This window comes from Achromobacter sp. JUb104 (genome assembly GCF_024806975.1).
Classification (GTDB): domain Bacteria; phylum Pseudomonadota; class Gammaproteobacteria; order Burkholderiales; family Burkholderiaceae_B; genus Achromobacter; species Achromobacter spanius.
In genome coordinates, this window is sequence record NZ_JANUEY010000002.1 from 510086 (window position 1) to 740771 (window position 230686).

Annotated in this window: 202 protein-coding genes, 1 tRNA gene and 1 pseudogene (2 of these 204 cut by a window edge); 106 read left to right on the plus strand and 98 right to left on the minus strand. The window is 64.7% G+C overall.

Going from position 1 to position 230686, the window contains the following annotated elements:
• The 3 genes from M2361_RS14295 to M2361_RS14305 form a co-directional block, all read left to right on the plus strand.
• Positions 1–324, plus strand: the final stretch of a protein-coding gene (locus M2361_RS14295; RefSeq protein WP_259249950.1) for a tripartite tricarboxylate transporter substrate binding protein. It extends 645 nt beyond the left edge of the window; only the last 324 of its 969 coding nucleotides appear in the window; the start codon falls outside the window, past its left edge; the stop codon is at positions 322–324.
• Positions 325–487: 163 nt separating this feature from the next.
• Positions 488–1132: a hypothetical protein gene (locus tag M2361_RS14300; RefSeq protein WP_259249951.1), complete on the plus strand. Its 645-nt coding sequence runs from the start codon at positions 488–490 to the stop codon at positions 1130–1132.
• A gap of 148 nt (positions 1133–1280) precedes the next feature.
• Positions 1281–2489, plus strand: coding sequence for a benzoate/H(+) symporter BenE family transporter (locus M2361_RS14305; RefSeq protein ID WP_259249952.1), 1209 nt, complete (start codon positions 1281–1283; stop codon positions 2487–2489).
• 59 nt (positions 2490–2548) lie between these two features.
• Here M2361_RS14305 and M2361_RS14310 read toward each other — a convergent pair whose 3' ends face one another.
• Both M2361_RS14310 and M2361_RS14315 read right to left on the minus strand, forming a co-directional pair.
• Entirely contained in the window at positions 2549–4081 is a 1533-nt protein-coding gene (locus M2361_RS14310; protein WP_259249953.1) for a PLP-dependent aminotransferase family protein, read from the minus strand.
• Between the two features lie 101 nt (positions 4082–4182).
• The gene (locus M2361_RS14315) at positions 4183–4632 is read right to left on the minus strand and encodes a YMGG-like glycine zipper-containing protein (RefSeq protein WP_259249955.1); all 450 of its coding nucleotides are present in this window, start codon (positions 4630–4632) and stop codon (positions 4183–4185) included.
• A 192-nt stretch (positions 4633–4824) separates the two neighbouring features.
• Between M2361_RS14315 and M2361_RS14320 the strand changes: the two genes are divergently transcribed.
• The gene (locus M2361_RS14320; protein WP_259249957.1) at positions 4825–5910 is read left to right on the plus strand and encodes a calcium:proton antiporter; all 1086 of its coding nucleotides are present in this window, start codon (positions 4825–4827) and stop codon (positions 5908–5910) included.
• 21 nt (positions 5911–5931) lie between these two features.
• Here the strand turns inward: M2361_RS14320 and M2361_RS14325 are convergent, their stop codons facing one another.
• From M2361_RS14325 to M2361_RS14335, 3 genes are read right to left on the minus strand one after another with little or no spacing between them, the layout of a single operon-like run.
• The gene (locus M2361_RS14325; protein WP_259249961.1) at positions 5932–6879 is read right to left on the minus strand and encodes an alpha/beta hydrolase; all 948 of its coding nucleotides are present in this window, start codon (positions 6877–6879) and stop codon (positions 5932–5934) included.
• A 2-nt stretch (positions 6880–6881) separates the two neighbouring features.
• Entirely contained in the window at positions 6882–7766 is an 885-nt protein-coding gene (locus tag M2361_RS14330) for an alpha/beta fold hydrolase (RefSeq protein ID WP_259249964.1), read from the minus strand.
• Positions 7767–7783: 17 nt separating this feature from the next.
• The gene (locus tag M2361_RS14335) at positions 7784–8839 is read right to left on the minus strand and encodes a sugar phosphate isomerase/epimerase (RefSeq protein WP_259249965.1); all 1056 of its coding nucleotides are present in this window, start codon (positions 8837–8839) and stop codon (positions 7784–7786) included.
• A 110-nt stretch (positions 8840–8949) separates the two neighbouring features.
• Here M2361_RS14335 and M2361_RS14340 point away from each other — a divergent pair, with 110 nt between their 5' ends.
• Complete coding sequence (locus tag M2361_RS14340) at positions 8950–9546, plus strand: TetR/AcrR family transcriptional regulator (RefSeq protein ID WP_259249968.1); 597 nt, start codon at positions 8950–8952, stop codon at positions 9544–9546.
• 6 nt (positions 9547–9552) lie between these two features.
• Here the strand turns inward: M2361_RS14340 and M2361_RS14345 are convergent, their stop codons facing one another.
• From M2361_RS14345 to M2361_RS14355, 3 genes are all read right to left on the minus strand, one after another.
• The gene (locus M2361_RS14345) at positions 9553–10302 is read right to left on the minus strand and encodes an SDR family NAD(P)-dependent oxidoreductase (protein ID WP_259249969.1); all 750 of its coding nucleotides are present in this window, start codon (positions 10300–10302) and stop codon (positions 9553–9555) included.
• Between the two features lie 38 nt (positions 10303–10340).
• Complete coding sequence (locus M2361_RS14350; protein ID WP_259249970.1) at positions 10341–11258, minus strand: MBL fold metallo-hydrolase; 918 nt, start codon at positions 11256–11258, stop codon at positions 10341–10343.
• A 118-nt stretch (positions 11259–11376) separates the two neighbouring features.
• Positions 11377–12378 (minus strand): alpha/beta fold hydrolase, encoded by a 1002-nt coding sequence (locus M2361_RS14355; protein WP_259249972.1) that lies wholly within the window; start codon positions 12376–12378, stop codon positions 11377–11379.
• A gap of 320 nt (positions 12379–12698) precedes the next feature.
• Here M2361_RS14355 and M2361_RS14360 point away from each other — a divergent pair, with 320 nt between their 5' ends.
• From M2361_RS14360 to M2361_RS14375, 4 genes are all read left to right on the plus strand, one after another.
• On the plus strand, positions 12699–13346 hold the full coding sequence (locus M2361_RS14360; protein WP_259249973.1) for a DedA family protein: 648 nt from the start codon (positions 12699–12701) through the stop codon (positions 13344–13346).
• A 119-nt stretch (positions 13347–13465) separates the two neighbouring features.
• Entirely contained in the window at positions 13466–14350 is an 885-nt protein-coding gene (locus M2361_RS14365; RefSeq protein ID WP_259249974.1) for an RNA polymerase sigma-70 factor, read from the plus strand.
• Between the two features lie 124 nt (positions 14351–14474).
• Positions 14475–14909: a cupin domain-containing protein gene (locus tag M2361_RS14370; protein ID WP_259249976.1), complete on the plus strand. Its 435-nt coding sequence runs from the start codon at positions 14475–14477 to the stop codon at positions 14907–14909.
• Positions 14910–15042: 133 nt separating this feature from the next.
• Complete coding sequence (locus tag M2361_RS14375; RefSeq protein WP_259249978.1) at positions 15043–16047, plus strand: LysR family transcriptional regulator; 1005 nt, start codon at positions 15043–15045, stop codon at positions 16045–16047.
• Positions 16048–16067: 20 nt separating this feature from the next.
• Here M2361_RS14375 and M2361_RS14380 read toward each other — a convergent pair whose 3' ends face one another.
• From M2361_RS14380 to M2361_RS14390, 3 genes are read right to left on the minus strand one after another with little or no spacing between them, the layout of a single operon-like run.
• Entirely contained in the window at positions 16068–16562 is a 495-nt protein-coding gene (locus M2361_RS14380) for an Ohr family peroxiredoxin (protein WP_259249979.1), read from the minus strand.
• Between the two features lie 33 nt (positions 16563–16595).
• Entirely contained in the window at positions 16596–17375 is a 780-nt protein-coding gene (locus M2361_RS14385; RefSeq protein WP_259249981.1) for an SDR family oxidoreductase, read from the minus strand.
• Positions 17376–17384: 9 nt separating this feature from the next.
• Complete coding sequence (locus tag M2361_RS14390) at positions 17385–17864, minus strand: carboxymuconolactone decarboxylase family protein (RefSeq protein ID WP_259249984.1); 480 nt, start codon at positions 17862–17864, stop codon at positions 17385–17387.
• Positions 17865–18151: 287 nt separating this feature from the next.
• Here M2361_RS14390 and M2361_RS14395 point away from each other — a divergent pair, with 287 nt between their 5' ends.
• On the plus strand, positions 18152–18304 hold the full coding sequence (locus M2361_RS14395) for a hypothetical protein (RefSeq protein ID WP_259249985.1): 153 nt from the start codon (positions 18152–18154) through the stop codon (positions 18302–18304).
• A 74-nt stretch (positions 18305–18378) separates the two neighbouring features.
• On the opposite strand, the gene M2361_RS14400 is transcribed toward M2361_RS14395, so the two are convergent.
• On the minus strand, positions 18379–19158 hold the full coding sequence (locus M2361_RS14400) for a helix-turn-helix transcriptional regulator (RefSeq protein WP_259249987.1): 780 nt from the start codon (positions 19156–19158) through the stop codon (positions 18379–18381).
• A gap of 107 nt (positions 19159–19265) precedes the next feature.
• Here M2361_RS14400 and M2361_RS14405 point away from each other — a divergent pair, with 107 nt between their 5' ends.
• Positions 19266–20180: a DMT family transporter gene (locus M2361_RS14405; protein WP_259249988.1), complete on the plus strand. Its 915-nt coding sequence runs from the start codon at positions 19266–19268 to the stop codon at positions 20178–20180.
• Here the strand turns inward: M2361_RS14405 and M2361_RS14410 are convergent.
• Entirely contained in the window at positions 20168–21139 is a 972-nt protein-coding gene (locus M2361_RS14410; protein WP_259249990.1) for an MBL fold metallo-hydrolase, read from the minus strand. The two genes, M2361_RS14405 and M2361_RS14410, sit on opposite strands and share 13 nt — an antisense overlap.
• Positions 21140–21215: 76 nt before the next feature.
• Here M2361_RS14410 and M2361_RS14415 point away from each other — a divergent pair, with 76 nt between their 5' ends.
• Positions 21216–22148 carry a LysR substrate-binding domain-containing protein gene (locus tag M2361_RS14415; RefSeq protein ID WP_259249991.1) on the plus strand — a complete coding sequence of 311 codons (933 nt, stop codon included), beginning with the start codon at positions 21216–21218 and terminating at the stop codon, positions 22146–22148.
• A gap of 35 nt (positions 22149–22183) precedes the next feature.
• On the opposite strand, the gene M2361_RS14420 is transcribed toward M2361_RS14415, so the two are convergent.
• The 4 genes from M2361_RS14420 to M2361_RS14435 form a co-directional block, all read right to left on the minus strand.
• Entirely contained in the window at positions 22184–24574 is a 2391-nt protein-coding gene (locus tag M2361_RS14420; protein WP_259249993.1) for a TonB-dependent receptor, read from the minus strand.
• Positions 24575–24713: 139 nt separating this feature from the next.
• Positions 24714–25658, minus strand: a complete 945-nt coding sequence (locus tag M2361_RS14425) for a FecR domain-containing protein (protein ID WP_259249995.1) — start codon at positions 25656–25658, stop codon at positions 24714–24716.
• Positions 25655–26164, minus strand: coding sequence for a sigma-70 family RNA polymerase sigma factor (locus tag M2361_RS14430; RefSeq protein WP_259249996.1), 510 nt, complete (start codon positions 26162–26164; stop codon positions 25655–25657). The genes M2361_RS14425 and M2361_RS14430 overlap by 4 nt, the downstream gene beginning before the upstream one ends.
• Positions 26165–26246: 82 nt before the next feature.
• Positions 26247–27518 (minus strand): PepSY domain-containing protein, encoded by a 1272-nt coding sequence (locus M2361_RS14435; protein ID WP_259249999.1) that lies wholly within the window; start codon positions 27516–27518, stop codon positions 26247–26249.
• A 241-nt stretch (positions 27519–27759) separates the two neighbouring features.
• Here M2361_RS14435 and M2361_RS14440 point away from each other — a divergent pair, with 241 nt between their 5' ends.
• Together M2361_RS14440 and M2361_RS14445 are read left to right on the plus strand one after the other, a co-directional pair.
• Positions 27760–28755, plus strand: coding sequence for a tripartite tricarboxylate transporter substrate binding protein (locus M2361_RS14440; RefSeq protein ID WP_259250001.1), 996 nt, complete (start codon positions 27760–27762; stop codon positions 28753–28755).
• A 51-nt stretch (positions 28756–28806) separates the two neighbouring features.
• Positions 28807–29784 (plus strand): tripartite tricarboxylate transporter substrate binding protein, encoded by a 978-nt coding sequence (locus M2361_RS14445; RefSeq protein ID WP_259250002.1) that lies wholly within the window; start codon positions 28807–28809, stop codon positions 29782–29784.
• A 14-nt stretch (positions 29785–29798) separates the two neighbouring features.
• Here M2361_RS14445 and M2361_RS14450 read toward each other — a convergent pair whose 3' ends face one another.
• Positions 29799–30722 (minus strand): LysR substrate-binding domain-containing protein, encoded by a 924-nt coding sequence (locus M2361_RS14450; RefSeq protein ID WP_259250003.1) that lies wholly within the window; start codon positions 30720–30722, stop codon positions 29799–29801.
• 350 nt (positions 30723–31072) lie between these two features.
• Between M2361_RS14450 and M2361_RS14455 the strand changes: the two genes are divergently transcribed.
• Both M2361_RS14455 and M2361_RS14460 read left to right on the plus strand, forming a co-directional pair.
• Positions 31073–32845: a CocE/NonD family hydrolase gene (locus tag M2361_RS14455; RefSeq protein WP_259251488.1), complete on the plus strand. Its 1773-nt coding sequence runs from the start codon at positions 31073–31075 to the stop codon at positions 32843–32845.
• Positions 32842–33339 (plus strand): GAF domain-containing protein, encoded by a 498-nt coding sequence (locus M2361_RS14460; RefSeq protein WP_259250004.1) that lies wholly within the window; start codon positions 32842–32844, stop codon positions 33337–33339. The genes M2361_RS14455 and M2361_RS14460 overlap by 4 nt, the downstream gene beginning before the upstream one ends.
• Here the strand turns inward: M2361_RS14460 and M2361_RS14465 are convergent, their stop codons facing one another.
• The 3 genes from M2361_RS14465 to M2361_RS14475 form a co-directional block, all read right to left on the minus strand.
• Positions 33340–34938: an aldehyde dehydrogenase (NADP(+)) gene (locus M2361_RS14465; RefSeq protein ID WP_259250005.1), complete on the minus strand. Its 1599-nt coding sequence runs from the start codon at positions 34936–34938 to the stop codon at positions 33340–33342.
• Positions 34939–34990: 52 nt separating this feature from the next.
• Positions 34991–36331 carry an MFS transporter gene (locus tag M2361_RS14470; RefSeq protein WP_259250007.1) on the minus strand — a complete coding sequence of 447 codons (1341 nt, stop codon included), beginning with the start codon at positions 36329–36331 and terminating at the stop codon, positions 34991–34993.
• Between the two features lie 94 nt (positions 36332–36425).
• The gene (locus M2361_RS14475) at positions 36426–37562 is read right to left on the minus strand and encodes an iron-containing alcohol dehydrogenase (protein WP_259250010.1); all 1137 of its coding nucleotides are present in this window, start codon (positions 37560–37562) and stop codon (positions 36426–36428) included.
• A 107-nt stretch (positions 37563–37669) separates the two neighbouring features.
• Here M2361_RS14475 and M2361_RS14480 point away from each other — a divergent pair, with 107 nt between their 5' ends.
• The gene (locus M2361_RS14480) at positions 37670–38617 is read left to right on the plus strand and encodes a LysR family transcriptional regulator (protein ID WP_404976367.1); all 948 of its coding nucleotides are present in this window, start codon (positions 37670–37672) and stop codon (positions 38615–38617) included.
• A gap of 6 nt (positions 38618–38623) precedes the next feature.
• Here M2361_RS14480 and M2361_RS14485 read toward each other — a convergent pair whose 3' ends face one another.
• The gene (locus M2361_RS14485) at positions 38624–39370 is read right to left on the minus strand and encodes an IclR family transcriptional regulator (protein ID WP_259251490.1); all 747 of its coding nucleotides are present in this window, start codon (positions 39368–39370) and stop codon (positions 38624–38626) included.
• 181 nt (positions 39371–39551) lie between these two features.
• On the opposite strand from M2361_RS14485, the gene M2361_RS14490 reads away from it, so the two are divergent.
• From M2361_RS14490 to M2361_RS14585, 20 genes are all read left to right on the plus strand, one after another.
• Positions 39552–40520, plus strand: coding sequence for a tripartite tricarboxylate transporter substrate binding protein (locus M2361_RS14490; RefSeq protein ID WP_259250011.1), 969 nt, complete (start codon positions 39552–39554; stop codon positions 40518–40520).
• Positions 40521–40526: 6 nt separating this feature from the next.
• The gene (locus M2361_RS14495; protein WP_259250013.1) at positions 40527–41396 is read left to right on the plus strand and encodes an amidohydrolase; all 870 of its coding nucleotides are present in this window, start codon (positions 40527–40529) and stop codon (positions 41394–41396) included.
• Positions 41397–41415: 19 nt separating this feature from the next.
• On the plus strand, positions 41416–42417 hold the full coding sequence (locus M2361_RS14500; RefSeq protein ID WP_259250015.1) for a tripartite tricarboxylate transporter substrate binding protein: 1002 nt from the start codon (positions 41416–41418) through the stop codon (positions 42415–42417).
• A 38-nt stretch (positions 42418–42455) separates the two neighbouring features.
• Positions 42456–43139 (plus strand): RraA family protein, encoded by a 684-nt coding sequence (locus M2361_RS14505; protein WP_100854582.1) that lies wholly within the window; start codon positions 42456–42458, stop codon positions 43137–43139.
• Positions 43136–44083 (plus strand): NAD(P)-dependent oxidoreductase, encoded by a 948-nt coding sequence (locus M2361_RS14510; protein ID WP_259250018.1) that lies wholly within the window; start codon positions 43136–43138, stop codon positions 44081–44083. The genes M2361_RS14505 and M2361_RS14510 overlap by 4 nt, the downstream gene beginning before the upstream one ends.
• 11 nt (positions 44084–44094) lie before the next feature.
• Positions 44095–45165, plus strand: a complete 1071-nt coding sequence (locus tag M2361_RS14515) for a cyclase family protein (RefSeq protein WP_259250021.1) — start codon at positions 44095–44097, stop codon at positions 45163–45165.
• Between the two features lie 72 nt (positions 45166–45237).
• The gene (locus M2361_RS14520; RefSeq protein ID WP_404976369.1) at positions 45238–46215 is read left to right on the plus strand and encodes a Bug family tripartite tricarboxylate transporter substrate binding protein; all 978 of its coding nucleotides are present in this window, start codon (positions 45238–45240) and stop codon (positions 46213–46215) included.
• Positions 46216–46256: 41 nt separating this feature from the next.
• Complete coding sequence (locus M2361_RS14525; RefSeq protein ID WP_259250023.1) at positions 46257–47231, plus strand: tripartite tricarboxylate transporter substrate binding protein; 975 nt, start codon at positions 46257–46259, stop codon at positions 47229–47231.
• Positions 47232–47288: 57 nt separating this feature from the next.
• On the plus strand, positions 47289–48287 hold the full coding sequence (locus M2361_RS14530; RefSeq protein WP_404976370.1) for a Bug family tripartite tricarboxylate transporter substrate binding protein: 999 nt from the start codon (positions 47289–47291) through the stop codon (positions 48285–48287).
• A gap of 17 nt (positions 48288–48304) precedes the next feature.
• Positions 48305–49222, plus strand: coding sequence for an SMP-30/gluconolactonase/LRE family protein (locus M2361_RS14535; RefSeq protein WP_259250025.1), 918 nt, complete (start codon positions 48305–48307; stop codon positions 49220–49222).
• 70 nt (positions 49223–49292) lie between these two features.
• Complete coding sequence (locus M2361_RS14540; protein ID WP_259250027.1) at positions 49293–49823, plus strand: TetR/AcrR family transcriptional regulator; 531 nt, start codon at positions 49293–49295, stop codon at positions 49821–49823.
• Entirely contained in the window at positions 49820–50983 is a 1164-nt protein-coding gene (locus tag M2361_RS14545; protein WP_259250028.1) for an MFS transporter, read from the plus strand. Before M2361_RS14540 ends, M2361_RS14545 begins: the two co-directional genes overlap by 4 nt.
• A gap of 255 nt (positions 50984–51238) precedes the next feature.
• A complete protein-coding gene (locus M2361_RS14550; protein ID WP_259250031.1) occupies positions 51239–52120 on the plus strand; it encodes a LysR family transcriptional regulator in 882 nt (293 codons plus the stop codon).
• 156 nt (positions 52121–52276) lie between these two features.
• Positions 52277–53200, plus strand: a complete 924-nt coding sequence (locus M2361_RS14555; RefSeq protein ID WP_404976372.1) for a hydroxyacid dehydrogenase — start codon at positions 52277–52279, stop codon at positions 53198–53200.
• A gap of 68 nt (positions 53201–53268) precedes the next feature.
• Complete coding sequence (locus M2361_RS14560; protein ID WP_259250034.1) at positions 53269–54264, plus strand: tripartite tricarboxylate transporter substrate binding protein; 996 nt, start codon at positions 53269–53271, stop codon at positions 54262–54264.
• Positions 54265–54615: 351 nt separating this feature from the next.
• Positions 54616–55665: a hypothetical protein gene (locus M2361_RS14565; protein WP_259250035.1), complete on the plus strand. Its 1050-nt coding sequence runs from the start codon at positions 54616–54618 to the stop codon at positions 55663–55665.
• Between the two features lie 3 nt (positions 55666–55668).
• On the plus strand, positions 55669–56595 hold the full coding sequence (locus tag M2361_RS14570; protein WP_259250037.1) for a LysR family transcriptional regulator: 927 nt from the start codon (positions 55669–55671) through the stop codon (positions 56593–56595).
• A 107-nt stretch (positions 56596–56702) separates the two neighbouring features.
• Positions 56703–57686, plus strand: coding sequence for a tripartite tricarboxylate transporter substrate-binding protein (locus M2361_RS14575; protein ID WP_259250038.1), 984 nt, complete (start codon positions 56703–56705; stop codon positions 57684–57686).
• A 39-nt stretch (positions 57687–57725) separates the two neighbouring features.
• Positions 57726–59174: a sulfatase-like hydrolase/transferase gene (locus M2361_RS14580; protein WP_259250042.1), complete on the plus strand. Its 1449-nt coding sequence runs from the start codon at positions 57726–57728 to the stop codon at positions 59172–59174.
• Positions 59175–59206: 32 nt separating this feature from the next.
• Positions 59207–60517: an FAD-binding oxidoreductase gene (locus M2361_RS14585; protein WP_259250043.1), complete on the plus strand. Its 1311-nt coding sequence runs from the start codon at positions 59207–59209 to the stop codon at positions 60515–60517.
• Positions 60518–60544: 27 nt separating this feature from the next.
• Here M2361_RS14585 and M2361_RS14590 read toward each other — a convergent pair whose 3' ends face one another.
• Positions 60545–63292, minus strand: a complete 2748-nt coding sequence (locus M2361_RS14590; RefSeq protein WP_259250044.1) for a hybrid sensor histidine kinase/response regulator — start codon at positions 63290–63292, stop codon at positions 60545–60547.
• Positions 63285–64115: a DNA-binding response regulator gene (locus M2361_RS14595; RefSeq protein WP_259250046.1), complete on the minus strand. Its 831-nt coding sequence runs from the start codon at positions 64113–64115 to the stop codon at positions 63285–63287. Before M2361_RS14595 ends, M2361_RS14590 begins: the two co-directional genes overlap by 8 nt.
• A 388-nt stretch (positions 64116–64503) precedes the next feature.
• On the opposite strand from M2361_RS14595, the gene M2361_RS14600 reads away from it, so the two are divergent.
• The 3 genes from M2361_RS14600 to M2361_RS14610 are packed head-to-tail and all read left to right on the plus strand — an operon-like array spanning position 64504 to position 83838.
• Positions 64504–66237 (plus strand): ShlB/FhaC/HecB family hemolysin secretion/activation protein, encoded by a 1734-nt coding sequence (locus M2361_RS14600; RefSeq protein WP_259250047.1) that lies wholly within the window; start codon positions 64504–64506, stop codon positions 66235–66237.
• 24 nt (positions 66238–66261) lie between these two features.
• Complete coding sequence (locus tag M2361_RS14605) at positions 66262–83070, plus strand: filamentous hemagglutinin N-terminal domain-containing protein (protein WP_259250049.1); 16809 nt, start codon at positions 66262–66264, stop codon at positions 83068–83070.
• 9 nt (positions 83071–83079) lie between these two features.
• Entirely contained in the window at positions 83080–83838 is a 759-nt protein-coding gene (locus M2361_RS14610) for a SapC family protein (protein ID WP_259250051.1), read from the plus strand.
• Between the two features lie 105 nt (positions 83839–83943).
• Here M2361_RS14610 and M2361_RS14615 read toward each other — a convergent pair whose 3' ends face one another.
• Positions 83944–84714 (minus strand): aldolase, encoded by a 771-nt coding sequence (locus M2361_RS14615; RefSeq protein WP_259250052.1) that lies wholly within the window; start codon positions 84712–84714, stop codon positions 83944–83946.
• Positions 84715–84906: 192 nt separating this feature from the next.
• Here M2361_RS14615 and M2361_RS14620 point away from each other — a divergent pair, with 192 nt between their 5' ends.
• Positions 84907–85920 carry a helix-turn-helix domain-containing protein gene (locus tag M2361_RS14620; RefSeq protein ID WP_259250054.1) on the plus strand — a complete coding sequence of 338 codons (1014 nt, stop codon included), beginning with the start codon at positions 84907–84909 and terminating at the stop codon, positions 85918–85920.
• Positions 85921–85939: 19 nt separating this feature from the next.
• Here the strand turns inward: M2361_RS14620 and M2361_RS14625 are convergent, their stop codons facing one another.
• The 5 genes from M2361_RS14625 to M2361_RS14645 all read right to left on the minus strand — a co-directional run bounded on the left by M2361_RS14625 (position 85940) and on the right by M2361_RS14645 (position 89964).
• Positions 85940–87250, minus strand: coding sequence for an MFS transporter (locus M2361_RS14625; RefSeq protein WP_259250056.1), 1311 nt, complete (start codon positions 87248–87250; stop codon positions 85940–85942).
• A gap of 112 nt (positions 87251–87362) precedes the next feature.
• Positions 87363–87989, minus strand: coding sequence for a glutathione S-transferase family protein (locus tag M2361_RS14630; protein WP_259250058.1), 627 nt, complete (start codon positions 87987–87989; stop codon positions 87363–87365).
• A gap of 159 nt (positions 87990–88148) precedes the next feature.
• Positions 88149–89078: an NADP-dependent oxidoreductase gene (locus tag M2361_RS14635; protein WP_259250060.1), complete on the minus strand. Its 930-nt coding sequence runs from the start codon at positions 89076–89078 to the stop codon at positions 88149–88151.
• A complete protein-coding gene (locus M2361_RS14640) occupies positions 89078–89506 on the minus strand; it encodes a nuclear transport factor 2 family protein (protein WP_259250061.1) in 429 nt (142 codons plus the stop codon). The genes M2361_RS14635 and M2361_RS14640 overlap by 1 nt, the downstream gene beginning before the upstream one ends.
• Before the next feature lie 29 nt (positions 89507–89535).
• Positions 89536–89964 carry a DoxX family protein gene (locus M2361_RS14645; protein WP_259250063.1) on the minus strand — a complete coding sequence of 143 codons (429 nt, stop codon included), beginning with the start codon at positions 89962–89964 and terminating at the stop codon, positions 89536–89538.
• A 93-nt stretch (positions 89965–90057) separates the two neighbouring features.
• Here M2361_RS14645 and M2361_RS14650 point away from each other — a divergent pair, with 93 nt between their 5' ends.
• The 6 genes from M2361_RS14650 (at position 90058) to M2361_RS14675 (ending at position 96529) form a co-directional block, all read left to right on the plus strand.
• A complete protein-coding gene (locus M2361_RS14650; protein ID WP_259250066.1) occupies positions 90058–90960 on the plus strand; it encodes a LysR family transcriptional regulator in 903 nt (300 codons plus the stop codon).
• A 184-nt stretch (positions 90961–91144) separates the two neighbouring features.
• Positions 91145–92194 carry an alpha/beta fold hydrolase gene (locus tag M2361_RS14655; RefSeq protein ID WP_259250068.1) on the plus strand — a complete coding sequence of 350 codons (1050 nt, stop codon included), beginning with the start codon at positions 91145–91147 and terminating at the stop codon, positions 92192–92194.
• A 169-nt stretch (positions 92195–92363) separates the two neighbouring features.
• A complete protein-coding gene (locus M2361_RS14660) occupies positions 92364–93263 on the plus strand; it encodes a helix-turn-helix domain-containing protein (RefSeq protein ID WP_100854558.1) in 900 nt (299 codons plus the stop codon).
• A 128-nt stretch (positions 93264–93391) separates the two neighbouring features.
• A complete protein-coding gene (locus tag M2361_RS14665) occupies positions 93392–95077 on the plus strand; it encodes a thiamine pyrophosphate-binding protein (RefSeq protein ID WP_259250071.1) in 1686 nt (561 codons plus the stop codon).
• Between the two features lie 105 nt (positions 95078–95182).
• Entirely contained in the window at positions 95183–96175 is a 993-nt protein-coding gene (locus M2361_RS14670; RefSeq protein ID WP_259250072.1) for a tripartite tricarboxylate transporter substrate binding protein, read from the plus strand.
• Positions 96176–96211: 36 nt separating this feature from the next.
• A complete protein-coding gene (locus tag M2361_RS14675; RefSeq protein WP_230694195.1) occupies positions 96212–96529 on the plus strand; it encodes an NIPSNAP family protein in 318 nt (105 codons plus the stop codon).
• Here the strand turns inward: M2361_RS14675 and M2361_RS14680 are convergent.
• The 6 genes from M2361_RS14680 to M2361_RS14705 form a co-directional block, all read right to left on the minus strand.
• Complete coding sequence (locus M2361_RS14680) at positions 96519–97304, minus strand: carboxylesterase (protein WP_259250077.1); 786 nt, start codon at positions 97302–97304, stop codon at positions 96519–96521. The two genes, M2361_RS14675 and M2361_RS14680, sit on opposite strands and share 11 nt — an antisense overlap.
• Positions 97301–98458: a glycosyltransferase family 4 protein gene (locus M2361_RS14685; protein ID WP_259250079.1), complete on the minus strand. Its 1158-nt coding sequence runs from the start codon at positions 98456–98458 to the stop codon at positions 97301–97303. The genes M2361_RS14680 and M2361_RS14685 overlap by 4 nt, the downstream gene beginning before the upstream one ends.
• On the minus strand, positions 98433–99389 hold the full coding sequence (locus M2361_RS14690) for a glycosyltransferase family 9 protein (RefSeq protein ID WP_259250080.1): 957 nt from the start codon (positions 99387–99389) through the stop codon (positions 98433–98435). Before M2361_RS14690 ends, M2361_RS14685 begins: the two co-directional genes overlap by 26 nt.
• Positions 99390–99558: 169 nt before the next feature.
• Positions 99559–100686, minus strand: a complete 1128-nt coding sequence (locus M2361_RS14695) for a serine hydrolase (protein ID WP_259250082.1) — start codon at positions 100684–100686, stop codon at positions 99559–99561.
• 127 nt (positions 100687–100813) lie between these two features.
• The gene (locus M2361_RS14700) at positions 100814–102121 is read right to left on the minus strand and encodes an ATP-binding protein (RefSeq protein WP_259250084.1); all 1308 of its coding nucleotides are present in this window, start codon (positions 102119–102121) and stop codon (positions 100814–100816) included.
• On the minus strand, positions 102114–102815 hold the full coding sequence (locus tag M2361_RS14705) for a response regulator (RefSeq protein ID WP_259250085.1): 702 nt from the start codon (positions 102813–102815) through the stop codon (positions 102114–102116). The genes M2361_RS14700 and M2361_RS14705 overlap by 8 nt, the downstream gene beginning before the upstream one ends.
• A gap of 169 nt (positions 102816–102984) precedes the next feature.
• On the opposite strand from M2361_RS14705, the gene M2361_RS14710 reads away from it, so the two are divergent.
• From M2361_RS14710 to M2361_RS14730, 5 genes are all read left to right on the plus strand, one after another.
• Positions 102985–103803, plus strand: coding sequence for an IclR family transcriptional regulator (locus M2361_RS14710; protein ID WP_259250087.1), 819 nt, complete (start codon positions 102985–102987; stop codon positions 103801–103803).
• 190 nt (positions 103804–103993) lie between these two features.
• Positions 103994–104770, plus strand: coding sequence for an enoyl-CoA hydratase/isomerase family protein (locus tag M2361_RS14715; protein ID WP_259250089.1), 777 nt, complete (start codon positions 103994–103996; stop codon positions 104768–104770).
• 40 nt (positions 104771–104810) lie between these two features.
• A complete protein-coding gene (locus M2361_RS14720; RefSeq protein WP_259250091.1) occupies positions 104811–106391 on the plus strand; it encodes an AMP-binding protein in 1581 nt (526 codons plus the stop codon).
• A 93-nt stretch (positions 106392–106484) separates the two neighbouring features.
• Positions 106485–107477, plus strand: a complete 993-nt coding sequence (locus tag M2361_RS14725) for a tripartite tricarboxylate transporter substrate binding protein (RefSeq protein ID WP_259250093.1) — start codon at positions 106485–106487, stop codon at positions 107475–107477.
• A gap of 30 nt (positions 107478–107507) precedes the next feature.
• Positions 107508–108290, plus strand: a complete 783-nt coding sequence (locus M2361_RS14730; RefSeq protein WP_259250095.1) for an enoyl-CoA hydratase/isomerase family protein — start codon at positions 107508–107510, stop codon at positions 108288–108290.
• A gap of 6 nt (positions 108291–108296) precedes the next feature.
• Here the strand turns inward: M2361_RS14730 and M2361_RS14735 are convergent, their stop codons facing one another.
• The 6 genes from M2361_RS14735 to cnbCb are packed head-to-tail and all read right to left on the minus strand — an operon-like array spanning position 108297 to position 113860.
• Positions 108297–109262: a tripartite tricarboxylate transporter substrate binding protein gene (locus M2361_RS14735; protein WP_259250096.1), complete on the minus strand. Its 966-nt coding sequence runs from the start codon at positions 109260–109262 to the stop codon at positions 108297–108299.
• A gap of 30 nt (positions 109263–109292) precedes the next feature.
• Positions 109293–110153, minus strand: a complete 861-nt coding sequence (locus tag M2361_RS14740; protein WP_259250098.1) for an alpha/beta hydrolase — start codon at positions 110151–110153, stop codon at positions 109293–109295.
• Positions 110154–110185: 32 nt separating this feature from the next.
• A complete protein-coding gene (locus tag M2361_RS14745) occupies positions 110186–110617 on the minus strand; it encodes a RidA family protein (protein ID WP_259250100.1) in 432 nt (143 codons plus the stop codon).
• Between the two features lie 7 nt (positions 110618–110624).
• Positions 110625–112100, minus strand: coding sequence for a 2-hydroxymuconic semialdehyde dehydrogenase (locus M2361_RS14750; RefSeq protein ID WP_259251493.1), 1476 nt, complete (start codon positions 112098–112100; stop codon positions 110625–110627).
• Positions 112101–112154: 54 nt separating this feature from the next.
• Positions 112155–112967, minus strand: coding sequence for a tRNA U-34 5-methylaminomethyl-2-thiouridine biosynthesis protein (locus tag M2361_RS14755; protein ID WP_259250102.1), 813 nt, complete (start codon positions 112965–112967; stop codon positions 112155–112157).
• Positions 112964–113860 carry a 2-aminophenol 1,6-dioxygenase subunit beta gene (gene cnbCb, locus M2361_RS14760; RefSeq protein ID WP_259250104.1) on the minus strand — a complete coding sequence of 299 codons (897 nt, stop codon included), beginning with the start codon at positions 113858–113860 and terminating at the stop codon, positions 112964–112966. Before cnbCb ends, M2361_RS14755 begins: the two co-directional genes overlap by 4 nt.
• Before the next feature lie 344 nt (positions 113861–114204).
• On the opposite strand from cnbCb, the gene M2361_RS14765 reads away from it, so the two are divergent.
• Positions 114205–114672 (plus strand): MarR family winged helix-turn-helix transcriptional regulator, encoded by a 468-nt coding sequence (locus tag M2361_RS14765; RefSeq protein WP_259250106.1) that lies wholly within the window; start codon positions 114205–114207, stop codon positions 114670–114672.
• A 207-nt stretch (positions 114673–114879) separates the two neighbouring features.
• Positions 114880–116061, plus strand: a complete 1182-nt coding sequence (locus M2361_RS14770; RefSeq protein ID WP_259250109.1) for an MFS transporter — start codon at positions 114880–114882, stop codon at positions 116059–116061.
• A 114-nt stretch (positions 116062–116175) separates the two neighbouring features.
• On the opposite strand, the gene M2361_RS14775 is transcribed toward M2361_RS14770, so the two are convergent.
• From M2361_RS14775 to M2361_RS14790, 4 genes are all read right to left on the minus strand, one after another.
• On the minus strand, positions 116176–117534 hold the full coding sequence (locus M2361_RS14775) for an amidohydrolase family protein (protein ID WP_259250110.1): 1359 nt from the start codon (positions 117532–117534) through the stop codon (positions 116176–116178).
• A 26-nt stretch (positions 117535–117560) separates the two neighbouring features.
• Entirely contained in the window at positions 117561–118340 is a 780-nt protein-coding gene (locus M2361_RS14780; RefSeq protein WP_259250112.1) for an alpha/beta fold hydrolase, read from the minus strand.
• A gap of 82 nt (positions 118341–118422) precedes the next feature.
• Positions 118423–119394 (minus strand): tripartite tricarboxylate transporter substrate binding protein, encoded by a 972-nt coding sequence (locus M2361_RS14785; RefSeq protein ID WP_259250114.1) that lies wholly within the window; start codon positions 119392–119394, stop codon positions 118423–118425.
• A 60-nt stretch (positions 119395–119454) separates the two neighbouring features.
• Complete coding sequence (locus tag M2361_RS14790; protein ID WP_259250116.1) at positions 119455–120324, minus strand: fumarylacetoacetate hydrolase family protein; 870 nt, start codon at positions 120322–120324, stop codon at positions 119455–119457.
• Between the two features lie 186 nt (positions 120325–120510).
• On the opposite strand from M2361_RS14790, the gene M2361_RS14795 reads away from it, so the two are divergent.
• On the plus strand, positions 120511–121179 hold the full coding sequence (locus M2361_RS14795; RefSeq protein WP_259250118.1) for a FadR/GntR family transcriptional regulator: 669 nt from the start codon (positions 120511–120513) through the stop codon (positions 121177–121179).
• A 54-nt stretch (positions 121180–121233) separates the two neighbouring features.
• Here M2361_RS14795 and M2361_RS14800 read toward each other — a convergent pair whose 3' ends face one another.
• Genes M2361_RS14800 through M2361_RS14810 form a run of 3 tightly spaced genes read right to left on the minus strand, consistent with a single transcriptional unit; the run spans position 121234 to position 124531 of the window.
• A complete protein-coding gene (locus M2361_RS14800) occupies positions 121234–122259 on the minus strand; it encodes a tripartite tricarboxylate transporter substrate binding protein (RefSeq protein ID WP_259250119.1) in 1026 nt (341 codons plus the stop codon).
• Complete coding sequence (locus tag M2361_RS14805; RefSeq protein ID WP_259250121.1) at positions 122208–123272, minus strand: NADPH:quinone oxidoreductase family protein; 1065 nt, start codon at positions 123270–123272, stop codon at positions 122208–122210. Before M2361_RS14805 ends, M2361_RS14800 begins: the two co-directional genes overlap by 52 nt.
• Positions 123272–124531 (minus strand): CaiB/BaiF CoA transferase family protein, encoded by a 1260-nt coding sequence (locus M2361_RS14810; RefSeq protein ID WP_404976374.1) that lies wholly within the window; start codon positions 124529–124531, stop codon positions 123272–123274. The genes M2361_RS14805 and M2361_RS14810 overlap by 1 nt, the downstream gene beginning before the upstream one ends.
• A 90-nt stretch (positions 124532–124621) precedes the next feature.
• Between M2361_RS14810 and M2361_RS14815 the strand changes: the two genes are divergently transcribed.
• Positions 124622–125572, plus strand: a complete 951-nt coding sequence (locus tag M2361_RS14815; RefSeq protein WP_259251495.1) for a LysR family transcriptional regulator — start codon at positions 124622–124624, stop codon at positions 125570–125572.
• Between the two features lie 53 nt (positions 125573–125625).
• Here M2361_RS14815 and M2361_RS14820 read toward each other — a convergent pair whose 3' ends face one another.
• Positions 125626–128796 (minus strand): autotransporter domain-containing protein, encoded by a 3171-nt coding sequence (locus M2361_RS14820; RefSeq protein ID WP_259250122.1) that lies wholly within the window; start codon positions 128794–128796, stop codon positions 125626–125628.
• Between the two features lie 254 nt (positions 128797–129050).
• Here M2361_RS14820 and M2361_RS14825 point away from each other — a divergent pair, with 254 nt between their 5' ends.
• The 6 genes from M2361_RS14825 (at position 129051) to M2361_RS14850 (ending at position 134431) form a co-directional block, all read left to right on the plus strand.
• A complete protein-coding gene (locus M2361_RS14825) occupies positions 129051–129785 on the plus strand; it encodes a PAS domain S-box protein (protein ID WP_259250123.1) in 735 nt (244 codons plus the stop codon).
• Between the two features lie 183 nt (positions 129786–129968).
• Entirely contained in the window at positions 129969–130340 is a 372-nt protein-coding gene (locus tag M2361_RS14830) for a hypothetical protein (RefSeq protein ID WP_259250125.1), read from the plus strand.
• Between the two features lie 17 nt (positions 130341–130357).
• Positions 130358–131305, plus strand: coding sequence for a sensor domain-containing diguanylate cyclase (locus M2361_RS14835; RefSeq protein ID WP_259250127.1), 948 nt, complete (start codon positions 130358–130360; stop codon positions 131303–131305).
• Positions 131306–131504: 199 nt separating this feature from the next.
• Positions 131505–132551 (plus strand): alpha/beta fold hydrolase, encoded by a 1047-nt coding sequence (locus tag M2361_RS14840; RefSeq protein ID WP_259250129.1) that lies wholly within the window; start codon positions 131505–131507, stop codon positions 132549–132551.
• A 253-nt stretch (positions 132552–132804) separates the two neighbouring features.
• Positions 132805–134043: a sulfite oxidase gene (locus M2361_RS14845; RefSeq protein WP_259250130.1), complete on the plus strand. Its 1239-nt coding sequence runs from the start codon at positions 132805–132807 to the stop codon at positions 134041–134043.
• Positions 134044–134056: 13 nt separating this feature from the next.
• Positions 134057–134431, plus strand: a complete 375-nt coding sequence (locus M2361_RS14850) for a cytochrome c (RefSeq protein ID WP_259250132.1) — start codon at positions 134057–134059, stop codon at positions 134429–134431.
• A gap of 50 nt (positions 134432–134481) precedes the next feature.
• Here the strand turns inward: M2361_RS14850 and M2361_RS14855 are convergent, their stop codons facing one another.
• The 6 genes from M2361_RS14855 to M2361_RS14880 all read right to left on the minus strand — a co-directional run bounded on the left by M2361_RS14855 (position 134482) and on the right by M2361_RS14880 (position 139797).
• Positions 134482–134967: a DUF6644 family protein gene (locus tag M2361_RS14855; protein WP_259250133.1), complete on the minus strand. Its 486-nt coding sequence runs from the start codon at positions 134965–134967 to the stop codon at positions 134482–134484.
• A gap of 18 nt (positions 134968–134985) precedes the next feature.
• Positions 134986–135372: a DUF6152 family protein gene (locus tag M2361_RS14860; RefSeq protein WP_259250136.1), complete on the minus strand. Its 387-nt coding sequence runs from the start codon at positions 135370–135372 to the stop codon at positions 134986–134988.
• Between the two features lie 417 nt (positions 135373–135789).
• Positions 135790–136536, minus strand: coding sequence for an NAD(P)-binding domain-containing protein (locus tag M2361_RS14865; protein WP_310508914.1), 747 nt, complete (start codon positions 136534–136536; stop codon positions 135790–135792).
• A gap of 149 nt (positions 136537–136685) precedes the next feature.
• A complete protein-coding gene (locus M2361_RS14870; protein WP_259250139.1) occupies positions 136686–137678 on the minus strand; it encodes a zinc-dependent alcohol dehydrogenase family protein in 993 nt (330 codons plus the stop codon).
• A gap of 91 nt (positions 137679–137769) precedes the next feature.
• Complete coding sequence (locus tag M2361_RS14875; protein WP_259250141.1) at positions 137770–138759, minus strand: zinc-dependent alcohol dehydrogenase family protein; 990 nt, start codon at positions 138757–138759, stop codon at positions 137770–137772.
• A 30-nt stretch (positions 138760–138789) separates the two neighbouring features.
• The gene (locus M2361_RS14880; RefSeq protein ID WP_259250143.1) at positions 138790–139797 is read right to left on the minus strand and encodes an LLM class oxidoreductase; all 1008 of its coding nucleotides are present in this window, start codon (positions 139795–139797) and stop codon (positions 138790–138792) included.
• A 122-nt stretch (positions 139798–139919) separates the two neighbouring features.
• On the opposite strand from M2361_RS14880, the gene M2361_RS14885 reads away from it, so the two are divergent.
• From M2361_RS14885 to M2361_RS14940, 12 genes are all read left to right on the plus strand, one after another.
• On the plus strand, positions 139920–140867 hold the full coding sequence (locus M2361_RS14885) for a LysR family transcriptional regulator (RefSeq protein WP_259250144.1): 948 nt from the start codon (positions 139920–139922) through the stop codon (positions 140865–140867).
• A gap of 417 nt (positions 140868–141284) precedes the next feature.
• Positions 141285–141572 (plus strand): co-chaperone GroES, encoded by a 288-nt coding sequence (gene groES / locus M2361_RS14890; protein ID WP_054423089.1) that lies wholly within the window; start codon positions 141285–141287, stop codon positions 141570–141572.
• Positions 141573–141609: 37 nt separating this feature from the next.
• A complete protein-coding gene (groL, locus tag M2361_RS14895; protein WP_054423092.1) occupies positions 141610–143250 on the plus strand; it encodes a chaperonin GroEL in 1641 nt (546 codons plus the stop codon).
• A 260-nt stretch (positions 143251–143510) separates the two neighbouring features.
• Positions 143511–144482, plus strand: a complete 972-nt coding sequence (locus M2361_RS14900) for a YihY/virulence factor BrkB family protein (protein WP_259250154.1) — start codon at positions 143511–143513, stop codon at positions 144480–144482.
• 70 nt (positions 144483–144552) lie between these two features.
• Complete coding sequence (locus M2361_RS14905) at positions 144553–145509, plus strand: LysR family transcriptional regulator (RefSeq protein ID WP_259250156.1); 957 nt, start codon at positions 144553–144555, stop codon at positions 145507–145509.
• 216 nt (positions 145510–145725) lie between these two features.
• Entirely contained in the window at positions 145726–146283 is a 558-nt protein-coding gene (locus M2361_RS14910; RefSeq protein ID WP_259250158.1) for a 3-hydroxyanthranilate 3,4-dioxygenase, read from the plus strand.
• An 80-nt stretch (positions 146284–146363) separates the two neighbouring features.
• Positions 146364–147365: an amidohydrolase family protein gene (locus tag M2361_RS14915; RefSeq protein ID WP_259250161.1), complete on the plus strand. Its 1002-nt coding sequence runs from the start codon at positions 146364–146366 to the stop codon at positions 147363–147365.
• 101 nt (positions 147366–147466) lie between these two features.
• On the plus strand, positions 147467–148648 hold the full coding sequence (locus M2361_RS14920) for an ABC transporter substrate-binding protein (RefSeq protein WP_259250163.1): 1182 nt from the start codon (positions 147467–147469) through the stop codon (positions 148646–148648).
• 40 nt (positions 148649–148688) lie between these two features.
• The gene (locus M2361_RS14925) at positions 148689–149609 is read left to right on the plus strand and encodes a branched-chain amino acid ABC transporter permease (RefSeq protein WP_100854502.1); all 921 of its coding nucleotides are present in this window, start codon (positions 148689–148691) and stop codon (positions 149607–149609) included.
• A gap of 10 nt (positions 149610–149619) precedes the next feature.
• Positions 149620–150615, plus strand: coding sequence for a branched-chain amino acid ABC transporter permease (locus M2361_RS14930; RefSeq protein ID WP_259250166.1), 996 nt, complete (start codon positions 149620–149622; stop codon positions 150613–150615).
• Positions 150612–151415 carry an ABC transporter ATP-binding protein gene (locus M2361_RS14935; RefSeq protein WP_259250168.1) on the plus strand — a complete coding sequence of 268 codons (804 nt, stop codon included), beginning with the start codon at positions 150612–150614 and terminating at the stop codon, positions 151413–151415. The genes M2361_RS14930 and M2361_RS14935 overlap by 4 nt, the downstream gene beginning before the upstream one ends.
• Positions 151412–152122 (plus strand): ABC transporter ATP-binding protein, encoded by a 711-nt coding sequence (locus M2361_RS14940; protein WP_259250170.1) that lies wholly within the window; start codon positions 151412–151414, stop codon positions 152120–152122. The genes M2361_RS14935 and M2361_RS14940 overlap by 4 nt, the downstream gene beginning before the upstream one ends.
• Here M2361_RS14940 and M2361_RS14945 read toward each other — a convergent pair.
• The 9 genes from M2361_RS14945 to M2361_RS14985 all read right to left on the minus strand — a co-directional run bounded on the left by M2361_RS14945 (position 152119) and on the right by M2361_RS14985 (position 162203).
• Positions 152119–153171 carry an Ldh family oxidoreductase gene (locus tag M2361_RS14945; RefSeq protein WP_259250172.1) on the minus strand — a complete coding sequence of 351 codons (1053 nt, stop codon included), beginning with the start codon at positions 153169–153171 and terminating at the stop codon, positions 152119–152121. The two genes, M2361_RS14940 and M2361_RS14945, sit on opposite strands and share 4 nt — an antisense overlap.
• Before the next feature lie 47 nt (positions 153172–153218).
• A complete protein-coding gene (locus M2361_RS14950; protein WP_259250175.1) occupies positions 153219–154739 on the minus strand; it encodes a mannitol dehydrogenase family protein in 1521 nt (506 codons plus the stop codon).
• Between the two features lie 135 nt (positions 154740–154874).
• Positions 154875–156410 (minus strand): UxaA family hydrolase, encoded by a 1536-nt coding sequence (locus tag M2361_RS14955; RefSeq protein WP_259250177.1) that lies wholly within the window; start codon positions 156408–156410, stop codon positions 154875–154877.
• A 50-nt stretch (positions 156411–156460) separates the two neighbouring features.
• Positions 156461–157327, minus strand: coding sequence for a fumarylacetoacetate hydrolase family protein (locus M2361_RS14960; protein WP_259250179.1), 867 nt, complete (start codon positions 157325–157327; stop codon positions 156461–156463).
• A 31-nt stretch (positions 157328–157358) separates the two neighbouring features.
• Positions 157359–158105: an SDR family oxidoreductase gene (locus M2361_RS14965; protein WP_259250180.1), complete on the minus strand. Its 747-nt coding sequence runs from the start codon at positions 158103–158105 to the stop codon at positions 157359–157361.
• Positions 158106–158118: 13 nt separating this feature from the next.
• Positions 158119–159528, minus strand: a complete 1410-nt coding sequence (locus tag M2361_RS14970; protein WP_259250183.1) for a TRAP transporter large permease — start codon at positions 159526–159528, stop codon at positions 158119–158121.
• A gap of 58 nt (positions 159529–159586) precedes the next feature.
• On the minus strand, positions 159587–160249 hold the full coding sequence (locus tag M2361_RS14975; RefSeq protein WP_259250184.1) for a TRAP transporter small permease: 663 nt from the start codon (positions 160247–160249) through the stop codon (positions 159587–159589).
• 117 nt (positions 160250–160366) lie between these two features.
• The gene (locus tag M2361_RS14980) at positions 160367–161341 is read right to left on the minus strand and encodes a sialic acid TRAP transporter substrate-binding protein SiaP (RefSeq protein ID WP_259250186.1); all 975 of its coding nucleotides are present in this window, start codon (positions 161339–161341) and stop codon (positions 160367–160369) included.
• 127 nt (positions 161342–161468) lie between these two features.
• A complete protein-coding gene (locus tag M2361_RS14985; protein ID WP_259250187.1) occupies positions 161469–162203 on the minus strand; it encodes a FadR/GntR family transcriptional regulator in 735 nt (244 codons plus the stop codon).
• A 202-nt stretch (positions 162204–162405) separates the two neighbouring features.
• Between M2361_RS14985 and M2361_RS14990 the strand changes: the two genes are divergently transcribed.
• The 3 genes from M2361_RS14990 to pyrF are packed head-to-tail and all read left to right on the plus strand — an operon-like array spanning position 162406 to position 164998.
• Entirely contained in the window at positions 162406–162804 is a 399-nt protein-coding gene (locus M2361_RS14990; RefSeq protein ID WP_100854489.1) for a diacylglycerol kinase, read from the plus strand.
• Between the two features lie 48 nt (positions 162805–162852).
• Complete coding sequence (locus tag M2361_RS14995; protein WP_259250189.1) at positions 162853–164172, plus strand: NAD(P)/FAD-dependent oxidoreductase; 1320 nt, start codon at positions 162853–162855, stop codon at positions 164170–164172.
• Positions 164173–164179: 7 nt separating this feature from the next.
• On the plus strand, positions 164180–164998 hold the full coding sequence (gene pyrF / locus M2361_RS15000; protein WP_259250191.1) for an orotidine-5'-phosphate decarboxylase: 819 nt from the start codon (positions 164180–164182) through the stop codon (positions 164996–164998).
• A gap of 53 nt (positions 164999–165051) precedes the next feature.
• Here pyrF and M2361_RS15005 read toward each other — a convergent pair whose 3' ends face one another.
• The 6 genes from M2361_RS15005 to ribBA all read right to left on the minus strand — a co-directional run bounded on the left by M2361_RS15005 (position 165052) and on the right by ribBA (position 169567).
• Positions 165052–165609, minus strand: coding sequence for a CinA family protein (locus M2361_RS15005; RefSeq protein WP_259250193.1), 558 nt, complete (start codon positions 165607–165609; stop codon positions 165052–165054).
• Complete coding sequence (locus tag M2361_RS15010; protein ID WP_259250194.1) at positions 165606–166142, minus strand: phosphatidylglycerophosphatase A; 537 nt, start codon at positions 166140–166142, stop codon at positions 165606–165608. The genes M2361_RS15005 and M2361_RS15010 overlap by 4 nt, the downstream gene beginning before the upstream one ends.
• Positions 166143–166221: 79 nt before the next feature.
• Positions 166222–167187, minus strand: coding sequence for a thiamine-phosphate kinase (gene thiL / locus M2361_RS15015; RefSeq protein ID WP_259250196.1), 966 nt, complete (start codon positions 167185–167187; stop codon positions 166222–166224).
• 176 nt (positions 167188–167363) lie between these two features.
• The gene (gene nusB, locus M2361_RS15020) at positions 167364–167873 is read right to left on the minus strand and encodes a transcription antitermination factor NusB (protein WP_006227614.1); all 510 of its coding nucleotides are present in this window, start codon (positions 167871–167873) and stop codon (positions 167364–167366) included.
• On the minus strand, positions 167842–168378 hold the full coding sequence (gene ribH, locus M2361_RS15025; RefSeq protein ID WP_259250198.1) for a 6,7-dimethyl-8-ribityllumazine synthase: 537 nt from the start codon (positions 168376–168378) through the stop codon (positions 167842–167844). Before ribH ends, nusB begins: the two co-directional genes overlap by 32 nt.
• A gap of 10 nt (positions 168379–168388) precedes the next feature.
• Positions 168389–169567, minus strand: a complete 1179-nt coding sequence (ribBA, locus tag M2361_RS15030) for a bifunctional 3,4-dihydroxy-2-butanone-4-phosphate synthase/GTP cyclohydrolase II (RefSeq protein WP_259250200.1) — start codon at positions 169565–169567, stop codon at positions 168389–168391.
• 148 nt (positions 169568–169715) lie between these two features.
• Between ribBA and M2361_RS15035 the strand changes: the two genes are divergently transcribed.
• The 6 genes from M2361_RS15035 to phnE (M2361_RS15060) all read left to right on the plus strand — a co-directional run bounded on the left by M2361_RS15035 (position 169716) and on the right by phnE (M2361_RS15060) (position 175016).
• A complete protein-coding gene (locus M2361_RS15035; protein ID WP_259250204.1) occupies positions 169716–170552 on the plus strand; it encodes an HAD-IIB family hydrolase in 837 nt (278 codons plus the stop codon).
• Positions 170553–170565: 13 nt separating this feature from the next.
• On the plus strand, positions 170566–171381 hold the full coding sequence (locus tag M2361_RS15040) for an IclR family transcriptional regulator (protein ID WP_259250207.1): 816 nt from the start codon (positions 170566–170568) through the stop codon (positions 171379–171381).
• A gap of 157 nt (positions 171382–171538) precedes the next feature.
• Entirely contained in the window at positions 171539–172537 is a 999-nt protein-coding gene (phnD, locus tag M2361_RS15045; RefSeq protein WP_259250208.1) for a phosphate/phosphite/phosphonate ABC transporter substrate-binding protein, read from the plus strand.
• Between the two features lie 6 nt (positions 172538–172543).
• The gene (phnC, locus tag M2361_RS15050; protein WP_259250211.1) at positions 172544–173314 is read left to right on the plus strand and encodes a phosphonate ABC transporter ATP-binding protein; all 771 of its coding nucleotides are present in this window, start codon (positions 172544–172546) and stop codon (positions 173312–173314) included.
• Positions 173311–174195 (plus strand): phosphonate ABC transporter, permease protein PhnE, encoded by an 885-nt coding sequence (phnE, locus tag M2361_RS15055; protein ID WP_259250213.1) that lies wholly within the window; start codon positions 173311–173313, stop codon positions 174193–174195. The genes phnC and phnE (M2361_RS15055) overlap by 4 nt, the downstream gene beginning before the upstream one ends.
• Complete coding sequence (phnE, locus tag M2361_RS15060) at positions 174192–175016, plus strand: phosphonate ABC transporter, permease protein PhnE (protein ID WP_100854477.1); 825 nt, start codon at positions 174192–174194, stop codon at positions 175014–175016. The genes phnE (M2361_RS15055) and phnE (M2361_RS15060) overlap by 4 nt, the downstream gene beginning before the upstream one ends.
• A 7-nt stretch (positions 175017–175023) precedes the next feature.
• On the opposite strand, the gene M2361_RS15065 is transcribed toward phnE (M2361_RS15060), so the two are convergent.
• Positions 175024–175170, minus strand: a complete 147-nt coding sequence (locus tag M2361_RS15065; RefSeq protein ID WP_259250214.1) for a hypothetical protein — start codon at positions 175168–175170, stop codon at positions 175024–175026.
• Positions 175171–175228: 58 nt separating this feature from the next.
• Between M2361_RS15065 and M2361_RS15070 the strand changes: the two genes are divergently transcribed.
• From M2361_RS15070 to M2361_RS15080, 3 genes are all read left to right on the plus strand, one after another.
• Positions 175229–176887 carry a CYTH and CHAD domain-containing protein gene (locus M2361_RS15070; protein WP_259250215.1) on the plus strand — a complete coding sequence of 553 codons (1659 nt, stop codon included), beginning with the start codon at positions 175229–175231 and terminating at the stop codon, positions 176885–176887.
• Positions 176888–177463: 576 nt separating this feature from the next.
• Complete coding sequence (locus M2361_RS15075; protein WP_259250217.1) at positions 177464–177655, plus strand: hypothetical protein; 192 nt, start codon at positions 177464–177466, stop codon at positions 177653–177655.
• Between the two features lie 109 nt (positions 177656–177764).
• Positions 177765–179963 carry a phosphocholine-specific phospholipase C gene (locus M2361_RS15080; RefSeq protein ID WP_259250218.1) on the plus strand — a complete coding sequence of 733 codons (2199 nt, stop codon included), beginning with the start codon at positions 177765–177767 and terminating at the stop codon, positions 179961–179963.
• 60 nt (positions 179964–180023) lie between these two features.
• Here M2361_RS15080 and ftsY read toward each other — a convergent pair whose 3' ends face one another.
• Positions 180024–181100 carry a signal recognition particle-docking protein FtsY gene (gene ftsY, locus M2361_RS15085; protein WP_310508921.1) on the minus strand — a complete coding sequence of 359 codons (1077 nt, stop codon included), beginning with the start codon at positions 181098–181100 and terminating at the stop codon, positions 180024–180026.
• Positions 181101–181545: 445 nt separating this feature from the next.
• Here ftsY and rsmD point away from each other — a divergent pair, with 445 nt between their 5' ends.
• From rsmD to M2361_RS15105, 4 genes are all read left to right on the plus strand, one after another.
• Positions 181546–182112: a 16S rRNA (guanine(966)-N(2))-methyltransferase RsmD gene (gene rsmD / locus M2361_RS15090; protein WP_259250222.1), complete on the plus strand. Its 567-nt coding sequence runs from the start codon at positions 181546–181548 to the stop codon at positions 182110–182112.
• A 58-nt stretch (positions 182113–182170) separates the two neighbouring features.
• Positions 182171–182674: a pantetheine-phosphate adenylyltransferase gene (gene coaD / locus M2361_RS15095; protein WP_046807920.1), complete on the plus strand. Its 504-nt coding sequence runs from the start codon at positions 182171–182173 to the stop codon at positions 182672–182674.
• Positions 182675–182780: 106 nt separating this feature from the next.
• Positions 182781–183032: a YfhL family 4Fe-4S dicluster ferredoxin gene (locus M2361_RS15100; RefSeq protein WP_006221659.1), complete on the plus strand. Its 252-nt coding sequence runs from the start codon at positions 182781–182783 to the stop codon at positions 183030–183032.
• Entirely contained in the window at positions 183029–184243 is a 1215-nt protein-coding gene (locus M2361_RS15105; RefSeq protein ID WP_259250228.1) for a benzoate/H(+) symporter BenE family transporter, read from the plus strand. Before M2361_RS15100 ends, M2361_RS15105 begins: the two co-directional genes overlap by 4 nt.
• 69 nt (positions 184244–184312) lie before the next feature.
• Here M2361_RS15105 and M2361_RS15110 read toward each other — a convergent pair whose 3' ends face one another.
• The gene (locus M2361_RS15110) at positions 184313–184699 is read right to left on the minus strand and encodes an MOSC N-terminal beta barrel domain-containing protein (RefSeq protein ID WP_100854473.1); all 387 of its coding nucleotides are present in this window, start codon (positions 184697–184699) and stop codon (positions 184313–184315) included.
• The gene (locus tag M2361_RS15115; protein WP_259250231.1) at positions 184696–187194 is read right to left on the minus strand and encodes an AsmA family protein; all 2499 of its coding nucleotides are present in this window, start codon (positions 187192–187194) and stop codon (positions 184696–184698) included. The genes M2361_RS15110 and M2361_RS15115 overlap by 4 nt, the downstream gene beginning before the upstream one ends.
• Positions 187195–187612: 418 nt before the next feature.
• Here M2361_RS15115 and M2361_RS15120 point away from each other — a divergent pair, with 418 nt between their 5' ends.
• Positions 187613–189211, plus strand: a complete 1599-nt coding sequence (locus M2361_RS15120) for an MDR family MFS transporter (RefSeq protein WP_100854471.1) — start codon at positions 187613–187615, stop codon at positions 189209–189211.
• A gap of 3 nt (positions 189212–189214) precedes the next feature.
• Positions 189215–189652, plus strand: a pseudogene (locus M2361_RS15125) (MarR family winged helix-turn-helix transcriptional regulator); the annotation flags it as partial.
• A 53-nt stretch (positions 189653–189705) separates the two neighbouring features.
• Here the strand turns inward: M2361_RS15125 and M2361_RS15130 are convergent.
• The 11 genes from M2361_RS15130 to betI form a co-directional block, all read right to left on the minus strand.
• Positions 189706–190764: a YhcG family protein gene (locus M2361_RS15130; protein ID WP_259250234.1), complete on the minus strand. Its 1059-nt coding sequence runs from the start codon at positions 190762–190764 to the stop codon at positions 189706–189708.
• Between the two features lie 121 nt (positions 190765–190885).
• Positions 190886–191977, minus strand: coding sequence for a redox-regulated ATPase YchF (gene ychF, locus M2361_RS15135; protein WP_259250236.1), 1092 nt, complete (start codon positions 191975–191977; stop codon positions 190886–190888).
• Positions 191978–192073: 96 nt separating this feature from the next.
• Complete coding sequence (locus tag M2361_RS15140; RefSeq protein ID WP_259250237.1) at positions 192074–192853, minus strand: type II CAAX prenyl endopeptidase Rce1 family protein; 780 nt, start codon at positions 192851–192853, stop codon at positions 192074–192076.
• Positions 192850–193449 carry an aminoacyl-tRNA hydrolase gene (gene pth, locus M2361_RS15145; RefSeq protein WP_259250238.1) on the minus strand — a complete coding sequence of 200 codons (600 nt, stop codon included), beginning with the start codon at positions 193447–193449 and terminating at the stop codon, positions 192850–192852. Before pth ends, M2361_RS15140 begins: the two co-directional genes overlap by 4 nt.
• A 98-nt stretch (positions 193450–193547) precedes the next feature.
• A complete protein-coding gene (locus M2361_RS15150) occupies positions 193548–194159 on the minus strand; it encodes a 50S ribosomal protein L25/general stress protein Ctc (protein WP_046805051.1) in 612 nt (203 codons plus the stop codon).
• A gap of 147 nt (positions 194160–194306) precedes the next feature.
• Entirely contained in the window at positions 194307–195257 is a 951-nt protein-coding gene (locus M2361_RS15155) for a ribose-phosphate pyrophosphokinase (RefSeq protein ID WP_006227587.1), read from the minus strand.
• Positions 195258–195397: 140 nt separating this feature from the next.
• A tRNA-Gln gene (locus tag M2361_RS15160) sits at positions 195398–195474 on the minus strand.
• Between the two features lies 1 nt (position 195475).
• Complete coding sequence (ispE, locus tag M2361_RS15165; RefSeq protein WP_100857596.1) at positions 195476–196375, minus strand: 4-(cytidine 5'-diphospho)-2-C-methyl-D-erythritol kinase; 900 nt, start codon at positions 196373–196375, stop codon at positions 195476–195478.
• A 36-nt stretch (positions 196376–196411) separates the two neighbouring features.
• Positions 196412–198085 carry a choline dehydrogenase gene (gene betA, locus M2361_RS15170; protein ID WP_259250257.1) on the minus strand — a complete coding sequence of 558 codons (1674 nt, stop codon included), beginning with the start codon at positions 198083–198085 and terminating at the stop codon, positions 196412–196414.
• Positions 198086–198161: 76 nt separating this feature from the next.
• On the minus strand, positions 198162–199628 hold the full coding sequence (gene betB / locus M2361_RS15175; RefSeq protein ID WP_259250259.1) for a betaine-aldehyde dehydrogenase: 1467 nt from the start codon (positions 199626–199628) through the stop codon (positions 198162–198164).
• 17 nt (positions 199629–199645) lie between these two features.
• Positions 199646–200269 carry a transcriptional regulator BetI gene (gene betI, locus M2361_RS15180; RefSeq protein ID WP_259250260.1) on the minus strand — a complete coding sequence of 208 codons (624 nt, stop codon included), beginning with the start codon at positions 200267–200269 and terminating at the stop codon, positions 199646–199648.
• A gap of 211 nt (positions 200270–200480) precedes the next feature.
• On the opposite strand from betI, the gene M2361_RS15185 reads away from it, so the two are divergent.
• Positions 200481–202067, plus strand: coding sequence for a BCCT family transporter (locus M2361_RS15185; protein WP_259250261.1), 1587 nt, complete (start codon positions 200481–200483; stop codon positions 202065–202067).
• A 3-nt stretch (positions 202068–202070) separates the two neighbouring features.
• On the opposite strand, the gene lolB is transcribed toward M2361_RS15185, so the two are convergent.
• Both lolB and M2361_RS15195 read right to left on the minus strand, forming a co-directional pair.
• Complete coding sequence (lolB, locus tag M2361_RS15190; RefSeq protein ID WP_259250262.1) at positions 202071–202661, minus strand: lipoprotein insertase outer membrane protein LolB; 591 nt, start codon at positions 202659–202661, stop codon at positions 202071–202073.
• A gap of 11 nt (positions 202662–202672) precedes the next feature.
• A complete protein-coding gene (locus M2361_RS15195) occupies positions 202673–204559 on the minus strand; it encodes a lipopolysaccharide assembly protein LapB (RefSeq protein ID WP_259250264.1) in 1887 nt (628 codons plus the stop codon).
• On the opposite strand from M2361_RS15195, the gene mutM reads away from it, so the two are divergent.
• The 4 genes from mutM (at position 204558) to M2361_RS15215 (ending at position 208517) form a co-directional block, all read left to right on the plus strand.
• Complete coding sequence (mutM, locus tag M2361_RS15200; RefSeq protein WP_259250266.1) at positions 204558–205385, plus strand: bifunctional DNA-formamidopyrimidine glycosylase/DNA-(apurinic or apyrimidinic site) lyase; 828 nt, start codon at positions 204558–204560, stop codon at positions 205383–205385. The two genes, M2361_RS15195 and mutM, sit on opposite strands and share 2 nt — an antisense overlap.
• A gap of 137 nt (positions 205386–205522) precedes the next feature.
• Complete coding sequence (locus M2361_RS15205; RefSeq protein ID WP_100854456.1) at positions 205523–206476, plus strand: MBL fold metallo-hydrolase; 954 nt, start codon at positions 205523–205525, stop codon at positions 206474–206476.
• Between the two features lie 126 nt (positions 206477–206602).
• Positions 206603–208282 (plus strand): FAD-dependent oxidoreductase, encoded by a 1680-nt coding sequence (locus tag M2361_RS15210; RefSeq protein ID WP_259250269.1) that lies wholly within the window; start codon positions 206603–206605, stop codon positions 208280–208282.
• Between the two features lie 19 nt (positions 208283–208301).
• The gene (locus M2361_RS15215) at positions 208302–208517 is read left to right on the plus strand and encodes a DUF2783 domain-containing protein (RefSeq protein WP_167400973.1); all 216 of its coding nucleotides are present in this window, start codon (positions 208302–208304) and stop codon (positions 208515–208517) included.
• Positions 208518–208686: 169 nt separating this feature from the next.
• Here M2361_RS15215 and M2361_RS15220 read toward each other — a convergent pair whose 3' ends face one another.
• The gene (locus M2361_RS15220) at positions 208687–209595 is read right to left on the minus strand and encodes a LysR family transcriptional regulator (RefSeq protein ID WP_259250272.1); all 909 of its coding nucleotides are present in this window, start codon (positions 209593–209595) and stop codon (positions 208687–208689) included.
• A gap of 159 nt (positions 209596–209754) precedes the next feature.
• Between M2361_RS15220 and hmgA the strand changes: the two genes are divergently transcribed.
• Positions 209755–211053, plus strand: coding sequence for a homogentisate 1,2-dioxygenase (hmgA, locus tag M2361_RS15225; protein WP_259250274.1), 1299 nt, complete (start codon positions 209755–209757; stop codon positions 211051–211053).
• Positions 211054–211204: 151 nt separating this feature from the next.
• Positions 211205–212524 carry a fumarylacetoacetase gene (fahA, locus tag M2361_RS15230; protein ID WP_100854452.1) on the plus strand — a complete coding sequence of 440 codons (1320 nt, stop codon included), beginning with the start codon at positions 211205–211207 and terminating at the stop codon, positions 212522–212524.
• 280 nt (positions 212525–212804) lie between these two features.
• Here the strand turns inward: fahA and M2361_RS15235 are convergent, their stop codons facing one another.
• Both M2361_RS15235 and M2361_RS15240 read right to left on the minus strand, forming a co-directional pair.
• A complete protein-coding gene (locus tag M2361_RS15235) occupies positions 212805–214700 on the minus strand; it encodes an LTA synthase family protein (protein ID WP_259250276.1) in 1896 nt (631 codons plus the stop codon).
• A gap of 214 nt (positions 214701–214914) precedes the next feature.
• Positions 214915–215643 carry a FadR/GntR family transcriptional regulator gene (locus M2361_RS15240; RefSeq protein WP_100854449.1) on the minus strand — a complete coding sequence of 243 codons (729 nt, stop codon included), beginning with the start codon at positions 215641–215643 and terminating at the stop codon, positions 214915–214917.
• Between the two features lie 127 nt (positions 215644–215770).
• Here M2361_RS15240 and M2361_RS15245 point away from each other — a divergent pair, with 127 nt between their 5' ends.
• The 5 genes from M2361_RS15245 (at position 215771) to M2361_RS15265 (ending at position 220440) form a co-directional block, all read left to right on the plus strand.
• Positions 215771–216619 carry an NAD(P)-dependent oxidoreductase gene (locus tag M2361_RS15245; protein ID WP_259250278.1) on the plus strand — a complete coding sequence of 283 codons (849 nt, stop codon included), beginning with the start codon at positions 215771–215773 and terminating at the stop codon, positions 216617–216619.
• An 8-nt stretch (positions 216620–216627) separates the two neighbouring features.
• Complete coding sequence (locus tag M2361_RS15250) at positions 216628–217506, plus strand: SMP-30/gluconolactonase/LRE family protein (protein WP_259250280.1); 879 nt, start codon at positions 216628–216630, stop codon at positions 217504–217506.
• 111 nt (positions 217507–217617) lie between these two features.
• Positions 217618–218595 carry a TRAP transporter substrate-binding protein gene (locus M2361_RS15255; protein ID WP_259250282.1) on the plus strand — a complete coding sequence of 326 codons (978 nt, stop codon included), beginning with the start codon at positions 217618–217620 and terminating at the stop codon, positions 218593–218595.
• A 7-nt stretch (positions 218596–218602) separates the two neighbouring features.
• Positions 218603–219166 carry a TRAP transporter small permease gene (locus M2361_RS15260; protein WP_259250283.1) on the plus strand — a complete coding sequence of 188 codons (564 nt, stop codon included), beginning with the start codon at positions 218603–218605 and terminating at the stop codon, positions 219164–219166.
• On the plus strand, positions 219157–220440 hold the full coding sequence (locus tag M2361_RS15265) for a TRAP transporter large permease (protein WP_259250286.1): 1284 nt from the start codon (positions 219157–219159) through the stop codon (positions 220438–220440). Before M2361_RS15260 ends, M2361_RS15265 begins: the two co-directional genes overlap by 10 nt.
• Here the strand turns inward: M2361_RS15265 and M2361_RS15270 are convergent.
• The 5 genes from M2361_RS15270 to M2361_RS15290 form a co-directional block, all read right to left on the minus strand.
• The gene (locus M2361_RS15270; RefSeq protein ID WP_259250288.1) at positions 220392–221183 is read right to left on the minus strand and encodes a phosphatase PAP2 family protein; all 792 of its coding nucleotides are present in this window, start codon (positions 221181–221183) and stop codon (positions 220392–220394) included. The genes M2361_RS15265 and M2361_RS15270 overlap by 49 nt on opposite strands.
• 68 nt (positions 221184–221251) lie before the next feature.
• The gene (locus tag M2361_RS15275; RefSeq protein ID WP_259250289.1) at positions 221252–222601 is read right to left on the minus strand and encodes a HAMP domain-containing sensor histidine kinase; all 1350 of its coding nucleotides are present in this window, start codon (positions 222599–222601) and stop codon (positions 221252–221254) included.
• A complete protein-coding gene (locus M2361_RS15280; protein ID WP_259250292.1) occupies positions 222598–223311 on the minus strand; it encodes a response regulator transcription factor in 714 nt (237 codons plus the stop codon). Before M2361_RS15280 ends, M2361_RS15275 begins: the two co-directional genes overlap by 4 nt.
• Before the next feature lie 47 nt (positions 223312–223358).
• Positions 223359–224774 carry an FAD-binding oxidoreductase gene (locus M2361_RS15285; RefSeq protein WP_259250293.1) on the minus strand — a complete coding sequence of 472 codons (1416 nt, stop codon included), beginning with the start codon at positions 224772–224774 and terminating at the stop codon, positions 223359–223361.
• Between the two features lie 97 nt (positions 224775–224871).
• Complete coding sequence (locus M2361_RS15290; protein WP_404976378.1) at positions 224872–225501, minus strand: BPTD_3102 family carboxylase-like protein; 630 nt, start codon at positions 225499–225501, stop codon at positions 224872–224874.
• 319 nt (positions 225502–225820) lie between these two features.
• On the opposite strand from M2361_RS15290, the gene M2361_RS15295 reads away from it, so the two are divergent.
• Both M2361_RS15295 and pgi read left to right on the plus strand, forming a co-directional pair.
• The gene (locus M2361_RS15295; RefSeq protein ID WP_259250295.1) at positions 225821–227215 is read left to right on the plus strand and encodes a phosphomannomutase/phosphoglucomutase; all 1395 of its coding nucleotides are present in this window, start codon (positions 225821–225823) and stop codon (positions 227213–227215) included.
• Between the two features lie 7 nt (positions 227216–227222).
• A complete protein-coding gene (pgi, locus tag M2361_RS15300; protein ID WP_259250296.1) occupies positions 227223–228776 on the plus strand; it encodes a glucose-6-phosphate isomerase in 1554 nt (517 codons plus the stop codon).
• Between the two features lie 62 nt (positions 228777–228838).
• Here pgi and M2361_RS15305 read toward each other — a convergent pair whose 3' ends face one another.
• Both M2361_RS15305 and M2361_RS15310 read right to left on the minus strand, forming a co-directional pair.
• Positions 228839–229966: a glycosyltransferase family 4 protein gene (locus M2361_RS15305; RefSeq protein ID WP_259250297.1), complete on the minus strand. Its 1128-nt coding sequence runs from the start codon at positions 229964–229966 to the stop codon at positions 228839–228841.
• A protein-coding gene (locus M2361_RS15310) for a glycosyltransferase (RefSeq protein ID WP_259250300.1) crosses the window boundary here: on the minus strand, positions 229963–230686 show its 3' portion. It continues 434 nt past the right edge of the window; 724 of the gene's 1158 nt are visible here — the last part of the coding sequence; the start codon falls outside the window, past its right edge; it ends in the stop codon at positions 229963–229965. Before M2361_RS15310 ends, M2361_RS15305 begins: the two co-directional genes overlap by 4 nt.

The following is a 230686-nucleotide window of genomic DNA, read 5'->3' on the forward strand; positions in this document are numbered from 1 at the left end:
AAGACCACCGCGCTCTTTGTCACCAGCGACTATCGGTTCAGCGGTTATCCCCAGGTGCCCACCGCAAAAGAACTCGGCATCACGGGGTTGGTGCCGGCAGGCTGGTTTGGCCTGGCGGCGCCCAAGGGCACCTCGCCCGCCATCCTGGAAAAGCTCCAGGTTGCGCTGGCCGCCAGCCTGAAAGATCCCGACACGCAGCGCAAGCTGCAAGAACTGGGATGGGTCGTCGTCGGCAATACCCCCGCCGAGGCGCTGGCGCGAGCTCGGGCAGACTATGACGTGCTGGGCCAAGTGGTGCGCGACATCGGCTTGAAGCCCAACTGACGCCCAATTGACGCACAGGCGGGCGACAGCGGGCCCGCCGGCATTATCCGGTCATACGAAGTGGCGCGGTTTGTGGCAGCATGCCGATCCATGCAGCCGGAGCAGGCAGCCGAAGCAGGCAAGCCGCACGGCTCGCGCCCCACCACCACGGAGTGTCACTCGTATGAAACTGAAGGCCTTGACCCTGGGTATTCTGATTGCCGGCGCAGGCGCTGCACAGGCGGCGACGGTAAAGGAAGTCTTCAACGGCGCCATGTTGGGCACGGATCAGCGTTACTTTGAGTCGATCGCCGGCGTGCCCCGCGAATCCTCCGGCAAGGACCACGTTTTCGTGGTGCAGAACTGCCAGATCACGGCGACCATCGGCAACGGCAAAGTGTCTGCGCTGCGCATGGAATTGGCCAAGGGTTGCGAGGCCGACCTGCGCAGCTTCATCGGCGAAGATGCGCCCCGTGCCGGGCAGACGATCACCCCTGGCGTATTTGGCCGGGGCCAGCGCTACACGGCCGACTGCCTGACGCAGTGCGGCAACGCGGCGGACCCGTCGGCCTTCGCGCTGTGGACGGCGCCGCGCTCGTCGGGCGGCATGGAAGTCTTGATGGAAATGGTGCTGGCCGGCGACAAGGCGCTGGACGCCGCCGACCAATGGGAAGCCCAGATGAAAAAGGCCGTGGGCGAGGACTACGTGCTGAACACCAAGTTCAACTGCGAAACCCGCTTCGACGACGCTGCCGCCGCCGCGTTCAAGGACGTGCCGGTCAACGCCATCACGATCGGCTACGGCTTGCCCACACAGCGCTGCCAATAGAGCGCAGCCAACAAAGTGGTCTGGTGGTATCCCGAAATGTGGCCTGAATAGACCAGCCACCCCCGCCTTACACTTTCCGCTTTCCCTCCCGGCCGGCCGGCAATCTATTGGATGCCGGCCAGGCGCCTTCAAAGTGTGGAGTGATTTCATGAGCCCATCGCCGGCCGGCCTGCGCGCCGCCGACTTTTTCTCGCCGACCGTCGCGGCGCTTATTTCCGTGCTGGTGAATTACGGCGGCACGTTCGTGCTGGTGTTCCAGGCGGCCGAAATGGCGGGGTTGACGCCGGGGCAGACCGCGTCGTGGGTATGGGCGGTTTCCGTGGGGGTGGGCGTCACGGGTGCGTGGCTTAGCTTTCGCTACAAGGAACCGATCATCACGGCGTGGTCCACGCCCGGCGTCGCGTTCCTGGCCACGGTGATGCCGTTCACGCCGTACGGCGAAGTGATCGGCGCCTATATCGTTTCCGCGCTGGGCTTTGTGGTGCTGGGCATGTCGGGCGCCTTTGAAAAGCTGGTGCGCCTGATTCCGGGCGGCATCGCGGCGGGGCTGTTGGCGGGCATTCTGCTTCAGTTCGGCGTCAATGCCTTCGGCGGCGCCAGCGTCGACCCGCTGCTGGTGATCGTGCTGGTAATTGCCTACGCACTGCTCAAGCGGTTTACGTCGCGTTTCGCCGTGGTCGGCATACTGGTGATCGGGCTGGCGATGCTGATCGTGCAAGGCCGCATCGATTTTTCCGCCGTCCACCTGAGCCTGGCCACGCCGGTATTCGAGATGCCCCGGTTTTCGCTTAATGCCTTGCTGGGGGTGGCGCTGCCCTTGTTCATCATTACGCTGACGGGCCAATACATGCCCGGCATGCTGGTGCTGCGCAACGACGGCTTCAAGACCAGCGCCAACCCCATCCTGGTGACCACGGGTTTGGGCTCATTGTTGATGGCGCCGTTTGGCGCGCATGCCTTCAATGTGGCAGCGATCACCGCCGCCATCTGCACGGGCCGAGACGCCCATGAAGATCCGCGCAAACGGTACATCGCGGGCCTGGCTTGCGGCGTGTTCTACATCCTGGTGGGCACGTTCGGCGTCACGCTGGCCACGCTGTTCATGGTGCTGCCCAAGGCGTTCATCACCACGCTGGCCGGGCTGGCCTTGCTGGGCGCCATTGGCGGCAGCCTGGCCAACGCCATGGCCGATGCCCGCACCCGCGAGACCGCGCTCATCACCTTCCTGGCCACCGCCGCGAACGTGACCATGCTGGGCGTGGGTGGTGCGTTCTGGGGGTTGGTGGCCGGTTTGACCGCGCACCTGCTGATTCACGGCGGGCACCGCTCGCTGGTCGGCAGCACGGCCAAGTCCTAGGCGCGGCGGGCGGTCAAGACGACGGCGCTTATGCGGCTTCTGCGGCTACCTGCTTGCCGCTACCGTCTCTGCGACAAGGCTTTGCGCAACCGCAGTACCGCAGCCTCGATCTCGTGGTCCGCCAGCGACGCATAGCCCAACAGCCATCCTTCCAGCCGCTCCGCGCCCGCATACAAGCGGCTGATGCCCGGCAGCACCAGGCCGGCGTCGGCCGCTTGCCGGATGGTCTTGGCTTCGGACCATCCCGGCTGCAACAAGCACGGCACCTGTAGTCCACCCGGCGGCTTCACCGCGGTGGCGATGCCCGCCAGATGCCGGCCGATCGCATCCAGCATGCACGCCCGGCGCGCCGCATACAGCTTGCGCATCGCGCGCACGTGCGCGTTGTAGTGCCCGTCTTCCATGAAGCGCGCCAGCGTCAGTTGCTGCACCTGCGGCGTATGGCCGTCCATGATGCTGCGCGCACGCGCGAAGGCGCTGACCAACTCGCGCGGCAACGCCATGTACCCCATACGCAGTCCGGGAAACAGCGTCTTGCTGAAGGTGCCCAGATACAAGGTCCGTTCAAACTGGTCCACGCCCTGCACGCAGGCCGTGGGCACGCCGTCGTAGTGGAATTCGCTGTCGTAGTCGTCTTCGATGATCCACCTGCCGTGGTCATGGGCCCAGCGCGTCAGCATCAGCCGACGTTCCAGCGACAAGGTGGCGCCTGTTGGATATTGATGCGACGGCGTCACGTAAACGCAGTGGGCGCCGCTTTGATCCTGGCGCAGCAGGTCCATGCGGATGCCTTGCGCGTCCACGTCGATCGGCACGACTCGGGCTTGCGCGGCCTCGAACGCTTTGCGGGCGCCGAAGTAACCAGGGTTCTCCATCAGGATGGGGCCGTCCGCGTCCACCAGCAATTGCGCGCACAGGTACAGCGCCTGCCGGGTGCTGCTCAACACCAGGATCTGGTCCGCCGACACCCTGGCGCCGCGCTCCAGGTTCAGGTAGGCGGCAATCGCGCGGCGCAGCGGTTCCGCGCCTTGCGGGTCGCCATGCAGCAACGCGCTGTCGCGGTGGTCCTTCACGACCTGGCGCTGCAAGCGTTCCCAGACTTCGGTGGGAAACGTGCGCGTTTCAGGCAGGCCGGTGGCGAACGCCTTGACGGCCTGATAGTCCGCCACGCCACCGCTGTCATGGATCTTCTTGCCGCGCTGGCTCAGGCCGGACCCAGCCAGTGCTGCCGGAGTCTGCGCGCCGGCAACGCGACGCGGAGGCATGCGCCGGCCCGCCGCGCCTTGCAGAACCGCGCCTACCGTGTCGGACACGTAGCTGCCCGAGCCTTCGCGCCGGACGATGTAGCCATCGCGGTGCAACTGCACATAAGCGTTTTCGACGGTGTCGCGCGCCACCCCCAGGGACAGCGCCAGCCCGCGCGTGGCGGGCAGTTTCACGCCGGCGCCCAAGGCCCCGTCCAGGATCAACGCGCGTAAGGCCCGCTGGATGCGCTGGTGCAGATCCAGACGCTGAAACTCGGCGTCGCCCATCCGCATCTTGAGCGTATCGAGCTCAAACGTTTTCGACGTGTGGTGCGGTCTCGTTGCCATGCCAGGGTGCCGGTCGGGGAAAAGGCGTCAACTTTACCCCGCCGCAGGCCATCGGATCATGGCGCAGCGTATTTACCGCCCGACCGCCCTGCGGGAATCAATCAGGGCGCTACCTGATAGCCGCGCTGCTGCATGCAGCTGGCATACGCGGAAGACGCCTGGCTCGCGTCCTGCCTGTCGTCGCGGCGGTCCTGGCGCTGGCGCGAGCCGCCCACGACCGCGCCGGCCACTGCCGCGTCCTTGGCCTGGTTCTGTCGGTATTCCTGCTTGACGTCGTCGTCCATCCGGTCGTAGGCCTCTTCATGTTGCCGGCCGCGCGCGCCGGCCACCGCCGCGCCCGCCGCCGCGCCTGTCGCCGCGCCTCGGGCACGGCCGCCCGACGGCGTGCTGTCCGCGCTGCTGGTGCCGCCGGACTGCCCCTGACACGCGGCGATGTCCTGTTGCATGAGTTCGGCAGACTGCCCTTTCAATGGCGTGACGGTTTGTGCCGTGGCGCTGAATGCCAGCGTGGAAAGCAGAAAGGCAGCGCAGGGAATGATGGATTTTTTCATTGAAAACTCCACACTTTCGGTTGGTAACCCTGGAGTTTTCAATGTAGCGCCGCCTACCTCGCGGGTGCGGGCAGCGGGATACCCAAGATTGGGTATGGCGAATTTGTCAGCAAGTGTCATACCCGCCGGCCGCAGGCAACACGGCCGGCTTCGCATGCTAGCCTCACGCTATCTGCCGCCCCCATTCCAGAGATGAAATCCTTTCTCCAGTCCGAGAAATTCCTGCTGCTGGCGTTCGCCGTTGCCGCTGCGGGATACGCGCTTGATACGCAGCTAGGCGGTTACGGAAGGCTGGTCAGCACAATCGAAACGGTGGTGTTGATAACCGCAATTCTTTGCGCATCGCTCAGCGTGGCGCGCCACGCCGAACGTATCGCGCAAAGGCTGGGTGACCCCTACGGCAGCATGATCCTGACGCTGTCGGCGGTCTTGGTGGAAGTCATCGTGCTGGCCATCGTGTCGTCCAAGGGTGGCTCGCCCACGCTGGTGCGCGACAGCATTTATTCAGCCGTCATGCTCGACATCAACGGCATCCTGGGCGTGGCGGCGCTGATCGGCGGATTCAAGCACGGCGAACAGTCCTACAACGATGATTCCGCCCGCACCTACAGCGTGATGATCCTGACAGCCGTAACGGTGTCGATGATCATCCCCGAATTCGTGCCCATGCCGGACTGGCGTGCGTACAGCGCCTTCACCATCGTGGCGATGCTGTTGCTGTACGGCGTGTTCCTGCGCATGCAGACCGGCCCGCACAGCTACTTCTTCAGCTACAGCTATCCCGAGAAAAAATCGCGCAGCAACCTGCCTGCCGCCAGCCCAAGCAGTTGGCGTCCTTCAGCGGCGGTGATGGCGGCCGGCATCATTGCGGTTGGCGCCCTGGCCGAATTGATGTCGCATTCGCTGGACCGCAGCTTGAAGGGCGTAGACGTGCCCATCGGCCTGGTGGCGCTGATCGTGGCGGGCATTTCGGCGGCGCCGGAAATGCTGACCGCGCTGCGCGCCGCCCTGGCCAACCGCATGCAGTCGGTCGTGAACATCGCGCTGGGCGCCTCACTGTCCACGGTGATCCTGACGGTGCCCGCCATGGAGGCCATGGCCTTGATCTCCGGCCAGCGCATCGACATGGCGATGACACCGGTGCAGACCTTGATGATGCTGGTGACGCTGCTGGTGGCCGCCATCAACCTGAATGACGGCCAGACCAACGCCATCGAAGGCATGACGCACTTCGTGCTGTTCGGCACGTTTCTGATGCTGTTGGGGCTGGGTCTGTAGGCGCGGGCAGTCGGGTACGGATCACGCAGACACTTTCGACTTGCACGCCGCGCGCATCGCACTCCCCGCCAGATCGAACAATCTCCGCGCGGCCGGGGTCAGGCCCACCATGTGGATGCACGCATGGACCATGCCGGGCAATCGATGTGTTTCGGACGCCACGCCGCCGTCGCGCAGGCGCTGCGCATAGGCCTCGCCTTCATCACGCAACGGGTCGTACTCACTGACCAGCACCGTGGCGGCCGGCAAGCCCGCCACCGTCTCCACCCGCAAGGGTGACGCATAGGGCGACGCGCCATCCGATTCGTTCAGCAGATAGGTAAACCAGCAGTACCGCATGACTTCTTCGGTCAGGAAAAAATTACGGCCGTAGTCTTGGTAGGACTGCGTGGTGAAGGCATAGTCCATTACGGGATAGAACAGCAGTTGGTGGGCGACGGGCGGCCCGCCCCTGTCCCGCGCCATGATCGAGACGGCGGCAGCCAGGTTGCCGCCTGCGCTATCTCCGCAAACCGCGATGCGCTGCCTGTCGATGCCCAGCATGTCGGCGTTGACGCTGACCCATTGCAGGCCGGCGTACACGTCTTCGACAGGCACGGGAAACTTGTGCTCGGGCGCCAGTCGGTAGTCCACCGAGTACACCTTGCAACCGGTGGCGTTGGCCAAGGCGCGGCAAGGGTTGTCGTAGAGATCAAGCGAACACTGGAACCACCCGCCACCGTGCGCGAACACGATGGCGGGCATGGCCGTCTCCGCCCCACATCCGGCCGGCGTATAGGCCCTGATCCGCAACGGCTGCCCGTCGTGGCACATCGCCTGGAAGTCGGTGATGGCATCCACCGGCTCCGTCTCGCCTTGCAGCGCGCGCAGCCCGACCTCGGTCGCCGCGCGGATCTCTTGCAGCACCAACGGCGTGGACGCGCTGGACAGCCTGACCAGAAACGCGCTGATGTGAGGATCGACGGCCATGTTCAAGCCTCCCGCGACAGGAAAGCCAGCAAGTGTTCGGAGAACGCCTCGTGGCATTCCTCGGTCACGAAATGGCCGCAGTCAGGAATGATCACGCCTGTGAGATCGGTGGCGTTGTCTTGCATGGTGACCAACGGCGCATCGCGGGTGGCATGTTCGGCGCCGATCGCCAAGACGGGCATGCGCAGCGGCACTTTGGATCTTTCGTGGTTCTGCCGGATGGTTTCGGGAATGGCGCGGTAATAGGCAAAGCCGCTGCGCAGCGCGCCCGGCGCCGAGTAGGCATCGATATAGACGTTGGCGGCGACGCGGTCGCGACGATGCGACCACTTATCGAAAATAAAGCTCAGGTAGGCCCGTTCGCGTCCGACGATCAGGGCCTCGGGCAAGTCCTGCACCTGATTGAACATGAAGTGCCACAGGAAAATATTCTGGTCCGGGGGCACGAACACGGGCGGCGCGGGCGCAAGGCCGGGAATCACTGCCTCGGTCAAGGCCAGCCGGCGAACGGCGTCGGGGTAATCGCTGGCCATCGCATAGGCGACCCACATGCCGATGTCGTGGCCCACCACCTGATAGGCTGCGTGCCCCAACTTTTCCATCAGACGATGCAACACGCTGGCGACGGCTCCCGTGTCATACCCCTGCGTGGGGCGGCTGGAATCGCCGGTGCCAGGCGGGTCCACGGCAATCGCGGTATATCCCGCCGCAGTCAATGACTTCATGATGTAGCGCCACGTGAACCAGGTCTGCGGCCAGCCGGGAATCAGCAACACGGGCGGGCCATCACCCGCCATCACGCAGTGGATGCGGTGGCCATCTATCAGAATGTAGCGATGCGTCACGCCGTCATCGGCGGTGAAAAAGGAAGTGGCTTGATGCGTCATGGTGTTGATCTTTGCGCTTATGCCATGCCCAGCAAGGCATGGATCTGTTGTTGGTCAATGGCGGCGCCGGCGAAGTCGTCGAACACCTTCGCCGTCACGGGGATGATGTGCCGGTTGATGAACTCGACGCCCTCGCGTGCGCCGGTTTCCTGGTCTTTCAGGCAGCATTCCCATTCCAGCGTGGCCCAGCCCGCGTAGTCGTAGTGCGCAAGCTTCGAGAAGATGGACTTGAAATCCACCTGGCCATCTCCCAGCGAGCGGAAGCGCCCCGCACGGTTGATCCAGGATTGATAGCCGCCGTAGATGCCTTGGCGGCCCGTGGGATTGAATTCCGCGTCCTTCACATGGAACATGCGGATGTGGTCTTTGTAGATATCCAGGTAGTCCAGGTAGTTCAACTGCTGCAACACGAAGTGGCTGGGGTCGAACAGAATGGCGCAGCGCGGATGGGCGCCAACGCGCTCGTGGAACATCTCGAAGGTAATGCCGTCGTGGAGGTCTTCGCTGGGATGGATCTCGTAGCACAGGTTCACGCCTTGCTCATCGCAAGCGTCCAACACCGGCCGCCAGCGGCGAGCCAGTTCATCGAAGGCCGTCTCGATCAAGCCTTCGGGCCGTTGCGGAAACGGAAACAAGTACGGCCACGCCAACGAGCCGGAGAACGTGCCCATCTCCGTCAAGCCCAACCGCCGCGAGGCACGCGCCGAATTCAACAGCCCCTGCTTTGCCCATGCCGTCCTGGCCTGCGGATTGCCGCGCGCTTCCTGGGGCGCGAAGCTATCGACCATGGCGTCATAGGCCGGATGCACGGCCAGCGCCTGGCCAAAAATATGCGTGGTGAGCTCGCTGATCACCAAGCCGTGCGTGGCCAGCATGCCCACGATCTCGTCACAGTAGTCCTGGCTGAGCGCGGCCGTCTCGGCATCGAAGAGGCGCTTGTCCCACGCGGGAATCTGCAAGGCCTTGAAGCCGACCCCCGCCGCCCATTGCGCAATCGCGGGCAAGCTGTTGAACGGCGCGGCGGCGTCGCTGAACTGGGCAAGGTGCAGGCTGGGGCCTTTGATCGTTCTCATATCGATTCCTTAATTGTTTGTCGATCAACAAAGAATAGAAGATAAATCCGCGCGATGCAAATCGGTGGGCCGGCGGTACACTGCGTTCAGTTCATTCCACCGAGACCGTGATGGCAGGCAGACCCAGAGAATTCGACCGCGACCTAGCGCTTCAGCAAGCCATGCTGGCGTTTTGGAAACAAGGTTATGAAGGCACGTCGATGGCCGATCTGGTGGCAGCCACCGGCCTGGCGTCGGCACGGCTTTATGCTGCCTTCGGATCCAAGCAAGCGCTGTTTCGCGAGGCCGTGGCACGGTACGAAGCCGGCGACGGCGCGTTTGCCGAGACCGCGCTCCAGACCGAAGACGGCGTACGCGTCGCCATTGAAAAGCTGCTGACCGATGCGGTGTTGACCTACACCCGGCGAGGCCGGCCGCAGGGTTGCATGGTGGTCAGCGCGGCCACCAACTATGCCGCCGAAAACGAAGACGTCATGGCATGGCTGACCACGCATCGAAAGGCTCGCACGCAAGGCATCATCGACCGGCTTGATTCCGCCCGGCGAGCAGGCGAACTCAAGGCCGGGACAGACGTGCAGGCGCTGGGTGATTTCTACGCTGTTGTGCTGCATGGTCTGTCGGTTCAGGCGCGCGACGGCGTAAGCAAGGCCCGGCTGCTGGCCATGATTACGCCGGCGCTGTGCGCCCTGGACGCTGTACTGGCCTGACCGCTCTCAGGTCAACGCCATCCCACCATCCACCCGCAATACGACGCCAGTGATGAAGCTGCTGTCGTCCGACGCCAGGAACAAGGCGGCGCGCGCCAATTCGTCCGGGGTCGCCATCCGGCCCAAGGGAATGGCCGAGGCCATGCTCTGTTCGAACGCGGCACGGTCAGCGTCGGCCACGCCCAGCTTTTCCAGGATGGGCGTGTCGGTGGGGCCGGGGCTGAGCACGTTGACGCGAATCTTCCGGGTCTTGAACTCCAAGGCCCAGGCACGCGCAAAGGCTTCGACGGCCGCCTTTGAGCCGGCGTAGACCGCGTGGTTCTCCAGCACCTTGGCGCTGGCGATCGAACTGGTCAGGATGATGCTGCCGCCATCGCGCATGACCGGCAACGCCTTGGTCACGCCGAAGAACAGCGCCCGCGTATTGATGCCGAACTGGCTGTCGTAGCTGTCCACGCTGACCGCCGTGGACGGTTCAATGTGGTTCATGCCGGCGTTGGCCATGTAGATGTCGATGGGGCCGAAGCGTTCATGCACCTGTGCCATCAGGCGGTCATGCGTGGCCAGGTCGGCCACGTCGCCCACCACGCCGAAGGCGGATGCGCCAAGCGCTTCCACGGCGTGGTCCACCGCGCCTTGCCGCCGCCCCAGAATCGCGACGCGTGCGCCTTGGGCAACGAAGGCCTGGGCGGTGGCAAACCCGATGCCGCTGTTGCCGCCCGTGATGACGGCTGTTTTTCCTGCAAGCTTCTTCATGTGTATTCCTTCATTGAACTCAACGGGCGGCTTGGCGCTTAGAAGTCCCAGATGACCGGCACCCAGCGATAGGCGTCGCCGTCCACCGCGATGCGGCCGACGGACGGGAACGGCAGGTGCGCGGCCACCAGCAGCCCACGGTTCTGCGCCAGTTCATCGAACAGGCCGATACGGACGCGAGTCGATTCCTCGGGATCATGTTCAAAACCGTTCTGCCATTCGGGGTGGTCAAAGCCCACCGGAAACATCGCGTCGCCGGCAAAGGTCAGGCGTTCGCCGCCCGACACCAGGTCGACGACGGAATGTCCGGGCGTGTGGCCGCCCGTAACGCGCACGAAGACGCCCGGCGCGACTTCATGCTTGTCCTGGAAGATGTGCAAGCGGTCGCGGTATTCGTTGTAGAAAGCGGTGGCGGTCGTCTTGAGCACTGCCGGCACCGGCTTGGGCATCACCGTTTGCGAGAAGTCCGGCGAGGTCCAGAAGTCGACTTCGGCCGCCGACACGTGGATGCGCACGTCCGGCCGCAAGCGCTTCTTGACGTCGTCGACCAAGAGGCCGCCCACGTGGTCCATGTGCATATGCGTGATGATCACGTCGGTGACCGACTCCAGCGCGATGCCCGCGGACTCCAGGCGTTGCGGGAACATCCCCGCACGCGGAAAGCCCGGAAACTGCCCGCCCAGGCCGGCGTCGATCAAGATGGTCTGCTTGCCGCTGCGCGCCACCATCACGTTCAAGGGCCAGTCGAAGGCGTCGGGCGGCATGAACATGTGGTCCAGCCAATTCGCCAGCTCGGCGGGGTCGACGTTGGTGGCCATGGTTGAGGTGGGCAGCGGCAGCACGCCGTCGCTGACGACCAGTGCGTCAATATCGCCCACTTGCACGGCGTAGCGGGACGGAACCAGATCCAGCGGTTGGTGGCTATTGGCTTGTTGGATGTTGTCAGTGGCAAACATGGCAAATCTCCTGAGGGGCGGCCGGGCGGCCGCATTGAGGAAGGGTGATAAACAGCGATAAAGCGCTGCCGTGAAACACTGCGGCTAAGCACCGCAGCAAAGACGCTTCATCGCGCGATCAGGCGCGCAGGAAGGCAAGAATGTCAGCGTTGATGCGGTCTTGCATCGTGGCGGTCAAGCCGTGCGGGGCGCCGGGGTAATAGAGTTCCTTGGCGTGTTTGACCAGCCGCGCGGCCTTCTTGGCCGAGTCGTGCAGCGGCACGATCTGGTCGTCTTCGCCGTGCATGAAAAGCGTCGGCACGCTGATCTTTTTCAGATCTTCCGTGAAGTCCGTTTCAGAGAACGCCTTGACGCATTCGTAGGCGTTCTTCTGGCCGCTCTGCATGCTCCACAACCAGAACTGGTCCAGCATGCCCTGCGACACCTTGGCGCCGTTTCGATTGGCGCCGTAGAAGGGCACGGCCAGCTCTTTGTAGAACTGCGAGCGGTCACCGGCCACGCCCTTGCGGATGCCGTCGAACACTTCAATGGGCTGGCCGCCGGGGTTGGATGCCGACTTCACCATCACGGGCGGCACCGCGCCGATCAGCACGGCGCGCGCAACGCGCTTGGAGCCATGGCGGCCGATGTAGCGCACCACTTCGCCGCCGCCCGTGGAGTGGCCGACCATCGTGATGTTCTTCAGGTCCAACGCCTCGATCAGCTGCGCCAAGTCATCGGCATAGGTGTCCATGTCGTTGCCGGACGAGGGTTGCGCCGACCGGCCGTGGCCGCGACGGTCATGCGCAATGACGCGAAAACCGTTCTGCGCCAGGAAGTGCATTTGCCCGTCCCAAGCGTCCGCGTTCAGCGGCCAGCCGTGCGAGAACGTGACGACCGGGCCGTCGCCCCAGTCCTTGTAGTAGAGCTGCGTGCCGTCCTGGGTGGTGAAGGTGCTGGATGTCATGCGTGTGCCTTGGGTGGATTGCGGATTGCGTGGAGTGAGTTGCGAACTGGCTTGCGCGCCAAGCGCAAACGCGCTGGTCGCAAGCGCCGCGCTGCCGGCTAGCAGCGTGCGGCGGGTGGCGCTGTGGGTGGAGTTGCGGGTGGTGCTGGAGGTGGAGTTATTGCTGTCGCTCATGAGTGCCCCTTGGGTGGAAGAAGATGACGAGCGAATCGTAGGTCTGGCCTCCGAGGCGCGGTAGGTCCTCATCGGGAAGCGCACTGTTGTGCCGTGGACACCAATGCGAAACGCCCGCGAATTGTTGTCGCGCGCACAACACCATGCGTCCTTCGCCACGCCTACCGCGCTGCGCGCCGCGTCTCTAGCATGGGGTTCGTCGTTGCATGACACGGGCCGCGCAAGCTCGCCCACTGCAACGCCTGACTTATCCACTTTCCCCATGACGAGGCGAAGAATCGTGAAGACAGATCGTTGCGCCACCTCGACCAGAACCTTCCATGCCGCCGCATGAATGGATCGCGCAATACGGCGCGCTACTGGTCTTTCTTAACGTGCTGGGCGCGTCGCTGGGCCTGCCCCTGCCCGTCATGCCGACGCTGATCGCGGTGGGCGCCTGCCATGCCGTGCAGCCGGCCGGTTCGTGGGTGGCGGCCATGCCGCTGTGCCTGATGCTGGGCGCGGCCGTGGTGGCTGGCGTGCTGGCGGACCTGATCTGGTATGTGGGCGGCGTGCGCTATGGGCCACGCACGCTGAACACCGTGTGCAACCTGACGTTGTCACGCGATGCTTGCATCACGAAGACCGAGAAGTTCTTCGGCCGCTGGGGCGTGCGACTGCTGTTCGTGGCGCGCTTCGTGCCCGGCCTGTCGTTAGTGGCCGTACCGCTTTGCGGCGCGATGGGCGTGCGCTTGCGGTCTTTTATCTGGCACGACTGCGTAGGCGTGGCGCTGTGGGCGTCGGTGGGCCTGGTGCTGGGCGCCAGCTTCGCGGCGCAGATCCATCAACTGTTGGCTGCGTTGTCGGCGGTGGGTGGGCAGGCGCTGATCGTGCTTGGCGTACTGGCGGCGACGTATCTGGCGTACCGCTGCGCACGGCGCGTGCGTCGGTCCCGGGCGCAAGGCAAACCGCCCATTGGCACGCTTTGACGTGGCGGCTGGACATGACAAGCCCGCCCGCGCGCGGCGTCTTCGCGCTTGTCGCCACCGGCGCGCTGCGGCAAAATACGTGGCTTCACGCCTCCCTTCCCCGGGCGTTGGCTCCCCCCATGACCGACTCCGCGTCCCTCTTCGAGTGTCACCGCCCCCGCCTGTACGCCATTGCCTATCGCATGCTGGGCGCGGTTGCCGAGGCGGAAGACGTGGTGCAGGAAGCGTGGCTGCGTTGGCACGGCGCCGACCGCGACGCAGTGCAGAACGCCGAAGCCTGGCTGGTCACGGCCACCACGCGCTTGTCCATTGACCGCCTGCGCGCCGCCAAGGCCGAACGCGCCCATTACACGGGTGTCTGGCTACCCGAGCCCATGCTGATGGCCGCGCCGCCATCCACCCCTGAACAGATCCACGAGATGGCCGACGATGTGTCGGTGGCGTTTCTGTTCATGCTGGAACGCCTGTCACCCGACGCGCGCGCGGCCTTCCTGATGCGCGACGTGTTCGACGCCGACTACGAAGACATCGCGCAGACGCTCGACAAGACCCCGGCCGCCATCCGCCAATTGGTGCGGCGGGCCAGGTTGCAATTGCGCCAGGGCGCCCCGCGCGAAACGGTCCCGCGCGCAACCTTGCAACGCCTGCTGCTGACCTTTGCCGACGCCATGCAGCGCAGCGACTTCCACGGCCTGCATGCCTTGTTGAGCGATGATGCCGAACTCATCGGCGACGGTGGCGACAAGGTCACAAGCTTTGCCAGCCTGGTGGGCGGGAAGCGCCTGGCGCAACTGTTCTACGCGGGCAAGCGCCGCTACCGCGATGCCTTGCATGTCGACGTGGTGCAGGTGAACGGGCAATGGACGCTGCTGCGCTTCATTGATGGCCAGCTTGAATCCGTGCAGTCCTACGAGACGGACGGTGAGCGCCTGACGCGGGTGTTGGTGCAACGCAATCCGGACAAGCTGGCGCGCATCGCGTCGGCGCTGGCGCGGCAAGGCTGATCGCCGCCGTCTACGCCGGGGCGGTGTTGCATGGCGGGCAACATGGTGATCCCTCGCGCGGGCCTACCGCCGCGCGGGCGGCACTTCTACGATGGGCGTGTCACACCTCCACCAAGGACACGCCATGTCGAAGATCACGAAGTTCGGGTTGCCTTTTACTTTTATTGCCGCCGGCGCGCTGCTGAGCCCGCTTGCCCATGCCGCGGCCCCGGCGAACCCCGCTAAGCCCCCCGACGCCATCGTCACGGAACTCATGACGAAAGCCCTGCCGGATATTCCCGGCAAGGACGCCGTGATGATCACGGTGGACTATCCGCCCGGCGCGGTCGACCCCGTTCACCGCCACGACGCCTACAGCTTCGTGTACGTGCTGGAAGGCAGCATCGTCATGCAGGTCAAGGGCGGCAAGGAAGTCACGCTAACCCCGGGCCAGACCTTTTTTGAAGGGCCGGACGACATCCACACCGTGGGCCGCAACGCCAGCCAGACCCAGCCGGCCAAGTTCGTGGTGGTGCTGATCAAGAAAAAAGGCGCGCCCATCCTGACCCCGATCCAATAAGGGACTTATCAAACCTTGCAGGTCCAAACTGGCTTTCCCTGGTGGAAAGCCAGTTTTTTTGCGTCCCGTGTCACAAGATTGCCCCGCGCGCCGTCTTAGCAGTAGGATCAACCAAAATCGCGGCGCCGCCATCATGTCGACACCCTACCCCGCCACACCTGCCATCCCCGCCCCCAATGGACCAGATTCCCTGGCCGACAGCTTCGCCACCAGCTATGCCGGCGTGGTGGCGTTTCTTGCCGTTGCCACCGAAGGCAACTTCGCCAAGGCCGGCGACCGGCTGGGCATCGGCCGCTCGGCCGTCAGCCGCAGCGTGCAGAAGCTGGAAGACCAGTTAGGCACCCGGCTGTTCGTGCGCACCACGCGCAGCACCTCGCTGACCACCGAGGGCCAACGCTTCTACGAGCAATGCCATCCGGGCGTGGCGCGCATCATCCAGGCCTTGGACGACATGCGCGAACTGCGCGAAGGCCCGCCCTCCGGCCAACTGCGCGTGTGTTCAACGGTGGGCTTCGGCCGCAAGATCGTTGCGCCGCTGTTGCACGAGTTTCGCGCGGCTAACCCGGGTATCTCGGTGGAACTGCTGCTGGATGACGGCCCCACCGATTTCACGACGGACCGCGTCGACGTGTCGTTTCGCAACGGCCGCATGGAAGACAGCCAGGTGATCGCTAAGAAAGTGATCCCCATGCAGATGCTGCTGTGCGCCTCGCCCGCCTATGCCGCCAAGCACGGCCTGCCGGCCAGCGTTGACGACATCCCGGAGCATCAGTGCGTAAATTTCCGCCTGGCATCGGGGCGCGTGTATGAATGGGAATTCAAGGTGGGGGGCTATCTGCGCAAGGTAGCGCCGCCCGCCATGTTGACCTTCAACGACGCCGACTTGGTGTTGCAGTCGGTGCTGGACGGGCACGGCATCGCGCAAATGGCCGCTTATCAGGTTTGCGATCACTTGCGCGCGGGCACGCTGGTGGCCTGCCTGCCGCAACATGCGCCCGACGACCGCGGGCATTACCTGTGTTTTCTAAGCCGTCAGCATTTGCCTGCACGCATGCGCGTGTTCATCGACTACATGACCGATCGCATCCGTGCCATGGACCTGCAGATTCTGGATAGCCTGCTGCCCAAGAAAGCCTAGGCCGCTTGCAGCCCAGGCCGTTATTGGGTCAGGGCGACGACGCTTTCTATGCCGCCCTGCGCCATCTTGGCGTACGGACACAGGCGTTCGGTGTTGCGCACCAGTTCTTCGGCCACGTCGCGGGCCACGCCGGGCAGATGGATGTTGACCTCGGCCTTCAGCGCAAACAGGCCATCGACGGGGTCGCGGCCGAACGACACAGTGGCCGTCACCGACGCATCCGGCAGCGACAGGCCCGAGCGCTCGGCCAGCATGCTCAGCGCGCCATGAAAGCACGCGGCATAGCCGGCCGCGAACAATTGTTCGGGGTTGGTTCCCCCGCCCTTCCCGCCCAGTTCAACCGGCAAGCGCAGCTCTACATACAATTCGCCGTCGTCCGAGATAGCGATGCCCGAGGCGCGGCCATGCGCAGCCTCCCCGCCGCGCACCGTCACGCTGGTGGTGTAGAGGGGATGAAAATCCCCTCCCCGGTACTTATCCAGCAGAGCCTGGGAAGGCGGCCGCAGTTTGCTCATGGTGGTCCTTGTTTGCGCCGCTACGTTGCGCCGCTATTTTTTTGTGCCCGAACTTGCGCCGGAATTTGCACCCGACTGACTGAACCAAGAGTCGAAGTCGATCTTGCCCAGGCGCGGGGTCGATCGTGGCACCAGCGTGTCGTCGTTGAGCAATGCGCCAAAATAGCGCGCGCCCGGGTCCGCCTGCACGTGGCGAGTGTCGCCGATTTTACCCAGGTAGCGTTGCACCAGATCGGCCAGTCGCACCTTCTCCGGGCCGGCGATTTCGACCGTGCCGTTCACCGGCGCGCCCAAGGTGGCGTCCGCCATGGCCAACGCCACGTCGTCCGACGCAATCGGCTGCACATAGGCGGGCGAGAGCCGAATTTCATTGCCCTGCGCGCCCGACTGCACGATGCCGCCCAGGAACTCGAAGAACTGCGTGCTGTGCACGATGGTGTACGGAATGCCCCCGGCTTCGATCAGGTCTTCCTGCGCGATCTTGCCGCGAAAGTACCCGCTTTCCGCCAAGCGATGCGTGCCCACCACCGACAGCGCAACATGGTGACTCACGCCGGCCCGGGCTTCAGCCGACAGCAGGTTGCGCCCCGAGGCCTGGAAGAACGCCAGCACCGCCGCGTCTTCGAACGATGGCGAGTTGGCCACGTCAACCACCGTGTCCACCCCCGCCAGCGCATCATCCAGGCCCTCGCCGGTCACCGTGTTCACGCCCGTGGCGGGCGAAGCCGCAATGGCCTCATGGCCACGCGCGATAAGCAGGTCGACGAGTTTGGAGCCGATCAGGCCGGTACCGCCAATGACTAGGATTTTCATGATGCGTCCTTAGCTGAACTTGGCCTTGTCCAGGCCATAGGCTTTGTCGGCCGAACCGGGCACGGTGCGAAAGCCGACGTTAAGGCGGTTCCAACTATTGATGGCCATGACCGCGAAGCTGAGATCCGAGATTTCCTTTTCGGACAACTCGCCGCGCACGCGCTCGTAGATCTCGTCGGACACGCCATGCGCGCCCAACGTGGTCAGCGCTTCGGTCCACGCCAAGCAGGCGCGTTCGCGCGGCGAAAACTCGGTGGACTCGCGCCAGATCGCCACATGGTGCAGGCGCAGTTCACCTTCGCCGTGGATCTTGGCTTCTTTCACATGCATGTCCAGGCAAAAGCCGCAGCCATTGATCTGCGACGCGCGGATCTCAACCAGGCTCAGGATGGACGATTCAATCGCGCTCTTCTTCAAGAGCATGCCGAATTCGACGAACTTCTTGAACAGCTCGGGCGATTGCGCAAAGGCGTTAAGACGTTGACTCATGGTGATTTCCCTGGATAGTTTGGCGCGGTTCGGCTGGGCTTAGCCGACGATTGCGCGTGCTTGAACGACGCCCAAATCGTAGGTCTGCTGGGAGGGCAGCAGTAGACCCGGGCAAGGGACCATGGTGTTGCCTGGCGCGCAACAATCGTGAAACCTGGTATTAAGCCGTGCCGGCTAATCCCGTCCGGAAGGCCGTGCCGACAGCCCTGTCGGGGAGACCGGAGAGTTTGCGTCATGCCAGTACCCGTTACCCTTGGACGTGGAGCAATTCTCTGGAGAGAATCCCAATGGCCGAAATCGTTGGACCGAAGTCCCGTATGCGTTTCCTGCTGCTGCATTATTCAAAGGATGCCCAGGCCCCGCTCAGTGCCTTTTTCAATGACAACGACGACACGTCGAAGCTCGGCATGTCCCCCGGTCAAACCTTGGCATCGACTTGATCGCCACCTGCAAGCGCCGGCGTGTCCTACGAGGGCAAACGCTATACGCACATGGCCGCTGCAAACCCTACCCATCAACCCCGCCGATAAAACGCCCCCGGCGACACGCCGAAGTGCTTCTTGAACATGGCCGCGAACGCGCTCTGGCTGGTGTAGCCGTGTTCCAGCGCCACATCCACTACCCGCGCCCCGCCTGCCAGGCGTTCCAGCGCCAGCAGGAGCCGCGCCTGCCGGCGCCACTGCCCTAGCCGCATGCCGGTCTGTTGCTGAAACTGCCGGTGCAAGGTGCGGGTGGACAGGTGCAGCCGGGCGGCCCACTCATCCAGCGTCAACGCCGCATCGGGTTCGCGCATCAAGGCGTCGCAGAATTTCCTGAGGCGCGCGTCCGCCGGCATCGGCAGATACAAGGGCAACACCGGCAGGCTGCGCAATTCCTGCAACAGCAAGTGCAGCAAATGCCAATCGCGGGACCCGGGGCTGGCTGGCTCGGAAAGGTCAACATCCACCGCCGCCACGATCAGTTCCCGCAACAAGGGCGAGATGTCCAGCACGCAACTGCGCGCGGGCAGATGGGCGGTGGCGCGGCCATCGACGAACACGGTGCGCACCCGCACTGCGCCGTGCATGCGGACGGAGTGCGCCACGTCAGCTTCAAGCCAGACGCCGCGCGTGGGCGGCACCACCCATCGGCCGCCTTCGGCGTCGATGGTCATTACGCCCTGGATGGCGTACAGCAGTTGCGCGCGGTCGTGGCGATGGGGCGCAATGAAATGGCCGTCGGGGTAGTCCACCGCCAAGGCGGCGGCGGGCGCGCCGGAAGCCGCGAAGGTAGCGTCGAACCGGGAATCTTCCATGTTGGCGGTGTTGCGAGTTGGCAGTTTTGCGATAACTGGCGACATAGTAGCGTCAGACGGACGCCTGCCCCGAGCGGCACCATGCAAGGCTCGTTCTGGAGACCTTCATGTCCATCACTTCCCTGCTCTTTCCGTTCATGGCCATCGTGCTGTGGGCGGGCAACGTCATCGTGTCCAAGCTGGCCGCGTCCGCAATTTCCCCCACGGCCATCACCTTCTACCGCCTGATCCTGGCGCTGGCGCTGATGACGCCCTTTGTGCTGCCGTCGCTGCGACGCAACTGGGCGTCGGTGCGGCCGCACCTGGGCAAGATGGCAGTCAGCGGCCTGCTGGCCATGGCGCTGTTTCAGAGCCTGTCGTACCGCGCGGCCGAAAGCACCACGGCCACCAACATGGCCATCGTCACCGCGCTGGTGCCCTTATTGACGGCGATACTCAGCGTGATCGTGCTGGGCGAAGCGTTGACGATAGGCATGGCGGTGGGCGGCGTGCTGTCGTTCGTGGGTCTGCTGTACGTGGTGGGCCAAGGCGACATCGCCGCCATCGCGCGCAACGGCGTGCATGTGGGCGACCTGCTGATGCTGCTGGCGTCCTTGTCGTACGCGCTGTATGGCGTGCTGCTGCGCCGCTGGCGCCTGACGATTCCGGCGTGGCAGGCGGTGTACCTGCAAGCCGTGGCCGCGCTGGTTTTCATGCTGCCGTTCTTCCTGATGCTGCCGGCGGGCGCGGCGTCGCTGGACGCGCGCACCTTGCCGCTGATCGCCTACGCGGGCATCGGCTCATCCATTCTGCTGTCGTTCTTCTGGATTCAAGGCGTGAAGCACCTGGGGCCGAACCGGTGCAGCATCTTCATCAATCTGCTGCCCGTGTTGACGGCCGTGCTGGCCGTGGCGATGTTGGGCGAACAGATGCACGCCTATCACGTCATCGGCGGCAGCATGAGCCTGATCGGCGTGCTGATTGCGCAGACGGTGCATCGGCCGCTGCATGCCGCGCGCGCAGGCACCGCTCAATGCAGTTGAGTGCTGTAGTCGACGGGTTCCCAAAGAAACGACTTACCGGTCTTCACCAGGCGGCCGATGCCGGGGAATGACAGGTGCGCGGCCGCAATCAGCGTGCGGTCTCGCGCCGCGTCGCCGAAGAATTGCAGACGGGTTGCGGCGGCTTTCTTCTCATCCATGTCGAATGCAATGGTCACCTCGGGATGCGGGAGCTGTACCGCGCCGACGTGGATCAGATCGCCGATCAGCAGAAGTCGTTGGCCCTGGCTTTCAACCGCGTAGACGGTGTGGCCCACGGTGTGGCCGTGCGCCGTCAGCGCGCTGATACCGGGCAAGAGTTGCGCGCCGGCGCGAAATGGCACCAGCTTGCCGGCCTGCGCGTACGGCGTCAGCGAGGTGATGGCGCCTTCAAAGAAGCCGCGGGCCATGTCATCCGCCTTGCCCATCTGCTCAGACGACATCCAATAGCTCGCTTCGGCCTGCTCCATGCGGATGGTGGCGTTCGCGAACGCCATCTTGCCCTGGACCATCAGCCCACCAAGATGGTCAGGATGGGCATGGGTCAGCAAGATCTCGTCGACTTGCTCCGGCAGGTAGCCGGCCGCGCGCAGGTTGTCGCCTAGCCTGCCAAGCTCGGGGCCCATCAAGCCACCGGTCCCGGCGTCGATGAGCACGAGCTTGTCGCCGGTGTTGACCAGATACGCATTGATGGATGTTTCCACCGGGCTCGTCCGGTGGCTGGCGCGCAGATGGCCGCCGATATCGCCGCCATGACCGTGCAGCAGTTCCTCAGCGGGCAGATCGACGGTGCCGTCGCTCAGCGCGGTGATCTCGAACGCGCCGAGCATCATGCGATAGAACCCGGGCGCTTGCGTTTTCACCATGGGAGCGGCCGCGTGAACGGATAGCGGCAGCGCTGCGCCACCCAGGGACAATGCCACCGCAAGGGCGGCCTGGAGCGGAAAGTTACGGAATTTCATGATCGATATCTTGGTGGTTTATCTCAACGGGTTCCCATGATTCAATAGCCCACCCTCATCAATCAAATCGAATTTAATGATCAGCAATATCAGGGAACGTGATTTACGAGGCGTCGACCTAAATCTTCTGGTGACCTTGTTGGTGCTGCTGCGGGAAAGAAGCGTTTCCAAAGCCGCGCAATGCCTGTACCTGGGCCAACCGGCCGTCAGCGGTGCGCTCGCGCGGCTGCGCGAGCTATTCCAGGACGATCTGCTGGTTCGCGCCCAAGGGGGCATGCTGCCGACGCCGCGCGGGCTGGAATTGCAGTCGCAACTGCTGCCGGTGCTGGCCGAGATGCAATCCGTGATTCTGCAAACGCCGACTTTCGACGCGGCAAGCAGCGAACGACGCTTCACGATCGGCGTGATGGATTGGGCCAACGATTGGCTGCTTCCGGGTTTGCTCGCCCGGCTTGCCGCACAGGCGCCCCACGTGCGCCTGACCGTCCTGGCGACTGACCGATTCCGCTTTGCGGACATGTTGCAGCAGGAAGAAATCGATTTGGCCGTCGGCCCCTTCTCAACAGACTTGCGCTGGCAGCGGTCGGAAATGTTGGCGACGGTGCCCTACTGCTGTGTCGCACGGGCGGGCATCATCGGAAGCGGCGGAAAACTGACCATGAAGCGCTTCGCATCTTTGCCCCATGTGATGGTCACCTACCGCGGCGCCACCCGCGGCATCGTTGACGAGGCGCTGGCGTTGCGCGGCATCGAGCGGCGCATTGTCTGCACGGTGCCGGGCTTTTCGTCCGTGCCTCGCGTGCTGAAAGAGCTGCCCGCTGTGGCCACCGTGCCTGGCGTTCTCGCCGACGTATGGCGCCGCGAGTACGGCCTGGAAACCGCTGAACTCCCGGTCAAGCTCCCCCCCACGCACGTTGCCATCGTCAAGCATCAAAGCCGCGACAATGACCCGGCCATCCGGTGGTTGGTCGACATCATCAAATCGGTCGGGGCACAGCCCAGGGGCTGACAGGCGCTGCATGCCGCACGCCTGCCCTCGCCGACTTAAAAGTCCACCGTGGCCGACAGCAGCACCGTGCGCGGCGCGCCGATGGTCAGGCCGTTGGACGAGGCCGACGCCCAGTAGGCTTTGTTGAAGACGTTTTCCACGGTGGCGCGCAGCGTGACGGGCGTGTTGCCGGCGCGCCAGGCGTAGCGCGCGCCCAGGTCCACGCGCGTCCATGCGGGGATTTCCTGCGTGTTCCTGGCGTCCAGGTATTGCGAGGTGGTGCGCAGGGCGCGGGCCGAGACGGTCAGGCCGGGCGCGAACGGCGTGTCCCATTCCACACCCACGTTCATGCTGTAGCGCGGCGTGCCAGGGGCCACGTTGCCCTCGGTCGTGGCGTTGCCGGTTTTGGTGAGGCGGCCATCTAAATACATCACGCCGGCCAGCAGGCGCACGTTGTTGACGGGTTCGCCGAACACGTTCAGTTCCAGGCCGCGATTGCGCTGCATGCCGTTGACGGCATACACGCCGGTGACCGGGTCGGTCAGCCCGCTGGGGCGGCGGATCTGAAAGGCGCTGAAGGTGGCGCCGATGTCGCCGTAGTCCACCTTCACGCCGGCTTCGACCTGTTCGGACTTGATCGGTGCGAACACTTCGTTGGCGTTGACGGCGGTGAGCGGCGCGGTGGGGCCTTCGCTCAGGCCTTCGATGTAGTTCGCGTACACCGACACATTCTGCGTGGGCTTGCCCAACAGCGCGATGGCTGGTGTGACTTTGCGCTTGTCGTAACGGCTGGTGCGGCTGCCGGTTTCGTCATACTGCTCGGTAACGACGCGCTGCGAGCGCGCCCCCACCGTCAGTTGCAGACGTTCGTCCCAGATCGACAGCGTGTCCGCCAGGGCCACGCTGGTCAGCCGGGATTCTCCGGATTTGGGAATGTCGGTGTCCAGCCCCGCAAGCGAAGGCGCGGACGTGGCCAGCGGCGTATACAGGTTGGAGCGGACGGGGTCGAAGTCGTAGCTAAGGTTGCCAAAGGTCTTTTCGAACTGCGTGGCGCTTAGCGACACGGCGTGCGATACCGCGCCCGTGGCAAAGCGGGTGCGCGCGCCGATCTCTCCGGTGTGCACGCTTTCATCGCGTAGAAAATACGTGGGGCTGGCCGAGAAATTACCGGCGGTGTCGCGCGCGGTGACGTTCATGCGCAGGAATTTGTAGTCGCCGTCGCGTGCGCCAAATGCGCCGTAGACCATCGTGTGGTCGGTGATGTCGTGTTCGGCGCGCAAGGCGATGTAGGTGTCGCGGGAATTGGCGTAAGTCCAGTCGGGCGCGTAGCCACGGTCGACACGCTTGGCGTCCGGCACGGGCACGCCGGCCGCAACGCCCACGCGCTCCTGCGGGGCATCGACCTTGCGGTCCTGGTGGCCGACGTCCGCCGACCAGCGCGTGCGTTCGCCCCGGTAGTCCAGGCCCAGCGTCATCAAGCCGCGCGTGGTGTGTTGCGAGCCCACGCCCGTGTCGCCGCCCTTGTAGGCGCCGTTGACGCGGATGCCCAGTTCGCCCTTGTCGCCAAAGCGTTGGCCCAGGTCCACATGGCCGCCCGCCACGTTGTGCGTGCCATAACTGGCGGTGACTTGCCGGGTGGGCGTGTCTTCCGCCCGCTTGGGCACGACGTTGATCGCGCCGCCCACACCGCCCGACGGCGCCATGCCGTTGAGCAAGGCGTTGGGGCCTTTCAACACTTCAACGCGCTCCAGGCTTTCCACGGCCAGCGCGTAGGTGGGCAAGACGCTGTACAGGCCATTGAAGGCGATGTCGCTGTTCAGGACCGGAAATCCCCGAATGGAAAACTGGTCGAAGCGGCTGGTCCTTGGGTTGGTGTTCTGCACCGAGGCATCGTTGGACACCACGTCGGCCACGCTCTGCGCTTGTTGTTGCTGCATCAAGGTGCTGGTGTAGGCCGCTACCGAAAAAGGCGTGTCCATGATGCTTCGTTCGCCCAGCATTCCGACGCTGGCGCCGCTGGCCACCTGGCCGCCGGCAAACGCGGGCATCAAGCCGCCGGTGTAGGCGCCCGTCACCGTTACCGCTTCCATCTGGGTCACCGCATTGGAGGGCACGGCGGACAAGGTGTATTCGTTGGCCCCGGCCGGAACGGCACGCAGGCCCGAGCCCGACAGCAGCGCGGCAAAGCCTTCCGCCACCGAGTAGTTGCCGTTCAGCCCCGATGACTGCATGCCTTGCACCAGGGTGCCCGGAAAGGACAGGCGCACATTGGCCTGGGTGGCGAACTGCGACAAGGCCAGGCCTAGCGGGCCGGCGCCGATGCGGTAATCGCGCGTGACGGACTGGGCGGCGGGCGCCTGAGTTTGCGCCATCGCGCCGACGGGCAGCAATACCGAAAAGCACAGCAGCACGGCCGCGCGGACCGGGGAAGAACGGAATTGGGACATGAAGCAAGCACCGCGAGGGAGAGTTTCGGGGAGACGGACAGGGGTCACGCCACGGCCCGATCCCGGCAGGTTTCAGGGCCTCTATCCTGTACACCGAACGACTCGGAAAAAGATGCCAATGAAGATGCGGGGATGGCGGCTACGCGCCACGCGCCTGGATCTGCACCCAGTACCGCGTGCGCATGGCCACGCGCACCGGCAGCGTGCGGGCCAGCAACGCCAGGCTGGCGTCCGTGTCCCGCAATGAAAACGAGCCGTACACGCGCAGGTTCGCGACCTCGCTCGCGCAGTGCAGAAAGCCCGGGCGGTAGCGGGCCATGGCGCGCGTCCAATCGGCCAGGCGCATGTTGTCCGCCGTCAGAATGCCGCTGGTCCATGCGGGCGAAGTTTCCAGCAAGGCGGTGTCGGGCTGCGTCATGGCGGCATTGAACTTGGCCTGCCGGCCCGCGCGCACGATCTGGCCGCCGCCGTCGTTGGGGCGTACATCCACCGCGCCTTCGTAGACGGCAACCAGCGCGTCGTCTTGTTCCAGGGTGACCGTGAACTGCGTGCCGATGGCCTGCACGCTGCCCATCGGTGTCTGCACCAGAAACGGACGCGCGGGCAAGTGGGCATCCGACGCCGTCGCCACGAAGATGCGACCCGCCCGAAGCGACAGCAAACGTTGCGACGCCGAGTAGCGGACGTCGACCTGTGTGCCGGTATCCAGCGTCATCCGCGTGCCATCCGCAAGCGTTGCCTGCCGGATCTGGCCGGTGGCGCTTTCCAGGTCCGCTTGCGTGGCGCGCCACGCCCAATAGACCACGGGACCGGCGACCGTGAGACCCAGCAGGCCAGCCGCCAAGCGCCGGCGATCCGGCTTTGCCAACCCTTTCAGGGCGTGGGCGCGCATGGGTTGTGGCACTTGTCCGAAGGCGCCCAGCACCCGCTCCGCACGCGCCCAGGCCTGCGCATGCGCGGGGCTGCGGGCAATCCAACTGGACAAGGCCTGCAAGCTGGCCGGGTCATCCGGGGCATCCTGCAAGCGAGCCATCCAGCCCGCCGCTTCGGCCAACAGCGCATCCGGAACGGGCGGCGCGTTCATGGATCAATGGCGGTCAGGCACGCCAGGTACGCCTGCTGCATATGGCGGTTGACGGTGCGTACCGACAGGCCGGTGGCAACAGCAATCTGCGCATACGTCAGGCCGTCCAGTTGCGACATGAGGAACACGCCGCGCACCCGCCCCGGCATCGCATCCAGCATGCGGTCGATGCAGTACAAGGCTTCCATAATCAAGGCCCGGCTTTCCGGAGACGGCGCGGTGTCGGCGGGCAATGCGGCCACCGATTCCGCGTAGGCCTGTTCCACGCTGCGATGCCGCCAGAAGTCAACGACCAGACCTTTTGCAACATGGGTCAGGAAGGCGCGCGGCTCGGGCATTTCCAGCGCGCGGTTGCTGGAATAGACGCGCAGGAACGTGTCGTGGGCCAGGTCCGCCGCATCCCAGGCGTTGCCCAGCCGCTTGCGCAGCCAACTGTAGAGCCATTGATGGTGGTCGGCGTAAAGCCCGCTAAGGGCCAGCCGACGAGGCGCGGTGGATTGGGACATGGGAGCGGGAGGCGGCGCGAAATGTCGTAATTGATAATGAGTAACGTTAATAATAACGGAAACCCATGCCGCCACCCCTGCTTCATCCGAACAGATTGATCCAGCCCATGGCCTCGCCGACGAACAACATCTGGGACATCAACAACAACGCCACCCACCCCCAACGCCAAGGACGCATGCCCGTCCAGGCTACACGCGCGGGCGCGGCGGGTGCGCCCGCATGCCCGGACTTTGCCCTGAGCGCGGCGCTGCCGCCCGCGATGCGCAGGCCGTATAGATAGGCGCCGGTCAGGCACAACGTGGTCAACGCCGCGCCGAACACGAACCAGATCGCGCGCACGGGCCACGGCCCGAACGAGCCGAAATGCAACGGGTCCGCCATTTCCGACAGGCGCTGATGCGGGCCAAGTTCAGCCGCGCTGCGGCGGGCGGCGGCATGATCGGACAGCGGCAGCCGGATGGCGTTGGCCCGGTCACGAACCAGCCATGCCTGCGTCTGCCCTTCCACCTGCCCGGCCCGGCCATCGGCATCCAGCCGCAAGACGCGGATGTCCAGGTCGGGCCATTCCTGGCGCACGCGCGCCACGGCCGCGTCCAGCGTCTGGGCGGTGAAAGGCGCGGCGGCGCGTGGCGCGTCCGGGGTGGTGATGGCGGGCAGCCGCGGCGCATGCCCGCCCAGCGATTCGACCAGATACCACAGGCCGGTCAACGCAATCAGCGTGCTGAACCACAGGCTCCACACCGCCAGCAGCCGATGGGTATCGCCCCACATCAGCCGACGCTTTCCCCGCCGTGGCCACGCCAGAAAGCCGCGCCACCAGCGCTTATAGACGACCAGCCCCGTCGTGATCAGCACCAGCAGCGGTATCGACAAGGCCGACACCAAGGGCACGCCATAGCGCGTGGGCAGAAACAGATGCCGATGCGTGTTGCGCAGCCAACGCTGAAGGCTGAACCAGGATGTGTCGCCGGTGACGATGGCGCGATACGGGTCGATCCATACGAAGCGCTGTTCGCCTTGCGGCGTGCGCATCAAGGCCCGGGCGGCGAAGTGCGAACCGTGGGCGGCGGTGACGGATTGCAGCGTCCAGCCGGGTCGCGCCGTCTGCGCGGCCTGGACCATGTCGCCCCAGCTTGCGCGCTGCGCGGCCGGGTCGACGCGCATCGCGGGCTGCGCCAGCCAGTCCAGCTCGGTTGCGATGACGGCCAGCGTGCCGGTCAGACAGACGAACGCCATGATGAGGCTTAGCTTCAACCCCACCCAGCTATGCAGCGCAAACCACCATTTTCGTTGGGCGGGGGTGGCGGAGATCAGGCGCGAAGTCGGGCTGGACGGAATCGAAGGGGATTTCATGCGGGCTTGGGTAACTGAGGGCTCCGGCGAAAAGCGGGGGCTCATATCAAGGTCACCGTACAGCGACGATAAAGATGCCAACACGATCCCAACGTAATGGCGAACTTATCGCGCCAAAGGAAAAACCTATAGGCGCATAGGAAAGCAGTATTTGAATTGATCTGACCGCCTGCCTAGCATGGGTCCGCACGCATCACACACAAAAAAGTTCGCGCCAAGCGCGTCAATTCAGGGGAAACCGATGTTCGACCACAGTAAAGCCCGTTCGGCCCGTTGCCTGCGCGCGGTCCTTGTCAGCGCGCTGGCCTTTATCGGGCACGCAGCCCATGCCCAGCCTGCCTATCCCGACCATCCCGTCCGGTTGATCGTTCCGCAATCCGCGGGATCCGGGGCCGACGTGGTCGCCCGCTTGTTAAGCGAGAAGATGGCAAGCGCCCTGGGCGCCTCTGTCGTCGTCGAAAACAAGCCCGGCGCGAACGGCATTGTGGCCACGTCTTATGTGGCCAAGGCGCCCGCCGACGGCTACACGCTGCTGTTGGCGGGTGTGTCCCAGATGAGCTTCAACCCTAAGCTGTACAAGAGCCTGCCCTACGACGCGAACAAGGACTTCACCTACATCGCACCGGTGGTCGACACGCCCTTCGTCCTGGTCGCTCGAAAGAACAGCCCCTACAAGAATCTGCCGCAGTTGCTGGCCGCCGCCAAGGCCACGCCCGACAGCATCACGTTCGCCAGCGCCGGGGCCGGCAACTCCACCCACTTGTCGACCGAGATGATCGCGGCAGGCGCCGGCATCAAGTTGCGGCACGTGCCCTACAAGGGCTCCGGCCCGGCGCTGAATGCCGTGATCGGCGGACAGGTCGACGTCATGACCAGCGTGCTGGGTTCCGCGTTGCCGCAGATCGAAGCGGGCAATGTGATTCCGTTGGCGATCCTGGCCGAACAGCGGGCCAGCGACCTGCCCAATGTGCCCACCTTGAAGGAAGCGGGCATACAAGCCCCCGCCATGCCGGGTTGGTTCGCCTTGGTCGGCCCGGCGGGCACCGACGGCGCCATCGTGAGCAAGCTGAACGGGGCGATCCAGGCCGCCATTGCCGACCCGGCCGTCAACAAGCGGCTGAAGGACCTGTACTTCGTTCCGATGACAGGAAGCGCCGACGCGATGCGCGCCCGGGCAGAGAACGACGCCAAGGTCTGGGGCGAGTTCATTACCAGCACCGGCGTCCAGGTCGATTGACGCTGACGTACCGCGGCCCCGGCCCCTGCCCACGACACCTGGAGATCTCCCATGAAGACGCTATCCCTGCTCGCCGCCATCGCCGGCGCCCTGACGATGCTCTCGCCCGCGCACGCGCAACAGGCCGCGGCTTGGCCAGACAAGCCCGTCCGGATCATCGTGCCGTTCGCGGCGGGCGGTTCGACCGACATCGTGGCACGCAAGGTGGCCCAACGATTGGGCCAACTGACGAACCAGCCGTTTGTCGTCGAAAACAAACCCGGCGCGGGAGGGACGCTGGGAGCCGCCTACGCGCGGGGGCAGCCGGCCGATGGCTATTCCCTGTTCCTGGGCACGGTCAGCACACAATCCGTTGCGCCGTTCCTGTACAAGACCCTGCCCTATGACCCGCTGAAGGACTTTCGAGGGCTGGCGATGATCGCCTCCGTTCCCAACGTCGTTGTCGTCAACAAGGACTTGAAGCTGCACGATCTGAAAGGGCTGATCACCACGGCCAGAAGCAAGCCGGGCGGGCTGACGTATGGGTCCAGCGGCCTGGGTTCATCCAACCATTTGGCAACCGAGGCCTTGCGCGCGAGCCTGGACATTCCCGTGACCCATGTTCCCTATCGAGGCTCCGGCCCCGCCCTGACCGACACGATGGCGGGGCACGTGGACTTCATGCTGGACGTGGCCATGACGTCGTTGCCTTACATCAAGCGTGGCGACCTCAACGCGGTTGCCGTCACGTCCAGGCAACGCCTGGATGTCTTGCCCGACGTGCCTACCGTTGCCGAACAAGGCTTTCCGGACTTTGAAGCGCTGGGATGGTTCGGCCTGTTCGCCCCTGCGCAAACCCCCGAAGACGTGGCCGGCAAAATCGCGGGCCTGGTGCGCCAGGTCGTCACCGAGAAGGACATGACCGCCTACTTCGAAGCGCAAGGCGCCACCGCCAGCGGCGTCACGCTGAAGGACTTCGATGACGTCGTGGCCGCCGACCGCGCCCATTGGGGCAAAGTGGCGGAACTGGCGAAGATCAAGCCTGAATAGCAGGAGGGGCGTGATTACTTTTTCCAGCTTACGCCGGCCCATCGCCCCGTCTCCACCAGGTCGCGCGCCACGTCTATCAAGGTCTGGTGGATGTGGGTGCAGACCACGCTTTTTTCGGTAGACAAGGACATGCAGACCGACACCCTGCGGCTGAACGCCTTGTCTGCAATTGGCGTGGACACGATCCGGTCGGAGTCGGCTTCCGGCCCCACCAGCGCGGAAGAAGGCAGCACGGTCCAGCCTTTGCCCGCGCGTACCAAGCCAAGCAACACAGACACCGCGCTGGTTTCCGCAACCAGCGTCAAGGGCAAGGCGTCGTCCGCGAAAGCCCGCGCGGCCAACACGCGGATCGAATTGGGAAAGCTGGGAAGCACCAGGGGCAGCTCCGCCATGCGCTGGAGCGATATCGCGTCCACACCCAGCGCGGGCCCGACCAGATACAGGTTTTCGACCAGCAGCGGTGTGGTGGTCATGCGAGCGGGCTGCGGCTGGACGTCCATCGCCACCGCGATATCCATGCGGTGCAGGGAAACCGCCACGGCCAGGTCGGCGCTGCTTCCCTCGATCACTTCAAGCAACACCTCCGGATACCGCTGCGCCACCGCTTCAATCAGCGGCACCGCCAGCACGCGAGACGTACTCGTTGGCAGCCCGACCGTGACATGGCCCGCTGGCGTGTCTCGCCCGTGCTTCAACGCGGATTTGGCCTCTTCCACTTGGCGCAGCACCATCTTGGCGTGCCGGTACAAGAGCTTGCCCGCGTCGGTGGCGCGTACTCCGCCCGGCCCCCTGAGCAGCAAGGGGGTCTCAAATTCGCGTTCGAGGTTGGCCACGTGCTGGCTCAAGGACGGCTGTGCAATATGCAAGGTTTCGGCGGCGGCCGTAATGCTTTCCAGCTCGACGATGCGGGTGAAGTACTTGAGTTGTCGGAAATCCATCGGTAATTCCTATATCACGCTCGGATCATATTCAACGATGCCCCCGAACGGGTGCCCGTTGCGCGTAATCCCTAGGAAATTTCAGCGGCACACGCCCAGCGAGCCACATCGCTTTTTCCTATACCGCCATCCACATTGCATATTGGTGCGGTCGATGGTGCGTCAATAACATTGCTCGTTCAGTCGCCGCGGCCCGTGTCCCGCGCATTTTTTTCACCAAGATTCCAAGGAAGTCCATGCCGTCGTACCCGAAAAACGAAGATGTGGCCTGGGTGGTCCCGCCGCAGGCCTACGCGGACACTCGACCCGGGATTTACGCTATCCCAACGCCTCGTTCCTGCTACTTGACGATGCGCGATGGCTGCCGCCTGGCGATTGATATCTATGTCCCGGAAGGCAAGCCCGAACGCGGTGATGATTCGGCGTCCGCGCAGTTTCCCGCCATCGTGCTGTTCACGCCGTACTACCGCCGCTTCAAGCTTCACCCGGACGGGGTCGGCGAATGCGCGCCCAATACCGCCAAGTTCCGGGATTACTTCGTGCCGCGTGGATACGCCGTCGTCGTGATCGACGTGCGCGGCACGGGCGCAAGTTTCGGCACGCGCGACAGCTTCCGCTCGCCGCGCGAACGCGACGACAGCCGCGAAGTGGTGGAGTGGATCGTCACGCAACCGTGGTCCAGCGGCGTTGTGGGCGCCACCGGCATCTCTTACCTGGGGGCCGCCTCTGATTTTCTGGCCAGCACCGGCCACCCAGCGGTGAAGGCCATCGCCCCGCTGTTTTCGGTATGGGACACCTACACCGACAATTACTTTCCGGGCGGCATGCAGCTCAAGGCGCTGACGCAAAGCTACGACGACCTGATGGTCGCCCTGGACCATGACCGACGCGACATGCTGCACCGGTTCGTCTACTACGCAAACCCGCACTTTGAAGGGCCGCAGCCGGTAGACGAAGACCCGGAAGGCGAACTGTTGAAAGCCGCCATCCAGGAACACCTGGGCAACTTTCGCCAGACGGAGTTCATGCCCGAGTTCCGTTTTCGCGAAGACCCCCTGCCCTACGATGCGCAGTTCAGCTCGGCAACGTTCAGCCCCTACAGCCTGGCCGAACAGATTCCGCCTGACGTGGCCGTGCTGTCGGTCTCAGGCTGGATGGACGGCGGCGGCTACATGAATGGCGCTATCTCGCGCTATCTGACCTTGTCGAAAAACCCCAGCCACCTCTTGCTAGGGCCCTGGGACCATGGCGCACGCATTGATGTGTCGCCGTGGCGCACCACGCAGATGGCGGACTTTCCCTGGCTTGCTGAAATTCTGCGGTTCTTCGATCACTATCTGTTGGGCAAGCAAACGGGCCTGGATGCCGAGGCGCCGATCCACTATTACGCGCTGCACTCGGAACAATGGCGAAGCGCCGCGCAATGGCCACCCTACGATCCAGGCAAAGACAGTTCGCTGTACCTGGCCCCCTGCTTGGGGCTTGAGGCGGCTTCGCAACCCGGCCTTTCGCATCAAGCCTATCAAGTGGACTTTTCCATCGGCACCGGCGCAGGCACCCGCTACGAACGCATCGCCGCCATCAACAGCACGGAGTACTACCCAGACTGGCAAGGACGCGGCGACCGCATGTGCAGCTTTACGTCCGCGCCGCTGGACGCGGCGGCCGAATTGGCCGGCCATGCCGTGGCTGACCTATGGGTCAGCAGCAGCGAACCCGACGCCGCCTTGTTCGTCTACTTGACTGAAATCGAGGCCGACGGCACCGAGCGTTATGTGACCGAAGGCCTGTTGCGGCTGCTGCACCGCAAGGTCTCGCCGTGCCCACCGGCATACAAGACAACGTGGCCCTTTCGCACATTCAGCCGGCAGGATGCGCGGCCGCTGACGCCGGGGAAATTCGAGCGTGTCGAGGTTCCTCTCTTGCCCACCGCCTGGCAATTCCAACCGGGCAGCCGCATCCGGGTATCGATAGCCGGGGCGGACAAAGACCACTGCGGGCAGGTTCCTCATGGCCGCCCCCCGGTGTTGAAGATCGGCACGGGCGGCGATCATGCCTCCCGAATCCACCTGCCGCTTGCGCCGGTTCCACCAGGCATCGTCGGCAACGAGGCGAAACCATGACCGCGACGTTCAGCTTGTCTCTATCGGAAATCGACATCCTGCGCGCCGCGCTCTGTCACACACCCTCCGCCCAGGAGCCCGACCCCTTGCTAGGCGCATTGGACCGCATTGCGCAGCGGGCGGTGGGTCACCGTTTGTTCACCGCCTTGCGTTATGACCTGACGGCCGGCACCGCGCATCGCCTGTACAGCAGCGCCCCCGACCGTTATCCGGCCAGCGGAACCAAGTTGATAAGCGCGGCGCCGGCCATGCAGAAAATGCTGGCTACGGGCAAGCCCTTGCTGACGCCCGACGCGGATGCGGTCCGCATCAACTTCCCCGACGCCGACGCCATCTTCGCCTTGAATTGCCAGAGCGTGCTGAACATTCCGGTGTACGGCCGGGGCCGCCTGCTTGGGCAGATCAATCTGTTGCACGCGGCGAATCACTACACGCCCGCGCACACCGATTTCTGCGCGGGCTTGGCGGTCATCGCCGCCACGGCATTCCTCTAATCAGCGGCCCCCGCCCGGCGGCACCGGCGCCCCATCCACCAGGCGCCAGATCCCCAACGGGTTGCCTTGCTGCAAGGCGTCTGGCCGCAACCCATCCGGCAGATCCTGATAGCACACCGGGCGCAGGAATCGGTCGATGGCCGTTGCCCCAACGGACGTGTACATCGCGTTCGACGTGGCCGGGTACGGGCCGCCATGCACCATGGCGTGGCTGACTTCCACGCCCGTGGGAAAGCCATTGGCCAGGATGCGGCCGCACTTGCGTTCCAGCACGCTTAGCAGCATGCGGGCGGCGGCATGGTCGGGCGCGTCCACTTGCAACGTGGCCGTCAACTGGCCTTCCAGATGCTCGGCCACGTCCAGCACTTCTTCCCAGCTTTGGGCGCGCACGATGACGGAGGCGGGGCCGAACATCTCGGCCTGCAAGGCCTCGTTGTCCAAGAGGTTGCGCGCGCGGGTCACGTAGAGCGCGGCCTGTGCGGCATTGGATTGATCGCGCGCGGCACTGCCGTTTGCCACCGTCTCAACGCCCGGCACGGACTGGACCTGCTCGCGGCTGCGGTTGTACGCGGCGCAGATGCCAGGCGTCAGCATGACCTGCGCGGCCTTGGAGGCCAGCGCGTCGCTGGCGGCGGCGATGAAGCGATCCAGCTCCGGCCCATCGATGGCGATGACCAGGCCGGGGTTGGTGCAGAACTGGCCCGCGCCCAACGCCAGCGAATCCACGAAGCCCTGCGCGATGGCCTGCCCGCGCGCAGCCAGCGCGGCGGGCAGCACGAACACGGGGTTGATGCTGCTCATTTCCGCATACACGGGGATGGGTTCGCGCCGCTGGTTGGCAATGTTGACCAGCGCCAGGCCGCCCTGGCGCGAGCCCGTGAACCCCACGGCCTTGATGGCCGGATGCGCGACCAGCGCTTCGCCGATGGTTCGTCCCGCGCCGATCAGCAAGGAAAACACGCCTTCGGGCATGCCCGTGCGTTGCGCGGCCTTTTGCACGGCGCGGCCCACCAGTTCGGACGTGCCCAGATGCGCGCTATGCGCCTTGACGATCACCGGCGCGCCGGCCGCCAGCGCGGACGCCGTATCGCCGCCCGCCACGGAAAACGCCAGGGGGAAGTTGCTGGCGCCGAACACGGCCACGGGGCCTAGCGGAACCTTTGCCTGGCGCAAATCCGCACGCGGCAACGGCTGGCGGTCGGGTTGGGCGGTGTCCACGATGGCGCCCAGAAAGTGGCCGTCGCGCACCACCTGGGCAAACAGGCGCAGTTGCCCGATGGTGCGGCCACGCTCACCCGTCAGCCGCGCCACGGGCAAGCCGCTTTCCTGGTGCGCACGCTGAATCAGCGCGTCACCCAGCGCCAGGATTTCATCCGCGATCGCTTCCAGGAATTCCGCGCGGCGAGCTAGCGGAAGCTGGCGATACGGGTCGAACGCGGCGGCGGCAAGCTTGGCGGCGCGGTCCGCGTCCGTGTGCGTGCCCAGGCCGAAGCGCGGCTCGGGAATCTCTGCGTTCAAGCTCGGGTTGAACGCCTGCTGCGTCCCGGCGGTGCCGCGCACGGCGGCGTGACCGATGAGCATTTCTCCAGTGATCTGCATGATTGAATTCCTTGAATAAAAGTCAGATGGGATGGATGTCGACACGCAGGAATCAGTCGTCCAACGGCTGGCCGCTGCGATCGCGTGCCACCGCCACCGCGATGATCGACACCACCGCGCAGGCCGCCAGGAACAGCACCACGGGCACGTAGCTGCCGCTGTAGTAGGCGATGAGCGCCGTGGCAATCAGCGGCATGGGGCCGCCCACCAGCGCCGCGCCAATCTGATAGCCCAGCGACATGCCGGTGTAGCGGATGGCGGGCGGGAAGGCTTCCGCCAACAAGGTGCCGATCATGGAGCCGTAGCTGGCCCAGATGACCCCAAAGCCCACGGCGATAGCCAGGCCCGCCGCCCACACCGACTTCTGATCCAGCAGCCAGAAGTACGGGAAGATCCACAACAGAAAGGCCACGCTGCCGCCGATGAACACCTTCTTGCGGCCGATGCGATCAGACAGATGGCCGAAGAACAGCATGAACGGAAACGCGATCAAGGCGCAGACCAGCACAATGTTCAGAATGGTCGAACGCGCGAAGCCGTGATCCATCATGTACGAGATGGTGAAGGTGGCGTACAGAAAAAAGGTGGACGTCTCGACGACCTTCGCGCCAATGGCGATCAGCACTTCGCGCCAGTGGTGCTGCAAGGTTTCCTTGAGCGGAATGCGGGCGCTGCTGCGCGTGGCCTGGATCTTCTTGAACGACGGGGTTTCGCCCACGGCGTTGCGGATCCACATGCCCACCATCACCAGCACGATGGAACCCACAAACGGAATGCGCCAGCCCCAGGACTGGAACGCCTCTTCGCTCATGCTGGCGCTAAGCAACGACGTGATGATGTTGCCCAACGCCAAACCCAGCACCGCGCCGGTTTGCGGCACGGCGCCATAGAAGCCGCGCTTTTTGCGCGGCGAATATTCCACGGCCAGCAACACGCCGCCGCCCCATTCGCCGCCCAACGCCAGGCCCTGCATCAGACGCAGCAGCGTCAGCATGATGGGCGCGGCCAGGCCTACCTGCGCGTAGTTGGGCAACAGCCCCATCAGCACGGTCGACAAGCCCATCATCGACAGCGTCATCGCCAGCGTCTTCTTGCGGCCGATGCGGTCGCCGATGTGCGAGAAGATCACGCCCCCAAGCGGGCGCACCAGAAAGGCCAGCGCGAAGGTGGCCAGCGCCAACATCTGGCTGACCAGCGCGTTGTCGCTAGGAAAGAACTGCTTGGCAAAAATAATGGACGACATGGTTCCGTACAGGAAATAGTCGTACCACTCGATGGTGCTGCCCACCGCGCTGCCCATCAGCGCACGGCGGCGCTCGGCATCCGGAACCAGGGTTTCTTTGTCGGCAGCGGCCAGGCTGGGGTTGGAACCCCCAACGGATAGGGTGCTCATGTCTCCACCTATTTGGATTGTTTAGTTGTTTGATTGTTTGAATACATAGCGCCATCCCATGCGGATGCGGGATGGGGCTTCAGGCGCGCACGCCTTACGTCGATGCGCGCAGCATCTCCACGTAGTCGTCGGCGCTGGCGTCGCGCGGGTTGGTGCGGTGGCTGTGGTCGGCCAGCGCGCCCTTCACGATGCGTTCGTAAAGGTCTTCGGTAACGCCCAGTTCGCCCAAGCCCGTCGGCAAATTCAAGGCGCGGCTCTTGTTGGCCAGGGCCTCTTCCACCGACAGCGTTGCCGGCAAGCCCATGGCCTGCGCCAGCCGCGCGATCTTGTCTTCATGCGCCACGGTTTCCGCGCCACGGTTAAAGCGCACCACGGCCGGCAGCAGAATGGCATTGAGCGTGCCGTGATGCAGCTTGGGGTTGATGCCGCCCAGCGAATGGCTCAGGCTGTGCACGCAGCCCAAGCCCTTCTGAAACGCCAGCGCGCCTTGCAAGGACGCGCTCATCATGTTGGCGCGCGCTTGAATATTGCCCGGCTCGTTGACCGCCACTTCAATGTGGCGCCACGCGCGCCACAGGCCGTCCAGCGCAATGCCGTCGGCCGGCGGGTTGAAGGCCGGCGCCAGAAAGGTTTCGATGCAGTGGGCAATGGCGTCCATGCCGGTGGCGGCGGTCAGACCCGCAGGCAAGCCCAGCGTCAGTTCAGGGTCGCAGATGGCAACCTTGGGAATAACGTGGGGCGACAAGATGCCCACCTTGCGCCCATCGTCCAGGATGATGATCGCGCCCCGGCCCACTTCGCTGCCGGTGCCCGCCGTGGTGGGAATGGCGACGATGGGCAGCGTGGCCGCCGTGATGTTCTGCACGCCGCCTTCAATCAAGGCGAACTGGCGCAGCGGGCCTTCATGGCGCGCGGACACCGCCACGGCCTTGGCCAGGTCGATGGAAGAGCCACCGCCCACGGCGATGACGCCGTTGCAATCCGCCTGCTTCAAGCTGGCCACACCCGCGCGTACCGCCGCTTCCGACGGGTTGGGCGGGGTGTCGTTGAACACGGCCAGGTTGGCATGCCCCAGCGCCGACTTCACACGGTCGACGATGCCAACCGCTTCCACGCCCCGATCGGTCACGATCAAAGGTTTGGTAATACCCAGGCGCTCACAGACATCGTGCAGGTCCGCCAGGACCCCGGCGCCGAAGTGAATTTCGGTCACGTAATTGATCAGTGCCATGCTGCCTCTTTTCCTTTAAAACTTGGACCCGATGAGAAGGAACGAGTCTAGGCACGGGCCGCGCTTCAGTACACTGACGACTTTCTATACAGCTATAACTTTTATTTATGGCAAACGTTCCCCCCAGCCTGAATTCAGTCATGTCGCGGCTGCATGCCAAGCAGCTCCGGCTGCTCATCACCATTGAGGAATGCGGCTCGCTGCTGGCCGCCGCCGACAAGATAGGCCTGACCCAGCCCGGCGCCAGCAAAGCGCTGCGCGAGCTGGAGCAGACCTTGCAGGTGGAGCTGTTCGCGCGCACCAACCGAGGGCTGATTCCCACCGAAGCCGGCCTGTGCGCGTTGCGCTTCGCGCGCTTGATCCAGGCGGACATCAACAAGCTGCGGTTTGAACTGGATGCCATCGCCAGCGGCGCGGGCGGCCGCCTGGCCATCGGCACCATCATGGGCGCCGTGCCGCTGCTGACCGATGCTGTCACCCACCTGTTGCGCCAGCAGCCGCGCATGTCGGTGGAAATCGTGGAAGACACCAGCGAGACCTTGCTGGGCCTGATAGAACGCGGGCGGCTGGATGCGGCCATCTGCCGCTCGTCCGTCGGGCGTAATCAGGAGCTGTACGAATCCATCGTCATCAAGCCCGAGTCACTGGCGGTGATTGCCAACGTGCGCCATACGGCGATGGGCGCGGACGCCGTGGAACTACGCGAATTGCAGGACAGCCGCTGGGTGGTCTATCGCGCGCACATGCCGATGCGCCGGCTGCTGGAACGTGAATTCCACGAAGCCGAATTGAATTTCCCGCTGCACCTGATCGAAACCACCTCGGCGCTGGCCACGTTGACATTGCTGAGCCGCAACACGGACCTGGTCGCGCTGGTGTCCGAAGACGTCGCCAACTACTTCTGCCGCAACGGCTTGGTAGGCACGCTGGCCTTGGCGCTGAAGTCGCGCAGCGAGCCGTATGAACTGGTGTTCAGGAAGGGCGCGCCGAAGAGTCCCGCGTTGAGTTTGCTGGTGGAGGCGTTGATGCGCGAGGGGAACGCGGGGGTGGCGTAGGGGTCGTCACGCCGCCCCACCCTGCCGCGCGCCCATCATCGAGCGCGACAGGCGGCTGGCCGTGGAAAGAATGGCTTCTTTATGGCCGAGCAGCACCGCTTCGTTCAAGCGCGAGATCGGGCCCGAGATGCAGATGGCGCCCAGCAAGGTCCAATTGATGCCATAGACCGGCGCCGAAATGCTGGATACCTCGGCGTCACGCTCGCCCAGCGAAATCATGTAGCCCGCGCGCCGCACGGCCTCGTACTCTTCGCCCGCTTCGCCTGAAAACGCCAACAGCACGCGGCCCGGGCTGCCCAAATTCAAGGGCAAGGCCGCGCCCACGCGCACGTGATGGCGAATGGACTTCGGCCCTTCCACGCGCGCCATGCAGATGCGCTGATTGCCCTCGCGCACGTAGAACGTTGCGCTTTCCCCGGTGGCGCCCGACAGCTCTCGCAGTACGGGCTGCACCAGTTCCTGCACGTTGAAGGTGGCCTGATAGCAGGCGCCCAGCCAACCGGCTGCCCGCGCCAAACGCCACGTGCCATCCGAACGCTGCGCCAGGTAGTCGTCCATGGCCAAGGTGCGCGCCAGGCGCAACACCGTGGACCGGTGGCAGCCCGTGCGGCGGCTTAGTTCCGCCAGCGACAGGTGCGCATCATCAATGCCGAACGCTTCCAGGATGCGCATTGCCCGCCTGACCGCGACCACGCCTTCTTCGGGCGCATCGTCCTCGGGGGCATCGTCTTCGGTGACGCGTGCGTCTTTCATGACGTCATCCGTCGCGGCTTCCCGCTTGGTTTTATCCACTTTGCCGCCTTTCTTGCTGCCGCTTTTGCTGTCTTTGGTATCAACCATGGTACGCAACATGTTTCGCTGTACGAACCTAGATTGTATTAGGCGGAACACGATCGCACAATGCGCGGATCAAAACAACGACTGGAGACAAACCATGAAAGTCATTGCGCGCGTGCTGTCTGGCTTGGCGCTTGTTTGCGTGGCGGGGTTGAGCGCCGCCCAGGGCTACCCCGACAAACCCATCCGCCTGATCGTCCCGTTCCCGCCCGGCGGCGGCACGGATGTGCTGGCCCGCGAAGCGGCGCTGAAGGTGGCAAAAAATACCGGCTGGAACATCGTCACCGAGAACCGCCCGGGTTCCGGCGGAAACATCGGCGTGGACAACGTGGCCAAGTCGGCGCCCGACGGCTATTCGCTGGTGCTGGGCCAGACCAGCAACCTGGCCATCAACCCCACGCTGTACGCCAAGCTGCCCTACGACCCCGAGAAAGACCTGACCGCCATCGGCCTGATCGCCGACGCGCCGCTGGTGTTGGTGGTGCCGGCCAATTCCCCGCTGAAATCGTTCGACGACATGATCGCGGCCGCCCGGGCCAAGCCGGAATTGCTGACCTACGCAAGCTCGGGCAACGGCACCGTGGCGCATCTGGCCGCCGTGCAATTGCAGAATGCGGCGGGCATCAAGCTCACCCACATCCCGTACAAGGGCGCGGCCCAAGCTTCCAACGATTTGATTGGCGGGCAGATCGACATGTACCTGTCGTCGGTTCCCACGCTGATCGGCCACATCCGCAACGGCAAGATGCGCGCCCTGGCGGTGACGGCTGCGCAACGCGCGTCCGATCTGCCTGACGTGCCCACCATCGCCGAACGCGGCTATCCCGGGTTTGAAGCCGTGACCTGGTTCGGCCTGGCCGCGCCGGCCGGCGTGCCCAAGGAAATCGTGCAGCGCCTGAATGCGGAATTCAACAAGGCTTTGCAGACCTCGGACCTGAGCCAGAAGTATCAGGAACAGGGCGCGCGCGTGCTGACCGGCACGCCCGAGGACTTCGCCAAGCTGATCCACGACGACCGCATCCGCTGGGGCAAGATCGTGAAGGATTCCGGCGCCCGCGTCGAGTAAGCCCGCATGTCCGTGCCCTACCCCTACTCTGCCGGGCTGACGCCCGCAGCCGTGGCCGTTCCCGACGGCGCCTGCGATTGCCACATCCACGCCTACGATGCGCGCTACCCCGCCGCGCCAGGCGCGCGGCTGTTGCCGCCCGACGCGACGATGCAGCAGTACCGCGCCATCCAGGCCAGGTTGGGCACGCAGCGCGCCGTGTTGGTAACGCCGTCAACCTATGGCGCGGACAACCGAAGCATGTTGTCGGCCCTGGCTGAACTGGGTGGGCAAGCGCGCGGCGTGGCTGTCATCGACGGCTTGGAGACCGACGCGCAACTGCAAGCGCTGCATGCGGCGGGCGTGCGTGGCATTCGGTTCAACCTGTCGCTGGGCGTGGTGAATGCCGTTGCGCAGCTTGAACCGCTGGCCGCGCGCGTGGCGCCGCTGGGCTGGCATGTCCAGCTACTGATGCCGCCAGACCAACTGGTGCAGATCAGCGATGTGCTGGCGCGCCTGCCCACCCCGCTGGTCTTTGACCACATGGCGCGCATTGCGCCGAACCAGGCTGGCGCGCACCCGGCCCACGCCCTGGTCCTGCAATGGCTGGGCGCGGGCCGTGCCTGGGTGAAGCTGTCGGGCGGCTACCTCGTCAGTGAGCAACGCTCGGTGCAAGACCCCGCGCTTGACGGCCTGGCCCGCTCCTTCATCGACGCCAATCCCGATCGCGTGATCTGGGGCAGCGACTGGCCGCACGCCTCGGCATCAGCCGGCATGCAGCCCATGCCCGATGACGCGCGCCAGCTTGAGCGACTGGCCGACTGGACCCAAACGGACACAACGCTGCGCCGCGTCCTTGTGCATAACCCGGCGGCCCTCTACGGCTTTCCGGCATAAAAAAATTCAGGAGACAACCATGACATCGATTGATACCCCCTCGCCTGCGCGCCGCCGTTTCCTGGCGCTGAGCGCCACCCTGGCCGCCGGCGCCGCGTTCGGCGTGCGCGCCGCGCAAGACTGGCCCGCCGGCCAGACCATTACCTGGGTCGTGCCTTACCCGGCCGGCGGCAGCACCGACGTGCTGGGACGCGCGGTGGCCCAACAACTGGACGCGCTGCTGGCCACGCGCGTCATCGTCGACAACCGGCCCGGCGCCACGGGCACCATCGGTGCGGCCCGCGTTGCGCGCGCCGCGCCCGATGGCCTTACGTTGCTGGGCACCTCCATCGGGCCGCAGGCCATCGCCCCCCATGTGATGGGCAAGCTGACCTATGACCCGGTGGCCGACTTCGCGCCCGTCATCATGATCGGCACCATTGCCCACTTGTTGGTCGTGGGGGCTGCCCAGCCCTACCGGTCCGTGGCCGATCTACTCGCCGCCGCGAAGGCCGCGCCGCAAGACCTGGCCTATGCCTCGGGCGGCACCGGCACCATCCTGCACATGCAGGGCGAATTGCTGCAACAGAAAACCGGCGCGCGCTTTCTGCACGTGCCCTACAAGGGCGACACGCCCGCGCTGCAAGACACGCTTGCCGGCCAAGTGCAGTTTGCTTTTCTGCCGGCAGCCGCCGCGCTGCCGCATGTGCAGTCGGGCGCGCTGCGCGCACTGGCGGCCACCTCCGCGCAGCGCCTGCCGATTCTGCCTGATGTGCCGACCATGCAAGAGGCCGGCATTCCAGACTTCGTGGCCGAGCAATGGCAGGCCGTCTTCGCGCCGGCCAGCACGCCCGCGCCCGTGATCGAACGGCTGAACACCAGCATCGGCAAGGCGCTGCAAAGCCCTGCCTTGACGGAACTGGCGCAGCAGTTGGGCATCACGCTGGTCGGCGGCACGCCGCAGGCGCTGGACCAAACCCGCAAGGCCGACTTCCAGAAGTGGGGCAAGGTCATTCGCGATTCCGGCATCCAGCCCACCTGACAAATTCCCATTCCCTCATTCTTTACACAGGAGCCGTCATGGCAAACCAGGACATCATCAAAGACTTTCCCCGCGTCGACGCCGATGTCGTGCGCCGCGCCGCGCAATTGCAACCCGCCATCCTCGCCGATGTGGCCGGCCGACGCGGCGCGCTGCATGGCCGGATCCGACCGCTGGACCCCGGCATGAAGCTGGCCGGCCCCGCGTTTACCGTTGAAGTCCGCCCCGGCGACAACCTGATGATTCACGCGGCGATCTCGCTGGCCAAGCCCGGCGACGTGCTGGTGATCGATGGCAAGGGTGACCTGAGCGCCGCGCTGATGGGCACCATCATGATGAACGCCTGCCGCCAGTTGGGACTGGCCGGCGTGGTGATCGACGGCGCGGCGCGCGACACCACTGAAATCATCGAGATGGGCTACCCGGTGTTCGCGGCCGGCGCCAACCCCAACGGCCCGACCAAGAACGTGCCCGGCCGCATCGGCCATCCCGTGTCGGTAGGCGGCGTCACCGTCAACGCCGGCGACTTCATCATCGGCGACGCCGACGGCTTGGTGGTCGTGGAACGGGAAAAAATCGAAGGCCTGCTGCCCGCCGCCGAAAAGAAAGTGCGCGACGAAGCCGCCCGCATCGCCGCCATCCAGGCTGGCGACACCGAAGCCAAGTGGCTGACGGCCGCCCTGCGCAGCGCCGGCGTGTTGAAGGAAGGAGAGTCGCTGTGAACCCCTCTGCCGCCCCAAAACCGGCGCTACTGGTCACCGCCGCCGACCTGGCCCCCGAAGCCCTGGCGCTGTTGGACGGATTCAACATCGTCTATGCGGGCAAGACACCCACCGAAGACGACATCGTTGCGCTGTGCCGCCAGCACGACCCCGTAGCCATCATCGTGCGCTACAGCAAGGTCGGCGCCGCCGCGATGGACGCCGCGCCGTCCTTGCGCGTGATCTCCAAGCACGGCAGCGGCACCGACACCATCGACAAGGCCGCCGCCACGCAACGCGGCATCGAAGTCGTTGCGGCGGCGGGCGCCAATGCCGCCGCCGTGGCCGAACAAGCGCTGGCGCTGCTGTTGGGCTGCGCCAAGTCGCTGGTGACGCTGGACGCGCGCATGCGCGACGGCCATTGGGACAAGTCCACGCACAAGAGCCTGGAGCTGGACGGCAAGACCATCGGCTTGATCGGGCTGGGCGCCATCGGCCGGCGCTTCGCGGCAATGGCGCACGGCATGAACATGCGCGTCATTGGCCATGATCCCTATGCGCAAAACCTGCCCGCCTACATCGACGCCGTGCCCTTGCAACAGCTCTGGCAGGACGCCGACGCCATCTCGCTGCATTGCCCGCTAACGGATGAGAACCGTGGCCTGATCAACGCCGACACGCTGGCGCAGTGCCGGCCCGGCGTCATCCTGGTGAACACCGCACGAGGCGGTCTGGTGGACGAAGGCGCGCTGCTGGTCGCCGTGCGTTCCGGCCAGGTGGCCGCCGCCGGCCTGGACAGCTTTGCCGTCGAACCCATGACAGCGGGCCATCCGTTTCAGCAGGAACCGCGCATCATCCTCAGCCCCCACATCGGCGGCGTAACCCGCGCCGCCTACGTCAACATGGGCGTGGCGGCGGCGCGCAATGTGCTGGCGGTGTTGGCCCGCAGCACCAGCGCAGCCTAAGGAGCCGCAACATGCCGCAACGTTGGAAGCACGCGCCGGACGGCAGCAATTGGGGCGAATTCGGCCCGGACGACCAGCGCGGCCGCATGAACCTGGTGACGCGCGCCAAAGTCCTGCAAGGCATTGCCGAAGTTCAGGAGGGAAGAACATTCTGCCTGTCGCTACCGCTCGACTTGCCGGGCGGCATGGCGCTGAATCCCAGACGACTGCCCCCGCAGCGCTACGCCACGTTGCGCGACGGTAAGAGCGCCGGCGCGCAGGGCTACTGCTGGTCCTACGCATCTGAAGACCCGCTGCTTACCGACGTGGTTTGCGATGACGTGCTGCTGATGAACACGCAGTACTCCACCCAGTGGGACAGCTTGGCGCATATGGGCAGCCGCTTCGATGCCGATGGCGACGGCCAGGCCGAGGCCGTGTTCTACAACGGCTTTCGGGCCGGAGTGGAAATCACGGCAGCGTCCCCCGACCCGCATGCAAGCGCTGACTGGGCCCGCTATCCCGGCCCGAACGCCAGCGCGCTGGGCATTGAAAACCTGGCCGAGCATGGTGTGCAAGGGCGCGCGGTCCTGATTGATCTGGAAGCGCACGTGGGCCGCGAACGCACCGCCGTCGGGTATGAGCGACTCATGCGCATCATGCAGGCCGATGGCGTCGTGATCGAACCGGGCGACATGGTGTGCCTGCACACCGGTTTTGCCGACATGTTGATGGCCATGAACGGGCAACCGGATGTCGCGCGCCTGCATGCAAGCGGCAGCGGTCTGGACGGGAATGACCCCCGCCTGCTGGATTGGATCGTCGATTCGCGCCTGGCCTGCTTGATCGCGGACAACCCTGCGGTGGAGCTGGTGCAAGCGGTGAACCTGAGTGGGGCCTCCACGCCCTTGCGCCGCCCCCGACTACCGCTGCATGAACACTGCCTGTTCAAGAACGGCATTCATCTAGGTGAACTGTGGTGGCTGACGCCGCTTGCGCGATGGTTGCGTGCCCACGGCCGCCACCGCTTCCTGCTTACCGCCCCCCCGCTGCGCCTGCCCGGCGCGGCAGGTTCCCCCGCAACCCCCATCGCCACCGTCTGATCTCACCATTTTCTTACCAGGCACAGCGGCCGGCACAGGTCGCAAGCCAACCATGCACGAAGGAGACAACTCGTGAATACGATCCGTACGCTTATCCGTACCCCTGCCCTTGCGCTTTTTTCGGCCGCCCTGACGCTAGGCACCAGCACCGCCTTGGCGCAGTACCCGGAACGCCCCGTAAAACTGGTGGTGCCCTATTCCGCGGGCGGCGCCGCCGACGCACAGGCGCGCCTGGTTGCGGTAAAGCTGGGCGCACGCCTGGGCCAAACCGTCGTAGTGGAAAACCGCCCCGGTGCCAGCGGCACCATCGGCGCAGCCAATGTCGCTCATGCCCCCGCCGATGGCTACACGCTGCTCTACGACGCCACGGCCTTCGCCATCAACCCGTCCGTTTACAAGACGCTGAGCTATGACAGCAAGCGCGACTTTCAAGCAATTTCGTTAGTGAGCCTGACGCCAAATCTGCTGGTCGTGCCGGTCAAGGCGCCGTATCAACGCATTGAAGAACTGACCGACGCGGCCCGCTCGGGTCACCTGACCTATGCCACGCCCGGCCAGGGCACGGCCCAGCACATTGCGGCAGCCTGGTTTGCGCAGGGCAACCGGATTGCGCTGACGCACATTCCGTACAAGGGTGGCGCACCCGCGCTCACCGATCTGATGGGTGGCCAGACGGACATGATGTTCAGCAACATGGCGGCGTCCTACCCCTTGGTCAAGGCCGGCAAGCTACGCGCGTTGGCGGTGACCTCTACCGAGCGCGTCGCCGCGCTGCCCGACGTTCCCACCGTGGCCGAAAGCGGCATAGCGCAGTACGCGGTCTATGAATGGAACGGCGTACTCGCACCCGCAGGACTTCCTGCCGAGGTAGCCGCGCGTATCGAGCAGGAACTTCGCGCCACGCTTCAGGACCCTGGCGTACGCCGCAGCCTGGAAGACCTGGGCGCACGACCGGTGGGCTCGTCAAGTGGCGAGTTCCGCACCTTTCTGGACGAACAGATGCAACGCTCGGCCAGCATTTTGGCCAAAGCCGGCATCACCAAGGAATAACCCGGCGCGCCCCCACGCCCCGTTAGCACAAGGAAGTTCTCATGAACAAGACCTTTGTCAGCCTCTCGCTTGCTGTTGCGGCCACCTTCGCCCAACCCTCCCAAACCGCCCACGCCGCCTATCCCGATCGCCCGGTGCGTATCGTCGTCGGCTTTTCCCCCGGCGGGCCGACCGACGTCGTCGCGCGCGCCTTCGCCGCCTATGCCGCGCAGGCACTGGGACAGAGTTTCGTGGTGGAAAACAAGCCGGGCGCCAACACCATTCTTGCCGCCGAAGCCGTGGCCAAAGCCGCGCCTGACGGCTACACGCTGCTGGTGGGCGCAACCAACCACACCATGATCCCCGCCCTATACAGCAGTCGCGTCAAATTTGACGCCTTGCGCTCGTTCACCCCCGTCTGCGCGGTAGCGGTCAGCCCGACGGTACTGGTCGTGGGTCCCGCCCTGCCCGTCAAGACACTGGACGCATTTCTGGCAAAGGTGCGCGCGGAGCCTGGCCGCATTACGTACGCCACGCCGGGCGCCGGCAGTTCGGGGCATTTCGCCACGGCGCAATTCCTGAACCTGACGCAGACGTCCATGAACCACATCCCCTACAAGGGCGCGTCGCAGGCCATTGCCGACCTGCTGGGAGGACAAGTCGATAGCTCGCTGGCCACGCTGGGTTCGGTACTGCCGCAAGTGGAATCCGGCAAGCTGACCGCGCTGGCGGTGGCCGCGCCCCAACGCCTGCCACAGCTACCGCAAGTGCCCACCTTCGACGAGGCGGGCGTCCACGGGTACACCGCCGACGCATGGTATGGCGTGCTTGCGCCGGCAGGCCTGCCGCAAGATGTACGCGAAAAGTTGGAGCAAGTGGCCCGGGATTTCGCCCGCGCGCCCGCCACCGCCAAGAGTCTGGACGCGCTAGGCATGCAGGCACGCCAAACTTGCGGCAACGACTTCAACGCGCAACTGGCCAGCGAGATCGATGCGAATCGCAAGCTGGCCGAGAACCTGGGGCTGAAGGCAGATTGAGCCACGCCCAGCCATCGAAAATACACAAGTAAAAAACATACATTCGGAGGAAGACAAATGACGTTTCTTACCCACGCCTACGCGCGCCGCAAGACCGCAGTAATGCTCTTGGCCTTCGCCGCCCCGCTGCTGGGTGCGTCCGTCTCGCACGCGGCTGACGCCTGGCCCAACCGGCCGGTGCGCATCGTGGTGCCCTACGGGCCGGGCGGCGCGGTCGACGTGGCCACGCGCAAGATGGCGCAAATGCTGTCCAGCCAGACCGGACAGAGCTTCGTCGTGGAAAACAAACCCGGCGCCACCGGCACCATCGGCGTGAGCCAGGTCGCGCGCGCAACGCCCGACGGCTACACGCTGGTGGCCAACGACACCACGTATTCCTTGCTGCCGTACATCTTCAAGAAGCTGCCGTTTGATCCGGCGGAAGATCTACAGCCGGTCTCGGCCTTCGTCTTTGCGCCCATGGCCTTGGCCGTCTCGGCCGACAGCAGCAGCCACACACTGGGCGACCTGATCGCGCAAGCCCGCGCCAAACCCAACATGATTACGTACGGATCGGGCGGCCCCGGCACCACCCCGCATTTCGCGGCCGAAGCGTTGGGCTTGGCGACCGGCGTGAAGTTCATGCACGTGCCGTTCAAGGGCGCGGCCGAAGCCACTCAAGCCGTGCTGGGCAAGGTGATCGATTTTCAGTTTGCGTCCACCACCGGCGTCATGGGACCGGTGCAAGGCGGTCAATTGAAGCTCTTGGCCGTCAGCGGCGACAAGCGCCTGCCGGTGTTGCCCGACGTGCCCACCTTTGCCGAAGCGGGCGTGAAGGACTTTGGCGTGGTCAACTGGACCGGCCTGTGGGTGCCGAAGGGCACGCCCCCGGAGGTCACCGAGCGTCTCCAACGTGAGATCGCCACGGCCATGGCCTCGGAAGAGATGAAAATGTTTGCCACCAAGATGGGCGCGGAGCCACGCGCCGCCAACGCCACGGAGTTCCGCGGCATCCTTGCCGATAGCGGCCAGATGTGGGGCAAGGTGGTCCGCAGCATCGGTTTCGACGCCAAATAAAGCCAGGAGGATTCGCCATGTTCTGCTTGCACGCCCCCGAAGTCGTTGACTTTCAAGTCTGGTCGACCATGCCCGATCACCTGCGGCGCCCCCGGCGCAGCGCCTGGGCGGACGCCAATCGCGGCGGCATGCCGGTCGACTCCTTTCTTGAAGGGCCGGTCTTTGATGAGTCCGGCAACCTGTACGTCACGGACATACCCTGGGGCCGCGTCTTCCGGATAACGCCAGACCGCGAATGGTCCTTGGTAGCCGAGTACGACGGCGAACCCAACGGCATGAAGTTTCTGGACGCCGGCCGACTGCTCATCACCGACTACAAGAACGGGCTGATGACGCTGGACATCGCGACCGGCGCCGTCACGCCCTATCTTGAACGCCGCAACAGCGAACGCTTCAAGGGCGTCAATGACCTGATCTTCGACACACAGGGCAACCTGTACTTCACCGACCAGGGCCAAAGCGGGCTGCATGATCCCAGCGGCCGGCTGTACCGACTGCGGCCCAACGGCCAACTAGACCAATTGCTGGGCAACGTGCCCAGCCCGAATGGCGTGGCCTTGTCCCCCGACGAGCGCGTGCTGTACCTGGCTGTCACGCGTGGCAACTGCGTGTGGCGCGTGCCCTTGCTGCCCGATGGCAGCGTCAGCAAGGTCAGCCAGTTCTTTACGTCCCACGGCCCCAGCGGCCCCGATGGCCTGGCCGTCGACACCGAAGGAAACCTGCTGGTCTGCAACCCCGGGCTGGGCTATGTCTGGCTGTTGAATCATCGCGCCGAACCCAGCATCGTCTGGCGCAGCGTCACGGGCGCGTCCACCACCAATCTTGCCTTTGGCGGCGAAGACAGGCGCACGCTGTTCTGCACGGAATCGACTAGCGGCTCGATCCTGTTCGCGTCCGCGCCGCACGCGGGCCTGGCCCTGGCGCGCAAGGCCTGACAGCGCCAATCCAGAAGCTCGTGGCTCCGTGTGAATTGACAGTGTAAAACGACCGTTTTACATTGGACGCATGGATACCAAGACACAACTGATCTCCACGGCGGAGCAGCTTTTCAACCGACACGGCTTCACGGCCACCGGCATGGACCAATTGACCCAGGGTGCCGGCATGTCAAGCCGAACGCTCTACAAGCATGTCGGTAGCAAAACCGCCTTGATCGCCGCCGTGCTCACCGAGCGCGACAAACGTTTCTTTGCGCGGGTTCAAGCGGCAAGCAGCGTCGACGCGATCTTCAAGGCGCTGGAAAACTGGATGAAAACCGAGGACAACTTCGGTTGTCTGTTCTTGCGTGCCTACGCAGAAACCGGTGGCGACACACCGGAAATTGCCGATGCGGTGTCCGCGCACAAGGCAGCCTTCTGGCGAAAGATCCGCGAAGTCGTCTCGGCGGAAATCGGGGGCCGCAGCGACCCGGTGCTGGCCGAACAGATCCTGGTGTTGTTCGAGGGCGCGACAGCCGCCGCCATCTATCGCGGCGCAAAATCCGTGAAGGCCGCACGCTTGGCGGCCATCGCCCTGGTTGAACGGGCACGGTCATGAGCCTTGCGCTGAGTCCCGCCGCAACGCTGGGCGCAACGGGCTTTGCGCTGATCGCCGTCTGCTATGGCTTTGCCCGCTTCGCCTTCGGCTTGTTCCTGCCGCAGATCGACGCCGAGCTGTCCTTGTCGTCGACGCTAAGCGGCCTGATATCCGGTGGGGCTTTTCTTGGCTATTGCATCGCCATCGCGCTGTCGGCCTTTCTGACCGAGCGCGTCGGCCCCCGCGCTGTCGCCATCGTCGCGGCCCTGATCGCGGCGGCGGGCATGGCAGGCATCGCCGCCGCGCCCTCGGCACCCTGGCTGGCGGGCGCGGTGATGCTGGCTGGATCCAGCACGGGACTGGCCTCGCCCCCCTTGGCCGCGGCCGTGACGGCAGCGGTCAAGCCGGACCGGCAGAACGCCACCAACACCGTCATCAACGCCGGGACAGGCGCGGGCGTGGTGCTGTCCGGCCCCGTGGCGCTGATGATGGGTGAACAATGGCGCCTGGCTTACGCGGGCTTTGCGGTCGTGGCGGTCGGCCTGGCGTTCGCCGCCGCGTTCACCCTGCCGCGAGGGCTCCAGAGGGCCACGACAAGCACCCAGGGCATGCCGTCGCTTACCAGCGCGCTCAGGCGCTTGATCGCCGCCGCCTTCCTGACCGGCGCGGCCAGCACCGCGATCTGGTCCTTCGGGGCGCAGCTTGTCGCGCTACGGCTCGACTGGAGCAGCGCTGGCGCGGGCCTGCTGTGGATCGCCATTGGAGCAGCCGGTATCGCGGGCGCGAGCGCAGGGCATCTGATTGCGCGCTTCGGCATGGACCGCGTCCACCACGCATTCCTGGCGGCCATGGCGGCAGGCATTCTCATGATCGGCATCGCAGACACCTCGGCGGCCCTGACCCTGGGCGGCGGCCTTCTCTTTGGCGCGGCCTACATCATGCTTACCGGCGTCTATCTGCTATGGGGCGTCCGGGCGCTGCCCGACCGGCCCGCCACGGGCGTCACGATCGCCTTTCTGGCGCTCGCGGTCGGTCAGACAGCGGGTGCCGCCGTCTTCGGACTGTTGATGGCGCATCTGACGGCCAATTACGCGGTGGTTATTTTTGTCTGCCTTGCCCTGACGGCGGGGATCGCGCGGGCTGAAGAGGCAAGGCCACGACCGTGTGTGGCGGGGCGATAGCGGGCAGCGCGGGTTGATTGCTTGCTGCTGTTTCAGGTTGCCAGCCCCACAGGGCAGCCTCGTGCTCAGCGCTTTCAAGACGAAAGGACCTACAACATGACTTGCATGAGCCGCTGCTTTTTTCACTGAATCCACGCCTTTCAACATTTGTTGAAAGGCGCACTTTCACTGAAATTAATGTGCAGCATCCAATCAGCTCTTCACCTCGCAGCCCGCGTGTTAACGTAGCCGCCACCCCACAGCCCCACCCTACTCATGCAAAGCCGCTCCCTGCGCGCTTTCCTGGCGCTCCACCAATTCGGCACAGTGGCCGCCGCCGCGCAGGCCGTGCATTTATCGCCGGCGGCCGTCAGCGTTCAGCTTCGGAACCTGGAAGAAGAACTGGGTGTCGAGCTATTCGTGCGCACCGGCCGCTCAATCCTGCTGAACGACCGCGCGCACCAGCTCCTGCCCCTTGCCCGGCGTGTCTTGGACCTGGAAAGCGAGATGGCGTCGCTGGGCAACTCCAGCCGTCTCAAGGGCAGGCTGGCGTTGGGCATCATCACCAGCACATTAAGTGGGGGCTTGCCGGATGTGCTCAAGCGCCTGGGGGCCGAACACCCTTCCCTGGAATTGCGCATTACCGCGAAACGGTCGCCGGACCTTGCGTTGCAGGTGGAAGCCGGCTTGCTGGATGCGGCGGTGATTTCGATGCCGCCGCCGCATTTCTCCACGACGCTTTGCTTTCACGAGCTGTATACCGAACCCTTGGCCCTGGTCATGAGCGCCAAGCGCAATGTCACCAACGTCAAAGCCGCGTTGGAGGAATATCCCTATATTGCCTTCGACAAAACCACCTGGATCGGCAAGCAGATCGAGTCGTTCATTCAGGACAGCGGCGTCTCGGTCCGGCCCGCGATGGAGCTGGACTCGCATGACGCGGTGCTATCCATCGTGCGTCACGACATCGGCGTCACCGTCCTGCCCGTGCTGAAAGGCCCCGCGCGCAGCGACGGCGCGTTGAAGTTCATCGACCTGCCGGGCTTGTACCGCACCGTGTGCCTGGCCGTGCGCCACGCCAACAACGACAGCCGGACCACGCAGGTGCTGGTGAACTGCTTCCGGGAATTCGGAGAATCTTCTCCGCTGGCGAAATAGCCGTCGTGCTCGCCACCCCACGAGCATCGTATTTGCCGATGCTCAGATGTAAAAAAATTAGCTTTTGATAAATCTCTCACCTTCTTAGTATGGATCTTGGCATCGTGCATGGGCCGGATCACATCAAGCGGCCAGCGCCGTCGGAAGGAGGAGTTTTTGAACATCGTCGTGACTGAATTCATGGACGCGCCCGCGGTCGAGCGACTGCGGGAGAAAGCAGACGTCACCTACGACCCGAAGCTGGTCGACGACCTGCCGCGCTTGTGTGAACTGGCAACCACTTGCGACGCACTGATCGTGCGCAACCGCACGCAGGTGCGCGGCGAATTGCTCGCGTCGCTCAAACGGTGCAAGGTGGTGGGACGGCTGGGTGTCGGCCTGGACAACATCGACCTGGCCGGCTGCGAACGACAAGGCATACAGGTGTTTCCCGCCACCGGCGCAAACGCCAACAGCGTTGCCGAATACGTGATCGCGACCGCGATGGTGCTGCTGCGCGGTTCGTATGCATCCTCGGCGGCGGTCGCGGCAGGCGAATGGCCGCGCGACGCGCTGTCGAAGGGCCGAGAGATCTCGGGCAAGACCTTGGGCTTGCTGGGCTTTGGATCGATCGGGCAATTGACGGCGCGGCTGGCCAAGGCGCTGGGCATGGCTGTCGTTGCGTTTGACCCGGCGTTGGCGCATGACGACACGCTGTTCGCGAAGCTTGGTGTCGCGCCCGCCGCCTTGGACGACGTGCTTGCGCAGGCGGACGTGCTCAGCTTGCACATGCCGCTATTGGAATCGACGCGCAATTTGCTGGATGCAACGCGCATTCAAGCCATGCGGCCCGGCGCCATCCTGATCAACACCGCGCGTGGCGGCATTGTTGACGAGGCCGCCGTGGCAAGCGCCCTGCGCAGCGGACAGCTTGGCGGCGCCGCGCTGGACGTCTTCGACGTCGAGCCGCTTGTCCCGGCGCCGCACTTCCAGGGCTGCCCGAATCTTATTCTTACGCCCCACACAGCAGGCTTGACCACCGAATCCAACCAACGGGTAAGCAGTCTGGTTGCCGAGAAGGTGCTGGCTGCGCTGGCCTGATTTCGCAACACCGCATTGGCAACACCGACCTTGCAACACCATAAAAAAATACACGGACAGGAGACAAAATGATTATCAGAAGAATGTTGCTGGCCTCGGCCCTTGCGCTTGCCGCCATCGCCCCCGCCGCCCAAGTACAAGCCCAGCCCCAAGCACCCGTCGCCGACTACCCCGCCAAAGGCAGCGTGTTGAAATACGTCGTGCCGTTCCCGCCTGGCGGATTGACGGACGTCATGGCTCGCTTGGTGGGCCAACAACTCGGCGAACGCCTGGGCGTTACCGTGGTGGTGGAAAACCGCCCCGGCGCGGGCGCGATGATCGGCGCCGAACAAGTGTCACGCGCGGCGCCCGATGGCAATACGCTGCTGGCCATCACCATGACGCACTCGGTGAACGCCACCTTGCTGCGCGACAGAAGTCGCTTCGACATCACCAAGGACCTGAAGCCCGTCGCGCTATTGGCCTCGACGCCGATACTGGTCGTGGTACCGGCCAACAGCAACATACGCACGCTGGACGACCTGGCCAAGGCGGCGAAGGGCAAGGAATTGAACGCCGGATCCAGCGGCGTGGGCACGCCGTCGCACCTGTCCCTGGCCTTGTTCAACCAGATCAATGGCACCAACATTCTGCACATCCCCTATGCCGGCGGCGCGCCGTCACTGACGGACCTGATGGGCGGGCAGCTTGATGTGATCTTCAGCAACTACGCCGAGTCCCTGCCCTACGTGCAGTCGGGCAAGCTGCGCGCCATTGCCATTGCCAGCGCGGCGCGCAACCCGCAAGTGCCGAATGTGCCGACGTCCGCCGAGGCAGGCATGCCGAAGCTGAACGTCGAACAATGGACCGCCGTCATGCTGCCCGCTGCAACCCCGGACGCCATCGTTCAACGCCTGGGCAAGGAACTCGTCAGCATCATGGCGCGGCCTGAAGTGGCGGAAAAAACGCGCTCGCTAGGCTTTAGCGTCGATGCACGCGGGCCGGCGGAATTCGCGCCATTCTGGAACAGCGAAGTGCAACGTTGGCGCGCGCTGATCGAATCGGCAAAGATCACCGCGCAATAGCATCCCTACGCGGGGACGAGCGGGCTTTTCGCGTAGACGCAGACCAAGATCGGATCGCGGGAAAAGGCCAACAAAGGCCCAGGCCGAAACAATGGCAACAATAAATTTCCAAGCCCGCTATTCGGCTTGACCCGGGTCCGGACGGCTACCCGTGGCTTTGACAGGGCCGCAGCGCTCGCCATTTCTCGGTTCCCACCGCGACCCTCCCGCCCAGGCAAGCACCGCCGACCCGGTGGGTTCGCGCCCACCCGGCCTGCGCCATGTTTCAGGCCACCATCCGGGTATTGCAGCGCCGTCCCAAATCAGTAGCATGCGCGGTCATCCGACTCAGCCCCTTCAAGGATCGACCCCATGATGCTGCCGCGACCGCGCGTTGCCCTTTCCGCCCTGACGCTTGCCCTGGCCTTGCCGGGCTGCGTGCACGTGCCGGACTACAACGGCGAGGGCAGCATGGACGACCCACGCTATGCGCAACTGCTGGACCTGATCGGCGAGGCCTTGAAGGACGACATGGCCGTGGTGCTGGTGGCCGACGTGATGCCGCACGCCAGCTTGAACGACGCGGAGTCGATGACCAAGTGGACCGGCAACACGGTGTGGATGCATGAGCAGCAGCCGAAGATCACCTTTGGCCGCAAGTTCCAGAACAATTCGCTGCAACGGGACAAGCAGGCCACTTACCTGTTCAAGGCTTTCGAAGTGCATATCCTGCCGCCCGGTAAATACCTGCTGACCGGCGGCGACGACTACAAGCTGAATGCCTTGCTGGACCAGGTGGGCGCGCGCCCCGGCCCGGTGGGCTCGGGCCGGGGCGCCAACGGCACCGCCTATCTGTCGCCGGAGCTTTATCGCGAGTTCTACAAGGAAACCAACTGGCATGAAGGCACCACCGGCACCCAGCTCAAGACGCGCAAGGTGTGCACGGCCGTGCACCGGGCGTCGGGCAACTGCGTCAGTTGGGGCGAAGAGCAATACACCGAAACCACGCAGGGTTCCCGCGCCGGCTACTACGAGCAGACGGATTCGCGCGATATCCCCTCCATCAAGGTGCAGTCGCGCGTGCCGCCGAAGCTGGCCTTGGCCAGCTTTACCCTCAAGGGCGGCCAACTGGTGCTGAGCCAGCGCATGCACATGAAGACGCCCAGCTACAAGTACAAGCAATCGGGCTGCCGCGCGGTCGACCCCAAGATGATCGAATGCCCGCTTGAAGACTTCACCGTCTACACGCGCCCGGCGCCGATGGATTTCACGCAGAAGCTCATCGCGCAGCGCCACAGCTTGAGCGACGCGCACCGGCAGTTGCTGTCCACGCTGCAACCCATGCAGATCACGCCGTTGGGCAAGCAAGGCATGGAAGATCCGATCTGGGGGGTGCCGCTGTCGATGGGTAGGGCAAAATAGCGCATGACCCCACGCCAGCTCCGCTATTTTCTGGAAATCGCCCGCAGCGGCAGCTTGTCGCTGGCCTCGGCCGCGCTGCGCATCGCGCAGCCCGCGCTTAGCCAGCACGTGGCGGCGCTGGAAGCCGAGTTGGGCGTGGCCTTGTTTGAACGGCATGCCAAGGGCGTGACGCTTACCGCCGAAGGCAAGCGCCTGCAACAACGCGCCACGTCGATTCTGGAACAACTGGAATCGCTGAAGACAGACGTGCTGGCTCCCACCGGCAAGCCGCGCGGGCCGGTTCGGGTATGTCTAGCGCGGTCGTTGGCCCAGGTGCTTGCCGCGCCGCTCGTGCGGTACGTCGAACAGAACTACCCCGACGTCCGGCTGTTGTTGTCGTCGGCCTTGTCCAGCGAAGTGCGCTTGGCGCTGCAAACGCGGCAACTGGACGTGGCGCTCATGCCCAACGCCTTCGAATTGCCGGGCCTGTATTGCAAGCCGGTCTATGAAGAACAGTTTTCGTTGTTCGGTCTGGAATCGCTATTCGATCGGCCGGGAAAGACAATGGCGTTTTCCGCGATCGGGTCGCGTCCGCTGGTGGCGCCTGACCGCGACCACGATTTGCGCCGCCTGATCGAACGCACGGCGCTGGATCTGGATTGCCCGCTGAACGTGAAGTACGAGATCAACGACCCCGAACTGAATTTTGCCTTGGTGCGCGACGGCGTGGCGTTTGCGATCCTGCCCGACAGCGCTGGCCTGGAACTGGCGCGTGGCAACAAGGCCATGGGGGAACGGCGCCTGGTCCGGCCGCCCATTGCGCGCATGCAATCCATTGTGCGCGTGGCCGAAGGCGCGCCAGACAGCACGACGCTGGCCATGGAACACGCGCTGGAAGCCGTGTTGCGTACGCTGGTGGCGCGCAAGGTGCTGCGCGGAAAGCTGGCATAAGAAAAAACTTATATAAAACACAGATAAATAATATTTGTCTTCAGGTCTGACGCAGCCGTACGCTACTCCAAAAATGGCGCATCAAAAGCGCCGATACGGAGACAAGCATGCACGTACGACGCAGACAGTTCCTGGGCGCCATGGGCGCCGCCGTGTGCTGTAGCGCGCTGCCGATCAGGCAGCTACAGGCCAGCCCCCCCTTACGCATGCTGGTGGGTTTTGCCCCGGGCGGCGCGGCCGACCTGGTGGCCCGTGCGCTGGCCGAAGGCATGCGGGCATCGGGCTACACCCTCATCGTTGAAAACAAGGCCGGCGCGGGAGGCCGCATCGCGGTCGACTCGTTGCTGGCCGCAGGCGGTAATGGCAATGGCACGGGCAATGCCGTGCTGTTCACCCCCTCGACGAACCTGACGCTGTATCCGCATCTATACAAAGACCTGCGCTACACCCCCGCGGACTTCACGCCGCTGGGCACCGCCAGCCAGTTTGATTTTGGATTCGCGGTGGGCGCCGACAGCCCGGCGAAAACGTTGCAAGAGTTCCTGGCGCTGGCGCAAAAGGACCCGCGCATGGCGGTCTACGGCACGCCCGGCGCGGGCACGGTCATGCATTTCCTGGGCGTCATGCTGGCGAACGCCAGCAAGGTTCCCTTGACGCCGATTCCGTACAAGGGCGGTTCGCTGGCGCTGACGGACACCGTGGGCGGCGTCCTGCCCGCGCTGATCACCACGCTGCCCAACCTGATTCCCATGCACAAGGCCGGCAAGATCCGCATCCTGGCCATGACCGGTTCGGCGCCGTCGTCCGCGCTGCCCGACGTGCCCACGTTCGCCACGGCGGGCTATCCGTCGCTGACAGTGGCCGAGTACTTCACGCTGATCGGCAACAAGAGCTTGCCCGCCGACCAGGCACAGGCATTGGCGGGGGCCGTGGCCGACGCCGTGCGTTCGCCTGCGTTCGCAAAGGTCATGCAGCAGCAATTCTTCGACCCCAAAGTCACCGCGCCCGCCGCCTTGAAACAACAGATGGAACGCGAAGATGCGTTCTGGGCCCGGGTCGTCAAGGACAGCGGCTACACCCCCGAGGCCTGACGCGACGCGCGCGTGGCCTGGCTATATCCAGGAAGCACTATGAAAGGCAAAAACATCGTCGTCATCATGTCCGATGAACACAATCCCGCGTTCATGGGTTGTTCCGGGCATCCGTTCATCAAGACGCCAAACCTGGACGCCCTTGCCGCGCGTGGCGCACGCTTTCCGAACGCCTACACGCCCAGCCCGATCTGCGTGCCGGCGCGCGCGGCGTTCGCCACCGGCCATCGCGTGCACCAGACCCGGCATTGGGATAACGCCATGCCGTACGTGGGTGATCCGCAAGGCTGGGGCCATGTGTTGCAGCAGCAGGGCATCAACGTTGAAAGCATCGGCAAGCTGCATTACCGCAACGAAGAAGACCCGGTCGGTTTCGACGCGGAACATATCCCCATGCACGTGGTGGGCGGACACGGCATGGTGTGGGCGTCGATCCGGGATCCCTACTTGCCGGTGGCTGGGCGCAAGCGCATGCTGGGCGACCGTATCGGCATGGGCGAATCGCCCTATACGTCCTATGACAGGTCCGTTACCGACCGCACCCTGGAGTGGCTGCGCGCGGCGGCCGATCGCGGTGAACCATTCGTGTTGTACGTGGGCCTGGTGGCGCCGCACTTCCCGCTGATCGCGCCTCGGGAATTCTTTGACCTGTACGACGCCCGGCAGATCCCCGACGCCAAGCTGCATCCCAAAGACGGCTACGAACGCCATCCCTGGGTGCAGGCCTACGCGGAATTCGAGCGCAGCGAAGACACCTTCGAAAGCGAAGACGAGCGCGTCAATGCGTTCCTGGCGTACTACGGACTATGCAGCTTCCTGGACAGCAACGTGGGCCGCATCGTGGACGCACTGGGCGCGCTCGGCCTGGCTGATTCCACGCACGTGGTCTATACGTCGGACCACGGCGACAACGTGGGCGCCCGTGGGCTATGGGGCAAATCCACGTTCTACCAGGAAAGCGTCGGCATCCCGATGATCCTGGCCGGCCCCGACGTATCGCCTTCCGTCTGCGATACCGCGGTGGACCTGCTGGACCTATATCCGACGATCTTGCAGGCAGTAGGTGTGGACCCGACGCCACACATGGGCACGCGGCCGGGGCAATCGCTATTCGATATTGCGCGGCAACCCGTCGACGACGACCGCGCCATCCTCAGCGAATACCATGCAGCCGGCAGCAACACCGCGGGTTTCATGCTGCGCAAGGGGCCCTGGAAGTATCACCACTACGTGCGCTTTCAGCCGGAACTCTTCAACCTGGAGTCGGACCCCGGCGAACTGCACGACCTGGCAGGCGAACCCGCTTATGCCGCCGTGCTGGCGGGAATGAAGGCCGCGCTGTACGCGATCTGCAATCCGGAAGAGGTCGACCGGCAGGCCAAGGCCGACCAGGCCGCGTTGATTGAACGCATGGGTGGGCCGGAGGCCGCCTCGACGATGGGCTCAAGCGGGGCAACGCCCGCCCCCAAGGTGGAGCAAGCGGCATGAATGGGGAAGAACGGAATGGGAATGAACGGCCTGTGGACGAACGATACCTACACGACTGGAGCGGCCTGACGCGGGGCGTGCCCAGCGTCGTGCACCGGCCTACCACCACCGACGAGGTGGCGGCCCTGGTTCGCGATGCGGATCGGCATGGCCGCAAGATCACCATCCAGGGCGGCTTGACCGGGCTGGCGGGCGGCGCCGTGCCGGCCGACGGCGACGTGGTCATCAACCTGGAACGCATGAACAACATCGAATCCATTGATGCGGTTGAAGGCGTCATGCAGGTGCAGGCGGGCGCAACCTTGCAACAGGTGCAGGAAGCCGCGCTTGAAGCCGGTTGGTTCTTTCCGGTGGACATGGGCGCGCGCGGCAGTTGCCAGGTTGGCGGCAATGCCGCCACGAATGCCGGCGGCACGCAGGTGGTGCGCTACGGCACCATGCGCGACTCGGTGCTGGGGCTGGAAGCGGTCATGCCCGATGGGTCTGTGGTGACATCGTTGACGCGCCTGGTCAAGAACAGCGCTGGCCTGGATTTGCGGTTTCTGTTCATCGGGTCCGAAGGCACGCTGGGCGTGATCACCCGCCTGACCTTGCGCTTGCAGCCCGATCCCGGCGCGCCCGCCACGGCGCTGGTGCAGGTGCCGGACACGCAGTCCATGGCCTTGCTGCTGCGCCATCTGAAAAAAACCCTGGGTCCGCAACTGAGCGCGTATGAATTCATGTCGGCGCAGTTCCTGGAACGTGCCAGCAAGCTGGCGGGCGTGCCCTTGCCATTACCGGGCAACGCGCCCTGGAGCGTGCTGATCCAGGCCAGCGGCCTGGCTGGCATGGACCCCCAGGCAGCCCTGGAGAACGCGCTGGAAGGCGCGCTGGAAGCGGGCTTGATCAGTGACTGCGCGGTGGCGTCCAGCCTGTCGGACGCCCAGAAATTCTGGCGCTTGCGGGAGTGCATCCCTGAATTGCTGACCGCGTTGAAGCCCACGGTGAACTTCGACTGCGGCCTGCCTTGGGCTGAAATGCCGACGTATGTGGCCGAAGTCGAGGCCACGCTGAAACAGAAATACCCCGACGCGACGCATTTGTTCATGGGGCATCTGGGCGACAACAACATCCACATCCTGACCGGCCCCCACGCGCAAAGCGAATGGCTGGGCGTGGAAGAGATTGTGTACAGCGCATTGCGTGGCCGGCAAGGCACGATCAGCGCCGAACACGGCATCGGTTTCCTGAAGAAGCCATTCTTGGGCTACACGCGCAGCGACGGTGAAATTGCGCTGCTCAAGCGGTTGAAGCGCGCGCTGGATCCCAACGACACGTTGAACCCGGGCCGCATCGTCGACTGACGCTCGCACGGCGCGCATTTCAGACGGTCAGATGCTTTCCCGCATGGTCTCGCACAGCTTGCGGATCGCCGCGATATCGCCTTGCCTGGCCATGCGCCGCAGTTGTTCGCTGAAATCCTTGAACGCCGCATCGCGCGCCTGCAATGCCTGCGCCCAATCGATCAGGTCCGAGATGGCGCCGCTTTCCAGCAGCAGTTGCACCTGCGCCAACTCGGCGTCGGACAGATGCGCCGTCTGCGGTGGGGCCGAGTCCATCTCGTTGCTTGAGGGTTTGATCGACAGATTCAACAGCCTGCCCAGCACATGGCGAAGCTCAACCAGGTTGATGGGCTTGAGCAAGCTGGCGTCGTAGCCCGCGCCGCCCAAGGCCTGCGTGTCGTGGGGCGTTGCCGACACCGCGATGACGGGCAGGTCCGGCCAGCGCGCGCGGGCGGCTGCCAGCACGGCTGAGCCGTCGACGCCGTCCATGCGGTGGTCCGTCAGGATCAGGTCGGGACGGCGGGCGTCGTCTGCCTGGATGCGCGCCACCATGCCCTGGCCACCCGCCTCGCTGTCCACCTGAAAGCCCATGCTGGCCAGTTCCTCGACCAGGAACTCCCGAATCTCCGGCGTGTCCTCGGCCAGCCACAGGTGCTTGCCGGATCCGTCCAGCATCGGCAGCACATGCGGCGCGGCGGCAATGTAGTGGTGCGAGATGCGGGACTCGTCCATCTTCCTGACCGGCAGCGTGACGCTGACCCGCGTCCCCTGCCCCACCTCGCTGTCGATGCTGATCGCGCCTTTCATGCGCTGCACCCATTGCTGCACGATGGGCAGGCCCAGCCCCACCCCCGGCTGGTTCTCGGCGGAAGCCAGCCGCTGGAAGGGTTCGAAGATGCGCTGCCGGTCTTCCGGCGCGATGCCGCAACCGGTGTCGCGCACCGACAGCGCGAGCCGTCCAGCACCCTCGATCGCGTCGCCCGAATCGGGCGCGATGTAGTCGGCGGTCAAGGTCAGGACGCCGCCGCGCGTGAACTTGGCGGCGTTGTCGATCAGGTTGGACAGCACCTGCCGCACGCGCTTGCCATCCATTTCCAACACGGCGGGTACGGACTCCGACACCCGCAACACGAATTGGTTGTTCTGCCGGGCGGCGATCGGCGCGGATTCCTTGGCGACGGCGTCCAGCAAGGCGTGCACGTATTCAGGAGACACTCGCAGCGCCTGGCCGCCCGCGCCGGCGGCGTAGTCGATCAGGTCATTCACCATGCTCAGCATGTGATCGGCGCTGCGACGAATGATCGCGCCGCGCGGCGCGTCGTCGCGGCCGCCCGCCTGGATCAGGTCCGCGAAACCGATGATGGACGTCAGCGGCGTGCGCAGGTCATGGCTGATGCGGGCCAGGAAGTCCTGGCGCACGCGGCCGGCTTCGTCAGCCCGAATCAACGCCGCCTGCAACGCCCGCGTGCGCGCCTTGACGGCCTGGTCCAGCCGCAGGTGTTCACGTTCGCGCGCTTGCGTCAGTTCCTGCTGGACCGCCAGTTTTTCCTGACGATGCTGGCGCGTGCGGCCATGCACCAGCACGGCCAGCATCAGCGACACCGACAACAGGTCCCAAGCCACCTCGGGCCCACCTTCCCACCGGCCGGGCAACAGCCCGTTGATGAAGGCCAGCCGCAAGAAGAGCAAGGCGCAATACACCGCGAAGGACAGCAGGAAGATCCGCGCATTGGCATGCCCGCGCCGCCAGCCATCGGCCATGGAAACCGGCCATACAAGCCCCCACAGGAAGACCAGTCCAACCACGGCCTGCGCGCTGGCGCGATACTCGCCCAGCGCCGCCCAGACCGAGCCCGCCAGACCCAGGGCGATCAGCACGCCATACACCCAGCGCCAGAGCCGCACCCGATGCAAGTCCGCGAACCGCATCACGGTATAGCCGAACACCGTGGCCGCCAGCGTCCCCAACACACTGGGCGCGCGCAACACCGTTTCACCGCCGCCCGTCAGTACGTAGCGGTACAGCAAACCCTGAAACGACAGGCTGTAGAGAATTTCGATGATGATGGCGGCGGCCAGAAACAGGAACACCTGATCGCGCTGGGCCACGCCCAGCACCCCGGTGTAGATCGCCACCATCAGCAGCGCGCCGATCAGCAGCGCCAGGACCACCGTGCCGCGCTGCGCCGCGTCCACGAATGCCGCCGGCGTCCACAAGGTGGGTTCCATGCTGATGGCCGAGCGGCTCTGCACCCTGACCAGCACCGTCACGCGCTCACCCGGCATCAGCAGCAGCGAGGCCACCGACACGGAAGAAGGCACTTCGCGCGAGGCGAGCGGCTCGCGGTTGCCCGCCAGCACGACTTTGAAGGGCTCTTGTTGACCGTCGTGATACAGGTAGAAGCGCACGTCTTCCAGCCTGGGCACGCCGAATGACAGCCAGCGTTCCAGGAAGCGATGGGTGGGGTTGTGCACGTCCAGCTTCAGCCAGTACACGGATGGCGAAAAGCCCCGGTTCAACCAGGCAGGGGTGACGGGCTGCCAGGGGCCGCCCAGGATCTGGCTGACGTCCTGGGTTCCGCTCGGATCTTCCACGCCGAGCAGTTCGTGGTTCAGCGGCAATTTGCCGGTGACGGCGCTCAGGTCCACGGGCGGCGGCGCGGCCTGGGGTTGCACGGCCTGCGCCTGCGCGGGCAGCAGCAGGCAAGACAGCGCCACTAACGTCGACAACAACGTCGACAACAACAACGACAACAACGGCAGCCAACCCGGCAAGCCCAGGCGGCGCTCACGCATGGGGATCCAGTTCCTGGCGCAAGGCCGTGGGCGGCATGCCGAAGCGTTCGCGAAAAGCCGTAGAGAAATTGCCACGGTTGCCATACCCCACCGCCTGCGAAATGGCCTGGATATCCAGGCTGGTCTCGCACAGCAAACGGCGTGCCTCGCGCATGCGTTCTTCCCGCAGGAACTCGAACACGGTCGTGCCCGCGCAGCGTCGGAAGGCCTGGTTCAGCCGCCGCGCATTGGTGTTCAACGCCTGGGCCAGCGCCATCAGTTCTGGCGTGTGGTCCAACCGTTCGCGCAGCAGCTTGCGCGCCGCGCGAAACAACACGCCGTCCAGCGTGGCCCCGGCGGCGGCGGCGGAGGTGCCGTCTTCCGCGCTGGCCTCGGCCACTGGGGACGCCGATGCCGGCACGGGCATGGGCGTTGCAGCCACCCGCAGATGAATCAGCAAACGCAGGCGCACTTCCTCGAAATCAAACGGCTTGGCCACGTAGTCCACGGCGCCCGCCGACAGCCCCGCCACCCGTTCGCTGGGCAGGCAAGCGGCGGTCAGGAAGATGAGGGGAATGGCGCGCGTGGCCTGGTCGGCTTTCAGCAGGCGGCAGGCGGCCAAGCCGTCGCAGACCGGCATGTTCACGTCCATCAGGATGATGTCCGGCTGCACCAGTTGCGCCTTGCGATAGCCGTCGTTGCCATCCTCGGCCACATAGACGCGGCAGTCCTGACTGGTCAGGAAATCCACGAGCAGCATGCGGTCTTCGGGGCGGTCTTCGACGACCAGTACGCGCAAACCGGCGAGCTGGCCCGGAGCCAGTGGAAAAAAGGCGTCGTTCATGCCCCGAATTCTTTCATGCCGGCTGGCGCCAGCGTTGGTAACAAGAGACAAAACCGAGGTCTCGATTGGAATAATTTTCCTTGCGGCAAACCTACCTGGCATTCCAGCAAACCTCAGTAATGGAATATTTGCGTACTTACGATAATGTTTGTTACAGCGCGAAACTGGTCAGGGCGCCGTCTTTTCCGTCCCGTTGTGGCGTTGCCGCGACAGCCCGACGGAAACCGAATTCCCCCGTATTTTCCTGCACCTACCAGTGACGGCGTCACGAGCGAAGGCATATTTTCAGCGCCAGTCGGTTGCAACAATGTTGTGTACCCAAGTGTGATTTATATGTCAAATAGCGTCTATCCATTCCAAATGTAACAAATCGCCGTCCGATCCCCCCATGCGCCGTCTATCCCGAATTTGCCGTCCCGTTGTCCTCTGCCTGACCCCCATTTCCTTGCATATCGGCCTTGCGACGACGGCCCTGGCGCTGGCCGCCGGACCGGTCATGGCGCAAAGCGTGCGTCCGCAATTGCCGTCGGCCGCCGAGCCGGGCCGCCCCCTGCCGCAACCGGCCATGCCGGAAAGCACGACCGCCGCGCCGCAGGTGACGGTGCAGCAAGGCAGCGCGTCCGAGGCGCCGGCAGGGGCCGAGAAGCTGAGCTTCACGCTGAGCAACATGCGCGTGGACGGCGTGACCCACTATCCCCCTGAAAAAATCAGCGCGTTCTACCAGGGGTCGGTGGGCAAGACGATCACGGTGGCCGACGCCTTCAAGGTGGCCAACGACATCGAACTGCTCTACCGCAACGACGGCTATGTGACCACGCGCGTCATCGTGCCGGAACAGACGGTGGACGGCGGCGTGTTTCGCATCGTGGTGGTGGAAGGCTATGTGTCGGACGTGAAGTACGACGGCGATATCGGCCCCGCGCAAGCGGCGGTTGAAAAGCTGGTGCAGCGCCTGCGCGGCGTGCGCCCCATCAATGTGGCTGAGGTCGAACGCCAACTGCTGCTGGCCAATGACCTTAGCGGCATGGTCGTGCGCGCCTCGCTGGAAGCCTCACCCAAGGAAGTGGGCGGCTCGGTGCTGGTGGTGCACAGCGAACGCAAGCCCGTCGATGCGCGCCTGGGCTTTGACAACCGTGGCTCGCCCTACCTGGGCTGGAGCGAAATGACCGGCCAGGTCAGCCTGAATTCGTTTGGCGCGCGCGCCGACACCTTCACGCTGAGCGGGCGCCTGGGCTTTCCGGCCTACCGCAGCCAGGCCGTGGCCGGCAACTACGACATGCTGGTTTCCGACAGCGGCATGACTTTCGGCCTGGCCGCCAGCTACGCCAAGAGCGAACCGGGCCGCGACCTGGCCCCGCTGAACGTCGCCAGCGACGTGCAAGCCTACACGGCCACGCTGACCTATCCGCTGATCCGCTCGCGCCTGGAAAACCTGCGCGCCTTCGGCATGTTCGACGTGCGCAACGTCACCACCGACATCACCGACACCCCCTTCACGCGCGACCGTCTGCGTGTGCTGCGCGCGGGCCTGAGCTATGACCGCACCGACAGTTGGAACGGCATCACGGCCATACGCGGCACCGTGCACCAGGGCCTGGACGCGATGGGCGCCACGCAGGAAGGCGCCGAACTGGCTTCGCGCGCCAAGGGCCGCTCTGATTTCCTGAAGCTCACGGCCGAACTGACCCGTCTGCAACAGCTCACCGAACGCCTGTCGCTGGTGGCCACCTTCGCCGGCCAGTACAGCGCCAGCCCGCTGTTGGCCAGCGAGGAATTCGCGCTGGGCGGCCCCAACTTCGGTCGGGGTTACGACGACGGCGAAATGTCCGCCGACTCCGGTCTGGCCGGCTCGCTGGAACTGCGCTACGCGGTGTCCACCGACAACTTCCTGCCGCACGGCGCGCACGTCTACTCGTTCATTGACGGCGGCCGCATCTGGTCGCGCAGCGAAAGCGCGCCCTTGACGCGCGCCAACGTGTCATCCATCGGGGCGGGCATGCGCGCCAACCTCAGCAAGAGCCTGTACGCCACGCTTGAAGTGGCAAAGCCCACCAGCGGCGATGTCCTGACCCAGGGCAACAAGAATCCCCGCGTGTTCTTCAGCATTTCGGCGCAGTACTAAGCAGCGAACGACAAGAGACCGACCATGAATCGCAATTCCCGCAGCCTTGCCCCCTCCGCTCGCCGTTCGCGCACGAAGAAAGACGCCGCCCTGCCCGCGCTCAGCACGCTGGCCGTGCTGATCGGCTCGCTAGCCTCTGGCGGCGCGCACGCCAACCCCACCGGCGGCAACGTCGTGGGCGGCGCGGCCACCATCATCGACCGCGGCAACGGCACGCTGGACATCAAGCAGTCGACCGGCAAGGCGATCATCAACTGGAAAGACTTCAGCATCGGCGCCAACGAGACGGTCAACTTCCGTCAACCCGGCGGCAAGAGCGTCACGCTGAACCGCGTGGTCGGCAATGACCCCTCGGCGATCTTCGGCCGCTTGAACGCCAACGGCACGGTCATGCTGGTGAACCCGAACGGCGTGGTGTTCGGCAAGGGTGCACGCATCGACGTGGGCGGCCTCGTCGCCACCACCGCGAACATCAGCGACAAGGACTTCCTGGCCGGCAACTACAAGTTCAACCAGGCCTCGTCCAAGGCCAACGCCGCGATCGTCAACGAAGGCACGATCAGCATCAAGGACAGCGGCCTGGCCGCGCTGGTGGCGCCGTCGGTGCGCAACTCGGGCGTGATCGAAGCCAAGCTGGGCCGCGTGGCCCTGGCGGGCGCCAAGACCGTCACGGTCGACTTCCAGGGCGACGGGCTGCTCAGCTTTGACGCCACGTCCACGGTCGGCGAACTGCCCAAGGACGCCAGCGGCAAGCCGGTATCCGCCTTGGTCACGAACAGTGGCGTGATCCGCGCCGACGGCGGCACGGTCCTGATGACGGCACGCGCCGTCAAGGGCGTGATCGACAACGTGGTCAACACCGACGGCATCATCAGCGCCCAATCGGTTGGCATGCAGAACGGCAAGATCGTGCTGTCCGGCGGCGATGCCGGCACCGTGAAGATTGCCGGCAAGGTCGACGCCACGGGCGTGGGCGCCGGCCAGCAAGGCGGCAAGGTCGTCGTTACCGGCGAACACGTGGACGTGACCCGCAGCGCCGCCATCGACGTCTCGGGCGCCGCCGGTGGCGGCGAGATTGCATTGGGCAGCCTGGGCGTGGCCCCGGACAATGGCTCGGCCGCGTTCAGCGACAAGTCGTCCACCGTCAAGGTGGCGGCGGGCGCCACGCTCAAGGCCGATGCGCTTGTCAAGGGCAACGGCGGCAACGTCACGATGTGGTCGAACGACGCCACCGCCTTTGCCGGCAGCCTGTCGGCGCGCGGCGGTGAACAAGGCGGCGACGGCGGCTTTGCCGAAATCTCCAGCAAGAAGAACATCGGCCTGACGGGCTCGGTGGACATGCGCGCGCCCAAGGGCAAGACGGGCCTGCTGCTGATCGACCCGACCGACCTGCGCATCGTCGATTCCGGTAGCGGCTCCGGCGCGCTGGACGGCAGCGCCGGTGATGGCACCGTCAACGGCAGCGACGCCAACGCGGCCAACAACACCGTGTCGCGCGGCCTGTTGGAAAGCCTGGCCGGCACCACCAACATCAAGCTGGAAGCCACCGGCCAGATCACCATCGCGGACATGGCCGCGATCAATCTGCAAACCACCTCGGGCAACAGCTTCACGCTGCGCTCGACGCAAACGGGCGGCATCCGCTTCGAGAATTCGAATACGGAAATCAGCACCCAGGGCGGCGCCATCACGCTGGAAGCGCTGGGCGTGGGCAGCACGCTGAACAACATCGGCAAGCTGACCAGCCGGGGCGGCACGATCACGCTGAACGCCACCGGCGACATCAATCTGGCCAACGTCATTGACGCCGGCAGCGGCGCGGCGCTGGTCCGCACCAGCGCGGGTAACATCCGCAACGTGGGTGGCGCCAACCAGGTGGTGGCGGGCAACACCGTCACGCTGGACGCCAGCGGCGGCAGCATCGGTGAAGCCGGCAACGCCGTCAACACCCAGACCGCGCGACTGGCGCTTGCCACCGGCGGCAACCTGGCCGTGGCCAACCGCTCGGTGCTGAGCACGCTGGACATCACCAGCCGCCACGCGCAACCGGGCGTCAACAATACGTACGAGCTTGCGTCCAGCGGGCTGACTTTCTCGCTGACGGACAACGGCAGCTACCAACTGAACGCGGTCAACCAGGCCGGCCTGAACTTCTCGTTCACCGGCGACCGCACGCTCAACGTCGGCAACATCGCGCTGGGCACGGGCGCGCTGGCGCTGACGTCCACGGCCGGTGACATCCAGGCGCGCAACAGCGTGGGCAGCATCTCCGCCAGCACCATCGCGCTCAAAGCCACGGGCAGCACCGGCAACAACGGCGCCATCGGCTCGTCGGCCCTGGCGTTGACCACAAACACGGGCGCGCTGACGGCCGCAAGCGGCTCGGGCGGCGTGTATGTGAACAACCTGGGCAACTTGGCCCTGCGTTCGATCGACACCACCGGCGCGCTGTCCGTCTGGGCTGGCGGTCACTTGACCGTGGGCGCAATCAAGGCCGGCACGTCCGTCCTGAGCTCGGATATCGGCAACATCATTGATGATGGCGATGACGCCACCTCGATTTCCACCAGCATGCTGACGTTGTCGGCGCAGAACGGCGGCATCGGCGCCGCATCCCGCGCCCTGAAGACCAACGCCAACAGCGTGTCCGCCACCTCGGGCGCGGGCGGCGTGTATCTGGACAGCACCAGCGGCAACCTCACCATCACCCAGGCACAGGCCAACAACGCCGCGATCGTGATCAACGGCGCAGGCGCCCTGTCCGCCAACAACGTCAGTTCTTCGGGCGGCGCGGTCAACCTGACCGGCAACAGCATCTTCGCCGGCGAGATCAACGCGGGGTCGGGCAACGTCACGCTGACCGCGCGCGCGGGCAACATCACGGGATCATCGGCGTCGCTGATCACCGGCAACCTCGTCACCCTGCTGGCACCGGCTTCCAACAGCAACTACACCGTGGGCACGTCGGGCACCTACCTGCGCACGGCCGCCGGTGAACTGCGCGCCACGGGCGGCAGCATCTACCTGAACCAGGCCCAGGGCTCGGTGTTGCTGGACGACCTGAAAGCCTACAACGGCATTTCGGTCATCGGCGTGGCCGACCTGACCGGCAACAAGCTGGACGCCGGCGCCGGCACCCTGTGGCTCAACGCCCAGGGCGGCAACATCCTGCGCGCCAATGCCAACAGCGAACTGCTGGGCAGCAGCATCAACCTGCAGGCCCAGCGCCACATCGGCACGGCCAGCGATCACATCAAGACCTCCACCACCAGCCTGATGCTGGCAAGCGGCGGCGACATCTATGTCGACAACCCCGACAAGACGCTGACGTACCTGTCGGTCAGCAACACGCACGCCGACCCCGCGCGCCGCAACACGCTGCTGGTGTCCGCGCCCTACCTGGCGTTCGATGTCAATGACGATCTGGGCACCGCCTACGAACTGAAGCAGGTCTACAGCTCGTTGCTGAACCAGTTCATCTTCAGCGGTGACCAGAGCCTGCAACTGGGCAACATCCGCGCGGGCAGCAGCGTTGCGCTGACATCCACGCAAGGCAGCATCCTGGACGATGGCATCGCGGATACGCGCGTCACCGCCAACTCCGTCACCCTTAGCGCCAACCAGGACATCGGCACCGCCGCCAATGCCGTCGCGGTCAACGCCCCGTACCTTTCGCTGAGCACGCGCGGCAACCTCTACGCCACCGACATCGCCGACCTTTATTCACTGACGGTGACCGCTCGCCACAAGGCCGAGGACGATCGCTACGTGCTGGATGTGCGCGCGCCGTCGCTGCTGTTCAACATCACCGATGACATCGGCGGGCATACGATTCACGAGATGCGCGACAGCAACTGGGTGAACTTCAACTTCACCGGTGACCGCGACATCACGGTCGGCAGCATCGACGCCGGCTACAGCGGCAGCATCTCGCTGAACACCACGGGCGCCATTCGCGACGACGGCGACAAGAGCACCCAGTTGCTGGCCAACTCGGTGTACCTGTATGCCGGCCGCGCCATCGGCGCCACCGGCACGGGCTACCTGGACATCCTGACCAGCAACCTGTCCGGCTCGGCCGGAAACGGCGGCTTCTACGCCCAGTTGCCCAAGCCCACGGGCGCCAACAACACCACCGGCATCATCACGCTGGGCAACATCACGGCGACCGACGCCGTGCAGATCGACGCGCGCCAGGGCGACCTGCTGCTGACCGGCACGGTGCGAAGCTGGAACGACGACGTCACGCTGAACGCGGCCAACGGCTCCATCCTGGGCAACGGCGTGGGCAGCGTGTATGCCGGCGGCAGCGACGTCTTCCTGACGGCCACGGGCGCGATCGGCGGCCTGTATTCGGGCAACGTAAGCTATGTGGGCGTGGGCGGCGCGGGCCTGGTCAACGTGCAGGCCAACGCAGGCGGCGACCTCTACCTGAACGGCGGCAACAGCAACATCAAGCTGGCGTCGTTGACGGCAGGCGGCCAGCTTGGCTACATGCAGTTCTCCGGCAACACGACGGTGGGTAGCGTGCAGGCCAACGGGCCGGCCTCGCTTGCCAACAGTTCGGGTTCCATCCTGGACGACGGCGACACCGCCACGAAGATCCAGGCCAGCAGCATCGCGCTGTCGGCCGGTGGCGCGCTGGGCGCAGCCGGCGCCGCGCTGACCTTGCAAGCCCCCGACGTCAGCCTGACCAGCGGTGGCGACATCAGCGTCAACAACGAGATCGGCCTGACCCGTCTGGCCGTCACACGCAATGGGTCGAGCTATGGCTCGTACGCCATCACCGCGCCCAACCTGACGGCCTTCACGCTGACGGACGACGCTAACGGCATCCACCTGAAGGACATCGCCAGTTCTAGCAATCTGGACTTCGCCTTCTCGACCAACGGCAAGAACCTGCTGGTCGGCAACGTCGATGCCGGCGCGGCCGGCAAGGTCAGCCTGGTGTCGGCCGGCAACATCGCCAACGACGACCTGAGCAACCCGGGCGCGATCCGCGCGGCCAATGTTTCGCTGACCGCGGGGTCGAGCGGCTCGATCGGCTCGTCCGCCACCGGCGGCACGCTGGCCCTGAACGGCACGTCGGCGCTGAGCTTGAAGGGCAATGACTTCTTTGTGGACAGCGACACCGTCCTGCAGAGCCTGGCCATCAACAGCCTGCGCGCGGCCGGCGGCACCAGCACCATCGCCATCGGCGGCGGGGCGGGCCAGACCATCCGCATTACCGACGACGGCACCACCCAGTACCTGGAACAGATCACCGGCGGGCTGACGGACTTCAGCTTTACCGGCCGCAAGAACATCCAGGTGGGCGACATCAGCGCCAGCGACCTGGTCAGCCTGACCACGGCCGGCGGCGGCGTCTATTCCAGCATCACCAGCGATGCCGGCTCCGGCCGCATCACGGCCGGCACGGTCAAGCTGTCGGCCACCGGTAGCGACAGCTACACCGCGCGCAATGCGAACACGGGCGCCATCGGCAGCAGTGGCCGCGCGTTGCGCACCTTCACCAACAACCTGGTGGTCGTCAACAACGGCGACATTACCCTGCACAACAACGGTCGGGAACTTCGCAGCCTGGACCTGAACCTGACGCGCCGCGACGCCTACAGCGACACGATTTACGATACCAACGCCTATTCCTTTTCCGGGCTGGGCCTCCAATCGCTGTCGATCTCGGGTGGCACAACCCTGACGATCGCGGCGGACATGCCCGGCACCGCGCTGGCCATCAGCGCCGATTCCGCCATCACGACCGGCACGATCAATACGGGCGCCACGGGTTCGGTGTCCCTGACCTCGCGCTACGCGAACAGCGTGCTCAGCCCGACCATCTCGCGCACGTCCGGCACGATCACCGGCAACAGCGTCACCTTGAACGCGCTGGGCACGAACGGCAGCGTGTGGGCGTCCACCAATACCGGTAACCTGACGATCGGGTCGGCGGGCAGCGTCACCGTCGCCAACGCCCAGCAGTTGTCGTCGCTGTCGCTAACGGCCAACCACAGCAACACCACCGGCGCCCAGATCAATTGGTACGCCATCTCGGCCACCGGCCTGAACTTCTCGTTGAGCGATTCGACCAGCGTCAATGGGCTGACGCTCAGCAACGTCACCAGCGCGAACAATATGGCGCTGTCGATTGCGTCCGACCGCGCGCTGACCGTCAACAATGTCGCCACCGGCGCGGGCGGCTCCGTCACGCTGAACAGCAACAACATCTACGGCACCAGCAGCAGCGCCAGCAGCCCCAACATCACCACCGGCGAGCTGACGCTGAACGGCGGCTCGGTCACGGGACCGTACAACAGCAACCAACCGCTGTACGTCAGCGTCGACAAGCTGTCGTCGAACCTTCGCGGCAACCTGTGGTTGTCGAATAACAAGACGCTGACGCTGGGCAACAACAGCGCCCTCGGTTCGGCGCGCGTCAACGTCACCAACGGATCCATCCTGCAAGGCGCGGGCAGCAACTTCGTCACCCCCTCGCTGACGCTGACCGCCACGGGGTCCATCGGTGCCGCAGGCAATGCGGTGCAAACCGATACCCGCCAACTGACCACGCAGACCGGCGGCAACCTGTTCCTGAACAACGCGTCGAACCTGTTCACCCTGAACGTCACGGCCAACCACGCGGATCAGGGCGTGAACAACACCGTCCAGGTGGCGGCCCAGGGCTTGACGTTCAACGTCACCGACACCGGCGCCTACAACCTGTTCGACGTGCGCGACACCACCGGTCTGCACTTCTCGTTCTCGGGCGACCGCACGCTGAACATCGGCAACATCGACACGGGCCCGGCCCATACCGTCAGCCTGGCCGCCAACGGCGCCGGCAGCAACCTCGTCAACCTGTCGCCCACCTCGCACGTCACGGGCGATTCGGTGTCGCTGTTCGCCACCGGCCAGATCGGCGCGGGCTCGGCCGACAAGATCAGCACGACCACCAGCGAGCTCTACCTGACCGCCGGCAGCCACGTCTATGTGGGCAACGACCGCGACCTGTCCACCCTGTCGCTGTACGCGACCGGCGTGGCTCCCGCCACCTACGACATCACGTCGAACGAACTGTTGTTCAACGTGGCACATAACGGCCGCCTGCAAGTCAACGAAGTCCGCGACGACACCGGCCTGAACCTGATACTGTCCAGCAGCGTGGGCCAGGACATCGGCATCATCGACACGCTGCCTACCGGCACCGTCCGCCTGTCCACCAACGGCAGCATCCTGGGCAGCGCCGACGACAACCAGCGCATCACCGCCGGCCAGGTGTCGTTGACCGCACAGGGCACGGGCGGCATCGGCGCCGTGGGCAATGAAATCAATCTCTCCGCCCCGCTGTTGACCATCCAGAACACCGGCGACGTCTACATCGATTCCGACACGCATATTGATTCGCTGTCGCTGTACTCGATGGGCAACGGCGCGCGCACCTACAGCATCAACTCGCCGACGCGCGACGGTGGCAACATCGGCTTTACCGCCACCGACGGCGGTAGCGGCAGCACGGCCGGCCTGGTGCTGGGCAACATCACGGACGCGGGCGGCCTCAACCTGAGCGTCAGCAGCGACCGCAACATCACCGTCGGCACCATAAACGTCGGCTACGACAACGTGTCGCTGACCGCGCGCAACAGCTCGCTGCTGGGCGATGGCGATGCCAACACCAAGATCGACGCCGCATCACTGACGTTGACCGCCAACACCGCCATCGGCGCCGACGGCGCCGGCAACGCCATCGACACCCGCGTCAGCACGCTGACCGGCCGTGCCCTCGGCGGCGGCGCGTACATCACGGTGGAAGGCAATACCAGCCTGCCCAGCCTGACGTCGGTGGGCGCCAGCGCGGTCAGCAATACCGTTGGCGACATCGAGCTGGGCTCGGTCAACACCAGCGGCAACGCCTTCACGGTCAACAACACCGGCGGCTCGATCCTTAGCGGCACGATCGTCAACGCCACCACCGTCAACCTGACGGCCAACGGCTCGATCGGCAACAAGAGCGCCATCCGCACCACGAATCTCACGGGCGGCACAACGACCGTCAACTTGAGCGCCAAGAAGACGGACACGGCGGACGGCAGCATCGCGCTGATTGAAACCTATGGGCTGCGCGCAGACTCGGTCACCGGCGATGGCAACATCACGCTGACGGCCGACACCGCCTACGCCGGCCGCGACCTGGTCGTGGGCACCATCAGCACCACCGATGGCGCGGTGGCGTTGACGACCAACCGCGGCAACATCGTCGGCGCTGACAACAGCAACCGCATCACCGGCAAGAGCGTCACGCTGACGGCTGATTACGGCTCGAATCGCAGCATTGGATCGGGCAACACAAGCCGCATTCATCTGGATACGCCGTCGCTGACGTTGAACACCCCGGGCAGCATCTACGTCGACAACCTGGCCGACCTGACCGATCTGACCATCAACCGGAACAACAGCGCGGGCAATCAGAATGGCAGCTACGGCTTCCTGACCATCGACGCCCAGAACCTGACGTTCAGCGGCGCCGACACCAGCAACAACACCGCGCTGACCATTGTTCGCGACACCACCGGCCTGAACTTCACGTACAAGGCCATCGGTTCGATCACGCTGAACGATATCAACGTGACGGCCAATGGCTCGGTCAACCTGTCGACCAATCCGTACTACACCACCGGCGGCTCCATCCAGGGCATGGTCAGCACGTCGAAGATCACGGCGGGCGACCTGACGTTGTCCACGGCGTGGGGCAACGCCAGCAACTCGATCGGCTCCGCCGGCAACGCCCTGAATACCCAGGTCAACAACATCTCGGCCACGGCCTCGGGCGGCATCTGGCTGAAGCAGGCGGGATCGATCAACCTGGGCAACCTGAGTGCGGGCGAAGACCTGTCGGTCACGACCACCACCGGCGACATCCTGGTTGGCACGGTCACCTACGGCACCGACAAAACGCTGACCCTGAATGCGCAGAATGGCAGCATTCTGGACGGCGGCGGCGCGATCACGGGTTCGGGCACCGGCGCCATCACGCTGACCGCCAAGAACGGCATCGGCACGAACGACGCGGCCGTCAAGATCGCCGCGCCGTACAACCCTGTGTCGGCCACCGTCACCGGCGACGGCTCCTTGTACCTGGACAGCACCAACAACCTGCTGGGCGGCCTGACGACATCGGTCGCCAATGGCGAAACGCGCGTCACGTCGACGGGCAGCCTGGTGCTGAACAGCATGACGTCGGCCACCGACGCGGCCGGCAACGGCATCTCGGTGAAGACCACGTCCGGCAACATCACCGTCAAGAACGTGCAGGCGGGCGCCACCCAGGGCCAGATCACGCTGAACGCCGAGAACGGCTACGTGCTGGCCGACGCGGCCGGCGCCACCATCAAGGCCTATGGCGTGGCGCTGAACGCGCGCTACGGCATCGGCGCGAACACCTCGACCGGCCGCATCAACGCAACCGGTCAACGCGTTGAAGCCACCACCAATGGCGCGATGTACCTGGCGGCGGACAACAACTCCGTCTACTCGTACCTGTCGGGCAGCATCATCGACATCGCGGCGGCCGGCAATTTGCAGATCGCCAACGCCATCGCCGGCAACGGCAGCGGCACGATCAAGATCGTGGGCAACGGCACGAACAGCCAACTGGTGGCCGGCAACATCGACGCGGGCACCGGCTCGGTCAATATCGACTACAGCAAGGCCGGCAGCACCATCGTTGACGATCGCGAGGAATCCACGCGCATCATCGGCAACTCGGTCACGTTGAAGGCCGGCGCGGGCATCGGCGGCGCCGAAGGCTCGGCCGACAATCTGCAAACGACCGCCGCCATCATCACGGCGGAGGTCACCGGCAACGGTTCCATTTACCTGGACGACAACCGCGCGGCCGGCACGACGCTGAATTCACTCATCACGCAGAACGGCGCCATCGGCATCACCACCGCTGGCCCCACGCTGGTCAACAGCGCCCTCACCAAGACCAACTCGACGGACAACGATATCTCGATCGCCACGTCCAACGGCGACCTGTCGATCAACACGATCGACGCCATGGCCTCGGGCGACGTCACGCTGAAGGCGGGCGGGTCCATCCTGGGCGCGCTGGCGGGCAACCTGGTCTATGGCAACAGCCTGACGGCCACCGCCGGCGGCAGCATCGGCTCGGCCACCAACCTGGCCAACGGCACGGGCGGCATTGCGCTGCGCACCAACGTGGCGTCGCTGGGCGACCTGACGACCGGCGCCGACGGCGCGGTCATCGTCCTGAACAACGTGGGCACGCGTGCGCTGACGCTTACCGGCGACGTGACGCAGACCGGCGACAACAGCTCGGTCTACCTCCGTTCTTCCGGCGACCTGGACGCGCGTTCGGGCCTGTCCAACACCGCCGACAACCTGCTGCTGTCCTCGGCCGGCACGCTGACCGTTGCCGGCGCGGGCGTCCAGGCCAACGACACCGTTACCCTGGTGGGTACGCGTGACGTGGTCGCGGCCGGCGCCACGCCGCGCACCATCGCAGTCAAGGGCGACACGCTGAACTTCACCAGCGGCGCGGCAGGCGGCAACACGGTGTTGACCACCGAAGTGGCCAACGCCAACGTCAGCCTGACCGGCATCACCGCGCCGGCGAGCCTTACGCTGAACAACACCGGCGCGTTGAACGCCGCGCTGTCCACGGCCAACGGCAACATCACGGCCAACGCCACCGGCACGCTGGATGTATCGGCCACGGCCACCGGCAACAACCGCACGATCGACCTGAGCTCGCAACACGGCGACCTGGCGTTCGGCCTTGTCGATGCCGGCGATGCGAGCGGCACCGTCATCCTGGCCGCCGCCGAAGGTTCGTTGCTGGGCGCGGGGATCAACCTTACGACCAACAGCCTCGACCTGACCAGCAAGACCGGCATAGGTGACGCCAGCGCGTCCTTCAACACGTCGGCGCGTTATCTCACGGCCAACGTCGTGGGCGCGGGCGACATCATCGTGGACGGCAACGGCGCCTTGACGCTGGGCCGCATCGCCACCGCGGACGGCCACATCCAGATCGCGGCCGTGGACGACCTGATCAGCACCGTCGGGCTTTCCGCCGGCAATCAGGGCGACATCTTCCTGGGCTCGGTGTTTGGCAACGTGGGCGTCAACCACGCCATCGCGAATACCGACGCCAACAACCTGATGGTGATAGGCGCGCAAATCGGTCTGGCCGCCGTCAACACCGCCGGGTCGCAAACCTATGACGGCGACGTCACGCTGAACGGCGACCTGACCGGCACGGCCATCGACATCACCGGCAACGCCACGCTGACCGGCGGCAAGCGCACGCTGACCGCCAACGGCGATAACGGCGGCGTTACTGTCTGGGGCCTGCTGAACGGCGGCGGCCAACAAGCCGTGATCGTCGCCAATGACGGCGAGGTGATGCTGGGCGGCAACGCCAGCAACCTGGCCAGCCTCAACATCGACGGCGCCACCATCGACCTGCAAGGCGTCACCACGACCGGCGCCCAGCAGTACAACGGCGACACGACGCTGCGTGGTCAGTACATCACGAGCAACGGCGCCTTCGGTGTCGATGGCGACACCGTGCTGGGCAGCGGCGTCAACGTGTACACGGGCAACGGCGCGGTCACGTTCACGGGCGACATCTCGGGCAACAAGGCACTGAACGTCAACACCCAGGGCGCCATCACCTACGGCGGCGCCGTCAGCACGGCATCGCTGAACCAGGTGGGCACGGGCATCACCACCATCAACGGCGGCAGCGTCACCACGACCGGCTCGCAGTACTACACCGGCCGCGTGGTGCTGGGCGATGACACGACGCTGACCGGCAGCACCATCATCCTGGCCAACGGCGCGGATGGCGCCCATGCACTGGATATCAATGGCGCCGCGATGCTTGCGGGCGCCATCGGCGCCAACACCAAGCTGGCCAGCCTGACCATGAACGGCCCCGCCACGCTGACCACCAGCAGTATCGCCACCACCGGCAACCAGCATTACAAAAACGCCGTCTCGCTCGTCATCGACCAGTCTCTGTCCACCACCACCGGCAGCGTCACCTTCGACGGCACGCTGGACGGCGCCAGCAACCTTGCCATCACATCGACGGCAGGCGGCAACATCAGCTTCAACGGCGAGGGCAACGCCGGGCTGCGCCTGGGCAACGTCACGGCCAACACCGCCGGCGCCACCCGCTTCAACGGCGCGATGTACGCGGCGTCGGTGCAGACGGACGCCCCCGGCACGGTGGCCATCAACGCCAGCCGCATCGACACGACCGGCACGCAGACCTTCCGCGAACTGGTGACGCTGGGCGCGGACACCGTGCTCAAGGGCAGCACCATCACGCTTGCCCAAGGCGTGAATGCCGCTGATGAAACGCAAGACCTGACCATCCAGGGCGATGCCGTGATCAACGGCGCGGTCGGCGCGGGCACGAACGCCCGCCTGGCTTCGCTGACGATCACCGGCAACACGCAGCTGGAGGGCGGCGCGATCAACACCTTGGGCGCACAAGCCTACCAAGGCAATGTCACGCTGGCCGATGACCTGGTGCTCAACACCAGCGGCGCGGCCGGCAGCAACGTCAGCTTCGGCGGCACCGTCGCCAGCACGGACGGCGACGCCAATGGCCTGACCATCAATGCGGGGTTGGGCAACGTCACGCTGTCGGGCAAGGTCGGCGACGACGCCGACGCCCGCCTGGGTGCGCTGGCCATCAACAGCAGCGGCGCCACCACGCTAGCCAGCGCGGTGTACGCGGCCTCTGTCACCACCAACGCCGGCGGCACGCTGGCAATTGACGGCGGCCTGGTCGACACGACCGGCACGCAGTCCTACGGCGAACGTGCCGTGCTGGGCGCGGACACGGCCCTGAAGGGCAGCACCGTGACACTGGCCCAAGGCGCGGATTCGGTCGACGAAACCCAAGCCCTGACCATCACCGGCAACGCCGTGATCAACGGCGCGCTGGGCGACAACGCCCGCCTGGCATCCTTGACCATCTCTGGCACGGCTGACCTGAACGGCGGCAGCATCGACACCGTGGGCGCGCAGTCGTACCAAGGCAACGTCACGCTGTCCGATGACCTGGACATCTACACCGCCAACAGCAACGTCACGTTCAACGGCACCGTCGCCAGCGCTACCGGCGAGACGAACAACCTGAGCATCGGCGCGGGCAACGGCAACGTCAGCTTCGTGGGTGCCGTAGGCAACGCCACCACGGCCCGCCTGGGCGATGTGGCCATCAACAGCAGCGGCGCCACGACGCTTTCCGGCGCGGTGTACGCGGCTTCGGTCACGACCGATGCGGGCGGCACGCTGGCGATTGATGGCGGCCTGGTCGATACGACGGGCACGCAATCCTACGGCGAACTGGCCGTGCTGGGCGCGGACACGGTACTGAAGGGCAGCACCGTGACGCTGGCGCAAGGCGCGGATTCGGTCGACGAAACCCAGGCCCTGACCATCGACGGCAACGCCGTGGTCAACGGCGCGCTGGGCGACAACGCCCGCCTGGCCGCGTTGAGCATCACCGGTTCGGCCGACCTGAACGGCGGCACGATCAATACCGTGGGTGCACAGTCGTACCAGGGCAATGTCACGCTGTCCGACGACCTGGTGCTCAACACCAACGGCGCAGCCGGCAGCAACGTCAGCTTCGGCGGCGCCATCGCCAGCACGGACGGCGACGGCCACGGCCTGACCGTCAATGCGGGCTTGGGCAACGTCACACTGTCGGGCAAGGTTGGCGACGACGCCGACGCCCGCCTGGGCGCACTGGCCATCAACAGCAGCGGCGCCACCACGCTTGCCGGCGAGGTGTATGCCGCCTCGGTCACCACGGACGCGGGCGGCACGCTGGCCATCAACGGCGGTTTGGTCGACACCTCCGGCACGCAGTCCTACGGCGAACTGGCCGTGTTGGGCGCGGACACGGTGTTGAAGGGCAGCACCGTGACGCTGGCGCAAGGCGCGGATTCGGTTGACGAAACCCAAGGCCTGACCATCGACGGCAACGCCGTGGTCAACGGCGCGCTGGGCGACAACGCCCGCCTGGCCGCGTTGACCATCACCGGCGACGCGGAACTGGGCGGCGGCACCATCAACACCGTGGGCGCGCAGGCTTACCAAGGCAATGTCACGCTGACCGACGATCTGGACAGCCGCAGCGCCAACGGCGACGTCAGCTTCGGCGGCACGCTGCTCAGCTCGGCCCAAGACGGCCACGGCTTGTCGCTGGATGCCGGCACGGGCAACGTGACCTTCTCGGGCGCGGTCGGCGACGCCGCCGACGGCCGCCTGGGCGACATCACCATCGCCAGCAACGGCGCCACCACGTTGGACGGCGCCGTGTACGCGGCATCGATCAGCACCGATGCGGGCGGCACGCTTGCCATCAACGGCGGCTTGGTCGACACGACCGGCACTCAGTCCTACGGCGAACTGGCCGTGCTGGGCGCGGATACCGTGTTGAAGGGCAGCACTGTCAGCCTCTTGGGTGGCGGCGACGGCGAACACGGCCTGACCATCGACGGCGACGCCGTGCTGAAGGGCGCGTTCGGCGCGCAAGACGCGCTGGCCAGCCTGACGGTCAACGGCACGTCCAGCCTGGACGGCAGCATCGGCACCACGGGTGAACAGTCGTACAACGGCGCGGTCACGCTGGACGGCGATGTCACGCTGGCTACGCAAGGCGGCAACATCACGTTCAACGACAAGGTCGCCAGCAGCCAAGGCGATGGCCACGACTTGTCGCTGGCCACCGGCGCGGGCAACGTCACCTTCACGGACACCGTCGGCGACGACGCAGGTGGGCGCGTGGGCGACATCCGCATCGCCAGCAGCGGCGCCACCACGTTGGACGGCGCCGTGTACGCGGCATCGATCACGTCGGACGTTGGCGGCACGCTTGCCATCAACGGCGGCCTGGTCGATACGACCGGCACGCAGTCCTACGGCGAACTGGCCGTGCTGGGCGCGGATACCGTCTTGAAGGGCAGCACCGTCAGCCTGCTGGGCGGCGCTGACGGCCCGCATGACTTGACGATCGACGGCGACGCCGTGTTGAAGGGCCCGTTCGGTGCGCAAGACGCCCTGGCCAGCCTGACGGTGAACGGCACGTCCACGCTGGGCCAAGGCAGCATCGCGACCACTGGCGACCAGTCGTACAACGGCGCGGTCACGCTGGGCGGCGACCTGACGGTGGCCAGCCGCGACGGCGACATCCGCTTCAATGACGCGGTTGACGGCACGCACGACCTGGCGGTCTCCGCCGGCAAGGGCAACGTCGAATTCGCCGGCCCGGTCGGCCAAGGCTCGCGCCTGGGAGACCTGACCATCGCCGCCGCCGGAGACACCGTGCTGGACGGTCCGGTCCGCGCCGCCTCGCTGCAAACCAGCGGCAACGGCGACGTGCTGATCAATGGCGGTTCGGTCAACACCACGGGCTCGCAGCAATATGGCCAGCACGTGATCCTGTCGGGCGTCGACACCACCCTGACCGGCACCAACGTGCAGCTCAAGGCGGGCGTGGACGGCACCGAATCGGGCCAGCAAGGCCTGATCATCGCCGGCAACGCCGACATCCAGGGCGACGTCGGCGCCACCACGCCGCTGCGCGGCCTGGCCGTCCAAGGCACCACCACGATGGGTCCGGGCAAGGTCGTCACCACGGGCGACCAGGTCTATGCCGGCGCGGTCACGTTGACGGGCGACCGTGAACTGACCAGCAACACCGGCTCGGTCGTGCTGGGCAGCACGCTGGACGGCGGCAATGGCAACAACCTGGCCATCAACGCCGGCCGCGACGTGTTGGTGGCGGGCGACGCCACCGGCCTGGGTTCACTGACCTTGCGTGCCGTGGACACCATCGTGTTCAACGGCGACGTCAGCGCCTACCGCGTGCAGCAGTTGGAAGCCAAGTCCGCCAGCTACAACGGCGCGGTCCGCGCCACGGGCCCGGACGGCATCGACATCTCGGGCGGCACGGTGTCGTTCGGCAAGGACGTTACCGCCGACACGGGTTCCATCCGCATCGCCAACACCGACCCGACCGGCACGACCAGCTTCGCCGCCGGCTCCACGGTCAAGGCCGCCACGGGCTTCACCCAGACCGGCGGCGCCGGCCTGACGCTGCCCGCGCAACTGCTGGTGACGCAAGGCCCCATCAACCTGGGCGCGCCCGCCACGCTGCAAGGCACGACTGCCACCATCAGCACCAACGGCGACATCACCGCCGTCGGCCTGTCCGGTCCGCAGACCTCGTTGACCGTGGCCACCGGCCCGCTGGGCGCGCTGCGCATCGGCCTGAACGACGCCAACCTCAGCCACAAGCTGGACGTGGCCGAGCTCATCGTTCCCTCCGCCGGCTCGGCCGATGTGTGGGGCACGGTCGGTGGCAAGACGGGCGCCCTGGCGGCCTCTTCCATCAAGAGCTCGCTGGTGGGTTCGCCGTACTACCTGAACGGCGTCACGTGGGGCCCGACGGGCACCATCGACCGCCTGGCCGCCATCACCGCGCCGCAGCCGATCATCCCGACCACGCCTACCGCCGACTCTTTGTTCCGTGGTACGGTCCCGTCTGATGGTTTCGGCCCGGATGCGCTGGGCGCGTACGCTGATCCGCAGGTGCTGCAGGTGGCCACCGCCAGCTTCAACTGGCTGCTGCCTTCCGGCGACAACGCCATGCTGAACGTACCGACCGGCAACACCTCCGTACTGCAAGCCCCTGGCAGCAGCCCGCAACAACCCGTCGCCGAAGGCAACCCGTCTTCCGACGACGAGCGTCGTGACAACGACGCGCAATCCCGCACTCTTTGATTCGACACCATGACTACGCAGACTTCGCTTCCCCTGTTCTACGAACAACCCCGCCCCCTGGCGGCCGGCGTGCACGCCAACCTGTCGCTGGCCGGCAACACGGGCTTTGCCTATGCCGCCAACACCAACGCGGTGCCGCTGGTGGCCACCGAGCTGCCCACCGCGTGCCGCCATTTCCCCATCGTCTTCACCGACGGTGAGCAGCCCACGCCCGTCGCGGTGCTGGGTGTGCGCGGCCAGGAAAACCTGTTCGTCGATGCCGACGGCCAATGGCGCGCCGGCACCTACATCCCGGCCTACATCCGCCGCTATCCCTTCATCTTCATGGAAAACGAAGACCGCAGCCAGTTCACGCTGTGCGTCGACGAGAAGGCTGCATCGGTGGTTGAAGGCCGCGACAATCCGTTCTTCGACGAGGCCGGCGAGCCCACCGACCTGGCCCGCAGCGCGCTGGAATTCTGCCGCGACTACCAGAACCAGCACGCCTACACGATGGAGTTCGCGCAGGCCCTGGCCGCCGCCGACTTGCTGGTCGAGAACCGCGCCGACATCACCCTGCCCGACGGTCAGCGCCTGGCCATGTCCGGCTTCAAGGTGATCGACGAAGCCAAGTTCAACAAGCTGTCGGACGAAGAGTTCCTGCGCTGGCGCGCCAACGGCTGGCTGCCGCTGGTGTACTGCCATCTGCTGTCGATCAATACCTGGCCGGCCCTGATCAATCAGGTGCAGGCGGTGGCTGCTGTCGAGGACACGTCCGCCGAGGCGTAATTTGCGACGCGGATGAGAAAGGCCGGCCCTTTTTGGGAGCCGGCCTTTTTGTTTGGTGGCAGGTCTTCGTTATGCCCGGGGTTATGCCCGTGCTTATGCCTGCGGTTATACCCGTGCAGCGTCTTGCCGTTCAATCCGCCGTGCGAACATGGCAAAGCTGGCGCGCACGATGCTGGGCTTGAGCAGAAAGTCGTGCGACTCCGCCGCCAGCGCATCATCCACCGGCTTCACTTCGCCATAGGCGGCAGCCGCCAGCAGTTGGTTACGCGCGGCGCGCTCGATCAGCACCGACAGATACAAGGTCTCTTCCACCGAGCTGGTCGCCGCCAGAAAGCCATGGTTGGCCAGCAGCACACATCGCTTTTCCCCCAAGGCGGCGGAAATGATCACGCCTTCCTGGTCGGCAATCGGCAAGCCCGGCCATTCCTTCAGATGCGCACAGTCGTTATGAAACGGCGTGGCGTCCATGTGCGACACCACCAGCGGGCGGCCGGTCATGGCCAGCGTCGATACATAAGGCGGGTGCGTGTGTACGATGCAGCGCACGTCCGGCCGGTTGCGATAGACCCAGAAATGGAAACGCACGGCGGGGTTGGGCGTGCCTTCTCCTTCCAGCACATCCATGTTGTCGTTGATGCGGATGACCGTGTCGGGGCGGATCTCATCGAACGCCTGGGCCAGCGCCGTCGTGAAAAACGTGCCGTCATCGTTCTTCACCGTGATCTGCCCCGCCAAGGTCTCGGAGTGCCCTTCCCTGGCCAGGATCCGACAGCTTAATGCGATCTTTTCCTGCACGTTCCAGTTGCCGAAATCCAGCTTGTCAGCCGACCGCTTGAAAAACGCATCGGACTGCAGTTTCTTGTCATCCACACCCATCTCCTAATGCCTCGTGGCACAACACTGCCATTACATCCTGCGACCGCTGTCCGGCCATTGACCCCAACCGCACAGCGATTGTCCGAGAGTGAACGGCCTAGGGTAAACGGCAGGTACGCGCGCGATCGGCGTCGATACAATGATTTTGATTTTGCGGGCACTGGGCTCGCGCTGAAAGTCGGGTCCATCCATATGCAAGTTGCCCAATCGCTTCCGCCTGCTGCCTCCCAGCAGGAACCGGACCTGAACTTCGCCCCCCGTTTTCGTCCCTTCTACGAAACCGAACTGTCCGGCTATCAGGCTCAGCTGAACAAGCTGGTTTTGCCCGGTGAATTCCTGCCGCTGACTCTGCAACCGCGCCTGCATTTGCAGGCTTGCCGGCTGCGCGCGGGCGGCTTGGCCGTGAACCTGGAGTCCACCCCCATGCGGGTCCAGCACCGGGCTGAACACGCGGCCGACGCGATGCGGGCGGAGTTTCTGGCCAGCTTCATCCTCGAAGGGCACGGCACCATCAGCCAGAACGGCGCGAGCCTGCCCGTGGAAACGGGCGACATCATTTTTCGTACGACTGCGCTGCCTTCTGAAGTGCGCATGCTGACGGATTCCCGGCTGGTCGTTATCAAGGGATCGTTGCTGAATCTGCTGGGCATGCATTTGCAGGACATCTCGCAGTTCACCGCCCAACGCGCGGCGTCGACGCTGCCGATGGTGCGCACGGCGCACCACTGCTTGGAACATGTCTTCTTTGAGCAAGCCGACACGGTCAGCCCCACGTCCAGCATGTTTGCCGAACAGGCACTGATCTCCTTGCTGGCGGCCATCTACACCAGCCAGGCGCTGGAGCAACTGCCCTCCACCGAACGTGGCCCCATCGAAAGCTGGCAGGCAATCACCAGCTACGTGGACACGCACATCGTCGATAGTGACTTGTCCGTTGCGGCGGTGGCGCGCGCGTTGCGGGCGTCCAGCCGCTGGGTGCATCGCCTGTTCCAGATGCGCGGCATTCAGTACGGCCAGTACGTGCGCGAACGCCGGTTGGAACTGGCCCGCACGGCGCTCGTTGATCCGTGCAAGGCCCATGTGGCGGTCAAAGACATCGCTCTGTCCTGTGGCTTTCAAGATGCCAGCCATTTCAGCCGCTGCTTTCAGCAACGCTTCGGCAGCCCGCCCAACAAATATCGCGCTTCGGTTCTGGCGCAAGAGTAGCGGGCGGGCCGAGTGCGGCTCAAGAAGCGCGCCGTGCCGGGGTAGGTTTCATCAAGAACGCCGACGTGCCCGCAATTACGCCCAGCACGGCCAGGTAGCCGCCCACGGGCACGATGTTGTCAAAGCGCGCCACCAGCATGGCCGACACCATCGGCGCCAAGCCACCACCGATTGCCGCCGAAAACTGTACGCCGATCGACAAGCCCGAGTACCGCAACTCCGGCGGAAACTGCGCGGCATACAGGCTGGATTGCGGCGCGATCATCATCGCGTAGTTCAAGGCCATGGCCACAAACGCCGCCACGCTATAGGCAAGCAACGAGCCACTGCCCACGGCCATGAAGATAGGGATTGCCATCACGGCCAGCAACAGCCCACCCCAGCCGCACACGCGCCTGGCGCCATAGCGGTCACCCAATATGCCAAACACGGGAATGGTGAACGTCATCACCGCCGCGCCGTACAGCAGCGCTTGCAACGCGTCAGAGCGGTTAAAGCCCAGCGTGGACACCGCGTACGACACGGAGAAGACCAGGAAGGTGTAGATCAGCGTCACTTCGGCCAGCTTGCATCCCACACACAGCAACAGCGCCTTGCCATGCTTGCTGAGCAACTCCGCCACCGGCAGCTTGACCTGTGTCTGCTCGGATTTGACGCGAGCAAAATCGGGCGATTCATCGATGCCACGGCGTATCAATATCCCGACCACGATCAGCACCGCGCTGGCAAGGAACGGCAGGCGCCAGCCCCAGGACAGGAAGTCTTCTTCAGGCAGCCGCGTGACCAAGGCAAACGCGCCGACCGATAGCAAAATTCCCAGCGGCGATCCCACCAAAGGCAGGCTGCCAAAGAAGCCCCGCCAGCGTGGCGGCGCGTGTTCCACCGCCATCAGCATGGCGCCACCCAGCTCGCCGCCAAACGACAAGCCTTGCCCGATACGCAGGGCCACCAACAAGATCGGCGCCCACACGCCAATTTGTTCGTAGGTGGGTAGCAAGCCGATCAGCACCGTACAGATTCCCATCATCAGCAGGCTAAGCGTCAACATGGACTTGCGTCCGATCCGGTCTCCGAAATGCCCGAACAGGATCCCGCCGACGGGGCGCGCCAGCATGCCGCTGGCGAACGCGGCGAATGCGGCCAAGGTGCCGGTCAAGGGGTCGAATTGCGGGAAGAACAGCTTGTTGAACACCAGCGCCGCGGCCGTGCCATAGGCTAGAAAATCAAACGCTTCGACGGCCGTACCCACCACGGTCGCCACGGATATTCGAAGCAGGTTCGGCTTTTTTCCGGCCCCCACGTTCATGTCCGGTCGAGAGATCGCTTCCATGTTTTTTTCCCCATTGTGTAGTGCGTGATGGCGCGGCGTGTTGCGCTTAGGTGTGCTGCTTAGGTGTGCCGCTTTGGTATGCCGCTTTGGTATGCCGCTTACTGACTCTTGCTTACGTCACCTGCCCGGGCGCGACATAACCCGGCAGTGCTTCAATACGGCGGCGCCAGGCCGATATCGCGGGATAGGCGTTCACATCAATCTCGGCCTCTTCGGCCAACGACAGATAGCCATAACAGGCGATGTCCGCGACGCTGGGTACGGTTGCCAGCCAAGGGCTTGCATCAAGGCGCTTTTCGATCAGGCCCAGCAGCCGATCGGTCCGCTGTTGCAGCCCGTTCAAATCAAGCATGGCTTCGCTCACGCCCAGGTGATGGGCGGCCTCGGCAAGGCTCACCACTTTCGTCAGGCGCAGCGGTTGCAAGCTGTTGGCAATTTCGTTTGCCGACACCGAAATCCAAGAGAACATCTGCGCGCTATGAGGCAGCGGCGCCAGCCATTGCGGGGCGTGCTTCTGCGCCAGGTAGAGCAGAATCGCGTGGCTGTCCCAAACAGCCAGACCGTCGTCGTCGATCGCCGGCACTTGCCGCCACGCGCTGATGCGTTCAAACGCTTCGGTCTGGTTCTTGCGCGCCAGCACATCGATGAATTCGCGCCGATAGGGCAAATTGATCAGGGACAGAAAGAGGCGCACCTTGTAGCAGTTGCCGGATCGGGGATGGTCGTAGAGCGTGATCATGGGGAGCGGGGCGTGGCGCCTGGTCGGTAACCTGCACGAAAAGAATGCGGGGAAGGATGCAGGGAATGTTAGGGGCGCCCGCTCGGGCTGAATTGACGGCACGCGCACGGGGATTGACCAGAAGCGACAGGCGTTTGGCCTATCGAAGGCCTGCAAGCGTCAAGCCGACATATCCAGAATGACCTTGCCACGTACATGGCCCCCCATGCTGCGTTCCAATGCGCGGTTCGCCTCGGCAAGAGGAAAGGCAGAATCGAGATGGACGCGCAGATCGCCCGACGCGTGCAGCGCCGCCAATTCCGTCAAGAGCTGCCCGTCGGTGCGGGTCGCAAAGTGTTTACCGGTTGCCCCGGCCGGGATGCCTGCATGGTTCGTGTCCGGCCGGCTGACCGTCGAAACCAGGGTGCCTCCCTGCTTAAGCACCGACCATGAACGCGTCTGCGTGGTTCCGCCGACAAGATCAATCACCAGGTCAACGTTGGGGACCTGCTGGGAAAAGTCGCCCGCCCGGTAATCGACGAACTGCGCGGCGCCAAGCTCAAGAACATAGTCACGGTTGTCTGCCGACGCGGTGCCGATCACGTGGGCGCCCGCCAGTCTGGCCAACTGCACCGCTGCGCTTCCCACCCCTCCCGCCGCCGCATGAATCAAGACCGACTGGCCCGATTGCAGGGCTCCGTGTTCGTGTAGCGCCTGCCAGGCGGTAAGCGTCGCCGCGGGTATGGCGGCTGCCTCGGCGAAGCTCAGCCCGGCCGGCTTTCGCGCCAGGCGGGCGGCATCTACCACCACCCTGCTTGCATAGGCGCCGACGATCCCGATGAAGCCCATTACCTCGTCCCCCGGCACCAACGTCGTAACGTTGCGCCCGACGGCGATGACGGTACCGGCGGCATCGACGCCGGGGGTAAACGGCAGCGGAAGCTTGATGAACGCCTTCATCGAGCCACTGACGATCTTCCAGTCGATCGGGTTCACCGCCGCTGCGGCGACGTCGATCAGGACTTCGTTTTCGCCGGGGACAGGGTCGTCCAGTTCGGCCAGGGTCATAACGTCGGGGCTGCCATAGGCAGAAACACGGATGGCTTTCATCAAATGCTCCTTGAAGGAACGCCCACAATCGGGGCATCGAAGGCCAGTGCGGCCTTTACCGGATCGAAATACTCACGCAACCGGGCAATCCGCCCGTCGCGCACGGTCAAAAACACGACGTACTCTTGTTGGTAGTGCCGCCCGGTCGCCGCGACCAGGCCTTCGGCTTGCACCCGCGCAACGGCCTGCTGGGGATCGTCGGTGGCAACAATCCGCGTATCGAAGAAGCGGAAGTCCGTGACCGCGTGCACGAACCAGCCCGCGTGTCGCAGAACGGCATCCTTGCCGTCCAATTGCAACGGGTGGCCCAGACTCGGCGCATAGGGCAGGTCCCACACGATGTCGTCATGAATCAATGTCTGCCATGCCGGGTTGTCGTCAACCAGCAATCGCAGGTGCTGTTGCAGCAGCTCTGTCGCGATGGTCATGATGCGTTCCTTTTTTCCAGTGGATGCGATCAGGCCAACGCACGCTTGGCGTGGGCACGGCGGTTGTCCAGGCTGAAGGCGCCTGCCCCGAACGCCACGACCTGTAGCAGCCCGCCTGCCATGGCCAGGTTCTTCAGGAAATGGAACATCTGGTTCTGGTCCGCCAGGGCATGGTGGAAGATCAGCGCGGTCACCAGGGCGTAAACCGCCAGCAACAGGGCAACCAGGCGCGTGCGGTAACCGACGATCAGCAACAGGGAGCCCGCCAACTCCAGTGCCACGGCGGCCACCAGGCCAAGCTCTGGAAGGGGCATCCCCAGCGCTCCCATATAGGCCAATGTGGCGCCAGGAGCCATCAGCTTGCCGATGCCGCTGAACAGAAAGATGGCTGCGATGAAAGCGCGGCCGATGGTGGGGATTGCCGGGTGGACGTTAAGGTTCGAGGTCATGTGAATCATCCTTTATGAAGTGTTGATGTCCGCAGATTAGAGGCTTGACATGTATCCAGGAAGCCTATATTTCTAGATGCAATCCATCCATCTCATAGATACATGCTCGACGCCATCTCGTTAGATCAGCTACGCACCTTTATCGCCGCCGCCGACGAAGGCAGCTTCTCGGCAGCGGGACGCAAACTCAGGCGTGCCCAGTCGGTGGTCAGCCATACGCTGGCCAATCTTGAAAACCAGGTCGGCGTACGACTCTTTGATCGCGATGGCCGCTACCCCCGCCTGACCGAAGAGGGCACCGCATTGCTGGCTCAGGCCCGCCTGGTGGTAAGAGGCATGGACGGCTTCAAGTCGAAAGCGCGGGCAATCGCTGAAGGGCTGGAAGCCGAACTGTCGGTGGTGGTGGACGTCATGTACCCGATGGCGTCGTTGACCGACGCCGTTGGAGCCTTCAGAAAAGAATTCCCGCACACCCCGTTGCGGCTCTATGTCGAAGCCCTGGGCGCAGTCGTTCAACCGGTACTGGAGCAGGCTTGCCGGCTTGGCATCAGTGGTTCGATGCCCGCCGTGCCGGAACTGCTTGACGCTGAGAAGCTGCTGGACGTGCCCATGGTGACGGTCACCGCGCCGTCACATCCCTTGGCTTCCCACAAGGGCCTCGTCCGCCCCCGCGACTTGGAAGACCATGTGCAACTGGTGCTCACGGACCGAACCACACTCACCGAAGGCGCGACGTTCGGCGTTTTCTCGCCGCAGATCTGGCGGCTTGCCGACCTTGGCGCAAAGCATGCGTTCCTGCGTGCCGGCTTCGGGTGGGGTCATATGCCGGTAGAGATGGTTCAGTCCGATCTGGACGCCGGCACCCTGGTTCGGTTACGAATCGAGGCTTTCCAACCGCGCACACCGCCCATCGCCATGTTCGCGATCTATCGGAAAGACACGCCGCCAGGCCCTGCGGGCAGATGGTTTCTCAAGCGACTGAAGGGACGCCCCGGGGCGGTGTGATCGGTGACCGCTGATCCACGTTATAGACAGATCACGCGCTGCATCCACAAGCAGAATCCCCCGTTTTGCATCGCACTGTATCCACCTCCAGGGACAGTACATTCCGACACCCACGGCCATCGCGCAGCCCCTATAAATCGTTCGCAGCAAGCCCAACCCCTCGAACTTTTATGGAGCTTTCACGATGACGAACCCCATCGACCCGCAGCGCCGCCGCCTGCTCGCTACGACCTCAACGCTGGCGGCCGCCAGTCTGCTGAACCTTGCCGCAAGCGGCAGCGCATTGGCCAAGGCAGCACCCTCATCTTCGAGCACGCCAGTCGCTGGCAGCGCCACGCCGTTCAGCGATATCCGCCAGATCCGCGCCGGCACGCTTGATGTGGGCTATGTGGACGTGGGCCCGGCAAACGGCCCCGTCGCCGTCCTGCTGCACGGCTGGCCCTACGATATCCACGCCTTCGCCGACGTGGCGCCGCGCCTTACCGCCGCCGGCTACCGCGTGATCATTCCCTATCTGCGCGGCTATGGCTCGACGCGCTTCCTATCGTCGGACACGCCTCGCAACGGCCAACAGGCGGCCATTGCCGTCGACATCATTGCGCTGATGGATGCGTTGAAGATCGAACGCGCGGTCATCGCCGGATTCGATTGGGGTGCGCGTACCGCCGACATCATGGCCGCGCTGTGGCCCGAACGCTGCCAGGCGCTGGTGTCCGTCAGCGGCTACCTGATCGGCAGCCAGGAGGGCAACCGCAAGCCGCTGCCGCCGCAGGCGGAATTCCAGTGGTGGTATCAGTTCTACTTCGCCACCGAACGCGGCGCGGCAGGCTACGCCGCCAACCGCGACGGCTTCAACAAGCTGATCTGGCAACTGGCGTCGCCTCAATGGAAGTTCGACGACGCCACCTATCAACGTTCGGCGCGTTCATTCGACAACCCGGATCATGTGGAAATCGTCATCCATAACTACCGCTGGCGCCTGGCGCTGGCCGAAGGCGAAGCCCAGTACGACGAACTGGAAAAGCGCCTGGCGACCGCGCCGATGATCACCGTGCCGACCATCACCCTGGAAGGCGACGCCAACGGCGCCCCGCACCCGCCCCCCGCTGCCTACGCCAAGCAGTTCACCGGCAAATACCAACACCGCACCATCACCGGCGGCATCGGCCACAACCTGCCGCAAGAGGCGCCGCAGGCGTTCGCGGAGGCCGTGCTTCAGGTGGCGGGACGCTGATGTGACGGGCGCCGGGCCGTTTCTTGGCCCGGCGTTGATCACCCGTCCCACGCGCAGGTTGTATGGGGATTGGTTCGCGGTGCGGTGAACACAGCCATCAACGCTTTTTTGCCTTTATCATGGCAAAAAAACAGAGCCGCCCCCCGCGCGCCATCCAGGAGACTCCCGCTTGTCCGCAGGCACACCCACGCCCTTCCCGGCGCCATTTCCCACCTTTGAAACCTCCGATTTCTCGGGCGAGGGTTCGTTCTATTTCGATCTTGTGCGCCTGCAGGACCGCGACGATATTCCGCGCGGCTTCCTGCACCGGCACAACTACTACCATCTGCTCTGGATGAGCGAGGCCAGCGGCACCCACATGCTGGACTTTGAACAGCACGAGGTGCGCGACCACTCGGTATTTTTCCTGTCGCCCGGCCAGATCCACGCCTGGACGTCGTCCGTGAAGCCGCGCGGCTACGTGCTGAACATCAGCACGGACTTCTTCGCGCACATGTTCCCGCGCGCGGACGACATCGCCAAGTTTCCCTTCTTCCATCTGGCGGGCGGTTCACCCGCCATTTATCTGTCGCGCGAGCAGCACGACGGCATGCTGCCGCTGCTGAACGAAATCGAACGCGAAACGCGCGACCGCCAGACCGGGCGCTTCGACGTGGTGCGCTCTTACCTGCTGATTCTGCTGACGCAGTTGCGCCGCCTCTACCCGGCTGACGAGCGCGAGACCGCCGCCGGCCCCAGCTATTCGCTGACCAAGCGCTTCACCATGCTGATCGAGGAACACTATCTGGAATTCAGCGCCATCCGCCAATACGCCGACGCGCTGTGCGTCAGCGAACGCCAGCTTAACGAGGCCGTCAAGCGCAGCGTGGGGCGCACCGCCAGCCAACTGGTGCAAGAGCGCATTGCGCTTGAGGCCAAGCGCCTGCTCAGCAACACGGGCTTGAGCATCAACGAGATCGCGTTCCAGCTTAACTTTGAAGACCCCTCCTACTTCGCACGCTTCTTCAAGAAGCACACCGGCAGCACCGCCGGTGATTTCCGCAAGAAGTACGACCGCCCCATCGGCTGACGACCGCGCCGGACGGATCCGCGAAAAAGTGCAATACAAGCTCTGATCTGTCCTAACGCGCCCGGCACCGGGGTGCGTACAGTTCATCCAGACCCAACCCGCCGCCTAGCGGCCTGATTGAAACTGCGATGAACGACACTCCCCAATTGATGACGGGCGGCCAGCATGTGGTGCGCGCGCTGCTGGAACACGGCGTGGACACGGTATTCGGCGTGCCCGGCGAAAGCTATCTGGACGTGCTGAACGCGCTGTACACGGAACGGGAGCGCATCCGCCTGGTGTCCTGCCGTCACGAAGGCGCGGCCTCGTTCATGGCCGAAGCGCATGGCAAGCTGACCGGTCGACCGGGCATCTGCATGGTCACACGCGGCCCCGGCGCCACCAATGCCAGCATCGGCGTGCAGACGGCGTTTCAGGATTCCACGCCGCTTATCGTGCTGGTGGGCCAAGTGGGCAACGACATGGTCGAGCGCGAGGCGTTTCAGGAAATCGACTACCGCCGCATGTTCGGGCAGTTCAGCAAATGGGTGGCGCAGATCGACAGCGCCGCGCGCGTCACCGAATACATGAACCGCGCGTTCTCGGTGGCGATGTCGGGCCGCCCCGGCCCCGTGGTGCTGGCGCTGCCCGAGGACATGCTGACCGAATTGGCCGCGCCCCAGGACTGCGGGACGATCCAGTTTCCGCAGGCGCACCCGGCGCCCGATGCGCTGGCCGACATGCGCGCCCTGCTGGCCGGCGCACGGCGGCCGCTGATGATCGTGGGTGGTTCGGGCTGGAGCAGCGCTGGCCTGGACAGCCTGGCCCGCTACGCCAGCCGCAACGGCCTGCCCGTGGCGTGCTCGTTTCGCCGCCAGGACCTGTACGACAACCACCATCCGCAATACGTGGGCGAAGTGGGCATCGGCGTCAATCCGGAACTGGCCGAGGCCGTGCGCAACGCCGACGTGATCCTGGCGGTGGGCGCGCGCCTGGGCGAAATGGTGACGGGCGGCTATACGCTGCTGCAATCTCCCGTGCCCAGGCAGACGCTGATTCATGTGCTGGCCAGCCCGGAAGAGCTGGGCCGGGTGTATCAGCCCACCGTGAAAATACAGTCGGGCCTGAACGCCTTTGCGGACGCGGCCGCCGCACTGGACCCGCTGGACGCGGCCCCGTGGCGCGGCTGGCTCGACGAACTGCGGCAGAGCTATCTGCGCTACACCGAACCGCCCGCCACCGCGCTGCGCATGGACCCGGCACGTGTCATCGTCGCGCTGCGCGAAGGGTTGGACGCGCGCGCCATCCTCACCAACGGCGCGGGCAACTACAGCGCCTGGGCGCATCGCTACTACCGTTTCAGCCACCCTCGCACCCAGCTTGCGCCCACCAGCGGCGCCATGGGCTACGGCGTGCCCGCCGCCATTGCGGCCAAGCTGCGCCACCCCGAACGGCAGGTGGTGTGCCTGGCCGGCGACGGCTGCTTTCTGATGACCTCGCAGGAGCTGGCCACCGTCAAGCAGCACCGCCTGGCCATCGTCTTCATCGTGTTCAACAACGGCATGTACGGCACGATCCGCATGCATCAGGAAGTGCACTACCCGGGCCGGACCATCGGCACGGACCTCTGCAACCCCGACTTCGTGGCCTACGCGGAATCGTTCGGCGTGCCCGCCGAGCGGGTGGACAGCCACGAAGGCTTCGCGCCCGCCTTGGCGCGCGCGCTGGATAGCGGGTCGCCGTATTTGATCGAACTCAGTCTGGATCCCGAGGTGATCACGCCTCGGGCCACCCTGACCAGCTTGCGCGAAAAGGCGCGGCTTGCCGCATCCTGAGGTTCAGGATCGGATTGACGCGCGCCGGCCGCAAGCACGGCGCGCCGGCCGCAAGCACGGCGCGCGGCGCACACATAAAAAAATATCCACACCTGGAGAGAGACTATGAATACCCCCCTGCGCCCCCCGCGGCGACTGGCCATGACCGCGATGCTGGCTGCCGCGACCCTAGTCGCCACATCGTTCGCGGCATCGGCCGCCGACTATCCCGAACGCCCCCTGCGCATCATCGTGCCCTTTGCCGCGGGCGGCGCCACCGACGTAATCGCGCGCACGGTGGCGCAATCCATGTCCACGCGCCTGGGCCAGCCGGTGGTGGTGGAGAACAAGGCAGGCGCCAATGGCAACATCGGCGCCGTCATGGCGGCGCGCGCCGAGCCCGACGGCTACACGCTGCTGATGGCCACGTCCAGCCACGCCATCAATTCCACGCTGTATCACAAGCTGGACTACAGCCTGACGGGCGACTTCGCGGGCCTGTCGAACCTGGCGTCGGTACCCTTGCTGCTGGTGGTGAACCCGTCGGTACCGGCCAAGACGCCCGCAGAGCTGGCCGCCTATGCCAAGGCCAACGGCAACCGCGTGAACTACGCCTCGGGCGGCACCGGCACGGCATCGCACCTGGCGGGCGCCCAGTTCAATTCGCTGGCTGGCGCGCAGATGACGCATGTGCCCTACAAAGGCGGCGCGCAAGCGCTCAATGACCTGATGGGTGGCCAGGTGCAGATCATGTTCGCGAACCTGCCGGAAGTGCTGTCGCAGGTGCAGGCCGGCCGCCTGACGCCGATTGCCGTCACGGGCCAGCAGCGCCACGCCGCGCTGCCCAACGTGCCGGCGTTTTCCGAGACGCCCTACCCGGCCATGAACGCCCGTTCCTGGTTCGGCCTGTTCGTGCCCGCGGCCACGCCCAAGCCCGTGGTGGAAAAACTGTCGCAGGCCATCACCCAAGGCGTGGCCGACCCCGCCGTGCAGGACAAGCTGAAAGGGCTGGGCGCCGACCCCGTCGGCGACGGCCATGCCGCCTTTCAGCAATACGTGAACCAGGAAGTTGAGCGCTGGAGCGTGCTGGTGAAACAGTCCGGCGCCACGGTCGACTGACGATCAATTTTTCGCAACATCAATCGAGGACACCCCATGCTTTACGACGTACGTACCTACACCTGCCGCGCCGGCACCATCAAGAAGCATCTGGCGCTGTATGCCGAGCACGGCTATGAAGTGCAAAGCCGCCACCTGGGCAAGCCCCTGGCCTACATGCAGACCGAGACGGGTGACGTGAACAGCTACATGCACATCTGGGTCTATGACAGCGCCGCCGACCGCGACGCCAAGCGCCAGGCGCTACAGAAAGATCCCGCCTGGGCCGGCTACCTGACCAAGAGCGCCGACGCCGGCTATCTGATCAGCCAGGTCAACCGGCTGATGACGCCCACGGCGTTTTTCAAGCCCTGAGCGCCTCCCCCTGAAGCGCGGGCGCCTCGGCAATCCCGTTGACGAACGCCGCCACCCGCGCGATCACTTCGCGGCGATCGCGACCCATCGTGATCAGGTGGGGGCTGTCTGCCAGCAGCTGCAAGGACACGTTCGTGTTGCATGCCCGACGCACGATTTCAAAGGCGTTCGACACGGACGCGATGTCGTCGTGCCGGGCATGCATGACCAGGCAAGGCGCACGCAGCAGGTTCATGCGACGCAACACCGAGGCCGTCAGCTTTCGCATCTGGGGAAGCGCCCACCAAGGGGTGCCCGGCTGCCCCATTGGGAGCGATCGTTCTGCAAACACGCGATGTTGGCCGATGCCCAGCGCCCGCAACACGGGCATCAGGAAGGCCAGCCGGGCATAGCGCGGCATGTCCCTGCCGTCATGTCGGAAAGCGGGCGACAAGGCCAGCACACCCGCCACGTGCAGCGGGCGTTCCTGCGCCAGGGCCAGCGCCAGTACCGCTCCCGTGGAGAATCCGCCAACCACCAGGCGATCGACCCGGCTTGCCAGCAGATCTGCCCCACGCCGCACGCTGGCCAACCAATCCAGCCAGCTTGTATTCACCAGATGTTCCAGCGTGCCGCCATGGCCCGCCAGCGTTACCGTCAGCACCGTGTAGCCCTGAAGATTCAGGCTGCGCGCCAGCAGGCGCATTTCTTTAGGCGTGCCGCTCAGGCTGTGGACCAGCAGGATGCCCGTGCGACCACGCGCGCCCTGTCCAACAAGCAGTTGCTCATTGTTCACGCCGACGACCCCTCACCCTGGCAGGCTTCAGCGGGCAGACTTGGATCCATCGCGCGGCGGTACGCCTCAAGCGTGCGGAACATCTTTTCGCCCAAGCGGAAATGCGTGTCCGCAAATGCGCGGGCGTTAGCCACGATGGCTTGCGTATGCCACGGTCGGTTTCGGATTTGCGTGATGCAATCGACATAGCCCGCGACGTCGCCCGGCGCGGCCAGCCAGCCGGTCTGGCCGGGTGTGACGATCTCGGGCAAACCGCCTACATCGCTTGCCACGACAGGCCGGCCCGTGGCGAAGGCTTCGGGCACGATGCGCGACCAGGCTTCCGTGGCCGACGGCACCAGCACCACGTCAGCCGCCCGGATCATGTCGGGCACGTCGGTCCGGTGGCCGGCGAACACCACGTGTTCCGCAATGCCCAGATCCACCGCCAGGCGGTACAACTCATACGCATAGGGCTGGGTGGCGGGGGTGGCCATGCCCACGACCAGGGCCACGGCGGGCACCCCTTGGACACGCAGGCGTTGCACGGCGCGCAGCAGGTCGGCCTGGCCTTTCTCAGGGCGCAGCATCGCAATGGTCGCGATGACGTAAGCCTCTTTGCCGGCAGGAATTTGCAGGTCGCGCCGGATGTGCAAGGCCGCGTCCAGTTCGTCAGCCGGCCGGAAGAATTCGTCGCCTGCCCATTCGCCCACGACGCTGATCCGATCTTCACGCACCAGCCGCGCGGCCAGCAGTTCCTGCTTGCCAACGTTGCTGGTCGCGATGACGTGGTCGCAGCCGATGTGCCATTCCAGCCGGCGACGCGGCGAGGTACGCATCGGCTTGGCGAAATGACGGGTTCGGACAACCGCGCACAGGTCGCGGCAGAGCGCGGCGGTTTTGCCGTCGGCGCGGCTATGGCTGTCGATGACCTGGATGTGCAAGGCCTTGATGGCGCGGCGCAGCGCCAGGACGGTCAACGGCGAATATGCCGACTTGAAGTCGATGTCCACGGTTGTCAGGTGGCGCTCGCGCGCCGCGTGGCTGACGGCGCTGCCCGAAGGCGACGCGATGGCCACGTCGTAGCCGTGGTCTTGCAGCCAGCTTGCCTGCTCCAGGGTGCGGAATTCCAGTCCGCCCAGGCTGGGTTCAGCCAGCGTATGCAATATGCGCATGATGCTCCAATACATTAAGACAAGCGGCCAGCACGTCATCGGGCGTGATGGCGTCGATTCCGTCCTGCGGATGGGGCGGCACGACAGAGGCCGAGCCGCGCCGGTGCCAGAACCATTCCGGATTCGGTTCGTTGAAAATTCCGACATAAGGCACACAGGCGCCTTGCCCAATATGCGAGGGGCCGCAGTCATTGGCCACCACCAGGCGCGCGCGCAGCATGATGGCGCTTAGCTCGGGAATTGGCCGGCAATAGGCAATGGCGAAGTCGGGCCGCTGCATCGCCTGCAAGGTGTCGCGTTCCGCGTCCTCTTGCCGGCCCAGCACGAACAGAAAGCGGGTGTCGTCGCCCAAGCGCCGCTTGAGCTTGTCGGCCAACAGCAGGTAATTCGCCAGGCTCCAGCGTTTGAATGCGCCCGAGCCGCCGCCAGGAATCATCACCACATCGGCGCTGTGAACGGTACGCAGGTGCGGGCGCGCCAGCGTCTGGAAACACGCGCGCGTTGCGCGTCCCAGGTCAAACGGACGGTACGCGGCCAGCAGGCGCAGATTGGCCTGGCCGATGTATTCGGTGATGTCCTTGCGGTGGCAATGCGTCCACGCCAGGTCGCTGATTCGTGCGTTACGAAACCCCAGGCGGATCGGCGGCCGACGCAACAGGTTGACCAGGCCGAAGCGTTCGCTGCTGTGATGCAGGCTGACGCATATGCGCGTCTGTTTCTTCAAGCTGCGCAGGTAATCGCCGAATGTCGACGCCTGCGTGAACTCATCAACCCAGGGCAGCGCCCGATAGAAACCGCCCACATTGTCACGGGCCACCACCTTGATTCCCAGCGACGGCCACCACGTCTTCAGCTGATACAGCGTGGGCATGGCAACGATCTGGTCGCCTAGCTGCGGCTGGCTTCTGACATACACAACGATTTCCGACACCTGCGGCCTCCCTGCCTGCGAACGCGGCCGGTCGACCGCTGGCGGGCAATGTATCGGGACGTGCCCGGCAAATTTCCGGGTTCCCTTTAACGATTGTGAAGAAGCATGCAGGTGCGCTTCATACAACTACACAATTTTCCGGTAGCCCGACGCGCGGACCACGAAGCGGCTACCTGCCTTGCTTGGCCTGGCGCATCATGCGCATCGCGGTCGTCGACACCGACGCGACGAGCGACTCGCCGGAATCAGAATTGCTCATGACCAGCACGGCAAGCTTGTCCTGGGGGGCTAGCACCCATCGCGCGTGGAACGCTTCCGTCGCGCCGCTGTGTTCACGCACCGAAGCGGCGCTTACCAGGTCGTCGCCACAGGGCGCGGCCAGCCATGACAAGGCGATGCGGCAATCCAGGTCCAGGCCGCCGCCCGCCACGGTGTCCAGGTCAAGCAGCGTCTGCGCGGATTTTTCCGTCAGCACCCGCTTGCCGCTGTCTTTATCGCTGTCTTTATCGCTGTATTTGCCGCCGTATTTGCCACCGGCAAACAACATGCTGGAAAAGCGCGCCATCTCGGACGCGCTCATCCACAGCCCGTCCGCCGCCTCGTTGGGCTGCGGCGCTTCGGTCCAGGGCTGGCTGCGCCGATACCCGGACGCGCGCTGTTCCAGCATGCGCGCGTGGGGCTGAAACCCCGCGCGCGGCATGTTCAAGGGTTGAAGAATCGTGCGGCGCACATAGGTGTCGAAGGGTTCCCGCGCCACATGCGCCACCATGTCGCCCAGCAGCGCGTACGCCATGTCGGCGCGGGCGCGGCCCATCGTGTCTTCCAGCGTGGCCGGATGCAGGCTCAGCAGATTGCGGGCGGTATAGGGTTCCGCGCCCATCCACTGCATGGCGTTGCGGCGGGGTTCAACATGCCAGTCCGGCAAGGCGTCTTCGGCCGGGGCGTCCAGCGGCAACCGGCCATCGTCGGCGGCACGCAGCACGGCCGCCGCCGTCACGACCTTGCTGATGGCGCCCACGCGATACAGCGTGTCGCGGGTGGCGAGTCGGTGCCGCGACGCATCCGCAACTCCAAAGCCCGTGCTCCAGACAACGCGCTGATCATCCACGATGGCGATCGACACGCCGGGCACCCTGGCTACGTCCATGTCATAGGGGATGCGCTGGGCCAGGTATGCCAACACCGCCGCGTAGTCGCCCTTGGCGATGGTTGCCGGCGCGGCGGGGGGCAGGCTCTGGCAACCGCCCGCGGCAAGCAGCAACGTTCCAATGGCAAGCAAGCGACTGAGCGAGAACATGGCGGTCGGCAAACCCTATCAATGAGGAATGCCGTGATGCTATCGATGCGCCCGCGCGGGATCTTTCCCGCTTTGTAGGGAGTTTGTGAAGATCTTTACTCGGGTGTCGCCATGCCTGGCCGTGCGGTCAGGCCGCGTTCCAACTGATCACGAAACGGGCGCCGCCCAGCGGGCTATCGGCCACGAACGCCGTGCCGTTATGCCAACGCGCCACGCGGCTGACGATGGCCAGCCCCAAGCCCGTGCCGCCGGTGCCGCGCGCCCGGCTTTCATCCAGGCGGATGAAGGGCTCGAAAATTCGTTCGCGATCGGCGGGCGGCACGCCAGGCCCGTCGTCGTCCACCGTCAACACATAGTTGTGCGGCGCCGGACTGGTCAAACCAACCTGCACCCGCTCGCCCGCGTGCCGGATCGCGTTCTGCAGCAGGTTTAGCAAGGCGCGCGTCATGTAACGCGAGTGCAGCCGAACCTCGTCCACATCGCATTGCGTCACGGTGCACTGCACACCCAGCAGCCCGGCCTCGAATGCCGCGTGCTGCACGACGGCATCCAGCCAGCCACGCGCATCCAGCGCCTGTAGCGCAACGTTGTCGCTCTTGTGTTCCAGGCGCGCATACATCAGCAATTCCGACGCCATGCTGTCCAGCTCGGCCACATCGCTTTTCATTTCCTCAACCAGGCGGCTGCGCGCCTCGGGGTCGGGTTCACGGTCGATCATGTCCAACTCGAACGACAGCCGGGAAATGGGCGTGCGCAGTTCGTGCGACACCGCGTTGGTCAGGTCGCGCTGGTTGCTGATCAGTGCACTGATGCGATCGGACATCTGGTTGAACGTATCACCCAGCCCACGGATGCTGGAAAACCGCGACAGCCGCACGCGCGCGTGTAAGTCGCCCTGCCCCATGTGCTGCGCGGCGGTCTTCAGCGCTTCCAGGTCGCGCCAGATCGGCAGCGCCCACAGCAGCATGAAGCCGCACAGCAGCAAGCCCAACGCGGAATAAACACCAACGATCACCCAGGTGCCGACAAGCGGTTCGGGGGGCATCTTGACCAGCAACCATTGCGCGCCCGGCCCCGGAATGGCGGCAACGAAGCTCATCAGCTTGTCACGCAGGAAGAACCCGCCCGCATCGATGGTGCGCCACTCCTCATCCGTCAGCGCGAAGTCCGCGGCGTTGTAGTCAGCGGGGTCCAGCACCTGCAAGGCCAGGCCGTAATGCGGCGCCAGCGTGTCGCGCACATAGTCGCGGCGCGCCTCGGGCGGCACGTTGGCCAGTTCCTGCTTCAGGCTGTGTAACTGGCCGCGCACCGCTTCGCGCGTGTAGTTCGCGGTCTCGGGCTCGAACAAGTAGTTCGCGGCCCGGTCCACCACTTCGCTTGACAGCACAAAGCCAATCGCCAGCACCACGAAGATGCGCAGGACGAACTTAAGCATCGCCTAGCTCGTGCGCCTTGGGCGAGAACAGGTAGCCCTTGCCCCAGATGGTCTTGATGCGCGTGGGGTCGCGCGGATCATCTTCCAGTTTGCGGCGCAACTTGCTGACGCACACATCCACACTGCGATCCAGGCCATTGAATTCGATGCCGCGCACGGCGTTGAGCAGATCGTCGCGCGTCAATACCTGACCAGCCTGGCTGGCCAAGGCCCACAGCATTTCGAATTCCATGGTGGTCAGGTCAACCTCGACCCCCGCCAACCGCACCGCGCGCGTCTGGCGGTCGATGGACAACGGGCCGAATTCCAGGTGATCCGGCTGCGCATCAGTCTGGTTGTGGCGGCGCATCAGGGCGCGAATCCGTGCGAGCAGCACGCGCGGCTCAACCGGTTTGATGACGTAATCGTCCGCGCCGGATTCCAGCCCCAGAATCTGGTCCAGGTCATCTTCGCGAGCGGTCAGCATCAGGATGGGCGCGCTTGAAAACGCGCGCAGGTCACGGCAAACCTGCAAGCCGTCGCGGCCAGGCAGCATCAAGTCCAGGATGGTGATGGCCGGCTCGTGGCGGCGAAACGCCTCCACGGCATGGTCACCGCGATAGGCCTGGGCGACATTGAAACCGTGCTGTTCCAGAAACTGCGCGATCAAGCGCGAGAGCTTCGGATCGTCTTCGACTAACAAGGCCTTGGTCATGGTGTCCAGACTAAAGTTCTTGCACCGTTACGGTGCATTTGCGCGGCAAGCATACACCGAAAGAATGGGAATTTTGCCTGGGATTCGGGCCGCGCGGCAGCCCGGTTCCCGGGGTGTTCCAGGGCGGTACACTGTGCGCTCCCTGGCCCAGAGCACAACCTGTCCGACCGTGTCCACCGCCCCGCTTACGCCCACCGCCGCACCCGCCAACGACATCGCCCGCGAGGACGACGTGGACGAACGCCTGTTCGTGGCGTCGGTGGAAAAGGCCATGCGCGTGCTGGAAAGCTTCGACCGCGACAACCAGGCGCTGTCGATTCTAGAGCTTAATGAACGCACCGGACTGGGCCGCAGCGCGACCCAGCGCTTTGTCTACACGCTGCATCGGCTGGGCTATCTGCAACGGCTGGCGGGCGCGAAAACCTATCGTTTGTCGACGCGGCTGGTGGGCCTGGCCGGGGCCATGCTGGGCGGAAACGCGCCCTTGCAACATGCCTGGCCGCACCTGGTCGAACTGGCGCGAGAAACCGGCGAATCGGTGTCGTGGGTAGAGCTCGACGGCGACGAGATCATCGTGCTGGGCAACATCCCCAGCGTGCACCCGGTGTCGGTGAACCTGCCGGTGGGCAGCCGCTTCGCGGCCCTGCCGGCATCATCGGGGCAGGCCTTGCTGGCGCACCTTCCCGACGAGGCACTGCGCGCGCGGATCGTGGCCATGCCGGCCCGCGTGCGCGCCCGCTTTGGTGACCGCGACGACGACGAAATCCTTAGCTTCTTCACCAAGGCCCGCGCCCAGGGCTACTCGATGACCGAGAAGAACCTGGGTCAAGGCAGCGTGTCGATCTCCGTGCCGGTGGTCGATGCCCGTGGCCAGACCATCGCCGCCATCAATCTGTCCACGCTGGCCGCGCGCCACGACGCCAACGCCGTAAGTACCCGCCTGCTGCCGCTGGTGATGCAGGCCGCGCGCGACCTCATCGCGGCATAACAACTCCTCTCATTAAAAATTGCATGGCAATTTTTTTGCCATGACCTTCGCTCGTCTTCGGGAAACCCCTCGGTTTTTCCGCGCAAAAATCCGCCGTATGATCCATAAAAATTAAATAGTAATTACGTAAATTGCTATGTAATTTTCTTGTCCCCGACGGCGGCGGACGCTCTTGCAAAGGACGAACACCATGGACTTCATCAAATTGGAACGGGTTGGCAACGTAACGGTGCTGACGCTGAATCGGCCAGAGTGCCTCAATGCCTGGCATACGGCGATGCGCGCGGAAATCATGCAGGTGCTGCGCGAGGCCGCCACGGACTCGACCGTCGGCGCGCTGGTGATGACCGGCGCCGGCGACCGCGCCTTCTGCGCGGGCCAAGACCTGAATGAGGCGCGTGACTTCGACGGCGCCCGCGCCGAAACGTGGATCGGCGAGTGGGAAACCTACTACCACCTGCTGCGCAGCTTCCCGAAGCCCTTGGTCATGGCGCTTAACGGCACGGCCGCCGGTTCGGCTTTCCAGGTGAGTCTGCTGGGTGACATCCGCGTGGCCCACGACGGCGTGAAGATGGGGCAGCCCGAGATCAACGCCGGCATCGCCAGCGTGACGGGGCCGTGGATCATGCGCGAAATGCTTGGTCTGTCGCGCACCATCGAGCTCACGCTGAGCGGCCGCATGATGGATGCGCGCGAATGCCACCAGCTTGGCTTGATCCATCACCTGGTCCCGGCCGATCAGGTGCGTGCACGCGCGCTGGAGATCGCCGCCGACCTCGCGGCCAAGCCGCCCGTGGCGCTGCGCCTGGACAAGCAACGCTTCCAGGAAATGACCGAAGCGGGCTTTCGCGACGCCATGAAGGCGGCCGCGCGCCTGCATCACGAATCGTACGAAAGCGGCGAGCCCGCCCGCATGATGCAGGCCTTCTTCGCCGAGCGCGATCAGCGCCGCCAAGCCGCCAACTGACGTGGCCGCCTCACTCGACTCTCCGATCGCTTCACGCATCATGAACGCAGACACTCACATCGACATCCCGTCGGCCTCCGACGAAAACCTGGCGCAGCTCATCGCGCGCCGCGCCGCCGAGGCGCCCGACGAGGTGTATTGCCTCTTCAATGACACGCCGCTCACGCTGGCCATGCTGCACGAGCGCGTGCTGCGCCTGGCCAACCTGCTGTGGCGTGAAGGCCTGCGCCCCGGCGACCGCGTGGCGCTGATGCTGCCCAGCCACCCCGACCACATCGTCGCCATCTTCGCGCTGGCCACGCTGGGCCTGGTGCGGGTGCCTGTGAACGTCCACCTGAAGGGCCCCTCGCTTGCGCATCTGTTCGAACACCTGGCGCCGCGCGCCCTGATCGCCGACGCGGAACACGCCGACGCGCTGGCGCCCGAGCTCCACCGGCTGGACAAGGTGCTGTGGCGCGGCGGGCAAGGCCCCGATGCCGATGCCAGCCGCGCCTTCGAACGCTATCTGGACACGCCGGCTGACCCGCTGCCGGTGGCGCCCGGCCCCGACGACATCCTGGCGTTGACGCCAAGCTCGGGCACCACAGGCGCGCCCAAGGGCGTGCTGAAATCCGACCGCACCCTGCGCGCGGGGCCGCTCGCGATCCTGCGGCTGACCGGCGCCGAGCCCGGCAGCGTATTCCTGTTGTGGGAATCGCTGCACCACGGCGCCGGCGTCGCGGTGATCATCTCGGCGCTGCTGGGCGGCACCCGGCTCGCGATGGTGGAACGCTTCAGCGCGTCGCGCTTCTGGGACGACGCCCGCCGCTACGGCGTGACGCACATCCACTATCTGGGCACCGTGATTCCGATGCTGCTCAAGCAACCCCCGCGCGCCGACGATCGCGACCACGGCGTGCAGATTGCGTGGGGCGGCGGCTGCCCGCCCGATCTCTGGCAGACCTTCTCGCAACGCTTCGGCGTGGAAATGCGCGAAGGCTACGGGCTGTCGGAGCTAATCACCTTCGTCACCGTCAACCCTGCCGGGCCGGCCGGCTCCGTGGGCAAGCCGCTTGATTACTACGACGTACAACTGACTGGCGACGACGGCGAACCGGTGCCGGTGGGCCAGACCGGCGAAATCACGGTGCGCGCGCGCGTGCCCGGCCTGGAGTTCCTGGGCTACTTCCGCAATCCCGAGGCCGAGCGCGAGGCGCGCCGTGGCGCCTGGTTCTGCACCGGCGATCTGGCGCGCCAGGATGAACAGGGCTTTCTGTATTACGCCGGCCGCAAGAAAGACATGCTGCGGCGGCGCGGCATCAACATTTCGGCATGGGAGGTCGAGCGCGTGATTGCCGAGCATCCCGATATCGAGGAGACCGCGCTGGTGGGCGTGCCCAGCGATCTGGGCGAAGACGAGCTCAAGCTCTTCGTGCGCTTGCGCGAGGGCCGCGCGCTGGCGCCGCTGGACCTGATCCGCTGGAGCGAGCCGAAGCTGCCGTACTACCAGATCCCGCGCTTCGTGGAATTTGTTGACGAATTTCCCAAGACGCCGACGCAGCGCATTCAGAAGAAAGAGCTGTCGCGCCAGACCGACGGCGTGTGGGATTTGCAGGCCTCGGGCTACCGGGTCGGCAAGTAGCACGCTTTTATCAACCCGCAGTACAACACCCGCAGTTCAACGGACACATCAGAATCCGCGGGCGCGACCGCGCACCGCATCAAGGGGAAGTCGATGAACATCATTTTCAATTGGAAGTCGCGTTGCGCCACCTGGTTCGCCGCCGGCGCATTGAGCCTGGCGGCATTGCCGGCACAGGCTGAGTATCCGGATCGCCCGATCACGCTGATCGTGCCGTTTGCCGCCGGTGGCGCGGTCGACGTGGTCGGCCGGATCTTCGCCACGGCCCTGGGCGAACAGCTAGGCCAGACCGTCGTGGTTGAGAACAAGGCCGGCGCCAGCGGCAACATTGGCGCGCAGCAGGTGCGGCGGGCCAAGGCCGACGGCTACACGTTGCTGATGGCGCCCACCACATCGTATGTGCTGAACAGCCGGCTGATGGGCAAAGAGGTCGTGGGCTTTGACCTGCTGAAGGATTTCCGCTCGGTGGGCGTGGTGGGCGAGCTGCCCGTCGTGCTGGTCGTGAACCAGGGCATGGGCGTCAAAACCCTGCCCGAACTGGTCGCCAAGGTGCGGGCGGCGCCGGCCGACTACGCCTACGGCTCTTCGGGCCCCGGCACGCTTGAGCATGCCATCGCCGAGATGTTCCGCCTGCGCGAAAAACTGGAACTGCTGCACGTGCCATATCGCGGCGCCGCGCCCGCCATGGTCGACCTGCTGGCCGGCCAGGTGCAGTTGATGTTCGCCACCGCGCCAACCGCACTGGCCAACCTGCCCGGCGGCCGCATCGTGCCGGTGGGCGTGGCCGCGCGCAAGCGGCTGGCTTCGCTGCCCGACACGCCCACGCTGATCGAACAGGGGTTGTCGGACTTCACCGCGTCGTCGGTCTACGCCATCCTGGTGTCGCGCGACACGCCGGAGCCGGTGGTGCAAGCGTTGAACAGCGCGCTCAAGCAGATCAACTCGGGACCGGCGCTGGCCGAGAAGCTGCGGCTGCAAGGCGTCGAGCCGGTCTACACCGACACCAAGCAGGCCGACGCGGCACTGCGGGCCGAGGTCGAAAAATGGAACAGCGTGGTGGATGCCACGCACATCAAACTGAACTGAACCGCCGCGACTGCGGCACGGGAGATTGCCTTGGCATCTGAAATTCTTGTGGAAAGCCGTGACGAGGGCCGCGTGGCCGTCGTCACCATCAACCGGCCGCATCGGCGCAACGCCTGCGACCTGGCGGCCTGGCGCGACATGCGCGACGTCTTTCGCGGTTTTGCCGAAGACCGCGCGCTGCGGCTGGCGGTGCTGACCGGCGCGCAGGGCCACTTCTGCGCGGGCGACGACATTCTTGCGTTTCGCGAGGCACTGTCGGACCCGGAGCGCGCCGACGCCTATCGCGCCGTGATCCAGGAATGCTTCGCGGCCGTGCAGGCCGCGCCGGTGCCGGTGATCGCCGCAATGAGCGGCGTGTGCGTGGGCGGCGGCGCAAGCCTGGCGCTGTGCTGCGACTTCCGCGTGGGCGATGCCAGCGCCCGGGTCAGCGTGCCCGTGGCGCGCCTGGGCCTGGTCTATCCCACCATCCAGTTGCAGCGCCTGTCCCAGCTTATCGGCGTGAGCCAGACGCGGCGCTGGCTCTACACCGGCGAGTTCGTGAACGCCGACTCGGCACACCAGGCGGGCTTCATCGACGCCATCCACGACGACCCGGTGGCCGGCGCGCTGGCATTCGGCGCGGGCATGATGGACAACGCGCCGCTGTCGATTGCCGGCAGCAAACTCCAGCTCAACGCAATTTCGGCAGGCACGCTGATCGAGGACGCCGCGCGCATCCAGGCGCTGTCGGACCAGGCCAACCAAAGCGAAGACTACCGCAACGCCGCGACCGCCTTCGCCGAGAAGCGACAACCGGTGTTTGTCGGGCGCTAAGCGTCGCTATTCCGCCCGGGCCCCGGACACCTTGACGATCTCGGCCCATCGTTTGGTTTCCGTGGCGATGAATGCCGTGAATGCTTCAGGGCTTGAGGCGAGCGGGTTGAGCGACATCGTGGCATTGGCCCGTTCGACTTCAGGCGTCTTGAGGGCAAGCCCGATCGCTTCGTTCATGCGCTTGATGATGGCATCCGGCGTTCCCTTGGGCGCCACGATCCCGCCCCAAGCCACCGCTTCGAAGTTCGGGAAGCCGGATTCAGCCATCGTTGGAACATCCGGCATGGTCGCCAGGCGCTTCGAACTGGTGACCGCAAACGCTTTCAGCGTGCCGTCGTTGATGAACTGCTGGACGCCGTTCACGTTATCGAACATGACGTCGACCCGGCCGCTGACCACATCCGACAGCGCCATGGATCCGCTGCGATACGGCACGTGGGTGATATCCAGCGCACCCACCGCTTTCATCATTTCGCCGGTCAGATGGCTACCCGACCCTACTCCGGTTCCCGAAGCGAAGTTCACCTTGCCGGGATTTTGCTTGATATACGCCGTCAACTCCGAAATGGAGTTCGGCTTGAAGTTCTTGCCCGCAACCAGGATGTAAGGGTTGTCGAACAGCAAACCGACCGGCGCAAAATCCTTGATCGGGTCATAAGGCAGGCTGCGGTAGAAGCTCGCGTTTACCGCCAGGGTGATGTTGTTGCCAAAGCCAAACGTGTAGCCATCCGGCGCCGCCTTGGCAACGGTGCGGGTGCCCACGATCCCTCCGGCGCTCGACAGGTTTTCCACGATAACGGGCTGCTTAAGGATTCTTCCAATCTGTTCGGCAACGGGCCGCGTCGCCACGTCAGGCCCAGACCCTGCCGCATAGGGAATGATGAGTTTGATGGGCTTGTTCGGCCAGGATTGCGCCTGCACGGCTGTAGAAAACGTGATCGCCAGAAGTGCGATCCATCGGGAAATTTTCATCGGATTCTCCAAGCTACTTTTGAATGCACGTCATCCGCGCAAAATTTGAATCAGGCGATTCGTCCAGGGCGAATCCGGTTCCCCCGCCGCAAGCGCCGGCGAAAAATGATCCCCCGGCAGCACCATGGTTTCGCAGGGTCGTTGCAGCCGGCGCAGCTCGGCTTCCATCGTTTGGTTGCCCTTGACGATCCTTGGCAAGTCTTCCTTGGCATAGGCCAGCAACATCAAGGGCGCGTCTTCATTCAATAGACAAACCGGACTTGCCAACGCCGCTTCGGAAGCGTCATGTAGAAGAATTTGATGCGTACGTTCTTCCCCACTATCTGGAAGCCAATCGGGATACCGAATATCAAGCGGCGCACACAGCGGAAAGCACGCAACGATCGACGACGCCGGGATGCCGTGGCGGGCCAGACCGTCGGCGCTTAACGCCGCAAGCGTCATCAAATGGCCGCCAGCGGAATGGCCGCCAAGCGCAATGCGGCTGGGGTCGCCGCCATACTCGTGAATGTTCCGATGCACCCACGAGATCGCTGACAAGCAATCGTCCAGAAGCGCCTGCCATTTGAAGCGAGGCGCAAGCCGATACGAGACCGAGACAAACGTAATGCCGGCGGCGACCAATGCCGGGGCCATCAACGCCACCCACTCCTTGTAGCCGTTCGTCCACGCGCCGCCATGCGCGAAGACCAGCACCGGGCCGGCTCGCCCCTGAGCGTTTTGGCTGGGGTACACGTCAAGCCGGTGCGCGGCGGTGTCGCCGTATTGAATGTCGGCGACACGTTCGCATCGCTGTATGGCGGCAGCCGACAGCGCGAGTGCCGCTCGCGCATAGTCCTCGGCCTCTGCGGGATATAGCGGGGGCTGTGGGGCAAGATGGGGAAAGCTCATGTCTGGACCGCGCTGAAGTGATTTCGGTTGTGCTAAAGCGATAGCGGCTTGTAGGCCACCGCCTTGATTTCGATGCGCAGCATCGGATGCGGCAGTTGGTGCACCGCCACGGTGGTTCGAGCGGGGCCGTCGTAGTCGAAATATTCGGCGTAGACCTCGTTGTAGCCCTTGAAGTCACCCATATCGACCAAGTACGTGGAGAGTTCGACCAAGTCTTTCAGGCCGGCGCCCGCGCTTTCAAGAATCGCCTTGATGTTCTCGATGACGGCGCGAGTCTGCGCGCGGATATCGGCATCCAGCACCCCCATGGCGTCGACCTCGGCGCCCGCGAAGCTGTTGTCGGCGCGCCGGGAGCTGGTGCCCGAAACGAACAGAAAATCACCGGCACGTTTTACGTGAGGGAACTTGCCGCGCGGCTGCGCGCGCCCTTCGACGACGGCCGACGACACATCGCTTTTGCTCATGGCTTTCTCAGTCATTGACGGCCTCCGGTGCATCCACGTGGATGCAAACGTTGGTGAGTTCGGAATAGAAATTCAACGAGTGCAGCCCACCCTCGCGGCCGATGCCGGACAGGCCGCTACCGCCAAACGGTGTGCGCAAGTCGCGCAGGAACCAGGCATTGACCCAGGCAATGCCAACGTTCATGGACTGCGCAACGCGGTGCGCCTTGTTGACGTTGCTGGTCCAGATCGTTGCCGCCAAGCCATACGGCGTGGCATTGGCACGGCGGATGACTTCCGCTTCGGAGTCAAAAGGCGTGATGTGGCCGATGGGGCCGAATATTTCTTCCGACACGCAGCGCGCGTCATCGGCCAGGCCGGCGATCAACGTGGGTTCCACCCAGAAGCCGCCATCCAGCGCATTGCCAAAGCTTGGCGTGCCGCCGCCCACGATGAACTGCGCCCCTTCTTCCCGCGCCAGCGCGTAGTAGCTAAGCACCTTGTCACGATGAGCCGCTGAAATCACCGGCCCCATGTCCGTTGAAGCGTCGGTGGGGTCGCCTAGCTTGATGCGCTTGGCGCGATCGGCCAGCGCGGCCACGAATCGGTCGTAGAGGGGCCGCTCGACAAAAATTCTTTCCGAGCACAAGCACACCTGGCCGCTGTTCAGGAACGCGGCTCGCGTCATCCCTTCCACGGTTTTCTCGAAATCGCAGTCGGCAAAGATAATGGCCGCGTTCTTGCCGCCCAATTCAAACGACACCGGCTTCACGCCATCGGCGGCCGCGTGCATGATGGCGGTGCCCGTCTTTGATTCACCGGTAAAGGTGATGGCGCTGATGTCCGGATGCTTGGTAATGAATTCGCCGGCCGAGTTCGGGCCAAAGCCGTGCACCAGGTTGAACACGCCGTCCGGCAACCCAACGGACTGCATCACCTCGGCAAGCAGGGTGGCAGTGCCTGGCGTTTCTTCCGATGGCTTGGCCACCACCGCATTGCCGCACGCCAGCGCGGGTGCGACTTTCCAACTGAACAGAAGCAGGGGCAGGTTCCACGGCGAAATGATGCCGACCACGCCCAAGGGCTTTCTGACGGCGTAGTTGATGGCATGGGCGCCACCGGCCAGCTCGGTGCGAAACGTTTCCAGTGGGGCCGTCTTCAGGATGTCCGCAAAGATACGGAAATTCGCCGCGCCGCGAGGGATATCCAGCTTGGACGCCAGCGACACCGGTTTGCCCGTATCGCTGACCTCTGCCTCAAGGAAGTCATCCGCGCGCCGATCGATCTCGTCGGCGATGCGGTAGAGCATGTCGGCTCGGTCCGCGACCGATGTCGCGCCCCACCCGCGTACCGCCTGATGGCCCGCGGCGATGGCCTCGTCGACCATGGCTTTGGTGGCCTCGTGCACGTCTGCAAAGCGCACGCCCGTTGCCGGGTTGATGCCGGCGAAGCGCTTTTCGCTATCGACGAACCGGCCATTGATGAAATTTCTGTACTGCTTCAACACGACTGCTCCTTGGCAAGGTCGGGCCCGCTTGGCAAGCCCTGTTGATTGGCGCTACTGGAGCTTGAACTCCACGACAGCGCCGCCGCTGCCGTACAGCGGTGCGTACTCGTGCACGATGGCCTGCTTGAAATTCCCACCCATCGCGCCAAGCAGCCAATGGAATTGCTTCAGCCCCATGTCCGGATGTGCTTCCTTGGCATAGTCGGGCAGGCTTGCGCGCAGCGCTTCTACATCCCCGCTTTCCATCAGGGCCAGCACACGCCGGTTCCACGTGTCGTCGGCTTCCGAAAGAATGTGGTCTTCCTGTAGATCGATGTTGTCGCGGAACATGCTGTTGGACAGGCCGCCTATCCCGACCACCGCGACACGCTTGTCTTGCAAGGCAGAGGCGGCGATGGCGCCCAATTGCTCGGTCTGCTCGGCGCTGTGATAAAGATTGTTGGCCGCGATGACGACCGGCAGCGCCGATGAGCCGAAGTTCATCAGCGTGGTCGCGGTAATGGTGCCCGTGTCGATCGGGAACTGGTCGTAGTCGACGCCTCGCGTTTTGATGCCCGCGTCGTTGCAAGCTTGGACGCAGCGAAGCGCCAGCGCGGAATCGGAATAAATGTCGAACGGCTGCTCGCCGAATTCGTGCCAGTTTTCATCAACATGCAGGCCGGTGCTGCGCGCCCGGGTGATCCACAACTGGTCCAGCACGGCGAACCATTGCGTGGAATAAACCAGCACGCAATCAGGCTTGGACGCGGCCAGCGATTTGCCGGCATGCGCCAAGGCGTCTCGAAGGCGGCCCCACGGCGCCACGTCGGGACGCAACTGCGGCAGCGGGCTGCCGGGAACAAGAAACGCGGACACGATGCTCATGGTTGGCCCGCTTCCTGAAGGTTCCATTCGATCACCGCGTTACCGGTGCCGATGACGGTGCCGTAGCCATGCAACCGGCCGGCAAGTTCGGGATAGCCCATCGCGGCGTGCATCCAGGTGAAGGCGCCGGACTTCACTTCGGCAAAGGCTTCATCAATGAACTGGGGCAGAAGCTGGAAGGTTTCTTTCATGCGGCCTTGCCGCATCAGGTTGATCATGCGCACGTCCCACTTGTAGCCGTCGTAGCGCTCGGGATGCTCTTTGGTCATGTCCTCGGGCAGCTCAGGTTCCTCATGAAAATGCCAGTGGGACAAGGTGTTGCTGGCCAGCAGGACGGCACGACGTCCGGTCTTGCGGATGGCCTCCCGCGTGGCGCGACCCAGAAGATCCATCTCGCCCTGGCCTTCCTTGGTGTTAAGGAAATACGGCGTGTTGTTGGCGGATATGCCCACCACAGGAATGTCCCATTGCGGTCGGATCATGTGCAGCGTGGTGATCGTTCCGTAGTCGGGTCGGAACTTCGGATTGCGCATCATCTTGCTGACCAGGCCAAGATTGGCGGCCTCTTCGCAGCACGCCTCGGCCAGTTCGACGTCCACGTCCATGCCGAAGTCATAACGGAATATGTTGGGGAAGATAGGGTCGACCGATCGCCCGGTAAGCCGTGGCACGCCCAGAAAGTGGTGCCCGACCTGGGTAATCCAATGCGGGGAATGCACCAGCAGCACGTCAGGCTTCATGCGTTCAATGCTCTCGCGTGCCTGCTCGTACGCCCAGCGCAGCGGTTCCCAGCCGCCTTCAGACCGAGGTTCGTTCTGAGGCGGGTTTTCGCCGTAGACCAGATGCGGGGGATGCGGCGCCAGGAAGCCGGAAAGAATCACTCCTTCACTCATGGTGAAGCTCCTTGATTGACAGTTGAAACGCAACTCCCACCGCAGCACCCAGCGGAACGGGCTTTATGAGACGTATGCGTACTATCTTAGATCGGAGCAATGCGCCAACAAACGAGTGATAACCCTATAAATATTCGTTTAAATTGATAAAGCCGCTTATTGAAAAACCTCTTACCTTGTACGTATACATGCTATTGTAACTACGCGGGGTCCCATCTTAATATCTCCAACTACCGTAGAACCCACCAATCACAATGGCCCGTTCACCGTCCTCCAAGCCCACCCCATCCAAGTCCGCGCCCTCCCCGGTTTCGTCCTCACCCGCTGCGGCGGAAGTCGACGCATTGCTGCGGAATTTTCGGCTTGAAGATGTGCCGTCGCATCTCTTGCGACGGGCTCACTTCAAGGCCGAGGAGATCTTCGCCACCACGTTTGCGGGCGAAGGCGTAACGCCTCGGCAGAAAGCGGCCTTGGTCCTGCTTTATCAAGAGCCGGGGCTCAGCCAGAACTCCTTGGCGGAACGCTTGGCGATGGACCGCAACACGGTCGCCGAGATGGTAAGACGCATGCATGGCGGCGGGCTGATAGAGCGCAGGCCGTCGCCGACGGATGCCCGCGCCTACCAGCTTTACGTGGCGCCGGCCGGGCTGGACCTGCTATGCAGAGTGATGCCGCGCGATGTGGTGGTGGAAGACCAACTGCTTGCTCGCCTGCCTGAGGAATACCGGGGCTTGTTCGTCAAATGCCTGCGCCTGATCGCCGAGTATGGCAATGAGGCGGACGCGCCCAAACCTGATCCCAACCCAGATTGACGAATGAACATCAGGCGTGCGCCCGCCTGTCTGCCTTGACACGCCCCGCCAAACGGCGGGCAAGCGGCGCACCACTTTCAGGCGGCTGACAGCCGCGTGCGAGGCGCTCCCGCTACACTCTCGGGATCCCGCGCCGATGGCCGCCGGACCGGCCCCGCGCGTATCGGCGTGGCGGTCGACAAGTGGCCTTGCTCTCATCATCCCGCCATGTCGCAATCCAATTCGTTCAATCTCAGGCAGATCGCCGTGCCGGCGTTCGGCCCGTCGCTGCTGTACGGCATCAGTAATGGCGCCATCCTTCCCGTCATCGCGCTCACCGCTCGCGACCAGGGCGCATCGGTAGCTACCGCCGGGCTGATCGCCGCCCTGATCGGGATCGGCTCGCTGCTGTCCAACATTCCGTCCGCGCTGATCACCGAGCGCTTCGGCGAGAAGCGCGCCATGGCAGGCGCCGCCCTGTTGAGCATGATCGGCCTGCTGCTTGTCATCACCGTCCCCCATCTTTGGGTGTTGGCGCTGGCCATGCTGATGCAGGGGTGCGCGCAGTCGGTGTTCCAGTTGGCGCGCCAGAGCTACATGATCGAGGTCGTGCCGATAACGTACCGGGCACGCGCCCTGTCCACGCTGGGCGGCACGACGCGCATCGGCACCTTCATCGGCCCCTTCGCGGGCGCGGCGCTTATCCATTTCGTGGGACTGGAAGGCGCGTACTGGATTGCCATCTGCGCCATGTTCGGCGCGGGCTTCATCGCCATCAAGGCGCCCGACATCGAGCCCTCGGGTGGCAAGAAGGCGGGTGCGCCCCGTGCTCGCATCGGCGAGGTCGCGCGCGACCATCGCGGTGTGTACGCCACGCTGGGCGTGGGCGTGATGCTGATCAGCGCGCTGCGCGCGTCACGCCAGGTGGTGATACCGCTGTGGGCGGATCACCTGGGCCTGGACGCCACCACCACGTCACTCGTGTACGGGCTGGTGGCCGCGGTCGACATGTCGGTGTTCTATCCGGCGGGCAAGGTCATGGACCAGCGCGGCCGCCTGTGGGTGGCGCTGCCCTGCACGCTGCTGATGGGGCTGAGCCTGATGGCGATTCCGCTTACCGGCGGCGTGGCGAGCTTCATCCTGGTGTCGGCGCTGCTGGGCTTTGGCAACGGCATCGGGTCCGGCATCGTGATGACACTGGGCGCCGACGCCGCGCCCCCGGGTGCACGCACCCAGTTCCTGGGCATCTGGCGCTTCATGGCAGACCTGGGTGCAAGCGGCGGGCCGGTGGCGCTGTCGGTGCTGACCGCCCTGGTGTCGCTGGGCGGCGCATCGTTCGGCGTGGGCACGCTGGGCCTGGTGGCGGCCGGCGTCTTCTGGCGCTGGCTGCCTCGGCGCGGGCGGGCTTGAGCGCCTGGCTTATCAATGCCCAGGTGCGTTGCAAGCGAACACGGAAGGACCGAGTGAGCTCGACGCAGTTGAATCGGCGGACGCAGAATATAGCCGCGCGCCGCCTATCCCGGCCTATATCTGCTGCGAGTTCATCGGGTCCACGGACCTTGCCCGCCTCGCGCCCACCTCGACCATCGGATTTCCGCCGTAGATAGAACGGATCACCCCGCGTGGAGGCAAAAGCGTGCGCGCGTTCTTGATAATCTCACCGTCCTTCATCACCATCAGGATCTTCGTTGGATCCTGCAGAACCGCCAGGTTCTGCAATGGGTTTCCATCAACCAAGATCATGTCAGCCAGAAAGCCTTCCTTGAGTTGCCCAAGCTCGTCGGGCCGCATCATCAACTCTCCGCCCAACCGGGTAGCCGCAAGTAGCGCTTCCTTGGGCGTCATGCCAATGTATTTGACGAAGTACTCAAGGTCGCGAGCGTTGGTACCGTGTGGCATCCAGGCAAATCCGTAGTCGCCGCCAGGCAGAATGCGGATACCGCGCTTGTGCATTTTCGAGAGGTTCTCGGCAGCGACCTCCAGCTCACGCTTGTACCCCATCTTCGTGGCGATGGCTTCGGTTATCCCATACTCCGAGGCGTTGTAGAGGGTGTTGACCAGCCATCCGATACCCGGCGCCACAAAGTGCTTTTCCTTGTTGGCTTCCAGCATATCCAGTGCCTCTTCGTCGGCGAAGCTTGCATGGAAAATCAGTTCAAAGCCCTGCTGCACACAGGTTTTGACGGACTCATTGGAGCGCGCGTGAGCCGCGACCCGCTTGCCTGCAAGCTTGGCTTCGGCCGCGAGCATGGCTATTTCCTCTTGAGAAAATGGATTCGCTTCGGCAGGGATGCCCGCGATGTATTCCCCAGAGAGATTGATCTTGAGATGGTCAACGCCATACTTTACGAACATACGGACGATGCGACGCATGTCTTCGGGTCCGCTGCAAACGGCGCCAAAGTTCATTGCCTCGTAGGGTAGATGCGGCAGGGTGTTGTCGCCCAAGCCGCCAGCGGTGGTGATTTCCTGGCTACCCGCAAGATAGCGCGGCCCCGGAAATGCGCCCGCCTCGATCACGTTGCGGGTGACGACATCCAGACGAGGCTTTGCGGTAGCAGCTCCCAATGCGCTGGTCCAGCCCATTTCCAGATAGCGCTTGGCGACGCGCACGCACCACAGGATGTGCTCCTCGGGCGGCATGAACTGGATTGCCGACAGGCTGGGCTGGTCGTTCCAGGAAAAATGCGTATGCGCTTCTGTCATGCCAGGCATCAGGAACGCGCCGTGGCCGTCGATGATGCGCGCATCGCCGGTATCCAGATATTCGCCCTGACGGGCCAACGAAACGATGCGGTTCGCGTCTACCAGCACTTCACCCGGGTAAGGATCCGCGCCTGAGCCATCGAACAATGTCACATTGGTAATGGCGATTCTTGTCATGTCTTGTCTCCTCGGGCTAGCCGCTTTCAGGGCTTATAGAAATCGGTAAGAATGCGCAGGCATTCGAGCGGCTTTTCATAGGTCGTCCAATGCCCGCAACCTTCCAGCACAAAGGTGTTGCGTGTTCTCAAGCGCTCGGCAAGCGCGGCCGTGCCTGCCGGCGTACCGACCCCATCTTCGTCGCCTGTGACCAGCAACGCCGGGATAGTCAGCGATTCGACCTCGGCCGCGACCGCCTTCGCCAACGCTTCGCAGTTGCGTGCATAGCCTTCCGGCGGCTGGCGCATGATGGATTCACGGATCAGCGCAAGCGCAGCCGGGCGTTCGGCCTTGGTCTGTGCGCTGGTGGCGGCCTTGCAGATGGCGTCCGCGATTTCCTGCATGGCAGCCACTCCGGAGCGCGCCAATCCCGCGCGATTGCGCGTCGCCTCGCGAGCGGCATCGGCTGGCGCGGTAAGCGGGCCGAACAAAGCCAGCGACCGAACGCGGGTGGGATGCCTGACGGCCAAGTGCTGGGCGATGATGGTGCCCATCGAATGAGCCACGACGTCGACGCTTTGCAGGTCCGCATCGTCAAGCACCCCTATCAATGCCGCCACGTGTAGGTCGACGCTCAAGCCGTCTGGCGCTTCGGCACTACGCGCGGCCCCGGCGAGGTCAGGCCGAAGCACCCGACGTTCGCCAAATGCGGGCATCACGGGGCCCCAGAAATTTGAGCTACCGCCCAATCCGTGGATGGCCAGCACGGCATCCTTACCGTTGCCGGTATCTTCTACCCACAGGCCATTGATGATCTTGGAACTCATGCACTCACCTCGTTTGATAGTCGGCCTAGGCCGGAAATTGCGATGCCATGGCATGGGCGGAACCTGTCGTCCCGCATCGACATCAGTCGACTTTCCCGATTCTGTTCACGGCTCGTTCCAGAGAAGCGGAGTCCGCCTTCCAGTATTCGTCGAAGGCCGGGGCATCTAGGTACTGCACGGGGCTGCCGGTAGCGGCGATCCGCGAACGAAATTCCGGATCGTTGGCAACGTCCCTGATGGCTTGGCGCAGCTTTTCCAAAATGGCTGGCGGCGTCCCGGCCAGCGCGAAAACCCCTGACCATTGCACGAAGCGGATGTCGTAGCCTTGGGATTTGAAAGACGGTACTTGCGGCAGACTATCGAGCGCGCCGTCTCCCCAATGCGCCAGCGGCCTGACGCGCCCGGCTTGAATCAACGGCATGACACTGGAGGGGCCGGTAGCAAGCGCGTCGACCTGCCCGCCCACCAGCGCTTGAACCGCCGGACCGGCGCCCGTGAACGGCACATGCATCATCTTGATCCCGGCAGCGTCTTGCAGCATTTCCATCGGCACATGCATCGTGCCGTAGATGCCCGAGGATCCATAGCTGAGCTTGCCGGCCTGGCTTTTGGCCGCGGCGACGAATTCTTGCAAAGTCTTGTACGGCGCGTCCGCACGCACCACCAGCACAGTGGGATCCGCCGTGACCCGCGCGATGGGTACGAACTGGTCCAGTTCATAGGCCGGTTTGCGTTCCAGAAGGCGATCCGCCGCGGGCAAGATAGAAATCGCCGACAGGCTCATCAACAACGTGTAGCCATCCGGTTTGGCTCGTCCGGCCTGACCGATGCCGATGGCGCCCCCTGCGCCGCCCTTATTCTCAATGACGATAGGTCGGCCCAGCTTGGCACCGACCGCCTGAGCCAACGGCCGTGCGATGGTGTCGGCGACGCCGCCGGGCGGGAAAGGCACCACCATCGTGATGGGGCGGTCCGGGTAGTCGGCCGCCATCGCCGAGACGGCACCCAGCCATAGCAAGGCAGCCGCAGCCACCCTCTTGCAGCGCAGATTCATGTCTCACTCCGTTATGGTTTTGTGTCCGGCAACGCGCCGCTACTCCGCCGGCGCGGTCCTTCAGACGAAACGGTTTTCGATCTTCCCGATGCCATCGATCTCGATCCGGACCGTGTCACCGCTCTTGAGGTATTGCGGCGGATTGAGCCCCTGTCCCACGCCCGCCGGGGTGCCGGTCGCGATGATGTCCCCCGGATACAGCGTGATGCCGCGCGAGCACGTTTCGATCAACGTGGGAATATCGAAGATGAGGTCTTCGGTGCTGCCTTCCTGACGAAGTTCGCCATTGACCCAGCAGCGCACCCGGGTCTTGCGCCCGTCAAGCTCGTCGGCCGTCACCAGCCAGGGGCCCATCGGGCAGAAGGTGTCAAAGGACTTGCCCAGGTCCCACTGCTGATGGCGCATCTGCACATCGCGCGCCGTGACATCGTTGACCACCGTGTAGCCGATCACATGGCTCATGGCTTCGGCGCGCGAGATATTGCGGCCCCCCTTGCCGATCACCACCGCCAGTTCGGCTTCGTAGTCGATCTTGTCGGAAATGCCTACGGGCAAGTGAACGTTGGCCCAAGGCCCGACAACCGTCTGCGGCACCTTGGTAAAGACGATGGGCCAGGATTCCGGATTGGCGTCGTTGTCCTTGAACACCGAATCGCGCAGCTCTTTCGCATGCGCGTGATAGTTACGCCCAACACAAAAGAGGTTGCGTCGCTGGGCGGGAAAGGGCGCTTCGTGTTCCACCTGATCCCATCGATAGGCGTTGCCAACCGTGGCCGGCAATGCCTTGCCTTCGGCCAACAGATCCACAGCAGCCAGCGCGCCCTGCGCCGCGAGCTCGCGGGGAAAATCCAGAGCGGTCACGCTACCGCCATCGTCGGCAACCACTCCAACCCGACGCTCGCCTTCAATTCGAAATACCGCGATCTTCATGCTTGCTCCCTAGGCGGCCAAACCCGCCAAACAGATAAACCAAATAATACCAATTGAAGAATATTCAGAACCAATTTGGTCGAATAATAGACCAAATAAGCCAAATAGCAAGTAGGGATCTTCCGACGCCCTCTCACCCATTGGACTCATTTGGTATGATTGCGGTCATTCGAAAAGGAAGCCTTCATGGACAAAGCCTCCGCCATGCGGGCGGTCATCATTGAGAACCTGACATCGGGCGTCTGGCCCGCCGGGCATCGTTTGCCTACCGAACGGACATTGAGCGAACAATTCGGTATCAGCCGTTCCACCGTTCGAAGGACGCTGACAGAGCTGAAGGGCGAAGGCCTGATCTCTCAACGCGTGGGCAGCGGCACGTACGCCAATCCCACGTCGGCGTTGGCGCAAACCGAGACCCTGCTACGCAACGAAGTGCTGGCCACCAGTCCTGCCGAACTGATGGCGGCGCGGCTGGTGCTTGAACCTGCCATCGCGGCCTTGGTGGTGCAGCACGGCACCCCCGCGGACTTCGCGGCCATGCAACATGCGTGTGATGAGGCCGAAGCCGCGCCAACCTTCGAAGCATTTGAAGTCTGGGATGCCAAGTTGCATGAACTGATGGCAAGGGCGGCCCACAATCTCTTTATCGAGAAAGTGTTCGCGCTAATGACCGCGGCGCGCTCACAAGCCACATGGGGCGCGCTCAAGCGGAAAAGCCTGACGCCGGAGCGTCGCGAGGCCTACCAACTTGAGCACCGAGAGATCGTTGAGGCGCTGCATGATCGCGACGCAGCGAGAGCGCAAGAAGCCGTGCGGCGACACCTGCTGCACGTGCGGGACAATCTACTCGGCTGATTTCCCATCCCGAATCGGGAAGCCGTCCTTCCGGACGGCTTTCAGACGACCCGGTTATTGCGGTGTTATCTGCGCCGCCTTCACGATGTCGCGCCACTTTTGTCCTTCAGAGACATTGAAGCGCGTGAACGTGGCGGGGTCCGAACCCACCGGCTTGGCGCCAAGCCCCGTGTATTGCGTCACGACGTTGGGCTGCTTGAGTGCTCGCGCGGCATGCTCGGCCAGCTTGGCCACGATTTCTGGCGGCGTGCCCTTGGGCGCCCACAGGCCATACCAGGTGCTGATATCAAAGCCCGGAAAGCCGGATTCCGCCATTGTCGGCACGTCGGGAAGCTCATCCACCCGCCGCGCGGTCGTGACCGCCACCGCGCGCAGCTTTCCTGACTTGATGAACGGCATGGCCGAGGGCATCGAGTCGAACATCAGCTGGATCTGTCCGCCCACCAGATCCGTCAATGCCGGCGCACTGCCCTTGTAGGGCACGTGCTGCATCGTCAGGCCGGAGCGCACCTTGAACGACTCTCCCGCAAGCTGCTGCGCCGATGCAGACCCGGCCGATCCGAAATTAAGCGGCTGCGTCTTGCCCTGCGCGACCAGATCCTGAACGGTACGAACCTTGCCCGTTTGCGGCACCACCAGCACCAAGGGCACGTCCGCCAACTGAGTGATGGGCGCAAAATCCTTGAAGGCGTCGTAGCGCATGGACTTGTAGATATACGGATTGATCACGTGCAACGATGCGTTGGCCAGAAAGGTATAGCCATCCGGCGCGGCGCGCGCCACGAGATCCGCGCCGATCATTCCGCTTGCGCCCGGCTTGTTGTCAACGATGATGTTTTGTCCGATGGTCTTGGACATTTCGGCAGCCACCAGGCGCGCCACGATATCCGTCGGGCCGCCCGGCGGATACGGGACGACCATGGTGATGGGCTTGGTCGGAAACGCGGCGTCGGCGGCCAGCGCGGTCAATGGGCCGGTGGCAAGCCCCAAGGCCAGCGCGGTGGCGGCTAGTTGCCTGATGGGTAGTGCTACGCGGGAGCGGCTCGCCCTGTGGGCGAGTCGGGCAGTGATGGCATGCATGGGTTTGTCTCCGTCGTTATTGTGATCGCCACCTTGCCGACGACTTGTCGGCTTTCCAGGGCAGCGAGTGCTGCGGCAAGACCGGTGATCGGATAGACCGCCGTTACAGCTGGCCGGATCCGCTTGCTGCGGGCCCAGTCAAACAAAGTGGACATCGTGCGCTGCATGGCGGGCGCGTGGACGATGCGTTCGTCAGCAGGCGTCCAGCCGAGGTAGCGGCCAAAGAAAAACCCATGCAGGGCAATGTTCTTCACAAGCAACAGGTTCAGTGGCACATCGGGAACGCGGCCGCTGGCGAAGCCCACCGAGACCATCCGCGCATTGGCCGCCGCCGCCCGCACGCTGCGCTCGAAGGCGTCGCCCCCCACGGCATCCAGCACCACGTCGGCGCCACGCCCGCCACTTGCCGCCTTGACCGCCTGCGCCATGTTTTCGTCGGCGGCAAACGCATGCGCGGCGCCCGCGGCCAGCGCGGCCTGGCGCTTGGCATCCGTGCTGGCGCAGGCCAGCACCGTGGCGCCCAGCGACGACGCAATCTCCACCGCCGCCAAGCCGACGCCAGACCCGGCTCCCAACACCAGCACCGTGTCGCCAGGCTGCATGGCGGCGCGCCACAGCAAGGCGCACCAGGCCGTCCCGTAGGAAATGGGAATGGGCAGGGCGGACAGCAGCGGCAAGTCGTCGGGCACGGGATAGACGGTGTGCTCGGGCAAGGTCAGGCGTTCGGCGTAGCAGCCCCAGCGCGACAGCGCGACCACTCTGTCACCCGGCTTCAGGCGCGTGACCTCCGCCCCGCAAGCAATGACGCGCCCGGCCGCTTCAGTGCCTGGCACGAATGGCAGGGGTGGCCGGCTTTGATAGCGCCCTTCGACCAGCAGCTTGGTTGCGTGGCTGACGCTTGCGACCTCCACGGCAATCGTGACGTCGTGGGGGCCAGGGGCCGGGGCGTCCGGCATGTCGCCCGGCAAGACGTCTTCAACCGGACCATGGCGGTGGCAGATCAACGCGCGCATCAGTACTCCCCTTGAGCAGATGACGCTTGGCGCAGCACGCCCATGTCCAGCATGGACTGAATGTCCGACGGCGCTACCCCCCACTCCGTCAGCACGGCAACCGTATGCTGGCCGATCTGGGGCGCGGCTTGCAGCGGCCGGCGCGCAGCCGCACCCGGCACGCGCGCAAACGGCAGTGGCTCACCGCCGGGCTGCGCCAGAGAATCCAGCAGGCCGATATGCACGGCCTGCGGGTGTGCGGCCAAACTGCCGTAGTCCCTGACCCGCGCATGCAATACGTCTTCACGCGCAAAGCGCTCGACCCAGTGCGCGGCAGGCTGCGTCGCAAGCTGAGCGGCCAGTTCGCGATGCAGGCGCTCGCGCTGCGCCATGCGCCCCTCGTTGCTGGATAGCGCCGGGTCGGCCAACCAGCCGGTCCGTTCCAACGCACGGCAAAGCCGCGCGAACTGATCGTTGTTCAGCGCCAGGACCGACAGGCTTGCGTCCGCCGTGCCGAACACACCGTTGGGCGCGCTGACCGCGCCCGTCGCGCGTGCGCCCGTCATGCCAAACGCAAGAATGTCGTTGACCTGCAATGCGGCGCAGGCCTGAAACAGGCTCAATTGCACGTGCTGGCCTCGCCCCCCGCGCGCCTGCTGATACAGCGCGGCACTGGTGGCCTGGGCGGCATACAGCGCCGTGGAGATGTCGGCCATCAGCAGGCCGATCCGGCGCGGCTCGCCTTCGGGCGTCTGGTTCGCGAACATCAGCCCGCTGTCGGCCTGCATCACCGAGTCCGACGCCGGCGCGTTCGCGCAAGGGCCATCCGGCCCGTAGCCGCTGATGGACACGTACACAAGGCCCGGGCAACTTTCAGCCAGACTGTCGTAGCCCACGCCCATGCGTTCGGCGACGCCCGGGCGAAAATTCTGGATCAAGACGTCGGCCTGTTGTGCCATCTGCGCCAGCAGCGCTTTGCCCCGAGGCTGGCGGGCATCCACGCATACGCCGCGCTTGCCCACGTTGTAGGCGATCGACAGCGCGCTTTCGCCATCGCGCACGACGCCGACATGGCGGCCCCAATCGCCATCCGGCGGCTCTACCTTCACGACATCCGCACCTTGCTGCCAGAGGATTTGGGCGCAGTAGGGGCCGGCGATTCCCTGGCTGAGGTCCAGTACGCGCAGGCCAGAATACGGGGCTGAATCCGGGCCTGAATTCGGGGCTGAATGCGAGTCTGAATGCGGGCCCGATGTAGGGTCGATCGGCGTGGTCGGCATGGGTGCGATAGCGGCTAGGACAATGCGGTCGATGCTAGACTCGCCGACATCATTGGACAATCCACCTGTTTGTGCCTTGAATGGTGAATGATGATTGACAATATGCCGGACCTGAACCTGGTCAGACTCTTCGTGGCAATGGTGGAATCGCGCAATCTGAGCGCCGCCGCCGTGCGCTGCGGCATGACGCGATCGAACATGTCGCATCGGCTCAAGCGGCTTGAGCTGGACCTGGGCGCGCAGCTCTTCCGGCGCACCACCCGACACGTCGAGCTGACTCAGGCCGGCCAGTTGCTGTACCAGCACGGCATCCGCCTGTTGGACGAGATGCGCGCGGTGCAGGCCGCCATCGATAGCCTGGACGGCGCCGTCAGGGGAGACGTGCGCATCCGGCTGCCGACGGGCCTGGGGCATCTGTATCTGGCGCCTGTGCTGCTTGAATTCGCGCGCGCGCATCCCGATATTTCGCTGCGCGTGCATATCAACGATGGCATCGGAGACCTGATCTCCGCCGAAGTCGACATGGCGCTGAAGATCACGTCATCGCCGCCCGAGGACCATGTGGCGCGCCGGGTATGCGGCATCCAATGGTGCTTGTGCGCGTCGCCGGCATTCCTGGCGGCAACCGAGCCGGTGCAGAAGATGGAGCACTTGGGGCGATGCGATCTGATTGCGCCGCAGTCCCTGGGCCGCCGCTTTGACCTGCGCTTGAAGCAGGAGCACGGAGACCCGCTGATCCTGCGCGTGACGCCCAGGCTGCAATCGGGCGACTATCCGTTCCTGCGGGACGCGGTCCTGGCGGGGCTGGGCGTGGCCTTGCTGCCCCGCTACGCGGTATGGGAACAGTTGCGCGACCGAAAGCTGCTTGAAGTGCTGCCCGAGTTCGAGCCCGAAGGCGTCGGCGACGCCATCTATTTGCTCACCGCGCCCAACCGCTTTCCGTCCATGGCGACCCGCGTGCTTGCCGACTTTATTCGCGAGCATATTGAGCGGCATGTGCAGGACTGGGAAAGGAAAAGTCCCGCGCGCGGGACGGCATGAAGGCGTCTTTAGTGAAGGCGCGTTTAGTGAAGGCGTCTTTAGTGAAGGCGCCTTTAGAACTGCCAGCGCACATTCGCGCTAAGCGTATGCTCGCGGCTGTCGCCGGCATATTGCCCGGCATACCCTAGCCGCACCGACGCCGTGCGCGCAATCTCCACTTCGGCCCCCAACTCCACCAGCGCCGCATCGCGCCCGACCGGCGCTCCCGCGACGGTGAACGGCTGGCCCGCATCAAACGCCAATACTGATTCCGGCTTCACGTCGCCGAACACATGGCGCCAACCCAAGGTGCCGAACACCCTGCCCTGACGGCTGGCAACATCGAAGCCTTGCGCCGCGCGCAGGCCCAGCGTTGTATAGGTTTGCTGCGTGCTGCCCGACTCGCCCGACAGCGCGGCGTCGCCGCCGCTTTCGGCAAAGCCGCGTGTGCGCAGATCGCTCCAGGCCAGGCCAACAAACGGCTCCAGCGTCGTGCGTTCCCCCACTTGCCTTGCGTAGGACAGTTCCGTGAACACCTGGCTGGTGCTGGCGCCATAGTCCGCCGTCAACGCGGTGGCTTGGCTGTTGGCATAGCGTCGGGTTGAGATGTCGTGCCACGTATAGCCCGCGCCCGCCAGGAATTGCCAGGCGCCGGGCCCGGCGGCAAAGGACTTTCCGCCATAGACCAGTGCGCTGTAGCTGGACACGTCCGCCTGTGAAGCCCGTTCGTCGACACGGGCCTTGCTGTCGGTGTAGCCCAGTGCACCCCCGACGCGCCAACCCGCGCCCACGGCACGATCGGCGCCCACGAAGATTCCGCCAACGTGCTGGCGGATCTGCGCAGCGTTGCCGTCTGCATCAATGGTCTGCCAATTGCCCACGACCTCGGCCCAGGCCGGCAAGGCGCCGGACGCGGGCATTGCGCCGGTCGATTCCGGGGCATCGGATACGCCCACGGCGGCGGTGGGGCTACCTGCCCGCGCAGTCGCGTGAAGGTTCGCGCGCAGCTTGGCCAAGGGCGTCTCGCGCACCTGCGTCGCGCCCTGAAGCAGCGTGCTGGACACGCTGGCGTGTATTTCACCCGACAGGCTGTCGAAGGCGTCTTCGGTCTGACCCACCGCCAGCGTCGCCGCGTACTGGCGCAATGCGCTGTCGGGGCCCATGCTTTCCAGTGCGCCGGCCACGGCGCGCTGGTTGGGTGTGTTGGCGCCCGTGGGAAAGGTGCGCGTCTGCAGCAAGCCCAGCTTCACGTCCGTCGCGCTGTAGTACAGCTGGGGGTCCAGGAAGGCATAGTTCGACGACACGCTCTCGAACTTGCCCTGCACCGAATTGGCGCTAAGAATGGTGTAGCTCAGGTTGGGCGTGAAGTTGCCGTCCGGCCCCACGTGCAGCACCGAACCCGCCAGGCGTGCGATGCCGTTCACCACGACCCGATCGCTATCGGCCGATGCCGGCGCCGCTTCGACGCGGTAGGTGGACCCAGGCGCAAAGGTCAGGTCACCCTTGACCGTCAACGTGCCGATCGAATTGCCGGGGCTCAACACCGACCCGCTAGCCAACGTGGTTGATCCCACCGAACCCGATCCGCCCAACGTGGCGCCCGCACCCACGCTGACCGGCCCGGCCAGCGCGCCATTGACCGTCAGCGCGCTTCCCGTCACCGTCGTCAGGCCGGTGTTGCTGCTGTTGCCGGTCAGGATCACATCGCCCGACAGGATGTTGACGCGGCCATTGCCTTGAATGCTGCCGCCATAAGTCACGGCCGGGCCGACGAAGTTGAACAGCAGTTCGCCATCGCCCGCGCCAAAGCGCAGCACCGGCGCGTTCAGCACACCAACAGGCGCAGCGCCAAAATCCGCCGGCGTGCCCATGACCAGCGTGCCCTTGGAACCGGCGGCGTTCGCGATCACGACTTCACTTGCGTTCAGCGCGCCCCCAAACATCAGCAGCAGGCGTCCTTCGCCGGCATCGCCCACGGTCACCGGGCCGGTCGACGTCCAGTTCGCCCCATCGCCCGAAATCGTCACGTTGCCATAGGACCCGGCGCGCCTGCCCAAGGTGCCGTTCAGGCTGCTTAGCTGCCCGCCGTCGGTGATACCCACGCCGCCCCGCGCACCATTGGCGTCGCCAACGACAAAGATCCCACTGTTGATCCACGACGCCCCCGCCCCGCCAATCGAGGCCGTGCTGACGCTGCCCGCACCGACGCCAACAAAGCCGGATGTGCCGCTGAGCGTCGCGCCGTCGGCTATCAGCAGCGTGCCGCTGCCCTCTTTGCCGATTTCCACAGGTCCCGAACTGACCCAAGACGAGCCGGTGCCCGTCAGCGAGACGCCGCCGGTCGATCCCGCCTTATTGGCGGCGACCAGGCCACCGCTAGTTACGCGCCCCGCATCGCTGAGTTCAAACATGCCGCCGCCAAGATGGCCCACCTTTACGGCCAGTGCCGAATCCAGCGACGATCCCGCGCCGCTGACCTGGACGGAACCCGTGGAAAGGGCCGAGTCCGCAATGCTGATCTCGGTGGCGATAAGCGACGCGCCCGCCTGTACGCGCACCGTACCGCGAGCGCTCGTGCTGGCCGGCCCAAACTCATCGCCACCGACCAGCAAGGTGCCGGCCTGCAACGTGGAGCCTGCGTCCGCCACCTGGATCTCCCCCCACCCGTCCCCGCCACGCCCCGCCGCCAAAACACCCACCTGCACCACGCCGCCATTGTTGATGGCCAGCGCAGCCGTTCCAAGCTCACCGACAAACAAGTTAGACACCACTTCGAGCCGGCTCCCCGGGTCCGTCACCGTCACGAACCCCGTGCTGTTGACGCCCTTGGCGATAGTGCCGTTCAGGGAGTTCCAGACGTTGCCGGCGCCAACTCCGCCCAACGTCGCTGCCCCGCTAGAGCCGCCACCATTGCCCAGCACGAAGCTGCCGGTAGTCAGGCTTCCGCCCGTCCGAAACACCAGTGCGCCGGCTGCGGTGTCGCCCACCAGCAACGAGCCCGCTTCGCTCATGCCGTCAATCTGAACCGTGTTGGCTTCGATAAACACATCGTCAGCAATGCTGGGCAAGGCACCGCCCCAGTTCGCGGGAACGCCCCAGAACCCTCCGCCTCCACCGCCGACCCAGGTGACGGTTGCCGCACCGGCGGATGGCGCGCCCAGGGCGGCAACCGCCATGGCGATCGCGGCGGAAAGCGGACGCAACGGCAAATGGGAAATCATGGGTGACAGGCGCGTGAGCTTCATTCTTGGCTTCCAGGTTTTGGGGCTGCCGGGCGTACGCATCCCGGCGCGGCGACGAGGAGTATAAAAATTTGCGCGCGTCTGAAGCTGAGCAAAACTGAGCGCGACTACTGAGCAAAGCTGAGCGCACACGCTGGATTTCCGATGACGCGGCATCGAAAAAAACGCTGCGAATGAAAACCAAGTCTGGTTAAACTGGGCGCCGCCCCCTCCTGGGTACGCCGCTACCGGTGCCCCAATACCAACCACGGATCCTCATGTCCGCTACGCCGCCTGCCGACCTGATGCCGATGCTCTTGGACGCCGTGTGTGTGGTGACCGAGTCGGGCGTCTTCCTCAGCGTGACCGGTGCCTGCGAACAGATTTTCGGCTACACGCCGGAAGAGATGGTGGGGCGCGCGATGATGGACCTGATCCATGAAGCCGACCGGCCCGCAACGCTGGCCGCGGTCGACCGGCTGATGTGCGGCAAGCTGCAATACGATTTCGAGAACCGCTACGTGCGCAAGGACGGACGCGTCGTCCACATCATGTGGTCGGCGCGCTGGTATCCAGACAAGCAGATTCGCGTTGCGGTGGCACGGGACGTCACCGAACGGCATGTTCAGCACAGCGCTTTGGAAGATAAGCCGGCGCCCCCGCAACCCTTGCCATGGCAACTCTGCGATTCACCGCCCAGCCTGGTGCCTCCCGGCGCGTCGCCCATTCCCTTGTCCCACCAGGACTACACCGTTCTGGCCACGCTGGCCGCGCACGACCAAGGCGCCAGCCGCAAGGCCATCGTGGAAGCGCTTGGGAAGGACTACTGGACCTACGACCGGCGCAGCCTGGATACGCAGATGCGCCGCCTGCGCAGGAAGGTAGAACAAGCCTGCGACCGCGAGCTGCCGGTGGCGACGGTGCGGGGAATGGGGTATCGGTTCTACGACCCGATCGAATGCCGGCGGCGGGGCGAGCTGGCGGCTATGGGTATTCCTGACGGGCGTGCATAACGGCTATGACCTCGATGTGGTCGGCTCGGACTTCGTAGGTAGTCCTGTTGCGATACCGGCTATTAACGGTCTCGACTGCGACGGTGGAACTTATTAAAAAATCTACGGTATCCTCGCCCCGTCCGACCGACGCCACAACGTAATTTCGCCGCATACCTTTTGCCGACCGACAAGGGAGTCATCATGAAACGCCATTCGCGCGCGCTTATCGTTGCCGCATCCGCCGCAGTGCTTGCCGCTTGCGCCACCCCGCAAACCAAAGCGCCCATCACCGGCAACACGCACGCCGGCGCAACGTTGAAAGCCGACGTCGCCCAGAACATTTCCATGCAGGCCCAAACGCAATTGAATTGCCAGAAGGTCGACGCGATTCAAACCGAAGTCGTTAAGGTCAACCCGGTCGGCACGGGAAGTTCAGCTGCGTCCCGGCAGTACGGAAGTGTCGATGAACGGTGGATTGTGCAACTGTGCAATCAACAGATTCCGTTCCGGGTGACGTTGACGCCGGATGGCAAGGGCGGAACGTATTTTTCGACGTCGCGCGAAACGTATTGACCGAAAAAGGATTTGGCATGTCCCACGCAGGCCCGACCATTGATGACAACGCCGTGTACAGGACCTTGCTGGAGTCGACCAAGGCGATTCCTTGGAAGATCGATTGGGCCACGATGAAGTTTGCCTATATCGGCCCTCAAATCGAGGCATTGCTGGGCTGGAGCACGGAAAGCTGGGTAAGCGCGGAAGACTGGGCCATGCGCATGCATCCCGAGGACCGCGAATACGTGGTGAATTTCTGCGTCACCCAATCCCAGGCCGGCGTGGACCACGAGGCGGACTACCGCGCGCTGACCAAGGACAACGGCTACGTGTGGATTCGTGACGTGGTGCACGTCGTGCGCAATGACAGCGGCGAAGTCGATTCGCTGATCGGCTTCATGTTCGACATCACCGAACGCAAGAAGACCGAAGAAAAGCTGCTGAGCCTGCAAAAAGAGCTAGAGGTACTGTCCTTCAAGGACAGCCTGACCAATATTGCCAACCGCCGCCGCTTTGATCGATGTTTTGAATTGGAGTGGGAGCGTGCGGAAAGCGAAGGTCGACCGTTGTCTGTACTGTTGTTCGACGTGGATTTTTTCAAGCAATACAACGATTTGTATGGCCACACCCAGGGCGACAACTGCTTAGTGGAAATTGCCCAGACGCTGAGCTTGGCGCTGGATGGTCCCCGCGATCTGGTGGCGCGCTACGGCGGCGAGGAATTCGTTGTGCTGCTGCCCGAGGCCGACGCCGAAGTCGCCCGGAAAGTCGCTGAGCGCTGCCAGCGCCTGCTTCAGAAGAAATCCATTCTGCACGCCCTGTCGCCGCATGGCAGGCGCGTCACCGTCAGCATCGGCGCGGGCACGGTGGTGCTTGAGGGAAAGGCGGAACGTGCCGACTTCATCAAGGCCGTGGACCAACAGCTATATGCAGCCAAGCGCAACGGGCGCGACCGCGTTGAGCACGTGCAATGGCGGCCGTAAGCGGGCTCAACGAATAAGCGGAGCCATCCTGGGGAATGGCTCGCACGCCGAAAAGTTGGTGATTGAACCGGGCAAGATCACGGCGAACCGTGGCCCTTCTTGCTGACAAGACAAGCCCGTCACGGAACCTCGCCCCGTCGCGCATGGTCACTCTTTTACAGCGCCGGCAGCGGGCCGGCGCCATAACGGGAGTCATTGCATGACACGAATCCGACATACACGGCTAGCCGCATGGTGCGCCAGCCTGTTGCTGGCGAGCGGCGCCGGCGCGGCCCTCGCGGCCGATGCACCCAAGGTGCCCGACTACGGCCCCAACCTTGAACGCTTCGAGTATCCGCACGAAGTCCATCGCCACACCCTGACGTCACAGGGCCAGACGCTATCGATGGCCTATATGGACGTAAAGCCCGCGCAGGCCAACGGCCGAACCGTCGTGCTCATGCACGGCAAGAACTTCTGCGGCGCCACCTGGGACGCCACGATCACGGCGTTAAGCCAGTCCGGCTATCGGGTTGTGGTGCCCGACCAGATCGGCTTTTGCAAATCCGACAAACCGGCGAGCTATCAGTTTTCATTGCACCAGCTTGCGGCCAACACCCAGGCCCTGCTGACGCACCTGGGCGTGGAACGCGCCAGCGTGGTTGGACACTCGATGGGCGGCATGCTGGCGGCGCGTTATGCGCTGATGTACGGCGCGACCACCGATGCGCTGGTACTCGTGAATCCGATCGGGCTGGAAGACTGGAAGCAGGAAGGCGTGCCCTACCGCAGCATCGACGACTGGTACGCGCGCGAACTCAAGGCCAACTTTGCGGGCATGAAGAAATACCAGCAAGGCACGTATTACGCGGGACAGTGGCGCGACGACTACGACAAGTGGGTGCTGATGGCCGCCGGCATGCTGCAAGGAGAAGGACGCGAGCGCGTTGCATGGAATCAGGCGCTCACTTACGACATGATCTACACGCAGCCAGTCGTGCATGAGTTCGGCCAGATCGCCGTGCCCACCACGCTGTTGATCGGCAAGCAGGACAACACGGCGCCCGGCAAGGACGCCGCGCCACCCGAAGTCGCCAAACGCTTGGGCAACTACGCCGAACTGGCCCCGAAGACGGCTCGCGCGATTCCGGGGGCAACGCTGGTGATGTGGCCCGAACTGGGGCATTCGCCGCAGGTGCAGGATCCGGCGCGCTTCAATGCGGCGCTGATCGATGCGCTGCGGCGGCCGGTGCCGGCCAAGGGGTAAGTGCGCGCGGGCGTGGGCTTGGGGCTAGCCGCGCCGCGCTTTTTTGGGGGCCACGCTGGCGTGCACTTTCCACCGCGCCGGCGTAGTCATCCAAAACTCTTATGCCAAAAAAGTATGAAATCCATAGTCCTTTAGAACCCCTTGACATAAAAAAACGCAGTGTCGATGATGCAGAAGGCCCCGCTTCGCCGGGCCGCCATCGGTAGAACACAGCGCCGGGTTCCCAAAGGCGCGGCAACCAAAGAGGCATGCCATGGAGACGCTTCCCCCAAACCTTGCCCGACGCCGCCTGCTGGCCGGCAGCGCCGGCGCCCTTGCCGCCGTTGGCCTGGGCGCCACGGGTGTCACCCGTGCCGCGGACGCAGTCGCTAACCCCGCCGCGACCAAAGCCGCCCCCGCAGCCAAGCCTTTGCCAGCCTACGCGGCATGGAAAGACGCCGACAGCGTCATCGTTCATAGCGCCAACACGATCGAAACCAAGCGCAGCGCCTTTGGTGACGGGATCATCACGCCATCACGCCAACTCTACGTCCGCAACAACCTTCCGCCGCCCGCCGCGTCCATCCTGGATGACCGCGATGCATGGGCCGTCGAGATTGCCGGCGTGGAGCAACCGCGCACCCTGACCGTGGGCGATCTCAAGGCATTGGGCGTGGAAACGCTGGCCACGGTGCTGCAATGCTCGGGCAATGGCCGTGGATTTTTTCCGCACAAGCCCAGTGGAACGCCTTGGGAGGTGGGCGCGGCCGGCTGCGTCATGTGGTCGGGCATTCCGGTGCGCACCTTGGTCGAACACTTGGGCGGCCTGAAGGGCAAGCCCGCCTACATGACGGGCACAGGCGGCGAAGTCCTGCCCGAAGGCCTCGATCCCATGTCCTTGCTGGTCGAGCGCTCGGTGCCGCGCGAGGCCATGCAAGATGCCATGCTGGCCTGGGAAATGAACAACGAGCCTCTGTCGCTGGCTCACGGCGGCCCGCTGCGGCTGATCGTCCCTGGCTATACCGGCGTCAACAACGTCAAGTACCTCAAGCGCCTTGCCTTCACTGACGAGCAAAGTCGCGCGAAGATCCAGCAAACCGGCTATCGGCTGACCCCGATGGGCGCCAAGCCCAGCCCCGACCAGCCTTCCGTCTGGGCCATGGAGCCCAAGTCCTGGATCACCGCGCCTGGCACGGATGGGCAGGCCCTTAAGGCCGGACGTGCCGTCGTGCGGGGCGTGGCGTTCGGGGGCATGCATGCGGTCAAGCGGGTGGAGGTCTCGATAGACGGCGGCAAGACCTGGAAAGAGGCTTCGCTTATCGGACCCGACCTTGGCAAATACGCGTGGCGACAGTTCGCGCTACCCATCGATCTTCCGGCGGGACAGCACACACTGGTCAGCCGCGTCGAAGACACAGCGGGCAATGTGCAGGTGGAAAAGCGATTTGAAAATGCACCGGGGTATATCAACAGTAGCTGGCAGGATCACGGCTTGGCAGTCAATGTGTCATGAACATGGCGGATTGATGCAGCGCAGCTTTGTGTCACCTACTGCTCCCCGCCACCTTGCTGAGTGGCGGGTATTCCCGCTGTTGGCGGCGGCCCTGTTATGCGTGCCAGGCAGTTTGACCGTCGCCGCGGAGCCGGCTGATGCCGAGGCTGGCCGCGCGCTGTTCCTGAAGGGTTCAACGCCGGCCTGTGCCATTTGCCACACACTGGCCGACGCGGGCGCCAAGGGGGCCGTTGGACCGAATCTGGACGAGCTCAAGCCGGACGCGCAACGCGTCATGCAGGCCGTACGCAACGGCATCGGCGTCATGCCGGCGTTTGACGCGTTAAGCGATGGAGATGTACAGGCGCTTGCGAACTATGTGGCCAAGGCAACCGGTGCAGCACAGTAGCGCCGGGGCGCCACCTGCCCCTGACCTGGCCAGTGCAGACGAACGGCAAGCTACAGAAACCCGATCCATCTTCCCGCTATCAGGCAGCCCGTCCACAGCAGCAGCGAAACGGCGGCCTGGCAGCGCAGCGCGCCGGACGCGCGGCCTCCCTGCAATACCCGCCCCCATGCCCCGCCCCGGCGCACGAGCCAGGCGTTGATCGCGCCCGCGCCCAACAAGCCCATCTTCACCACGAATGCCGGGTTCTCCAGGTATTCCTGCGGACGCACGGTGAACAGCGTAGCGCCGGTCAGTACGGCCAGCAGCAGCCCAACCGCGGCCGTACGCGCCAGTACAGGCGCCAGCAGTGCCAAGGAAGTGGGCTTGAGGACGCCGAGCAGGCGCAGGTCCAGCGGAACGATCGAGCCGATCAACAGACCGATGGCGCCGATATGGGCGGCGTTGACCAGAAGGTACAGCGTTCCGGAACGTCGCAGCCACAGCGCTGGCGGCAGGGCCGTAAGCTGTTCCAGCGCCAGCCGAAGCAGTTCAGGCATGGCTCAGGGCCGTGTGGCTCAGGGTTTCTTGATGCGGCTGGGATAGATGTCGTAGGTCTTGCCGCCCACCATGATCTGGACGGCCTTCATGCGCTTGTTGCCGGCGTCCTGATCGCGGTTGCCAATGGCGGTGATGGTGTCGCCCGGCTTGGCGGACCCTTCGACGAATCCCGCTTCCTTCGTCTGGTTGGGATTGCCAAGTTCGACCACCCAGACACCATCGCTGGCTCGCACCCTCAAATTGGGATGAGGCGGCGCGATCTGCACCTGCTCGACCGTGCCTTGCAAGGTCATCTGTTCGGATTCCGCCCAAGACCACCCGTGATGCGCCATGGCCACGGGGGCCACTGCCGCCAGCGCGGATAACGCCAGCCCTGCCAATAACGCGCGTTTCGATAGCTTCATGTCGATGCTCCTAGGTTGCGGTTGGCCTGTCGGCACAGCCCCGCGCCGAAGCGTGGCGGGCTGTTAGGCAAGCATAGCAGCGGGACAGCGGTTCTTGGCACGGCAGTTGTCGAAGTTCATTGAAGGTGGAAACTCGACATTTTTTAAATCATGGACTTAGTGAAATTTGGTTCATTCACTTTGGCCGCACTGGTTCATTGAACATGGCATTCTTCCCCAGAAAGTTCATTGAACTTGGGTGATGATTGGGACCATCACATCGCGAGGGCCCCCATGCCAGTGCGCCTGCCCTACCCTACAACGGCTGTGGCCTCGACGCGATTGACGAACGTCTGCCAGCGGCCATAAGCGGACATCGAAACCGATGCCTTCGTTGGAGCAGTGAACGTGCGCGTCTGCCCGCCGCTGCTTGAGCAATCAGATGTTGATGACACGAGCCAACCGGACACCCCAATCCTCGTCCGGATTGGTTGTCCCGTCGCCGAGGCGCTCATGCATCACGGCAACGGCGAGGTCTCGGCGCTTGGGCAGCCTGTGTCGTTCCGCGGCATCCAAGGCCGCGCCCATCTCGGTGTAGGAAAGATCGGTGCAGTAGGCTGGCGCCCCAGGTTGCTGCCGCCAGGAGTCTGCAAGAGAGCCTGCGTCGAAAGCATCCAAACCGGTCTCATCGACCAGCGACATGGCGACCTCGCGATCGCTCTCCCGGTCCGCAGCCACAGGGATGGCGATCCGGTCGGGTGCTCCTGCCGGCTTATCCTTCTTGGCCAGGGAAGCCGAGCCAATCGCATTCCATGCCTTGGCGATGGGGCGGCCGAGCTGCTCGACAACCCACAGGCTCTCGACCTGTCCGCCCTCGATCGCCTCGATTTTCTCGTCGCGGAAGGGGTAGTAGTTGGAGGTATCGATCACCACTGTCTCGTCTGGAAGACGCGCGACCAACGAAGCGATGCCCGGAAGGCGGCCGAGCGGGATGGACAAAATCACCGCGTCCACATCGACAAGCGCTTCTTCGGTCTTTACCGCCCGCGCTCCAAACGACAAAATCTCTGGATCAATCGTCTCGGGGCCGCGTGCGTTCGCAACCTTCACCTCGTGCCCCGCCTGGCTCAAGCGCGTGACCAGCGTCTTACCGATATTTCCGGTTCCCAAAATGCCAATCTTCATAAATTGCCTCGTCGTGAATGGTTGAGTCAAAGTCAGAATAGGGCTCAACACCGTTGGTTGGCCGCCTGGACGGAGAATCGGCGCTTTCGTGCCGCTCGCTTCAGCAGTTCATACTGGGTCAACGTCAAAGCGCTGGTATCAACGACCTCTCACTCCAGCGTCAGAACGATCTTCCCGAACTGGCTGTTTGATTCGAGGTAGCGATAGGCGTCCACGGCATCTTCGAACTTGAAGGTGCGAGCAATCTGGGCGTTGAAGTGACCAGCACTCATCCCCTCAGTGATGAAGGCCTTGGCGCGCGCCAGCTTGCTGTCGTCGCTAGTGACTTCGATGAACTCGTACCCCCGGATGGTGGTGTGTTTGCCGAGAATGTGCATGACCGGTATCGGAGTCGCGTCATGGCTCAATGCGCCGTAGATGAAGACAATGGCGTCTTTGCAAGTGGCCTTGATGATGTGCTCGAAATCAGGACCCGTGACCGGGTCGAACACAACGCGAGCGCCTTGCCCGTCGGTGATCCTGAGGATCTCGCGCTCGATGTCATCCGCACCGGTCTGCAGGATATAAGTGAAGCCGGCGCTCTTCAGCTCTTCGAGTTTCTCCCCCTTACGGGTGATAGCGATTGGAGTGGCACCCACATGATGGGCAATCTGCATGGCGGCGAGGCCGACGCTGCTCGAGGCCGCGCCTAGCACGACGAAGTCACCGGCACCGAGGTTCGCGATGTCGATCAGTGCCCCCCAGACTGTGGTGAAGGGCATCCAGGTTGCTGCCGCCTTCTCCCAGCTTACCCCGGCCGGAAGCTTCACGACCGCGCGGGCCGGGGCGATCGCCAGATCCGCAAACACAGCGTACTCGTCGAACATGAAGGCCGGGATGACCGCGACCGGATCGCCGATTGCAAACCCGTCAACGTCTGGGCCGACCGCGTCGATCGTGCCAGCGGCCTCATAGCCGAAGCTTGCGGGAAATTTTGGCTCGATCACGTATCGCCCGGTACGGTACATGCTGTCAGCGCGGTTGAGACCGAGCGCGTGAACCCGGATCCGGACTTCACCGCTCTTGGGCTCAGATGTTGGGACTTCGTCAATTCGGAGAACTTCAGGTCCACCGGTTTCGTGAAAGCGAATTGCGCGTGCCATGAGGATACCTTTCTATAGGGCGCCCGGTGCGGACGCCAGTGTTGCAATGAGAGGAAGAAGCGAGATGCGCTTGTTCGCACCTTCGGCTTTGTCACAGGGTGACGACGATCTTTCCGATCTGCTCGTTGGACTCCAGAAAGCGCGTCGCCTCCTGGATGTCCTCGAACGGGAACGTGCGCGACACCAATGGGTCGAGCTTGCCAGTCCGCAGGCCCTCGGTGATGAAGGCCTTGGCGCGCGCGAGCGCGTCGTCGTTGCCCACGATCTCGGTGTACAAATAGCCCTTTAGGGTGAGGCTCTTGCCAAGGACAGCGAACTGCGGGAACGGGCCCTGGTCCGAGCTTAGTGCGCCGTATTCCATCAGGATGCCTCCCACGGACATGACATCAGCGAGCTGCGAAATGGCTGGGCCGCCGATGGGATCGAACACGACGCGGGCGCCCTTGCCGCCAGTGATCTCGTTGACGCGCGCGGCCAGGTTCTCTTCGGCCATGACGATCACATGGTGCGCACCGGCTTCAAGCAGCGCTTGAGCCTTGGCGCTCGTGCGGGTCGTGGCGATGACTGTGGCGCCGACGCTGCGTGCGATCTGGAAGGCAGCGATGCCGACACTGCTGGAGGCGGCCGAGACGATGACGAAGTCATCTGCCGTGAGTCTCGCCTGATCGACGAGCGCGCCCCAGGCGGTGACGTACTGCATCCATGAAGCTGCGGCCTGCTCGAAAGAGAGGTTCGCCGGATGCTTTACTACATACCGGGTCGGAATATTGATGACCTCGCCATAGGTGGGCCACCGCGACATGTCAAGCGTCGGGATGACACTGACGGCATCGCCCTGGGTGAAGCCGGTGACGTCGCCACCCGTCGCCAGAACAGTGCCCGCAGCTTCGTAGCCGAGCTGGGACGGGAATTTGGCCTCTTGCAAGTAGGCGCCGCTGCGGAACATCACTTCGGCGCGGTTCAGGCCGATGGCACGGACCGATATCTGCACCTCATCCGCAGCGGGTGCGGGGACGTCAATGTTTTCGATGCGCAGCACGTCTGCAGTGCCGTACTGGTGGAAGCGAACAACGCGGGTCATAAACTTTCCTTTATTTATCGAATGTGCCGATCAGCCGGCAGTGAATAGGGGGAGAACGTATTCGCCGAGCTCATCCATGATTTCGACGGCTGGCCTGCGGGCCATCTTCAGGTTGAGCGCGACGTGGTTGACGCCAAGATCACGCTGTCGGCGCCACAGGTCGATCAACGCCTTGCGCCCGATCGAAAGACCTCGGACAGGTCTCAGTGGCGCGTCAGGGTCGCTATCGAGATCGAAGAACGTGCCATAGCCATAAGGTTTGAACAGCGAACCGGGGACTGAGCCCCGCCAGGTCGCGACAACTTCGCCCAGACGCGCGAAATCGCTCTGGTGCCAGATCCAGCCGTCGGTGTTCTGCGCCAGCCACTCGACGCTCTGGCCTGCCCGGCCGACGGCAATGATCGGCAGACGACCGCCCTGCGGCTTAGGCACCAGGTCCAGTGAGCCATCCAGCGTGCCAAAGTGCGTGGAGTGGTAGTGGGGAAAGCACCCTTCGGTAACGGCACGGATCAGCGCGTAGGCGTCACGAAAGCGATCGGAGCGGGTGTCGAAATCGACACCGAACGCGGGGTATTCGGCAGGACGATCGCCGCTGGACAGACCCAGAATGAAACGGCCGTCTGTCAGATGTGAAAGCGTCGTCGCTTGCTTGGCAATTGCGAGCGGATCGCGTATGGGCAGGACGATGCCAGCAGTGCCGATCGCAATTCGCTTGGTTGCCGCAGCCAGGAAGCCGGCATAGGACATCGGGTCAAAGACCTGCCCCAGATCTCCAAATGCGGGGTCGTAGAAGGGGACATCTCGCAGCCAGATGGCGGAAAAGCCGGCGTCATCTGCTGTACGTGCGAGCGCCAAGTGGTCACGCATCGTCGGCGCAGGCCGGTCCGGATAACTTTCCAGCGGCGCGATGAAGCCAAACGTCAGTGTGTCCGGCTGGAAGACCTGCGAGAATCCCACAGGAGGCTGGACCGTTTCAGCCCAGCGCGATTTCCACTGAACTGCCGCCCTGGCAAGCTCGTTTGCGTGTCCTTCAGCCATTTTCACTTTCCCGTTGAGGCAGCGATGCCACTCAATGGAGCAAGAATAGGGTTTGGCGCTGTTAACCGGAAGACACCCTGTGAGTACTTGATTGTTATCTATATCCGTAATAGTCTCAGGTGATGGATTTCCCGCAGCAGCTCCGCATCTTCGTGTCTGTCGTTGACAACGGCAGTTTCGCGCGCGCCGCCGAGGCACTGCGAATGGCGCGGCCGGGCGTCACAAACGCGATCAATGCCCTGGAATCTGGGCTAGGCGCACGGCTACTTCAGCGGACGACACGCCGGCTCAACCTAACGGCGGAGGGCGAACGTTTCTATGATCGAGCGACCCGCCTGCTGACCGACATCACTGAAGCCCAGAATATGTTCGGCGGCAACTCTCTCGCGCCCACCGGTCGATTGCGTGTTGACATACCGGTAGCGCTCGCACGCCCACTCATCATCAATCGAATTCCGGAGTTCAAGGCGCTCTATCCGGAAGTGGATGTCATCCTCGGAGTGAGCGATCAGCCAGTCGACCTTCTTGCAGATGGAGTCGACTGCGTGTTGCGGATAGGAGACCTTGCTCCTTCCAGCATGATCGCGCGCAAGCTTGCCTCGATGACGATGGTGGTTTGCGGATCGCCGGCTTACCTGGCCGTACATGGGATCCCAAATACGGTTGAAGAACTGAAGCAGCATCAAGCGGTGAACTATTTCTCTGGGCGCGGGCATAGGCCCGTCGCTTGGTCCCTGCCTAGTGACATGGACTTGCCTCAGTTCACCCTGCGCAGCGGCATCATGGTCAACGATACCGAGGCGTTTGTTGCCTGCGCGCTGAATGGACTCGGCCTGATCCAGGTGCCTGGGATGGTGGTCGCAGACCACCTTGCGAGCGGCGCGCTCGTTGAGGTGGTACCCGCAATGCGCGCTGTCCTCTGGCCCCTCTCGCTCATGTATCCCAACCGGCAGCACCTAGCGCCGCAAGTGCGGGTATTTGTCGATTGGGTAGTCGGTGTCGTTGCGGATTCTGTCGGAGAGTGGCTAAGCCCATCGATCGTCCGGCCGCCGCCGAAGGTTGGACGATAACGCGCTGCTTTACGGGAGCCTGCAAATCAGGTGTGCTGAGTTTTTATCGCACAGCTGGGCAGCTTGCAACGGTGCTCCACTGTCCGCTTTCCATTGCTGACGGACGCCCGTTATGGGTCGGAAGCGGTCTGCTGGCTCAAGGTACTTTCCGCCTAGGTTACGGCCAAATTCAGTGAACCAAATCTCAAGTTGAATGAAATTCGACATCGACACTTGCACTTTCGATGAAGTTCTACACCCAAGGTGGATGAATTTCGCCAACAAACGGGGCCACTCCCAAATATGTAACAGCCGCCCCTCCCCCCCTTGAACCCTGCAACATCATCCCTATAATTAGCACTCGACACCGGTGAGTGCTAACAGCCCTCCCGGGGCTAACCGATCATTCACTTTCATTCAAGTAAACAGGAGTTCCTCATGGCCTTGCGTCCCCTGGGCGATCGCGTGATCGTCAAACGCCTCGAAAACGAGCGCAAGACTGCCTCGGGCATCGTCATCCCCGACAGCGCCGCAGAAAAGCCTGATCAGGGCGAAGTCGTGGCCGTCGGCCCCGGCAAGAAGACCGAAGAAGGCAAGATTCTGCCGGTCGACCTGAAGGCTGGCGACAAGGTTCTGTTCGGCAAGTATGCCGGCCAGTCCGTGAAGGTTGATGGCGAAGAACTGCTCGTCATCCGCGAGGACGAAATCCTCGCCGTGGTTCTGTAAACCCCGCCTCAAACGAATTTTCGAAGGAAGCTAAGAAATGGCTGCCAAGCAAGTATTGTTCGGTGACGACGCCCGTGTGCGTATCGTCCGCGGCGTGAATGTTCTCGCCAACGCTGTTAAGACCACCCTGGGCCCCAAGGGCCGTAACGTCGTGCTGGAGCGCTCGTTCGGCGCCCCGACCGTTACCAAGGACGGCGTGTCCGTCGCCAAGGAAATCGAACTGAAGGACAAGTTCGAGAACATCGGCGCACAACTGGTCAAGGACGTTGCCTCCAAGACCTCCGACAACGCCGGTGACGGCACCACGACCGCCACCGTGCTGGCTCAAGCCATCGTCATGGAAGGCCTGAAGTACGTTGCCGCCGGTTTCAACCCGATCGACCTGAAGCGCGGCATCGACAAGGCTGTCGCCGCCGCCGTGGCTGAACTGAAGAAGCAATCCAAGCCGGTCACGACCAGCAAGGAAATCGCTCAAGTTGGTTCCATCTCGGCCAACAGCGATGCCTCCATCGGCCAGATCATCGCTGACGCGATGGACAAGGTTGGCAAGGAAGGCGTCATCACCGTCGAAGACGGCAAGTCGCTGGAAAACGAGCTGGACGTCGTCGAAGGCATGCAATTCGACCGCGGCTACCTGTCGCCCTACTTCATCAACAGCCCGGAAAAGCAAGTTGCCGTGCTGGAAGATCCGTTTGTCCTGATTTTCGACAAGAAGATCAGCAACATCCGTGACCTGCTGCCCGTGCTGGAGCAAGTTGCCAAGTCGAGCCGTCCGCTGCTGATCATTGCAGAAGACGTCGAAGGCGAAGCGCTGGCCACCCTGGTTGTGAACAACATCCGTGGAATCCTGAAGACCACCGCCGTCAAGGCGCCGGGCTTCGGTGACCGCCGCAAGGCCATGCTGGAAGACATCGCCATCCTGACGGGCGGCACGGTGATCTCCGAAGAAACCGGCATGTCGCTGGAAAAGGCCGGCCTGGCTGAATTGGGCCAAGCCAAGCGCATCGAAGTGGGCAAGGAAAACACGACGATCATCGACGGCGCTGGCGACAGCAAGTCGATCGAGGCTCGCGTCAAGCAAGTCCGTATCCAGATCGAAGAAGCCACGTCCGACTACGATCGTGAAAAGCTGCAAGAACGCGTGGCCAAGCTGGCCGGCGGCGTTGCCGTGATTCGCGTTGGCGCTGCCACCGAAGTCGAAATGAAGGAAAAGAAGGCTCGCGTCGAAGACGCCCTGCACGCTACCCGCGCCGCAGTGGAAGAAGGCGTTGTGGCTGGTGGCGGTGTTGCACTGCTGCGCGCCAAGCAAGCCATTGCTGACCTGAAGGGCGACACGCCTGACCAGAACGCCGGTATCAAGCTGATCCTGCGTGCTGTGGAAGAGCCGCTGCGCACCATCGTCACGAATGCCGGCGAAGAAGCCAGCGTCGTGGTCAGCAACGTGCTGCAAGGCAAGGGCAACTACGGCTACAACGCTGCAACCGGCGAGTACACCGACCTGGTTGAGCAAGGCGTTCTGGATCCCACCAAGGTGACCCGTACCGCCCTGCAAAACGCTGCCTCGGTTGCCAGCCTGCTGCTGACGGCTGAAGCCGCCGTGGTCGAACTGGCCGAAGACAAGCCCGCTGCTCCGGCCATGCCGGGTGGCATGGGCGGCATGGGCGGCATGGACTTCTAAGTCCCGCTTCTCTTGCACGGCCTCCCCGGCGTCAAAGCCGGGGAATGCAGTATCTGAAAAACCCTCGGACCTTCGCCCCGGGGGTTTTTCTTTTTGTGGCCCCGCTCACGCGCACCGCACGGCGACCGCATTCTTTGCCTGTTGTTTCCATGGCGCCCCAGGCCGCCCGGCAAGCACACGTTTGCGCACAAACTCACGGTTTCCCCGTGGCGCATGCGTCCCTACAATGAAGGCTCCTTCGCCTCACGCTGCCCAGCCCTATGCGCCTTCCCCAAAGCCTGCGAGCCCTGCGTCCGTCCGAGATCGGCGGGCTGTTGATGGATTCCGCCAGCCAGTGGTCGGCCCACCGCGCGTCCAGCAAGGGCGCCGCGCTGGCGCTTTACATGGTGTTTTCGCTGGCGCCGATGCTGATTTTGGTGATCGCGGTGGCGGGTGCGTTCTATGGCGAAGACGCGGTGCGGTCCGAGCTGTTCCTGCAAATGCGCGACTTGACCGGCGAGCGCGGCGCGGAAGTTATTCAAACGGTATTGGCCAGCGCCCATGAATCGGGCGGCGGATGGATTGCCGCGCTGATCTCGATTTTTGTGCTGATCTTCAGCGCCACCACGGCGTTTGCCGAACTGAAAGCCAGCCTGGACGATTTGTGGGACGTGTCCGCCAACCAGAAGGGCGGCATCCACGGCATGGTGCGCAGCCGCATGCTGTCGTTTGGCCTGGTGTTGGTGCTGGCGCTGTTCCTGCTGGTGTCGCTGACCGTGAATGCGGTGCTGGGCGCCGCGAGAAAATTGTATGGCGACATGTGGATGGCCTCCACCTTCGCAACAGTGCTTGACTGGGTGTCGACGCTGTTCTCTTTTTCAGTGGTGGTGGCGCTGTTCGCGGTGATCTTCAAGCTCCTGCCCAGTGCCAAGATTTCCTGGCCGGACGTGATACCCGGCGCCATCGTGACGGCCGCGCTGTTCCTGGTGGGCAAGTGGGGCATCGGCCTGTACCTGAGCCGGGGCGCGGCGGTGTCGGCCTATGGCGCGGCGGGCTCGCTGATTGCCCTGCTGCTGTGGATCTACTATTCCGCGCAGATCTTTTTCTTTGGCGCGGTGTTCACGCGGCAGTTTGCGCTACGCTTCGGCAAGGCGGCGAAGGCCGACGACACAGACGCGGCCGACGCAGCCGACAAGACGGACGCAGCGAACAAAGCGGACGCAGCCTCGCCGACGCCCCCCGGACAGGCGTAGGCTAGGTCCCGACTTCGCTGGTCAACATAACAGGACGATGGCTCGCGGCGCCGCCCGGGCGACCGCAAGCATGTCGAACTTCCGCATCACGCCCAACGCGCTCAGCCACAAACTGAAGCTGCATCAGCTACAGATTTTCGAGCGCGTACTGGCACGCCGATCGCTATCTCGCGCGGCCAGCGAACTGCACCTGACCCAGCCCACCGTCACCAAGGCCATCCACGACCTGGAAGCCTTCTTCGGCGCAACCTTGTTTGAACGGTCGAACCGGGGCGTCACGCCCACCGAGCTTGCCCTGGTGTTGGGGCGGCGCGTTCACGCCATGCTGGCCGAAGTGCGCTACATGGCCGACGACATCGACGCGGTGCTGGGCGGGGCCAGCGGCCACGTGGTAGTGGGCACGCTGATTGCCGCGTCCGCCAAACTGCTGCCCGAGGCCATCGCGCGCTTGATGACCGACCACCCCGGCATCCAGGTCACCGTGCGCGAAGGGCCGTCCGCGCAACTGCTGCCCGCGCTGGCCACGGGCGACGTGGACATCGTCGTGGGCCGCCTGCCCGGCGCCGACATGGCGTCGATATCCGGCGTGGCGGTGGACCACCACAAGCTGTACCGCGAAGCGCTGTGCTTGGTGGTGGGCGCCCAACACCCTATGGCCGCTGCGCAAGAGGTCGCGCTGGCCGACCTGGCCGACCACATCTGGATCTTGCCCGCACCCACCTCGCCGTTGCGCGCGTCCGTGGAGCGCACCTTCTTTGACGCGGGCTTGCGTCTGCCCGCCCGCCACGTGGAATCGCTATCGCTGCTGACCAATATCGGCATCCTGATGCATAGCGACGCGCTGGCGCTGATTCCCTATGACGCGGCGGCGCAGTTCCTGTCCATGGGTTTGCTGGCGCGGCTGCCCACCACCGTGTTCGGGGATTTTGGCGACGTGGGCTATTCCGTCCGCGCCGATCGTCCGATGACGCCCGCCTGCCAACGGCTGGTGGAATATCTGAAAGCCGTCGCGGCCCAGCGCGGCTGAGCCCACGCGCGCCGCGCGTCGATGCTGAAAGCGCGTAGCGCAATGATGCTGAAGGCGCGCCGTGCATCGATGCTGAAACCGTTCCTCGGCCTGCCGCGCCCCCCTCTACGGGAAACCCCGCGATAGATAAGCCGCATACCCAAGCGCGCAATTTCTATTATTCCCCCGGCGCGCTCGCCGCCTAGACTGCATCAAACTCGCCTTCCGGAGATCTTCATGCCCGCCTACGGCCCGCCGTTGAATTTCCAGCGCTGGATCGACGACCACGCCCACCTGCTCAAGCCGCCGGTCGGCAACCAGCAGATCTGGCAAGACGCCGACTTCATCGTCACCGTGGTCGGAGGCCCGAACCACCGCACCGACTATCACGACGACCCGCTGGAAGAGTTCTTCTATCAGTTCCGGGGCAACGCCTGGTTGTCCTTGTGGGTGGACGGCAAACCCGAACGGGTCGACCTGAAGGAAGGCGACATCTTTCTCTTGCCGCCGCACGTGCGCCATTCGCCGCAACGCCCCGAAGCCGACAGCGCCTGTCTGGTCATCGAACGCCAACGCCCCGTGGGCCTGCTCGATGGCTTTGAATGGTATTGCCCCCACTGCGGCCACCTGGTGCATCGCGTGGAAGTGCAATTGAAAAGCATCGTGACCGACTTGCCGCCGCTGTTCCAGGCGTTCTACGACAGCCCTGACAAGCGCACCTGCCCCGGCTGCGGCCAGATGCATCCCGGCAAAGGCCACGCGCCAGCGCAGCAGATGACGCAGCAGGCCACATAGCCAGCCACTGAGCCAGCCACGCCGCAAGCCACATAGCAGGCCAACCTGCCTCTAGCATTCTCTATCTTGCAAAGCCCCCCATGATTCAGAAAATCGACATGCACGCCCACTTCTTTCCGCCGATCACGCGGCAGGAAGCGGCGGCGCTGGACCCGGTCAACGCGCCCTGGCTGCGCCCGGATGCCGACGGCGCCACCGGCCAGATCATGGCGGGCGACCGCGAGTTCCGCCCGGTGGACGCCACCCTGTGGGACCCGGCGCTGCGTATTGCGCAGATGGACCTCCACGGCGTGGACGTGCAGATCCTGTGCGCCACGCCCATCATGTTCGGCTACACCTACCCCGCCCAGGCAGCCGCCGATTGGGCCGCCCGCATGAACGACCTGGCGCTGGAGCATTGCGCCCACGCACCGTCGCGCCTGAAGGCATTGGCGCAAGTGCCGTTGCAAGACCTGGACCTGGCCTGCAAGGAAGCCTCGCGCGCACGCGCCGCCGGCCATCTGGGCGTACAGATCGGCAACCACGTCGGGCCCCGCGACCTGGACGACGAACTGCTGGTGCAGTTTCTGATTCATTGCGCCAATAACGACATCCCCGTGCTGGTGCACCCCTGGGACATGATGACCGACGGTCGCATGAAGAAATGGATGCTGCCGTGGCTGGTGGCCATGCCCGCTGAAACGCAGTTGGGGATTCTGTCGTTGATCCTGTCTGGCGCGTTTGAACGCATTCCGCGCAGCCTGAAACTGTGCTTCGCGCATGGCGGCGGCAGCTTTGCCTACCTGCTGGGGCGCGTGGACAACGCCTGGCGCCATCGCGACATCATCCGCCAGGACTGCCCGCAATTGCCCTCGTCGTACACCGACCGCTTCTACACGGACAGCGCCGTGTTCGACGCGCGCTCGCTGCGCCTGTTGATCGACGTCATGGGTGAAGACCGCGTGTTGCTGGGCTCCGACTACCCCTACCCGCTGGGCGAGCAGGAGGTGGGCCGCCTGGTGGCGCACGCCGAGCTGGTGCCGGACGTGCAGCAAAAGATCCTGTTCCGCAACACGATGACGTTCTTTGGCCTGACACCGTAGTTCAGCAGCCCCGCTTAGCCAGCCGCACCTCGCCGGCCGCACTTAGGCAGCCCCACCAAAACACCACGACCGTGATACACGGCAACTCAAGGGAAAACGCCATGAAACGCACCACCTCGCTGACCGCCGCCGCGGTCCTGGGCCTGAGCCTGACCCTCCCCGCCGCCGCGATGGCCGACGTGAAGATCGGCCTGTTGACCACATTGACCGGCCCCGGCTCCGTGCTGGGGCAAGACCAACTGGATGGCTTCATGCTGGCGGTGGAGCAAGGCGGCGGCAAGCTGGGCGGCGTGCCGGTGCAGGTCATCAAGGAAGACGACCAGTTCAAGCCCGAGGTGGGCGTGCAGGCCGCGCGCAAGCTGGTGCAGAGCGACAAGGTGCCCATCATTACCGGCGTGGTGTATTCCAACGTGATGCTGGCCGTGGTGCGGCCGGTGACCACCGCCGGCGTGTTCCTGGTCGGGTCCAACGCCGGCCCGACCAACCTGGCCGGCAAGGACTGTTCACCGTATTTCTTTTCCACGTCCTGGAACAATACCCAGCGCCACGAGGGCAGCGGCGAAATGGCCAACCAGATGGGCTTCAAGAAGGTCTACCTGCTTGCCCCCAACTACCAGGCCGGCAAGGACGCCATGGCCGGCTTCAAGCGCTTCTACAAGGGTGAGATCGCCAACGAAGTGTTCACGCAGGTCAACCAGCCCGACTACTCGGTGGAACTGGCGGCGCTGGCGGATGCGAAGCCCGATGCCGCCTACGTTTTCTTTCCTGGTGGCATGGGCGTGAACTTCATCAAGCAATACCGCCAGGCGGGGCTGTTCGGCAAGATTCCGCTGTTGTCGGTGGACACCATCGACGGCGCTACGCTGCCCGCCCTGCAGCAAGACGCGCTGGGCGCGGTGACCAACGTGCCGTATTCGCCCGACCTGGACAACGCCGCCAACAAGGCGTTTGCCGCCGCGTTCCGGCAGAAGTACGGCCGCGAACCCTCCAGCTACGCCGCGCAATCGTTTGACGCGGCCCAACTGATCGGCTCGGCCTTGAAGAAAACAGGCGGCAAGGTTGACGACAAGGACGCGCTGCGCAAGGCGCTGGAAGCCGCCGACTTTGCGTCCGTGCGAGGTGAATTCCGCTACCAGCCCAACCACTTCCCGGTGGCCGGATTCTTCCGCGCGGACGTCCAGGCGGGCGCGGACGGCAAGGTGGCTTTTGTGAACAAGGGCCCCATCTTTGCCGACCTGTCCAAGGTGTCCGACCAGTACGCCGCCCAATGCGTGATGAAGTAATGCGGGCGGCCGGGCTGGCCGCTGGCGCAAGGTGATTCCCATGTCCACGACGCTGCTGCTGGTGCAGGCCTTGAACGGCTTGCAGCTAGGCATACTGCTGTTCCTGTTGGCTGCCGGGCTGACGCTGGTGTTCGGCATCATGAACTTCATCAACCTGGCGCACGGGTCGCTGTACATGATGGGCGCGTTCATCGCAGCCACCGTGTTCCGCCACACGGGTTCGTTCCTGCTGGCGGGCGCCGCCGTCATCGCGGGCATGGCGGCCTTGGGCCTGCTGCTGGACCGCATTGCGCTGGCGCGGCTGTACCCGCGCGACCATCTGGACCAGGTGCTGGCCACCTTTGGCTTCATCCTGTTCTTTAACGAACTGACGCGCATCATCTGGGGCCCCGCGCCGATCAGCATGGGGCTGCCGTCGTGGCTGTCGGGCACCATCGACATCCTGGGCGTGACGTATCCGCTGTACCGCTTTCTGATCATCGTGGTGGGCCTGCTGGTGGCCGCCGGCTGCTATGTGCTGATCCACCGCACCCGGCTGGGCATGCTGATACGGGCAGGGTCCACCGACCGCATGATGGTGGGCGCGCTGGGCGTGAACATCGCGCGGCTGAACACCTTGCTGTTCGTGCTGGGCGCGGTGCTGGCGGGCCTGGCGGGGCTGATGGCCGGCCCCATCCTGTCGGCGCAGACCGGCATGGGCGAACCCATCCTGATCCTGACACTGGTGGTGATCGTCATCGGCGGTATCGGCTCGGTGCGCGGGGCGTTCCTGGCCGCGCTGATGGTGGGGCTGATCGACACGCTGGGCCGCGCGCTGCTGCCCACGCTGCTGCGCGCGGCCTTGCCGCCCGCAGCCGCCAATGCGGCCGGCCCGGCGATTGCGTCCATGTTGATCTACATCGTGATGGCGCTGGTGCTGGCGATGCGGCCGCAGGGCCTGTTTCCCGTCAAGCACGGATAAGGGGAACCTCATGCACATGCTGTCTCCGCGCTTTCTGGTGGCCGCCGCCCTGCTGCTGTTGCTGGCCCTGGTGCCGGTTTACGCGCACTGGCAGGGCGAACCTTTTCTGTTGGCGCTGTTTGGTCGCGTGCTGGTTTACGGCGTGGCCGCGCTGGCCTTGAATCTGCTGCTGGGCTTTGGTGGCATGGTCAGCTTCGGCCATGCGCTGTACCTGGGGCTGGGCGCGTATGCCGTGGGGGTGATGTCGCACTACGGCATTGAAAGCGGCTGGCTGCATCTGGCTGGGGCGCTGGCCGCCTGCGCCGTGGTGGGCCTGGTCAGCGGCTACGTGGTGATGCGCACGTCCGGCATCGCCTTCATCATGATCACGTTGGCGTTTGCACAGATGTTCTATTTTCTGGCGACGGGGCTGGACGGTTTTGGTGGCGACGACGGCATGTCGCTGTTTGCCGGCAGCGACTTCGGCGCGTTCCGGCTGGATACGCCGCTGGCGCTGTACTACACGGCCTTTGGCGTGCTGCTGGCGGTGCTGGGCCTGATGCATCGGCTGATCCATGCGCCCTTCGGCATGGCGTTGCGCGGCTGCCAGGCGAACGAACGCCGCATGCGCGCGCTGGGCTTTCCCACCTTGCGCTACCGGCTCGCAGCCTACGTGATATCGGCCATGATCTGCGGCGTGGCCGGCGTGCTGCTGGCGAACCTGACCATGTATGTGTCGCCGTCCTACCTGGCCTGGACCACGTCGGGCGAACTGATCGTGATGGTGGTGCTGGGCGGCATCGGCACGCTGTTCGGCCCCGTGGCCGGCGCGCTGGCGTTCCTGTTGTTGGAGGAAGGGTTGAAGCTGCTGACCGGGCACTGGATGCTGATCATGGGCTTGCTGATCGTAGGCGTGGTGCTGGTGTCGCGGCGCGGGGTGTATGGCAGCCTGCGCGACACGCCCTGGCGTGGCCGCAAGGCGGCGCGGCGGCAACCTTCGGCAGACGTTCAGGGAGAAACACCATGACCGCGCTGCGTGTCGAGAACCTGGTGAAGCGCTACGGTGGCCTGACGGTGACCGATGACTTGTCGCTGGACGTGCACGCGGGCGAATTGCACGCCGTGATCGGGCCGAACGGCGCGGGCAAGACCACGCTGATCGGCCAGCTTAGCGGCGAGCTGCGGCCCGACAGCGGGCGCGTGCTGCTGGACGGCCGCGACATTACCCGCATGCCGGTGAATACGCGCGTGCGCCATGGGCTGGCGCGTTCGTACCAGATCACCTCTGTCTTCAAACCCTTCACCGCCCTGGAAAACGTGGTGATGGCCGTGCAGGCGCGGCGCGGCCACAGCTTCCGGTTCTGGACGCCCGTGCTGTCGACCACCGCCCTGACCGACCCCGCCCACGAGGCGCTGGCGTTGACCGGCTTGTCGGCCCGCGCCGATACGCCCGCGGGTGAACTCGCGCACGGCGAACTACGGCAATTGGAACTGGCGATGGTGCTGGCTTGCCAGCCGTCGCTGCTGTTGCTGGACGAACCGATGGCGGGCATGAGCCAGCACGAATCCGAGGCCATGACGCGCCTGCTCTTGCAACTGCGCGGTCGCTACACGATCTTGCTGGTGGAGCACGACATGCAGGCCGTCTTTGCGTTGTCCGACCGCATTACGGTGCTGGTGTACGGCAGCGCGCTGGCCTGCGGCACGGCGGACCAGATTCGCAATAACCCGCAGGTGCGCGAATGCTACCTGGGCAGCGAACGCGCCAGCGCGCGCGGCAAGCAGGGAAAGGTCGAAGGCGAAGCCAAACAAGGAGAACCCGCATGAGCGCGCTGCTATCGATGCGCGGCGTGACCGCGCACTATGGCGCCAGCCAGGCGCTGTTCGGCATCGACCTGGATATCGGGCCGGGCGAATTCGTGACCTTGCTGGGCCGCAACGGCATGGGCAAGTCCACCACCGTCAAGACGGTGATGGGGCTGACCCGCGCCACCCAAGGCAGCATCGTGTTCGACAGCCAGGACATCAGCCGGCTGCCGTCGTACAAGGTGGCGCAATGCGGCATCGGGCTGGTGCCGGAAGGCCGGCACATATTTCCCAACCTGTCGGTGCGTGAAAACCTGGTGGCCACCGCGCACAATCGCCAGGGCCTGGCGGAACCGTGGACGCTGGACCGTGTGTACGCGCTGTTTCCGCGCTTGTCCGAACGTGCGCGGCATCTGGGCAGCCATCTATCGGGCGGTGAACAGCAGATGCTGGCGATTGGACGCGCGTTGCTGACCAACCCGCGCCTGCTGATCCTGGATGAAGCCACCGAAGGCCTGGCGCCGGTGGTGCGTGAAGAAATCTGGGCGGCGCTGGACAGCCTGAAAGCAACCGGCCTGGCCGTGCTGTGCATCGACAAGAACCTGGAACCGCTGCTTGCCACGGCCGACCATCACGCCATCGTCGAGAAGGGACGCGTGGCGTGGACGGGCTCGTCGCAAGCCTTCCTGGACGACGAGCCGCGCCTGTTGCAGTACCTGGGCGTTTAAGCGCGGCGCGCGGGTAGCGCCACACCCAGGCGCTGGCTCCAGGCCTTCATCTCGTTCCACAAGGCGGGCGGCACGGGAATGCCATCGCGCAAGCGCTCGGCCTGGGCCTCGGTTTCGGGGTCGCCCGGCATGCGCGGCGCGCCGGGTGCTTGCGACAGTTCCACCGTCATCGCCGCCACCACGCCCGCCAGCGCCGCGCCGCCCGCAAAGCGTTGCGGATCAATCACGATAAAGAACGCGCCCAATTCCCGTGGCTGATCCAGCGCGTCGTACATGGGTGAGATGTGCGGACCAAAGGGATTGCCGTTCAAGGGGCCGCACAGCAGCTCAATCATCATGGCTAGCCCGTAGCCCTTGTGGCCGTACTCGATGCCGCCCAAGGGTCGTAACGCGCGCACTGCGTCGGCGTCCGTGCAATCACTGCCTTGGGCGTCCAACGCCACGCTTGGCGGCAGGGCCACGCCGTCGCGGCGGGCGTTCATGACGCGGTTCCACGGGATGGAGGTGGTGGCCATGTCCAGGCATAGCGGCTCGCCGTCCGCGCGCGGGAACGCCATCGAAATGGGGTTGGTGCCGAAGAAGGCGTGGTGGCCGCCATGGGGTGCGGCAATGGAATCCGAATGCGTGAAGGCCATGCCGATCAAGCCTTGCCGGGCGGCCGCGCGGCTATACAGGCCCACCGCGCCGCAGTGCGAGGAATTGCTGACGCCAACGGCCGCGATGCCGGCTTCACGCGCCAGCTCCATCGCCAGCGCGTTGGCGCGGTGCGCCACCACGATGCCCTGCCCTTGCCCACCGTGCAATTGCGCCGTGCCCGGGCCCGTGCGGTCAACGCGGATAGCCGGGCGCGCCAGGATGGAGCCATGCGCCACGCGGTTCAGGTAATGCGGCAGCCGCGCCATGCCGTGCGAGTCGATGCCCCATAAGCTGGTTTGGGTCAGGCTGGCCGCCAGGCAGCGCGCATCGTCCTCGTTGAAGTCTTGCGCGCGCAGGCAGGCAATGCCCCAACGTTCCCATTCAACGGCGTCCACTCGGCTATCAGCAGGCATGCCATGCACTCCTTGATTCGTGGTCGGGAACCGGTAAGTGGGAACCCTTAAGTGGCGGCTTCCACGGCGAACATCACTCCGTGCTCGCGCAGGTTTTCCAGATGCGTGGTCAGGGCGGCGACGAACTCGGGCTTTTTACCCAGGTCGCCAAACACGGGTTTGAAACTTGCCAGCACCATGGCGCGGCGCTGCGCCGCTTGCGACGGGGCCGAGGCCTGCGCGGCCACCTCGGCGCGCGACAGCAGCTTGGCCAGCCGCGCCGCCAGCGGGTCTTCGATGGCGTAGCGCGCGCCCAGTTCGTCTTCGCCCCGCAGATAGTGCAGCCACGCCGCCACGGCAAGCGTCAGGCGGTTGATGTCGTCGCCCGCGCGCAGGCGGTCGCGTATGGTTTCCAGCAGCCGTTGCGGCACCTTCTGCGAGCCGTCCATGGCCACTTGCGCGCTTGGGTGCGGCAAGGCCGGGTTGGCGATACGGGCCAGAAAGCGCTGGCGATATTCCTCCAGCCCACTACCCGGAATGCCCTTCAAGGTGGGCGCGATTTCCAGCCGCATCATGGCGTCGACAAAATCACGCAAGGCCGGCGTCTGCACCGACGCGCTGATGGTCCGGTGCCCCAACAAGGTGCCCAGGTAGGCAAAGGTGGAGTGCGGCCCATTCACCATGCGCAGCTTCAGCCGTTCGTAGGGCTCGGCGTTGCGCACAAAGGTAGCGCCGCCCTGCGTTTCCCAGGCGGGGCGGCCGGCGGCGAACTTGTCTTCGATCACCCAGTTCAGATAGGGCTCGCCCACCACGGGCCAGGCGTCTTGCACGCCCAGCCGCGTGGCGATGCGTTGGCGGTCGCCGTCGTCGGTGCCGGGCACCATGCGGTCCACCATGGAATTGGGAAAGGTGCAGTGCGCGTCGATCCATGCGGTCAGCGCCACGTCCACGCGCAGGGCAAAGGCCAGCACCAGGCTGCGCAGCATGTCGCCGTTGCCGCGCAGGTTGTCGCAAGACAGCAGCGTGACGGGCGGTAGACCGCGCTCGCGGCGCAACGCCAGCCCATAGACCAGGATGCCGATGGTGCTGCGTGGGCGCTGCGGATTTTCCAGGTCGTGAAGAATGTCGGGGTCGTCCCAGCGCAGGTAGCCGGTGGCCGGCTCGTGGCTATAGCCTTTTTCGGTGACCGTCAGGCTGACGATGCGGGTTTGCGGATACGCGATGCGCTCAAGCACGGCGTTGGGGTCTTCCTCGGCCACCATCACGCGCAGCACGGAGCCCACCACGCGCAGTTGTTCGCGGGCCTGCCCGTCGGTTCCCCCCTCGCGCAGGGCCAGCGTGTACAGGCCGTCTTGCGGCGTCAGCGCGTCGCGCGTGGCGCGGCTGCGCAATGACACGCCCAGGATGCCCCAGCTCAGGTCGCCGCTGGCCTCGATGGCCAGGTCCGTCATTACCGCCTGATGCGCGCGATGAAATGCCCCCAGACCCAAATGCACGATGCCGGGCGTGAGCCGGCTGCGGTCATAGGCGGGTTTCTCCACGTCTGCGGGCAGGCGTGGCAACGACTCCGAATTCAAACGTTCGAGCATGGTTGACCCAGGGCGGAAGGCGCCATGCACCCGTCGGATGACCGGCCAGTCGGCGCGCGAATGAGGATATCTGTAGACACGGAAATCTTCGATATCAAGTCAGTGACCAAATGCAACATCGCCACCCCGGTGCGGCTACATCACCGCGCCCAGTTGCCACGGCACGAATTCGTTCTGCCCGTACCCATGCTCTTCACTGCGCGTGCGGCGTCCCGATGCCGTTTGCAGCATCAACTGGAAAATGCGTTCGCCCATCTGCGCCACGCTTTGCGCGCCGTCCACCACGTCACCGCAATTGATGTCGATGTCGTCGGACTGGCGCTGCCACAAGGCGGTGTTGGTCGACAGCTTCAAGGACGGCGCGGGTGCGCAGCCGTAGGCGGAGCCCCGGCCCGTGGTGAAGCAGATCAGGTTGGCGCCACCCGCCACCTGGCCGGTGGCGGAGACGGGGTCGTAACCCGGCGTGTCCATGAACACCAGCCCGCGCGTGCGTACGGGCTCGGCGTATTCGAACACGTCGGTCAGGTTGGTGGTGCCGCTCTTGGCGATGGCGCCCAGCGACTTTTCAAGAATGGTGGTCAGCCCGCCCGCCTTGTTCCCGGCCGAGGGGTTGTTATCCATTTCGGCGTCATTGCGGGCGCAGTAGTCTTCCCACCAGCGCACGCGCGCCAGCAGTTTTTCGGCCACGGCGGGCGTTTGGGCGCGGCGCGTCAGCAGGTGTTCGCCACCATAGATCTCGGGTGTCTCCGACAGGATCGCGGTACCGCCATGGCGCACCAGCAGGTCCACCGCCGCGCCCAGCGCCGGGTTGGCGCTGATGCCCGAATAGCCGTCCGAACCGCCGCATTGCAGGCCCACCGTCAGATGGCTGGCCGGCACCGGCTGGCGCCGCACCTGATTGGCCTGGTCCAGCATGCGCTCGACCAGTTCAATGCCACGCGCCACGGTTTTGCGCGTGCCGCCGGTGTCCTGGATGTTGAAGGTATGCAAGAGCCCGCTTTCACGCAGGCCTTCTTGTTCCATCAAGCCGCCGATCTGGTTGGTTTCGCAACCCAGCCCCACCACCATCAGCCCGCCGAAGTTGGCGTGGCGCGCATAGCCGCCCAGCGTGCGGCGCAGCACTTTCAGCGGCTCGCCTTCGCTGCCGGTGGCACAGCCCGCGCCGTGCGTCAGCGCCACCACGCCGTCCACGTTCGGACAGGCGGCCAGCGCGTCGGGATGGATGTCGCGGCGGAAATGGTCGGCGATGGCGCGCGCCACCGTGGCCGAACAGTTCACGCTGGTCAGGATGCCGATGTAGTTGCGCGTGGCGATGCGGCCGTCGGCGCGCACGATGCCCTCGAAGGTGGCGGGTTGCGCCACGTAGTCAGTGGGGTGCGCGCCCTGCCCCACCGCGTAGTCGCGCTCGAATTCAGAGAACTCCAGATTGTGCGTGTGCACGTGCTGTCCGGCCGCGATGGCCTGCCGCGCCACGCCGATGATCTGGTTGTAGCGGCGCACCGGCTCACCCGCCGCAATGGCGCGCACGGCTACCTTGTGGCCGGGCGGCACCAGCCCCTGCACCGTCACGCCTTCGCCTTCCAGCCGCGTGCCGCTGACCAGTTGGCGCCGGGCGATCACCACGTTGTCCGCCGGGTGAATGCGGATGAACGCCATTTCGTTCTGGGACATGAGGACTCCGGAAAATAAGGGGTACGGGCGGGGTGCGGACGAGTTCGCGATCAGCCGTCGATCAACGCGGGGTCCCAGGCGTGCACACGCTGGCGCTGTTCGCCCAGGCCCGCGATGCCCAGCTTGATCTCGTCGCCCGCCTTCAGGTAAATGGGCGCGGGCTTTTGCCCCATGCCCACGCCGGGCGGCGTGCCGGTGCTGATAAGGTCGCCGGGGTACAGCGTCATGAAGCGGCTAACGTACGCCACCAACTGCGCCACGCCGAACACCATGGTGCGCGTGCTGCCGTTCTGGTAGCGCTTGCCGTTCACTTCCAGCCACATCTCCAGGTCTTGCGGGTTGGGAATTTCATCGGCGGTGGCCAGCCACGGGCCGATGGGGCCGAAGGTGTCGCAGCCCTTGCCCTTGTCCCAGGTGCCGCCGCGTTCAATCTGGTATTCACGTTCGGACACGTCGTTCACCACGCAATAGCCGGCCACGTGCTTCATGGCGTCGGCCTCGCTGGCGTAGCGCGCCTTCTCGCCGATGACCACGCCCAGTTCCACTTCCCAATCGGTCTTGATGGAATCCTGCGGCAGTACGACGGGGTCATTAGGCCCCACCACCGCTGAGGTCGGCTTCATGAAGATGACGGGTTCGGCCGGCACGGGCAGGCCCGATTCGGCGGCGTGGTCGGCGTAGTTCAACCCAATGCAGATGAACTTGCCCATGCCGCTCCACGGCGGCGCCACGCGCCCCGGGTTCGCCACCAGCGGCAGCGTGGACGCGTCCAGCGCGCGCAGTTCGGCCAGGCGCGCGGCGACTAGCGTTTGCGCGGTGATGTCGGGCAGCACGGAAGACAGGTCGCGCACCTTGCCCTCGGCGTCGATCAGGCCAGGTTTCTCGGCGCCCTTGGCGCCATAGCGCATCAGTTTCATAACGGTTCCTTGTTGCGAAAGAGGAAAACAATCAGTTGGACCAGCCGCCGTCGATCACCTGGGCGGTGCCCGTGGTGAAGGCGGATTCATCGCTGGCAAGATACACCGCCAGCGCGGCGATTTCATCGGTGCGGCCAATGCGGCCCATGGGTTGGCGGGCGGTGAAGGCGGCTTCGACCGCGGCTATCGTCTGCCCGCTGGCTTCGGCCTGCGCTTCGATGCGCTGGCGCAAAGACGGCGATTCCACGGTGCCCGGGCAGATGGCGTTGCAGCGGATGCCTTGCGCCACGAAGTCCGCCGCCACCGACTTGGTCAGCCCGATCACGGCGGCCTTGGTGGCGCCATAGGCGCAGCGGTTGGGCGCGCCCTTGATGCTGCCCGCCACCGACGCCATGTTGACGATGGACCCCGTGCCGCGCGCCAGCATGCCGGGCAGGCAGGCGCGGATCAGCCGGTACATGGATCGCACGTTCAGGTTGAAGGAAAAGTCCCACGCGTCTTCGTCGCAGTCCAGGATGGTGCCGGCGTGGACGAAGCCCGCGCCGTTGAACAGCACGTTGACTGGCCACGCGCCTTCCACCAGTGCGGTGATGGCGCGCCCGTCGGTCACGTCCAGCACTTGCGTGCGGCAGCCGGACAGCGTCAGCAGCGCGTCGGCGTTGATGTCCACGGCCAGCACGTCCGCGCCTTCGCGCGCGAACGCCTCGGCTACGGCGCGGCCGATGCCCTGGCCGGCGGCGGTCACGATGGCGGTCTTGCCTTGCAGTCTTTGCGACATGAGTGCGTGCTCCTTATTTGCCGGCCATGCCCATGGCGGTGGGCAGCCACAGCGTGATCTGCGGGATGTAGGTAATGGCGATCAGCGCCGCGAACAGCGGCAGCAGCCACGGCAGGATGGCCATGGTGGTGCGTTCGACCGACAACCGCGACACCCTCGCCAACACGAACAGCACCATGCCCATGGGGGGATGCAGCAGGCCGATCATCAGGTTCAAGACCATGATCAGGCCGAAGTGGATGGGGTCGATGCCCAGCTTCAGCACGATGGGCAGCAGGATGGGAACCAGGATCGTGATGGCGGCAATGGTGTCGATGAAGCAACCCACGATCAGGATCAGCACGTTGGCCATCAGCAGGAATACCCACTTGTTCTGCGTCACGCTCAGGATGGCGTCGGTCAGCGCCTGCGCGGCCTGCGTCGTGGTCAGCAGCCAGGCAAAGACGGATGCCGCCGTCACGATGAACAGCACGGATGCGGTGGTCTCGATGGTGTCGAATGACGCCTTGGCCAACGTGCGCAACGTCATCGAGCGGTAGCGCACCAGGCCCAGGAACAGCGCCCAGATCACGGCGGCCACGGCGGCCTCGGTGGGGGTGAACCAGCCCAGCGTCATGCCGCCAATCAAGATCACCGGAGCCATCAAGGCCATGACGGCCGAAAAGTTGAAGCGCCAGTCCAGCAGCAGCAGCGCCGCGAACGCAATGCCGGTGGCCAGGTTAGGCGACACGCCCGCCAGCGTCATCAACCAGATCGACAGCGGAAACGTCAGCACGATCAGCACTTCCAGCCCCGCGCCGCCCAGGCGCTTCCAGTTGAACGCGACGTCGCCGCCCCAGTTGTTGCGGCGCGCGTAATAGGCCACGGTCAGCATCATCAACAAGGTCAGCACGGCGCCCGGGATCAAGCCCGCCAGGAACAGCGACCCGATCGACACGTTGGCCATCATGCCGTAGATGACGAAGGGCAAGGACGGCGGAATGATGGGACCCAGCGTGGCGGACGCGGCGGTGACGCCCACCGCGAACTCGGTCTCGTAGCCATGGTCTTTCATGGCCTTGATTTCAATGGTGCCCAGGCCCGCTGCGTCGGCAATCGCGGTGCCCGACATGCCGGCGAACACCACCGAGCCGATGATGTTCACCTGCCCCAGGCCGCCGCGCATCCAGCCCACCAGCGCCACCGCGAAGTTGTAGATGCGGCCGGTGATGCCGGCGATGTTCATCAGGTTGCCCGCCAGGATGAAGAACGGCACGGCAAGAAGCGGAAACGATTCAATGCCCGCGATCATGCGCTGCGCCACCACCACGTCGGGCACGCTGCCGGAAACCAGAATGAACAGCAGCGACGCGCCCACCATGGACACCGCCACCGGCAGGCCCAGGATCATCAACAGCAGAAACGTTCCAATCAAAATGCCCATGTCTTGCTCCCGGATAGGCAATGCGGGGTCATCAGGAATTGCGGCGCTGTGAACACGATCAATCCAGCGCGTCGTAGGCCGCGGGGTTTTCCAGGATGGAATAGCCCTGCCGCCAGTTGCGCGCCGACACTTGCAGCGACCGCAGGAACATCATGGCAAAGCCCGCCAGGGCCACCCAGTACACGTAAGACTTGTTCCAGAACAGCGTGGTCATGGGCTCGTCGCCCACCAGCACGATGTAGCGGTACGTGAGCCACACCGCGTAGCCAAAGAAGGCGGTGCGCAAGATATCGATCACGGTGGCCAGCACGCGGCCCACCGGCTTGGGCAGATAGCGGTACAGGAAGTCCACCTGAATATGGCGGCAGGTCCGCACGCACATGGCGGCGCCCAGGAACACCACGCCGATCAGGCAATACACCGCCAGTTCCTCGGTCCAGGCAAAGGAGTCGTTCAGCACGTAGCGGGAGAAGAACTGCAAGAAGACCAGCAGGGACATCACCCAGAATATGCCCAGGCAAATCCAGTCTTCAGGTTGATAGCCGGACAGGTCGACCGTGTGCTGGTCGGCCTCTTCGAAGCTGTGGACGATGTCGTCGACGCTGGTCTGGTGCGGGCCGGATGATGAACCGGAAGACGGGCTGGCGTGGCTGGGCGCCGACACCGGACCCGGCCCATGGCTCACGGCCGCCATCGGCGCCGCTTTCGCGTTGGAGTGCATGACGTTCCCCTGATCGGATGTCGGTGGGTCGGCGGGCCGCAGGGGCCCGCCGGTTCCGTGGATGGCGACGACGGACAGCTACCGTGTGCCGCTACCCCGTGCAGCGAACACACGCGGCTACTTCACCGCCTGGATCTTTTCCCAATCCGACTTCTGGTAGCCGTATTGCTCGAACGGCACCTTCTCCAACACGGTCTTGCGGAAGTCTTCAACGTTGACCTCGGCCACGTTCAGCCCGCGCTGCTTGAACACATCCACCATTTTCTTTTCGCTCGCGGCGACCTCGGCCGAGGCCTTCTCCGCCGCCTGCTGCGCGACTTCGGCGAAGACCTTCTTGTCGGCATCGGACAGGCTCTTCCAGAGCTTGCCCGAGATGACCGTGTTCAGGTGGTCGACGATGTGGCCCGTCAGGATGATGTTCTTCTGCACCTCGTAGAACTTCTTGGCTTCAATGGTGGTCAGCGGGTTCTCTTGCGCTTCCACCGTGCCGTTCTGCAAGGCCAGGTAGACCTCGGCAAACGCAATCGGCGCGGTGTTGGCGCCACAGGCGCGCGGCATGGCCAGGTAGGCAGCCACGTCCGGTACCCGGATCTTCAAGCCCTTCATCTCGGTGCACTTGGTGAAGGCGCGGTTGGATGTGGTCTGGCGCGTGCCGTAGTACGTGGTGGCGACGATGTGGTTGCCGCTTTTCTGGTCGTAGCCTTGCGTCAGCTCTTTGTAGACGTCGCTCTTGGTGTAGGCGATCAGGTGCTCGGGGCTGCGGAAGGTGTAGGGGTAGTACGTGACGCCGATGCGCGGGAAGCTCTTGGCGGCGAAGCTGGACCCGGAAATGATCATGTCTACCGTGCCCAGGGTCAGCCCCTGGTTGATGTCGTTTTCCTTGCCCAACTGAGAGGCGGGATAGACATCGATGTGATAGCGGCCGTTGGTGCGTTTTTCGATTTCCTGCGCCGCCCACACCGACGAGGTATGGAAGGGTTCGGAAGTCTCGTACACGTGCGCCCATTTCAACTTGGTTTGCGCCAGCGCGCTGCCACTGACGGCCAGCGCGACGGCGGCAAACAGCACTTTGATAGCGTTGCCTTTATTCATGTTGTCTCCTCTCTTTGAGGTGGCGGGCGCGGCGTATGTTGTTTTGGGCCGGCCCGCTTTATGTTTCACATCGGAATTTCACATACAGGTTGCACCTTCGTACTGCGACTACGGATCCCCGGTGGCGTCAGGACGCCGCCGGTTCTTTGCTATCGATGCGCATCGTTTCGGCCGCGCCCGGCCAACTGGCGGTCAAGCGGTCGAACGAGCAGGAAAGATGGTGATGCATGGCGGCGCGCGCGGCGGCCTCGTCGCCTGCTGCAATGGCGCTGATGACGCGGCGGTGCTCGGTGATGGCGGCGGCCCAGCTATCGGGGTTTTCGAAGTAGTCGCCCAGCTTCACGGACAAGGGGTTGTGGCGTTCGTCGAACAACTCGCCCACCACGCGCACCAACACGGCGTTGCTGGCCATTTCGGCCACGCGCAAATGGAACAGCCGGTCGCCGCGTATGGGCACGCTGGCCGCGCGGGCTTCGTCTTCCATGGCGCCCACCGCTTCCAGCAGCCCATCAACCAGCGCGGGCGCCGGGTTGCGGGCCGCCTGCGCGGCAAGTTCGCCTTCAATCGTCCAGCGCGCGCGGATGGTTTCCAAGGGGCTTTCCGCCATCAGGCTGGCGCGCGGCGCGCCCGACAGGCTTTGCACATACACGCCCGACCCCATGCGCACTTCCACCCAGCCTTCCACTTCCAGCGCAATCAAGGCTTCCCTCACCGACGGGCGCGACACGCCCAGCTTCAGCGCCAGGTCGCGTTCCGGCGGCAAGCGCGCGCCCACCGGAAATTCGCCGGCCTCGATCAGCAAACGCAACTGATCGGCGATCTGGCGGTACAAGCGGCGCGGCTCGATGGTCTGGATCGGCATGGTGGCGGTTGGGGTTGCGGTAGGGCTACGGGTGCCCAGGTGTTGCAATATCAGAAAGGTAAAGTGGCCTTACCAATTGACCAGAATCCTGCGCCTGCCCGCGATGCGTCACAATTAGGGTTTGCCCATAGCCCAACATCACGCCATGCGGGCAACCGAACTCTGTTAAAAAGCGGCCACCCTTCCGCCTTACTACGCACTCATGACCCACGACCCGCAACACTCGCCCTTCAAAAGCTCCGGCGGCTTGCGCCGCATCCTGAATGCGCTGCGCTATTCGTGGCAAGGCCTGAAAGCGGCCGTCAAATATGAAGCCGCGTTCCGCCAGGAACTGGCGCTGGCCGTGCTGATGATTCCGGCGGCATTCTTCCTGGGACGCACCACGGTCGAGGTGTTTTTCCTGGTGGGCACGGTGGTGATGGTGTTGGCGGCCGAGCTGCTGAATTCCGCCATCGAAGCGCTGGCCGACGCCTTGTCGGTAGAGCGCCACCCGCTGTTGGGGCGCGCCAAGGACCTGGGCAGCGCGGCTGTGATGCTGCTGCTGATCTTCGCCGGGGTCGTCTGGGTGGGCGTGGCCATCAGCCGATTCGTCATGCATTGACACGGGCTGCATCCCACGGGGGATGCGGCCGTATTTATACTGGGAGCCATGATGCCTAATTCGACGTCAGCACGCTCTGAACGCATCGTCATCGTTGGTGGTGGCGCAGGCGGCCTGGAACTGGCCGCCAAACTGGGCCGCATCCACGGCCGCCAGCACATCACGCTGGTCGACAGCCGGCCCTTCCACATCTGGAAGCCGTCGCTGCACGAAGCGGCCGCCGGCACGCTGGACATCCACCAGGAAGGCTTGTCCTACCTGATGCTGGCCCACATGAACGGCTTTTCGTTCGCGCAAGGCAGGCTGCTGAGCGTGGACCGCGAACGCCGCCAGATCGTGGTGGACGCCGTCAACGATGCGCAGAATCAGGAAGTGTTGCCGCGCCGTGAGTTCGGCTACGACACGCTGGTGCTGGCCCTGGGCAGCACGTCCAACTTTTTCAACACGCCCGGCGCGGCCGAACACGCCGTCACGCTGGACACCACCGAAAACGCCGAACAATTCCGCCTGACCATGCTGAAAGCCATGGCGCTGGTGGACTTGGCCAAGGTGCGCAACCCGTCGGCCCGGCTGGACCTGGTGATTGTGGGCGGCGGCGCCACCGGCGTTGAACTGGCCGTGGAACTGACCGAAGCCAGCCACGTGGTCAGCGCCTACGGCTTGCCGAACTTCCGCGCCGAACGCGACCTGGCCATCACGCTGGTGGAAGGCGCGCCGCGTATCCTGTCGGCGCTGCCCGAAAAAATATCCGAAGCCGCCACCAACCGGCTGACCGAGCTGGGCATTGGCGTGGAAACGTCATGCCGCGTGTCCGAGGTAACGGGCGATAGCGTCAAGACCGCCGACGGCCGGGAATTCCCCGCCCAGTTGTGCATGTGGGCGGCCGGCATCAAGGGCCCCGCCCTGCTGGCCGACCTGGGCCTGCCGCTGAACAAGCTGGGCCAGTTGGAAGTCAACGAGCGTTTGGAAACCCCCGATCCGCACATTCTGGCCCTGGGCGATTGCTGCGCGGCGCCCTGGCGCGACGGGCGCACCGTGCCCGCGCGCGCCCAGGCGGCGCACCAGCAGGCCGACTACCTGGCCAAGAAGCTCACCGCGCGCCTGCGCCGCACCGCCGAACCCACCGCGCCCTACGTCTACCAGGACCATGGCTCGCTGGTGTCGCTGGGCCAGGACGCCGGGGTGGGCAGCCTGATGGGCAAGCTGGCCGGACGGGGACTGTTCGTAAGCGGTACACTGGCGCGCTTGATGTACATGAGCCTGCACCTGATGCACCACAAAGCGGTGCTGGGCATCTCGCGCACCGCCTCCCTTGCCCTGGCCCGCCTGCTGATGCGGCGCACGCGCCCCCGGGTCAAACTGCACTGAACTCCCCATGAATTTCCTGCAAAAACTCGAACACGCCTGGACCTCCAGCAACTCGCTTCTGCAAGTGGGCCTGGACCCCGACCCCCAACGCTTTCCGCGCGAATTGCAGGACAAGCCGGACGCCATCTTCCAGTTCTGCCGCGACATCGTCGACGCCACCGCGCCCTACGCTTGCAGCTTCAAGCCGCAGATTGCGTACTTCGCCGCGCACCGCGCCGAAGACCAGTTGGAAGCGCTGTGCCAGCACATCCGCGACAAGCACCCGGACCTGCCCATCGTGCTGGACGCCAAGCGCGGCGACATCGGCTCCACCGCCGAGAACTACGCGCGCGAAGCCTACGAACGCTACCAGGCGCACGCGCTGACGGTCAGCCCGTACATGGGCCTGGACTCGGTCGAACCCTACCTGGCGTGGCGTGACCGTGGCGTGATCGTGCTGTGCCGCACCTCCAACCCGGGCGGTTCGGATCTGCAATTCCTGAAGATGGATAACGGCGAACCGCTGTACCTGCACGTGGCAGGGCTGGTGGCCGACAAGTGGAACGCCAACGGCCAGTGCGGCCTGGTGGTGGGCGCCACGTTCCCGAACGAACTCGCGGCGGTGCGCCAACGCATTGGCGATGCCCTGCCCCTGCTGGTGCCGGGCATCGGCGCGCAAGGCGGCGACATTACCGCCACCGTGAACGCGGGCGCCAACGCCGCGCGCAGCGGCATGATGATCAACTCGTCGCGCGCCATCATCTACGCCAGCGGCGGCGACGACTGGCGCGAAGCCGCTGGCCAGGCCGCGATGGGCCTGCGGGATGCCATCAACGCGGTGCGTTGATCGTCAGGGTCAACGCGGTGCGTTGATTCTCTGGGTCAACGCGGCGTATTGAATCAGGCCGGCTCGCCCAGCAATTCCAGCAAGCCGCGCAGCGCGAATTCCACGGCGGCCTGACGCACCTGCGTGCGGTCGCCGTTGAACACATGGGTGGCGGCGCGGCTGCTGATGCCGTCGTCCACGCGCATTGCAAAACCAAAACACACCATGCCCACCGGCTTGCCCGGCGTGGCCCCTCCCGGCCCGGCGATGCCGGTGGTGGATACCGCCAGGTGCGCGGCGGGCGACGCCAGCAACACGCCGTTGGCCATTTCCAGCGCCACGGGTTCACTGACCGCGCCGAAGTGATGCAGGGCGTCGGGCGATACGTCCAGTTCGGTCACCTTGGCGTCGTTGCTGTAGGTGACGAAGCCGCGTTCGAACCAGTCGCTGGACCCCGCCACCGACGTCATCGCTCCGGCCAAGAGGCCGCCGGTGCACGATTCGGCCGTACCCAACATCCAGCCCTTGCGCCGCATCGCATCGCCCAGCCGTTCGGCCAAGGCGACCAGCGTGGCTTCCGCCAACTGCGCCGCCGAAAGATTCGAACGGGTTACTGCTTGTTGTTCGTTCATCCCAAGACTCCTGTACGCACTACCAAGGCCATAACCAGCAAGGCGTAGCCGGCCGCGACGATATCGTCCCACATGACGCCAAAGCCACCCTTGACGTGGGCGTCGAAGAACTTGATGGGCGGCGGCTTGACGATGTCGAACATGCGGAACAGCGCGAACGCCAGCAACTGCGACAACCAGCCGGCCGGCGTCAGCCAAAGCACCAGCCAGAACGCCACCATCTCGTCCCAGACCATTCCGACATGATCGGATTGCCCAAGTTCGCGGCCAACGCGGTGGCAGGCCCAGCAGCCGTACACAAAGGCCAGCGCCAGGAACACGCCGATGGCCAGGTTCGATGCGGCGGGCGCGGCGGCCACCCAGATACCCCAAGCAAGTAGCGTGCCCCAGGTGCCCGATGCCGGCCGGATCAGGCCGCTGCCCAGGCCGAAAGCGATCAGGCGGCCGGGGTCGCGGCACACCCAGGAAAGCGCGGGATACACGGCGCGCGAACGTTCGCGAATGGAGCGAGATGGCTTGGAGGAAGAGGACATGGATCCTGGGCCGATGGGGGAATGGGGATAAGGAAAAGGGGAAAGGGCAGCGGGAAGTGGCGAAGCGGGGACCGGCTGCTCAGGCGGAGGGGAAATGATCGAAGCCGCCCGGCAGGTCGGTCAGCGGCCGGCCCTGCCCGTCCAGCACTTGCAGCCCCGGTTGCACCAGCGTCTGGCCCACGCGGGTGACCTGAGCGCTGGCCGCACGGGCGGCGGCCTGGACGGCATCACGTTGCGTGGCCGGGGCGGTGAAACACAGTTGATAGACGTCGCCACCGCCCAGCACCGCGCGACGGCGCGGCGCGTCGTCCAGCCCCGACAAGGCGGCGGCCACCGGCATGCGGTCGACTTCCAGGCGGGCGCCCAACCGGCTGGCGGCCAAGATGTGGCCCAGGTCTTGCAGCAGGCCGTCGGACAAATCAACGGCGGCGTGCGCGATGCCGCGCAGCGCCATCCCCAACGCCACCTGCGGCTGCGGCCATTCCAGAGCGGCGCGCGTGGCGGCCAGCAAGGCGTCGTTGGCGGGGTACTGGCCGTCCAGCAGGCGGTAGGCGACATCGGCCGCACCCAGCTCGCCGGATACCCAGATGTCGTCGCCCGCTTGTGCCGCGTCGCGCCGCAGCGCCTGGCCGGCAGGCACGGCGCCAAAGACCGTGACGCTGATCGCCAGGTCATGCGCGCTGCGCGTGGTGTCGCCGCCGATCAGCGGGCAGCCATGGGCCGCCGCCAGCGCGTGGAAGCCTTCGGCGAAGGCGGCCAGCCAGGGTTCGTCAAGGCGCGGCAGGGCCAGGCCCAGCACACAGCCGATGGGGCGCGCGCCCATGGCGGCCAGGTCGGACAGGTTCACGGCCAGCGATTTGTGGCCCAAGGCGCGGGGGTCTACGTCGGGAAAGAAATGGCGGCCTTCCAGCAGCAGGTCGGTGCTGGTGGCGACCTGCTCGCCGGCGGGCACGGGAAACAACGCGCAGTCGTCGCCCACGCCCAGCAAGCCGGCGGGCGCGGCCCGGGTGAAATAGCGCGCGATCAATTCAAATTCGGACGCCACGGCAACTCCGAGAGGCCGGCACACGGGCCGGCTTGAATACGAATACAAATACCAAATACGAAGGGGTCAGGTGCAGACCACGCCTGGCGCACCGGGAAAGTACGCGCAGGGCGGCATGCGCCTGACCCCTACACAGGTTGTTGGCCCGAGCCTGCGGCCCGGACTAGCAACCCAGTTCAGCGTCGCTGCTGCGCCGCGGCCTGGACCTCGTTCGCACGCACATCGGCGGCCAGCTTGTCGAGCACCCCGTTGACGAACTTGAAGCCGTCGGTGCCGCCAAACGACTTGGCGAGCTCAACGGCTTCGTTGATGGCAACCTTGTACGGCACTTCAACATGATGAATCAGTTCGAAGCTGCCGATCAGCAGGATGCCATGCTCAACGGGCGACAACTCGGCCAGCGGGCGGTCGACGTAAGGCGTAAAACGCTCGCGCAGCGCGGGCGCTTCGCGCAGGACACCATGCAGCAAGGTCTTGAACCATTGCGCGTCGGCCTCGGAGAAATCCTCGGTGTCGCGCAGATGGGCGTCGATCTCGCCGGCGTCCTGCGTGCCTTCGCCGCCGCGCAGCAGCCACGCATAAACGCCTTGCAGCGCGAATTCGCGTGCACGGCGGCGTGCGCTGCGCGCGTTGGCGCGGGCTTGCGCCGCGCTATCAGCGCTTGTCGTCGTCTTCTTCGTCGTCAAAATCTTCGTCCTCGTCGTCTTCGTCTTCGTCTTCGTCTTCTTCCTCGGGTTCCAGCGCCGCCACCAGGTTGGCCATTTCAACGGCCACCTGGGCGCAATCGCGGCCCTTGCCGGCGGCGCGGGCTTGCGCCTGCTCGTCGGTGTCGACGGTCAACACGCCGTTTGCGACGGGGATGCCGGTTTCCAGGGAGATACGGGTGATTGCAGTGGCCGTTTCATTGCTGACCACTTCAAAGTGATAGGTCTCGCCACGAATGACGGCGCCAAGCGCGATCAGTGCGTCGAATTCAAACGTCTCGGCCATGTGGGACAGGGCCACGCCCAGTTCCAGGGCGCCCGGGACGGTGGTGACCATCACGTCGCGTTCGTCCACGCCCAGCTCGGCCAATTCCTTCAGGCACGCTTCGAGTTCGGCCTGACCGATTTCTTCGTTGAAGCGGGCGCGTACGATGCCGATGTGCAGCCCTTCGCCGTTCAGGTCGGGGGTAAGGATGTAAGGGTTCATGTGTCGGCCTTCAGTGTGTTGCGGGAGTATTCTGCGGGTCGCAATCGTAACCCGTAATGGTCAGGGAAAAGCCCGCCATGCTGGGCATCTTGCGCGGCCGGGCCAGGAGCCTCATCTGACCCACATTCAGGTCGCGCAGAATCTGGGCGCCGATGCCATAAGTGCGCAAGCCGAAACGGTCGGTGCTGGCGGCGGCGTCGGCCTGGGCCTTGGGGTCGCTCCAGCCAGCAATCTGGCCAAACAGGTGTTCGGTGGAAGACTGGCAATTCATCAAGACAAGTACGCCGGCGGGCGCGGCGGCAATGGCCTCCAGGGCCTTCGCCACGCCCCAGCTATGCGGGCTGGCGCCGGTATCCAGCACGTCCAGCACGGAAGCCGGTTCATGCACGCGCACCAGCGTTTCGACGTCGGGGGAAACGTTACCATGCACCAGCGCCAAGTGGGCGGAACCGGTGGCGGCGTCTTCGTAGGCCACGGCCTCGAAGGTGCCCCAGGCCGTCTGCATGGGCCGCTTGCCCACACGCTTGACGATGGATTCGTGTTCGCTGCGGTACTGGATCAGGTCGGCGATGGTGCCGATCTTCAGGTTGTGCTGGCGGGCGAATTCCACCAGGTCCGGCAAGCGGGCCATGGTGCCGTCGGGCTTCAGGATTTCGCAGATGACGGCGGCGGGCGTCAGGCCGGCCATGGCGGTCAGGTCGCAGCCGGCTTCGGTGTGGCCGGCGCGCACCAGCACGCCACCAGGCACCGCGCGCACCGGGAAGATGTGGCCGGGCTGGACAAGATCGGTCGGCTTGGCGTCGCGCGCCACCGCCACCTGGATGGTGCGGGCGCGGTCGGCAGCCGAAATACCGGTCTCGACGCCTTCAGCGGCTTCGATCGACTGCGTGAAGTTGGTGCCGTAGCGCGTGCCGTTGCGGGCCGCCATCATGGGCAGCTCCAACTGGCGGCAGCGTTCTTCGGTCAAGGTCAGGCACACCAGGCCGCGGCCGTGGGTCACCATGAAGTTGATGGCTTCGGGCGTGACGAATTCGGCGGCCAGGACAAGGTCGCCCTCGTTTTCACGGTCTTCTTCGTCAACCAGGATGACGATACGGCCGGCGCGCAGCTCGGCGATGATCTCGGCTACCGAAGCGATACCGAAGGATTCCGGCTCGGAGCCGGGCAAAGAGGACAACTGGACGGACATGGCGGGCACGCAAACCAGGCGGGAAAGCCCGGATTTTAGCGCCCCTGGGCCCAGAACCCCTATTGGTCTGCAAGAAGCCCGTTCGGCGGGGGGCATACGGTTAAACTTTCGCCCGGAGATCCCCCTTAAAACTCGAAGGAAAAACCTCATGCAAGCCCTTGCGGCCATGCCTTTGACCGTGGCGGCGGCGGTTCGCGTCGTCCTGACCGATATCGACGACACGCTGACCACCGAAGGCCGTCTGCCGGCCGACGCCTACGCCGCGCTGGAGCGCCTGGAGGCGGCCGGCATCCAGGTGGTGCCCATTACCGGCCGCCCGGCCGGCTGGTGTGACCATATCGCCCGCATGTGGCCGGTGCGCGCCGTGGTGGGGGAAAACGGCGCGTTCTACTACGCCTATGACCGCCAGGCCCGCCGCATGACGACCCATTACTGGACGGACGCCGCCTCGCGCCAGGCCAGCCGCAAGCGCCTGGACGCCATTCGCGACCGCGTCCTGGCCGAGGTGCCCGGGTGTGCCGTCGCCAGCGACCAGGACTACCGCGTGGCCGATCTGGCCATCGACTTCTGCGAAGACGTGCCCGCCCTGCCGGATTCGGCCGTCAGCAAGATCGTCCAGATCTTCCACGACGCCGGCGCGCAGGCCAAGGTCAGTTCCATCCACGTCAACGGCTGGTTTGGCGACTACGACAAGCTGACCATGACGCGCACCATGTTCCAACGCGAATTCGGCCAGGACGTGGCCGACGCGCTGGACAGCACGCTCTTCATCGGTGATTCGCCCAACGACGAGCCGATGTTCGCGTACTTTCCAATTTCGGTCGGCGTGGCGAACATCCAGGCGCAATTGCATCGTTTGAAGGACCGCCCCGCATTCGTGGCGGCCTTTCACGGCGGCGCGGGCTTTGTTGAAATGGCCAATCGGCTGCTGGCGGCGCGCCAAGCATCGCAGCCGCTGCAGCCCACCCCGGCCCAACCGGCGTAAGGTCAGACACACCGTGGCCACCTCCAAGACCCCCGCTGCCTCCGCCAATGACGGCCGCCGCAGCATCCAATCCATCGAAGTGGGCGTGCCGCTGCTGGCCGCGCTGGTCGACGCCGGCAAGCCCCTGACGCTGCGCGACCTGGCGGCGGGCGCCGGCATGACGTCCGCCAAGGCGCACCCCTACCTGGTCAGCTTCATCCGCGTGGGCCTGGTGCAGCAGGACGCCACCACGGGGCAGTACGAACTGGGCCCCTTCGCCTTGCAGATGGGCTTGGTCAGCCTGCAACGCCTGGACCCGGTGCGCATCGCCATGCCCGAGATCGCCAAGCTGCAATCCGACATCGGTCATACCTTGGGCATCGCCGTGCTGGGCTCGCACGGCCCCACCATGATCCACATGACCGAAGCCAGCTACCCGGTACACGTAAACATGCGCAAGGGCACGGTGATGTCCATGCTGCACACCGCCACGGGCCTGGTATTCGCGGCGTGGCTGCCGCCCAAGGTCAGCGAACACTACATCGCCCGCGAAGAGGGCGACACCGCCGTCATCGCCAGCGTGCCGCCGCCGCGCAAGGCGTCGCGCGCCAATATCGAAGCCCAGTTGGCCGACATCCGCGTGCACGGCATGGCGCGCGCGCTGGGCAACCCGCTGCCGGGCGTGGACGCGCTGTCGGTGCCGGTGTTCGACAACACCGGCAGCATCGCGCTGGCGCTGACCAGCCTGGGGCCGACGGGATTGTTCGATGTGTCTTGGGACGGCGCCATCGCTCGGCCGCTGCTGGCCTGCGCGCAGGAGATTTCGCGCAAGCTGGGGTATCGGGGCTAACGGTCCGGGGTTCGACGGTTCGAAAATAAACGAACATAAAACGAACAATTCGAACAAATCCCGAAAAAAAAGGCAGGGACTTTCCCAGGTGTGCCTGTCCCCTTTGTGTGTTTGAATTCAGGAAATATTCAAATTCATTCCCACGAGGAGACAAACCATGCACGCGATGCGTCTATTGCAAGCGGCCGCCCTGGCCGCATTCGCCGTTGGCGGCTCGGCCGCCAATGCCGCCGACACCTGCTCCAACCGCGGCGATCTGGACCAGATGTACTGCGACGCCAACAAGGACCTGGTGGCGGACACCCCCACTGACGCTTCGAAGCAAAAGACCCCGTCCACCCTGGTGTTCACGTACACGCCCGTGGAAGACCCGGCGGTCTACGAAGACATCTTCAAGCCGTTCACCAAGCACCTGTCCCAATGCACGGGCAAGCGCGTGGTGTTCTACCAAGTGCAAAGCAACGCCGCTGAAATCGAAGCCATGCGCTCGGGCCGTTTGCACGTAGGCGGCTTTTCCACCGGCCCCACCGCATTCGCCGTGAACATCGCCGGCGCCGTCCCCTTTGCCGTGAAAGGCTATGCCGACAGCTTCCAGGGCTACAACCTGATCGTCATCGTCAAGAAAGACAGCCCGTACCAGAAGCTGTCCGACCTGAAGGGCAAGAAGCTCGCGCACACCGCGCCGTCGTCGAACTCGGGCCACATGGCGCCCGTGGCCCTGTTCCCCAAGGAAGGCCTGACGCCGGACAAGGACTACAAGGTGATCTTCTCGGGCAAGCACGACCAGTCGGTCATGGGCGTGAACTCCGGCGACTACGACGCCGCCGCCGTGGCATCCGACGTGTTCAAGCGCATGGTCGAACGCGGCCAGGTCAAGGAAGCCGATTTCCGCGTGATCTACACCAGCGAAAAATTCCCGACCTCGTCGTTCGCCTACGCACATGACCTGGAACCCAAGTTCCGCGACCAGATGCTGAAGTGCTTCTACGACTACCGCTTCCCCGCGGAAATGTCGAAGGCCTTCGACGGCGCCGACCGCTTCTATCCGGTGACCTACCAGAAGGACTGGGCCATCGTCCGCCAAGTGGCTGAATCGGGCGGCGAAAGCTTCAACCGCGCCGCTTACGACCGCGAATCCGCAAAGAGCAAGAAGTAATCCAGCATGACGACGTCGCTACGCATTTCTGGCCTGGTCAAGGAATACCGGGCCGGCCGGCCGGTTCTCAATGGCATCAACCTTGAAATCGCCGGCCAAGGCCTGACCGCCATCATCGGCCCTTCCGGCACCGGCAAAAGCACGCTTCTGCGTTGCGTCAACCGGCTGATCGAACCCACCAAGGGCGAGATCGTGCTGCAGTCCCAGGAGGGCAGCGTGGACCTGGCCCGCGTGCGTGGCGCGTCGCTGCGCCGCGCGCGCCGGCGCATCGGCATGGTGTTCCAGGAATACAACCTGGTTGAACGCCTGACCGTAATGGAAAACCTGCTGACCGGCCGGCTGGGATACACCTCGGCGCTCAAGGCCTGGATGCGCCGCTTTGAAGCCGAAGATATCGAGCACGCCTACAAGCTGCTGGATACCGTCGGGCTGGCGGGCTTTGCGGATCAGCGCGCGGATGCGCTGTCGGGCGGCCAGCGCCAGCGCGTGGGCATCGCCCGCGCCCTGATGCAGCGCCCCCAGTTGCTGCTGGCCGACGAGCCCACATCGTCGCTTGACCCCAAGACCTCGGTGGAAATCATGGAGCTGCTGTCCGACCAGGGCAGCGCCACCGGCATTCCCGTCATCGTCAATATCCACGACGTGGAACTGGCCCGCCGCTACGCCACGCGCATCGTCGGCATGTCCGGCGGGCACGTGGTCTATGACGGCGACGGCCAGGGCCTGGATGCCGCCATGCTCAAGACCATCTACGGAGGCGAGTCTTGGCTGGAATGACACCCCTGCGGGGCAACCGCCCCTTTGCCATGTCCGGGCGCGCCAAGGCGGGCCTGGTGTTGCTGCTGATCTACACCGTCTACGCGGCCGCGCAACTGGATTTCAGTTGGGCGCGCTTTGAAAGCGGCATGGGACACGCGTCGACGTTTCTGGCGCGCATGTTTCCGCCCAATTTCGAAAAGCCCGACACCTTGTGGAAGGGCATCGCCGAAAGCCTGGAAATCGCCGTGCTGGCTTCGGTGCTGGGTATTTTGTTTGCGCTGCCCGTGGGGCTTCTGGGCGCGCGCAACATGATGCCCGCCTGGGTGTCGTGGCCCGCGCGTTCGCTGGTGGCCTTGTGCCGCGCACTGCACCCCGTCATCGTCGCCATCCTGTTCGTCAAGGCCGTGGGCTTTGGCGCGCTGGCGGGCATTCTGGCGCTGACGGTGGCGTCCATCGGCTTCATCGGCAAGCTGTTCACCGAAGCCATCGAAGAGATCTCGTTGAAGCAGGTGGAAGCGGTGCGCGCCAGCGGCGCGTCGTTCGCCAACGTAATCATCTTCGGCGTGCTGCCGCAGGTGTTCGCGCGCTTCATCGGCTTTGCCACCTATCAGTTCGACTCCAACCTGCGCAACTCCACCATGGTGGGGATCGTGGGCGCGGGCGGGGTGGGCGGCACGCTGTTCTCGGCCTTCCAGCGCTTTGACTACGACTTCGTCAGCGCCATCTTGCTGACCCTGATCGCCATCATCATGCTGGGTGAGATCATCGCGGGCTTCGTGCGCGCCGTGTTCCTGGACAACCTGGGCTTTGACCGCATCCTGCAAGGCCGCTTTGCCGGCGCGCGCGGCATCGGTTCCAGCAAGCCGCCGGTGGCCCGCAAGGCGGAGGTGGAAGAATGAACGCCCACGCCTCTACCCTGAACCCGGCGGGCACGCCGCGCGTCTGGCAGCGTTACAGCATGGGGCAGCGACTGCTGCGCTTTGCGCTGTACCTGCTGGTGGTCGCGGCCATTGTCCAGGCCATCCGTGGCGTGGAAGTCATACCGGAATTCCTGTATGACGCCCCCGAACAGATGGCCGACCTGTTCCGCCGCATGTGGCCGATCGACTGGGCCTACTACCCGGATGGCGTGCACGCGGCGCTGATCGAAACGCTGCACATCGCCACGCTGGGCACCATCCTGTCTGTCTTCATGGCGGTGCCGGTGGGCTTGCTGGCGGCCAACAACCTGACGCCCAGCAAAACCATCAACATGCTGGCGCGCTTGATCCTGGTGTCCAGTCGCTCGGTCAATTCGCTGGTGTGGGCGCTGCTGTTCATCGCCATCTTCGGACCCGGCGCGTTGGCGGGCACGCTGGCGATTGCGTTTCGCTCCATCGGTTTCGTCGGCAAGTTGGTGGGCGAAGCCATCGAAGAAGCGCAGCGCGGCCCCATCGAGGCGGTTACCGCCACCGGCGCCAGCAAGGGCTCGGTGCTGTGGTATGCCTACTGGCCGCAGATCCGCCCGGCGTTCTGGTCCATCGTGCTGCTGCGCTGGGACATCAACGTGCGCGAATCCGCCGTGCTGGGCCTTGTAGGCGCGGGCGGCATCGGCATGGCGCTGGACACGGCGTTGAACCTGTTCCAGTGGGATCGCGTGGCCTTGGTGCTGGCCGCCATCTTCGTGGTGGTTGTGCTGGCCGAAATCATCATCACCCAGGCGCGCAAACGGATTCTGTAGTTGCATCTTATTTACGCTTGTCGGTTTCCCCTGACCAGCGCTCCTTGGCGCCGCCCTTGAAAAGGGGCGGCGTTTTTTCTTTTGCTGCGGTGCCCGCTTGTTTCGCGCAACAAATGGCGTCTATGCTCGATATGACCAAAATATGAACGGTCATCAAATCCCGCCCCTTGCTTGATTAACATCTCGGCTTTTGCCGTCGGACACCCACCGCCATGTCGGAACAGGAATTGAAACTGCACGTGCCCGCCGCTACGCGCCAGGCCGTGCAGAAGGAAGTCAAGCAACGCGAGGCCACGCGCATTCGCCTGCATGCCATGTATTTCGATACACCCGAGCGTGAACTGGCGCGTGCGCGCATTGCCATCCGCTTGCGCCAGGAAGGCAATGATTGGGTGCAGACGCTGAAGATGCCTGGCATCAACGCCATCACCCGCATCGAAATGAACCACCCCCGCCCCGGCCCCGTGCTGGACCTGTCGGTGTATGCAGGCACCGAAGTCGAAGCGGCGCTGAGCGCGATCAAGGGCGAACTGGGGCTCCGCTACGAAACCGACGTGCTGCGTTTGCTGCGCAAGGTGCGCACGCGCTACGGCACGGTTGAACTGGCCTACGACACCGGCATCCTGCGCGCGGGCGCGCTGGAACTGCCCATTTCGGAACTGGAATTTGAACTGGTGTCGGGCCGCCCCGCCGCCATCTTTGCTGTTGCGCGCGGCTGGCAGCAGCGGCACAGCCTGGTGCTGGACCCGCGCAGCAAATCCGAACGTGGCGATGCGCTGGCGCAGTTGGCGGAACGGCTTGCCGAGGAAGACGCGAAGGCGGGCGATGATCTGGAAGCGCGCCGCGCCCAAGCCATTGCCCAGTTCTGGGCGCCACGCGGCGCGGCCTCGGTCAAGCTGCGCGAAGACATGACGGCGCCGCAGGCCTTGGGCCGCATCGCCGCCGAATGTTTGGACCAGATCGCGCGCAACGCCGCGGTGCTGGCTGAAGTGGACACCGAAGGCGTCTACCGCGCCGGCAATTCCGAACACGTGCACCAGTTGCGCGTGGGCGTGCGCCGGCTGCGTTCGGCGTGGAAGCTGTTCGAAGGCTGGGTGGCGCCGGTGCCCGACGCCATGCTGCAAGGAGTGCGCACGCACTTCGCCGCCTTTGGCGCCAACCGCGATCAGGACGTGCTGAACGAAACCGTGGCGCCCGCGCTGCTGCGCGCCGGCATGCCCGTCATCCCGATGGAAGCCGCGCCGCCTGAACAGGATGCGCAGACGATCGCCGGCGGCAAGGCCTTCCAGGCATGGCTGCTGGACCTGCTGGAATGGAGCCTTGACGTACCGCCCGCGCTGCCGTCCGACGGGGCGCAAACCATCGCCAACGGCACGCCCAGCGACACCGCGCCCGAACCCGCCATCCGGCTGGAAGGCGGCTTGTCGGTAGCCAGTGTCAAGCCCACCATCATTCCCATGCTGGCACCCGAGCCGGATCCGCACCGCTTGCGCAAGCAGTTGGCGCGCCGCCTGCACCGCTGGCACAGCAAGGTGGCCGACCAGGGCACGCAGTTCGCCAAGCTGGACATTCCCACCCGCCACGAATTGCGCAAGCGCGGGAAACGGCTGCGCTACAGCCTGTCGTTTGCCGAATCGCTGCTGCCCGCCGCCAAGCTGCGCGGCTATCGCAAGCTGCTGTCCAAGGTGCAGGACGTGCTGGGCGAAATCAACGACCTGGCCGTCGCCAAGGACTACTACGAATCGTGTACCGCCACGCATCCGCAAGCCTGGTTCGCTTTGGGCTGGATCAGCGCCCGCCTGGAGGAATTGGCGGTAGAAGCACAAAAGGCCTTCGACGCCCTGGCGCAAAGCAAACCGTTCTGGCGTTGAAGAAGATCGCCCCGTAGTCACGACGAACCATGACTTCGTAGGATGGGTGAAGCGCGCGGTGTGGGCGGCAAGATCGCAGGGGCACCATCGCGCGTAACCCATCTTGCAGCGGTCCGGTTTATATCCACAGGCAGCTGATGGGTTTCGCGCGTTCGGCGCCTGGGTTTTTCTGAACGTCTCCTCGCGCTACACCCATCCTACGATCGCCATATTGACCATGCCCCGTAGGATGGGTGTAGCGCGCGTTGCCGCCGGCAAGATCACAGAGGCCCCATCGCGCGCAACCCATCTTGCACCGGTCCGGTCCCCCCCCATTACCCCATTTTCACGACAGGTCGCGTTGCGGCTTGCACCTGGAAACGCATCTCGCATGACGTTTCAAAAAAAGGGCCATAGTCAGCAACGGGTCAGCTTCCGGTCAATTGTTCGACATCCGCGGCGTCAATACTGGTTTGCTGTCGCCCGGCCATCACGCGTTGGGCGCATTCGTGGCCCGCTGCATTCGCCCGACATTCGTCCTGTGTGACGGCACGACGGCCCCTGGCGGGCCGTCAGCCCACCCACAATGACCGAACCATGAAACACCCATCCTGCTTGCTCGCCCATGCAAGACGAGGCCTTGCCGCCTTTTGCGCCTTGTCGCTGGTCTTCGCGCTGTCCGCCTGCGGCGGCGACGACGACAACGACGCTGACGAACCGGCTCCTGCCCCGCCCACGACGACGCCCACGACACCGCCTGCCGCGTGCGCGGTGCATTGCGCTCCTTGAGTCGTCCAAGCCCCTTGAATCGCTTGAGCCCCTCGAGCCCCCTCAAGCCCCTTGAGCCCCTCGCGCCGTTTAAGCACACTTCACATCGATCACCAGGACAGGCAAGCCAATGACGTTCGACGCATCCAAAAGAAAGTTCTTCAAGACCACCGTGGGCGCTACCGCCGCGGTCAGCGCGCTGTCGATGTTTCCGCCCAGCATCCGCCGGGCGCTGGCCATTGAAGCCAGCAACACCACCGGCACCATCCAGGACGTCAAGCACGTCGTCCTGCTGATGCTGGAAAACCGTTCTTTCGACGGCTACTTCGGCACCTTTCCCGGCGTGCGCGGGTTTGGCGACCGCTTCCCCATTCCGCTGGCCAACGGCAAATCAGTCTTCCACCAGACGCGCAGCGACGGCACCGAAGAACTGCCCTACCACCTGGACACCACGCTGGGCAATGCGCAGCGCGCGGGCAGCACGCCGCACTCCTGGCCCAACTGCCAGGCGGCGTGGGACCATGGCCGCATGAACAAGTGGCCCAGCGCCAAGCAGCCGCTGTCCATGGGCTACTACGAAACCGCCGAAGTGCCGTTTCACCGCGCGCTCGCCGACGCCTTCACGCTGTGCGACAACTACCACTGTTCGATGCACGCGGGCACCATCCCGAACCGCCTGTTCTTCTGGACCGGCACCAACGGCCCATCGGGCGACAACGTGTCGGTGGTGATGAACGAATGGAACGACGGCGCCGACGTGGGCCCGTCCACTGAAGGCTGGACGTGGACCACCTACGCCGACCGGCTGCAAGCGGCCGGCGTCAGTTGGAAGGTCTACCAGAACATTCCCGACAACTTCGGCTGCAACGAAATGATGAGCTTTCGGCACTGGCGCGCCGAGATCGAAAAAATGCCTGCCGACCGCCAGGTCACCAACCAGGGCGGCCCCGCGTACAACCCCGCCATCGACGACCTGTACAGTCCGCTGGCCAAGGGCTTTGGCAACACCATGCCCGACGGCGGCTTCCTGCAAAGCTTGCGCGACGACGTGATGAACGGCACGCTGCCGGAAGTGTCGTGGATCATTCCGCCGGCCGCCTACAGCGAGCACCCCGGCCCCTCCAGCCCCGCCAAGGGCGCCTGGTACATCCAGGCCGCGCTGGATGCGCTGACGCAATCGCCCGAGGTCTGGAGCAAGACGGTGTTCCTGGTGACCTATGACGAAAACGACGGCTTCTTCGACCACATGCCCACGCCGTCGGCACCGTCGCGCAACGACGACGGCACGCTGGCCGGCAAGTCCACGCTGACCGATGCGCAGATGGCGTTTGAATACTTCACCTACCCGCCCGCCACGCCCAAGCAATTGACGGCCGATGGCAAGCCTTACGGCCCCGGCATGCGCGTGCCGATGTGGGTGATTTCGCCGTGGAGCCGTGGCGGCTGGGTCAATTCGCAGGTGTTCGACCACACGTCCGCCTTGCGCTTTCTGGAGCAGCGCTTTGGCGTCGTCGAACCCAACATCAGCGCTTTTCGCCGCGCCGTGTGCGGCGACCTGACGTCCACCTTGAATTTCGTGTCGCCCAACAGCGCCACCCTGCCCACCTTGTCGGGCCGCACAACCAAGACCGATGCCGACGGGCTGACTGCCTGGCAGGAAGCTCAGCCCGCCATCGCCATCCCCACGCAGCAGACCCTTGCCCCGCAGGCGCCCGGCACGCGCCCGTCGCGCGCGCTGCCTTACGAGCTGCACACCAGCGCGCGCGAACAAGCCCGCGAGAACCGCGTGCAGCTATTGTTTGCGAATGCCAGCAGTGCGCAAACAGCAGCCGTCTTCCACGTGTACGACAAACTGCATCTGGACCGCATCCCACGCCGCTATGTGGTCGAAGCCGGCAAGTCTTTGGATGACGCCTGGGACGTGTCGGCCGACAGCGGCCAGTACGACCTGTGGGTGCTGGGCCCCAACGGCTACCACCGCTCGTTCGCGGGCGACTTGATGCGCGCGGCCGGAGCACAGCCCGAAATCCAGGTCTGCTACGTGCCCTGCGACGACCCGCAAGTGCAGGTAAAGCTGCACAACAACGGCAGCCAGGCCCGCACGTTCACCGTGCAAGCAATGGCCTACCGCAACGACGGCCCCTGGACGGCAACCGTGGAGGCAGGCCAGGTCGGTGAACTAAGCTGGCCCATCACCGACAGCGGCCAGTGGTACGACTTTGCGGTGTCCTGCGACGGCTACGCCGCGTTTCAGCGCCGCTTTGCCGGCCGCATGGAAACCGGCAAGGACGCGGTCAGTGACCCCGCGATGGGCCAGCTAGACGCTTAAAAGCAAAACGGGACGGCGCCTAGGCACCGTCCCGTCTTTACTGCTTCACACAGCGAAAACTCAGTCCGCCAGCAGCGCGCCCGCGAACTCATCCGCCACGAAGGGCTGAAGGTCTTCCAGGCTTTCGCCCACGCCGATCCAATACACCGGAATCGGCCGCACGCCCTGGCTACCCGCGGCCACGGCGGCTAGCGTGCCGCCCTTGGCGGTGCCGTCCAGCTTGGTCACGACCAGGCCCGTCAGGTTGATGGCCGCATCAAAGGCGCGAATCTGCGCCAGTGCGTTCTGGCCGGTGTTGCCGTCCACCACCAACAGCACTTCGTGCGGCGCCGACGCATCCGCCTTGCCGATGACGCGGCGGATCTTTTTCAGCTCTTCCATCAGGTGCAACTGCGTGGGCAAGCGGCCGGCGGTATCCACCATGACCACGCCCATGCCGCGCGCGCGTCCGGCGTTGACGGCATCGAACGCCACGGCGGCCGGGTCCCCGCCGTCCTGAGAAATCACGCTGACGTTGTTGCGGCTGCCCCATTCCACAAGCTGTTCGCGTGCCGCGGCACGGAAGGTGTCGCCTGCCGCCAGCAGCACGCTTGCACCCTGGCGCTGGAATGTGTGCGCCAGCTTGCCGATGGACGTGGTCTTGCCCGCGCCGTTAACGCCGGCAATCATCACCACCAGCGGCTTTGCGCTGGTCAGGTTGAAGCCGCGCTCCAGCGGGCGCAGGTGGTCGGCCAGCAACTGGCGCAGCGCCGTCTTCACCTTGGCGGGGTCTTCAATGCGTTCCTTCTTGACCCGCGCACGCAGCGCGGTCAGCAGCTTCTCGGTGGCCTCCAAGCCCGCATCGGCCATAATGAGCGCCGATTCGAGTTCCTCGAACAGGTTTTCGTCGACCTTGACGCCAACGAAAATGCCGCCAATGCTCTGCCCCGTGCGCGACAAGCCCTGCTTCAAGCGCGACAGCCATGACGACTTCTTGGGTGCCTCGGCGGCAGCGGGTTCGGGGGTTGGCGCGGGTGCCGGCGCGGGTGTCGGCGTGGGGGCCGGCGTGGGTGCTGGCGCGGGCGTTGGCGCAGTCACCGGCGTTACGATCGGTGCAGGCGCGGCAGTCGGCGCAACTGAAACCGTAGGCGCAGGCATCGGCTCTGGCGCGCGAACCGGCTCAATGGCCGGCGCGGGTGGCGCGGCCGGTGCCGGTGACACCACCGGCGCGGGCGCCGCAACCGGCGTCGTATGGGTCGGCGCGGCGGTTCGCGTCAAAGTCGGTGCAGCGGTCCGCGTCAGAGTCGGCGCGGCAACCGGCGTCGACACCGTCGGTGCAGCAGCCGGCGCCACGGTCGGCGCGGCAGGCGACACCGGCGGTGCAATTGCAGGCGAAACCGGTGCGGCGACAGGATCAACGGCCGGGGCGGGAGCGGGTGCGGACACCGGCTGAGTAACCTCGGGACGCGGCGCGGGCGGCGGAATCACCGGCGCGGCGGCGGGCTCCGTGGGCGCGACGGCGGCGTCCACGACCTCCGGCGGCGGCACGGGCTGAGCCGGTGCGGCGGGCGGAGGGGATTTTTTCTTGAAGAAGCGGCTAAACATGGGTAACAAGTATATTCGTATCGTCGGGGGCCAATACAGGCGCACCCCCATCGCCGTTCCCGACGTGGAGACGCTGCGCCCCACGCCCGACCGGGTTCGCGAAACGCTGTTCAACTGGTTGAATCATCTTTGGGCCGGCGAGTTCGCCGACAAGCGGGTGCTGGACCTGTTTGCCGGCAGTGGCGCGCTGGGCTTTGAAGCGGCCTCTCGCGGTGTGGCGCATGTGCAGATGGTCGAGCGGGACAAGACCGCCGCGTCCGCGCTGCGGACACTGCGCGACAAGCTCAAAGCCGACATGATACGCATCCATGTGGGCGACGCCATGCAGGTTGCCGAGCGCATGGATGCGTCCCGCTTTGACCTCATCCTTTTGGACCCGCCCTTCGGACAAGGTTGGCTGGCGCGGCTCTGGCCCATTCTGCCGGGCATTCTGAACGAGCACGGGCTGGTCTACGTCGAGGCGGAAGCCCCCATCGAAGCCCCCGAAGGATTCCAGATCTTGCGGCAGGACAAGGCAGGCGCGGTCCACTACCACCTGCTGGAATTTGCTGCATTGCGGAAATAGATCAATAATCCGAGCTTCGGAGGATGGTGTACACCACTAATAACGGTACGGAGCTCGCATGATCATCGCTGTATATCCCGGCACTTTCGACCCGCTGACCCGGGGCCACGAAGACTTGGTCCGCCGTGCGGCCACGCTCTTCGACAAGGTCGTGGTGGGCATTGCCCATAGCCGCAACAAGAAGCCTTTCTTCAGCATCGACGAGCGCGTTGAAATCGCGCGCGAAGTGCTGGGCCACTATCCCAACGTGGAAGTGCAAAGCTTTGGCGGCCTGTTGAAGGACTTTGTGCGCGACCAGAACGGGCGCGTCATCGTGCGCGGCCTGCGCGCCGTGTCCGACTTCGAATATGAATTCCAGATGGCCGGCATGAATCGCCATCTGTTGCCCGACGTGGAAACGCTATTCATGACGCCGTCGGACCAATACCAGTTCATTTCGGGCACCATCGTGCGCGAAATCGCTCAGCTGGGCGGCGACGTCAGCAAGTTCGTGTTCCCGTCGGTGGAACGCTGGTTGCAGGAAAAAGCCAAGGAGCGCCGCGAGCAATCCTGGCCGGGCTGATCCGCCTGCGCTGCACCATCCCGAAGGGCGCATCTTGCGCCCTTCTTGCGCTTTGCGGCCCGGCAGTACAATGGCAGCCGCCCTCGGCTTTACACCGCTGCCCACCATGGCCTTGCTCATCACCGAAGAATGCATCAATTGCGACGTTTGCGAGCCCCAGTGCCCGAACGACGCGATCTCCATGGGTGATGACTATTACGTCATCGACCCCGACAAATGCACCGAGTGCGTCGGCCATCACGACGAACCGCAGTGCAAGGTGGTGTGCCCGGTGGAGTGCATTGAACTGCACCCCCAGTGGAACGAAGGCCAGGAACAGCTCATGGCCAAGTACCGCCGCCTGACCGGTGCCGCATGAGCGACGCCACGCAACGCAGCATCCCCCTTCCCTCGAATTCCCACCACGCGCGCCGCGATGTATCCGCATCGGCCATCGCCGCGGGCGTGGTCGCCGTGCTGGTCAGCTTTGGCGGCACCGCCGTGCTGATGGTGCAGGCGGGCCACGCAGCAGGGCTGGACCCGGCCCGCATCGGTTCGTGGATCGGCTCGCTGAGCCTGGCCTTCGGATTCGGCGGCGCCTTCTACAGCCTGCGCACCGGGCTGCCGATTGTCATGGCGTGGTCCACGCCCGGCGCCGCGCTACTGGTGACAGCGCTGGTGGGCGTCCCGTTCAACGAGGCCATCGGCGCCTACATGCTGGCCGCCGGCCTGACGCTGGCCTGTGGCCTGTTTGGCTGGATTGACCCCATCCTGCGCCGTATTCCCGGCGAAATCGCCGCCGCCATGCTGGCCGGCGTGCTGCTCAATTTCGGCATGGGCATCTTCAGCAACGTCGCCCTGCAACCGGGCCTGGTGCTGGCCATGTGCGCCACCTATCTGTTGTGCCGGCGCTGGGCGCCGCGTTACGCGGTGCTGCTGGTGATGGTGGTGGCCATTGCCCTGGCGTTCGCGCTGGACATGATCCGGCTGGATTTGCTGGACTGGCGCCTGACGGAATTCGTCTGGACCACGCCCGAATTCAGCATGCAGGCGGTGGTCAGCCTGGGCATTCCACTCTTCGTGGTGGCCATGGCGTCGCAGAACCTGCCTGGCCTGGCGATCCTGCAAGCGGCCGGCTATCGCCCCCCGGCGTCGCGCATCGTGGCCGCCACGGGCTTGCTGGGCCTGTTGGCCGCGCCCTTTGGCGCACACAGCGTCACCATGGGCGCCATCAGCGCCGCCATCTGCACCGGCCCCGAAGCTCATCCCGACCCCGGCAAGCGCTACATCGCCGCCGCGACCTACGGCTTGGGCTACGTGGCCCTGAGCCTGGTGGCGGGGGCCGTGGCCGTCTTCTTCCAGGCCCTGCCCGCCGCCCTGCTGGCCGCGCTGGCGGGCCTGGCGTTGCTGGGCACGATCATGGGCGGCATGTCCGCCGCCATGGTCAACCCGCAACGACGCGAAGCCGCGCTCATCACCTTGTTGGCAACGGCGTCCGGCTTCAGTTTCTGGGGTATCGGGTCGGCCTTCTGGGGCCTGGTGGCGGGCCTGCTGGCCCACGCGGCATTCGAGTTCAAGCGCCGCGCCTAGGCCCTATAGCGCTAGCGTTGGCACTGGCGAGCCCTGCCCGCGCGGCGACTTGTCACGCCGGCCAGTATGTCAGGCCGGCCAGGCCGTGACCGGCGTGTCCGGGTGCACCTTCATGATGCGGCAGGGCACCTGCACGAAGTTCGAGATCCAGGCCGCGGCCAGTTCGCCTTCGTCGATCACGTCAATCGTCTGATCGCCCACATTCATGCTGTAGCGCACGCTGTCGTCGTCTTCGATGACGTCCAGCGGAATATCCATGCGCAGCATGCCGGGCGCTTTCAGCACCAGATAGCCCAGCCGCAACTCCACCGACACGTCGGCAAGCTTGGGACACAGCTCGCGATTCAGCCATTGGCCGGAATCATTGGCAATGAGCCACTGCCGGTGATAAGCCGCCGCATTGGGCTGCGTGGTGGTGCCGCATTGCGCGATGGGCTGGAACGTATCGGTGCTCATTTGCCTAGCAATCCCTTCAAGGCCTGGTCCACGACGGCGCCGTTCTTGCCCTTACCCGTCACGGCCTCGCGCAGCTTGTTCTCCAGGCTGCGCTTGAGGATGCCGCCAATGGCGTCTTTCCACAGCACGGTGTAGGTGGGCTTGTCGAACGGACCCTGTACGTGCACGGGAATGGTCACGTCTTTCAAGTCGATCAATTCCTGGCCTTCCGGGGCGGCGGCCGGGTTGACCACCCGCGCGCGCGCCACCAGATTCAACTCGCTCTTCACGAAGTCGATGCTGGCCGGATCGCCCTGCGTGACGCGCAACAACGGCGACACGATGTTCAGCCGCTTCACCGCCGCCACGCCCTTGGTGAAGGCCAGGTCTGCGTCCATTTCCGAGAATTCGGTCTGCTTGCTGCCGTCGGCCGGCACGGTCTCGTTCTGCGATTCCGGCTTGAACGCCGCCTTCAGCTCGCGCAGCGTCTGCGTCAGGTCGATGCCCTTGACCGCGCCATCACGCAAACGCACTTGCAGGCTGCCGCCCAAGGCGTTCTTCATGGCGTAGACATTGGCGCCGGCGGTCTTCAAGTCCAGCGCCAGGCTGCCCGTGCCGCTAAGCATGTTGCGCTTGACCAGGTCCATCAGCAACGGCTCGATGGCGATACCGGCCAAGGACATCTTGGTGGCCAGTTGATTGCCTTGCGCGGCGTCCACGGACAACGCGCCCGCCAGCTTGCCGCCATACAGGCCGGCCGTTAGGCTGGAGATTTCAAGCTTGCCCTTGTCCAGCTTGACCACGGCCGACACCTCGTCGGCTTTCAGGCCGCGCACCACCAGCTTGCCCACCTTCAGGGTGCCGTTGACGCTAGGCCCCACCAGCGCGGACAGGTCGATGGTGTCATCCACCGGCGCGGCCGGGGCCGCGGGCGTGGCGGGCTTGGATTCGTCTTTCTTGCCGTCGGCGGGCGGCTTGGCCGGGGCCGCCACCACGGGCGGCGCCAGCTTGTCCAGGTCCAGCGTGTCCACCACCAATGCGAACTTCACCATCGGCGTTTCAGACAGCTTGGTGATGTCGGCGCTCAGATCGAACTTGCCGCCTTCCAGCACGGCATTGATCTTGCTGCTGGCCTGGTCTTTCAGCAGATCCACGTTCACGCTGCCGATCACCGGAATCTGCAGGCTGCCCTTGGGCAGGCCAGGGTCGGTGATGTTGACATCGCCCCGCAGCGCCGACAGGCCACCGGTGCGCTGCCACAAGTTCAGGGTCAGCGGCGACGCGAAGTTCAGCTTCACGACGCGCTCGCCGTTCTTGGACGTGCTGTCCACCTTGGCTTCCTTGATGTCCAGCTCGGCGGCATTGCCACTGATACCGTTCAAGCCGAAGCTGGCGTCCAGGCCACTGAGGCGCACGCGCCCGGTCAGGGCTTCGCCCGTGGCCGAGGTCGGCGAAATGTTCAGCGCGGGCGCGTCCACCGCGACTTCAAAGGGGCCGTCGTCGGACCCGCCCTTGGCGCGCACGGCCAGCTTTTCAATCTGCAACTGGCTCTTGTGGGGGTCGATGGCCAGCTTGGGCATGGCCACGCTGGCTTCCACATTGGTGGCGCGCGCGGCCGGGTCCGTGATGTCGCCCTGGAACACCACTTCCAGGCCGGCGATGTCCAGCGACGACTTCTGTCCGTTGAAGGCCAGGTTGCCGCGCATGGCCAGGCTCTTGGCCTCGGCGCCGGGCAGCTTGCCGTCCAGGCGCAGGTCCAGCTTTTGGGCCGCATAGCGCTTGGCCGATGGGTCCAGCGTCAACAGGGCCTGCCCCGTCAGGTTGGCGTCCACGCGCGGGTTGCCGCCTTCCACGCGGGCCGTCATGCGCACGTCAAAAGGCTGGTTGAACGTGACGCGGCCCGTGTTGGCGTTGATCTTCGTCACCGCCACGGCCATTCCCGAGATGGCATCCTGCAACAACACTTCGCCGTCCTTCAGGTCCAGGCCGGCAATGTCGATCTGCATGTTGTTGCGCGTGGCTGGCAAGGTGCCACTGGTGATGACCTGGGCCGCGGTCTGGGCCGCGCCAACCAGCGCTTCGGCCGGGTTGGACGGCGTGGCCGTGACGCCCGGCGTACCCCCCACCAGATTGCTGAAGTTGAACTGGCCGTCCTTGTCGCGCACCACGCGCGCCTTCAGGCCGCTGATGGCCACGTGGTCCACCACGAAGCTGTTGGACAGCAACGGCCAGACGGCAACCGCCAGGCGCGTGCTTTCGATGGAAGCGAAGGTGTCCGGGCTATTGGGCTCGGACAGCGACACGCCCTGCACGGACAAACCGATACGAGGAAAGAGCGATAGCTCGATCTCGCCGTCGATCGTGAGGGTGCGGTGATAGCGTTCCTGAACAAGCTCTTCCAGCTTGTACTTGTACGCGTTGGGGTCGAATGTCAGCAAGAAGATGGCCAGGCCAACGACGGCCACGACAACCAACACTACCAGGCCTATCAAAATGCGCTTGAACCACGTTTTCATTGCTGCCCCGTCGGTACCTCGACTGGAAATTCTTGGATGCCGCCCACCGCGCGACGCGCGAGGATGGTGCTGTAGCGGCGGAAAAACCGCGCGCCGGATGGAACTGTCTGCCTGGAACGGTCTGCCTTCAGGACGAGCCCCCGCTCCTGCCGAAAGCTTGTGGCCGCGGCGTAGGGAGGAAGGGTCTACCAAGGAAGGACTGCTGAAGACGCCAGCATGACCAGCGTGCAGATTTCGCTATCGTAACAAATCAGACCGGCTTCGCGCGGCATTGTCAGACCATGACACCAAAAACGCGCCTGCTTGCAAGCCCAAAGCGCTGCGATGTCGTCCATTCCAGCCCGCAGAGCTGACGATTTTCTGTTTGCGGATTGTAGGACTAGAATAATTGATCCATCAATCGTTGATGCATCCAACAATGCCCGCCCCCACCCCAAGTACCCCACATTCGCCCGGCCAGGTGCTGCCCTTCCGGCAAACGCTGCTGGCCATGCTGGGCATGTGCTTTGTCATGATGATGGTCGCCATCGACCAGACGGTCGTGGGCACCGCGCTGCCCACCATCGTGGCCGAGCTCAAGGGCTTTGAACTGTACGCCTGGGTCGCCACGTCCTACCTGCTGACGTCGGTCATCACCGTGCCGATCTTCGGCCGCCTGGGCGATTACTACGGACGCAAGCCCTTTGTGGTGGCCGCCATCATCCTCTTTACGCTGGCCTCGGCCCTGTGCGGCGCGGCCGATAGCATGCTGTCGCTGGTGCTGGCGCGGGCCTTGCAAGGCATCGGCGGCGGCATGCTGGTGGGCACCGCGTTCGCCTCCATCCCCGACCTTTTCCCGGACCCGCACGTGCGCTTGCGCTGGCAAGTGATGCTGAGTTCGGCCTTCGGCATTGCCAACGCCGTCGGCCCCACCCTGGGCGGCGCGCTGACCGAACACTATGGCTGGCGATCCGTGTTCTACGTAAACCTGCCCATCGGCATCCTGGGGCTGTGGTTCGTGGCGCGCTACCTGCCGCACCTGCGCAACCACACGTCCGGCAAGGTGCGCCTGGACTGGCAAGGCGCCCTGCTGGTCGCGCTGGCGCTGGGCAGCCTGCAACTGCTGGTGGAACTGCTGCCCAAGGAAGGAATAAGCGGCCCCATCGTGCTGCTGGGCCTGGGTAGCATCGCCTCGTTCGTGCTGCTGATCTGGTGGGAAAAGCGCTGCCCGCATCCGCTCTTGCCGCTGGACATGTTCCGCAACCGCGGCCTGGCCACGCTGTTCACGCTGGCGCTGCTGGTGGGCGTGACCATGTATTCGCTGCTGTTCTATGCGCCCCTGCTGCTTCAAGGCGGCTTTGGCCTGTCGCCGCAGGACGCCGGCATGCTGATCACGCCCATGGTTGTGTTCATTACCGTCGGCAGCATCATCAACGGCCGCATCATCACCCGCATCCGCAACCCCAACCGCATGCTCTATGCAGGCTTTCTGCTGATGGCGCTGTCGTGCCTGGGCATCGTCACCACCCACAACACCACGTCGCATATCTTGATTGCCGCCTACATGATGATGGCCGGGCTGGGCATGGGTTTCATCATGCCCAACCTGACCGTTTTCGCGCAGCAGACCGCGGGCCGCACGCACCTGGGCATCGCCACGGCGCTGCTGCAATCGCTGCGCATGATCGGCGGCATGCTGGGCACGGCGGTCGTCGGCACCATGGTCAGCCATAGTTACTTCAGCGGCGTCGAGTCCACGCTGAACGGCGCGTCGGCGCAATGGCTGCCCGAATTGAATGACCCGCAGATGCTGGTCAACCCGGCGGCGCAGACGCAGTTCCTGGCACAATTGGCGCATCAAGGCCAGGACGGTACGTCGCTGATCGAGATTGCGCGAGTCGCGCTGGTGGGCGCCATCCATGAAGGCCAGCTCATCGCGCTGGCCGTCGCCATCTTCGCGCTATGGTGCGTGCGGCGCGTGCCGCTGGTGCAATTGGCCCGCCCAAGCAAGGCGGAGCCCGCCGGCGTCGGAGAATAGCTTTTGCCCAGACAACAACAAGGCCTGCAAGTCATCCAGCACATGGGGCAGACGTACCGCGTCATGCAAAGCGCATTCAGCAGCAAGGTGGGCCACGCCCTGCCCCGCTGGCGCATCCTGCTGGCGCTGCATGAAAACGGGCAGTGTTCGCAGAAGCACCTGGCGGAGCGTTGCCGGCTGGATCCCGCATCATTGACCCGGCAATTGCAAGCGATGGAGAAAATGGGCTGGATAGCGCGTGCCGTGGATGCTCAGGACAACCGGCTGACGAATGCCACGCTGACCGCTGCCGGACAGGCCGTGGTGAATGAAGCGCTGCCTAAACGGGCGGCGTTTTTTGAAGAGGCGCTGAAGGGGTTGTCAGCGGCGGACGTGGATACGCTGAACCGGGTGTTGAGCGTGCTGGAGGCGAATTTTTTACGGGCGGCGGGGGATAAGGCGGGGGGGGTGATGGGCGGGTTGTACTCGAAGCACGGCAGGGACCAGCCATCGCTTCAGTCATCGGCGCCATCATCCATAGAGTTGCCCAATTCCTGCTCGATCTGCTCAATCGTCGGCAGGCTGGTTTGAAGCTCTTGTGGCAAGGACTCCATCAGTTTGTATTCGGCAATGCCCATTGGCTGCGACTTGTCACCCAGGGCGTACTCGGCTACCACTTTGTTCTTGCTCTTGCACAGCAGCAGGCCGATGCTCGGATTGTCCTGCGCGTGCTTCACCTGCCGGTCCACCGCCGTCAGATAAAACCCTAGTTGCCCCAGATGCTCGGGCTTGAACTTGCCGGCCTTCAGTTCGATCACCACGTAGCAGCGCAGCTTTAGGTGGTAGAACAGCAGGTCAATGAAGAACTCCTCGCCACCTACGTCCAACAGCACCTGCCGGCCGACAAATGCAAAGCCAGCGCCTAGTTCCAGCAGAAAGTCGGTAACGTGCTGCACAAGCGCGTTTTCGATCTCGCGTTCCTGTGTCTCTTCGCCCAGGCCGAGGAAGTCAAAGCGGTAGGGATCTTTCAGCGACTCAATGGCCAGATCGGACTGCGGTGCAGGCAGACGCTGTTCAAAGTTGGTAACAGCGTTGCCCCTGCGTTCCAACAAGCGGGTTTCGATGTGGATGTTCAGCACATTGCGCGACCAGCCATGTTCAATGGCGGCGCGGGCATAAGCCAGACGCTCCGTTGGCTGTTTAAGCCGATCCAGTAGCACTAAGTTATGCCCCCAGGGCAATTGTGCAGCAGCCTGCTGCACAATCTCGGCATCCGGCCAAGCCTCTGCAAACGCTCGCATGTACTTAAGGTTGCGTGGCGAAAAGCCTTTCATATCCGGGAAGGCGGCGCGCAGGTCATGCGCCAGCCGGTCGATCACCTTGGCCCCCCAACCCTGCTCGGCTTGTCGTGCAAGAATGTCGCGACCGATCTGCCAATACAGCCAGACCAGTTCCCGATTAACCGCCAGCGTCGCACGCTGCTGCGCACTGTGGATGCGCCCTTTCAGGTCGATCAGCCAGTCAGCGTAGCCTTGAGGAGCTGAAGTGAGGGAGGCGGGTTTGGCGGCGGCCATCAGCTTTCCATCCATGACTACGGAAAAAACACCCCGCGGTTGAACACGACTACCCCCAACCCACCCCTGAATCCTTCAGACCTCGATAAACAATAGGAACGCTCGCGAGGTCCGGGGAAACTCAGACGTTAAACAAGAAATTCATCACGTCCCCATCCTGCACGATGTATTCCTTGCCTTCGGCGCGCATCTTGCCGGCTTCTTTGGCGCCTTGCTCGCCCTTGTACGTGATGAAGTCTTCGTAGGCGATCGTTTGCGCGCGGATGAAGCCGCGTTCGAAGTCGGTGTGGATCACGCCGGCGGCTTGCGGGGCGGTGGCGCCGATGGGCACCGTCCAGGCGCGCACTTCCTTCACGCCTGCGGTGAAGTAGGTTTGCAGGCCCAGCAACTTGAAGGCGGCGCGGATCAGGCGGTTCAGGCCCGGCTCTTCCATGCCCATGTCGGACAGGAAGGCCTGGCGGTCAGCGTCTTCCAGGTCGACGATTTCGGATTCGATGGCGGCGCAGATGGCGACGACCGGCGCGTTGCGCGCGGCGGCGAATTCGGTCAGGCGGTCAAGCAGCGGGTTGTTGGTGAAGCCGTCGTCGGCCACGTTGCCCACGTACATCGCGCGCTTGGCGGTGATGAAGCACAGTTGGGCGATGTCGGCGTGTTCTTCCGGGCTGAGGTCCAGCGCGCGGATGGGCTTGGCTTCGTTCAACTGGGCCACGCACTTTTCCAGCACGGCCACGATGCGCTGCGATTCCTTGTCGCCGGAACGCGCGGTCTTCTGGTGACGCTGCAGCGCTTTTTCAGCGGTTTGCATGTCGGCCAGCGCCAGTTCGGTTTCGATGACTTCGATGTCGGCGATGGGGTCGATCTTGCCGGCCACGTGAATCACGTTGGGGTCTTCGAAGCAGCGCACGACGTTGACGATGGCGTCGGTTTCGCGGATGTGCGACAGGAACTGGTTGCCCAGGCCTTCGCCCTTGCTTGCGCCGGCGACCAGGCCCGCGATGTCCACGAATTCGACGGTGGCGGACAGGATGCGCTCGGGCTTGACGATTTCAGCCAGCTTTTGCAGACGCGGATCCGGCACTTCGACCACACCGACGTTGGGCTCGATGGTGCAGAACGGATAGTTCTCGGCGGCGATGCCGGCGCGGGTCAGAGCATTGAAGAGAGTCGATTTGCCAACGTTGGGCAGGCCGACGATGCCGCATTGCAGAGCCATGGGAATCCTGTGTAAGTACGGTATTGATCGTTAACGTTCTAGTTTACCCCGGGTGCGCCCCGGGGCAGTTTCGTCAGGGCCGTCGATACGGCCCCGCTATTTGACGATAGACGGCGCCCAACGCATGACGGCCCAGATCATCAAAATGGGGCCGGCGTTGAACGTGGCGTGCAGCAGGATGGCCGCGCCGATGCCGCGTCGCACGCGCATCCAGCCCAGCACCAGCCCCGTCAGCCATTGCGGCAGCACCAGCAGCGGCATCAACCAGTACGGTGTCTTGCTATAGACGAAGTTGGTCAGATGGACCGCGGCAAACGTCAGCGCGACCAGATGGAACACCAGGCCAAAGTGCTTCAGGTAGTAGCGCCGCCACGTCGTGTCCCAGCCCGTCAGCATCCCCTCGCGCGGACGCACGCCCCAGCAGGCCAGCAACATAAAAGCCGCCAGCAGCAGCCCCGTCCACAGCTGCGGGCCATACAAGACCACGGGCATCAATGCAGGCACCAGCCACAGCACCTGCAACGGCCGGCGCAGGCCATAGCGGAACAGCATTTCTTCAACCAGCGGCGCCCAGATAATCGCCGTGAGCCACGGCAGGTTGGCCGGGTCGATACGGTGAGTAGCGCCACCCAGGCCCGCAGCCATTACGGCGACAGGGCCCAGTGCAAAAAGATTCAACGCCCACAGCAGCCCTGCCCAGGCCAAGAGACGCCCAGGGCGGATGCCCGGCCACCAATCTGCCAGAAATCCATTACCCGCCGCACGCCCCGGCACGCGCGACAGCGGACGCGGGTGGCGGATATAGCGCCAGAAGTCCGCGACTTCTGATCGAAAACGGGTTTTACCGATGGGGGTGGACTGCGCGGGGTGGTTCATCCGGCAACGTTGCCGCTATGCAGTTGGCGCGTAGCCAATGGGAAATCGCCCGCCAGCATCGCCGGCACCACGGCGCGGCAGCGGTCGATGACGGCATCGATTTCTTTTTGTTCATCGCGGCGCGGCGGATGCAGCACGAAGTCCGCCACCTGCTGGGCCAGGCCCAGCGTGCGCGGGTGGCCGATGCCGATGCGCAGCCGCCAGAAGTTCGGGCTGCCCAGCACAGCCTGAATATCCTTCAAGCCGTTGTGCCCCGCATGGCCACCGCCCTGCTTGAGCTTGACCTGTCCGGGCAGCAGATCCAGTTCGTCATGCAGCACCAGCACCTGTTCGGGCGCCAGCTTGTAGAAGCGCGCCAAGGCACCGACGGCCTGGCCGGATTTATTCATATAGGTGATGGGCTTGAGCAGCAGCACGTTGTCCGCGCCCAACCGCGACTTGGCGACCATGCCGAAAAAAGATTTCTCAAGCGCGAAAGAAGCGCGCAGATCGTCCGCCAGATGGTCGGCCAGCCAGAAGCCGGCGTTGTGCCGGGTCGTTTCGTAGTCAGGACCGGGGTTACCCAATCCCACAATAAGGCGTATGGGAATAGACATGATGGAGGGTGTTTAAACCAAAAAACCCTGCGCATGCAAATGCACACGCAGGGTTTCGGGCACAAGCCGAGGAAAGCCCGAAGGCTTTCCAAGAAGGCTTAGGCAGCCGGAGCAGCTTCTTCGGCTTCGTCGGCAGCGGCAGCGCCGCCCTTGACGATGGCGGCAGCCAGCAGCGGGTTGTCTTCACCGCCGTGGGGCACGTAGGTGACGCCCATGGGCAGCTTGATGTCGGCCAGGTGGATCGAAGCGCCGGCCAGGATGTTGGTCAGGTCGACTTCGATGAACTGGGGCAGAGCCTTCGGCAGGCAGGTGATTTCCAGTTCGGTCGTCACGTGGCTGATGATGGCGCCGGCCAGCTTCACAGCGGGCGAGATTTCGGCGTTGACAAAGTGCAGCGGCACCTTGGTACGCAGAGCCTGGTTGGCGTCCACGCGCTGGAAGTCCACGTGCAGGACTTGCGGCTTGTAGGCGTGCCATTGAACCGAACGCAACAACACTTGCTCATCCTTCGAGCCTTCGAGCTGCATTTGCAGGATCGATGCGTGGAATTCTTCCTTACGCAGGGCGTGATAGATCTCGTTGTGGTCGAGTTCGATGTTCAGGGGGGCAGCCGTACCACCATAGACAATGGCGGGAACGCGGCCCGCGCGGCGCAGGCGGCGGCTCGCACTCGAACCCTGGACGCTACGCGCAGTGGCGATGAATTTCATGGAAAACTCCAAAAACAAAATAAGGTGAAGAGGCTTCACCAGTTAACGGCACGGCGCGCAACATGCGCGCCGTGTTGATTGCGCCTTGCCGCGACCAGCAAGGTGCAAAAACTAAGAGTGGGCTGTGGCAGGCCGACGCGAAGTGCGTCAGTCAACAAACAGCGAGCTGACCGATTCCGCGTTCGAGATACGCAGGATGGTCTCGCCCAACAGCGCGGCGCACGACAACTGGCGGATCTTGCCGCTGGCCTGGCCTTGCTCGGAGAGCGGGATGGTGTCGGTGACGACCAGTTCGTCCAGTTCCGACGCTTCAATGCGGTCAATGGCGCCGCCCGACAGCACGGGGTGCGTGCAATAGGCGTAAACGGCGCCGGCGCCGCGGTCTTTCAGGGCCTGGGCCGCCTTGCACAGCGTGCCGGCGGTGTCGACCATGTCGTCCATGATGATGCAGGTACGGCCGTCGACTTCACCGATGATGTTCATCACTTCCGACACGTTGGCGCGCGGACGACGCTTGTCGATGATGGCCAGGTCGGCTTCCAATTGCTTGGCCAGCGCGCGGGCGCGAACCACGCCGCCGATGTCCGGGGACACCACGACCAGGTTCGAGAAATTGCGGCGCCAGATGTCGCCCAGCAAGATCGGACCGGCGTAGATGTTGTCCACGGGAATGTCGAAGAAACCCTGGATCTGGTCGGCGTGCAGGTCCATCGTCAGGACACGGTCAACGCCAGCCACTTGCAGCATGTTGGCCACGACCTTGGCCGAGATGGCGACACGCGCCGAGCGCGGGCGGCGGTCTTGGCGGGCGTAGCCGAAGTACGGAATCGCGGCGGTGATGCGGCCGGCCGACGCGCGGCGCAGGGCATCAACCATGACCATGATTTCCATCAGGTTGTCATTGGTGGGCGCACAGGTGGGTTGCAGGACGAAGACGTCCTTGCCACGCACGTTCTCGTTGATTTCGACCATCACCTCGCCGTCTGAGAAGCGACCGACGGTCATCTTGCCCAGGGACATATCGAGGTGGTTGACTACGTCCACGGCCAGCCGAGTGTTGGCCGTGCCCGTGAAGATCATGAAGCTATCGTTTGCCATGATGGATGATGCGATGGTCGTTGTAAGACACTAACGAGTGATGCGGGGTGAAAACACCAGCGGATCCGGAAAATAAAAAAGCTGCTGAACCCGGGCCAGTGTCTTACAGGCGTGTTCAACAGCTTTTTTATGTATTCGGTTGGCTGGGGAGGAAGGATTCGAACCTTCGCATGCCGGAATCAAAATCCGGTGCCTTAACCAGCTTGGCGACTCCCCAACTATCTTGCAATCCAATTCCGCAACGGATGTTCAGTTAAACCAGTACAAGCCTGCACTAACCGAAACCGTGGATGCGATGTGCTATTTGTTTTAACAGCGCCGCGCATTATAGCGGATATTTCTGCTTTCGCCAAAACGGCTTCGGAAAGTTCAGAGAATTCGGCGAATAAACACGCGCCTGATCCCGACATGCGTACAGGGTAACCCTGTTCTGCAAGCCACCGCGATGCCCTGGAAACTTCAGGATAAAGACGGTGAACCACCGGCTCCAAGTCGTTTTTCCCGAAGGAAAAAGTTGGCGAAGCAAGAAAGTCCGCTATTGTGATGTAAGAAGAATCCCTTGTCAAATCGGGTGCGGAAAATATTCCAACAGTCGGCACGCTGGTGTCCGGCTGCGCCACCAGATAAGCGCGATCAGGCAGCGTCACGGCGGTGAGCGCTTCGCCCACGCCTTCCGCGAAGGCCGATTGCCCGAACACGAAGACCGGCACATCGGCACCCAAGGGCAAGGCCAGGTCCATCAGCTCGCGGCGCGTCAGCCCCGTGTTCCATAGCTTGTTCAGCGCGATCAGCACCGTGGCCGCATCGCTGGAACCACCGCCCAGCCCACCGCCCTGCGGAATACGTTTTTCAAGCCCGATCTGCACGCCCTGGCGCGTGCCGGTGGCGTGCTGCAAGGCGCGCGCGGCGCGCAAGGTCAGGTCATCGGCTTCGGACACGCCGGCAAGCTCGGTGGCACGGCTGATGACGCCATCGGCGCGCGCGTCGAAATGCAGCGTGTCGCACAGGTCGATGAAGCGGAAGACCGTTTGCAGCAAGTGGTAGCCGTCGGCGCGGCGGCCCACCACATGCAGGAACAGATTCAGCTTGGCGGGAGCGGGTACGTCGTACAGAGTCACAGAGGGCAGCCGATGCGTGCGGGACAAGCCCACATTCTAGCCACGCGCCGGACCTTGCGCCGTGTAGTAAGGCACGTCCGCGCGCGCAAGCGGCGTGCGGCCGCGAAGGTGGTCGGCGATTTTCTCGGCCATCATGATGACCGGCGCGTTCAGGTTGCCCGTGACGATGTCCGGCATGATCGATGCATCAATCACGCGCAAGCCCTCCAGCCCGTGCACGCGGCCGTAGCCGTCCACCACCGCCATCGGGTCGGACGCCGCGCCCATCTTGTTCGAGCATGACGGGTGGTATGCGGTTTCGGCTTGCGCGCGCACGAAGGCATCCAGGTCCGCATCGCTTTTGAGGGAGGCGCCGGGAGATATCTCGCGATCGGCGTACTGCGCCAGCGCGGGTTGCGCGAACAGCTCGCGCGTAATGCGCAGCGCCGCGCGGAATTCGCGCCAGTCCTGCGCGTCGGACATGTAGTTGAACAGGATGCTGGGATGGTCGCGCGGCGAACGCGAACGAATGCGGACCCGCCCACGGCTGGGCGATCGCATCGACCCCACGTGCATCTGAAAGCCATGCACCTTGATGGGGTTGGACCCGTTGTAGTTGATTGCGATCGGCAGGAAGTGATATTGCAGGTTCGGCCATTTGAAATCGTCATGGCTGCGTATGAAGCCACCCGCTTCAAATTGATTGCTGGCGCCAATGCCCGTGCCCATGAACAACCACTGCGCGCCGATCGCAGCCTGATTGCGCAGCTTCAGCGATGGGGCCAGCGACACGGGCTGCTTGCATTCATACTGCACGTACAGCTCAAGGTGATCTTGCAGGTTCTCGCCCACGCCGGGCAGGTCATGCTGCACGGCGATGCCCATGCCGCGCAGCACGCTGGCCGCCCCCACGCCCGAACGCTGCAAGATCTGCGGCGATGCGATAGCGCCCGCGCACAACAGCACTTCACGCAGCGCGTAGCTGCGGTGCTGCTGGCCATGCTGTTCCCAGGCCACGCCTTCGGCGCGCTTGCCGGAAAACAGAATCACATCGGTCCACGCGCGCGTGACTATCGTCAGGTTGGCGCGTCCGCGCGCCTGGTCCAGATAGCCGCGCGCGGTGCTGGCACGCCGGCCGCGCGGGGTCACGGTGCGGTCCATCGGCCCAAAGCCTTCCTGGCGATAGCCGTTCATATCCGGCGTTTGCGCGTACCCCGCCTGCTCGCCCGCTGCCACCATGGCCGCAAACAGCGGGTTGTTGCCGGCCTTGGGGGTGGTGACGCTGACCGGCCCCGCACCACCGTGATAGTCACAGGCGCCCAGGTCTCGGCTTTCGGCCTTCTTGAAATACGGCAAGCAAGACAGATAGTCCCAATGCGCCAGGCCCTCTATGCGCGCCCAGTGGTCGTAGTCCAGCGCGTTGCCGCGCACGTAGCACATGCCGTTGATCAGCGACGACCCGCCGAGCCCCTTGCCGCGCCCGCAATCCAGGCGGCGGCCGTTCAAATGCGGCTCCGGGTCTGTCTTGTAGCCCCAGTTGTAGCGCCTGCCCTGTAGCGGCATGGCTAGCGCGGCCGGCATCTGCGTGCGGAAATCCAGCCGGTGATCCTGGCCCCCCGCTTCCAGCAGCAGCACGGTCGTGCCTGGGTCTTCGGTCAGTCGCGCGGCCAGTGTATTGCCCGCCGATCCCGCGCCGATGATGATGTAGTCGTACTCGCGCTTGATGGACATTGTCTTCCCCCGAACACGTGCAGAAATCGGGTGCCCGCCCGTGTGGCGGGCGCCCGTCGCCGAATGGTCAGTACGATCAAAACACCGACTCGAACGGGCCGAGTTCTACCTGCACGGATTTTGTCTGCGTGTATTGGGCCAGCGCGTCCATGCCGTTTTCGCGGCCAAGGCCCGATTGCTTGTAGCCGCCCACCGGCATCTGCGCGGGCGATTCGCCCCAGGTGTTGACCCAGCAAATGCCAGCCTGCAAGCGATGCGCAACGCGATGCGCGGCGGCCAGATCGCGGCTGACCACGCCCGCCGCCAGACCGTAGCGGCTGTCGTTGGCGCGTTGGACGACTTCGTCTTCGGTATCGAACGCCAGGATGCTCATGACGGGGCCGAAGATCTCCTCTTGCACGATCTCCATGCGGTCTTCGCAATCCGAGAACACGGTGGGCGCCACGTAGGCACCCTTGGCCAAGGCGCCTTCCATCAAGCGGACGCCGCCCGCCAGCAGCGTGGCGCCTTCGCGCTTGCCGATTTCAATCCAGCTCAGCACGTGGTCCATGTGGGCCGCGCTGACCAGCGGGCCGAAGTTCGTGCGGGGATCGAAAGGGTCGCCGATGCGGATGCGCGCCACCCGTTCCAGCACAGCGGCTTCAAACGCTGCCTTGTGCGACCGATGCACGAACACGCGCGTGCCGTTGGTGCATACCTGGCCCGAGCTGAAGAAGTTGGCCATGACCGCGATATCGGCGGCGCGCTCAAGGCAGGCATCGGGCAGCACGATCAACGCCGACTTGCCGCCGAGTTCCAGCGTGACGCTCTTGAGCGTAGCGGCGGCCACGCCCATGACTTGCTTGCCGGTGTCCACACCGCCGGTGAACGACACTTTCGCCACGCCAGGGTGGCCCGTCAGCCAGTCACCAATTTCGCGGCCGCTGCCCAGTACCACGTTGAACACGCCGTTGGGCACGCCCGCCTGCGTGTAGATCTCGGCCAGCCGCAAGGCCGTCAACGGCGTGATCTCGGCGGGCTTGAACACCATGGCGTTGCCGGTGGCCAAGGCCGCGGCGGACTTCCACATGGCAATCTGGATGGGGTAGTTCCACGCGCCGATGCCCGCGATCACGCCCAGCGGTTCGCGGCGCGTGTAGAAAAAGCTGGATTCGCGCAAAGGCACCTGGATGCCCTCCACCGCCGCCGCCAGGCCCGCGTAATACTCGATGACGTCCACGCCGGTGGCGATGTCGACGATGCGGGTTTCGGACAGCGGCTTGCCGGTATCCAGCGTTTCCAGCTCCGCCAATTCGTCATTGCGCTCGCGCAGCATCTGCGCCGCCTTCAGCAGCACGCGCCCGCGCTCGGCGGGGGTGCGCGCCGCCCATACTTTCTGCCCTTCCTGCGCGCTGGCCACCGCGCGGTCTATGTCCTGCCGGGCGGCCACCTGCACTTCCGCCAGCACCGCGCCGTTGGCGGGGTTTACCGTGGTGATGGTCTTGCTGCTGATGGCGTTGGTGCGCCGGCCGTGGATGTAGAGTTGCTGGATGGGCAAGGGCATGGGAATCCGTCCTGTTGTCAAAGTGAGGGCGGGCCCAAGGCCGGCTCGCCCTTGAATTGGCTGCGATCAAGCAGCAGGTCCACATAGTCGTAAGCAATGTCGCGCGCCTTGCCGCCGACAAAGTCCGCGCCCTGCAGGCTGCCCCGCAGCCACAGGCCGTCGATCAGGGCGGCAAGGCCGCGCGCGGCATCGCGCGCCTGCGCAAGCGGCATCACGCGCAGGAATTGGCTGCACAGGTTGGAATACAGGCGGCGGTCGTTGGCGCGTTGCAGTCTGCGCAGGCGGGGTTGATGCATGCTGGCCGCCCAGAACGTGAGCCATGCGCGCATGGCGCTGCGTGATACCTGGGTGGGCACGAAGTTGCCGTCAATGATGGCGCGCAGTTGCGCGCGCGGCGTGGCCTTGGCGCCCTGCCGCGCACGCGACACCGAATCGCGAAGGTTGCGCAGCAATTCCCGCATGGTGGCTTCAAGCAGGCCGTCCTTGTCGCCGAAGTAATGGCTGATGATGCCGGTGGACAACTTCGCGGCGCGGGCAATGTGGGCGATGGAGCTTTCCGCCAGGCCGACCTGGTCGATGGATTCAAGCGTGGCTTGGATGAGTTGATTGCAGCGGATGGGCTGCATTCCGACTTTTGGCATGGTGCGCGCGGTTCCTGGGCTGGCGAGGGCGGGGAGCGAAAGGGGCGAAAGAACCGCCCCTGGGGTTGCCCCCGCCGAGTGCGGTCGAGTCTAATTTATATTGATTGATCATTCAATATAAAAACAGTAAGGTGCCGCAGACACCAGCAGGCAAGCATCGGAAGGCAAATACAGAAGCACCACGGCAGTATCACCACACGGGGAGACAGCGGTGCAGCAAGATCGGAAAACCACGGCGCTGGCATCGGGGGCCGCGCCGCCCTGGCGCGCCTGGCTGGCGCACACCAACCCCATCGTTTTCCTCTGTGCGTCCGGCGCCGTGCTGCTTATCGGCGCCCTGCTCATCGTGCGGCCCGGCGCGTCGCAAGCCTGGCTTGAAGCCGCCCAGTTATTGGTGGCGGCGCATTTCGGCTGGTATTACATGCTGGCCATGGCGGTCAGCGTGGGCTTTGCGCTGTGGTTGGCACTATCGCGCCATGGCGCGCTGCGCCTGGGCGATGACGACGAGTCGCCGGAATTCACTTACCTGTCCTGGGTATCGATGCTGTTCTCATCCGGCATCGGCATTGCGCTGGTGTACTACGGCGTCTACGAGCCGCTGGACCACTTCCTGATGCCGCCCACCGGCGCGGGCGGCACCCAGGAAGCCGCGCGCAATGCCTTGACCCTGACCTTTCTGCACTGGGGCATCCACGGCTGGACGCTATACGCCCTGACCGCCACCGCACTCGCCTACTTCGCGTATCGCCACAAGCAGCCCCTGGCGCTGCGCTCGCCCTTGCAGGGGCTATCCGGCAAGCCGCTGCCCAAAGGCGTGGGCCACGCGGTCGACGGTTTTGGCGTGCTGGCCACCATCGTGTCCATGGTGACCAACCTGGGGCTGGGCGCGTTGCTGCTGCATGCGGGGCTGACGTATCTGTGGGGCGTGCCGAACACGGCCGCTGTCCAGGTGCCCCTCGTGATCATCATGATGGTGGTGGCCACGGGCGCGGCGGCGCTGGGCATCAAGCGCGGCATCGCCATCCTGTCCAACGTCAATACCGGCTTGATGTGCCTGTTGCTGTTGTTCGTTTTCCTGGCCGGCCCCACCCGCCTGCTGCTGGACGGCCTGGTGCAGAACCTGGGCGATTACCTGAACGCATTCCTGGGAAAAAGCTTCGACCTGTACCTGTACGACCGCAAAGCCGTGCGCTGGACCAGTTCGTGGACCATCTTCTATTGGGCGTGGTGGATAGGCTGGGCGCCCTTCGTCGGCATGTTCATCGCCCGCATTTCGCGTGGCCGCCGGATCCGCGAATTGATCTTCGGCGTGATGCTGGTGCCCTTGGGCTTCACGCTGGCCTGGCTGTCCATCTTTGGCAATACCGCCATCAACCTGGTGCTGAACGACGGCGCGGCCGGCCTGGGCCGGATGGCCATGGCCGACCCGCCAATGGCGTTCTACACGTTGATGGAATACCTGCCGATGACCCAGCTTGTAGCTGGCGTGGGCGTGGTGATGTCATTCATGCTGTTCCTGACCCCGGTCGATTCCGGCACGCTGATGATCGCCAACCTGTCGGCCCGCAACGCGGACGCGGGCCACGACGCGCCCATCTGGTTGCGAGTCTTCTGGGCGGCGCTGACAACGATGCTGGGGGTCGGGCTGTTGCTGGCAGGCAATTTCAATGCAATGCAGACCGCGGTGGTGCTGTGCGGCCTGCCTTTTTCCGTGATCTTGCTGTGCTACATGGTCAGCTTGTACAAGGCGCTGGTTCGAGACAACCCCGAACCCAGCCGCCTGCCCGCCACGCGTTGATGTTCAGGGTTGGTTGACCACCAGACGCACCATGATGCGGCGGCCCGGCTCTTGGCGCTGAAGCACAAGCATCTGCGGGCCCAGGGTGTCATAGCGCGACAGGTTTGCCCGCCAGCCGCCTTGCTCGAACGTCGTGGGCCGGCCAAGTTCGTCGCGGGCGACGTCCGATGCTTCGGGTTCAGCCGGCAGCCTGCCGCGCAGCCAGTCACGCAAGCCAGACACGGGCATGCTGCTGCCCAACGCTTCTTCGGCCAGGGCGTCGGGGTTGTCCGCCTGCAGGCGGGTGCCGTCGGCCTTGGTCAAGCTGGCCGCGCCGGGGCGCCCTTCCACGCGCGCTTCGGTTGAGCCCAGCGGGTTGGTCAGGTCCAGCACATAGCGCTGGCCGTCGTCCGACCAGGAAAAGCCGCCCTGCACGGCATTCTGCTTGCCGCCTTCCTCGTTGACCGTAATGGCAAAACGGCCGATGCGTGAAAATGCGTCGGCGCTGGCGCCTTCAATGGGTTTGGGCGTGGTGGTGCAGGCGGCAAGCGCCGCCGCCAGCATTGTCACCAACGCCAGGCGCAGCCAGCCGGAGGAACCGGCCAAGCTTCGCATCGCAAACATCGTCACAGGTTGACTCCCAAGCGCTTGACCACGTCCTGCACGGTCTTGTTCTTGGGGTCTTTCATCAGCGCGGCGCGCAGCAGTTCCGTGGCCTGATCGCGCTTGCCCTGGCTCCACAGCACTTCGGCCAGGTGAGCGGCGATGTCGGCTTCCGGACGCACGCTGTAGGCGCGGCGCAGGTATTCCGCCGCGGACTCGGATTCGCCCATGCGGTACTTGACCCAACCCATGCTGTCCAGAATGAACGGATCGTTGGGCGACAGTTCAAGCGCCTGGGTGATCAGGTCCAACGCTTCGGGCAGGCGCTTGTTGTGGTCAGCCAGCGTATAACCCAACGCGTTGTAGGCGTGGGCATGGTCAGGGTCCAGCGCGATGACCTGGCGCAGCTTGCGTTCCAGCTCGTCCAGCCGGTTCTGGCGCTCGTACAGCATCGCCAGTTCGTACTTGATTTCAACGGTGTCGGGCAGGGCTTCGTCGGCGGCTTCCAGCGTGCTGATCGCCTGGGGCACGCGGTTGGCGTCGCGCAGGATCTGCGCCTTCGTCAACACGCCCAGCGTGCGTTCCTCTTCGTCTTGCGGGCCGGCCGCGTCAATCATGGCCAGCGCGTCGTCGACGCGGCCACTCTTGGCGCGTAGCGCCGCCTGGCGCATGCGCACGGAATAGCGCAGCGTCGGGTCGTCGATGCGACCCAGTTCGTTGATGGCTTCGTCGTAATTGCCCTGGTCTTCGGCAATGCGCGACAGCAGCACATGCGCATCGGCGGCGGCCGCGCCGGCGTCGGTCGCGCCCGGCACCGTAGCGCGCTGGCGCTGGTGCTGCACGTCCAGATATTGCTGAAGCAGGTTTTTGGCCTGCGGCAGTTGGCCGGCCTTGTAGGCCAGTTGCGCCTGCATGAAGAGCAGATCGAAGTCTTCCGGCGACCGGCGCGACATGGCTTGCAGTTCGGCCAACGCCCCGTTGTAGTCGCCGCTGTCGGCCAACTGGCCGGCCAGCATCAGACGAACCTTGCGGGCGCCGGGATTGCGGTTGATATAGGCACGGGCGTCGGCCTGGGCGCGCTGCGGGTCCACCCTGAACCCGTATTCCAGCACGCGCTGGGCGGCCGGTTCGGATTTGGGATCGGCGGCCAGCGCCGCGCGGGATTCTTGCGCGGCGCGTTCGTAATCGCCCGCGGCGGACGCCACGTCGGCCAAGGCCAGATGAGCGGCGGGCAGCTTGCGCACGCTGTCGCTCAGGGATTCGTCAAGAATGCGCAGCGCCAGGCGGCGGTCGTTCAGGCGGCTGAGCACGGCCAGCGCCTGGCCGATGGCGGCCGGCTTGTCGCGCGAAGCGTCGATGCGGTTGCGCAGCGCCTGGGCCAGGCCCTTGGTCTGCCCATTGGCGGCGGCAAGCGCCAGCTCGGTGGAACTGGCTTCGACATCGTTGGGAGACAGGCGCGCCCAGACCCGGGCCGCTTCCAGCGCGCCGGGCAGGTTGCCGCCCGCCAACTGGAATTCCAATCCGCGCCGCGCCAGGCGCGGGTCGCCGGTGTCGCGGGCCAAGCCCACCATGGTGGTCGCCGCTGTGCCGTACATGCCACGCTGGGCAGCGATCTCTGACGCGAGGACGCGATAGAAGATGTCGCCGGTCAGCGAAACATAGGGCAGTTGGCCCGGCCGCAGACGGATCACTTCGGTTTCAGGCTGACGGTTCTGCGGGGCCATGCGTGGCCCGGTTGCATCTCGCGTCCGGCTGTCGGCCGCCTGGGCCGGCAGCGAAAAACCTGTTGCCAGCGCAAGCGCCAACACGGCGATCCCGATATTCATTTGTTTAAAAGACGACTTCACGCGGCCCGTCCGGTTGATGGCACAATCTTCGTACACGCAATTGATGATCTTACACTGGCTCATGCCGGAACTGCCTGAAGTCGAAACTACGCGCCGAGGAATCGACGCCGTCATCACCGGCCGGACGCTCAAGCGCCTGGTCATCCACGAACCCCGCATGCGCTGGCCGATTCCCTCGGACCTGCCGGCGCTGATCGGTGGCCGCGCCGTATTGGAATGCGCCCGCCGAGGCAAATATCTGCTGCTGCGGTTCGAGCACGGCACGCAGATTGTGCATCTAGGCATGTCGGGCTCATTGCGCAGCGTGGCGCCGGGGGAATTCCTGCGCAAGCACGATCATGTCGAATGGATTTTCGACGACGCCGTGCTGCGCCTGCATGACCCCAGGCGTTTCGGGGCGGTGCTGTGGCATGCCGATGCCGACGGCCCCATCGATGCCCACCCCTTGCTGGCCAAGCTGGGCATCGAGCCCTTCGACCCGCGCTTTGACGGCGCCTGGCTGCATCGCCACTTCAAGAACCACGGCGCCGCCATCAAGCAGGTGCTGCTGGCGGGCATGGCGGTGGTGGGCGTGGGCAATATCTACGCATCCGAAAGCCTGTTCCGCGCGCGCATCAACCCCAAGACCCCCGCCAATAAACTGTCGCCGGCGCGTTGCGAACGGCTGGCCGACATGGTGCGCGCCACCCTGGCCGACGCGCTGACTTCCGGCGGCAGCACGCTGCGGGACTATGTCGGCGCCACGGGCGAACCCGGGGCGTACTTCGAGATCCATGCCGCCGTCTATGAGCGCGAAGGCCTGCCGTGCCGGGTTTGCGAGACCCCCATCCGGCGCTTCGTCCAAGGGCAGCGCGCCACTTATTACTGCCCGAAATGCCAGCGGAACTAGGCGCAACATCCTGAAATTACTGGGGAAATCCCTGTAAAAGCGGCACCATTTGTTTATAGCGAACGTGTTGCACAAACACTAACGCCACGCTATATTCCTTCCACACACCTATTCCTATAACAGTGGAAGGAGCCTCCATGAGCAAGCAATTCGCCTCGCACGCCGATATGGACGACAAGGTCGTCTCGTTCGAAAAACTGTCCGACAACGCCTATGCCTACACGGCCGAAGGCGACCCCAACACGGGCGTGATCATCGGCGACGAGGCCGTCATGGTGATCGACACCCAAGCCACCCCGGTCATGGCCCAAGACGTCATCCGCCGCATCCGCGAAGTGACGGACAAGCCCATCAAGTACATCCTGCTGTCGCACTACCACGCCGTGCGCGTGTTTGGTGCTTCCGCCTACAACGCCCAGGAAATCCTGGCCAGCCGCGACACCTACGACCTGATCGTCGAGCGCGGCGAGCAGGACAAGGCCAGCGAAATCGGTCGCTTCCCCCGCCTGTTCCGCAACGCCGAATCGATTCCGCCGGGCCTGGTCTGGCCGACGATGACGTTCAAGGGCGAAATGACCGTCAACCTGGGCAACCTGGAAGTCAAGCTGCTGCAAGTGGGCCGTGGCCACACCAAGGGCGACACCATCGCCTGGCTGCCCGAGCAGAAAATCCTGTTCGCGGGCGACCTGGTCGAATACCAGTCCACCCCGTACTGCGGCGACGCCTACTTCCGCGACTGGCCCAGCACGCTGGACGCGCTGTCGGGCTTTGAAGCCGAAAAGATGGTGCCCGGACGTGGCCCCGCCTTGAAGGACGCCACCGAAGTGCGCCAAGGCCTGGCCGGTACCCGCGCTTTCCTGACCGACTTGTACGGCGCCGTGAACCGTGGCGTGGCCGAAGGCAAGGACCTGAAGACGATCTACCGCGAGGTCTACGACTTCATGAAGCCGCGCTACAGCGACTGGGTCATCTTCGACCACTGCATGCCGTTTGACGTGTCGCGCGCCTTTGACGAGGCCTCGGGCCACACGCATCCGCGCATCTGGACCGACAAGCGCGATCTGGAAATGTGGGCGCAGCTGGAAGGCTGACCCCGCTGGGCCGCTGGGGCTACTGCCTGCGGCCAAGTGACTGAATATGCAAGAACCGAACCGCGCGTCGCCAGACGGCGCGCGGCTTCGCACATAAAAACAAAATGACCCACACAGGAGACAGCCGTGGGAGACATCGACTTTCAGGCGATGGAGTTCGCCTATGAAAAACACGCCGACCAAAGCGCCCAGGGCGCGGCGCGGCATCAGGTCGTGGTGGTGGGCGCCGGCCCGGTCGGCCTGACCACCGCGCTGGACCTTGCCCGCCAAGGCGTGCGCGTGGTGGTGCTGGACGACGATTACCGCTTGTCCACCGGTTCACGCGCCATCTGCTTTTCCAAGCGCACGCTGGAAATCTGGGACCGCCTGGGCGTCGGCCAACGCATGATCGACAAAGGCGTGTCGTGGAACGTGGGCAAGGTGTTCTTCCGTGAACAGGAAGTGTGGCGCTTTGACCTGCTGCCCGAACCCGGCCACCGCCGCCCCGCCTTCATCAACCTGCAGCAGTACTACGCCGAAGGCTATCTGTACGAGCAGGCGCGCCAGGAACCCAATATCGACCTGCGCTGGAAAAACAAGGTCGCGGGAGTGGCGCAGACCGATGCGGGCGTGGACCTCACCATCGAAACACCCGAAGGCCCCTACACGCTGCACGCCGACTGGCTCGTTGCCTGCGACGGCGCGCGCTCGCCGGTGCGCAAGCTGATCGGCCAGGAAAGCCATGGCCGCATCTTCCGCGACCGATTCCTGATTGCCGACGTGAAGATGAAGGCCGACTTCCCGACCGAGCGCTGGTTCTGGTTCGATCCGCCCTTTCATCCCAACCAGTCCGTGCTGTTGCATCGGCAGCCGGACAACGTCTGGCGCATCGACTTCCAGCTTGGCTGGAATGCCGACCCCATCGAAGCCGTCAAGCCTGAAAATGTGCTGCCGCGCATCCGCGCGCTGCTCGGCCCCGACGCGCAATTCGACCTGGAATGGGTCAGCGTCTACACCTTTGCGTGCGAGCGCATGGACAAGTTCCGCCACGGCCGCGTGGTGTTCGCGGGCGACTCTGCGCACCGCGTCTCGCCGTTTGGTGCGCGTGGCGCCAACAGCGGCGTGCAAGACGCCGAGAACCTGGCCTGGAAACTGAAGCTGGTGCTTGCGGGCCTGGCGCCCGAGACGCTGATCGACAGCTACAGCGCCGAGCGCGAGTACGCGGCCGACGAGAACATCCTGAATTCCTCGCGGGCCACGGACTTCATCACGCCCAAGAGCGATATCAGCCGGAGCTTTCGCAACGCCGTATTGAACCTGGCCAAGACGCATTCGTTTGCACGGTCGCTGGTCAACAGCGGCCGCTTGTCGCTGCCGGCCACCTACATTGGGTCGCCGTTGAACACACCGGATGCCGACGCCTTTACCGGCCGCATGGCGCCCGGCGCGGTCGCGCTGGATGCGCCGGTGTCGGTGAATGGCGAAGACGACTGGTGGATGGCGCAACTGGACGGCAGCTTCGTGCTGGCCGTGTTCTGCGGCAATACCCTGCCCGACCGTGACACGCAGTCGGCCTTGCAGGCGCTGCGCATGGCCCCGGTGCCGGTCAAGGCGGTGCTGGTGGTCGACCCGCAATGCGATGTGGCGGGATTGTCGGCGGATCTGCCGGTGGTGGCCGACCGCGAAGGCTGCCTGGCCAAGCGCTACGACGCGCAGCCCGGCACCACCTACCTGATTCGCCCCGACCAGCACATCGCCGCGCGCTGGCGCGCCTTCAATGCCGACGCGGTTGCCGCCGCGGTCAAGCGGGCCACGGGCCACGCCTGATTCCAGAGGTCATCCCATCATGCTGATAACCGACACCAACCTGAGTTCGCCCGACGATTTCTACGAGGCGCTGATCGAAACCCATCGCGACCTGACGAACGAGCAAAGCCACGAGCTGAACGCCGCGCTGATCCTGCTGCTGGCCAACCATCTGGGCGACATGGCCCTGTTGCGCGAAGCATTGCAGCAAGCCCGAGAGTCAGTGGTGGGATGTAGGATGGGTGAAGCGCGATAAAAAATAAAGAAGAACGAAAACATCGAACGCGCGCAACCCATCAAGCAGCGGTGAATTCCGGGAAGATTCAGCCATAACGCAAGCGCTGCATGATGGGTTACGCGCGTTCCACATCGGTTTTCTTTTTACCGATTCTTCGCGCTTCACCCATCCCGCGACCATCAAGCATTCACCCCCCCACCCCAAACGTATTCACAATCAACCCGCGCAGCCATTGATTGCCGCTGTCCCGATCAACCCGGCGTTGCCAATACAGGTTCGTCTGTAGCGCGGGCACCCTCACCGGTGGCGTCATGAAGCGCAAGCCGAACGGCGGGGCGGCGCTGGCGGCCAGCTTTTCCGGCACAGTGGCCAGCAGATCCGTTGCGCTCACGATATACGGCACGGCCGAAAAGTGCGGCACGCTGAAATGTTCCGCCAGCACCACCCCCGCGCGCTCCATTGACTGATTCACCTGCCCGTAGGGCGCGGCGCGCGACACGATCAAATGGCGCTCCGCGCGAAACGCCTTGATGCCCATGCCGGCATGCGCCGTGGGATGCGCCTGCCGGAACAAGGTTGCGTAGCCCTGGCGAAACAGCATGCGCTGCATCGTGCCCGCGCCCATCTCGTCGAACGCGCCGATCGCCAGGTCGACCCGGCCCGACTCCATCTCGCGCGGCAAGTCCGGCCCCTGCACCCGCACTGAATCAATCCGCACGTGCGGCGCCACCTGCACGCACACCTCCATCAAGCGCGGCATGAAGTGGATTTCACCCACGTCCGTCATCGCCACGCGAAAGCGTCGGTTGCTGGTCGTGGCGTCGAACACGTCCTGGTCTTGCAGCGCCTGCGTCAGCACGGTCAGCGCTTCGCTGACGGGGCCGGCCAACCGCTGCGCTCGGGGCGTGGGCAGCATGCCCTGCCCCGTCCGCACGAACAGCTCATCGCCAAAGGCCTCGCGCAGGCGGCGCAGCGCGTTGCTGACAGCGGGTTGCGTCAGGCCCATGCGGCGCGCCACGGCCGACAGGTTGCGGTCTTCCAGCAAGTGCTGGAACAAGATCAGCAGATTCAAATCGACGTCGCGCAGTTCGGCCATTGCCGCCTCCTACTATTCACAAAATTTATAGTCTGTATTTTTACATTCCCGTAGCCGTAGTGGTGTTTTTTTCCGACAATGACGCATCGCCGCTGTTTTTACAGACGGCCCCATACCGACCGCGCGGCCACGCACCGCGCCGCCACCCAGGAGGATTCCATGGAACTGCAATATCTGACCGGTTTCGGCAACGACTGTGCCACCGAGGCACTGCCCGGCGCCCTGCCCGTGGGCCGCAATTCGCCCCAGCAGTGCCCCTATGGCCTGTATGCCGAACAGCTTTCCGGCACCGCTTTCACCGCCCCCCGCAACGAGAACCGGCGTTCCTGGCTGTACCGCATCCGCCCGGGCGCGCAGCACAAGCCGTTTGAAGCGTTTGACGGCGCTGCGGGCTGGGAAAGCACGTTCGGCCACGGCCCGGTCACGCCGAACCAACTGCGTTGGAACCCGCTGCCGATTCCCGCCGCCCCTACCGACTTCCTGGAAGGCGTGAAGACCTGGGGCGGCAATGGCGGCCCCGACGAACAGGGCGGCGTCGCCATCCACCTGTACGCCGCCAACCGCTCGATGCAGGGCCGCTACTTCTACAACGCTGACGGTGAACTGCTGCTGGTGCCGCAACAAGGCCGGCTGCGCCTGGCCACCGAACTGGGCTTGATTGATCTTGAGCCCTTGGAAATTGCCGTGATTCCGCGCGGCGTGCGCTTTCGCGTCGAACTGCTGGACGGCGAAGCGCGCGGCTACATGCTGGAGAACTTCGGCGCGGCGCTGCGCCTGCCCGAACTGGGTCCCATCGGATCAAACTGCCTGGCCAACGCCCGCGACTTCAAGACGCCGGTGGCCTGGTACGAAGACGTCGAAGGCGACTTTGAATTGATCGCGAAGTTCACCGGCGGCTTCTGGCGCGCGTCCATCGACCACTCGCCGCTGGACGTCGTGGCCTGGCACGGCACGCACGCGCCCTACAAGTACGACCTGCGACACTTCAACACCATCGGCTCGATCAGCTTCGACCATCCGGACCCGTCGATCTTTACCGTGCTGACGGCGCCGTCGGACACCCCGGGCACGGCCAACATGGACTTCGCGATTTTCCCGCCGCGCATCCTGGCCATGGAAGACACCTTCCGTCCGCCCTGGTTCCATCGCAACGTCGCCAGCGAATTCATGGGCCTGATCCAGGGCGTGTACGACGCCAAGGCCGATGGCTTCGCGCCCGGCGGCGCCAGCCTGCACAATTGCATGAGCGGCCACGGCCCCGACGCCGAGACGTTCGAAAAGGCCTCGCACGCCGACACGCACAGCGCCCACTACATCCGCGATACGATGGCGTTCATGTTTGAAACGCGCCGGGTGATCCGTCCGACCGCGCAGGCGCTGGCTTCCAAAGACCTGCAAGGCGATTACTACCGGTGCTGGCAGGGCATCGTGAAGCACTTCGATCCCAACAAGGCGTGACGGCGGTTCCTCGCTGACCCACGTTCACGGCGATGCGCGCAAACGCATCGCCGTTTGGCGTTCGACATTTGGCGTTCAATGTTTAGCGCACACAATTTGGCATTCCTGCGGCTAGCCGCCCCCAACACACACATTAACGAGACACGCAGCCATGACCACCTCGATAAACGAAACCCACGACCCGTCCTTGAAAAGCTGGATTGCCAGCGCCAACACCGGCACGTCGGACTTCCCGGTGCAAAACCTGCCCTACGGCGCTTTCCGCCGCAAAGGCTCGAACGAATCGTTTCGCCCCGGCGTGGCCATTGGTGACCAGATCCTGGACCTGGCCGCACTGGCGGCGGCTAAGCCGTTTGAAGGCCAGGCCGCCGAAGCCTTGGCCGCTTGCGCCAGCGACAGCCTGAATGCGTTGATGGCCTTGGGCCAGGCCCACTGGAGCGCCCTGCGCCTGGCCTTGTCGCGCGCGCTGCGCGAAGGCGCCGCGTTGCGCAACGTGGTCGAGCCGCTGCTGGTTGCGCAAGCCGACGCTGAGCACACCACGCCCGCGCGTATCGGCGACTACACCGACTTCTACATCTCGGTGCACCACGCCACCGCCATTGGCAAACAGTTCCGCCCGGACAACCCCTTGCTGCCGAACTACAAGTGGGTGCCCATCGGCTACCACGGCCGTGCGTCCAGCATCGGCGTGGACCAGAAGTTTCCGCGCCCCGTGGGCCAGACCCGTCCCGCCAACGAAGGCGACGCGCCGCAGTTCGGCCCGTGCGCCCGCTTGGATTACGAATTGGAACTGGGCATCTTCGTGGGCACCGGCAACGCCCAGGGCGATCGCATCAACCTGGCCGACGCCGACGGCCACGTGTTTGGCCTGTGCATCCTGAACGACTGGTCGGCACGCGACATCCAGGCCTGGGAATACCAGCCGCTGGGACCTTTCCTGTCGAAGAACTTTGCGTCGACGATCTCGCCGTGGATCGTGACCATGGAAGCGCTGGAGCCGTTCCGCACGCAGTACAACCGCGGCCCGTCCGAACCGCAGCCGATGCCGTACCTGGCCTCCGACGCGAACCGCGCCAAGGGCGCCTACGACGTGCAACTGGAAGTGCTGATGACCACCGCGCAGTCGCGCGATGCCAAGCAGCCGCCGGTGACCCTGTCGCGCAGCAACTTCCGCGACGCTTACTGGAACGTGGCGCAACTGATTGCGCACCACACGGTGAACGGCTGCAACCTGCAACCGGGCGACATGCTGGGCACGGGCACGCTGTCCGGCCCGCAGCCCTCGGAAGCGGGCTCCTTGCTGGAATTGAGCAATGGCGGCAAGACCCCGATTGATCTGCCCTGGGGCGAAAAGCGTACCTTCCTGCAAGATGGCGACCAGATCATCATGCGCGCCGCATGCGAGAAAGCGGGCTACCCGAAAATCGGTTTCGGCGAATCCTCCGGCGTAGTGCTACCCGCCAAACTGTAGGATGGGTGGAGCGCGGCAAATCGTTGGAGGATGGGTGAAGCGCGCTAAATCGTAGGATGGGTGAAGCGCGCTAAATCGTAGGATGGGTGGAGCGCGGCAAGCCTGGGAGAAGAACCCCGGCATTCGCCGCGCGCAACCCATCATGACTGCGTACAGGATAGATTTTTCGCTTGCCGGGGTGATGGGTTACGTGCGATCGGAAATGGAGTTCTTGGGTATAAGCTTCTCGCACTTCACCCATCCTACGTGACCACGACTTCATCACGGCGCTAGAAACCCATCACGGCAACCGATACTTTTCTTCCCGATACGCCCAGCTTGCCCACAGCGCATGCGCCAGCGCTTCTTCCGTCAACGCCGGGTCTGCCGGCTGCACAGGCGCATACGTTTCATTTTTCCCGACCGGCGCTGCTTCATATCGGAATTCGCGGGGTTCCTTCGCGGGTTCCAGCACCAGCAGCTTGTCGCCTTGCAAATACCCGAAGTTGTCCGCGTACTGCATCATCGCGCGGTTCGGGTCGCGTTGCGTCAGGTCGGCGCCCAGCATCGGGTTCACGTTGTCCAGGCCGATCAGCGACAGCAGCGTCGGCGCCATGTCGATCTGGCTCACCAAGCGCTCGTCCTGTCGCGGGGTAATGCCAGCCCCCAGGAACAGCGCGGGGATCTGGAAGTGACGCACCGGTACGGGTATGGACCCATACACACGCGAATCGTGATCCGCGATCACCAGGAACACGGTGTTGTTCCAGTACGGCGCCTGCTTTGCCTTGTCGAAAAACTGCCCCAACGCCCAATCGGCGTAGCGCACCGTGTTGTCCACGGTGGCGGGGTCGCCCACCGGCTTGATGCGGCCTTCCGGGTATTCCCACGGCGAATGGTTCGACACGGAAAACGCCAGCGTGAAGACCGGCTTGTCGCCGTCGGCGCGCAGCAGGCGGTCAACCTGATTGAACATGTCTTCGTCGGACGCACCCCAAGAGCCTTCAAACACCGGGTTCACGAACTTGGGCCGGTCGATCACTTCGTCAAAGCCGTTGCCCAGGAAGAACGCGCGCATATTGTCGAAGTGCGACTCGCCGCCATACACGAAGCGCGAGTGGTAGCCATGCTTGCCCAGCACCTGCGCCAGGGTGAAAAAGCCGGTCTGCGAGCGCGGCAGCTTGACCACCGCGTCGGCCACGCTGGGCAGGAACCCCGCCGTCACCGCTTCAATACCGCGCACCGAGCGCGTGCCGGTGGCGTAGGCGCGGTGGAACATCCAGCCGTCCTTGGACAGGCGGTCGATGTTGGGTGTGAGATCGCGTCCACCCAAGCTGCCCACGTACTGCGCGCCCAGGCTTTCCTGCAAGATGATCACCACGTTCAGCGGCTTGTCGCGCCGCACGGTGGCCTTCTGTTCGTGCAGGCTGGGGTAGCGCGCATCCAGCGGCGCGCCGGTCAGGCCCGCCTTTTCGCGGACGATGGCGTTCATGCGGTCCACCGGCATCTTCGGATACATTGCCGCTGACGAGCGCTCATCGCGCATGCGATAGGCCGCATCGAACACGCTGTACAGCGAGTTCAGCGCCAGCGCATTGACCATGGAGTCAGAACTGAAGGCCACCTTGGCCGGATTGATGGGGCGATGTTCCAGCGTGCCGCGCGCGCCCAGCACCACCAGCGCCAAGATCACGAAAGACGCAATCGGCCGTTTCCACCAGGCCATGAACTCATCACGCGACCGCGTCGGAAACAGTTTGAACGCCAGCCAGGCCGCCACCACCAGCACCACGAACGCGGCCAGCAGCACGCCCTTGTAGCCCTGCCACAGCATCGATCCCACTTCCTTGGGATTGAGCAGATAGATGAAGTACAGCCGGTTCGGCCGCGTGTCGTATTCGGCGATGAATTGCGGCGTGGACACTTCCAGCAGCACATACAGCATCCACCACACGCGGAACCACCACGCCGTGATGCGCGCGGCCAAGGGCCGATGCCCGAACCAGGGCGAGAACACCGCGGGCAGCGCGATCACCATGGACAAGAGGCAGACGTCGATGCGCAGTCCGCCCAGCAGCAGCGGCCACAAGCCGCCGGCCGCTTGCACGCGGTCCCACATCCAGAAAGCCAGCCCCAGCCGCGACAGCGTCAGCAGCACCAGGACGGCGAGGATGAATCGTAGTGTCAGGCGACGCATGCGGCGGCCCTCCGCAAGCGGTGAAGCGCGATTGCCGCTACTGATAAAAGAATGCCGCTGTCCATGCCAAGCAAAACCATGCCGCCTCGTCGTTCGAAAATGAAACCGGGCAAAGATTAACGCGGTTTCTCATTCGACGCGGCGCGATCGCAGTGACTCAAACGTTGTACGACATCGTATTTCAATAACACGCAAGCCAAGCCGGCCTGTCGGGTTATTGCGCGCGGCGCAGCCGTTCGCGGCTGTTGCTCAGGTGCGTGCGCATGGCGGCGCGCGCGGCTTCGGCGTCCTGGCGCATGATCGCGCTGTAGATGTCTTCGTGTTCCAGATTCACGCGCGCCAAATAGGCCGCGCGATCTTCGTGCGCGAACTTGGCGGAATTGATGCGGGTACGCGGAATGATCGCCGACCCCAGGTGCGACATCAGGTCCGCGAAATAGCGGTTGTCGGTCGACTGCGCCACCAATAGATGAAACTGGAAGTCGGGCGTGATGGTGTCGCCGCCCACGTCCAATGCGCTTTTGAACAGGTCCAGCGCGCGTCGCATTTCCTGCAACTGCACGTCGCTGCGCCGAATGGCGGCCAAGCCCGCGGCCTCGCTTTCCAGGCAGATACGCAGCTCAAGCAGCACCAGCACGTCGCGCACCGTGGCGATGTCGGCGGGGTCCACGCGGAAGTCGACACTGCCGCTGGGTTCCAGCGCATAGGTGCCCACGCCGTGATGCGTTTCGACCAGGCCCGATGCCTGCAAGCGCGACAGCGCCTCGCGCACGACGGTTCGGCTGACGCCAAACTGACGCATGATCTCGGACTCGGTGGGTAGCTTGTCGCCAGGGCGGATTTCGCCGCTGCGGATGCGTTCGGAGATGCTCTCGACCAAGCCTTGAGCCAAGTTCCGGGGACGACGCTGCGGCAAGACGGGAGTAGCGACTGGAGCGTTCATCAGGGTTAATCCGAAAATGAGTACAAAAGCTTGACGCTGAAATTTGGGGCTAATTATACTTTGCGCACGTTGTACGACAACGTACCAGATACGTTCCCACTCCGCACCTTTCACCGAGCGTTGCGACATGAGCAGAACCGTCAACCCGCCGCCAGCGCCCCCCCGCTGCCAGCGTCTACTACTGACCGGCGCCGCCGGCGGCCTGGGACAAGTGCTGCGTCCCCGACTCAAAGCCCACGCCAACGTACTGCGTGTTTCCGACGTGGCGCCCTTGGCGCCCACGGGTGAAGGCGAAGAAGCCGTGCCATGCGATCTGGCCGACGCCGCCGCCGTGTCATCGCTGGTGCAGGGCGTGGACGCCATCGTGCACCTGGGCGGCGTGTCGGTCGAACGCCCATTCGAAGACATCCTGCCCGCCAACATACAGGGCGTCTACAACCTCTACGAGGCCGCCCGTGTGCATGGAGTGCGGCGCGTGGTGTTCGCCAGCTCCAACCACGTCATCGGCTTTTACGAACAGGGCCAGCAATTGGATGCCGACGTGCCATTGCGCCCCGACGGCTACTACGGCCTGTCCAAAGCCTACGGCGAACACCTGTCGCGCTTTTACTTCGACCGCTACGGCATCGAAACCGTGTGCCTGCGCATCGGCTCGTCGTTTCCAGCGCCCAAGGACCGCCGCATGCTGGTCACCTGGCTTAGCTATGACGACCTGACCGACCTGGTCACGCGCGCGCTGTTCACCCCCGACGTCGGGCACCTGATCGTGTATGGCGCGTCCGCCAACCGCGATAGCTGGTGGCGCGACGACGCCGCGAAGGTGCTGGGCTTTGTGCCCAAGGATTCTTCAGAGCGCTTTCGCGCGCAAGTGGAAGCGCAGCCGCCGCTGCCCGCCGATGACCCCGCCGCCCGTTACCAGGGTGGCGCGTTCGTCAAGGCAGGGCCCTTTCCCTTTCCCGCCAACACCACCAAGTAGGCGCCGCCATGCCCACAACCGTCGAACGCGTTGGAGACATGTTGTGCGGCGTCGGAGAAAGCCCGGTATGGCGCGCCAGCGACCAGACGTTCACCTGGACCGACATCCCGAATAAAACGCTGTGGCGCTGGTCGCCCGCCAGTGGCGAATTCGCGCTCTGGTCACTGCCCCAAATGGCCGGCTGCATCGCCATGCGCGGCGCGGGCTGGTTGCTGGCGATGGAGGACGGCGTGTACGCATGCGACGCGCTGCTGCCCGACACGCCATGCCGGCCTCGCCTGCTGGCCGGCGTCACGCACGCGGCTGCCGACATGCGCTTCAACGACGGCCGCTGCGACCGCCAAGGCCGCTTCCTGGCGGGCACGATGGTGATGGACATGGGCCGGGCACAGGCGGCCGGCTGCCTGTATCGCTTTGATGCCGACGGCCTGTCGGTGCTGCTGGACGACCTGATCGTGCCCAACGGCCTGGCCTTCAGCCCGGATGGCAAGACGATGTACCTGTCCGATTCCCACCCGTCGCGCGCCATGGTCTGGGCGTTTGATTACGACGTGGACAGCGGCACACCGCACAATCGCCGCCCCTTCATCCCTGCCCTGCCCGCCGGCCGCCCCGATGGCGCCGCCGTTGATGCCGACGGCGGCTACTGGATCTGCGGCAACGACGCGGGCCGCGTCTATCGCTACACGCCCGACGGCCGGCTGGACCAGACCTACGTCGTTCCCGCCCGCAAGGTCGCCATGTGCGCCTTCGGCGGCGCGGGCATGGACACGCTTTTCATCACGTCGATACGCCCCGCCGACGCCGCCCCCGGCGCCTTGGACGGCGCGTTGTTCGCCCTGCGTCCCGGCGCGCGGGGCCTGGAGGAAACCGCCAGCGCCGGTTAGCACCCGACCGGGGTGGCATTGCCGCGCCCCACGCAACGTAGGTCTGTACACGAAGAGCTTCGAGGCCGTCCTGGCCCATAACGAAACGCCGTACTCCAACCGGAGGTAGACATGCTGCGCCCCACCCTGACCCGCGCCATTTTGGCGGCGGTTGCCTTGCTGACGCTGGTCCCCCTTGCCAACGCGGCCGAGCTGCGATCCGCCGACATTCACCCCGACGACTATCCCACCGTGCAAGCCGTGCGCCAGTTCGGCGAACTGGTCAAGCAACGCACCAACGGCCGCATCACCGTCAAGGTCTACGCCGGTGGCTCGCTGGGCAATGAAGACGATTCGATCGAACAGGTAAAACTGGGCGCCCTGGCCATGGCGCGCGTGTCCAGCGCCGCCATGCACAACATCTGCCAGACCACGCGGGTGCCGTCGCTGCCGTTCCTGTTCCGCTCGAAAGAACATCTGCACAAGGTGCTGGATAGCGAGATCGGCGACCAGATCCTGCGCTCTTGCGAGGCTGCCGGCTTTGTTGGCCTGGCCTGGTACGACAGCGGTTCGCGGTCCATGTACACGCGCAACAAGCCCGTCAAGACACTGGCCGACGCCAAGGGCATGAAGATTCGCGTGCAGCAGTCGGACCTGTCCGTCGCCATGGTCGAGGCCATGGGCGGCAACGCCACGCCCATGCCCATGGGCGAGGTCTATACGTCGTTGAAGACCGGGCTGGTGGACGCGGCCGAAAACAACTTCCCCAGCTACGAAAGCGCGCATCACTACGAGGTTGCCAAGTTCTACTCCATGACCGAGCACACCATGACGCCGGAGATCCTGATTTTCTCCAAGCGCCAATGGGACAAGCTTGCGCCCGAGGATCAAAAGATCCTGCGCGAGGCCGCACGCGAATCAGTGCCGTTCATGCGCAAGCTGTGGGACGAGCGTGAACAGAAGTCGCGCGCCGTGGTCGAGAAGGCGGGCTCGGAGATCGTGGCGGTGGACAAGGCGTCGTTCCAGGGCGCGATGAAGCCGGTGTACGACCGCTTCGTGACCACGCCCGAAATGAAAGACCTGGTCGCGAAGATCCAGGCTGTTCAGTGAGGGCGCCATGTTGGCCACATCCACGAATGACACCCACGTAAAGGGAGAAGGCCGGGCGCAAGCCCTGGCCGGCCCGCTGGACGCCTACACGCGCGGCTGCGCCATGCTGGCGCGGGCGTGCATGTGGACCAGCGTGTTCGGGCTGGTCTGCCTGATCATCGCAGTCAGCTTGCAGATCTTCGGCCGCCACGTGCTCAACAGCACGCCAACCTGGGCCGAAAGCCTGTCGTTGCTGCTGGTGCTGTACGTCACCATGCTGGGCGCGGCCGTGGGCGTGCGCGACGCGGGGCATATCGGCTTCGAGTCCCTGCTGGACGCGCTGCCGGCGCGCGGACAACGGCACCTGCGCATTGTCATCCACCTGCTGGTGCTGCTGTTCGGCGTGTTGATGGCCTGGAACTGCGGCGTGCTGGCGGAATCGGTGCACGCCTACAAGATTCCCAACCTGGGTATCTCGAACGCCTGGAAGTACATCCCCGCAACCCTGTCGGGCACCTTGATCGCGCTCTTTTCGCTGGAGCACATCATCGCCATCCTGCGCAACCATAAGGTGGTACCAGCATGGCGCTGACACTGCTTTCGTTTACGTTCATGGGCTTCCTGGTGATCGGCGTGCCGGTGGCCTTTGCCATCGGCTTGTCGTCCCTCACCGCGATCATGGTCGAGGACCTGCCGCTGGCGGTGGCGTTCCAGCAGATGACCTCGGGCATGAATGCGTTTTCGTTCCTGGCCATTCCCTTCTTCATCTTCACGGGCGAACTGATGCTGTATGGCGGCATCGCCGAGCGCATCGTGAATTTCGCGAAGTCGCTGGTGGGCCACGTGCGCGGCGGGTTGGGCATGTCCAACGTGGTGGCCTGCACGCTGTTCGGCGGTGTGTCCGGTTCGCCGGTGGCGGACGTGTCGGCCATGGGCTCGGTGATGATTCCGATGATGAAGCGCGAGGGCTATCACGCGGACTACGCCGTGAACGTCACCACGCACGCGGCGCTGGTGGGCGCGCTGATGCCGACCAGCCACAACATCATCATCTACACCTTGGCGGCGGGCGGCAAAGTGTCCATTGCCGCGTTGATCGCGGCCGGCGTGGTGCCGGCGCTGATCCTGACGCTGTGCAACCTGGCCGCCGCGTATTTCGTGGCGCGCAGCCGAGGCTATCCGGCGGGCACCTTCCCCGGTTGGCGCATCGTGGCGCGTTCGCTGGCGGCGGCCGCGCCGGGCCTGTTCGTGGTGGTGCTGATCATCACCGGGATTCTTAGCGGCGTGTTCACGGCAACGGAATCGGCGGCAGTGGCCGTGCTGTATGCACTGGCGCTGACGATATTCGTCTACCGCTCGCTGACCTGGGACCAGTTCGTGCGCGCCGCCAGCAAGGCGGTCAAGACGACGGGCGTGGTGTTGCTGCTGATCGGCATTTCGGCCACCTTCGGCTATCTGATCAGCTTCTACGGCGTGGCCGAGAAAACGGGCCAACTGATGGCCTCGATCTCGACCAGCCCGTGGGCCATCTTCCTGATGGTGAACATCATCCTGTTCGTGCTGGGCACCTTTCTGGACATGGCCGCCACCATCCTCATCTGCACGCCGATCTTCCTGCCGATCTGCATGCAGTATGGAATGGGCCCGGTGCAGTTCGGCATCGTGATTCTGCTGAACTGCGCGCTGGGATTGAACACGCCACCCGTGGGCACCACCCAGTTCGTGGGGTGCGCCATCGGCGGGGTATCGGTGGGGACGGTGATGCGCACGATATGGCCGTTCTACGGGGCGCTGCTGGCCGCGCTGGCGCTGGTGACTTACGTGCCGGCGTTTTCTCTGTGGCTGCCTGGCGTGCTGCTTAACTGAGCGGACGTCGACGGGGATGGGCCGTTCGCACCGGCCCGCCCCACGATGACCGGAAGAAAACACAGTGCTGCAAGAAACCACAGCAACGTGGCGGACCACAGCGTCTGACTCAGGAAATGCGCGCCTTGCAGGATGCGCACCACCGAAAACAGGACCCCAGCCGACATACCCACCCCCAGGCCCCACCAGCGCCACGACGGCCGGTTCAGCGCCCAGCCGGCAAAGTAAAGCGTCAGCATCGAATAGCCCGCGCCCGCATGCCCGCTCGGCAGGGCTCCCCCGGCTTGTGCGCGCACCCAGGTCCACCAGTGCTTCGGGTAGGGTGTATAGCCCCCCAGCGTGGCCAGGTCGTAAGGGCGCGGCAAGGTCGTGTAGTGCTTGATCTGATTCACCAACAACTGACCGACAAGGCAGGTCGCCGCCAACGCCAATGCCGGCCCGCGCCACCTGCGCCATGACGGCACACGGAAACTGGCAGCCACCACTCCCGCCGCGCCCAAGGCCACGCCGATGGGCAGCACCAGCACGAGGCGATGGCCCAGCAATTCCAGCAAGCGGTTCGCGCGCAAGGGAAAGTCGTCCAGCGCCGGGTTGAACAGCGCCTGCGCGATGCGCAGGTCCAGACCCGACGCATTGGCCCACCATGAGACGGCAGCCAACGCCACGGTCACGCCAATGAGTTGGCTGCATGAATACCAGGCAAGCGTGGGCGCGCGCGCCGCGGGCAACAAAGGGGATGGCATGGGAAACGTCGACGACGAGCGGTTCGGGAGCAAGCGCAGAGGTTAGCCGGCCGAAGGTCGAAAATTCGTCAAATCCGCGTCGCCCCGTTTGGCTCCGCCGCGACGGAATAGGCGTCAAAGCGCAACAGGAACCGCGTCCCCCGCGACGCGGGTTCTTGAGAAGACTCCACCGTCAGTAGCCAGCCCTGCATGTCGCAAACGCGCTTGGCGATCGCCAGGCCCAGGCCGCGCGCCGCCTCATGCTGCTCGGCGGCACCCGAGTCTCGCATGCGGCCGCTGTAGTAACGGCGGAACAGAAACGGCAGGTCGTCCGCCGCAATGCCCTTGCCGTCGTCGCGCAACTCAAGCACGCCGGGCGCGTGAAACTTCACGGTAAGCGTGGCCGGGGCGGCGTGCTCGACCGCATTGCGCACCAGGTTGCGCAGCACGGTCAAGAGCGCGTAGCGGTCCAGGGTCAGTACATGGCCCGGGCCGATCTGATTGTCGAAGCGCAGATCCGCCTGCCCGGCCTGGGCTTCATAGCCACGCCAGGCATCATCCATGCAGACGCCGATATCCACCGGCGCGGGGGGCAACAACTGGTCGCGCGCCATCGCGCGCGCACTCTCCAGGCAAACGATCACGTCGTCCACGTTATCCACCACGCGCGTCAGGCGCTGGTGCTGGTCGGGCGTCAAGGATTGGGTAAGCAGCATCAATTCGCTGTCGGAGCGAATGGCGGCCAGCGGTGTGCGGATTTCGTGGCTGAGGTTGCCCGCAAACTCGCGTTCACGCGCGATGGACCGATCCACCTGGTTCTGCACACGGTTGAAGGCTTCGATCAGGCGGCCGGCCTCGTCGTCGCGGATGACGGCCAGGTCAGGCGCCCCCGGAGCCCAGGTTGCCAGCCGGTCGGTCAAGTCCAGCAAGGGCCCCACCGCCACCGCCGCCACGCGCCGCGACAAGGCGTAGGCGCCCAACACGCAGATGGCGCCCACGCCCAGCACGATCAGGCCAAAGTCGTGGACCCGCTCTTCGTTATCGGTGGCGTCGTACAGCAAATACACCTTGCCGCGACCGGTATCGGCCACCATGACGTGCCAGGTGTACGCGCCCGGCTCGATCAGGTGCAAGCCGTTGTCCAGCCCCAGGACCTCGTCGGGAATGCCGGCGGGACGTTGCCCGTCCACACTCATCCACGCGCGCATCGAGCCACCCAGTTCGCGCACGCCCTGACGCGGCATGAACTCGTCGCTGGCGCGCGCGTGTTGCACCAGCCGATCCATTTCGGTGTTGAGGATGTCGTTGACCAGGTCATCTTCCATCTGGTCAAACGTCAGGTAAGCCAGCAGGGCCAGCGCGGTCACGAACAGCGCCACCGTTCCGGTCAGCGCCCACACGACCCGCTGGGTCAGGGTGCCGCCCGCCGCGCGCGTCATGCGGCGGCCCCGTTAAGCGTCAGGCGCCAGCCGGTGCCGTGCAGGGTTTCAATGCCATCGAAACCAGCATCCGCCAAGGCGCGGCGCAGCAGATGCACCTGGCTGCGCAGTGCGTCGGACGACGGCGGCTCGTTGCCCCACAGCAGCGACTCCAGTTCTTCGCGGGCCACGACTCGGCCCGGGTCGCGCATCAGCGCGTCCATGATCAGGCTTGCCTTGCGCGTCAAGTGCACGGGCTGGCCGTTGACCAACACGCCACGGCTGCGCGTGTCGTATTGCAGCGGGCCGAACACACGCACCGCATCCACCGTTGCCCCCTTGGCGCGCTGAATCAGCGCCAGCAACCGGGCCTCGACTTCGAGCAGGGCAAAGGGCTTGGTCAGGTAGTCGTCGGCACCATGCGAGAAGCCCGTGAGCTTGTCCTCCAGGCTGTCGCGCGCGGTCAGCATCAGTACCGGCACATCCGCGCGCATGTCGTTGCGCAGCGCATGCAGCACGGCATTGCCATCCATGCCCGGCAAGCCGATGTCCAGGATCAAAGCATCGAAGCGCTGCGCCTTGACGCTCTCAAGCGCGGCGTGGCCGGAGTAAGCGACGTCGGGCAGGAACCCGCGAACTTCCAGGAAGGAATACAGGTTGCCGGCAATGATGTGATCGTCTTCGACAATCAGCACCCGGTAATTCGCACCCGCCGCGGGGCTGACTGCCATGGTTGACGCTCCGTGTGGATTGAACGCAAGTGCGGCGCCAGCGCGCGCTACGCTTGCAGCACCTTGCCTGGGTTCATCAGCCCTTGAGGGTCCAGCGCGCGCTTGATCCGGCGCATCAGCGCCAATTCAACCGGGCTTTTGTAGCGCGGCAACTCGTCTCGCTTGAGCTGCCCCACCCCGTGCTCGGCACTGATGGAACCCTGGTGAGCATGCACGCTGTCATGCACCACGCCATAGATCTCGCCTTGCAGCGCCAGCAGTTCGGCTTCGGTCTGGCCGGGCGCGTTGGCCACGTTGTAATGCAGGTTGCCATCGCCCAGGTGGCCGAAGATGACATGGCGCACGCCCGGAAAGCGCGCCTGCAACAAGGCATTGGTCTTGTGCACGAAGCCGGCGATGGACGAAATGGGAATGGACACGTCGTGCTTGACCGACTTGCCCAGCTCGGCTTCGGCCAGCGGAATGCTTTCGCGCAGATGCCACAGCGCCTTGCTCTGCGACACATTGGCGGCAATGGCGGCGTCATGGATCAGGCCAGCGTCGATGGCCTCGCCCAGCACGGCTTCGAAGCGGTCACGCGCGTGCGCCTCGCTTTCGCTATCGGACAGTTCCAGCAGCGCGAACCAGGGGGATTCGGCGGAGTCGCCCTCGAAAGGCAGGCGCTGTTGCGGGAACAGGCGCACCACCCCTTGCAGGCAGGCGTTGCTCATGAGTTCGAAGCCCGTCAGCGCCGCGCCGAAGCCGGCCCGTGCGCGCGACAGCACTTCCACGGCCTGATCGATGGTGTCCAGCGTCAGCAACGCGGTGCAGGAAGCGACCGGGCGGGGAAACAGTTTCAGGGTGGCGGCGGTGATGATGCCCAGCGTGCCTTCGCTGCCGATGTACAGGTCGCGCAGATCGTAGCCGGTGTTGTCCTTGCGCAGGCCGCGCAGCCCGTCCCAGATCTCGCCTTCGGCCGTCACCACTTCCAGGCCCAGCGTCAGGTCGCGCGTGTTGCCGTAGCGCAGCACCTGCGTGCCGCCGGCATTGGTAGCCAGGTTGCCGCCAATGGTGCAACTGCCTTCGGCGGCCAGGCTCAAGGGGAACAGGCGGTTGGCGCCCGCGGCGGCTTCTTGCACCGCTTGCAGGATGCAGCCCGCTTCCACGGTGATGGTGTCGTTGTCGGTGTCCAGGTTGCGCACCGCGGTCAGGCGGGCCGTGGACAGCACCACGGCGCGGCCGGTGTCGTCGGGCGTGGCGCCACCGCACAGACCCGTGTTGCCGCCTTGCGGCACCACCGGCACGCCATGGTGCAGGCAGAGCTTCACGGCGTCGGCCACTTCCTGCGTGGAACCCGGCCTTATCACCGCCAGCGCCGCCCCACGGTAACGGCGGCGCCAGTCCAGCACATAAGACGCGGCGTCCTCGCCGGTCAGCACATGGGAAAAGCCCAGGAGGGACTGTAGATCGCTCAGCAATGTCATAGCCGCCGCACAGAAATGGCCTGGGACGCGCCCAGGCTGGGGATAGGGATGTGCGGGCTATTGTAGGGGTGGAACCGCGCGGGCTGAAAGCGCCGCGCTAGCCGACGGCCTGGTCGAGCCGGGTGCCGGTCAGGCCCGAGCAATACGCGCGGGAGGCGATGCGGTTCATCAGGAAAGCGCGGTCGATTCCAGCCGGGCCGGGCATTTCGGACAGCGCGCGGTAGGCACGGCGCAGAGCCTCGCCGCGCGTGGCGCCGTACACCAGCAACCGGGTGCAAGGCAGGCGGCGATCGACGCAGCCGTCGATACGCATTTCCAGGGCGTGCGCGCCCAGGGCGTCGGGGCTGGCCGCGATGGCGCCGGCATGCGGCTGCACGTCGGCGCTGATCACGCGGAATACGCCGCTGCGGTCGTCCAGGGAGAAGGCCACGGCCCCGGTACCTTGCCAGCCACGGTCGCGTGCGACCTCGGTGGCGACGCCACGCAAGGCGGCCTCGATGGAAGCCGGCAGATGGGGAGCGGGACATTCGGCGATCAGCACACGGGCCTCGCGCCAGACGCAGCGTTCCCACGCGCGGCCAGCGACCATTTCGCCCGTCTCGGATACGAACACATGGATATCAAGCCGGCGTTCCTGGCCGGCGCCCGGACCGGCGTAGTCCGTGGGAGGACCGCGCCGGCTGGTGGCGCGCCCCGATGACATCACAGTGGAAACTTTGGCACCCATGGCCCCTCCTGTCATTCTGCTTGCAGCGCAAGCGTATCACCTTCGGATGACGAGCAAATTGTGTGCCATGCGCGCGGCCCCCGGAGCGGCCCCGTCCCCCCTTTCGACGCGCACCGGATCAAGGCGACATGCCACGTGCTACGCACCAATCCAGGGCGGGCGCCACCCCTAAGACGTCCTACTGCTCCCGTCGGATGAGGGCCATGCGCCAATGGGGGATAATTCACTTTTGATGCTTAACCCGGGCGGGTTTTGATATGCGGGTTTACCATTAGCCCCATCAAAACTGGCGCTGCAACTCCCTACTCAAGGAATCGTCGTGGGTAACAACAACACGCAATTTCCCGCTTCTGTCTTCAAGGCTTATGACATTCGCGGCACGGTGCCGGACCTGATCGACGCGACATTTGCGCGCGCCTTGGGCGTGGCGCTAGCCGCGCGCGCGCGTGACGAAGGCGTGCAGACCCTGGTGGTGGGCCGTGACGGCCGCCTAAGCAGCGAAATGCTGTCCGACGCCTTGCAGGAAGGCATGCAGGAAGGCGGGGTAGACACGCTGGATGTGGGCATGGTCCCGACGCCGCTGGTGTACTTTGCCGCGAACATCATGCAGACCGGGTCCGGCGTGGCCATCACCGGCAGCCACAACCCGCCCAAGTACAACGGCTTCAAGATGATGATGGGCGGCCGCGCCCTGTATGGCGAAGACGTGCTGGCCTTGGGCGCCGCCATGAACGGCGCGAGCCCGGCCCCGGCCGAACGCCCCGGCGTGCGCCGCCAACTGGATCTGGTCGCCGCCTACATCGCGCGCGTGGCCTCCGGCGTGAAGCTGGCCCGCCCCATGAAAATCGCGATCGACTGCGGCAACGGCGTGGCCGGCGCGGTGGCCCCGCAACTGTTCCGCGCGCTGGGCTGCGAAGTCACCGAACTGTTCTGCGAGGTGGACGGCACCTTCCCCAACCATCACCCCGACCCCGCCGAACCCAAGAACCTGCAAGACCTCATCAAGTGCGTGGCCGAGACCGACTGCGAACTGGGCCTGGCGTTCGACGGCGACGGCGACCGCCTGGGCGTGGTCACGAAATCGGGCCAGATCATCTGGCCGGACCGCCAACTGGTGCTGTTCGCGCGCGATGTGCTGGACCGCAACCCCGGCGCCACCATCATCTACGACGTCAAGTGCAGCCGCCACGTGGGCCTGTCCGTGCAAGCCGCGGGCGGTGTGCCGCTGATGTGGAAAACCGGCCATTCGCTGGTCAAGGCCAAGCTGGCCGAAACCGGCGCGCCCCTGGCCGGCGAAATGAGCGGCCACATTTTCTTCAAGGAACGCTGGTACGGCTTTGACGATGGCCTGTACACCGGCGCGCGTTTGCTGGAAATCGTGTCGCGCGAAGCCGATGCCTGCGCGCCCCTGGAAGCCTTGCCGCAAGACGTTTCCACGCCCGAACTGAAGCTGGAAATGGAAGAAGGCCAGCCGTTCACGCTGGTGAAGGCCTTGCAGGAACAGGGTCAGTTCGCCGACGCCAAGCGTGTCATCACCATCGACGGTGTGCGCGCCGAATACGCCGACGGCTTTGGCTTGGCCCGCCCGTCGAACACCACGCCCGTCGTGGTGCTGCGCTTTGAAGCCGAGAACGCCGAAGCCCTGCAACGCATCCAGGCCGACTTCCGCCGCGAATTGGGCAAGCTTGCGCCAGAAGCCAAACTGCCGTTCTGACCCGCTCATGTCGCTACCGAACAGCCCAGCCTGGCAAGCATTCACCACAGCGGCCAAAGCCGCGCCCCTGCGCGGCGAACAACTCAGGGTGATCAACGCCCCGGGCCTGCGCCTGGATCTAAGCACCCAGGCGCACTCGCCCGCCCTGCACGCGGCGTCTGAAGCGCTGCTGGCCCAGCAGCAGTTCGACGCCGCCCGCGCCACGCTGTTCGACGGCGGCCACGCCAACTGGACGGAAGGACGCGCCGCCTGGCACACCGCCTTGCGCGCGGCCGAGCCGCCCGCCGCGGTAGCCAACGCCGTGCAGGCCGAACGGGATCGCTTGCGCGAATTCGTGCGCGAGGCCGACCGCGCCGACCGCTACGGTTACGTGCTGCACCTGGGCATTGGCGGCAGCGATTGGGGGCCGCGCCTGGTGAACCGAGCGCTGCGCCATGGCGGCGCGCGGCGCGAAGTGCGCTTTGCGTCGAACGTGGATTCGCATTCCGTTGCCGACGCCATGAGCCGGCTGGATCCGCACGACACGCTGGTCATCGTCGCGTCCAAATCGTTCACCACGACCGAGCCGCTGGCCAATGCGGAAGTGGCCATGAACTGGCTGCGCGACGCCGGCGTGGCCGACCCCATCAAGCAGGTGGTGGCGATCACCGCCAACGTGGAAGCCGCGCTTAACCTGGGCATCTTGCCCGACCACATCTTCCAGATCTGGGACTGGGTTGGCGGCCGTTATTCGCTATGGTCCGCCATTGGCCTGCCCATCGCGCTGGCCTTGGGCAACGATGCATTCGATCAGTTGCTGGCGGGCGCCGCGGCCATGGACGAACATTTCCGCACCGCCCCCAACGCAGAGAACGCGCCGCTGCAACTGGCGCTGGCCGGCGTGGTCAACCGCAGCGTGCTGGGCTATGACTCGCTGGTGATTGCGCCTTACGACTCGCGGCTGGTTCACCTGGTGCCCTGGGCGCAGCAGTTGGAAATGGAATCACTGGGCAAAGTCGCCACTGAAGACGGCAGCCCCGTCGGCGTACCGACCGGCCCCTCCGTTTGGGGCATGGCCGGCACCGACTGTCAGCACACGTTCTTTCAATGGATGCACCAGGACGCCATGGGCGCGCCGGTGGACTTCATTCTTTGCGAGCAGCCCGACCACGCCTATGCGCGCCACCATGAGCTGCTGATTGCCAACTGCCTGGCGCAGCGTTCGGCGCTGCTGCGGGGCAAGTCCTTCGACGAGGCGCTGGCCGAAACCTCGGCCACGGAAAGCGATCCGGCGCGCGCGCGGCTGCTTGCGCAGCATCGGGTGCATCCGGGCGGCCGTCCGTCGTCGCTGATCGTGCTGCCGCGCCTGGAGGCCTATACCTTGGGCGCGCTGCTGGCCTTGTACGAACACAAGGTGTTCGCGCAAGGCGTTATCTGGGGCATCAACCCGTTTGACCAATGGGGCGTGGAATTCGGCAAGGCGCTGGCCAAGAACATCATGCGCGAGCTGGATGCGCCGCAGACCAGCCAGCAAGACCCGTCCACCCGTTTCTGGATCGACGCGATCGCGCGCGGGCGCTAGGCGGGCTCAATCAATCCTGAATCCAAACCCGCCGAATTCGCCGTATCAGCCGTATCTGCCGATCAAGCACCTAGGGCGTCGTAGAGTTCCACATGGACGCGGGCAACGCGCTTGATGTCGAATTCACTCTCGGCCAGCGCACGCCCCGCCGCGCCCATGCGTTGACGCAAGGCGGCGTCCTCGGCCAGGCGCGCAATGGCATCCGCCAGCGACTGCGCGTCACGCACTGGCACCAGCAGCCCGGTCTGGCCGGGTTCGATGGCGTCGCGGCAGCCCGGCACGTCGGTCGTTACCACGGCGCGCCCGCATGCCGCGGCCTCGATCAACGATTTCGGCAAACCCTCGCGATACGAAGGCAGCACGGCGATATGGCTGGCCGCGTATAGCTCGGCAATGTCTGACCGTTCACCCAAGGCCTGCACGGCGCCGTCGCGCTGCCAGGCGTCCACCTCTTGCTGCGTGGCCGACGCGGGGTTACCCGCATCCAGCCCACCCACCAGTTGCATGGTCACCGGCACGCCGCGCGCGCGCAGCATGGCCGCCGCCTCGACGAATTCGCGCACGCCCTTGTCGCGCAACAGGCGCGCCACCATGGTCACCACGACGGGCGGCGCAGGCGGTTCGGGCGACGCGCGATAAGCATCCAGGTCCACCCCCGCGCCGCGAATCATGACGACCTGTTCATCGCGCACCGCACCCAGTGACTTGAGCAGGTCGCGGTCATTGGCGTTCTGGAAAATCACGCGGCTGTTCGGATGGCCCAGCGCCACGCGGTACAGGCGCGCCACCACGGCGCGCACCAGCCGCATCTTCAGGGAATTGGACAGGAACACGAAGCCCAGGCCGGAAATCGCCGCCACCATGCCCGGCACGCGGGCAATGCGCGCGGCAATGCCGCCGTACAGCACGGGCTTGATGGTGACCAGGTGCACCACGTCCGGACGCACGCGGCGAAACAGGCGTACCAGCGCCAGCAGCGTGCCCAATTCCTGCAAGGGATGCTTGCCGCTGCGCGTCATCGGAATGGCGTGATGGGTCATGCCCAGCGCCTGGATGTCTGCCACGGCGGGGCCATCCATCGTGGCCACATGCACGTCATAGCCCGCTTGCTGCGCGGCCAGCGCCACCGGCACGCGATGCGACATGAAAAACGCGGGGTTGTTGACGACGAACATCAGGCGACGGCTCATGCCTGGTCTCCGGCAATGCGGCGCCATACGGTGAGGTAATGCTGCACCATGCGCGCCAGATCAAAGTTTTCCAACACGCGCGCGCGGCCCGCCTCGCCCGCGCGTCCGTGGCCGCGCGCAGCCACGTCGCACAAGGCGGTCTCGATGCCGCGCGCCAGCGCCTCGGCTTGCTCGGGGGGCACGACGACGCCGGTGTCGGCGACGATGTAGGCGGCGTCGCCCACGTTCGTCACCACGCAGTAAACACCGCAGGCCATGGCCTCGGCCACCACGTTGGGAAAGCCCTCGGCGCAGCTGGACAGCACGTGCACGTCCAGGCCGTTCATCACGGCGGGCACATCGTCGCTGGGGCCGGCAAGGATGAGGCGGTCGCGCAGGTTCAGCTTGTCGATCAGGGCGCCAAGCTCGGCGTTGTCGGCCGTCATGCCGCGTCCGACCAGCACGCAGCGCAAGCCGCCGTCGCGGCCATCGCGCACCAGCGCGGCCACGGCACGCAGCAGGTTGGCGTGGTCTTTCAGCGGATCCCAACGCGCCACGCTGCCGATCACGGGTGCGTCTTCCGACAGCCCCCACTGCGCGCGCATGCGCGTGCGGGCTTGTGCGTCGGGCGCATAGCGCGACAAGTCGTAGCCGTTTGGAATCACCACCATGCGGTCGCGCCGGTAGCCGCGTTCGGCGTGCCGTTCGGCCGCATTCTGGGCGGCGCAGACAATGGCGCGC

Coding starts and splice junctions, on each gene's coding strand:
- M2361_RS14300 (WP_259249951.1), top strand. CDS start 488: ATGAAACTGAAGGCCTTGACCCTGGGTATTCTGATTGCCGGCGCAGGC.
- M2361_RS14305 (WP_259249952.1), top strand. CDS start 1,281: ATGAGCCCATCGCCGGCCGGCCTGCGCGCCGCCGACTTTTTCTCGCCG.
- M2361_RS14310 (WP_259249953.1), bottom strand. CDS start 4,081: ATGGCAACGAGACCGCACCACACGTCGAAAACGTTTGAGCTCGATACG.
- M2361_RS14315 (WP_259249955.1), bottom strand. CDS start 4,632: ATGAAAAAATCCATCATTCCCTGCGCTGCCTTTCTGCTTTCCACGCTG.
- M2361_RS14320 (WP_259249957.1), top strand. CDS start 4,825: ATGAAATCCTTTCTCCAGTCCGAGAAATTCCTGCTGCTGGCGTTCGCC.
- M2361_RS14325 (WP_259249961.1), bottom strand. CDS start 6,879: ATGGCCGTCGATCCTCACATCAGCGCGTTTCTGGTCAGGCTGTCCAGC.
- M2361_RS14330 (WP_259249964.1), bottom strand. CDS start 7,766: ATGACGCATCAAGCCACTTCCTTTTTCACCGCCGATGACGGCGTGACG.
- M2361_RS14335 (WP_259249965.1), bottom strand. CDS start 8,839: ATGAGAACGATCAAAGGCCCCAGCCTGCACCTTGCCCAGTTCAGCGAC.
- M2361_RS14340 (WP_259249968.1), top strand. CDS start 8,950: ATGGCAGGCAGACCCAGAGAATTCGACCGCGACCTAGCGCTTCAGCAA.
- M2361_RS14345 (WP_259249969.1), bottom strand. CDS start 10,302: ATGAAGAAGCTTGCAGGAAAAACAGCCGTCATCACGGGCGGCAACAGC.
- M2361_RS14350 (WP_259249970.1), bottom strand. CDS start 11,258: ATGTTTGCCACTGACAACATCCAACAAGCCAATAGCCACCAACCGCTG.
- M2361_RS14355 (WP_259249972.1), bottom strand. CDS start 12,378: ATGAGCGACAGCAATAACTCCACCTCCAGCACCACCCGCAACTCCACC.
- M2361_RS14360 (WP_259249973.1), top strand. CDS start 12,699: ATGCCGCCGCATGAATGGATCGCGCAATACGGCGCGCTACTGGTCTTT.
- M2361_RS14365 (WP_259249974.1), top strand. CDS start 13,466: ATGACCGACTCCGCGTCCCTCTTCGAGTGTCACCGCCCCCGCCTGTAC.
- M2361_RS14370 (WP_259249976.1), top strand. CDS start 14,475: ATGTCGAAGATCACGAAGTTCGGGTTGCCTTTTACTTTTATTGCCGCC.
- M2361_RS14375 (WP_259249978.1), top strand. CDS start 15,043: ATGTCGACACCCTACCCCGCCACACCTGCCATCCCCGCCCCCAATGGA.
- M2361_RS14380 (WP_259249979.1), bottom strand. CDS start 16,562: ATGAGCAAACTGCGGCCGCCTTCCCAGGCTCTGCTGGATAAGTACCGG.
- M2361_RS14385 (WP_259249981.1), bottom strand. CDS start 17,375: ATGAAAATCCTAGTCATTGGCGGTACCGGCCTGATCGGCTCCAAACTC.
- M2361_RS14390 (WP_259249984.1), bottom strand. CDS start 17,864: ATGAGTCAACGTCTTAACGCCTTTGCGCAATCGCCCGAGCTGTTCAAG.
- M2361_RS14395 (WP_259249985.1), top strand. CDS start 18,152: ATGGCCGAAATCGTTGGACCGAAGTCCCGTATGCGTTTCCTGCTGCTG.
- M2361_RS14400 (WP_259249987.1), bottom strand. CDS start 19,158: ATGGAAGATTCCCGGTTCGACGCTACCTTCGCGGCTTCCGGCGCGCCC.
- M2361_RS14405 (WP_259249988.1), top strand. CDS start 19,266: ATGTCCATCACTTCCCTGCTCTTTCCGTTCATGGCCATCGTGCTGTGG.
- M2361_RS14410 (WP_259249990.1), bottom strand. CDS start 21,139: ATGAAATTCCGTAACTTTCCGCTCCAGGCCGCCCTTGCGGTGGCATTG.
- M2361_RS14415 (WP_259249991.1), top strand. CDS start 21,216: ATGATCAGCAATATCAGGGAACGTGATTTACGAGGCGTCGACCTAAAT.
- M2361_RS14420 (WP_259249993.1), bottom strand. CDS start 24,574: ATGTCCCAATTCCGTTCTTCCCCGGTCCGCGCGGCCGTGCTGCTGTGC.
- M2361_RS14425 (WP_259249995.1), bottom strand. CDS start 25,658: ATGAACGCGCCGCCCGTTCCGGATGCGCTGTTGGCCGAAGCGGCGGGC.
- M2361_RS14430 (WP_259249996.1), bottom strand. CDS start 26,164: ATGTCCCAATCCACCGCGCCTCGTCGGCTGGCCCTTAGCGGGCTTTAC.
- M2361_RS14435 (WP_259249999.1), bottom strand. CDS start 27,518: ATGAAATCCCCTTCGATTCCGTCCAGCCCGACTTCGCGCCTGATCTCC.
- M2361_RS14440 (WP_259250001.1), top strand. CDS start 27,760: ATGTTCGACCACAGTAAAGCCCGTTCGGCCCGTTGCCTGCGCGCGGTC.
- M2361_RS14445 (WP_259250002.1), top strand. CDS start 28,807: ATGAAGACGCTATCCCTGCTCGCCGCCATCGCCGGCGCCCTGACGATG.
- M2361_RS14450 (WP_259250003.1), bottom strand. CDS start 30,722: ATGGATTTCCGACAACTCAAGTACTTCACCCGCATCGTCGAGCTGGAA.
- M2361_RS14455 (WP_259251488.1), top strand. CDS start 31,073: ATGCGCGATGGCTGCCGCCTGGCGATTGATATCTATGTCCCGGAAGGC.
- M2361_RS14460 (WP_259250004.1), top strand. CDS start 32,842: ATGACCGCGACGTTCAGCTTGTCTCTATCGGAAATCGACATCCTGCGC.
- M2361_RS14465 (WP_259250005.1), bottom strand. CDS start 34,938: ATGCAGATCACTGGAGAAATGCTCATCGGTCACGCCGCCGTGCGCGGC.
- M2361_RS14470 (WP_259250007.1), bottom strand. CDS start 36,331: ATGAGCACCCTATCCGTTGGGGGTTCCAACCCCAGCCTGGCCGCTGCC.
- M2361_RS14475 (WP_259250010.1), bottom strand. CDS start 37,562: ATGGCACTGATCAATTACGTGACCGAAATTCACTTCGGCGCCGGGGTC.
- M2361_RS14480 (WP_404976367.1), top strand. CDS start 37,670: ATGGCAAACGTTCCCCCCAGCCTGAATTCAGTCATGTCGCGGCTGCAT.
- M2361_RS14485 (WP_259251490.1), bottom strand. CDS start 39,370: ATGAAAGACGCACGCGTCACCGAAGACGATGCCCCCGAGGACGATGCG.
- M2361_RS14490 (WP_259250011.1), top strand. CDS start 39,552: ATGAAAGTCATTGCGCGCGTGCTGTCTGGCTTGGCGCTTGTTTGCGTG.
- M2361_RS14495 (WP_259250013.1), top strand. CDS start 40,527: ATGTCCGTGCCCTACCCCTACTCTGCCGGGCTGACGCCCGCAGCCGTG.
- M2361_RS14500 (WP_259250015.1), top strand. CDS start 41,416: ATGACATCGATTGATACCCCCTCGCCTGCGCGCCGCCGTTTCCTGGCG.
- M2361_RS14505 (WP_100854582.1), top strand. CDS start 42,456: ATGGCAAACCAGGACATCATCAAAGACTTTCCCCGCGTCGACGCCGAT.
- M2361_RS14515 (WP_259250021.1), top strand. CDS start 44,095: ATGCCGCAACGTTGGAAGCACGCGCCGGACGGCAGCAATTGGGGCGAA.
- M2361_RS14525 (WP_259250023.1), top strand. CDS start 46,257: ATGAACAAGACCTTTGTCAGCCTCTCGCTTGCTGTTGCGGCCACCTTC.
- M2361_RS14530 (WP_404976370.1), top strand. CDS start 47,289: ATGACGTTTCTTACCCACGCCTACGCGCGCCGCAAGACCGCAGTAATG.
- M2361_RS14535 (WP_259250025.1), top strand. CDS start 48,305: ATGTTCTGCTTGCACGCCCCCGAAGTCGTTGACTTTCAAGTCTGGTCG.
- M2361_RS14540 (WP_259250027.1), top strand. CDS start 49,293: ATGGATACCAAGACACAACTGATCTCCACGGCGGAGCAGCTTTTCAAC.
- M2361_RS14545 (WP_259250028.1), top strand. CDS start 49,820: ATGAGCCTTGCGCTGAGTCCCGCCGCAACGCTGGGCGCAACGGGCTTT.
- M2361_RS14550 (WP_259250031.1), top strand. CDS start 51,239: ATGCAAAGCCGCTCCCTGCGCGCTTTCCTGGCGCTCCACCAATTCGGC.
- M2361_RS14560 (WP_259250034.1), top strand. CDS start 53,269: ATGATTATCAGAAGAATGTTGCTGGCCTCGGCCCTTGCGCTTGCCGCC.
- M2361_RS14565 (WP_259250035.1), top strand. CDS start 54,616: ATGATGCTGCCGCGACCGCGCGTTGCCCTTTCCGCCCTGACGCTTGCC.
- M2361_RS14570 (WP_259250037.1), top strand. CDS start 55,669: ATGACCCCACGCCAGCTCCGCTATTTTCTGGAAATCGCCCGCAGCGGC.
- M2361_RS14575 (WP_259250038.1), top strand. CDS start 56,703: ATGCACGTACGACGCAGACAGTTCCTGGGCGCCATGGGCGCCGCCGTG.
- M2361_RS14580 (WP_259250042.1), top strand. CDS start 57,726: ATGAAAGGCAAAAACATCGTCGTCATCATGTCCGATGAACACAATCCC.
- M2361_RS14590 (WP_259250044.1), bottom strand. CDS start 63,292: ATGCGTGAGCGCCGCCTGGGCTTGCCGGGTTGGCTGCCGTTGTTGTCG.
- M2361_RS14595 (WP_259250046.1), bottom strand. CDS start 64,115: ATGAACGACGCCTTTTTTCCACTGGCTCCGGGCCAGCTCGCCGGTTTG.
- M2361_RS14600 (WP_259250047.1), top strand. CDS start 64,504: ATGCGCCGTCTATCCCGAATTTGCCGTCCCGTTGTCCTCTGCCTGACC.
- M2361_RS14605 (WP_259250049.1), top strand. CDS start 66,262: ATGAATCGCAATTCCCGCAGCCTTGCCCCCTCCGCTCGCCGTTCGCGC.
- M2361_RS14610 (WP_259250051.1), top strand. CDS start 83,080: ATGACTACGCAGACTTCGCTTCCCCTGTTCTACGAACAACCCCGCCCC.
- M2361_RS14615 (WP_259250052.1), bottom strand. CDS start 84,714: ATGGGTGTGGATGACAAGAAACTGCAGTCCGATGCGTTTTTCAAGCGG.
- M2361_RS14620 (WP_259250054.1), top strand. CDS start 84,907: ATGCAAGTTGCCCAATCGCTTCCGCCTGCTGCCTCCCAGCAGGAACCG.
- M2361_RS14625 (WP_259250056.1), bottom strand. CDS start 87,250: ATGGAAGCGATCTCTCGACCGGACATGAACGTGGGGGCCGGAAAAAAG.
- M2361_RS14630 (WP_259250058.1), bottom strand. CDS start 87,989: ATGATCACGCTCTACGACCATCCCCGATCCGGCAACTGCTACAAGGTG.
- M2361_RS14635 (WP_259250060.1), bottom strand. CDS start 89,078: ATGAAAGCCATCCGTGTTTCTGCCTATGGCAGCCCCGACGTTATGACC.
- M2361_RS14640 (WP_259250061.1), bottom strand. CDS start 89,506: ATGACCATCGCGACAGAGCTGCTGCAACAGCACCTGCGATTGCTGGTT.
- M2361_RS14645 (WP_259250063.1), bottom strand. CDS start 89,964: ATGATTCACATGACCTCGAACCTTAACGTCCACCCGGCAATCCCCACC.
- M2361_RS14650 (WP_259250066.1), top strand. CDS start 90,058: ATGCTCGACGCCATCTCGTTAGATCAGCTACGCACCTTTATCGCCGCC.
- M2361_RS14655 (WP_259250068.1), top strand. CDS start 91,145: ATGACGAACCCCATCGACCCGCAGCGCCGCCGCCTGCTCGCTACGACC.
- M2361_RS14665 (WP_259250071.1), top strand. CDS start 93,392: ATGAACGACACTCCCCAATTGATGACGGGCGGCCAGCATGTGGTGCGC.
- M2361_RS14670 (WP_259250072.1), top strand. CDS start 95,183: ATGAATACCCCCCTGCGCCCCCCGCGGCGACTGGCCATGACCGCGATG.
- M2361_RS14675 (WP_230694195.1), top strand. CDS start 96,212: ATGCTTTACGACGTACGTACCTACACCTGCCGCGCCGGCACCATCAAG.
- M2361_RS14685 (WP_259250079.1), bottom strand. CDS start 98,458: ATGCGCATATTGCATACGCTGGCTGAACCCAGCCTGGGCGGACTGGAA.
- M2361_RS14695 (WP_259250082.1), bottom strand. CDS start 100,686: ATGTTCTCGCTCAGTCGCTTGCTTGCCATTGGAACGTTGCTGCTTGCC.
- M2361_RS14700 (WP_259250084.1), bottom strand. CDS start 102,121: ATGCTTAAGTTCGTCCTGCGCATCTTCGTGGTGCTGGCGATTGGCTTT.
- M2361_RS14705 (WP_259250085.1), bottom strand. CDS start 102,815: ATGACCAAGGCCTTGTTAGTCGAAGACGATCCGAAGCTCTCGCGCTTG.
- M2361_RS14715 (WP_259250089.1), top strand. CDS start 103,994: ATGGACTTCATCAAATTGGAACGGGTTGGCAACGTAACGGTGCTGACG.
- M2361_RS14720 (WP_259250091.1), top strand. CDS start 104,811: ATGAACGCAGACACTCACATCGACATCCCGTCGGCCTCCGACGAAAAC.
- M2361_RS14725 (WP_259250093.1), top strand. CDS start 106,485: ATGAACATCATTTTCAATTGGAAGTCGCGTTGCGCCACCTGGTTCGCC.
- M2361_RS14735 (WP_259250096.1), bottom strand. CDS start 109,262: ATGAAAATTTCCCGATGGATCGCACTTCTGGCGATCACGTTTTCTACA.
- M2361_RS14740 (WP_259250098.1), bottom strand. CDS start 110,153: ATGAGCTTTCCCCATCTTGCCCCACAGCCCCCGCTATATCCCGCAGAG.
- M2361_RS14745 (WP_259250100.1), bottom strand. CDS start 110,617: ATGAGCAAAAGCGATGTGTCGTCGGCCGTCGTCGAAGGGCGCGCGCAG.
- M2361_RS14755 (WP_259250102.1), bottom strand. CDS start 112,967: ATGAGCATCGTGTCCGCGTTTCTTGTTCCCGGCAGCCCGCTGCCGCAG.
- cnbCb (WP_259250104.1), bottom strand. CDS start 113,860: ATGAGTGAAGGAGTGATTCTTTCCGGCTTCCTGGCGCCGCATCCCCCG.
- M2361_RS14770 (WP_259250109.1), top strand. CDS start 114,880: ATGTCGCAATCCAATTCGTTCAATCTCAGGCAGATCGCCGTGCCGGCG.
- M2361_RS14775 (WP_259250110.1), bottom strand. CDS start 117,534: ATGACAAGAATCGCCATTACCAATGTGACATTGTTCGATGGCTCAGGC.
- M2361_RS14780 (WP_259250112.1), bottom strand. CDS start 118,340: ATGAGTTCCAAGATCATCAATGGCCTGTGGGTAGAAGATACCGGCAAC.
- M2361_RS14785 (WP_259250114.1), bottom strand. CDS start 119,394: ATGAATCTGCGCTGCAAGAGGGTGGCTGCGGCTGCCTTGCTATGGCTG.
- M2361_RS14790 (WP_259250116.1), bottom strand. CDS start 120,324: ATGAAGATCGCGGTATTTCGAATTGAAGGCGAGCGTCGGGTTGGAGTG.
- M2361_RS14795 (WP_259250118.1), top strand. CDS start 120,511: ATGGACAAAGCCTCCGCCATGCGGGCGGTCATCATTGAGAACCTGACA.
- M2361_RS14800 (WP_259250119.1), bottom strand. CDS start 122,259: ATGCATGCCATCACTGCCCGACTCGCCCACAGGGCGAGCCGCTCCCGC.
- M2361_RS14805 (WP_259250121.1), bottom strand. CDS start 123,272: ATGCGCGCGTTGATCTGCCACCGCCATGGTCCGGTTGAAGACGTCTTG.
- M2361_RS14810 (WP_404976374.1), bottom strand. CDS start 124,531: ATGCCGACCACGCCGATCGACCCTACATCGGGCCCGCATTCAGACTCG.
- M2361_RS14815 (WP_259251495.1), top strand. CDS start 124,622: ATGATTGACAATATGCCGGACCTGAACCTGGTCAGACTCTTCGTGGCA.
- M2361_RS14820 (WP_259250122.1), bottom strand. CDS start 128,796: ATGAAGCTCACGCGCCTGTCACCCATGATTTCCCATTTGCCGTTGCGT.
- M2361_RS14825 (WP_259250123.1), top strand. CDS start 129,051: ATGTCCGCTACGCCGCCTGCCGACCTGATGCCGATGCTCTTGGACGCC.
- M2361_RS14830 (WP_259250125.1), top strand. CDS start 129,969: ATGAAACGCCATTCGCGCGCGCTTATCGTTGCCGCATCCGCCGCAGTG.
- M2361_RS14835 (WP_259250127.1), top strand. CDS start 130,358: ATGTCCCACGCAGGCCCGACCATTGATGACAACGCCGTGTACAGGACC.
- M2361_RS14840 (WP_259250129.1), top strand. CDS start 131,505: ATGACACGAATCCGACATACACGGCTAGCCGCATGGTGCGCCAGCCTG.
- M2361_RS14845 (WP_259250130.1), top strand. CDS start 132,805: ATGGAGACGCTTCCCCCAAACCTTGCCCGACGCCGCCTGCTGGCCGGC.
- M2361_RS14850 (WP_259250132.1), top strand. CDS start 134,057: ATGCAGCGCAGCTTTGTGTCACCTACTGCTCCCCGCCACCTTGCTGAG.
- M2361_RS14855 (WP_259250133.1), bottom strand. CDS start 134,967: ATGCCTGAACTGCTTCGGCTGGCGCTGGAACAGCTTACGGCCCTGCCG.
- M2361_RS14860 (WP_259250136.1), bottom strand. CDS start 135,372: ATGAAGCTATCGAAACGCGCGTTATTGGCAGGGCTGGCGTTATCCGCG.
- M2361_RS14865 (WP_310508914.1), bottom strand. CDS start 136,536: ATGAAGATTGGCATTTTGGGAACCGGAAATATCGGTAAGACGCTGGTC.
- M2361_RS14870 (WP_259250139.1), bottom strand. CDS start 137,678: ATGGCACGCGCAATTCGCTTTCACGAAACCGGTGGACCTGAAGTTCTC.
- M2361_RS14875 (WP_259250141.1), bottom strand. CDS start 138,759: ATGACCCGCGTTGTTCGCTTCCACCAGTACGGCACTGCAGACGTGCTG.
- M2361_RS14880 (WP_259250143.1), bottom strand. CDS start 139,797: ATGGCTGAAGGACACGCAAACGAGCTTGCCAGGGCGGCAGTTCAGTGG.
- M2361_RS14885 (WP_259250144.1), top strand. CDS start 139,920: ATGGATTTCCCGCAGCAGCTCCGCATCTTCGTGTCTGTCGTTGACAAC.
- groES (WP_054423089.1), top strand. CDS start 141,285: ATGGCCTTGCGTCCCCTGGGCGATCGCGTGATCGTCAAACGCCTCGAA.
- groL (WP_054423092.1), top strand. CDS start 141,610: ATGGCTGCCAAGCAAGTATTGTTCGGTGACGACGCCCGTGTGCGTATC.
- M2361_RS14900 (WP_259250154.1), top strand. CDS start 143,511: ATGCGCCTTCCCCAAAGCCTGCGAGCCCTGCGTCCGTCCGAGATCGGC.
- M2361_RS14905 (WP_259250156.1), top strand. CDS start 144,553: ATGTCGAACTTCCGCATCACGCCCAACGCGCTCAGCCACAAACTGAAG.
- M2361_RS14910 (WP_259250158.1), top strand. CDS start 145,726: ATGCCCGCCTACGGCCCGCCGTTGAATTTCCAGCGCTGGATCGACGAC.
- M2361_RS14915 (WP_259250161.1), top strand. CDS start 146,364: ATGATTCAGAAAATCGACATGCACGCCCACTTCTTTCCGCCGATCACG.
- M2361_RS14920 (WP_259250163.1), top strand. CDS start 147,467: ATGAAACGCACCACCTCGCTGACCGCCGCCGCGGTCCTGGGCCTGAGC.
- M2361_RS14925 (WP_100854502.1), top strand. CDS start 148,689: ATGTCCACGACGCTGCTGCTGGTGCAGGCCTTGAACGGCTTGCAGCTA.
- M2361_RS14930 (WP_259250166.1), top strand. CDS start 149,620: ATGCACATGCTGTCTCCGCGCTTTCTGGTGGCCGCCGCCCTGCTGCTG.
- M2361_RS14935 (WP_259250168.1), top strand. CDS start 150,612: ATGACCGCGCTGCGTGTCGAGAACCTGGTGAAGCGCTACGGTGGCCTG.
- M2361_RS14940 (WP_259250170.1), top strand. CDS start 151,412: ATGAGCGCGCTGCTATCGATGCGCGGCGTGACCGCGCACTATGGCGCC.
- M2361_RS14945 (WP_259250172.1), bottom strand. CDS start 153,171: ATGCCTGCTGATAGCCGAGTGGACGCCGTTGAATGGGAACGTTGGGGC.
- M2361_RS14950 (WP_259250175.1), bottom strand. CDS start 154,739: ATGCTCGAACGTTTGAATTCGGAGTCGTTGCCACGCCTGCCCGCAGAC.
- M2361_RS14955 (WP_259250177.1), bottom strand. CDS start 156,410: ATGTCCCAGAACGAAATGGCGTTCATCCGCATTCACCCGGCGGACAAC.
- M2361_RS14960 (WP_259250179.1), bottom strand. CDS start 157,327: ATGAAACTGATGCGCTATGGCGCCAAGGGCGCCGAGAAACCTGGCCTG.
- M2361_RS14965 (WP_259250180.1), bottom strand. CDS start 158,105: ATGTCGCAAAGACTGCAAGGCAAGACCGCCATCGTGACCGCCGCCGGC.
- M2361_RS14970 (WP_259250183.1), bottom strand. CDS start 159,528: ATGGGCATTTTGATTGGAACGTTTCTGCTGTTGATGATCCTGGGCCTG.
- M2361_RS14975 (WP_259250184.1), bottom strand. CDS start 160,249: ATGCACTCCAACGCGAAAGCGGCGCCGATGGCGGCCGTGAGCCATGGG.
- M2361_RS14980 (WP_259250186.1), bottom strand. CDS start 161,341: ATGAATAAAGGCAACGCTATCAAAGTGCTGTTTGCCGCCGTCGCGCTG.
- M2361_RS14985 (WP_259250187.1), bottom strand. CDS start 162,203: ATGCCGATCCAGACCATCGAGCCGCGCCGCTTGTACCGCCAGATCGCC.
- M2361_RS14990 (WP_100854489.1), top strand. CDS start 162,406: ATGACCCACGACCCGCAACACTCGCCCTTCAAAAGCTCCGGCGGCTTG.
- M2361_RS14995 (WP_259250189.1), top strand. CDS start 162,853: ATGATGCCTAATTCGACGTCAGCACGCTCTGAACGCATCGTCATCGTT.
- pyrF (WP_259250191.1), top strand. CDS start 164,180: ATGAATTTCCTGCAAAAACTCGAACACGCCTGGACCTCCAGCAACTCG.
- M2361_RS15005 (WP_259250193.1), bottom strand. CDS start 165,609: ATGAACGAACAACAAGCAGTAACCCGTTCGAATCTTTCGGCGGCGCAG.
- M2361_RS15010 (WP_259250194.1), bottom strand. CDS start 166,142: ATGTCCTCTTCCTCCAAGCCATCTCGCTCCATTCGCGAACGTTCGCGC.
- ribH (WP_259250198.1), bottom strand. CDS start 168,378: ATGAACCCTTACATCCTTACCCCCGACCTGAACGGCGAAGGGCTGCAC.
- ribBA (WP_259250200.1), bottom strand. CDS start 169,567: ATGTCCGTCCAGTTGTCCTCTTTGCCCGGCTCCGAGCCGGAATCCTTC.
- M2361_RS15035 (WP_259250204.1), top strand. CDS start 169,716: ATGCAAGCCCTTGCGGCCATGCCTTTGACCGTGGCGGCGGCGGTTCGC.
- phnD (WP_259250208.1), top strand. CDS start 171,539: ATGCACGCGATGCGTCTATTGCAAGCGGCCGCCCTGGCCGCATTCGCC.
- phnC (WP_259250211.1), top strand. CDS start 172,544: ATGACGACGTCGCTACGCATTTCTGGCCTGGTCAAGGAATACCGGGCC.
- phnE (WP_259250213.1), top strand. CDS start 173,311: ATGACACCCCTGCGGGGCAACCGCCCCTTTGCCATGTCCGGGCGCGCC.
- phnE (WP_100854477.1), top strand. CDS start 174,192: ATGAACGCCCACGCCTCTACCCTGAACCCGGCGGGCACGCCGCGCGTC.
- M2361_RS15065 (WP_259250214.1), bottom strand. CDS start 175,170: ATGACCGTTCATATTTTGGTCATATCGAGCATAGACGCCATTTGTTGC.
- M2361_RS15070 (WP_259250215.1), top strand. CDS start 175,229: ATGTCGGAACAGGAATTGAAACTGCACGTGCCCGCCGCTACGCGCCAG.
- M2361_RS15075 (WP_259250217.1), top strand. CDS start 177,464: ATGAAACACCCATCCTGCTTGCTCGCCCATGCAAGACGAGGCCTTGCC.
- M2361_RS15080 (WP_259250218.1), top strand. CDS start 177,765: ATGACGTTCGACGCATCCAAAAGAAAGTTCTTCAAGACCACCGTGGGC.
- ftsY (WP_310508921.1), bottom strand. CDS start 181,100: ATGCCTGCGCCTACGGTTTCAGTTGCGCCGACTGCCGCGCCTGCACCG.
- rsmD (WP_259250222.1), top strand. CDS start 181,546: ATGGGTAACAAGTATATTCGTATCGTCGGGGGCCAATACAGGCGCACC.
- coaD (WP_046807920.1), top strand. CDS start 182,171: ATGATCATCGCTGTATATCCCGGCACTTTCGACCCGCTGACCCGGGGC.
- M2361_RS15100 (WP_006221659.1), top strand. CDS start 182,781: ATGGCCTTGCTCATCACCGAAGAATGCATCAATTGCGACGTTTGCGAG.
- M2361_RS15105 (WP_259250228.1), top strand. CDS start 183,029: ATGAGCGACGCCACGCAACGCAGCATCCCCCTTCCCTCGAATTCCCAC.
- M2361_RS15110 (WP_100854473.1), bottom strand. CDS start 184,699: ATGAGCACCGATACGTTCCAGCCCATCGCGCAATGCGGCACCACCACG.
- M2361_RS15115 (WP_259250231.1), bottom strand. CDS start 187,194: ATGAAAACGTGGTTCAAGCGCATTTTGATAGGCCTGGTAGTGTTGGTT.
- M2361_RS15120 (WP_100854471.1), top strand. CDS start 187,613: ATGCCCGCCCCCACCCCAAGTACCCCACATTCGCCCGGCCAGGTGCTG.
- M2361_RS15130 (WP_259250234.1), bottom strand. CDS start 190,764: ATGGCCGCCGCCAAACCCGCCTCCCTCACTTCAGCTCCTCAAGGCTAC.
- ychF (WP_259250236.1), bottom strand. CDS start 191,977: ATGGCTCTGCAATGCGGCATCGTCGGCCTGCCCAACGTTGGCAAATCG.
- M2361_RS15140 (WP_259250237.1), bottom strand. CDS start 192,853: ATGAACCACCCCGCGCAGTCCACCCCCATCGGTAAAACCCGTTTTCGA.
- pth (WP_259250238.1), bottom strand. CDS start 193,449: ATGTCTATTCCCATACGCCTTATTGTGGGATTGGGTAACCCCGGTCCT.
- M2361_RS15150 (WP_046805051.1), bottom strand. CDS start 194,159: ATGAAATTCATCGCCACTGCGCGTAGCGTCCAGGGTTCGAGTGCGAGC.
- M2361_RS15155 (WP_006227587.1), bottom strand. CDS start 195,257: ATGGCAAACGATAGCTTCATGATCTTCACGGGCACGGCCAACACTCGG.
- betA (WP_259250257.1), bottom strand. CDS start 198,085: ATGTCCATCAAGCGCGAGTACGACTACATCATCATCGGCGCGGGATCG.
- betB (WP_259250259.1), bottom strand. CDS start 199,628: ATGCCCTTGCCCATCCAGCAACTCTACATCCACGGCCGGCGCACCAAC.
- betI (WP_259250260.1), bottom strand. CDS start 200,269: ATGCCAAAAGTCGGAATGCAGCCCATCCGCTGCAATCAACTCATCCAA.
- lolB (WP_259250262.1), bottom strand. CDS start 202,661: ATGCGAAGCTTGGCCGGTTCCTCCGGCTGGCTGCGCCTGGCGTTGGTG.
- mutM (WP_259250266.1), top strand. CDS start 204,558: ATGCCGGAACTGCCTGAAGTCGAAACTACGCGCCGAGGAATCGACGCC.
- M2361_RS15195 (WP_259250264.1), bottom strand. CDS start 204,559: ATGAGCCAGTGTAAGATCATCAATTGCGTGTACGAAGATTGTGCCATC.
- M2361_RS15205 (WP_100854456.1), top strand. CDS start 205,523: ATGAGCAAGCAATTCGCCTCGCACGCCGATATGGACGACAAGGTCGTC.
- M2361_RS15215 (WP_167400973.1), top strand. CDS start 208,302: ATGCTGATAACCGACACCAACCTGAGTTCGCCCGACGATTTCTACGAG.
- M2361_RS15220 (WP_259250272.1), bottom strand. CDS start 209,595: ATGGCCGAACTGCGCGACGTCGATTTGAATCTGCTGATCTTGTTCCAG.
- hmgA (WP_259250274.1), top strand. CDS start 209,755: ATGGAACTGCAATATCTGACCGGTTTCGGCAACGACTGTGCCACCGAG.
- fahA (WP_100854452.1), top strand. CDS start 211,205: ATGACCACCTCGATAAACGAAACCCACGACCCGTCCTTGAAAAGCTGG.
- M2361_RS15235 (WP_259250276.1), bottom strand. CDS start 214,700: ATGCGTCGCCTGACACTACGATTCATCCTCGCCGTCCTGGTGCTGCTG.
- M2361_RS15240 (WP_100854449.1), bottom strand. CDS start 215,643: ATGAACGCTCCAGTCGCTACTCCCGTCTTGCCGCAGCGTCGTCCCCGG.
- M2361_RS15245 (WP_259250278.1), top strand. CDS start 215,771: ATGAGCAGAACCGTCAACCCGCCGCCAGCGCCCCCCCGCTGCCAGCGT.
- M2361_RS15250 (WP_259250280.1), top strand. CDS start 216,628: ATGCCCACAACCGTCGAACGCGTTGGAGACATGTTGTGCGGCGTCGGA.
- M2361_RS15255 (WP_259250282.1), top strand. CDS start 217,618: ATGCTGCGCCCCACCCTGACCCGCGCCATTTTGGCGGCGGTTGCCTTG.
- M2361_RS15260 (WP_259250283.1), top strand. CDS start 218,603: ATGTTGGCCACATCCACGAATGACACCCACGTAAAGGGAGAAGGCCGG.
- M2361_RS15265 (WP_259250286.1), top strand. CDS start 219,157: ATGGCGCTGACACTGCTTTCGTTTACGTTCATGGGCTTCCTGGTGATC.
- M2361_RS15270 (WP_259250288.1), bottom strand. CDS start 221,183: ATGCCATCCCCTTTGTTGCCCGCGGCGCGCGCGCCCACGCTTGCCTGG.
- M2361_RS15275 (WP_259250289.1), bottom strand. CDS start 222,601: ATGACGCGCGCGGCGGGCGGCACCCTGACCCAGCGGGTCGTGTGGGCG.
- M2361_RS15280 (WP_259250292.1), bottom strand. CDS start 223,311: ATGGCAGTCAGCCCCGCGGCGGGTGCGAATTACCGGGTGCTGATTGTC.
- M2361_RS15285 (WP_259250293.1), bottom strand. CDS start 224,774: ATGACATTGCTGAGCGATCTACAGTCCCTCCTGGGCTTTTCCCATGTG.
- M2361_RS15290 (WP_404976378.1), bottom strand. CDS start 225,501: ATGGGTGCCAAAGTTTCCACTGTGATGTCATCGGGGCGCGCCACCAGC.
- pgi (WP_259250296.1), top strand. CDS start 227,223: ATGTCGCTACCGAACAGCCCAGCCTGGCAAGCATTCACCACAGCGGCC.
- M2361_RS15305 (WP_259250297.1), bottom strand. CDS start 229,966: ATGAGCCGTCGCCTGATGTTCGTCGTCAACAACCCCGCGTTTTTCATG.